Genomic DNA, 222,185 nt, shown 5'->3' on the forward strand with positions numbered 1-222,185 from the left:
CAAAGAGTTGCGGGCGGAGCGGACGCCGTTCATGAGGCATGAGGCGAGCGGCGGGATTATGCGACGGAGAGCGGAGCGTTGGGAGTCGGGCGCCTGCTTTCCCGCCGTCTATCTTCCCGCCCTTTGTCTCGCGCTGACGGCCGTCGCAAATCCCGCGCGGGCGGAGCATCTTCGCGGCGCCATAGCGACGACGACGTTGAAGCCGACTCCGGTCGTCGAGACGCGAGACGCCGCCGATAATCCGGACTCCCCCGATATTTCGGGAAAACGCTCGGAGCTGCGCAGCCTCGAGGAGACGATCACCGTCTCCGCCGAGAGCCGCCGCAAGATCGAGACGGAAATCGAGACGCTGCGCGCCGACCGCGCCAAATTCAACGCCGCGCTGGTCGATGCGGTTCAGCGGGTCGGCGTGCTGGAGAAGCGCGTCGAGGATGTGAGCGCCAAGCTCGAGGCCTCGGTGCGGAGCGAGCAGGCGCTGGTCAAATCGCTCGCCAGTCGCCGCGCGCTGATCGGCGAGGTGCTGCTCGTGCTGCAGCGCATGGGGCGCAAGCCGCCGCCGGCGCTGCTGGCCAAGCCCGAGGATATTCTGGAGAGCATTCGCGCCGCCATGCTGCTCGGCTCCGTGCTGCCGCAGATGCGCGCCGAGGTGGAGACGCTCAAGACCGATCTCTCCGATCTCATCGCGCTACGCGGGCGCATAGAGGCGGAGAGGACGAGCCTCATCGCCGAGCTCGAGCATTTGAAGGAGGAGCGCGTCCGTCTCTCCGCTCTGGTGGAGACGCGGCAGAAGGCGCTGATGCTGGCGCAGAGCGCGCTGGATTTCGAGGCCGAGCGGGCGCGTAATCTGGCCTCCAAGGCGACGAGTCTGAAAGAGCTGGTCGCCCGCATGGAGAGCGAGGTGGAGGCGGCCAAGCGCGCGGCGGAAGCGGCGCGGCGGGCCGACGCCGAGCGCGCCGCGGCCGACGCCGCAATGTCGCTGGACAGTCGCGCCAAGGCGCTGGCGGCGCCGTTCAAGGACCCCGCCCGTCTCGCTCCAGCCGTCGCCTTCGCCGATCTGAAAGGTCGATTGGCGCTGCCTTCGGCGGGGAGCATCGTCAAGCGCTTCGGCGCCTCGGACGGCCAGGGCGCGACCGAGAAGGGCGTGTCCATAGCGGCGCGTGAAAACGCGATCGTGGCCGCGCCCTGCGACGGCTGGGTGGTTTTCGCGGGGCGCTACCGATCCTATGGTCAACTCTTGATCATCAACGCCGGCGGCGGCTATTATGTCACCTTGGCTGGAATGGACCAGATCTCCGTCGCCGTCGGGCAATTCGTCCTCGCCGGCGAGCCGGTGGCGAACATGGGCGGCGGCGCCGTCAGGACTGCGGCGGCCATTGCTATCGGCGCGAAACAGCCCATTCTCTATGTAGAGTTTCGCAAGGACGGAACGTCCATCGATCCGGGCCCATGGTGGGCGAAGCCGGAACTTCAGAAGGTTGGCGGATGATGCGCAAGGCCTCATTGATCATAACGGGAATCGTCATCGGGGCGGGATGCGCCACGCTCGGACAGAATGCGCGCGTGTTGATCGGCTCCCCGGCCTTCGCCGCCGCCGCCGATACGTACAAAAATCTGAGCCTCTTCGGCGATGTCTTCGACAAGGTGCGCGCCGATTATGTCGAGAGGCCCGACGAGCAGAAGCTCGTCGAATCGGCGATCAACGGCATGCTCACCTCGCTCGATCCGCATTCGAGCTACCTCGACGCCAAGGGCTTCAAGGACATGCGGACGCAGACCGAGGGCAAGTTCGGCGGCCTCGGCATAGAGGTGACGCAGGAGGACGGCCTGGTGAAGGTCGTGACGCCGATCGACGACACGCCCGCGTCCAAGGCGGGCGTCATGTCCGGCGATCTCATCTTCGCCATCGACGACGACAATGTGCAGGGCCTCTCCCTCAATCAGGCCGTCGACAAGATGCGCGGCCAGATCAACACGCCGGTGAAGCTAACCATCCTGCGCGGCAAGGACAAGGAGAAGATCGAGGTCAAGCTCACGCGGGCCGAGATCCATATCAAATCCGTGCGCTCGCATAAGGAGGACGAGGATATCGGCTATATCCGCATCTCCCAGTTCAACGAGGAGACCTCGGACGGGCTGCGCACCGCGATCCACAAGTTCCAGCAGGACATGCCGGGCGACAAGCTCAAGGGCTATATCGTCGATCTGCGCAATAATCCGGGCGGATTGCTCGACCAGTCGATCCAGGTGGTCAACAGTTTCATCGACCATGGCGAGATTGTCTCGACGCGCGGCCGCACGGCCGATGAGACGCAGCGCTACAATGCGCGGGCGGCCGGCGACATCTCGCGTGGCAAGCCGGTGGTGGTGCTCATCAATGGCGGCTCGGCCTCTGCGTCGGAGATCGTCGCCGGCGCGCTGCAGGACCATAAGCGCGCGACCATTCTCGGCACGCGCTCCTTCGGCAAGGGCTCGGTGCAGACCATCATCCCGCTCGGCGGCAATAATGGCGCGCTGCGCCTGACCACGGCGCGTTACTACACGCCGTCCGGCCGCTCGATCCAGGCCAAGGGCATCGATCCGGACATCACGCTGCTGCAGGACGTGCCGGACGAGCTGAAGGGCAAGGACGACACCAAGGGCGAGGCCTCGCTCAAGGGCCATCTGAAGAATGGCGAGGACGAGAAGAGCGGCTCGCAGGCCTATGTGCCGCCGGACGCGAAGAAGGACAAGCAGCTGATCGCGGCGGTCGAGATTCTGCACGGCAAGTTCAAGCCGCAGAGCGCCGCCGAGCAGTCGAAGCCGTCCGATTCGTCGAAGCCCAAGGCTTCTAACTGATCGACTTCCAACTGATCGACTGGGCGGAGAGGGCGTTTCCCTCTCCGCCCGTCGCGTTTCGTTCGGCAGGCCGTCATGATCGCGTTCTCGTCCTTAGCCAATCCCGCCGTGTTCCTGCGGCTGACGCAGCGCGTCCTGCCCTGGCTGGGCGCCGCGAGCGCGCTGCTCCTGGGGCTGGGCCTCTATCTCGTCTTCTTCGTCTCGCCGGCCGATTATCAGCAGGGCGAGACGGTCAAGATCATGTATATTCATGTGCCGGCCGCCTGGCTCGCCATGTTCGCCTACATGGTCATGACCTCCGCCTCGCTCGGCGTGCTGGTCTGGCGCCATCCGCTGGCCGACGCCGCGCAGAAGACCGCCGCGACGCTGGGCGCCGCCTTCACCTTCATCTGCCTCGTGACCGGCTCGCTCTGGGGCAAGCCCATGTGGGGGACCTATTGGGTGTGGGACGCGCGTCTCACCTCCATGCTGATCCTCTTCCTGCTCTATCTCGGCCTCATCGCGCTGCGCCAGACGATGGAAGACTCCCCGCGCGGGGCGCGCATAGCGGCGATCATGACTCTGGTCGGCTTCGTCGATATTCCGATCATCAAATTCTCGGTCGATTGGTGGAACACGCTGCATCAGCCGGCCTCTGTGTTCCGCGCCGGCGGGCCGACCATCGCCGGCTCCATGCTGTGGCCGCTGCTGATCATGGCGCTCGGCGCGACGGCGTTGTTCCTCGCGCTGCATCTGATGGCGATCCGCAATGAGATTTTGCGCCGCCGCGTCGCGCGGCTGGCGCTGCAGGTCGCCGCCGCCGGCGAAGAGGGCGGCGCTTCTGGACAATTGCTGGAGCCGGCGCAATGACCGACGAGCATTGGGGCTATATTCTGCTGGCCTATGGCCTGACCGCCGCCACCATCCTCATCATGGCCTTTCGCATTCTGCTGGAGCATAGACGCCTTGCCGCCGAGCTCGCGCGGCTCGAGAAGAACGGCTCCGACGAGAGAGGGGAGGCGCTATGAGCGCCGAGGAGTCCGCGCCGCGCAGCCGTCTGGCGCTATTCCTGCCGCTCGCCGTCTTTGCGGCGCTCGCCGGTCTCTTTCTCGTGCGGCTGTTCTCGGGCGACGCCTCGCGCCTCCCTTCGGCGCTCATCGGCAAGCAGGCGCCGCAATTTACGCTTCCCGCTTTGCCGGGGCTCGCGGGCGTCGGCGGCCTTTCCGGCGACGATCTGCGCAAGGGCCGCGTCAGCGTCGTCAATGTCTTCGCCTCCTGGTGCTCGCCCTGCCGGGCGGAGCATGCGCAATTGCTCGCCCTCGCCAAGGATCCAGCGCTCGCGCAAAAGGGCGTCGCGCTCGTCGGCCTCGCCTATAAGGACGAGCCGGCCAATTCGCTGCGCTTCCTCGCCGAGGTCGGCAATCCCTTCGTGGCGGTCGGCGTCGATCTTCCCGGACGCGTCGCGATCGACTTCGGCGTCTACGGCGTGCCGGAGACTTTCATCATCCGTGGCGACGGCGCCATCGCCTATAAGTTCGTCGGGCCTTTGACCCGGCAGGCTCTGGAAGAGACCTTGCTTCCCGAGATCGAGAAGGCGCTCGCCAATACGCGCGCCGCAGCGCTCGCCGACGCGCAGAAGTAGGTTTCTATTAACCTTAACTTAACGTCGGCTGAGCCATTTTAGCTTCTGGCGGCGGTTCAGGATTCTCAGTCGTCCGGGCCTCGTCGCGCGGGGCGGGCGGTCGATCGGCCGCGACTGCGCGCGCTTCCGGCGCGTCGCGAATTATTGCTTGCGGATAGGCGCAAATTAAAAGGGTGATCGGCTTGCGCGCTATTGTTCCGACGGGGTTGCGAATGCGGTCGGCCGTGCTGCTGTCCATCATCGCCGCCATCGCATTCGCGCAGGCCGTCGTGAGCTGGCTTCTGTTCGCCGGCGGCCTGGACACGGCGCGCGATCCGAGATTGGCGGCGCTCTTCGTCGGGCCGGTCCTCATCGCGCTTCTCTGCATTCTCGGCGCCGTGGCCGTGCGCACGCGCATCGTCCGGCCGCTCGTCGCCGTGACCGAGGCGGTCCGCCACCTCGCCGATGGCGACACTTCCTATCGGCTCGAGATTGAAGACTGTTCCGAGAGCGTGCGGCGCCTCGCCGACGCTTTTGTGAATCTTCGGCAGGTCATCCTCGCGCATCGCGCCGATGAGCATCTGATCGCCGAGGCCAACGCCACTCAGGCGCGCATCGTCCAGCTGCTTGGCGACGGTCTGGCCAAGGTCGCCGAGAAGGATTTGACCTATCGGCTGACCGACGAGGTTCCCGGCTCCTATCGCCGGCTGCAGACGGATTTCAACACCGCCGTCAGCCAATTGTCGGAAGCGATCGGCGAGATGGCCGATAGCACGCGGCTGCTGGGCTCCGGCATGCAGGAGACCGTCGCCGCGGCCGATGATCTGTCGCGGCGCACGGAGAGCCAGGCCTCCAATCTCGAGGAGACGGCGGCCGCGCTCGCGCAGATCACCGAGACGGTCACACGGACCGCCGAGGACGCCGGCAATGCGCGGCAGATCGTCTCCAATATGAGCTCGGAGGCGCAGGCGAGCGGCGGCATCGTGCGGCAGGCCATCGGCGCCATGGGCGATATCGAGCAATCGTCGAAGAAGATCGCGCAGATCATCGGCGTCATCGACTCGATCGCGACGCAGACGAATCTTCTTGCGCTGAATGCGGGGGTGGAAGCGGCGCGCGCCGGCGAGGCGGGACGCGGCTTCGCCGTGGTGGCGGCGGAGATTCGCGATCTCGCGCGCCGCAGCGCCAAGGCCGCCAAGGAGATCGACACATTGATCTCGGTCTCCAACGCGCAGATCGGCCGCGGCGTCTCGCTCGTCGGCGATACGGGCGAGGCCTTGTCGCATATCGTCGAGGAGATCGCCCGCGTCAATGGCGTGGTGGCGGAGATCGCCGATCGCGCGCGCCAGCAGGCCGCGGCGCTGAACGAGGTGAATGGCACCGTCCGCCAGATGGATATGATCACGCAGCAGAACGCTGCAATGGCGGAGCAGACCACCGCCGTCAGCCATGGGCTGAGCGAGAAGACGCGGCGGCTGATCGAGCTGATCTCGCGCTTTCGCATCGCCCGCGATCTCGACGCCGCCGCGCGCGCGGCCGGGCCGCGTCTCGTCGCCTCGGGCGGCGAAAGCTTCTACGAGCCGCGCCGTGTCGGAGCGCCCGACCGGCGGCTCGGCGCGAGCGACCGTCGCAGCAGAGCCTGGACGGATTTTTGAACGCGCATGACAATGAGAGCGAAGCAATTCACCTGCATCCTTCCGCGCCGCGCCGTCTTGGCGCTGGCGGCCGCGCTCGGCCTTTCGGCCTGCGCCAAGACCGCATGGGACATAGAGCCCGCGCCGGTCGATCCTGCGCTCTTCGTCGGGACCGATTGCGCGCATCTCGTGGCGCGGCGCGCCCGCATCTCGCAGGCGCTGATCTTCGCCGGCTCGGCGCAGGACCAGCTCGCCGCGGACGATCGCATGCGCACGCTCGGCGTTCCGACGCCGATGGGCACGCCCTTCGGCGACGATCGCGAGCCGCAGATCGCGCGGCTCAAAGGCGAGCTGCACGCCATCAACGCGCAGATGGACGCGCAGCGCTGCGGGCCGGACTTCCGATGACGCAAAACGCGAATCGGCGGCGTCGCCGCAACGACGGGTTGTCCCGTGGATTGATTCTGGTGGGGCCTTGCTATAGGGCTCGAATTGAGCGGCTGTCGCAGGTCAGCGTTTGGAGGTCGCCGTGACGCGTGTCGATCCACCGTCCTCGCCGGGCGGTGACGCAGGGTCGCCCTCCCAGGGTGGGCTCGGACCTATTTCTATCGCCGAATGCCGCGAGCTCACGCCGCAGCTGCGTCGTGATTTGGAGACGCTCGATTACGAGCTGCGCGGCGCCGCCAATCGCTTGCTGGCCGAGGTGGACGACGCCAAGGGAGACGCGGCGACCTTCCTGCGCGCAGCGACGACCGTGCTGCTGTCCGTCGCCGCAGGGCTGATGGAGACGGCCTCCGAACGCGCGCATGAGCCCGTCGACGTCGCCGCGTTCAAGAACGCCGCCGAGGATGCGGCGCAATGGGCGAAGAGCCGCAAGCTGCGCGATCTGCTCGCCGACGATGAGTGAGCGCGCGATCGGCGCTCAGAAGAATTCCAGCTCGCCGGCGGGGTGATCCGTTCGCCCGTCGTCGTCATGATCGCCGAGGCGCGCCGCCAGCTCCGCGAGCTTGACGCTGCGCGCCGCCGCGCCGCCGCAGACCTGCCAATCCGCCGGCGCCAGCTCTGCGAGCGCGCAGACGAAATCCGATAGTCCCGAGAGCGTCTGCTCGATCGAGTCGATCGCCTGCGCCGAGTGGATGAGCTCGTGCTTCTCCTCCACATTGCTCCATTCGACGCCGTCGACCAGGCAATGAAGGCGGTCCGTCTCCTTGGCCGCGTTGCGCAGCTCTGCGGCCAGCCGCGAGAGGACCTCGACCAGCGGTTGGGATCGCTCATGCGCGCCGCAGGGCGAGGTCGTCTTCGGCTCCGTCATCAGAACAGCTCCAGTGAGCCCGCGGCCGGCAGCTTCGGCATGACGACCGGCGCCGGAGCGGCGTGCGGCGTCGGACCGGAGAGAAGGCTCTGCCGCGCGCGTCCGGACACGGGCTCGTATTCGACGCGCCGCCCTCTGTCGCCGCCGAGATGCTCGGCGACGAGGCGAATGCCTTCGTTCCTCAGAAAGCGCTTCGCGAATTCGGCGTTGCGCGCGCCAATGTCCGAGAGGCCTTCCATCATGCGCGCGCCGCCGAACAGCTTCCCTTCGAGACGGTCGCGGCGCGCGCCTTTCTTCAGTAGGCCGTTGACGAGCAGCTCCATGAGATGCACGCCGTAACGCTCGGCCTCGCCATTGCGCGACGAGGTGAAGTCGCCGGGCAGCAGGAAGTGGTTCATCCCTCCGACGCCGGCGCCGGCGTCGCGGAGGCAAGCGGCGACACAGGAGCCGAGCACCGTCGCGAGGACGGTGGTGGGATCGTCGACCACCCGATACTCGCCTTGGATGATGTGGACTCGTTTCATGGCTGCGTTCATTTGCGTCACGCGATTTTGCCGATGATCGCTTCGAGCGCTTTTTTGAGAGCCGGAACGGTGAAGGGCTTGGTGAGGAAGTTATTGACGCCGAGCTTCACCGCATTCTCGAGCAGCGCCTTGTCGGCGCGTCCCGTGAGCATGATGAAGGGGACTTTCTTGGTCGGATTGTAATTGCGGATCGCCTTCAGCAGGCCGAGCCCGTCGAGCTTGGGCATGTTGAAGTCGGAAATGACGAGATGCGCGGGAGTGGCCATCATGAATTGCAGGGCCTGCTCGCCGTCGCCGGCAAAAAAAATGTTGCGAACGCCGAGTTCCTCGAGACCGTCGCGAATGAGCATCCGGCTCGTGCTCGTGTCGTCCACGATCAAGACTCTCAACTGGTCGGCGATGGACATGGAATTCCCCCGTACTGTTACTGGTTCGTCGAAGTGAGGATATGGGCGGCGATGCGCTGCAGCGTGAGCTGCTTGCCGACGCCGCCGATCTCGAAGGCCGCTTTCGGCATGCCGTAGACGAGCGAGCTCGCTTCGTCCTGGCCGATCGTCTCCGCGCCGATCTTGCGCATGGCCAGCAGGCCTTGCGCGCCATCGCGGCCCATGCCGGTGAGGATCACGCCGAGCGCGTTGCGACCCGCGCTCTGTGCGACCGAATTGAACAGGACATCCACCGACGGACGATGCCCGTTCACCGCTTCCGCATTGGTGAGGCGGCAACGGTATCCGCCGGCGCTCTTCACCACCTCGAGATGCGCGGCGCCGCCGGGCGCGAGATAGACGCGGCCGGGCAGGATCGGCGCACCGTCCACCGCTTCGGCGACATGCGGCTTGCACATGCGATCGAGCCGCGCGGCGAAGCTCGCCGTGAACACCGGCGGCATGTGCTGGGTGACGATGGTCGGCGGACAATTTTCCGGAAAATGCGAGAGAATGGTGAGCAGCGCCTCGACGCCTCCGGTGGAGGAGCCGATGGCGACGAGACGTCCGTCCGGCGCATAGCGCGACGTGGCTGTCGGCGCCTCGCGTCGCGCCGCCGCGGCGGGCTCGACGCGGATCGGCTCGCCGCGCAGCGGCTCGTGGCGGCCGATGGGCGAAGCGGCGATCGCCTTGATCTTCGCCGGCAGCTCGTCGAAAGAGCGCGGATCCTTGGACGACGGCTTGGCGACGCAATCGAAGGCGCCGATCTCGAGCGCCTTGATCGTCGTCGAGGCGCCGCGCTCCGTCATGGTCGAGACCATGATCACGCGCGTCGGACGCAGCCGCATGATCTTCTCGAGAAATTCGAGGCCGTTCATATTGGGCATCTCGACGTCGAGCGTCACCACATCGGGATCGAGCGTCTTGATGGCCTGGCGCGCCTCCAGCGGATCGGCGGCCTCGCCGACGACCGAGATGGCGGGATCACGACAGAGGGTCGCTGCGATGAGGCCGCGCATGGTTGCGGAATCGTCGACGATCAGCACACGAACAGGCATCTTACGAAATTCCTCTGGAACGAAGCCGATAAGTGGTGACGCCGTCATATTCGAAGGCGGATGTGGCCGCGCCGGACACGCGCTCGGAATGGCCGATGTAGAGACGCCCCTCCGGATTGAGGAGAGGAACGAAGCGGCTCCATATGTTCTCTTGCGTCTTCTCCTCGAAATAGATCACCACGTTTCGGCAGAAGATCGCATCGAAGCGGCCGCTCATCGGCCAATGGCCGATGAGATTGAGCTCGCGGAAGGAGACGAGCGAAGCGAGCTCCTCCGTCACGCCCCATTCGTCGCGGCCGCCGCCGAGCGGCGTGAACCAGCGGCTGCGCAGATGCGGCGGCACCGCTTCCATGATCTCGCGGCCATAGACCCCATTGGCGCCAGCGGCGACCATGTTCGGATCGATATCGGTGGCGAGAACCTTGACGTCGAGATCGGCCGCGTCCGGCATGACGGAGAGGATCGACATGGCGATCGAATAGGGCTCCTGGCCGTTAGAGCAGGCCGCCGACCAGATGCGCAGCCGAGCGCCCTTGCGCACGGCGGCGGCGTGCTTGGCCAGCACATTCTCCTCGAGATGCTTGAAGTGATGCGGCTCGCGGAAGAAGCGCGTCACATTTGTGGTGAGCGCCGCCATCATCTTCTGCCGCTCATCGACGCCATCCGCGCTGACGATGAGCGCGCAATAGTCGCGGAAGCTCTCGAGGCCGAGGCTGCGCAGCCGCTTGGCCAGACGCGAATAGACGAGCGTGGCTTTCGAGTCCGGAAGATAGATGCCGGCGTCCTCATGCAGGATCGAGGCGATGCGCCGGAAATCATCCTGCGTCAGCAGAAATTCCCCAGGGACGAGCGGAGCCGTGGCGAGGTGGCGGGTTTTCATTCGGCTGCTTGCGATTCTATCTGGAGTGGCGCCCCACGCGAGGCGGGGCGCGATGTTGGCGTCGAGGCGGCCTATTCCGCCGCCGCCGGCATTTCCGCGACGATCATATCGGCGCGTGGCCGCGCGACGATCGCATCGACGTCGAGAATGAGAGCGACGCGGCCGTCGCCGAGGATCGTCGCGGCGGCGATGCCATGCACATGGCCGTAATTGGTCTCGAGGCTCTTGATGACGACCTGGCGCTGACCCTGGATCGCATCGACGAGCAGCGCGCATTTGGCGCCGCTCTCGGACTCGACGAGAAGCGCGACTTGCGACGTCGGCTCGATCGGCTCGTCGCGATAGAGCAGCACGGCCCCGACATCGATCAGCGGCGTGAAAGTGTTGCGCGTGGCGATCACGCGCGAGCCGGTGCCGAGCTCGTGCACGCTCTCCTTCTTGGGCTGCAGCGTCTCGATGATCGCCGTCAGCGGAATGACCAGCGTCTGTCCGCCGACAGTGACGACCATGCCGTCGAGAACCGCGAGGGTGAGCGGCAGGCTCATCGAGAAGGTGGAGCCGCGGCCGGGAACGGAGGAGATGGAGATGCGGCCGCCGAGCGCCTGAATCGCGCGCTTGACCACATCCATGCCGACGCCGCGCCCGGAGATGTTGGAGACGGAGGAGGCGGTGGAGAAGCCGGGCAGGAAGATGAGATTGTCGATCTCATCGTCGGTGAGATTGGCTTCCGCCGGTATGAGCCCCTTGGAGACCGCGATCTGCCGCACGCGCGCGCGATTGATGCCCGCGCCGTCGTCGGCGACCTCTATGACGATACGCCCCGAGCGATGCGTCGCCGAAAGTCGCAGCGAGCCTTCCTCCGGCTTGCCGGCGGCGATCCTGTCTTCCGCCTTCTCGATGCCGTGATCGACGGCGTTGCGGATCATATGGGTGAGCGGATCGGTCAGGCGCTCGATGACGGTCTTGTCGACCTCGGTCGTCTCGCCGTCCATGACGAGGCGCACGGCTTTTCCGGTCATCGACGCGACCTCGCGCACCGTGCGCGACATGCGTTGGAACACCGGCTTCACCGGCTGCGCGCGAATCGCCATCACGCTGTCTTGAATGTCGCGCGTCAGCTGCTCGAGCTCGTCGAGGCCGATCACGACAGAGGAGGCGCGCGAGAGGCCAGCCTCCGAAACGCGCTGCGACAGCATCGCCTGATTGATGACCAGCTCGCCGACGAGATTGATGAGGCGATCGACGCGATCGAGATCGACGCGGATCGTCGCCTGCACGGAGCCAGAGCCTTCGCCCTTCGCCGATTCCGCCTTAGCTGCGGCAGGATGCTCGTCGCTCGGCGCGGCGAAGGACGCCGGCGCGGGATCGATGGCGACGCTCGTCTGCTTGGGCTCCGCGACGGCGACGGGCGCCTCGGGCGCCTCATGTGGCTCGAGCGACTCCTGCAGAGCCTCGAGCAGCTTGCCGACATCGGCCGTCTCGACCGATAGCTCGCAATCCCATTCGACGAACTCGAACACCTCGCGCACCTCCGCTTCGGAAGCGGTCGTCGTCAGACGAATCGTCCAGCACAGATAGGCGCCTTCCGGATCGAGCTCCGTCAGCTGCGGGATCTCCGATATGTCGCATTCGACGCTCATCTCGCCGAGGCTGCCGAGCTCGCGCAGCAGGCGCAGCGACTCGTTGGCCTTGGCGTAGAGCCCTGCGCTCGGCTTGAACCGAACGATGAAATCCTGCGTCGCCGGCGCCTCCGGCTCGCCGATGTCGAAGATCGAATCGAGCGAGATGCAGACAGGCTGGAAATCGAGCGCCTCGACGCTGACCTTGCCATCATCGTCGCCATGTCGCGGGGCGCCGCCGAGCAGAGCGCTGAGCTCGTCCGCGATGACCTTCACCGCGCCGGCGTCGGCGCTGCCGTCTTCACGCGCGGCGCGAACGAGGTCGGCGAGCACGTCGGAAGCGCGCAGCAGCGTCTTGGTGACGGCCGGCGTCGCGGCGAGCTTGGCGGATCTTATGAGATCGAGCGTGGTCTCGAAGACATGGACGAATTCCACGAGCTCGTCGAAGCCGAATGCGCCCGCGCCCCCCTTGATCGAGTGAACGGCGCGAAACACGGCGTTGACGGTCTCGAGGTCGTCGTCTCCATCCTCCATTCGGAGCAGCCCGCTCTCCAGCTCGACGAGCTGCTCCTCACATTCTTGAAAGAATGTCTGCTTGATGGCGGCCATCGGATCCACGGGCGATCTCCCTTGCAACGCTACGCTTTACACAGCCACGCGGCGAATCGCGTCCACGAGCTTCACGGGATTGAACGGCTTGACGATCCAGCCCGTGGCGCCGGCGCGGCGCGCGCGGTCCTTCTTCTCGCCGTCGCTCTCTGTCGTCAGCACCAGAATCGGCACGCCGCGATGCTTCTCGTGCCGGCGCACGCCTTCGATGAAGCCGAAGCCATCCATGCGCGGCATGTTGATGTCGGTGACGATCACATCGGGCGTCGCCTTCTCGAGCACTTCCAGCCCATGCACTCCGTCTTCGGCCTGCACGACGCTGAAGCCGGCGTCGGACAGTGCGAGCATCAGCATCTCGCGCATGGTTCGGGAATCGTCGACGGTCAGAATAGTCTTGCTCATTTCGTGCTTTCCTGTTCGGAAATATCGGTGAAGGGAATGCCGAGCGTCTCCAGGGCGTCGAGGAGAGGCTCGGACGGATGGACGACATTCAGGGGCAATCCATCCGCCGTCCAGGTCGCATGCGCGGACAGCAGGACTTGGATGCATTGCGCGCCGACCTTGGCGACGCTCGAGGCGTCGATCATCAGCGGATTGCCGCGCGCTTGCAGAAGCTCCGTGGCGAGCGGAGAGGCCGCGCGAATGTCGAGGATCTCGGGTAGGCTGACAGTGACCATCGGCTCGTCTCTATGTCGTTGCGGGGGAGGGCGAGGCTATGGCTCAAGCCGCGTCGAGAACCGGCTCCGGCAGCAGATTCTGGATGGTCAGCACGCTGATCATCTCGTCGCCCGCGGCGACGACTCCCTTCACGAATGTCCGCGCGATCTCGGAGGCGACCTCCGGCGTCGGCTGAATCGCGTCCTGCGTCAGCGTCAAAATATTCGACACCGCATCGACGAGGAGGCCGACGACCTGTCCGGCCGATTGCACGACGATGACCGCATGACGCGCCGTCGGCTCGCTCTGCATCAGTCCGAGACGCGTGGCGAGATCGATGACCGGCAGCACGGCGCCGCGCAGATTGATGACGCCGCGCACGAAAGTCGGCGCATGCGGCAATGGCGTCGCCGGCGTCCAGCCGCGAATTTCGCGCACCGCCATTATGTCGATGCAGAATGTCTGGGCGCCGATGTGAAAGGCGATGAACTCTTTCGCCTCACTCGTCGCCACGCGGGAAATCGTCTCGGCCATGATCAGAACTCCTCCCAGCCTTCCTCGACCTGCGCAGGCTGCTCTTTCGGAAGCGCGCCGCCACGCATCGTGACGCGCCGCGGCTGCGGCGGCGCTTTGTTCGTCGAAAGCGGCTTTTGCCGCTTGGGCGCGAAAGCCGCGGCCTCGCCACGCTCGCCGAGATCGAAGGCGGCGACGGATGTGGCCAACCGCTCGATGTCGCTCTTCAAGCCATGGCTCGCGGCGGTCGTCTCCTCGACCATTGCGGCGTTCTGCTGCGTGAACTGATCCATTTGCGCGACGGCCGTGTTGACCTCGGCGAGGCCGGTCGCCTGCTCGCGCGCGCCATTGGCGATCTCGACCACCACCTTGTTCGCCTCGACCACCTGGTCGACGATGCGACCGAGCGACTTGCCGGTCTGCGCGACCAGCGCCACGCCATCCTCGACTTGCGAGGAGGATGTCGAGATGAGGCTTTTGATCTCGCGCGCGGCTTCCGCCGAGCGCTGCGCGAGCGCGCGCACCTCGGAGGCGACGACGGCGAAGCCGCGTCCCGCCTCACCCGCGCGCGCGGCCTCGACTCCTGCATTGAGCGCGAGAAGATTGGTCTGAAAGGCGATCTCGTCGATCACGCCGATGATCTGCCCGATTTGGCGCGAGGAGGTCTCGATGCGCCCCATCGCCTCGATCGCATTGCGCACGATCTCGCTGCTGCGCGTCGCGTCGGCCTGCGCCTCTGAGACGACGCCGGCCGCGCGCTGCGCGCCATCCGACGTCTTGTGAACTGTCGAGGTGATCTCCTCGAGCGCCGCGGACGTCTGCTCGAGGCTCGCCGCCTGCTGCTCCGTGCGCTGCGCCAGCGCATCCGCCGCTCCCGCGATCTCGCCGGTCCGTGAGGTGAGGCCGTCGATATGGCCGAGCATATCCGCGAAGGCGCCGCGCAGCTTGTCGAGCGCGACATTGTAGCAATGCCGAATCTTCTCGTAATCGGACGAGAAAGGATCGTTCAGCCTGTGCTTCAGATTTCCGGCCGCGAGCCGCTCCAGCCCTTCCGTGAAGGACTTCATGAAGAATTCGTGCGCCTCGACATAGCCGCGCGACTCGGCGTCCTGCGATGCGCGGCGCTGGGCCGCCGCGCGCTGCTCCGCGCTCGCGGCGTCGGCGCGACGACGGACATCGCTCTGCAATGTGGCGCGAAGATTTTCCAGCGCGTCGAAGACGGCGCTCAGCTCGCCGCTCTTGCCGCTTTTCACCACCGGAGTCTCGAGATCGCCATTGCGAATGCGATCGAGCGTCGCGACGAGAGACGTCGCCGGGCGAGACACGCGGCTCGAGATTACGCGATAGGCGGCGATCGCGCCGATGAGCGAGACGCTCGCTCCGGCGGCTCCCCATAATGGATCGAAGGAGGCTCCGCCTTGCAGCAGATGCGGACCGAGGGATAGGAGCGGTCCGACCGCGATCCCGATGACGGGCGCAAGAAGTGTCGCGTATGTTTTCACCGCTCTGCCCCCGCTGCTGATGTAACGAAGATCGGGTTCCGCCACGGCGGACGACCTCGCGATCACTGAGGCAGGCGAAAGGACGCGAGGTCCCGTCACGCGCGCAGGGCTCTCGCGCAGAGAGCGGCGTCGCGTTGGTTCGACTGATCGTGCGGAAGGAGGCGCCCCCACGGGGACATGCCGGATCGCCGGCATATCGAGGCAGCTTCATGCTTTTGACCGACGTTTGAACGGTCAACCCGATATGCTTCGAGCCTAGCGATGGGCGGTTAAATCTTCATTAGCGGGCAATAGAGGCGCCCGCCGCGGGCGGACGCCGTGATTCGAGACAATGGACACGCCGCTGCGCCGAAGAATAGGCGCATCGCTCCACGCCTGGATCAGGCCACGCGATGCGCGGGAATATAAGGCGTGACGCGCGGGGAAGAGGCCCCAATGTCGCTCTTGTGACGATTGTCGAGCGCCGACACTGTCGGCTTGTGCATGGGAGACTCGCTCGCTTGACCGTTGGAGCTGTCATAGATGCTCGACAGCTCGCCGATGAACCGCTCCATGGCCTTCAACGCCTGATACTCGGGAATCTGCGTGAGCTGTTCGATCATCTGCTCGCGAAGCTGCTTCAATTCATTGATCGGGTGCATTGTGGGGTCTCCCAGGAACGGCGGGTCGTTAAGAATTTAGTAATCAAATCTGGTGCGAGCCTTGCGCCGATCCCGCGCTACTCATTGAAGTGAATAGTACGGGCCGCTCATCCGCAGGAGCAATTTCTCATTGTGCGGCCAGCGGCCCTTCATTCGACAGCCGGCGTCGACGCCATTCTGCCATATCACATTGGCGGACAGCAGAGCCCCTTGCTGATCGTCGTAGAGAATGATGGAGCGCGGCAGCGGCACACGCTGCGCGAGGCGCAGCCTGATGCCGCCGCCAGTCTTGTTCTTATAGAGAAACTCCGTCAGGAAGCGCTCGCCGCCGTCGAGGATCTTGCCGGACTGCAAATGCACCGGACGCCGCGCCTCTCGACGACGCTCGATGAACGACGGCGGCTCCTCCACGACGACAGAATAAGTGACCACGCCCTCGCGCGGAAGCATGCGCGACGTGACCGAGCGAAGCCAGGCGCCCGCGCCCATGTCCCGCGCCTTCATGCCGTTCAAAAGCGGCTTGATCGCATCTCGTCTCGTCAACTCCAACGCCCCTCTATCGATCGCGCCGAACATTTCGAGAAGTCGAGCCTCTCGTCGGCGTGTCAAAGATAGGAGCGCGATATTATTTCAAGGTTAACCGTTTTCACCGAAAGCTTCATTCGCGCGCAGTCGACAGCCTCACGCAAGCCTGGAGACTTCTAATCCCGGCGTCTCACGGATATGAAGGAATGACAGATGACGGCGAGCGCGCTTTTCAACACGTCGGTTATGGGCATGTCGGCGCAGACCACGGCGCTCAGCGCGGTCGCGGAGAACATCTCGAACTCGAACACGGTCGGCTATAAAGAGGCGACCACGCAATTCCAGACTCTGTTGACGAGCTATCAGGGCGGCAATAACGCCGACGGCGGCGTCAGCGCGAGCAACGTCATCGAAGTCACCAAATCCGGTAGCACGCTCACCACGACGTCGGCGACCGATCTCGCCATTCAGGGTGACGGATTTTTTGTCGTCAGCGACGCGGCCGGCAACACTTATCTGACGCGCGCCGGTTCGTTCCTTCCCGACTCGCAAGGTCGACTCGTCAACACGGCCGGCTATTATCTCATGGGCTACAGCTCATCGGCCGCCTCCGCGCCGACGGATCCGTCCGAACTCAGCACCGTCACCATTCCCTATGGCAAGGAGATCGGCACGGCTTCGACGGAGGGCTCGCTGACCGCCAATCTTCCCTCCACCGCCGACGTGATCGCGGCGGCCGACCTGCCGTCCGCGAATTCCTCGACGTCGACCTACACCGACAAGACCTCCGTCACCGCCTATGACAATCTCGGCAATGCGGTGACGCTGGACGTCTATTTCTCCAAGACGTCTTCCAACAATTGGGAAATGTCGGTTTACAACGCCGCGGATGCGACGAGTGGCGGCTTCCCATATTCGTCTGGCCCGCTCACCACTCAGTCGCTCACCTTCTCCGCCACCGACGGCAGCATAAGCAGCGGCTCCAGCGCTTCGATCGCCGTGCCCGATGGCTCCACGCTCGCGCTCGATCTCAGCGGGTTGACGCAGCTCGGCTCTTCCTTCTCCGTCTCCAATCCGACGATCAACGGCAATGCGGCATCGCAGGTCAGCAGCGTCAGCATCGCGAAGGACGGCACGCTCAGCTATGTGCTCGGCAATGGACAGTCGGTGTCCGCCTATAAGATTCCGCTCGGCACGGTCGCGAGCCCGAGCAATCTGCAGGCGCTCTCCGGCAACACATTCGCCGTCACCAAGGAATCCGGCGCGGCCTATCTCGGCGACGCCAATTCCGGAAGCATGGGCGCGATCGCATCCGATCAGCTCGAGGGCTCGACGGTCGATCTCGCGACGCAATTGTCGAACATGATCGTCGCCCAGCGCTCCTTCAGCGCGAACAGCCAGGTCTTCCAGGTCGCGTCGGAAGTGATGCAAGTGCTGAACAATCTGAAGTAAACGACACAAAGATAGGCGGTCGCCATGTCACTCACGAATGCCGGAGCGATCGCCAATCAATCGCTCGGAACGATCGCCGCGCAAATAAATGTCGTATCACGCAACATAGCCGGAGTGAATGTCTCCGGCTATGCGACCAAGACGGCGCTCGTTTCCACGAGCTCCAATGGCGGAACGCAGATCGATGGCGTCGCGCGCGCCACCAACGCCGCGCTCGTTCAGAATTCCCTGCAGGCGACCGCGACGCAAGCCTCGGCGGCGGCGCTGTCTTCTGGTTTCGACCAGATCGATCAGGCGCTCGGGCTATCCTCCGGCACAGCGTCCGACACGAGCACAAATCGCTCGCCGGCGTCCCTGCTCTCGGCGCTGAAAAGCGCGTTGCAGAGCTATAGTGCGTCGCCTTCGAGCACGACGGTCGCGCAAAACGTGCTTTCGAGCGCCAAGGCGGTGGCGCAGGCGCTCAACACGGCGGATTCGACCGTGCAGCAATTGCGCACGCAGGCCGATGGCGAGATCGCATCCTCTGTCGCGAATATCAACTCGATCCTGTCGCAATTTCAGCAGGTGAACGCCGAAGTCGTCGCCGGAACGCAGGTCGGGCGCGACGTCTCATCCGCTCTCGACCAGCGCGAATCTCTTCTCAAATCGCTCTCGTCCGAGATTGGCGTGACCACGGTCACGCGCGCCAATAACGATATGGTGATCTACGCCGACGGCGGCGCCACGCTCTTCGAGACGACGGCGCGATCGGTGACCTTTCAGGCGACCGGCGCCTACGCGGCCTCGACTACCGGAAACGCGGTCTATGTGGATGGCGTGCCAGTGACCGGCGCCTCCGCCTCCATGGCGATTCAGTCCGGCAAGCTGCAAGGCCTCACGCAGCTTCGTGACGTCGTCGCGCCGCAATATCAAAATCAGCTCGATGAAACCGCACGCGGACTGATCACTGCTTTCGCGGAAAGCGATCAATCCGGATTTGGAACGACGGCGCCGGGATTGTTCACCTATTCCGGCGCAACATCAGTGCCGGGGGCGAGCGTCGTGCCCGGTCTCGCCGGCCAGATCATCGTCAATCCCAACGCCGATCCGAGCCAGGGCGGCGATCTCACTCGGCTGCGCGACGGCGGCATTTCTGATCCGACCAACTCCGCCTATCTCTATAATACGACTGGCGCCGCGGGCTTTACGGATCGCATAAACCAGCTCGTCGACTCTTTCTCGACAGCGCAGAGCTTCGATCCCTCCGCAGGCCTCGGCTCCAGCCTGTCTCTCACAGACTATGCGACATCCTCGCTCGGTTGGTTCGAGGCCCAGCGTCAACAGGCGACGGATACCGAATCCTATCAGTCGACGCTGCTGTCGCAGACGACCGACGCGCTCTCCAGCGCCACCGGCGTCAATCTCGACGAGCAAATGTCGAAAATGCTCGATCTCGAAAACTCCTATCAAGCGTCGGCAAAGCTCATCTCGGCCATAGACGCCATGTATACCGCGCTCTTCCAGGCGCTCTGACGAACGGACGGACAAATGGTCTCGATCACCTCGACCCAATCGCTCACCAATGCGCTGCGACGGTCTGTCCTCGACGTTCAGACGCAATTGTCGAAGACTCAGGCGGAAGTCTCGACCGGACGCCTCGCCGATATCGGGCTCGGCCTCGGCGCCGCGATACAGCAGGATTATTCCTACGGCTTTCACGCCGATGATCTCGCCGCGCTGACAGCGAGCAATAATGTCATCACGACTCGTCTCAGCGCGACGGATACGGCGCTGAGCTCGATAGCCAGCACGGCTCAGAACTTTCTGCAGACGCTGGTCAGCGCGCAATCGGGCGCCGGCAGCGATCCCGGCGCCATCAAGGGCTATGCCGAGACTGGACTGAAATCGCTGATCTCCGCGCTCGACACCAGCGTCGACGGCGTGCAGATTTTCGGCGGCGTCAACACCGCCGTCGCGCCGCTCGCTGACTACTTCTCCACTACTCCGTCGACCGCGAAGCAGTCGGTCGATCAGGCGTTCTTCGGCGCCTTCGGGGTCGCGCAAGGCGACGCCGGCGCGAGCGCCATCACAGATCAGCAGATGGCGACCTTCCTCTCGGGCTCATTCGCCGATCTGTTCTCTTCGTCCGGGTGGAGCAGCAATTGGTCTAGCGCGACCGATGAGACGGCGACGAACAGAATCTCCTTGTCGCAGACTTCCGAGACCTCTGTGTCCGCAAATGAGACATCGCTGCGTCAGCTCGCACAGGCTTACACAATGGTCGCCGATCTCGGCGTCGAATCTTTGAGCAGCTCCGCATATCAACAGATTCTCAAGACTGCATCTGCCACAATGTCTGACGCTATATCGGGGTTGACCAATCTGCGAGCGACAGTCGGCGTGATGCAGAAGGGCGTCTCGGATGCGAATGAATCGCTTTCGGCGCAGAGTGACATGATCAAGACGCAGATCGGCTCGCTCGAAAACGTCGACCCATATGAAGCGTCGACGCGGCTGAACAACCTGACCACTCAGCTCGAGACGTCGTACACGCTGACCGGAAAGATTCAGCAGCTGACGCTGTCGAAATATATCTGAGCGCACGAATGACCCGAAGAGAATCGCATGTATCGTAATGTCTATGCTCAGACGGTCGAAGACTCCCCCGCTGTGGCCCGCGGCCGAGAGCGCGCCGTGCTCGAGAGGGCGATCCGGCTGCTCGCGGTGGCCAAGGTCAAAGGGGTTCGAAGCAGCGAGTCGTTCGAGGCGACCGGGAACATGCGCCGAATATGGACCGTGTTCATCGAGGACCTCGGCAGCGACGGAAACGCGCTTCCCGAAGCGTTGCGAGCTTCGCTCATCTCGATCGGCCTGTGGATTCTTCGTGAGCTCGAGGCGATCGACTGCGGCAGGTCGGACAATTTCGACGGCGTCATCGAGATCAATCAGATGATCGCCGATGGACTGAGCTGAGGGCGGCATGAATATTTCGTTACGGCGGGGCGAGAAGCTCTATCTCAACGGCGCGGTGATCCGCGCCGACCGAAAAGTCTGCATCGAACTGCTCAACGACGTGACGTTCCTGCTCGAGAATCACGTCATGCAGGCGAAAGACGCGACGTCGCCTTTGCGACAGCTCTACTTCGTCGTGCAGCTGATGCTGATGTCGCCGAACGACACAGCGGCGGCATCGGACATGTGCCGCGGCATGCTGGCCTCGCTCAACACCGCCTTTCCCGATCCGCGAATTCTCAATGGGCTGGCGTTGGCTGCGAAATATGTCGAGGACAAGCGAATGTTCGATGCGTTGAAGACGATTCGTACGCTTTTCCCATTCGAGTCCGAAATACTGGCGCCGAGCGCGGCGCAGGACAGCGGCAAAGCAGCCTGAGGAGGCGATACAGTGACTGTGACCTCGACGACCTCCGTCACCAATGCGACCGCGACCTCGAGCACGAGCTCGACGTCGTCTTCCAGCAGCTCGACGCAGACGCTCGGCTACGACCAGTTTCTGACGCTTCTCGTCACCGAGATGAAGTACCAGGATCCGACAAAGCCGATGGATCCGACCGAGACGGTTTCCCAGCTCGCCTCGTTTTCGTCGGTCGAGCAAGCGGTCAAGACGAACACGACGCTGACCTCGATCCTGAATTCCAATCTGCTCACGCAAGCCAGCTCGTTCATCGGCAAGACAGTGTCGTCTTCCGACGGCTCGACCTCCGGCGTCGTCGCCTCGGTCTCGACATCGAGTTCCGGCGTGACTGCGACGCTCACTGACGGCAAGACCATCTCTCTCGGGTCGGGCGTCACGGTGAGCGAATGAACGAGGCGGACGCGCTCGAGATCATGCAGCGCGCGATCTTCACCGTGCTCATTGTCTCGAGCCCGGTGGTCGGCGCCGCAATGGCGGTCGGCATCGTCATCGCGCTGCTTCAGGCCCTCACGCAGGTTCAGGAAATGACCTTGACCTTCGTGCCGAAGATCATCGTGATCTTCGTCGCGCTCGGGCTCTCTGCGCCGTTTCTCGGCGCGCAGATTCAAGCGTTCACTGATTATGCGTATTCGCGTATCGAAAAGGGATTCTGAAGGCGGCAGCGCCCGCGACGTCGCGGGGTGCGAGGAGCCGCTGGGAGCGAGAGATGACCGACGTCGCATTGGCTGGGGGCGCGCCCGAGGGACGCGTGAAGGACGTCGGATTCGCTCTGGCGATCATTTTCATCCTCTGCATTTTCTTTCTGCCGATTCCACCCTTCCTCATCGACATCGGCCTCGCATTCTCTATCGCGCTCGCCGTGCTGATATTGATGGTGTCGCTCTGGATCCAGAAACCGCTCGAATTTTCGGCCTTTCCGACGATTCTCCTCGTTGCGACGATATTGCGTCTCTCGCTCAACATAGCGACGACCCGCCTCATTCTCGGACATGGCGCGGAGGGAACCGCCGCGGCAGGCTATATCATCGCCGGCTTTTCCAAATTGGTGATGAGCGGCGACTTCGTCATCGGTCTGACGGTCTTCGCTATCATCGTAACGGTTAATTTTTTGGTCATCACCAAGGGCGCGACGCGTATCGCCGAAGTTGGCGCGCGTTTCACGCTCGACTCGATTCCCGGCAAGCAGATGGCGATCGACGCCGATCTCTCGGCCGGGCTGATCGACGAGAAGCAGGCGCAGCTGCGCCGCCGTGAGCTGGAAGAGGAGAGCTCCTTCTTCGGCTCCATGGACGGCGCGTCGAAATTCGTGCGAGGCGACGCAATCGCGGGCCTCGTGATCCTCGCGGTCAATATTTTCGGCGGCATCGTCATCGGCGTCACGCGCCATGGCATGCCTTTGTCGAACGCCGCCGATGTGTTCACCAAGCTCTCGGTGGGCGAAGGTCTCGTCTCGCAAATTCCCGCGCTCATCGTGTCGCTGGCTGCAGGCCTTCTGGTGTCGAAGGGCGGCACACGGGGCTCGACAGAGCAAAACATCGTTCGGCAGCTCGGCAATTACCCGAAGGCGCTCTATGTCGCCTCGTCTCTGCTGTTCGTGCTGGCGATGATGCCGGGTCTCCCGCTCACTCCGTTCATGATGCTCGGCGGTGCCATGGCGTTCGTCGCCTATTCCACGCCGAAGCAGGCGGCAAAGCTCCGCGCCAGCGAGCAAGCCAAGAAGGCTGAGGACGACAGGCGCGCGCAGGCGGAAGCCAAGGATTCGATCCGGGAATATTTGAAGACGCCGGGCGTCGAGCTTTGTCTCGGCAAGCAGCTGTCCTCCCGTCTCCTGATGTCGCAGGACGAGCTCGCGCATCGCGTCGGCAAGATGCGGCGCAATTTCGCTCGTCAGTATGGATTTGTGATTCCGGAGATCAAGCTCACCGACGATCTCGCGCTGAAGCAGAAGAGCTATCAGATCAAGATCCACGGCACAGTCGTCACCACGCAGGAATTGCAGCTCGGGCAGCATCTCATCATCGTCGGGCAGGGCCGCCAGCCCGATCTTCCGGGCGATGAGACGGTCGATCCCGCCTTCGGTCTCAAGTCGTTCTGGATTCCCGATGCGCTCGTCGCCGAGGCGCGGCGCGAGGGATTCGAGCCCGTCGATCCGATCTCGGTGCTGCTCACGCATCTTTCGGAAGTGCTGCGCAATAATCTCTCGCAGCTCTTGTCCTATCGCGACGCGCGCATGCTGCTCGATCGTCTCGAGCCCGAATATCGCAAGCTCATCGACGAGATGGTACCGAATCTCATCTCCAATTCCGGCCTCCATTCCGTGCTCAAGCTGCTGCTCGCCGAACGTGTGTCGATCCGCAATCTCGATCTCGTTCTCGAGGCGGTCAGCGAGGTGGTTCCCTATGCGCGACGCGCGGAGCCGATCGTGGAGCATGTGCGGACGCGGCTGGCGCCACAAATTTGCGGCGAGATTGCAGTGAACGGGACGCTCGGCGTGCTGCGGCTCGGCGCGCGTTGGGACCTGTTCTTCCATGAGAGTCTCCGCCGTGACGCCAAGGGCGAGATCGTCGAGTTCAACGCCGATCCTTCGCTCATCGAGCAGTTTGGCCAGGAGGCGGGGACTGCGATTCGCGAGCGCATAGAGCGCGGCGATGTATTTGCGGTGGTGACGACGCCAGAAGCGCGGCCTTATGTAAAAATGATCGTCGGCCGTCTCTTTTCGGCGCTTCCCATTCTTTCGCATCTCGAGATCGCTCGCGGCGTCGAGATCAAATCGCTCGGGACGATTTCGTGACGGCGGGGCTGACGAGCGTCGTCACGACGCTCTTCGTGCTGTTCTGCAGGATCGGCGGCTGCATCATGACGATACCTGGCTTCGCGAGCCAACGGGTGCCGGTGCGCGCGCGGCTGTTTATCGCCATCGGATTGACGGTCGCTTTGGCGCCGGCGCTCGCGGATGTCGTCACGCCAGTGGTGGCGAACGCTACGCCGGGCGGCGTGCTCTTCGTCGTAATCGGGGAGCTTGTCATCGGCGTGCTCATCGGCTCGATGGCGCGTCTTTTCTTCTTCGCGCTGGAGACGATGACGACAGCGGCGGCGATGACGACCGGGCTCGGAAATATATTGGGGTCGGCTGTGGAGGAGGCGGAGCCGCTTCCCGCCATGAGCTCGTTCATCATGCTCGGCGCGACGACTTTGGTCTTCGTGCTCGATCAGCATTGGGAGATGATTCGCGGCCTCTTCGCATCCTATTCCGCGATTCCTGTAAGGGATGGAATGCCCGCGGACGGAATGTTGCGGGAATATTCGAATGTGCTGTCCCAATCGTTTCTGCTCGCGCTGCGCATCAGCAGTCCGTTTCTTTTGTTCGGCTTCATCGTCAATCTCGCCTTCGGCTTTCTCAATCGCATGACGCCGTCGGTCCCCGTCTATTTTGTTTCGACTCCGCTGCTGATCGGGCTCGGCATCTATTGGTTCTATGTGATGGCCGATGACTTCTTCACGGCTTTTTCCTCGGCGTTCGGCGCTTGGCTCTTGTCGGGATAATGGCGATGAATTGGAAAAATCAGCGGCGGATTCTCGCAGTCCATGAGCAATTGCATCGCATCGAGGTGGGGCGCCTGTCTCAGCTCGAGCGAAGGGCGCGCGAATTGAAGGAGGAGGAGACGCGAATCGTCGAATGTCTCGACGGAAATCGCAATTTGATCACGCTCTTTCCGGAAGTGGTGCTGCAAAGGCTGAAAGCCAATATTCGCCAGCAGCAGGAGCTTCGCAAGGAGGTCGATCGGCAGACGAATGTGACCTTGGAGCAGGCCAAGCGCGTGAAGCAGGCGGAACGGCTTGTCGCCGACGCTCAGATGGAGCGAGACCGCGCGATGGAGCTGGAGGCGTTGCGCGAGGTGATCGAGCATTGCACGACGCCGCGCGACTTCAGCGCGCCGTAAGTCTGCTCATGTAGAAAATTCGCTGTCGAAGGATTGGAGACCGATGTCGATCTTTCCCGCTACCGATCTCGTCACCGAAGTCGCCAGAGCCGCGGATCCTGTTCGTCGCAATGCGGCGGTCACGCGCCTCAGCGAAGTTTCTAACGCTACGCCGAGCAATGTCGATGGCTTTGCTGCGGTCGTCGCGGACAATGGCAAGGCGTCGCCCTCCGCGAAGCTCGCTGTCGCGGCGCCTGTCGTCTGGGATGGGACGGCAGCCGCGACGCGGGCGCCAATTCGGCCTGGCGAGGCGACGCAAAAGTTCGAGGCCTTCATCATTCAATCGTCACTGGAGACGATGCTTCCGAAATCGGAAAACGGCTATTTCGGTCATGGGACCGCGGGCGATGTGTGGCGCTCGATGATCGCCGAGCAGATCGGCGATCAGATCGCGAAAGCGGGCGGCCTGGGGCTGCGCAAGCTGCTCGATCACAATTTGTCTTCGAGCAATGAGCGCACAAAGACGTCGTGAGGTCGTCGGCGTTATCCGCGACTGTGATTGGAACCGGTTCGAATGGATATGGGACATGGCTGCGCATCGATATAGCGATGAGAGAATGAGTGGAGCGCCGTTCCGGAGCGATCATGCACAGGAGGCGCGGCGTGCGGCTTTCGTCGGCTGCGTCGATCGATTGACGCGGCTGATCGAGCGCGAGACCGAGGCGCTGCGATCACGCGCCAATGTGGACTTCGAGGATTTCAACGCGCGCAAGACTCATGCGCTGCTCGAATTTTCGCGCGCCTCGCGGGCCTATGCGGCGCCGCGTTCGTCCGCGATCGAAGCGAAGGTCGAACTATTGCGCGCCACTCTGGTCGAAAATGGAAAGCTGCTGGAACGGCGCCTTCGCGCGATGCGAGAGATTGCCGGCATCATGATCTGCACGATCGAGATGGCGGAGTCCGACGGAACCTATTCCACGAGAGCATCGGTGGAACGTTGATTTTGGAGCCCTATCGATGATGCGCATGGTTTTGATCGGGATCTGGGCCTGCGTGGTGACGTTGGGCTCGACCTTCGGCGCGTCCTATTGGAAATCGCATCGCAGCGCGCCGGGGGAAGCGGCGCAGCATGCGGAAAAGCTCGAGGTGAAGAAGGTCAAGCCGATCACCGTTCCGATCATCTCGGACGGGACGCTGAAGGGCTATATTTCGGCGGAATTCGCTTATGTCGTCGAGGCGTCCAACAAGGGAGGCCATGGCGGCGGCGGCGCGCCGGTCGATGCGGACAGCTATGTGATGGATGAGGCGTTTCGTCGGCTCTATGCCGACAACAACCTCGATTTTCGGCGAATCGAAAAATACGATCTCAATTCGCTGACGAAGGAGCTCACCAAGAGCATCAACGAGAGGCTGGGCGGCGAGCTCGTGCGCGAGACATTGGTCAAGAGCTTCGCCTTCGTCCCGAAGGACGATATCCCACACTGAAAAAAGGCCGGCCGGCGTAACGCCGGCCAGAGCCTTTCTCTCAATTATCGAAGCTTAGAACGCTTTTCAGCCGACCATCATATAGCCGAGGAAGCGTTGCGAATCGATCGGGTCATAGCCGAGGCGCGCACGCAGCTTCTTACGCAGCTTGCTCACATGGCTCTCGACGACATTCTCCTCGACCACATCGTCGAAGAGACCGTAGACCGCGTTGAAGATTTGCGACTTGGTCAGACGGCGCCCGCGATTCATCACGAAATATTCGAGAATCCTGCGCTCGCGTCGCGGCAGGTTGAAGGGCTCTCCGCGCACCAGTGGATCGCGGCCGTCGAAGAACACCTGCATCGGCCCGACCACCGCATGATCGCGACGTGTCTCCGCACGGCGACGAATAGCGTAGACGCGCGCGAGAATCTCTTTCACGTGAATCGGCTTGCGGACGACGTCGTCGACGCCGGCCGTGAACAGCCCGAGCGTCTGCTCGAGAGACGGCGCCTCGTTCATCGCGATGACGGGCGCCTGAGACCGCTTGCGAATGAGCTTCGGCAGCTCTTCGCGCTCCGGGCACTCCCCGATCAAAAAGGCCTCCACGGCGAGCATATCCGTCTCGACCGCGGAGTCGACCCAATCGATGAACTGCCCGGAACAGAACCCCGCCGAGGAGATTCCCTCCTGGCCGAAGTGGCGCGCATACCCACTCGTCACCAGTTCACGCTCATCGACGATTATGAACATTGCCGTCCCCTTGACATCTGTCTCGCCCTGGCAATCTGCGCGAATCACTATACGGACTACTTAGCCGCATCGATTCCGTGGCGTCAACGAAATAGTAACCAAATAAAGTAATGCTTTCTTTACCAGCCTGTGTCCGCGGTGTTCGCCGCGCGCTGCGTCTCGAGCAAGCCACACGCAAGGCGGATCGGTCAGCCTATGGTTCGTCGAACATAGACGTCGAGCCAGACCCCGGGCCAGATCCAATGTCAAATTTGCGAAAGGCGCTTCCGCTCGTCGCCGCGGCGGCGTTCGTCTCATGCGCCTTCGCCGTCGGAGCGGAGCAGAAGAAGGCGGAGCCTGTCGCCAAGGAGGAGCCTCCGCGGGCGCGAGAGGCGCGCGCCGCGCCGCCGCCTCCCGATGCGCGCCAATATTGCGCCGATATAGCCGCCGCCGCCGGCGCCGCTCGCAATGCGCGGCAGGAGAAGGAGCTGCTGGATATCGAGCAGCGAATCGCCAAGCGCACCGCGGAGCTCGAAGCCAAGCGCGCGGAGCTGCAGGATGTGCTCGATCGCTACGACACGCTGCTGAAGCAGACCGACGAACGGCTCGTCTCTATCTATGGACGCATGCGGCCGGAAGCCGCCGCCGCGCAATTCGCGAATATGGAGGAGGACATGGCGGCGGCCATGCTCATGCGGCTGCAGCCAAAGCAGTCCAGCGCGATTCTCAACGAGATGGAGGCCTCCCGCGCCGTCGTGCTGACCAAGAAGGTCGCCGCTCTGTCGAGCCTCGTCGGCGGCGGAAAGAAGCAATGAAGCGGCTTGCTATAGCGATCGGCTCGGCGCTGGCGCTCGCCGGATGCGCCACGGACCCGCGCGACATCGGGCGCGAGCCACATATGAGTCCCGTCGGCAGCGGATTGTCCGCTTATGACGATCAGCTGCCGACCGGCTCGACGCGTCCGCCGGCGCTCGGGCCGCAGATGCGGCTGGACGAGAACAGGGTCAATCTCTATCGCGATGTGCGCGCGATGACCGTCGGCGATGTCGTCACCGTGAACATATCTATGGACGACAAGGCGGTGCTCGGCAATTCGACCGATCGCTCGCGCGATTCGAAGGTCAAGACGACCTGGTCGTTTCTGTTCGATTTCCTCGCTGGCGCGTCATCCGCTCCGCCGGAGCGCAAATGGACAGGCACGGTCAATAATGATCTGCAGTCGAGCAGCTCGACGCAGGGGCAGGGGTCGATCAACCGCTCGGAGCAGATTCGGCTTTCGGTCGCCGCCGTCGTCACCGCGGTTCTGCCCAATGGCAATCTCATGCTGCGCGGGTCGCAGGAGATCCGCGTGAATTACGAGCTGCGCGTGCTGACGATCGCCGGCATCGCGCGGCCGCGCGACATCGGCAAGGACAATATGATCTCCTACGACAAGATCGCCGAGGCGCGCGTCTCCTATGGCGGACGTGGGCGATTGACGGAGGTGCAGCAGCCCGCATGGGGCCAGCAGGCCTACGACATATTCGCGCCGTTCTGAGATAGGAAGGGGAAGGAACGTGGCCGCGCCGTCTGGCACCACCACCGCCGCCGAAACGCATTCGTCGTCCTCCGGTCAGCTGGCGCTCGCGCTCATCGTCGCGACGGTTCTCGGCGCCGGAGGCGGGGGCTTCCTCGGCTTCACGCTGACCGGCGATCCGTCCACGGCCGCCAAACCCGCCGAGCCGGCGCCGGCCGAGAGCGCGGCGCCGAAAAAAAGCGCGGAGTCCGCCGATAAGGGGCATGGCGCGCAGGGACATGGCGGGCAGGCGCATGGCGGACATGGCGCCGCCGCGCCGAACGAAGGCGCGAAGGATGCGCCGCAGGCGAAGATGAAGCTCAAGGAGCTCGCGCCGATCGTCACCAATCTCGCCCTGCCGGAGACCGGATGGGTGCGCCTTCAGGCGTCGATCGTCTATGATTCCCAAGCCGTGCCGCAGCCGGACATATTGATCTCGCAAGTGACCGCGGACATCGTCGCCTTTCTGCGGACGATGACGCTTTCCTCGCTCGAGGGCTCGGACGGGCTGCGGCGCCTGCACGAGGATCTGACGGATCGGGCGGCGACACGTTCGGAAGGTCACATTCAGGAGGTCATCATTCAAGCCCTGGTCGTTCAATGAAGCGCGCAGCCGCGATCCTTCTCCTCCTCCTCCTTGCGCCGACCGCCGCTCTGGCGCAGGGGTTCGACCTCAACGCACTGCTGCCCGCAGGAGGCGGCGCGGCTAGTGGCAGGATCGTGCAGATCCTCGTCCTGTTGACGGTCCTCTCCATCGCGCCGGGCCTGCTCATCATGGTGACGAGCTTCACCCGCTTCGCCATAGCGCTGTCGTTTCTGCGCAGCGGCTTGGGGCTGCAGAGCACGCCGGCCAATCTCGTGCTCATCAGCCTCGCTTTGTTCATGACCTTCTATGTGATGGCGCCGACTTTCGACGCGGCCTGGAAGGACGGGCTGAAGCCGTTGATGGACAATAAGATCACCGAGGTGGAGGCGTTCGACAAAATCTCGCAGCCGTTCCGCAAGTTCATGATCGCCAATGTGCGCGACAAGGACATCAAGCTGTTCGAGAATTTGACCAAGGACAAAGGGACGACCGGAGATTACGAGAAGCTCGGTCTCCAGGTTCTCGCCCCCGCCTTCATGATCTCCGAGCTGCGTCGCGGCTTCGAGATCGGCTTTCTCATCGTGCTGCCCTTTCTCGTCATCGACATGGTCGTCGCGGTGATCACAATGTCGATGGGCATGATGATGCTGCCCCCGACCGCGATCTCCTTGCCGATCAAAGTGCTGTTCTTCATCCTCATCGATGGGTGGAATCTCCTCGTCGGCAGCCTCATCCGCTCCTACGGCTGAACCAGCGTCCCAGGGAGCGCCAAGCCGGCAGCGCGGCTCCAAATCCCTGTTAGCCCTTCATTAATCGCATTTTCCGCGATTTGTGGCGATCCTGCGCCCTACGTGTAATATCCGATTGTCCGGCGCGGCTATGCGAGACCGCAGGCGCGCCGTCGACAGAGTTCTTCGGATAGGGCAGGGCGCCCAAGGCATGATGCCGCTTCCGTCGAGCCGGTGAGTTTCCGGGATGTCGCGTTCACCTCATCCAAGGATCGACGAGTCATGACCAGCATTTTGACCAACGCCTCCGCCATCACCGCTCTGCAATCGCTGCGCTCGGTCCAGTCGTCTCTCGCTTCCACGCAGAAGGAGATTTCGACGGGCCTGAAGATTTCTTCGGCCACTGACAACGCCTCGACCTGGTCGATCGCTCAGACGATGAAATCCGATCAGGGCGTTCTCTCGACGATCAGCGACTCGCTGTCGGTCAGCTCCTCTGTGCTCAACGTCGCTACGGCCGCGGTGACCAACGCCATTTCGGTCGTCAACAACATCAAATCCGCCGTCGCGCAGGCCGCTCAGCCCGGCGCGGATCTGGCCAAGATCGGCACGAGCCTCACCGGTCTCAGCGATCAGCTCAAGAGCATTGTCAGCTCGGCGAATTTCAATGGCTTGAATCTGCTCGACGGCTCGCGCAGCACCTTCAACTCCATCGCCTCCTATAGCGACGGCACCGGCACTTCGGCCTCGGCGCTGAACACGATCAACCTGTCGGTCTCCGCCCTGATCGGCGGCGGCGGCGCTTCTCCGGCGGTCGCGGCCGGCGCGGGCATATTGGAGGCCGCTCAGGCCACCGGCGCCACCGCCGCGACGAATTTCACGAGCCTGTCGTCCTCCGACGTCGCTTCGAGCTCGACGATCACCGACACTCTGTCGAACGCCGACAAGGTGATCGCGGATCTGACGCAATATGCGTCGAAGATCGGCGCGACGCAGACCAGCGTCAATGGACAGGCCGCCTTCGTCAAGACGCTGAACGAAGGTCTGACGGCGGGCGTCAGCTCGCTGGTCGACGCCGACATGAACGAAGCTTCGACCCGCCTGCAGGCCTTGCAGACGCAGCAGCAGCTCGGCGTCCAGTCGCTGTCGATCGCCAATCAGAACAGCCAGATCATCCTGCGCCTGTTCCAGTAATACGCCACTCTCCAAACCCGAAAAGAAGCCGCGCCCTTCGGGGCGCGGCTTTTTTTGTCGCGCGTGCGCGGCGGACGCTTTGCCCGTTTAGACCTTTATTAAGGTTATCTAGTTAGGTTAACCACCGTGCAGGCTGTGCTGTAACCGTCGAGACCGGAACGGTTTCGACGGGTCGTCGAGTGGATTGGCTCCCGCGATGTGGCGCTCCGCCGATGATTGCTTCGGATAGGGCTCCCGAGCCCAAAGGCATGATGCCGTTTCCGTCGAGCCGGTGAAATTCCGGGATGCCTTTCGTCACTAGTTTCACCCCAAAAGGGATCGATGAGTCATGTCCAGCATTCTCACTAACCCCTCGGCTATCACGGCCCTTCAGTCGCTGCGGGCGACGCAGCAGGCGCTTGCGAGCACCCAGAAGGAAGTTTCGACCGGCCTCAAGATTTCGAGCGCCACCGACAACGCCTCGACCTGGTCGATCGCCGAGACGATGAAGTCCGATCAAGGCGTGCTGTCGACGATCGGCGATTCGATGACGGTGAGCTCATCGCTCCTCAACATCGCCCAGACCGCCGTCACAAATGCGATCTCGGTGCTCAACAATATCAAATCGGCGGTCGCGCAGGCGGCGCAGCCCGGCGCAGACACGGCGAAGATCGGCACGAGCCTGACCGGCCTCAGCAATCAGCTGAAGAGCATCGTCGCCTCGGCGAGCTTCAACGGCCTCAACATTCTGGACGGCTCGCAGTCTTCCTTCGCCTTTATCGCCTCTTACACGGATGGCGGCGGCTCGACGGCTTCGGCGCTCAACACGATCAATCTTACGGCGACCGCGCTGATCGGCGGCGGCGGCGCGTCGCCTGCGGTTGCGGCCGGCTCGGGCATTTTGGAAGCTGCGCAGGGAACGGGCGCGACCGCGGCGACCGATTTCACCAATCTGTCGACGACGGACGTCTCCTCGAGCTCGGTCATCACCGATTCGCTGACCAACGCCGACAAGGCGATCTCCGATCTCACCAAATATGCGGCGCAGATCGGCGCGACGCAGACGACGATCACCGGTCAGGCCGCCTTCGTCAAGACGCTGAACGAAGCCCTCACCAATGGCGTCAGCTCGCTCGTCGACGCCGATATGAACGAGGCGTCGACACGCCTGCAGGCTCTGCAGACCCAGCAGCAGCTCGGCGTCCAGTCGCTGTCGATCGCCAACCAGAACAGCCAGATCATCCTCAAGCTGTTCCAGTGACGATTTCGACGATCCGAGCAAGGGTCTCGCCGCCGACGGCGAGGCCCTTCCTCGTCTGAGCCGAGACGATCGGCAAAGTTCGCGCAAGCCACCGCCTGCACATTGGGGAACCGCATCGCGTCAACCCGATGAAACGCCCCCGATGGATCGCCTTATTCAGCTGCGAGACAATCTGCTCGGACTTGGTCCCCGCAAGCTTGCCGCACTCGCTATGATCTTTGTCCTCGTCCTGGCGGTGACCGGGGTCGCGGCCTATTACCTCTCACGTCCGAACTTCGAGGTGCTCTACGCCGGCCTCGATCGAGAGGATGTGAGCCGCATCGGCGCCGCGTTGAAATCGAACGGGACTCCATTCGATATCAATCCCGAGGGCAACGCCGTCTCGGTCCACTACGGCCAGACCGCGCAAGCGCGCATGATGCTCGCCGAAAGAGGCCTGCCTCAGAGCGCCAACGCCGGCTACGAGCTGTTCGACAAGGTCGGCTCGCTCGGCCTCACCTCCTTCATGCAGGAGGTGACGCGCATACGCGCGCTGGAAGGCGAGCTGGCGCGAACCATTCAGCTGATTCGCGGCGTGAAGGCCGCACGCGTGCATATCGTGCTCGCCGACGAAGGCTCGTTCCGCCGCGCCAAGCAGCCGCCCTCCGCCTCCGTCGTCATTCGCACGGAGAGCCCCGACGACTCCAAAGCGGCACATGCGATCCGCCATCTCGTCGCCGCATCCATTCCCGGCATGACGGTCGATCAAGTCACAGTGCTCAATACCGACGGCATGCTGCTCACGACCTCCGAAGGCGATGAGAATGACGCCGTGCCCGGCAAGACGCTGACGCTCGAGCGCACCGTCGCCAAGGATATTCAGGACAATATCCGCCGTACCCTCACGCCCTATCTGCGCTTGTCGAATTTCCAGGTGAGCGTGCGAACGCGGATAAACACGGATCGCAAGCAGACCAATGAGACGATCTTCGATCCCGAGTCGCGGGTCGAGAGATCGGTGCGCGTCGTCAAGGAGAATTCGACGTCGCAGAACAACAGCACCACCGGATCCACCGGCTCGGACCGCAATATTCCGCAGGACAATAAGCCGTCCGCATCCGAGGGCAAGCAGTCCAACGACGAGAACAAGAAGAACGAGGAGCTCACCAATTTCGAGCTCTCGTCCAAGACGATCACCACGGTCAGCGGCGGCTATACGGTCGAGAACATCTCCATCGCCGTTCTGGTCAATCGCGCCAGCCTCGGTGGTCCCGGCAAGGATGCGCCGAAGCCCGATGCGGTCGAGCGGCAGATCAAGGAGATCGAGCAATTGGTTTCGACGGCCGCGGGCCTGCACAAGGAGCGCGGCGATACAGTGAAGGTTTCGGCTGTCGAATTCATGCCCAATGAAAACGATATGGGTCCGGTCGAGGCGCCGGGCTGGGCCGACGCGCTCACGCATCAGCTCGGCTCGGTCATCAATGCTCTGGCGCTGATCGCCGTCACTGTGATGCTCGTCATCTTCGGCCTGCGTCCCGCGACCCGTGCGCTGCTCGCGGAGACTCCGAGCGCGGCGCTCGCCGAGAATGCCTCGCCGATGCTCGACCTCGATGGAGGCATAGAGCTGCCCTTCACTCCGCTCGAGGCGCCAGAATTCACAATGGCGGCGGCGATCGATACGGGGCTGATCGAGGATATCGCCGATCAGGAGACGTTCACCCAGCAGAAGCGGCTCGAGCAGCTGATCGAGGCCGATGAGATGCAGGCCGTGGCGATTCTGAAGCAATGGATGTATGCGGAGGGACGCGTTTGATGGCGCGCTCGGTCGCCTTCTATCTTCCTTGTTTCGACGAGCAGCCGAAAATCCTCGCGCCCGAGCCGTCCCCGCTCGCCATCGAATTCGACGAGCCGGAGCCGGAGCCGGCGATCGATCTCCCAGAGCCCGAGCCGGAAGATATCCGACCCGTTCTCACCGATGAGCTGCGCGAGCAATTGCTCGAGGAAGGGCGCGCCGCCGCCAAGGCCGAATGCGACGAGATGATCGCGCGCGAGCGCGCGGCCGTCGCGCAGCGGCTAGAGGAGGAGCGGCGTCGCTGGTCGCGCGAAGAAGGCGAGCGGCTCGGTCGTGAATTTCGCGACTCGCTCGGCCGCTACTCCGCGCGCATCGGCGAAGACGTCGAGCGCATTCTCGAGCCCTTCGTGGTGCGAGAGATCAGAGAGAAGATGCTCGTCGCCCTCATGGACACTCTGCGCATTCTCATCGCCGATCGGGAAAATCCGGTGATTCATCTCAGCGGACCCGTGGATCTGCTCGAGGCGGTCTGCGCCAAGCTCAATGGCGAGGATATCGCCACGAAGATCGAGGATGTCGGCGGCGTCGACGTGCGTGCGCGTCTCGACGCCACGACGATCGAGACCCGCCTCGGCGAATGGATGGCGCAGCTGCGCGAAGGAGATGACGCCGCATGAGCGATCACGAGGAAAGCGAGATCATCTTCATTCGCAAGAAGCATGGCGATGAAGAGGAAGCGCATCATGGCGGCGTCTGGAAGCTCGCCTTCGCCGACTTCATGACAGCTATGATGGCCTTCTTTCTGGTGATGTGGCTCATCAATTCCACATCGAAGGAGACCAAGGCGGCGATCGTTCAATATTTCAATCCCGTGCAGCTCATCGACTCTAACCCCGCGCATAAGGGGCTGCGTGATCCAGCCGAAGCGGGGCAGGGAAAGAGCCAGCAATCCAACACTGCGCCGGACAAGGGCGCGCCGGCCTCGGCGCCGCCGGCTTCCGCGGAGAAGGACAGCCCACAGCGCGAGGCCGCGCTCCTTTACGACCCGATGTCGACTCTCGACGAGATCGACAAAAAATCGGCGCAGCCTTCGTCCTTCGGCGACCCCTTCGATCGCAGCGCCCATGGCGTCGGCTATGTGGACGAGCGCATCGAGGACAGCGGCTCGCCGGACAAATCGACGACGGCCGAGCCGCTGGAAGCTCCGCGCGCAAAGCCCGCGCCATCGACGCCGCAGAGCAAATCTGCGGCGCAGCCTCCGCGCGGGGCGGCTTCGGCGCAAGGCGAGGACAAGAAGGGCGACGCAACGGCCGCCAGTGTGAAGGCCGCAGTGGAGAAGGTCGTGAAAGCCGAGCTCGCCGCATTGCGCGCGGCTCCGCATGTCGAGGTTGCGGAGACGTCCGAAGGGCTGCTCATCAGCCTCACGGACGACGCCGCATTCTCGATGTTCGCCGTCGGCTCCGTCGAGCCGCGGCCGCAGGCCGTCCGCATCATCGGCCAAATCGGCCAGCTCCTCGCCAAGCAGAGCGGCGAGATCGAGCTGCGCGGACACACGGACGGTCGATCTTATAAATCGGCGACCTATGACAATTGGCGTCTCTCTTCCGATCGCGCCAACATGGCCTATTACATGCTCGTGCGCGGCGGGCTTCCCGAGAAGCGCGTGGTGAAGATCGCCGGCTATGCCGATCGTCGGCCGAAGACTCCCAAAGAGCCGCTCGCGGCGGTCAATCGCCGCATCGAAATCTTGCTGCGCAGGAGCGATCGGTGAGGATATTCGCGCGAGCCGTCATTCTCGCCGCTGGCCTGAGCTTCGGTCCGGCATATTGCGCCGAAGCGGGCGAGCTCACCGAGCAGGTGCGCGCGCTCAACACTTTGCAAGGGTCGATGGTGCAGGGCGCGGCCGGCGCCCGTGGCGCGATTCCTGCGCAGATCGAGCGCATAGAGCAGGTCGTCGCTTCGCTCGAAGCCGACGCCTGGAAGGAAAAGAGCAATTCTGTCGCCGCAGCGATCTTCCTGTTCTGCGGCGGCCCATCCCGCTCGATCCGCAAAATTCTCGACGCCCATCTCATCCCCGATGCCGAAACGCCGCTCGTCGCCGGCGCCGTCGCCTATGCGGAAGGCCATAATGACGAGGCCGCCAAGCTGCTGGCGCCGATCGATGCGCGAACGCAGTCCGACACGCTCGCCGCGCATCTCGCATTGATCCAAGGCGGATTGCTGATCGGCTCCGATAGAGCGAAGGCGCGCGAGCTGTTCGATCTCGCGCGTTTGCTGATGCCGAGCTCCCTTGTCGAGGAGGCCGCCCTGCGACGCGAGATGTCGATCGTCGATGTGACGCAGGATCCCACAAAATTTCTCGTGCTCGGCCGTCGCTATGGCTCGCAATACGCAAGATCGCCTTTCTCCCGCAATTATTGGGACGAAATGCGCGCCGCGACGCTGCGCGCGGCCGCCAATGGCGACAATTCCCGCTTGAGCGAATTCCGCGGTCTGCTGAAAGGCGCCTCGCCAGGATTGCGTTTCGAGACGCATATGGGCGTCGCGCGGCAAGCGATTCTGAGCGGCCGTGTCGCCCTGGCGACGACGGAGACGCAATATGCAGGGCCTCTCGCAGACACGCCCGCCGCCCGCGCGCGCGTAGAGCTCTATCGCGCTGCGATCGCCGGGCTCACTGGTGAGTTCGAGACGGCGGAAGCGGAGTTCCAAAAAATCGATCCGAGAATTCTGCCTTCGGCCGATGTCGAAGTTCGCAACATCGTGACCGCCGCGATCAGCCGTCTTCAGGGCGTGACCGACGGCGTCTCTTCCGCCGCGGCGACCACGCCGGCCCAAGAGGCGACGCGTCCCGATTCGACGGTCGAGCGCTCTGCGCAGCAGGCGTTGAGCGACGCCGACGCGCTGCTGCAGCGGGCGACACGCAGATGACTCTCGACGCTCTTTTTCCCAATCTTCAGACCGCACGTCTTCTTGCTCGTCAGACCGACGCGGCTTCGTCCGGGCAGCGTGATTCTGACGGCGCGGACGCCGATCAATTCGCTTCGCTGCTCTCCGATCTCGACGATCGAAGCACTGTCTCTGCGCGCCTCCCTGCCGCGGAAGCGATGGCAGATCATAGGGTGTCGGATTCCGAGGAAGCTGCGGCCGCTGAGGCGACGAGCAATGCGGCGCCGCAGATGCTGGCTTTCGTCGCGGTCCCGGCATTCGACATGAGCTGGCGGCCCGCTGTCGATGCGCAATCGGCGCCGGCTCCATCCGATGGCGCATCCATCGATGAGACAGCGGCGCCGATGCGCGAGGAAGCGGGTGGATCACGAGCGGATAGTGGCGCGAACGAGGTTGCGCGCCGTTTCTCCGCGCCCATGTCTTCACCGCGACCGAGCACGATCGAGTCCGGCAGGCGTATCGCGGACAGCGCTGGTCCTGACGCTTCGCCGCCGGCACGGACGTCGGATGCGGCGCCCTCGTTGCAGCAGGCCGACAAAATCGATCAGGCCGTCGAGCCGCGCGTCTGGTCTTCCGGCGTTGTGTCGACGATCCCATCGACAACTGGCGCTTCCAGCGGACTCTCCGACATGGCTTCTCAGTCGACGCCAGCGGCGTCCGCGCAAGCCTCCGTGGAGCGGCAGAGCGAAGCTCCGCTTGCATCCGCATCGCGGCCCGCCTCTTCTTTGCGCTCCGACTCGACAGCCGGGCGGAGCGTCATCGCTTCGGCGGCCAATGTCATGATGTCGCGCAATCTCAGCGGCCGCGCATCAGACGACGAAAAAGCTGTCGTCGCCACGACGCCCGATCCACGCAGCGCTCCGGTTGCGGCTGTCTCGTCGGGGCTAGCGCCCGCCGCGGCCGCGCCGCAGCGAGACTCGTCCATGGTTGGTGCGACGAATTCGCAAACGCCGCCGATCGAAGCGCCTCCGTCGGTCCAATCTGCCGCGCGAGAGGCCACCGGGCCGCAACCGGTCGCTGCTTCGGCAGTCGCGACTTTGGTCGCCGAACCTCTGCGCGTGGAAGCCTCCTCGCGTGCGAATTTCGTCCACGTCGATGCGATTGTTTCGGCGCCGTCCACGGGCGAGGTGAGCGCAGAGCAAGGAACCGACAATCGTGTGTCGGCGCGCCTCATCGGTATCGATTCAGAGGTCCCGGATTCATCGGCGCCGACAGAAACTATCGACATTCGACGTGCGAGCCGGCCGGTATCGGGCGATAAGATGTCCGCCACTTCGCTCGGCGCGTCGATCGCTCAGCTAGGCGTATCACCCACAGCGACGCCGCAAGCGACATCCGTAAGATTTGCTTCGCCGAACGACTCGCCGTCATTTTCGACGCCCATCGTGATGCTCGGGGCCGGGCGCTCATCGGCAATAGAAGCGCCTGCCGTGTCGGAGCTCGCCGCTTCCGCGCCCGTCCCGAATGACATTTCGGCGTCGCTCGACGAGATTGAGGCGACGACGCAGAGACAGCCGCTTCCGGCCTCCGCATCGCCGTCCGCGGAAACGTCGTTCGCGCCGCGAGCCGCCGCCGTGGATGCGCGCCTGGATTCCGTCGCATCGTATGATCTGGATCGTGCTCCCGTGCGGTCGGCGTCGTCTGCGCTCGAGATGCAGACGCAGACCCAGTCACTCGCGCGAAGCTCGGACGAGAGCGCTCTGGAGGCGCCGATCGCTCGCACGAGCGCATTCGCGCCGTTCGATTTGCGTGCTCCCGCGCGTCCATCAGCTCCCGCGTCTTCGCAAACCAATGCGCCAACTCCAACGGCGGACCCCGCTGCAACGCTTTCCTCGGCGCAAATCGATTCGGCTAGAGGCGAGAACGCTTACGCGCCATCCGTGTCATCGAGCCCCGCCTCGGCGCCTCGCGCGGCGCAGACATCCTCGGATGACAGCGCTCTTGCAGCCGCTGATCGATCTTCGGTCGCGCAGGGACGGCGCGCCGCGGTTGCGCTCTCGTCTGTCGATTTGCAGGGAGACGCTTTCGCAGCGGCTGCTCCGCGTTCACCAGATGTCGCGATCGAGGAGAGATCGTCCGACTCTCCAGAATCGACGCCTTCAGTCGCCTCCAATTTTGGCGCTCGGTCGTTCGCGCCCTTCGAGCTTCGCGGCGATGTGGCGCCGTCGGCTTCCGATCTCCTTCGGCAGGCTCGATCGACGAGCGTTTCTTCGCAATCCGAGCTCGCGCCCTCGACGTTCTATGCGGCTCCTGCTCCTGATATGCGCGGGAGTCCGTCCGACGATCTCGGCGGCGTCTCAGTCGCGCAAGCAGACAAAACGAGTGTCGTCGCTCCGTCGGCGCGCATCGAGATCGGTCCCTCGGCCTCAGCTGTTTCGCCATACGAAACGCCAACGACGTTGACGCCGTTCGATCCGCGTGACCCCGTGGTTGAAGCTGTTCCGACTTCGACGCGCGCTTATACGCGCGCTGCTTCGCCCAGCACGGAAATCGCCGCCGACATCGGCGCACGCTCTACCTCGGACAGCGCCGAGCCGACTGTGCAGGACACATCAACGCGCGCGGCGGCGTTCCAATCGCGCGCCTATGGCGAGGTGACGACCGCGGACGCTTCCGCCCGTCGGCAGGCGACGTCTTTCGAAACCTCTGATCGTAGCCGAAGCGATGTTCCTGCGACATTGGTCGATGTCGATGATCGGCGCTCGGACTGGATGGGGACGACGAGCGCCACATCGACGCGCGCGTCCAGTTTCACCGGCGGAACGTTGGATCGAAGCGCGCAAGTCGACCGAACCGCTCGCGCCGCGACCGAGGCGCCGGTTGCGGATACGTCGAGCCCGTCGCTGTCGATGCTGCAGCAGGATGCGGCGACCGCCGACACGGCCGCGTCGCAGCGAAATGTCGCGACCGCAGCTACCACACCCGATTCGCAGATTTCGAGCGAAAGGCGCCGTTCGACGCCTGCCGCGGACGTCGCTCGGTCCGTCGCCGCCGCATCGCGCGCCGCGCCATCCCCTGCTGCGAGCGCCGCAGACCCCAGCGTTCCGCAGCAGGTTGTGCGGCGATCGTCGGATGCCGGCGCCTCGCAGTCCGCGCCGACTCCCGCCTCGAGCGCGCCTGCCGATCGTGGGCGAGCGCGAGATCTTTCTTTCATAGAGTCGATCGACGATCGCGCGCCCGCATCGGCGCTGGCGGATCACATCCAGAGCGATGATCGAGCGCCGGCCGCATCGACAGGCGCGGCGCAGATCCAATCCTCTTCGGCTCCCGCCAGTGGCGATGCGCCGCGCGCGGCCATCGTTGCGTCGGGCGCCGCGCCGACCGCATCCGCGCCACAGCGCGATCGTATGAGCGCCGTTCGGTCGAGCGATCGAATCTCGGCCAATGATCGGCGCGCGAGCGCATCGACCGTGGCGGAGTCCGTCGATCCCACCACTGTCGCAACTTCATTCGGCGATGCGCGCAGCGTGGAAGCCGCTTCATCCAGCGGCGACGGAAGTTCGGATCGCCGCCCCGCGGCGGCGACCGCCGATCGGCCGGCGCCGTCCGTCGAAATGAGAGCCGCGACATTCGACGCGCGTGACAATGTGGCGACGCCGACGACAGCGTCTGCTGTGACGGGCGATGCGCCGAATGTCTCCGCAGCGCCGAGCGCGGCGACGGTCGATGACGGAGCAGGCGCCGCTGCGCCGGAGCCGATCGGAACGCTCGCCATTCTCGCGCCTGCGACACAATTGCCGACGGCTTTCGCCGAGCTGCTCGCGCCGCAAGCGCGCAGCCTGATCGCTTCTGCTTCTCTGGCGCCTTCGGCTACGGTAACGGCGGCGCCCGCCGCGAACGTCGGCGAAGCGCAGCGGCAGAACGTTGCGCCCAAAATTCTGACCATAGAGCTCGAGCCTGCGGCGCTCGGCGCGGTCACTGTGAAGATGAAGCTGGCGCATTCGGGAATAGACATGCGCATCAGCGTCGAATCGACCGAGGCGCTGCACCGGCTCGATGCGACGCGCGAGAAGCTCGTCGAGGCGATGCAGTCGTCCGGCTGCACCATCGACTCCTGCACCATTCAGATCGGCCAGAGCGTCGCCGACGCCGCCAATGCGCAAGCCGCGTCCGATAATGGCGGCGCCTTTGCGCAATCGGGCGGAGCCGGACGCGAGGAGCAGAGCGTCGGTCGACAGGGAGCGGGCTATGGGGGATCGGGCGGTGAGCGCAGGCAAGGCGCGGGCGCGGAGAATGGCGAGCGGGGGCCGAATGGCGAGCCTCGCCGCGTCGCTGATCGCCGTGGCGGCGACGTCTATCTGTGAGGCGCACGCCGAGGGCCGGCCGACATCGAGCAATATTTGCGAAAGGGAGATGATCCGCGCCTCCAATGAGAATGCGGTTCCTCTCGCAGTGCTCTATGCGGTGGCGCTCACCGAGACCGGGCAAAAGGGCGCGCTCAACGCTTTCGCGATGAATGTCGAGGGGCGGGCGGTGTTCAGCGCCGATTTCCGCGAGGCAATGATGCGATTTCTCGCGGCGAAGCGTTCCGGCGCCGTGCTCATCGATATCGGCTGCATGCAGGTCAATCATCACTATCACGGCGCGCGCTTCGCCAGCGTCGAGGCGATGTTCGATCCGCGCGCAAACGTCGATTATGCGGCGCGCTTTCTCAAGGATCTTCACAAGCGGGAAGGGACATGGACCTCCGCCGTCGCGCGCTATCACGCAGGGCCGAAGAATGCGCCGGCGCAGAAGAGCTATGTGTGCGCGGTGATCGCCAATATGATCGCCAGCGGCTTCGGCGCCTGGACCGACGCCTCGCGCGATTTCTGCCGCCCGCGGCGTGAGGCCGCGTCGCGCTGAGCGGGGCCGGCGCTCAGCGTCGCTCGCCCTCGACCGCGGCGCGATGCAGATAGGACGCGAAAGCGTCGAATATCTTGCGCATCTGCGGCGGCTTGTAAGGGAACACGTCTACGGGGTCCATGTCGTGGACCAGCAGCGTGTGATCGACCTTGAAGACGACCAGCTCGCCGCTCTCCGTCTCTGCGCAATCCACGCCGAAATAGGTGAGGCCGACGCATTCGACCAGCGCCTCGAAGGCGCCGGAATGGCGCGTCACGAAGTCGGTGTCGAAGGTCGCGAAGAAATGCTCCTCCTCGCGCCGGCGCCGCAGGTCTGCTTCCATTCGCGCATCGACATAGGAGCCGTTCCAGCCTTCGGAGACCGCGAGATGGCAGGCGTAGGGGCGCCGGTCGATAAACAGCAGGCGAATTTTTCGATAGAGACCGTCCTGTCCACGGCAATCCACGAATGGCGACACGAGATAGGCCCGGTCCGAGCGCTTCCCGAGATAGAGGCCGAGGCCGAGCGCCGTGTCGACTTTCTCGGCGCCGCGCTCATTGCGCTGCTCGATCGCGCGGATGACGATCGGAAAGCTTCCGTCGGCCTCGCTCGCCTCCGCGACGTCGCGCAGCTCGTTGTGCAGCATGCGACGCAGATTTGGCGTGCGCAGCCCGGCTTCCGTCAGATTGGCGGCGAGTTCGATCGGCTCCAGCATGGAGACGCGGCCGGGAAGGTTGACGACCGGCGTCGGCCAATAGGCGAGCAGATCCTCGAGCTCGGCGAGCAGGCGACGATTGAGGGTCGTCGCCGCGATCGCGACAAAGGCGAGATCATGATCCGGCAGGACGGTGGGCAGCTCGCGGCCGGGCATCACATAGACCATCGTCAAGGCGATGTCGGAGCCTTCCAGCAGAAATTCGAGCGGCGTGTTGGCGCCTATGTCGGCGGCGGCGACGAATGCGAGAACGCGCAATCTCGGATTGGCGCCGCAGCAGGTGCTGCGGAACACGCGCTGCTTGCTCAGCGCCATGGCCTGCCGCTTCAATCCGGTCGCGAGATTGCCCTCGAGCTGATCGATGACCGCGAGATCCATCAGCGCGCCGGCGTGGTTCGGGTCGCGCTCGCACATGCCGAGCAGGCGGCCGGCGACACGGCTCAGATCGACGCCGGCGAAAGCCAGCCGCGTCAGCTTGGCGAGGCCGATCGGCAGCGCATTCATGGGATCCGACGATTGCTCGATACGCATAAATTCACCGTCTGTCCGCTCCGATCGCTCAACGGAACTCGGCGCATCCTTCGCCATCGACGCGCCTCGCGTCCGATGCGATAGCTAACGATCCAAGATTTCCCGAAGCTTGTCGAAATTTCGAAGCTCGATTCAACTTTGCTCGATTTTGAGCTATCCATTTCTAGTTCATCGATTCGAGGAACGATCGCATGGTTGACGCTCCGACATATCGCTCCGATGGCCCGCGCCGCGCGTCGCCGCTCGGCAAGCCGAAGGTCGCGCCGCCGCATCTCTTCGCGGAGCGCCGCACGCCGCCGACGCGCCCGACGCGCGATATCGGCGAGCTCGCCTTGCGCACTGTCGGGGTCGCTCTCGCGGTCGTGTCGACGGCCTTCGCCGGCTATATGATTTCGGATGCGGAGCGGCGGCCGCAATTCGCCGGTCTCGAGCATCTCGCCATCTACAGCCGCCCCACGGTCATCGCCTCCAAGCGCATTCAGACGCAGATCGCCGATCAGCGCGGCAAGGTCGACTTCACGCCCGTCGGCTCGATCGGCGAGCCGCAATCGGAGGCGGGCGTTCCCGGATTCACGCTGCTCAGCGTGCGATCGGGAGTCGCTCTGCTGCAGACCCCGAATGCGATCATCAAAGTATCGCCGGGCGATCTCGTGGAGGGGCTCGGCCGCGTCACCGCGCTGGAGCGTCGCGGCGAGAAATGGGCGCTGGTCTCCAGCGCCGGAGTCGTCATCGGCGAGTGATCAGCGCCGCGCGGCGCGCGCATTGGCTCGCGCGACGGCCTGATCGATCTGCGCGTTGAACTCCGCGAGCAGGCGCTCCGCTTGCCGCGCGCGCGATTTCTCCTGCCGATCCGGGTGGCAGGCCCAGGCGAGCCGCCGCCGTAGCGCGCCGAGCTTCGCAATCGAGCCTTCGGCGCGCAAGAGCTCGACGAGAACCTCCTCACGCTCCGGCAGCCGCGCGGCTTTCGGCTGCGGCGGCGCGGGCGGAGGCTCCTGCGGTATTGCGGGATCGGCTCCATAAGCGCGGGATATTCGCGCCGCGCGATCTTCCTGCGATAGCGGCGATGGCGCCGCCTTCTCGCGCAGCAGCGTTCCCATCGGCGGGGGACGCACAGGCCCGGCGTCTCGCTCCGTGGGGCGGGGCGTTTTTTCCAGGCTATCGAGGATCGTCGCGAAATTCGTCATGGTCCCGAGCCGCAAGCAGGGCCGGGATCATGACCGCGAAGGAGTGAAAGATTGGTTGATCGGGCGAGCGCGCAGCGCCGTTCAGCCGTGCGTCGCGTGCTGCAGCCTGTCGGCCACCTCGCGGAAGGGGTCGACGCTCGGCGGCGATTGCGGCGACTGCGTCAGCGCCTCATAGAGCTTGGGAACGAGCTGCACGGCCTGGTCCAGCTCCATGTCGGCGCCGCGCTGATAGCCACCGAGCATGCGCAGATCGCGCGTGTCCTCATAGCGCGACACGAGCGCGCGCAGCTTCTGGATGAGATGCCGTTGCTCCGGCTTCCAGGCGTGATGCGCGAGGCGCGAGATCGAGGCCTTGAGATCGATCGCCGGATAGCGCCCTTGCTCGGCGATGGCGCGGTCGAGCACGATATGGCCGTCCAGCGTGCCGCGCACGCAATCGGCGATCGGATCATTGTGATTGTCGCCGTCGACCAGCACGGAATAGACGCCGGTGATCGATCCGCGCCCTTCCTCGCCGGGGCCGGCGCGCTCGAGCAGGCGCGGAATATCGGCGAATATGCTCGGCGTGTAGCCATGCGCGACCGGCGGCTCGCCAGCGGCCAAGGCCACCTCGCGCGAGGCATGCGCGAAGCGGGTCACCGAATCGACGATCAGCAGGACGTTGCGGCCGATGTCGCGAAAATATTCAGCTATGGTGGTCGCGGTCAGCGGCGCGAGACGCCGCATCATCGGGCTCTCGTCGCCGGTGGCGACGACGACGATCGATTCGCTCGCCTGTCCGGCCAGCACCTCGTCCAGAAATTCCCGTACCTCGCGACCGCGCTCGCCGACGAGGCAGATCACCACCGTGTCGAAGCCCGGCGCCCGCGCCAGCATGGCCAGCAAGGTGGATTTGCCGACGCCGGAGCCGGCGAAAATGCCAATTCGCTGGCCGGCGCAGATCGGCGTGAAGCAATCGACGGCTTTGACGCCGGTGCGCACGGGCACGCTCACACGGCCGCGGCGCATCGCCTTTGGCGCGGAGGCGTCGACGTCGAAGGCGGTGTCGCCGTCGGAGAGCGCGCCGCGCTCGTCGATGGGGTGCGCAAAAGCGTCGAGAACGCGCCCCGCCCAATCGGGGCTGGGCGCGACCGCGATCGGCCCCGTGCGATAGGCCGGCGAGTTGAGGCCGATGCGCACGCGATTGTCGAAGGATTTGACGATCGCGCCGTCCTTGCCGACGCGCACCACCTGTCCCAGCGCGCCGTCCGGCGGCGCGCCGATGCGCACGCATTCGCCGAGCTCGACGAAATCGGAGAGGCCGCTGACGCGGCAATGTGACGGCGTCACCTCGGTCACGAGGCCGAAGACGCGAATGTGATCGGCGCGGCGCTGGTCGCGCTCGACCGCGGCGCGCAGGCGCTGTAGCGAGGTCATGAGCCCCCGAGCGTGCGAATGGCCTCACGCTGCGAGCTGTCGAGCATGTCGTTCATCGAGCTCACGCTGTCGAAAGCGCGCGATGTGGCGATCAGCTTGGCCATCTCGTGAATCGGATTGACGTTGGAGCCCTCGATAAAACCCTGCTGCACGCCATTGCGGACGAAATCGAGCACCGCTGTCGCTGGCTTGGAGGGAATGAGGCTGGCGTTGGGGCCGCGGGTCAAATCCGCGGACTCGTCGAGGGTGAAGAGGCCGACGGCGCCCACCTGGCGACCGCTCTGCGTGATCATGCCGTCGCGCGAGATCATCGGCGGGCCGCCATTGGGATCGAGCACGACGGCGGAATTGCCCGCGTCGAGAATCGGAAAGCCAGAGACTGTCTGCAGATCGCCGGTCTCCGTCATGCGCATGCGGCCGTCGCGCGTGTAGGCGGTCCCGTTCGGCGTCCGTATGGCGAAATAGCCATTGCCCACTATGCCGATATCATAAGGATCGCCGGTCTTGGTGAGCTCGCCGACGGCGCGCGAGACGAAATCCTTGCCGGCCGACACATAGGCGGTCTTGCTCGTGTCCGTTTGGGAGACGACCTGCTGAAAGCTCACGCCATCGGCGCGATAGCCCGGCGTCGCTGCGTTGGCGATATTATTGGCGAGTGTCTCCAGCCGCTTGTCGACGGAGACTTGCGCCGAAAGCGACACGTAAAAGGCCGATTGCATGTTGTCGAGGTCCGTGCCTGCGCTGCGGCCGCATCGCGCCGCTCCGTCATGAAGCTGCCCGGTTTTGCTTGCGTGAAGCTGAAAGAAAATGTCAGCCTCGCGCAAGGGAGGGTGACTAATTCGTTAATACGAATTTCCATCGGGAGACTGGCGTCATGGGCTTTCTCGTCGGGCTGATCATCACGATGGGCTGCATGTTCGGAGGCTTCGCCGCGCTGGGCGGCCATTTGATCGTCCTATGGCAGCCATGGGAGTTCGTGATCATCATGGGCTCCTCGCTCGGCACTTTCGTCGTCGCCAATCCGACCAAGGTGATCATGGACACGGGCAAGGCGCTCGGCCAGGCGGTCATGGACAAAGGCCCCAAGCATCGCGACTTTCTCGACATACTCGGCCTGCTGCACGCTCTGATGCGCGAATTGCGCAGCAAGCCGCGCAACGAGGTCGAGGCGCATGTCGACAATCCGGCGGAATCGAAGATATTCACGGCGTTTCCGAAGGTGCTCGCCAATAAGGAAATGACCACCTTCATCTGCGATTACTGCCGTCTCTTCATCATTGGCAATGTCCGCACCTTCGAGATCGAGGCGCTGATGGACGAGGAGATCGCCGCCATTCGCTACGATCGGCTGAAGCCGTATCATGCGCTGACCTCGGTCGGCGACGGCCTGCCGGCGCTGGGTATCGTGGCGGCCGTGCTCGGCGTCATCAAGGCGATGGGCGCGCTGGATCAATCGCCGGAGCTGCTCGGCGGCCTCATCGGCGCCGCCATGGTCGGCACATTCGCCGGCATCTTCGTTTCCTACGGCATCGTCACGCCGCTCGCCTTCAAGGTGAAGGTCGCGCGCAGCAAGGAATGCCACCTCTATGTCATCGTCAAGCAGACGCTGCTCGCCTTCATGAATGGCGCGATGCCGCAGGTGGCGGTCGAGCACGGACGCAAATCCATTCCCGCCTATGAGCGTCCCTCGATCGACGAGGTCGAGAATGAGACGCTCTCCGGCGGCGCCGCCGCCGAGGCGGCGTGATCGATATGAGCATGGACGGCGTCGTCGAATTCGCCTCGCAGGGAGTGAGGGAGCGTCTGCTCTCGGGCGGTGGCCCCTCGCTCGATCGCATGCCGCTGTTGCGCGCGGTGTTCGACGCCATGGCGTCGCAGATGCAAGATTCGATGCGTGGTCTCGCCGAAGGCGCGATGCAATTCGTCATCGAGACAATGACGGTCGCGCGGTCCGGCGAGATAGCGCTCGAGACGGAGCGCGCCGCGCTCGCCGCATCCTATGTCGCGGGCGCCGATCCAGAAGCCAAGACGACCATCGCCGCCGACCGGCGCTTCGTGTTCACGCTGCTCGAGGGATTGTTCGGCTCCGACGGTTCAGAGCCGCCTTATGACGCGGAGCGCGAGCTCACGGCGATCGAGACGCGCGTCGGCATGCTGGCCTTCTCGCGCATCACCAATTCATTGCAGGCGGCTTTCGCCGCGCTCGTCGGAGCGCGCTTCACGCTCGAGCCGGCGGAGGCTCGGGCCGAACCCGCAGGAGCCGCGCGCAAGAGCAGCGGCTTCAGCGTCGTTTGCCGGTGCCGGCTGCGCGCCTTCGGAACCGAGGGCGCGCTGCTCATCGCCATTCCGCAGGCGACGCTCGATCCGATGCGCGACGCCTTGTCGCAAGAAGCGCCGACTTCGGCGCCGGCGACGGATCCGCAATGGGCGAAGCGGATGAAAGAGCGTGTGACCGAGACCGAGGTGACGCTGAGCGCAGTGATGGAGAAGGCCGATCTCACGCTCGCCGATGTCGCGCGCTTCGAGGTCGGCCAGGTCATCGAGCTGCCGGTGTCGCCGACAGGCCTCGTCGCGCTGATGTGCGAAGGCCAGTCGCTGTTCTGGTGTGAGATCGGCCAGAAAGACGGCTCCTACACGATACGCATCGACGATTTCGTCGATCAGCAGCAGGAATTCATCGACGACGTGCTGCGCGGATGAGCGCTGGCGCGATTGCGGCGTCGACAATGGAGAGATCGACATGGGTGAGTTCGATTTGGAGAGCTCCAAGAGCGAGGAGCTCGAGAGGCTGATCGGCGGCTCGCGCGCGATCGGCGAAGATCTGATGATGGAAGAGCGTGTGCGCGAGCCCGAGATCGACGCGCGCAAGTTCGAATCGATTCTGCGCATTCCGGTCGTCATGCAGGTGGTGATCGGCTCCGTGACCATGCCGGTCTCCAATCTGCTGAAGCTCGGGCGCGGCGCCATCGTGCCGCTGGACCAGAAGATCGGCGAGCCGGTCGATGTCGTCGTCAACGGGCGTCTCATCGCGCGCGGCGAGGTGGTCGTGGTCGAGGACGACAATACGCGCTTCGGGGTCTCGCTCACCGAGATCATCGAGCCCGGGAGCGGCGCGCGGCGCATGTGACGGAGGCGGGAGCCCGCGATGACCAATCTGATTGCGGCCGATGCAGGCCGCACGCTCAACGGCCCGGAAAAAGTCGCGGCGCTGCTGTTGTCGGTCGACAAGGATGTGGCGCAGCGCGTCCTCAAGCATTTCGATCGGAACGAGCTGCGGCAGATCACCAAATTCGCGGCCGGCCTCGGCGCGGTCCCGGCGAGCACGATCGAGCCGCTCATCGAAGATTTCATGTCGCAGCTCGAGAGCGGGGGCTCTGATCTGCGTGGCACGGCGGGCGAGGCGGAAAAGCTGCTGGCCGGCGTGATACCGCCCGATCAGATCGCCGAGATCATGTCAGATGTGCTCGGCAGCTCCAACAGCGCCGTGTGGGATCGTGTCGGCGCCGCGCCGGAGGCGACCTTCATCGAATATCTGGCCATGGAGCATCCGCAAACGGCTGCGTTGACGCTGTCGCGGATCGATCCGACGCGCGCCGCCAAGACGCTGTCCGTGCTGCCTCCCGATTTCCGCGACGATGTGATGCGCCGCATGCTGTCGTCCAAGCCCGTCACCGATGAGGCGCTCCGGCTGGTGGAGACGACATTGCAGGAAGATCTCCTGCAGAATTCGGCGGCCACCGCCTCGGCCGCGAAGAACGCCAAGCTCGCGGCGATCATCAACAAGATGGAGCGCGAGCATGCCGAAGGCGTGCTGCGCAGCCTCTCCGAACGCCGCCCGCGCGACGCCGAAGCGCTGAAGGGCATGCTGTTCAACTTCGAGGACATCACCAAGCTCAATGTCCGCGCCCGCATGATTCTGTTCGACGCCATTCCCGCCGATCGCGTCATTCTGGCGCTGCGCGGCGCAGAGGTGGACGTTCGCGACTTCGTGCTCGCGGCGCTCTCCGCGCGCACGCGGCGCATGGTGGAGGCCGAGCTCTCCAGCGGCGCGTCGCCGTCGCGTCGCGATATCATGGAGGCGCGCCGCGTCATCGCCGACACGGTTCTGCGGCTCGCAGAGCAGGGCAAGATCGATTTGTCCAACGCCGCTCCGGAGGAGGCCGCCGAATGACGGCCTCTGATCGATGAGCGATACGGAAGACGACGAATCACGAACAGAAGAGGCGTCAGAGAAGAAGATTCTCGACGCGCTCGAGCAAGGCAAGACTCCCGTATCGCGCGATCTGTCGGTCGCCACGCTCTTTCTCACCTTTCTGCTCTGTTCCGTCTTCGTCGTTCAGACGGTCGGCCCGCAGCTCGCCAGCGCGCTGGGGCTGATGCTCGGCAATGTCGGCCAATTCGCGGTCGCCAATGGCGCCGACGCGTATATGCAATCGCGGGTGGTGGTGCTGGAGACCGCGCGATTTCTGACGCCGATTCTCGGGATGTTCATCGTCTCGGCGCTTGTCGCAGCTTTCATTCAGGGCTCGCCGCGCCTCGTCTTCCAGCGTATCGAGCCCGATCTCTCGCGCATCTCGCCGCGTGAGGGGCTGAAGCGCATCTTCAGCGTCACGGGCCTCGTCGAGCTCGCCAAATCGGTGGCGAAAATCATCATCATCGCAGGCGCGGTCATCTTTTCGCTCAATGTCGACCGCGGGCTCATCACCGATGCGATGCGCGTCGAGCCCGGCCAGGTGCCCGGCCTGCTGCTCAAGCTCGTCATTCGCCTCACCAGTGTCGTTTGCATTCCGGTCGTCCTGCTGGCCATGGCGGATTTCGCCTGGAGCCGCATGAAGTGGCGTCGCGACATGCGCATGAGCCGCCAGGAGCTCAAGGAGGAGCATCGGCAATCGGAAGGCGATCCGATGATGAAGGCGCGCCTGCGCTCCATCGCGCTGGATCGCTCGCGCAAGCGCATGATGGCGGCGGTTCCGCGCGCGACCTTCGTCATCGCCAATCCGACCCATTACGCGATCGCTCTGCGCTATGTGCGCGAGGAGGGCGGCGCGCCGCTCGTCGTCGCCAAGGGAACCGATCTCGTCGCGCTCAAGATCAGAGAGATCGCCGAGGCGAACGGCGTTCCCGTGCTCGAGCGTCAGGCGCTCACGCGCGCGATGTACGATCTTGTCGATGTCGATAAGATGATCCCGTCGGAATTCTATCGTCCGATCGCGGAGCTCATTCATTTTCTGCACAACAGTGGCCAGGCGTCGCGTCCTGCGTCTCGCTGATTGCTGGCGGAAGTCCAGCTTGACGCAAGACCGAACGGCTAATTTTCCGTTACCAAATCTGCGCGAGGCATCATGGTCGAGCCTGTTTATCTCTTCGATCTCGTCGAAAAGCAGCGGAGCTGGCTTTCTGCGCGTCAATCGGTGGTCGCTCAGAACATCGCCAACGCGAACACGCCCGGCTACAAGGCGGTCGATGTCGCGCCTTTCTCCAAAGTTCTGGATCATAGCGCATTGGAGCTCGCGGGCACCAATGGTCTGCATATTCAGACAGCGGCTTTCGATCCACGCGCGTCCTCGCCGAAGGAAGGCGCGAATTGGGAGACGAGCCTCTCCGGCAATTCGGTCAGCCTCGAGCAGGAAATGATGAAGGCGGGCCAGATTCGTGGCGCCTTCTCGCTCAGCACCAGCATCATGAAGTCGTTCCACGGAATGTGGATGGCGACGTTGAAGGGATAATGCGAGATGGATGCTCTCGAAGCCTCCATGAAAATCTCCGGCGCGGGTCTCGAGGCGCAATCCTCTCGCCTGCGCATCGTCGCGGAGAATATGGCCAATGCGCGCTCCACGGGCCAGACCGCGGGCGCTAATCCTTACGTGCGCAAGACTGTCACCTTCGCCAATGAGCTGGATCGCGCGAGCGGCGCCGAGCTTGTTCATGTCGGCGCGGTCGGCATCGATCGCACGCCGTTTCGCGTCGAGCATGATCCGGGCAATCCGGCTGCGGACAAGGACGGCAATGTGAAGTTTCCGAATGTGAACATTCTCACCGAAGTGGCCGATATGCGCGAGGCCAATCGCGCCTATGAGGCCAATCTCCAAGTCATGAAGCAGACGCGCGATCTGCTCTCCATGACGGTCGATCTGCTGAAGGGAAGCCAATGATCGGACTCGTCCCCGGAATCGTCGCCTCCGTCGCTTCCAACGCCGGCGTCTCGGCGCTGAGCGGCGCGACGAAGAGCGCAGCCGCTTCGTCTGTCGACGGAGCGTCCTTCTCGCAAGTGCTCGATCAGCTCACGACGGATGTCGTCGACAAGGTGAAGTCGAGCGAGGCGACCTCCATCGCCAGCGTGCAGGGCAAAGCCTCTGTGCAGCAGGTCGTGGATGAGATCATGTCCGCCGAGCGGGCCTTGCAGACGGCGATCGCGGTGCGCGACAAGGCGGTCGGCGCCTATCAGGAAATCAGCCGGATGACGATTTGAACAAGGATCGGTAGAACCATGCGAGCGCTCGCCATCGCGGCCACGGGCATGAACGCCCAGCAGCAGAATATCGAAGTTCTCTCCAACAATATCGCCAATATCAACACGACCGCGTTCAAGCGCTCCCGCGCGGAATTCACCGATCTGCTCTATCAGGCGGACCGGCTTCAAGGCGTGTCCAACCGCGGCCGTGACGCGACGATTCCGGAAGGCTCGCAGACCGGCCTCGGCGTGCGCCTCGCGGCGATCCGCAGCCTGCAGACGCAAGGCTCGCTGTCGCAGACGGGCAATCAGCTCGATCTCGCGCTGCAAGGCCGCGGCTGGTTCCAGATCGTCGGCGCCGACAGCGAGACTGTGTATACCCGCGCCGGCTCGTTCAGCACCAACGCCAATGGACAATTGGTGACGGGCGACGGCTATCTGGTGACGCCGACCATCGTCATTCCCAATAACGCCACCGCGATCACCGTCAATCAATCGGGCATTGTCTCGGCGACCATCGGCGGGCAGACGACTCCGCAGCAGCTCGGCCAATTGACGATCGCCAATTTCGCCAATGAATCGGGCCTCGAGGCGTTGGGCGGCAATCTCTTCCGCCAGACGGTCGCCTCCGGCGCGCCGGTCGTCGGCGTGCCGGGCGATCCTGGCTTCGGCACGATCAGCCAATATTATCTCGAGAGCTCGAATGTCGATCCGGTCAAGGAGCTCGTCAATCTCATCTCCGCGCAGCGCGCCTTCGAGCTCAGCTCCAAGGTGATCCAAGCGGTGGACGAGATGGAAGGTACTGTCTCGAAGGGAATCAGATGATGCGGCCGCCGCGGCTCGTCGTTCTCGTGCTGGCCGCGGTCGCCTGCGGCCTCTCGCCGCTCGGCGCGGAGGAGCGCATGCTCCCCGTGCCGCTGGGCGTCATCTATCCCGGCGACGTCATTCGTGAATCCATGCTCGGCGAGCGCGCCTTCGGCTTCGGCGGCGGCGCCGATGGCTCGGTCGCGGAGACCAAAGGCGCGCTCATCGGCAAGGTCGCGCGGCGCACGCTGCTGCCGGACCGTCCGGTTCCGACGATCGCCGTCGATGCGCCCAAGGTCGTCACAATAAATGCGTCGGTGAAGATCGTCTTCAATGAAGGCGGCATGGTCATCATCGCTTACGGCTCGGCTCTGCAGGCCGGCTCCGTCGGCGATCTCATCCGCGTGCGCAATCAGGACAGCGGGCTCGTCGTCACCGGCCGCGTGCAGGCGGATGGCTCCATCCGCGTGAGCGAGGGCTGATGCGCAGGCTCGTCGCGATCGCTCTGCTCGTGCTGATGAGCGCGCCGGCGCTCGCTTCGGTGCGGCTCAAGGACATCACCTTTCCGCGCGGCGTGCGGGAATATCAGCTGCTCGGCTATGGCCTCGTCGTCGGCCTGCAAGGCACGGGCGACACGCTGCGCAATGCGCCTTTCACCGAGCAATCCGTTTCCTCCATGCTGGATCGCCTCGGAGTCAATGTGCGCAACAGCTCGCTGCGCACGCGCAATCTCGCCGCGGTGATGGTGACGGCGGCGCTGCCGCCCTTCGTCGGCTGGGGCTCGACGATCGACATCACCGTTTCCGCAATGGGCGACGCGACGTCATTGATGGGCGGGACGCTGCTGCTCACCTCGCTCACCGGCATAGACGGCAATGTCTATGCGATCGCGCAAGGGCCGATCGCGGTCTCGGGCTTCGCCGTCGGCGGCCAGAACGAGACGTTGACGCATGGCGTCGCGACTGTGGGGCGCGTGCCCAATGGCGCGACGATCGAGCGTGAGGCGCCGCGTCCCTCCGGCGAGGATGGCGCGCTGATGCTGGAGCTGCGCAATCCGGATTTCCAGACGGCGGTGCAAATCGTCGATGCGATCAACCGCTACTCGCAGGCGAAATATCATCAGCGCATCGCGCGCGAGCGCGACAATCGCACCATCGCGCTGACGACGACGCGCGGCGGCGCGACGCGCCTGCTTGCCGAGATCGGCGAATTGCGCGTCGAGCCGAGCACGCCTGCGCGCGTCGTCATAGACGAGCGCACCGGCACTGTGGTGATCGGCCAGGATGTGAAGATCTCGCCCGTCGCATTGACGCATGGCGGCCTCACCGTGCGCATCAATGAGACGCCGGAGGTCTCGCAGCCGGCGCCTTTCTCCAATGGCAGGACGACTGTGACCACCCAGACGCGCATCACTGCGACCGAGGAGGTCGGCGGCGTCGCCACGCTGGAAGGGCCGACATTGCGCACGCTGGTGCGCGGGCTCAATCAGATCGGGCTGAAGCCGACAGGAATCATCTCGATCCTGCAGGCGATCAAGACGGCCGGCGCCTTGCAGGCGGACCTCATCATTCAATGAGACTCAGTGTGGGCGGCTCGCGCGCAAGGCGCTCTCCAACGCCATAATGACTGGGATGATGGCGCTCTTCTCACGTTGCGCCGCGGAATAGAGCTCGGCGCCATCTGTGTGCTCGATCTTCTGCAGAGCCTCTAGCTGACGCTCGAGGCTCTCGAGCAGCGTCGCTGCGTCGATGCGCTCGAGCGTGAGCGAAAGCTCGATCTGATCGCCCATATTCTCCTCCGCTATGCGATCGGCCGCCACGCCTCATTTGGGCGCGGAGCCCGTCCCGCGGTAGGGGCGTCAATGCGCGCGTTGATGGCCGGCTAGGAGGGCGTCAGCGGGAGGTCGCGCTCGCGCGTGTGACCGTTGTTGCGCTTTCCCGAGGCCATGGGCCTGAAATAGCCCGGCCGCGGCGGCGAGGCCGCAGCGAGCGAATGTCATGGAAGGTCCTGGTCGGGAATAGGCGAGAACGCGACAGTCGCGACGCAACGCGTTGAATCGTCGAGAGCGAATCTATCGATGCGTCGCCGCTTCGCCATTGGGGGATTTGCGCAGCGCTGCGCCTAGATAACCTAATAGATTCAAGCGATTGTGCAATAATCATACGCTACCGACGTGGCGTCGCCGAGTGGCCGCCGCGTAGCTTTCGAAGGGCTCTGCGGCCGGATTGCGGATCGGCGAAACTTCAAAGATAATCGCCACGACGCTCGAGCGTGAGCGTTCGAAAGAACCGAGGGGCCTCGGATGCAGGCCCGACCGGCGAATCTGATTGAGGCCCGCAAAGGGAATTCGAGCGTTGTTTTCGCTCCCGCTCTCAGGCTCGCCCAAGCGAGTGAGAGAGCAAGAAAATGGCAAAGAATTCCCTGATCGCTCTGTTGCAGGAAAAGCTCGATTCGGCGCGCCGCGAATTGCGGGCGGCTTCGGTCGATTTCGAGGTTTCGGACGAGCAGCTGCTGGATCTGCGGGCGAGCGCGCGGCAGATCTTCCTCGAGCTCAAGGAGCAGGATCGCCAGGTCACGCAAAAAGGTCTGCTCGCCGCGTTGAAATTCTGGTGAGCGGCGAGGGGCGGCGGAAAATCCTACTGATGGGCTAGCAAGGCGCCCCCATTTGCATTTAAATGCAGGACACGATCATCGGCGGCCGCGATAAATCGATACGTTCAGTGACGATGCGCGCGCCGCCGGATCATGAGGAAACGACCATGAAGCTCAAAACCGCCGCTCTCACGCTCGCTTTCGGCGGCGCGCTTTTCGCCTCGACAATGGCCCGCGCCGATGACCGGCTCGACCGGGCGTCCACCCACGTCGAGGAAGCGATCACTCAGATCAAGCTGAAGGATACCGGGCTTCTCGCCTATCATGCCGATCTCGCGCTGGAGAAGGCCGAGTCGCTGCAGAAGTTCAAGCCCGACGCGCATCTCGCCGCTGCGATCGACCATCTGAAGGCCACCATCGACGAGGCCCGCCAGAACCATCTCGCTCAGGCCGCCGAGCATGTGAAGGCCGCCGATGCGGAGCTCAAGCAGGTCGCGAAGTAATTTCTCGCCCCTGGTCGGCGCGCCCCCTCTTCGGGGGCGCGCTGCTGATTTTTCATGCCTTTCCGCCCCGATAGAGCACCAGCTCCGGCCGTCCCGACGCGGCGGGACGCACCACGCGGCGACCGACCGGCTCCGACAGACGAAAATGCGCCTCGCTCGGCGCGATCACGCGAAAAGACGTCAGCCGCAGCGGATTGGCGGGCGCGACGCCGAGCCAGCGCGGACGGCGCGCGGGCGCGATGGCGCCGAGAACGCGGGAATGCGTCTTGCCGAAATGACGCAACGGCAGCAGCAGCAGCTCGAGCTCCAAGACGTCGCCCTCGTCGCCGGCGCGTCCCTCGACTCCAGCGACAACCGGAGCCACGCCGTCGATGACGGTCAGCATGACCGAGGCGAGCGTGCGGCGGTCCTCGGGAGACCACAGATCGAGAAAGGACTTCCCCTTCTGCTCGTCGAGCCAGAGCGCGTTCAGCCGTGTGCCGCAGAGGCGGATCGGAAAGCGGCCCGCTTCGTCGATCTCGATGATGAAGGAATCGGGCAGCGCCTCGCGAATTTCCGCCGGGTCGATCTCGGACCGCTCGGGCGCCGATCGCGCCCCTTTCAAGCGGCTCCAATAGGCGTAGAGTTGCTGGTTGACCTTGTGTCTCATTTTGTTTCCAAAACGGCGTATCGTGAAGGACTTTGCGTCGAATCGGCGCGCCCTGCCGCCCGCCCCCGAGCGGCGAGAGCTGAAGAGCAGGCGGCATGCCAGCGGCAAGAAATCGGTAACCACGCGCAATGGCTCCGGCGAGCCGAGGACGGGCTCTGAGATGAACGATCGTTTCGAGGCGAGGCCGCAGAGGGAGAAAATCCTCAATCTGCCCGGCGAGGTCACGGCGCTGCTCGCCGTGCTGGCGGCGATTCAGTTCGCGCTCGGCGCATTGCCGGGCGCGACGGTCTCCGAGATCTTCTCCGCGCTGGCTTTCGTTCCGGGACGAATCTCGATCGTTTTGGCGCCGGACGCTTTCATGCGCTCCATAGCGGGGCAGCTCGCTCCGGGCGTCGAGGCCGGCGATATCGCCGAGGCTCTGGGCGCGGAGCGCCTGCCCTGGTGGACCTTCGTCACCTATGCGCTGCTGCACGCCAATTGGACGCATCTCGCCGTCAATGGCGTGACGCTCGCGGCCTTCGGCTCGCCGCTGGCCCGCCGTTTCGGCGCGGCGCGCTTCCTCGCCTTTCTGGCGCTGACGGCGGCGGCGGGCGCGGCGGCGCATTTTGCGATCCATCCTTTCGATCTCGGCCCGGTCGTCGGCGCCTCGGCGGCCATATCGGGAACCATGGCGGCGAGCGCGCGTTTCGCTTTCGCCCAGGATTCGCGGATCGGGGCGCCCTATGCGTCGCGGCGCGCGTCGAGCCTCGCCGAGCTCTGGTCCAACCGGCGCGCGCTCGCCTTCGTCGGTCTCTGGTTCGCGGCCAATCTGATCTTCGGTCTATTTCCCGGCGCGGCGGGGTCGACGGAGCAGATCGCCTGGGAGGCGCATGTCGGAGGCTTTGTGGCGGGGCTTCTCCTGTTCGGCGCCTTCGACCGTCGGCGCGAGGGAGGCCGTGAGTAACCGCAACAACTAGCGGCAAGTCGAGAGCGACAAGTAAACTAGCGAGAGGGGAGGGATTTCATATGAATGTCGCCCGCATACTCGCCCGCAAGGGGGCCGAGGTCGTCACCATCGCGCCTGGACGGACATTGCTGCAAGTGGCGGAAGAGCTGACCCGCCGCGGCATTGGCGCGCTCGTCGTGGTCGACGCCGATGACGAGGTCGTCGGCCTCATCACCGAGCGCGACATCGTCGGCGCCATTGCGCGCGGCGGCGTCGAGGCGCTCCGCGACGAGGTCGCGCGCTTCATGACCGCCGATCCCATGTCGATCGCCGAGGATCATTCGCTGGAAGCGACGATGGAGGCGATGACGGTGGAGCGCCGCCGTCATCTGCCGGTTCTGCGCGACGGGCGTCTCGCCGGCCTCGTCTCGATCGGCGATGTCGTCAAATGCCGTATCGACGAGATCGAGTCCGAGCGCCAGGAGCTTCGCGCCTATATCGCGACGGCCTGAGAGCCGCCGCTCCGCGAGGGTGACGCCGGAGCCGCTTGTCTGCGGCTCACGGCGTCGCGCCGACCAGCGGTATGTGGGCGAATATATTGGGCAGCGAGCGCCTGGTCGCCTCATGGCCGAGCTCGATCAACTCCTCGGCGCGGTGGAAGTCGAACATGCCGACATCCTCATGGCGGGCGTGGATGGTTGCGTCCGGCGGATCTCCGGCCATGCGCGAGCGCAATATGCGGTCCTGGATGATGTTGAAGGCGTCGATCATCGAGGCCGCGACATTGGGCGCGGCGCCGGGGCGGCGCTGGAAATAGCGCGGCAGCAGATGCGCCGCGAGGCCGGGCTCCGAGGCGTCGGCGAAGGGCGCGCTTTCTTTCGCGCGGCCGCCGCCGGCATGGGCGTGATGATCGTGGATCACATGGGAGCGATACATCGTATCGGCTGTGACGTTCACCGCTATCACGAAATCGGCGCCCAGCGCCCGGCAGACGGTGATCGGAATCGGATTGACGAGCGCGCCGTCGAAGAGCCAACGGTCGCCGATGCGCACGGGCTCGAAAATGCCGGGCAGAGCGTAGGAGGCGCGCACGGCCGGCGCCAGCGCTCCGCGCTTCAGCCAGACCTCGTGTCCCGTGCCGACTTCGGTGGCGACGGCGGCGAAGCGGACCGGCAGATCCTCGATCGTGACGTCGGTCAGCTCTTTCTCGAGCGCCGCGCGCAGCCGCTCGCCGCCGATGAGGCTCATGCCGGAGAAGGACAGGTCCATGAAGGTGAAGACGCGCCTTTTGGTCATGGAGCGCGCGAAGGCTTCCACGGCGTCCAGCTTGCCGGCGGCGTAGCAGCTGCCGACCACGGCGCCGATGGAGGTGCCGGCGACCACATCGGGCACGATCCCATGCGCCGCCAATTCGCGCAGCACGCCGATATGCGACCAGCCGCGCGCGGCGCCGGCGCCCAGCGCCAAGCCGATCTTGGGCCGCGCTATAGGCGGAGCGGGCTCGCGCGCAATGGGCGGCGCATCGACCCCGCCGCCGCCATCCGGCGCCCATCTGTCGAAGGGATTGCGAAAAAAGGCCGTCATCGCGCCTCTCCTGCCTGCCGTCTCCGCCCGTCTTGATCTTTCTTATATTGGGCGGAAGGCTGCGCGCTGAAAGTAGCGGGGCGGTTAACGGCGCCGCCGCAGCGGTGAGGGGCCGGATCGCGGCTTCGGCTCAGGCCGGCTCGGTTCCGAAGATCGACCAGCCCATGCGCCGCGCGAGCTTCTCCAGCGCGATGCGGCCGAGATGGGAATTGCCATTGGCGTCGAGGCCCGGCGACCAGACTGCGATGGACGCCTTGCCGGGCGCGACGGCCAATATGCCGCCGCCGACGCCGCTCTTGCCGGGCAGGCCGACGCGATAGGCGAATTCGCCCGAGCCGTCATAATGGCCGCAGGTCAGCATCAGCGCGTTGATGCGGCGGGCGCGCTCGGGCGAGACCACCGACGATCCGGTCGAGGGCGATCCGGTAGAGGGAACACGGCCCGAATGGGCGAGATAGCGCCCCGCCATCGCCAGCTGCCGGCAGGTCATGGCGATCGCGCAATGGTGGAAATAGACGCCGAGCGTGAAATCCACCGGATTGGCGATCACGCCGAAGGATTTCATATAATTGGCGAGCGCGATATTGCGAAAGCCGGTGCGTTTCTCCGATTCCGCCACGGCCCGGTCGACATAGATCGTATCGTCCTGGGCCAAAAACTGCAGAAAGCGCAAAATCTCGCCCAGAGCCTCGCGCGGCTGATGGCCGGACAAGATCACATCCGTCACCGCTATGGCGCCGGCGTTGATGAAGGGATTGCGCGGCACGCCGCGCTCGCGCTCCAGCTGCACGATCGAGTTGAACGGATTGCCGGAGGGCTCGCGGCCGACGCGCCGCCAGAGCAGATCGCCCACCATGCCGAGCGCCAGCGTCAGCGTGAAGACTTTCGATATGCTCTGAATCGAGAAGGGCAGGTCGGCGTCGCCGCCAGCGGCGACGCGGCCTTCGGCGTCGATCGCCACCATGCCGAAAGCGCCGGGGTCGACCCCCGCCAGCTCGGGAATATAGCTCGCGACCTCGCCGCGATCCGGCCGCGCCGCCATTTCGGCGGCGATCTCCTGCACGGCTGTTTCGAGCTCGGTCACTTAGGCCTACCAGAGTGGGACGTCGTGGCTTTTAGCTCTCGAGAACGAGGCGGGGAGCGGCGCCGCTCTCGCCCAAATTCTCGACATGGCGATAGAAGCAGGATTTGCGGCCGGTGTGGCAGGCCTTGCCGTCGCCGCCGGGCTCGACAGCCAGCATCAGCGCGTCCTGGTCGCAATCGACCTTCAGCGACACCACTTTCTGCACTTGGCCGGAGGTGTCGCCCTTGCGCCAGAGGCTCTGTCGGGAGCGCGACCAATAATGCGCGACGCCGGTCTCCAGCGTCTTCTCGAGCGCCAGAGCGTTCATATAGGCGACCATCAGCACCTCGTTCGTCGCCGCCTCGACGGTGACGCAGACGATGAGCCCTTGGGCGTCATAGCGCGGCGCGAGGGCGAGCCCTTCCTCGAGCGCATGGGCCTCGGCCGGCGGCAGAGCGGACATTGGATTTCCCCAGGGAAGCGGTCAGCGGGCGCCGCGCAGCAGCGTGTAGAAATGCACCTGCTCGGCCGGATCGTCGCGGAACACGCCCGAGAACTGCACCGTCACCGTGGAGGAGCCCTGCTTCATCACGCCGCGCATGGACATGCACATATGCTCCGCCTCCACCAGCACGGCGACGCCGCGCGGCGTCAGATGCTGGTTGATCGCGGTGGCGATCTGCGCCGTCATCGCTTCCTGCGTCTGCAACCTGCGGGCGTAGACGTCGACGAGCCGCGCCAGCTTGGAGAGGCCGACAACGCCGCCGGTCGGATAATAGGCGATATGCGCTTTTCCGACAAAAGGAACGACGTGATGCTCGCAATGCGAGAAAAACGGTATGTCGCGGACCAGCACGAGGTCGTCATAGCCCTCGACCTCCTCGAAGACGCGGGCCAGCTCCTCGCCGGCGTCCTCCTGGTAGCCGCGGAAGAACTCCTCATAGGCCTTCACGACGCGGCGGGGCGTCTCCTTGAGACCCTCCCTTTCGGGATTGTCGCCCGCCCAGCGCAGCAGCACGCGCACTGCCGCCTCCGCTTCCTCGCGGGTCGGGCGCTCGACGGGAGTCTCGGCCGTCTCGTTACGGTCGAGCAAGGACTTAACCACGGCATCCATGTGGCGCCTCCAGATAGACGATTGGCCCGACCACTTCGGGGAAGACGGCCGCTTTCAACGCGGCCTGCGGAATTATATACTCAGTGGAAGGATTCCACGTAACCCCCCGCTAGCAACTTATCGGCCACAATGCTCGATCAAGTGTACAACCAGCGCATACTGGAGCTCGCCGCGCAGATACCGCGCGTCGGTCGGCTCAAAGCTCCAGATGCAAGCGCCACCGCCCATTCCAAGCTGTGCGGATCGACCGTCACGATCGATCTCACCCTATCGGATGGAAAAGTGGCGGATTTCGCACATGAGGTCAAAGCCTGCGCTCTCGGCCAGGCGGCCTCCTCGATCATGGCGCGCCATATTGTCGGCTCCACGCCGCAAGAATTGCGCGCCCTGCGCGAGACCGTCCGCAAAATGTTGAAGGAGAATGGCGCTCCCCCCGATGGAAAATGGGAGGAAATCGCCATTCTGGAGCCGGTGCGCGATTTCAAATCGCGTCACGCCTCGACGCTCCTGACCTTCGACGCCGTCGTGGACGCGATCGGGCAGATCGAGAAACGACAGGGCTGAGAGGGGCGCTTCGGCGCCCCTCTCATCCGGCGATGAGGCCCTGCATGGGCGCGACGCCGGCGGAGTCGGGAAAAGCCTTCTCCGCCAGCGCTTGCGCCGTGAGGCCGAATTGCTCGGTCAAAAGGCCCTTCAGCACGGCGCGCAAATCATGGGTCGGGGCGAGATCTCGCTCCTGATAGAGACGGCTCGTCTTCAATCCGGGCCAGTCGGCGATGACGCGCGCGCCTTTCACTGCGCCGCCGGCCAGAAATGCGGCGCTCGCCGTCCCATGATCGGTTCCGCCAGTGCCATTGACGCGCGCCGTGCGGCCGAATTCGGTGATGGCGACGACGGCGGTGTCCTTCCAGGCCTCGCCGAGGCCTTTCTCGAATTCCTCCAGCGCGCCGTCGAGGCCCGTAAGGCGCGTCGCCAGCAGGCCGTTCTCATTGGCGTGCGTGTCCCAGCCGTCGAAGGCGAGGGCGGCGACGCGCGGTCCGTCCGGCGTCGCCAGCAGCCGCGCCGCGCCCATGGCGGCCTGACGCATGCCATTGGGCTGGTCCATGCCGCCGCGCGACTTGGCCATATCGCCGGTGAGCCCGCCCGAGGTCGCGATTCTATCGGCGTCCAATCCGGCCCGCAGCGCGGCGGCGAGCGTCGGATCGCTATGCGTGTAGAGATCGAGCACGCGCTGAGCGAGGTCTTCGCCAGCCGGCGGCAGCACTTGCGGCGCCCAGCCGAGCGCCGGCGCCGGCCCGCGCATCACAAGCGGCGGCGCCGCGCCGACGCCGAGCCCGCGACGCCGCGCCGGCTCCGATGATTGCAGCGCGAAGACGGCGCGATTGAGCCAGCCGGATTCCGTGTGCCCCGGGCCGGCGAAGCCGCTCTCCAGCACATCCTGCCCGTCGAAATGCGAGCGCTCGCGATAGCTCGTCGCCACCGCATGAACGACGCTCGCTTTTCCTTCCTTATACAGACGCGCGAAGACCGGCATTGCGGGATTGAGCGCGAAAAATCCGTCGAGCGGCAGAGCGGGCTTGTCGCCGATCGGCGAGAGAGCGAGCGACCCGCGCAGCGCCGCGTAATCGGGATCGCCGATCGGCGCGACGGCCGAGAGTCCGTCCAGCGCGCCGCGCAGCACGATGACGACGAGGCGTGGATCGCGCGCCGCCGCGGCGCTCGCCGCTTTCGGAAAATGCGCCAAAGCAAGAGAGACGCCGCCGAGCGCGAGGAGGCGGCGGCGCGAGAGAGTGGAGGAAGAGGGAATGCGCATCGTCACCTCCGTTGAAATTCGGGGGACATGAAGAGAATTGCGAGCGCCTGCGGGCGCGATTCCGCGCGCGACGCCGCTTCCCGCGTCTCGCGGGAGGCGGCGAGGCCGGCGGCGGTGTCGAGCACGCTCAGCGGATGGCCGATGTCCTTCAGCCTCTGCGCCATCTGCCAGGCGACGTCGAGGCGCAGCTTCATCGCCTCGGGCGAGGCCCAAGCGTCGAGACTGTCGGGATAGCCATTGGGGCCGGGCGGCTGCCACAAGGGCATGCCCATGGCGTTCAGCATGTTGAGATATTGGCCCGGATCATTGGGCAGGACGCCCGTCGCCCGCGCCACCGCCATGAGATATTCGTCCGGCGTGCGGATTTTCGCGAGAGGCTCGCTCCAGGCGAGATCGCTCGCGATCAGCGCCTCCGCCACGGCCGAGAGATCGCCCTCCGTGTCGCGGAAGGTTTTCGCCAGCGTTTCGACGATCGGCTTCGGCGGCGCGTCGGCGATGAAATGCCGCGCGAGCTTGGTCGCTATATGCGTCGCCGTCGCCGGATGGCGGGCGATGTCGGCGAGCGCCGCCGCGCCTTGCTCGCGTCCCGTTTGCGGATAGTCCTTGCCGAGCAGAGCGGGCGCGCCCGGCTCGTGCCAATTGGCCTTGAACACGAAGCCGCCCGGCTCGCCGATCTCGCTCTCGGCTTCCGCGAAGCTCCAACCGGTGATGATGCGCGCCAGCGCTGTCACATCGGCCTGCGAATAGCCGCCGCCGACGCCGAGCGTATGCAGCTCGAGGATCTCGCGCGCGAGATTTTCATTGAGGCCCTTGCCGGCGAAGCGCCCCGCCGCCGAGCCCGGCCCGATGGAGCGCTGATTGTCGAGATAGTAGAGCATGGCCGGATGGCTCTCGACCGCCGCCAGCAGATCGGCGAAGCGGCCGAGCGCATACGGCCGGATCGCCTCGCGCTCGAAGGGGCCGGCGGCGACGCGGAGGATTTGTCCCTTGGCGACCGAAACGGCGAAATGATTGGACCAGAAAGCGACGAGACGCTCGACGAAGCCGGCCGGCGCGCTCGCCTGTTTCTCGAAACGCGCCATCGCCTCGGCGCGAAACAATTTCTGCTCGACAGGCGGCTCTTGCGGCTTGGGCTTGCCGTCGGCGCCTTGCGGCGGCGCGGCGGGGCCGGGCGCGGCCATCGCCGCTCCGGGACCGGCCATGGAGACGCGCGTCGCCTCCGTGGCCATGGCGCGCTCGCGCTCCATGCGCTTTTCCTGCTGATCGGCGAACAGCGCCTGCAGGGCGACATTGGACGGGGCGAGCGAAGCATTTTCCAGCCGGCCGACATTGGGCCGGCGCAGCTCTTCCAAGAGAAAACCGCGCGGATCGGCGGCCGCCGCGGCGAGATCGCCGGGCTTGGCTCCGAGGCCGAATCTGCAGAGAGCGATCAGCGCGCCGCGAGGATCTGGACCGATGGCCATGTTCCCCCCTCGATCGTGAGCCGCAAAATAGCGGCGCTCGCTCTATGCCCCCGCGCAGATGACCAGGGGATGAACCGCGAGCGGAGCGACCTATAATTTTCGGGAGGCGGCGTCGCCATCTCTTACGGTGTAAGAGTCGGCGCGCGATTCTCGAGGAGGAGAAGCCGAGCGTGCCGACGACCTATCTCCCGCGCGTCACTGCGGCCGATCACGAGCTTTTGCGTCACAGCGTCGATAATTATCCGGCCGACACTCACGACAAATGGCTTCGCCTCCAAGCGAAGGAAATCGCCAATTGGCGCGCGAGCGGCTGGGATGTCGTCATGATCGACGTCAGCGCCGAGGATTTCGACCGCTATTGCCGCGAAACCCGAGCGAGCCCCAATTTCCACACTTTCCGCGGAATCGCCTCCGCCAAGGCGATCGGCAAATTCGCATGAGCGCCGCGCAATCCTCGAAGGACCCGCGATGATTATTTCCTCGGCCGCCGATTATCGCGAGGCCGCAAGGCGGCGCCTGCCGCGCTTTTTGTTCGACTATATAGACGGCGGCGCCGGCGCCGAGCGCACGCTCGCCGCCAATATGGCCGACCTTCAGAGCGTGACGCTGCGCCAGCGCGTGATGCAGGGCGTCGCCGGCGTCGATCTTTCCACGCAGTGGCTCGGCGTCGCGGCGGATTTGCCGGTGCTGATCGCGCCCATCGGCATGTCCGGCATGTTCGCGCGGCGGGGCGAGGTTCAGGGCGCGCGGGCGGCGGAGAAAAAGGGCGTTCCCTTCATTCTCTCCACTCTTTCCGTCTGTCCGCTGGAGGAGGTGGTCGCGGCGAGCGCGCGGCCGATCTGGCTGCAGCTCTATATGCTGAAAGATCGCGGCTTCATGGAGAATATGCTCGCCCGCGCCCGCGCCGCGGGGATAGAGCATCTCGTCTTCACCGTCGATCTGCCGGCGCTGGGGCTGCGCTATCGCGACGCGCATTCCGGCATGGCCGGGCCATTCGCGCCGCAGCGGCGCCTGTCGCAGGCGCTGGTGAGGCCCGCCTGGGCCTATGATGTCGGCCTCATGGGTCGGCCGCATGATCTCGGCAATGTCGCGGCCTATCTCGGCGGCGCGATGAAGCAGAAGAATTATCTGCGCGACATCGCCGCCAATGTCGATCCCACGCTCGATTGGTCCACGCTGGATTGGGTGCGCGCGCGCTGGCCGGGCCGCATCATTCTGAAAGGCGTGCTGGACGAGGCCGACGCGCGCGACGCTATGCGCTGCGGCGTGGAGGCGATCATCGTCTCCAATCACGGCGGCCGCCAGCTCGACGGCGCGCCCTCCGTCGCCCGCATGCTGCCGCGCATCGCCGATGCGGTGGGCGACGATCTTCTGCTCCTCGCCGATTCCGGCGCCCGCTCCGGTCTCGACGTCCTGCGCCTGCTGGCGCTGGGCGCGAAGGGCGTGGCTTTAGGCCGCGCCTACGCCTATGCGCTGGCCGCGGCGGGGCAGGCGGGCGTGGAGAACATGCTGGATATTTTCGCGGCGGAGCTGCGGGTGGGGATGATGTTGTGTGGGGTGGGGGAGGTGAGGGGTGTGAGTTTGCACGGCGATGTCAATTTGCGCGTATGAGTCTAGAATGAAAGTCCGCCCGTGCCGATAGCGAACTAATGGCCCTTATGATCGAAGTCAGCGGAATTAACCTAAACTCTCTCGACGAAACCAATCTGTTACTTCGAGCGTTATGGGCGCGTATGCGCGGTCGGTTCGGAGGAATGGGTTGGCTTTATATGCCTCATCGGGAGGGAAATCGACAGCTTATTCGGTTTGGATGGGCGACTTTAGGTTCTCATTCACCAAGGTTAGAGGTCTCTGTGCGTTATCGACAGCGTGGAGTGCTGGAATCCATTTTATTTGATCCCGACATGGAGCTTTATCGTTTCTATCCAGACTTGGACAAATTGTTAACAGAGTGTACAAGGGAAGCCGAGAACTCGATGAGAATGCTTTCACAATTCAGCATGAAAGCAAAATTTTCTGTATTTCCTCCTATCGAATTCGGGTCATTTGGATCAAATAATTGGTCGATCGTGCCTATCGGTAAAAAGTTCGTAGAGATTCGTTTGGTGCTTGATGCGTTCGATCAGGTGGATTGTGAGTATGTGTTCGCGTTGAGAAGTAAAATTCTAATGGATTCCCTCTCAGTCTGGACAAATTGTGCATTTTACCAGACCGGCATCGAGAGTGGTGTGCCGCATGTCGATGATCTGTGTCGTAATATTTTTTTTGATCAAATAGATTGGTTGGAAGACCACCCCATCATGAGTGGAAAACTTTGTCTATCTACCGACCAACTGAGTTATGGAAATAGCATTGTAGCGGGCTCAATTGGGCAGGGGGAAAGGCTAGCGCGCGCCGCGCAGCTGTTTCATGAGGCGCGGATAATGCTGCTATCCGCTCCGCACCTGCATAACGATACCGCTGCAGCCCTTCTGATCTCCGCTCTCGAAGTGGTGAGCTTAATCGACGAGCCGCCGAAAAATTGTGCAAGTTGCGGGCAGCCAATCTATAAGATTTCGAGACGTGTTGCAGACCTGGGAGTTCGTCACCTCGGCGCGGGAGCAAAATGGATTTTTGACCGCCACTACAAACGGCGGTCTAGTTATCTGCACCGGGGCGTGCCGCACGCGGCACAGCCATATACCGGTAGCGCGATTCCCCAGCTGGACCCGCAGGGGATCGAGGGCTGCGCGTTGCCAACCCCGGTCGGCGCTCCCATGAATTTAATGGAATTCACAAGCTGCATTATTAGGGCAGAAATGCGCTCCGAGGTCGCGGCCCGATCTTTGGCTGCCCCCTGAAGGGGAGGGTAAGCGTGTCCCTTTCGGCATTCGTCCGACCGCCTGCGACGGCCGCGGCGTCTCGCGATGTTGTCCACATTCGACAGCCCCTCGATGGGTCGCCTCGGCGTGAGGCCGCCCCTTGACACATGCGGACTAAATTCCTATTCTCTGTCTGCCTCCACCGGTGGGGCGTCGCCTTGAAGGGTAGGCGGCGTCGACGGGGGCGCGGTTCGCAAGGGCGGGGGCAGACCCTCTCTCGTCTCGAGCGACGCCACGCCGCCGGCACGGCTTCTCCTTCGTGCGGAGGCATGTGGGAACACATGCGAAAGTCGGCCGAATTTCCGAGGCTCGCGCGGGGATAGACTACCCGAAAGGGGAAAACAACCCTGAGCCCGCAGGCGGCGAACAGAAAAGGCGGCCGTGGTCCGGGATGCTTCCGGCTTCGATGCGCAATTCCTTTTACGCGACGGCCAAACGGAGCCGCCGCGTCCCGGACCTCCCATCCTCCCGCGCCGAATTCCGGCGGCGGGCGCGAAGCCGCGCGCTTTCGTCGCTCGCGGCGCGCCGCATCCAAAAAGCTTCGCCCTCCACCCTCCCCTTTAGGGGGAGGGTCGGACCGCGGAGCGGTCCGGGGTGGGGTCAATGCCCGAGACTCGGGGATCACCCCCTCCCGCTCGCCTTCGGCGATCGACCTCCCCCCTCGAGGGGGAGGTGGGCGCGCCGCCCGGCGCGAGAGACGCCGCTACCCCTCGCCGCCCTTTCCCCCTAACCTCCCGCCATGACGGACGAGACGATTCGCATCCTCGGCATAGATCCGGGCCTTCGCAACACGGGCTGGGGGGTCGTCGAGGCGTCGCGCGGCTCGCGGCTCTCCTTTGTCGCTTGCGGCTCGCTGCATTCGGACGGCGACGCCTCCATGGGCGAGCGGCTCGCGCAATTGCAGCGCGGCCTTGCGCGCATCATCGAGGATTATGCGCCGCATGAGGCGGCGATCGAGGAGACTTTCGTCAATCGCGATCCGCAATCGGCGTTGAAGCTCGGACAGGCGCGGGGCGTCGCGCTGGCGGCGCCGGCGCTCGCCGGGCTCGAGGTGGAGGAATATGCCGCCAATGTCGTCAAAAAGACCGTGGTCGGCAATGGCCACGCCGATAAGGCGCAGATCGGCATGATGGTGCGCGTGCTGCTGCCGTTGAGCCGGGCCGACAGCCCCGACGCCGCCGATGCGCTGGCTGTCGCCATCTGCCACGCCCATCATCGCGCCGGCCGCATCGCCGCGCGCAAGCTCGCCGCGGGGGCGCGATGAGCGTCTCGCGCGGGGCGATGTGCGAGCCTGAAGGCTCGCGGTCCGGGCGCGGCTCGGCCATGGACAATCATCCTCGCCCTCATGCTGAGGAGGTCGCGAAGCGACCGTCTCGAAGCACGAGGGCGAGCTCCATTGGGCGCCGCGTGACGCTTCCCTCGTCCTTCGAGACGCGGCCTGCGGCCGCTCCTCAGGATGAGGGAAGCTTCGTCCCATCATCCGGTGGGCGCATCGGATCGGCCTTCATCGCGGGGGCGAGATGATCGGCAAGCTCAAGGGAATCGTCGATTCCTATGGCGAGGATTTCGTCATTATCGACGTGCATGGCGTCGGCTATGTGGTGAGCTGCTCGACGCGCACGCTGCAAAAGCTCGCGCCGGTCGGGGAGGCGGCGGCGCTCTCCATAGAGACGCAGGTGCGCGAGGACGCCATACGTCTGTTCGGCTTCTCGTCGGAGGCCGAGCGCGATTGGTTCCGCCTGCTGCAGAGCGTGCAGGGGGTGGGCTCGAAAGTGGCGCTCGCCATTTTGTCCATTCTCTCGCCGGGCGAGCTGGCCTCCGCCATTGCGGGCCAGGACAAAGCGATGGTGGCGCGCGCCTCCGGCGTCGGCCCCAAGCTGGCGGCGCGCATCGTTGCGGAGCTGAAGGACAAGGCCCCGGCCTTCGCCGGAATCGATCCGGTGGTGGCGCGGCTTTCCGGCGAGGAGCCGGCGGCGGCGCCCCAGGCGGCGCAGGACGCCATTTCCGCGCTGGTCAATCTCGGCTATGGGCGCCCGCAGGCGGCGGCGGCCGTCGCCAAGAGCCTCGAGGCGATGGGCGAGGGGGCCGATACGGGCGCGCTCATCCGCCGCGGGCTGAAGGAGCTGGCGAGCTGACGGCCGCGCCTCTCACCGCTGCGCCGGCGCGATCTGATTGCGCGGATCGTCCTTGGGATTGACGTAATCTATGCTCCAAGGCCCCATGGCGTCGATCTGGAGCACTGTCTCCGCGTCGAAGAAAGCGTAATGCGCCACGCCCGCCGGCATGACGGAGAAGGCGCCCGCAGGCAGCTCCTCGACGCTCGCCCGATCCGCCGCCTGACCGAGGCCGAGCCGCATCCGCCCGGAAACGATCGTGACGACCTCCGCCTTGGGATGCGTATGCGGCGGAATGCGGTAGCCCTTGGGCGCCTTCAGCCGCATCACGAACATGCCCTCCTTGGCGGGATCGCCATAGAGGACGGCGGCCTCCGCCCCGGCCGGCAGCGACGGCGGCCCGGCCGTGAAGGGAATGTCGCCCGGCAAGAGGACCTTATGCGTCCCCACATGATCGGCGCCCGACGGCGCCGCCGAAAGGAGCGCGGCGACCCCGGCCGCCGCAATGACTGCAAAGGCTCGTCTCATCTCCGCCTCCTCTCCAGGTCAGAAACCTCAGGACGGGCGGCGCCCGCGGCCGCTGATATAGGGCGCGGCTCCGACTGGCCGAGTGGGATGATTGAAATTGCGGCGCTTTTTTGTTTCGGCGCGAGAAACGTCGAGCAGTAACACTCGAGCAACCTCCTTGCGCCATATTTCCGCTCGTCTCGCGAAAAAGCGATTGTGTTCGCATGTGTCGTAAGTAACTTGTGCCGGAGAGTAGTGTCATGAAGTCGCGAGATGCCTTGGTTCGGCTGAAACGTTTTCACGCCGAAGAGTGCCGGCGCCGCGTGGCGCAGCTTCAGACGATGATCGCCGAATTCACCCGCATGACGGGCGATCTCGATCGCGAGATCGCTCATGAGGAGCAGCGGGCCAATATCACCGATCCCAATCACTTCGCCTATCCGACCTATGCTCAGGCCGCGCGCACCCGTCGCGACAATCTCCTGCGCTCTGTCGCCGATCTCAAGGACCAGCTGGTCGAGGCGGAGACGCATATGAAGGACGCGGCCGAGGAGCTGGGCAAGGCGCAGGGCCAGGAAGCCCGCGACCGTGGCGGCGATCGCGTCATCGATCTCGTCGCCGAACGACGCGTCTGAGGTCTTTCTGGCTCAGGCCAGAAAATAGAAGAGGCGCGAGCCGAAAAGCCGCAGCCAGACGCCGACGCTGGGACGCCTCGTCGCGCCCGGCGCAGCGCCGTAGGCGAGCTGCTCCGCGATCTCGGCGACCGGATAGCGGAAGAACCGCAGCGCAAAACAATTGTGGCGCGCGCCCGCCTCGACAAAGGCCAGCTCGAAGCGCGCGAGATCGCCGATCCATTGGGGCTCGGCGCGCGCGAGGCGCGCTGCGAGCGCGGCCGCATCGGCGCGATGGCGCCCCGGCCGCGGCGGGCCGGAGATGGCGGCGAAAAGCTCGCGATCGAAACGCGCGCCCAGCGCTGTATGGGTCAGCGGCAGCGTCTTGCGCGCGTCGAGCGTCCGCTTTCCCTTCAGACAATCGGCGAAACGCGCGACGGCGGCGGGATCGATGCGGGCGAAGCTCTCGGCCTCCGCCTCGCCGAGCCCGAATTGCCGCGCGCGCTCGAGCGGCGCGCGGAAGAAGGCCTCGCGGAACGTCTCGTCCGTATAGAGAAGCGCCAGCAGCGCCTGCGTCTCCTTCAGCGGCATAGGCGGCCGATCGCGCGCGCATGCGCGACCTCCTCGACCAGGTCGCCGAAGGGCGGCAGATTTTCGTCCCGCTCCAGCACCATCGCCCGCGCATTCGGCGCGCGGGGCAGGATTTTCTCGAGCAGGCTCCAGATTTCCGGCGGCGCCGGGGCGTCATGGCTGTCCATCAGCAGGCCGCGCAGCCGCCGCCCGCCGGCGATGTGGAATTGGACCACGCGCTCGAAGGGCCAGCGGTCGAGCTCGGCCTCGAGATCGACGCCCTGATTGACGGCGTTGGTGTAGAGATTGGTGACGTCGCAGAGCCAGCCGCAGCCGGTCAGCTCCAGCACGCGGGTGAGGAAACCCGCCTCGTCCATCTCACAGCCGGGGACGAGCGCGATGACGGTCGGATTTTCGAGGATCAGCGGAGTGGGTATCGCCCGGCGCACGGTCTCGACATTGCGCGCCACCGCCTCCGCCGCCTCCTGCGTGTAGGGCAGGGCGGCGAGATGGCCGATGGAGATTCCGCCCGCCCTGGTGAAGGCGAGATGCTCGCTCCACCAGGGCGGGTCGAGCCGCGCGACGAGCGCCGCCAATTTCTTCAGATAAACGGGATCGACGCCCTCCGCCGAGCCGAGCGAGAGATCGAGTCCATGCGGCACGATGGGGAAATGATCGGCGAGGAGATCGAGCTCGGCGCGCTTTTCCCGCGAGGCGTCGAGATAATGGTCGGCGATGACCTCGACGATCTCGATCTTTTCGCGATTGGCGAAGAGATCGGCGCAGAACTGCGGCCGATAGCCGAGGCCGGCGCGCAGCTCTGCGGGCGTCGCCATGCGGTTCAGTCGCCGCCGCCGCCGCAGCCGCCGCAACCACCGCCGCCGTCTCCGCCGCCGCTGCAGGACGAGCCGCAGGAGCCGGAGGAATCGCTCGCCGACTTCCTGAATAGGCTCATGAATTCCGGCTCTAGGGCGCCCTTCAGCGCCTCATAGCCGAAGACCGAGACGAGGAAGAGCGAGCCGGCGTCGAAAGCCGCAGCCCCGGCGGGCCGCGATTTCGCCTGGCCGAGCTTTTCGGAGAGGCTGCGCCCATAGGCGCGCTTGATCGCCGCGAGATAGGCTGTCCCGCGCGCGCTGGCGATGCGCTTGCGGGCCTTGGAGGTCAGCATCCAGAGGAAGATTTCGGCGGCCGCCGCCATGCCGATGAGGAAGATCACATTGTGATGGCCGGCGAGGAGCGCCGCCGCCAGCTTGCTGGCCGCAAGGCCGAGGAGGACGATCGAGCCGAGGATAAAGGCCGTGCCGGCGGTCTGGCCGACGCCGAGCGGCGCGAGCAGGTCATTCTCGACGAGGCGCCGCCGCTCTGGCGCGCAGAGTCGTTCTATATCGGCCGCCAGCGCTGGATCGGCGAAGAGCTCGCCTGGCGTCGGCCGCGCCGAAAGCGCCATCAGCACGCGCGCCGAACGCGCGTCCAGCACGCGGCCGGACTGGGCGCCGGCGGCCCGCTCCAGCCGCCCGTCGGTTATGCCCACATAGCCTTGCTGGCGCAGATCGAACAAAAGCGTGCGGATGACATTATTGACGCCGCCCGAGAGATAGGCGAGCGCGATGGCGTCGGGCTCGCTCGGCACTTTCAGCCGGGCCATGTCGCGCGTCGGATCGGCCGCGCGGATGAAGAGAAAGGAAAGGCCGAGCGTTACCCCCGCCACGCCCGCATAGAGGGCCAAAAACTCCGGCCCCGGGAGACCGAGGATCGAAAAACCGGCCATAATCGTCCCCGCCACTCGCTCACTGAAATAACCGCGCGAGATTAGCAGCCCCTGCGCGGCGGACAAGCTACAGCCGACCGCCACAGCCGGCATTCAGGCTTGCGGTCGCGGCGTGGCCATGCCAGTGAGAGCGCGCGCTCCGCACCGGGAGCGCCGAACCCGCAGCGCCCCATGAAAAAAATTTTGGAATATGTCTGGCCCCTCGTCGGGCTGGCGGCGGTCATCGCCTCTTTCTATCTTCTCTATGGCGAATTTCGCGGGGAGTCGGTCGGCGAGGAGGTCTGGGCCGATCTTCGGGCCATTTCCGTCTCCCATTGGATCGCGGCCGGCTTCTGCTCTCTGCTCGCCTATGTGGCGCTCGCTTGGTACGATCGGATCGCGCTGCTGCACCTCGGCGTGAAGCACATCTCCATGGTGTTCATCTCGCTGTGCTCATTCACCACTTATGCGCTCTCGCATAATATCGGCGCGTCGGTGTTCTCCGGCGCCGTGGTGCGCTACCGGGCCTATTCCACCAAGGGCCTGACGGCCGGTCAGGTGGCGGTGCTGGTGGTGCTGTGCTCCTATACTTTCGGCCTGGGCACAGTGCTGCTCACAGGCATATTGCTCACCTATCAGCCGAGCCTGCTCGGCCGCCTCTCCGGCATGCTGCCGGAGATGCTCACCAATGAGCATACGGCGCTGATCATCGGCCTCTCCTGCCTCGGCGCCGTGGCGCTCTATGTCATCGGCTCGCTGATGCACTTCAAGCCGATCGATCTGGGCAAGATCCATGTGATGTATCCGAGGCCCGAGGTGATGATCCGGCAGATGTTCGCCGCGCCTCTGGAGCTGATCGGCGCCGCCGGCATCATTTATTTCGCTCTGCCGGAGGGCAGCGGCACGCCCTATATCGTCGTCCTCGGCACTTTCCTCCTGTCCTTCTCGGCGGCGCTGGTTTCCCACGCGCCCGGCGGGCTCGGCGTGTTCGAGCTCATCTTCATCAAGGCCATGCCGGATGTGCCGCGGCTCAAGGTGCTGACAGCGCTCCTGGTGTTCCGCCTGCTCTATCTCATCGTCCCGCTGCTGTTCGCGCTCGTCGTCGTGCTGGTGTTCGAGCGCGGACGTCTCGCCGAGACATTGCGCGGCCGCGCCGATAGCGAGAGCTGACGGCCGAGAGCGTTTCCAGCCGAAGTGGACACCGGTTCGGCGTTGGAAACGCGGTCAAAACAAAGGCCGAGAGTCTTTCCGTGTTTCAATGAAACCCGGAAAGACTCGAGCGGGCGAAAAAGGCCCTGAAACGACGAAGAGCCGGCCGCCTCGAAGGCGCGCCGGCTCTGCGTTTTTAAAGAGGCGCCGCGATCGGGCGCCGAAATCACATGCGATATTGCTGAAGGCGGGTCGTCCGCAATCCGGCGAGACCATGCTGGTCGATCGACATCTGCCAGCTCAGAAACTCGTCCACCGTCAGCGTGTAGCGGGTGCAAGCCTCCTCGAGGGAGAGGAGCCCGCCGCGCACCGCCGCGACCACTTCGGCCTTGCGGCGTATCACCCAACGCTTGGTCGTGGGCGGCGGCAGATCCGCGACGGTCAATGGGCTGCCATCGGGACCGATGACATATTTGACACGCGGACGATGCGTCTCGGTCATTTTGTTACTCGCATACTCTCACGATCACTCGACCCTCCTTCTATAGGCGAGGCGATTTAACATTTGCCTAAGCCAAACTCCTGTGTTTGCGGCCAATTGAGAAATCGCCGTTTACCATAGCTCACGGTCGGCGAGAGGGACGGCGTCGCTCCAGACGATCGCGCGGCGAGCGATCGGAAATCCCGAGCGATAGCGCGTCTATAGCTCGGGATTTCCCGCCGGGAACGACGGCGTCTCTGCGTGGGGCCGAAGCTACTCGCCCGCGACCCGCTCCACCTTCACACGGGCGACGCCCGCCGAACGGAAACCGAGGCTCTCCGCCGCATGGGTGGAGACGTCGATCACCCGCCCATGCACGAAGGGACCGCGATCATTGATCGTGACGACCACAGAACGGCCATTGCCGAGATTGGTCACGCGCGCTCGCGAGCCGAAGGGAAGGCTGCGATGGGCCGCCGTCAGCGCCCCCACATGGCCCCCGCTCGCCGTCCGGCCATGATAGCCGTAGTAGGAGGCCTTCCCCACCCAGGATTGGCCCGCCGCCGTCGCTGTCGAACCTGCAAAAATCGCCGCTCCGATGATCCATTGTTTCAATGCGCTATCCCCCTTGCCGTTTCTCTCCCGACAGCCGACCGAGCTCGGTCGAGACTGTCGAGTAGACCCGCGGTAAGGGTGAGTTGTGATCAAATAGTGGCGAGAGCGCCAGCGCCGGATTTTGCCTAGTTCCGCGCCAGGGCGCCAAGTATGCCGCATCAATATTTCGATGTAATCTATACTAAAGTCTCAAATAAACGTTTATGTATTTTGCAATATATTTGTCACAGAATTACTTTTCTGTGACTGAAATGACACAGGTTGCGAGAATCTGTCGCCTAGCTGTCAAGCCACCTCATGAACGGATCGATCCAGGGCGAAGCGGCCGGGGCCGGCGAGTGCGAAAAGCGCAAAGACGACGCCATAGACGAGCGCCAGCTCGCCGCCATTGTGGATCGGCAGAGCGCCGCGGGCGGCGTGGCCGACGACATAAGCGACGACCATTTCCGCCGCGAGCACGATCGCCGTCGGCCGGGTGAAGAGGCCGAGCAGAAGCAGCAGGCCGCCGAGAATTTCGATCGCGCCGGCGAGGCCGAGCAGAGAGACGAGCTTCAGCCCATCGAACATGGCCACATGCGGAAAGCCGAGGAGCTTGGCTGTTCCATGCTGAAGGAACAGCAGAGCGACGAAAATGCGCGCGAGACCGAGCAGCGCTTGCGCTCGGCCCGGCGAAACCAGCGAAACCATGGGCGTTTCCTCATTTGTCGAGGATCGCGCCTCACAGGATCGAGGCGACCTCCTCGAAGGCGAAACGCGGACCCCGCGGATAGAGTTTCGCCGGATCGCCATAGCCGATGTTGATGAGGAAATTGGATTTCACCGTCCCGCCAGGGAAGAATTCGGCATCCACCTTCGCATTGTCGAAGCCGCTCATCGGCCCGGCGTCGAGCCCGACGGCGCGCAGCGCCAGCAGGAAATAGGCGCCCTGCAGCGTGCCGTTGCGAAAAGCGGTCGTCTCGATGAGCGGGGCGTTGCCGACGAACCAGGCGCGCGCGTCTGTCGCGGGATAGAGGCGCGGCAGATGCTCGTAGAATTGCGTGTCATGGGCGACGATCGCCGTCGCCGGAGCGGCGAGGGTCTTTTCGAGATTGCCGGGGGACAGCGCCGGCGCCAGCCGCGCCTTGGCCTCCGCCGAACGTATGAAGAGGAAGCGCGCCGGCAGGCAATTGGCGCTGGTCGGCCCAAAGAGCGCGAGCCGTAGCGCCTGCTGGAGCAGGGCGTCGGGAACCTCGCGATCCGCCCAGCCGTTGTGGGTGCGCGCCTCGGTGAAGAGCTGCGCGAGCGCCTCCGCGCTCAAAGCTTCCTGCGAAATCTCGTTTTGCGCCATATCATCGCTCCTCGGCTCGCTCGCGTCACGGCTCGGCAGGGGGAACGCGCGCGCCGCTCAGATGTCGCGGCCCTCGACTTCCAATCGCAGCCGCTCCTCCGCCTTGCGCCATTCCTCGCGGCGCGGATCGAGCGCGCGGGCGCGGCGATAGGCCTCGAGCGCGCGCGCCGCGGCGCCGGCCCGCTCACGCAGCGCGCCCAATGCGCCGAGCGCATCGAAACGGCGCGGCTCCAGCCGCAGGGCGGATTCGAGATCGCGCTCCGCCCCGTCGAGATCGCCGAGCGCGATGCGGATATTGGCGCGGCCGACCAGCGCCTCCGCCCATTCCGGCTCGAGAATGACGATGCGGTCGAAGAGATCGAGCGCCAGCGAATCCGCGCCAATGCCGACCGCGACCAGCGCGCGGCGCATCAAGAGATCGACGGTGGGGGAGGCGGAGCGCGCCCATAGCCGGCCGATCGCCTGGGCGAGGGCGCTCTCCTCCTCCTCGCTCTCGGCGAGGGAGAGGCGGCGGATGAGATCGTCGAGCGAGTCGCGCGCCGTCTGCGGCGCCCGCTCGGGCGCGAGCTCTGGCTCGACCGGGGCTGTGGGCCGACGCTGCGGCGAGAACACGCGCGCGCCCGGCGGCAGTGGGATCGGCACGCGGCCTATGCCGGGAATGTCGAGATATTGCTGCTCGGTGAGCGGACGCTCCGCCCCGGCGGCGAGCGCCCCGGGAGCGGCGAGCAACGCGGCCGCGAGCATGGCGGCGAGAATGCGGGACGAAGGCGCGAGGCGCATGGGCGCGACTGTAGCAAAGGCGCCGGCCCCGAGACAAGAACGCCTCGAGACAAGAGCCCTGCAAAACGCAAAAGGGTCGCCGCGGAGCGACGACCCTCTCGTTCAAAGGTTCAGATCAATGGCTCAGAGCGCCTTGAGCTGGTCCGCGGAGGACTTGCCGGTGCGGCGGTCCTGAGCGATCTCGAAGCTCACCTTCTGGCCTTCGCGCAGATCGCGCAGGCCGGCGCGCTCCACCGCGCTGATGTGGACGAACACGTCCTTGTCGTCGCCATCCGGCTGAATGAAGCCATAGCCCTTCTGGGCGTTGAACCACTTAACCGTTCCAGTCGCCATTTGTCTCTCCAGACATAGAGGAGAAGGCCCGCCTGCGCGGGGCCGGGTCGATCGATGTAGGGAGAGGTCGTCAGCGGCTCCGTCTCCGAAGCGCGCCCAAGTCGCCGGCCGAAAATCGATGCAGGGGAACATAGAGGGCCGAACCGCGCCGGGCAATGGCGGATCACGCTATAGGCCATAAGTAATTCCCGAAAAAGAAAGGATTTCCTAACCTACACAATTGGAGGGGCCGTCCGGTTCACGCCACATTCATCCAAACGGCGCGATCTTAGCGTTGGGTTTACGATCATCGCGTCGAATTGTCGCCGAATGATCGTGATCTGCGACGGCGGGGGGCGGCCCCCGCGCGCAGCGAGAAGCGGAGAGTAAAAGTGATCGACCTCGTTCGGCAAGCGATCGACGAGAATGGACGCCTGCCCGTGCCGGCCCGCGACATTGCGGCCAACGCCGACCTCTATGAGCTCGGCCTCACCTCGTTTGCGGCAGTCAGGATCATGCTCGCGCTCGAGGACGCTTTCGGCGTCCAGTTCCCGGAGCATATGCTGCGCCGTCGCAATTTCGCCTCCATCGGCGCCATCGTCTCCTGCCTGCATGCGCTGGAGCGCAAGGCGGCCTGAGCCGAAGCTCTCACAGCCGCGCGCCCGAGGGACAATAGCGCGCCTTGCGATCGGCCCCGGCCGAGAGCGCCGCCGGAAAGGCGTCCTGCCGCGGGCCGAAGGCCAGCAGCGCCGGCGTCACCGGCCGCGTCGAGGCCGCCCAGCTCTGGAAGGCGGCGGAGCGTCCCTCGCGCGTCACGCGCGCGGCCAGCTTCTCCGTCCCCGGCTCGGGCGTCAGCCCCTCGAGCCCGCATTGGGCGAAGAGCGGAATGCGATAGGCCGGCGGCGGCGCGGCGCAGGCGCGCTCCATCAGCGCCACTATCGTGAAGAAGACCAGCGCCGAGAAGGCGACGAAAAGCGCGCCGATCTGACGCGCGCCCAAATCTGCTCGTGACATTTTGGACCCCCTTGGCCGCAAAACCGGCCGAAAGGGTCAAATGGAGCGCCGTCCTCGTCCCTCCAGCGCGAGCGTGGGACATGATTAGCAGGGAGTGACCGGCGGCTCACGCCGGCTGCTCGTCCAGCGCCTTCTCCTTGCGGTCCGCCCCGCCGAGGCGGCGATAGACGAAAGCCGGCGCCGGCAGCAGCGACTCGTTCTGTCCGAGCGCGGCGAATTCCTCGTGATGAGCCGAGCGATGGCACGCCGGATCGGTCGCCGCCGCGTCGCCGGTGACGGCCAGCGCCTGGCAGCGGCAGCCGCCATAATCGACCGTCCGCTTGTCGCAGCTGCGGCAGGGCTCCTGCATCCACTCCTCGCCGCGGAAGGCCTCGAAGGCCGCGCCATTGCGCCAAATGTCGCCGAGCGGGCGCTGGCGCGCATTGTCGAAGGAAAGGCCCGGCAGGGTCTGCGCGGCGTGGCAGGGCAGGGCCTTGCCGGAGGGCGTCACCACCATGATGCTGCGACCCCAGCCGCCCGTGCAGGCCTTGGGGCGCGAGGCGTAATGGTCGTGGATCACGAAATCGAAATTGAGCACGCCTTGCAGGCGCTTCTTCGCCTCTTCCACGATCCCGACCGTGGCGAGGAATTTCTCGCGCGTCGGGATCAGCGCGGCGCGGTTCACTTCCGCCCAGGCGTAATATTGAATATGCGCCACCTCGAGCCGCTGCGCGCCGACCTCGACCGCGAAATCGATGATCTGCGGCAGATGGTCGATGTTCTGGCGATGGATCGGCGCATTGATGGTGAGGCCGAGGCCCAATTCCCGCGCCCAGCGCGCGACGTCGCGCTTCTTGGCGACGCCGCCCTCATAGCCGGAAATATGGTCGGAGCTTTCCGGGACCACATCCTGCACCGAGACCTGCACATGATCGAGGCCGATCTCGGCGAGATGCGCCAAACGCTCGCGCGTCAGAAGCACGGCGGATGTCACGAGATTGGTATAGAGGCCGGCGTCGACGGCGTGGGCGAGAATCTCCTCGAGATCACGGCGAATGGTCGGCTCGCCGCCGGAGAGATGCAGTTGCAGCGCGCCGATGGAGGCGGCCTGTCGGAACACGTCGCCCCATTCGCCGGAGGTGAGCTCCGTATTGGCGCGCTCGAGATCGAGCGGATTGGAGCAATAGGGGCATTGCAGCGGACAGCGATGCGTCAGCTCGGCGAGCAGGCCCGCCGGGCCGCGCTCGAAAGGCGCATAGGATTTCGCTGTCTGCGAGAGGGGAGGGGGCGAAAATGCGTCCGGCCCGTCGCGCAGCAGGCGCTTGTCGGCGAGGCCTTGCAGCAGCTTGACCACATCCGTCTGGATCACATCGACGGGCGCCGAATAGGTCTGCGCGAGACGCTGCGAAATCTCGGCGACGCTGGCGACGCCATCCACATGGCCGAGCACGGCGAGGCCGATCGGGTCGAGCTCATAGGCGCGTTCGGGCGCGAGGATCACCTTGCGCTGCCGCACGACATCCTCGTGCAGGCGCGAATAGCGCGTGAAGGCCGGCTTCGACTCCGGCGTCACAATGAAACGCGCTTCGCTCATTCTCTCGTCCTTCACTTCTCTCCCGGCGTAAACGCGCCGGGCGGGATGAGGCCGGTCACATAGGCCTGATGCAGCGCGTCGAGCTGCGCCCAGAGCACGTCGCATTTGAAGCGCACGGCGCCGACGCAGGCTTCCTGCTCCGCCCGCGTATAGGCGTGCTGGAGAATATACGACAGAGCGAAATCGCTGTCGCGCGGCGCCTGGGCGAGGCGGCGCTTGAAATAGGCCATCACGGAATCGTCGACGAAATCGTAATTCTCGAGCATTCCGGCGATGCGCTCGCGATGGATCGCCGGCGCGAACAGCTCCGTCAGCGATGACGCCACCGCTATGACGAGCGGCTGCTCGACGACGAAGCGCACATAGGCTTCCACAGCGAATTTCGTCGCCGGCAGCGCGCCCTTGCGCGAGGTGACGTAGTCGCGCGAGAGGCCGAGTCCGTCGGTCAGCACGAGCCAGCGCTCTATGCCGCCGCCTTCCTCGCCCAATCCGTCGTGATCATGGATGCGGTGAATCCATTCGCGCCGCAATTCGCGGTCGTGGACGCGGCTCATGAAGGCGGCGTCCTTGCGCGGCACCGCCTCCTGATAGCAATAGCGGTTGAGCGCCCAGGCCTGCACCTGGCCTTTGTTCAGCTTTCCGCCATGCAGCATTTTGTGGAACGGATGCTTGTCGTGATAGCGCTCCTCGCCCACGGCGCGGATCGCGGCCTCGAAGGCCTCCTTCGACAAGGGCGGCGCGTCATGCCACTCGGCCGTCGAGAAGTCGTTCATAGCGTCACCTCCATGCCGTCCGCGCCGATCTCCCATCCGGCCGCATTCACGATCGCGCGTTCCTTCGACGATGCGTCGAGAGTCGGATTGGAGTTGTTGATGTGCACATAGATCTTGCGCGCGACGGACAGATCCTCGAAGGCTTTCATCGAGCCGTCCTCGCCGCTCATATTGACATGGCCCATGCGCGAGCCGGTCTTGCCGAGCAATCCTTGCTCGATCATCTCGTTCTCATGGAATAAAGTTCCATCGAAGAAGACGAGGCTCGCGCCGCGCAGGCGCTCCTTCAGCGGCTCGTCGATGTTCGCGCAGCCGGGAATATAGAAGCAGCTCTTGCCCGTCGCCGTCTCGATGATCTCGACGCCGAGCGTGTCGCCCACTTGCGTGCCGAAACCCGCGACGCTCTTGTCCTCGAGCCAGAGCGCGATCTTGCCATGCACGGGAAACGCCTTCACCGCGAGGCCGAGATCGACGCCGGCGCCATGCAGGGGGATCGCCTCGTCGAAGGGAAATTCGACGCGCGTCACCAATTCGGGGACCAGAATGTCGAAGATGCGATTGCCGGCGAGCACATTCAAAATGCGCTCTGAGGAATAGATGGAGAATGCCTGCGCCTCGCGCAGATTGAGCAGGCCGGCGACGTGGTCCACGTCGCCATTGGTCAGCACGACGGATTTGATCGGGCTCGCGCGCAGGCCATCATGCGGGCCGGGCGAGAGTTGCGGCGCATGCGCGATCTGCTGGCGCAAATCAGGGGAGGCGTTGAGCAGCACGAAATCGACGCCATTGGCGCTGACCGCGAGCGAGGATTGCGTGCGCGCCGAGAAGCCGGGCTTGCCCTCGCGCACGGCTCGGCAATTGGCGCAATTGCAGTTCCATTGCGGGAAGCCGCCGCCGGCGCCCGATCCGAGTATTTTGATGAACATGACGCGAACCGCGACGGCGCCGTTTTTTAAAGGCGCAGTCTCTCCTCTCGAGCCGACGTTCTAGAGCGAAACCGCCTCTCTTCGAAGCGCTGTTTCGCTCCCCTCCCGATCTTTGTTTATTTTTCCCGACGCTCGCGCGTCGGAAGGCGGCTTTTTCGGCCGCGCGCCACTATGTCCAGGCGGCGGCGGGACGGCAAGCGCCAGATGGTCGCACGCCCTGCTCTAGCCAGCGGCCCGCATCGGCGGCGCGCTCGCCCGCAGCGCGCGCGCCAGGGAGTCGTAGATGCGCGGATCGTCCGATTGCGAGACGTTGAAGCGCAGATAGTCGCGGGCCGTCTGGCCGAGGCTGAAGGCGTTGCCGGGCGCGAGCACGATTCCCTCCGCGAGGCATAGCCGCGCGATCTGCGAGGCGTCGGCCTCGCCCGGCAGGCGCGCCCAGACGAACATGCCGGCCTTGGGCTCGACGAAGGGCGTGATCCCGAGCGCTTCGAGACGGCGGATCGTCGCCGTCATGGCCCCGGTGAGCCGCGCGCGCAGCGCCTCGAGATGGCGGCGATAGCCGCCGTCCTTCAGCAGCGTCAGCGCGATCTCGGCCGAGAGGCGCGGGCTGCCGAATTGCGTGGCGAGGCCGATATCGGCGATCTGCTCGATCCAATCGGGGCGGGCGGCGATATAGCCGCAACGCGCCGCGGCGGAGAGAGTCTTGGAGAAGCTGCCGATCTGAATGACGTTGCGAAGTCCGTCGAAAGCGGCGAGGCGAGGCGTCGGCGCGGTTTCGAAATCGGCGAAAATATCGTCCTCGACGATGATGAGGCCGGCGGGCTCGGCGAGCGCCATCAGCCGATGCGCCGTCGTCGAGGAGATGGCGGCGCCGGTCGGATTGTGGACGGCGGCATTGGTGAGATAGAGGCGCGGCCGCTTTTGCGCGAGGCTTTGCGCGAAAATCTCGAGATCGGGGCCGTTCGGCGTCATCGGCACGCCGACGATGTCGGCGCGATGCGCCTGCAGCAGAGCGCGGAAGTTGAAATAGCAGGGATCGTCGATCAGCACCGTGTCGCCGGGCTCGATCAGAAAACGGCAGACGAGGTCGATCGCCTGTGTCCCCGAGCCGGTCAGCAGAATCTGATCGGGCGCGGCGGCTATGTCCCGCTCGCCGAGGCGGCGGGCGATAAAGCCGCGCAGCGGAGCGAGGCCGAGCGGTTCGGAATAATCGGCGAGGGAGGCGGCGCTCCCCCGCGCCACGGCTTTCAGCGCCCGGCGCAGCGCCGCCTCGGGCATCCATTCGGCCGGCAGCCAGCCGCAGCCGGGGCGGAGCATTCCCTCGCCGGCCTCCAGCGATTGACGCGACATCCAGAGCGGATCGACCTCGCGATCGAGGCGCGGGCCGATCTTGCCCAGCGCCAGCGGCGCGAGTGGCGCTGAGACATAGAAGCCGGAGCCGGGGCGGGACCTTATGACGCCCTCGGCGGCGAGCCGCTCATAGGCCTCGACCACTGTGGAGACGGAAACGCCCATCGACCGCGCCGCCTGCCGCACCGAGGGGAGGCGCGCGCCGGGCGTCAGCTGGCGCGCCGCGATCCGCTCGCGGATCGTCGTCATCACCAGCTCGATCCGTCTGGGTTCGATCCGTTTCGGCGCCGAGGATGTTTCGGTCAAGCGTATTGCCTCCAAAGGCAGCACAGTTCACGGATATTGTCGAAACAGTTTATGAAAATTGTATCCGTCTGTCTCTGGCCGAGCAAGAGGCTCCGTCCGATCCTTCGCCGATGAGGAAAGGATGTTTCGATATGGATAGGACGACGGAAGGCTGGCTGAACGGCGCGATCGGGGTCTTGATCTTCAGCGGATCGCTGCCGGCGACGCGCGTCGCCGTCGGGGGCTTCGATCCCTTGTTTCTGACCGGCGCGCGCGCCTCCATCGCCGGGCTGATCGCGCTCTGCCTGTTGACGCTTTTCCGCGAGAGCAGGCCGAGCCGTAGCGAGCTTCTCTCGCTCGTCGGCGTGGCTTTGGGCGTGGTGGTCGGCTTTCCGCTGCTCAGTGCGCTGGCGCTGACGCGCATGACCTCGGCGCATTCGCTGGTCTTCGTCGGGCTGCTGCCCTTGGCGACGGCGGCTTTCGGCGTGCTGCGCGGCGGCGAGCGGCCGCGGCCGGGCTTTTGGCTCTGTGCGCTCGCCGGCGGCGCGCTCGTCGCCGGCTTCGCCTGGATGCGGAGCGACGGCGCGATTTCCTCGGGCGATCTTCTGATGCTCGGCGCGATCTTCGTCGCGGGCTTCGGCTATGCCGAAGGAGGGCTGCTGTCACGCCGGCTCGGCGGCTGGCGGGTGATTTGCTGGGCGCTGGCGCTCTCGCTGCCGGCGATGCTCGTCTGGACCGCCGTCAGCGCGCCGGAGGGGCTGCTCGCCACGCCGCCGCGCGCCTGGGTCGCGCTCGCCTATGTGGCGCTGTTCAGCATGTTGATCGGCTTCGTCTTCTGGTATCGCGGGCTGGCGCTGGGCGGCATCGCCGCCGTAGGGCAGTTGCAACTGCTCCAGCCTTTGCTCGGCCTCGGTCTCGCCGCTCTGTTTCTCGGCGAGACCGTGGAGCTCCCGCTCGTTTTCGTCACTGTCGGCGTTATCGCCGCAGTGGCGGGCGCGAAGGCCTTCGCGAAATAGCCCGCTCAGGCGCCGCGCGTCTTCTCCGCCTCCTGCCGCTCCAGCTCCTTATAGCGCTTCACGCCGAAGGGGATGGCGACGAGATAGGCGAGGCTCGCCAGCACCAAGGTCTCCATCGGATAGATGGCGAGCAGCAGCGCCGTCACGCCGACGCAGAACAGCACGAGAATGACATATTCACGCGGAATGCGGCCGATGCGCTTGCCGGAGAAATGCGGAATGCGGCTCGCCATCAGAAAGGCGATTCCCAGCACATAGACGATGAACAGCGGCACCAGCGCCTTGGAGCCGGGCAGGTCGACGACCGAGAGGTTGAGATAGAGCGGCAGCAGAACCGCGACCGCGCCAGCCGGCGCCGGCATGCCGACGAAGAAGTCCGAATGCCAAGCCGGGCGTCCGGGATCGTCCACGGTGACGTTGAAGCGGGCGAGGCGCAGCGCGCAGGCGATGGCGAAGACGAGCGCGGCGAACCAGCCGAGCCCTTTGATCTCGTGCAGTGACCAGAGATAGAGCAGAAGCGCCGGCGCGACGCCGAAATCGACGAAATCGGCGAGCGAGTCGAGCTCCGCGCCAAAGCGCGACGTGCCCTTGAGCGCGCGCGCGATGCGCCCGTCGAGGCCGTCCAGCACGGCGGCGGCGATGACGGCGGTGACGGCCGTGTCGAACTTGCCTTCCGTGGCGTAGCGGATCGCGGTGAGGCCCATGGCGAGCGCCAGCAGCGTGACCAGATTGGGCAGCACCACGCGGATCGGAATGGCGCGAAAGCGCAGGCGGCGCCGTTCCGAGGGCGACAATTGCGCGTCGCGGCCCTCGGGGCCGGCGTCGAAGGACGAAGGTTCGGTCATTGGGGAGGCCTTTGTCGCGGCGACGGCTCAGCCGGCCTTGAAGCTCAGAGGGGCGGCGGTGGAGTTCACATCCGCCAGAATGGTCTCGCCGGCGATGGCGCGCGAGCCCACGGCGATGCGAGGCTTGGCCCCGGTCGGCATATAGACGTCGACGCGCGAGCCGAAACGGATGAGGCCGAAACGGTCGCCGACGCCGATCGGCTCGCCACCCTGCACGAAGCAGACGATGCGCCGGGCCACGAGGCCGGCGATCTGCACCACGCCATAGCGGCCCGAGGGCGCGTCGATGACGATGCCATTGCGCTCATTGTCCTCGCTCGCCTTGTCGAGATCGGCGTTGAGGAAGATGCCGGGCTTATAGGCGACCTTGCTGATGCGGCCGGTGATGGGCGCGCGATTCACATGCACGTCGAAAACGCTCATGAAGATGGAGACGCGCTGCATCGGCTCCGCGCCCAGGCCGAGCTCGGCCGGCGGCAGGAAGAAGCCGATGGAGCAGACGACGCCATCCGCCGGCGACACCACGAGTCCCTCGCGCAAAGGCGTGAGGCGCTGCGGATCGCGGAAGAAATAGACGCACCAGGCGGTGGCGATGAAGCCGACCCAGCCGAGCGTCGAGGAAATCCAATGTAGCAGCAGGGCGGCGATGGCGAAGGCGGCGATGAAGATATAGCCTTCAGGATGGATCGGGACGAGCGATTTGCGGACCGATTCGAGGATCGACATGGATGAGAGGCTCCGAATGCGGCCCGTCGCCGCAGGCGGGGCGAGTTCTGCCATTTTGCGGCGCGAAAGTCACGCGGGCGAGCCGTCTGCGCCCTTGCCCCTGCCGCGGATTCACGACAGATAGGCGCGGTCGAAGCCCAAAGAGGCCGACACCCCTCGGGGAGGAAACATGAAAGACAATATTCGCAACGGAACGGCCCTGGCCATAGCGGCCGTCTCTCTCGCGCTCGCCGGCGCCGTGACGACCGCCATCGCGGCGACTCCCGGCAAGGTGCAATGCATCGGCGCCAACAGCTGCAAAGGCAAGAGCGACTGCCACAGCCCCAAGAACGCCTGCAAGGGCATGAACGCTTGCAAAGGCAAGGGCTGGGCCTTCGTCGAGTCCGAGGAGGCCTGCAAGGCCGCCGGCGGCAAGACGCTGAACTGACGTTCGCGGGACCGGCGGAGCGCGCCGGTCCCTTCTTCTCGCCGAAATAATGGGGCGTCTGTCTGCGCCGCGCCGGCCGCGCGGCGACGCGTGGCATGGGCGGAAATCGGAGGCCGCGCCGTGGCGACGGCCGAAATCGCCCCTTCTCGACAAATCGCCTCTTTGGCTTCATGAGGGGGCGCATGTTCCGCCCCTTCATCGACGATTTCCTCGCCTGCCTGCGCTTCTACTCCCGCCTGCCGGTTCCTGCGCCGCGGGGGCATGAGATGCCGGACTTTCGCACCGCGGTGCGGGCGCTGCCGCTCGCCGGCGCGCTGATCGCCCTCGCGCCGGCCTGGACGCTGCTCGCCGCCCATGCGCTCGGCCTGCCGCCGTTCCTCGCCGCCACGCTGGCGCTGGCGGCGCTGGTCGTCGTCACCGGCGCATTGCATGAGGACGGCCTCGCCGATCTCGCCGATGGTTGCGGCGGCGGCGTGACGCGGGAGGAGAAGCTCGAGATCATGCGCGACAGCCGGCTGGGCTCCTACGGCGCCCTCGCGCTGATGCTCTCGCTGGCGCTGCGCCTCGGCGCGCTGACGACGATCGCGCAGCGCGGGGTCTTCGAGGCGGCCGCCGTTCTCATTTTCGCAGCGTCGCTCTCGCGCACCGCCGGGCTGCTGCCGATCATGATCCTCGCGCCCGCGCGTGCGGACGGGGCCGGACACGCCGCCATGCGGCCGTTCAAGGAAGCGCTGCAGACGGCGGCGCTGCTGGCGAGCGCCTTCTCCATTCTGCCGATCGCGCTCGGAGTCTCGCCGGTCGCGGCTGTGCTCGCCGGCGCGCTGTCCATCGCCGCGGCCTATGCGACGGCCAAGCTCGCCGAGCGGCAGATCGGCGGCCTCACGGGCGATGTGCTCGGCGGCGCGCAGCAGGCGGCGGAGATCGCGGCGCTGCTCGTGTTCGCGAGCGGCGGCTGAGAGGCGTCAGGCGCTCGCCGCCTCCGCCATGCGCGCCGTCGCGCGCCGCACTTCATCGACGGCGGCGCGCAGCGTCTCGACGCCGGCGCCGGGCCTCACCGCCTCGCCCGCGAGGCGTCGGCGAAAGGCGCGTGCGCCGGGCCTGCCGGCGAAGAGGCCGAGCATATGCCGCGTCATGTTGGAGAGACGCTCGCCACACTGCAGCTGCGCCTCGATATAGGGAATGAAGGCTTCCACCGCGGCGAAGCCGTCCGCGAGCGGAGCCGCCTCGCCGAATAGCTCTGGATCGACGCGAAGCAGAAGCTCCGGCTCGTGATAGGCCGCGCGGCCGATCATCACGCCATCGACATGGGCGAGATGCAAACGCATATCCTCGAGCGTCGCAATGCCGCCGTTGATCGCGATCGGCAGGTTCGGATAGGCGCGCTTCAGCTCATAGACGAGGCCGTAGTCGAGCGGCGGAACGTCGCGATTCTCCTTGGGCGAGAGGCCCGAGAGCCAAGCCTTGCGGGCGTGGACGACGAGCGCGTCGCAGCCGGCGGCGACGGCGCGCTCGGCGAGGCCGAACAGCGCGGGTTTCGGCTCCTGATCATCGACGCCGATGCGGCATTTGACGGTGACGGGAAGCGCGACCGCGTCCTTCATCGCCTTCACGCAATCGGCGACGAGATCGGGCCGCAGCATGAGGCAGGCGCCGAAAGCGCCGTTCTGCACGCGATCCGATGGGCAGCCGACATTGAGATTGATCTCGTCGAAACCATAGGGCTCGGCGATGCGCGCAGCCTTGGCCAGCTCGCCCGGATCGGACCCGCCGAGCTGCAGCGCGAGCGGGCGCTCGGCCGCGTCGAAGCCGAGCAGCCGATCGCGATCGCCGAAGATCACAGCGCCGGTGGTGAGCATCTCCGTAAAGAGCCGCGCGCGGCGCGACATCAGCCGAAGGAAGAACCGGCAGTGACGGTCCGTCCAGTCCATCATCGGCGCGGTAGAGAATCTAATATCTTGATTTGTAAGCGATTTCATTTTAGTCTCAAGGCCATAGGTCGGGTCGTGTGCACTCTCCGGTACGCCTCGATACGACACTTTTCGCTCCTTTTCGACTTCTCAGTGCACACAGAGCGCACACGAAATGGCGACCTTCACGAGGCTCAAATCCGGCTCCTGGCGCGCTCAAGTTCGACGCAAGGGGAAATACGTCAACGAGACGTTTCTCCGCCGGCGCGACGCCGAGGAGTGGGCGCTCGACATAGAGCGCCGGATCGACCGCGGCGAGTCGCCGTCGAAGCGTGCGCGAAAGGGAGCTCGAACATTCGGCGATCTCGTCCGGCTCCATAGAGACGATCTCACGGAGGTCGGAAAGCGGATCGGCCGGTCGAAAGCCGCGAGCCTCAAATCTCTCGAGCGTCGCCTCGGGCGATTGAAGATTTCGGAGCTCGATCGAGAGCGGCTCATTCAATTCGGTCGAGATAGAGCGAAGGAAGGAGCCGGTCCCGTCACGCTCGGCATCGACCTCGGCTACATCAAGACGATTTTGTCGCATGCGGCGGCGGTTCACGGCATTCAGCTTTCAACGGAGCCGACCGACCTCGCACGCATTGCGCTGAACCGTTTGGGATTGGTCGGGAAGGGAAACGAGCGTGATCGTCGGCCGACGCAGGACGAGATTGATCGCATCATCGCGCGATCCGATTTGACTCCGCAGCTGACAATTCCGTTGGGACGGATTGTACGCTTCGCGATCGCGACTGCGATGCGGCTCGATGAAATTTGCCGCGTCGCTTGGGATGACTTCGATCCCGACCATAAGATGCTGATCGTCAGAGATCGGAAAGACCCGCGTCGGAAGTCGGGAAACAATCAGAAGATTCCTCTTCTCGACGTGAGTGGCTATGACGCATGCGCGCTCGTTAACGAGCAGAAGGGAGCCTCGAAAAGCAGCAAGGGTCGAATTTTTCCATACAATAGTCGATCGGTGGGGACCGCGTTTCGTCGGACATGTCGCGCCCTCAAGATTTCCGACCTACATTTTCATGATTTACGGCATGAAGGCGCGAGCCGGCTTTTCGAGGCGGGCTTCTCGATCGAGCAAGTGGCGCTCGTCACCGGGCATCGAGACTGGAAGATGCTTCGTCGATATACACACCTCAAGCCGGAACAGTTGCATGCTCGGAAGAATGGGGTGGCAGCTTGAACTCTTTGCGCCAAGGGCGTTAGAAACGAAGGCATATCGCGGCTCGAAAAAATGTCTGTTTCAATCGGCTCCGGACGATGAGTCGAGAAGCTCGGCAAGGCCATCTTGAACTGCGGGTAGGTCGAGCCGTTTCCACCTCCCGAGGCCACGGCGTCGAGACCTCGGCCGGCAGCGCCGGCGACGGCTACAACAACGCGCTCGCCGAGACGATCAACGGACTCTGCGATGCGAGCCCTGGCGAAGCTCCGAGGCCATGGAGTTCGCCAGGCTCGAATGGGTTGATCGGTTCGACTAGCATAGACTGCTAGAGCCGATCGGAAACATCCCGCCGACGCCGAAGCGCGCTATCACGCGCAACTCGAGGAGCCCGCCATACCGGTCTGACTCAAACAAATTGGCCTCCAGCGATTCCCGGGGTGTTTCAACGTGATCCTCAGGCTCGCCCACGACCCTACAGGCCGAAAGGCGTGCCGGAGCACGCTGCAGAGGTGCGCCGCTAAGAGCTGCGCCCGTTCGTCAGGACTTGCGATATTTCTCATACAGGCGATCGGCGTTGGACCAATTGATCGCGGCCATGACGACCTTCACATAGTCGGCGGCTTTGGCTCCGAAGTCCATTTGGTAGGCGTGCTCGAACATGTCGAGAACCAGGATCGGATCGCCTCCGGCGATGCTCTGGGTGTGATCACTCGCCCATGAATTGACGAGCCTCTGCCCGTGCTTGTCATAGGCGAGGATGACCCACCCGGATCCGCCGCCGAGCGCCTTGCCCATGGCGGTGAATTCCGAGCGCCAGCGATCGAAGGAGCCGAAGTCGCGCTCGATTGCCTCGGCGAGCGCGGCGCCCGGCTTGCCGGCTTCGCCGAGGCCCGCGAAATAGATTTCGTGCAGGATCATGGAATTGGTCGCGATCAGCTCTTCGCGCTTCAGCCCGTTGATCTGGAACCCCGGCGCCTTGTCGAAGTCGAGCCCCGCGAGCTGCTCGGCGATGGCGTTCAGTCGTTTGACCGCGCCGCCGTAATTGTTCTCGTAATGAGAGACGAGAATCTTCTCCGAGAATCCCTTCACGCTTTTCGGATCGAAGGGCAGCGGCTTTATGGAGTGAACGAAGGGCTTTCGCGTGGACGCGGCGGCGTCTTCCGCTCGCGTGCGATTCGTCGCGAGCGCCGCGCTCGCCGTCACGGCGGCGCCGAGGAAAATTCTACGGTCGAGTTGATGGGTCATCGTCTGCCTCCTCGAGAATGTTCGGTCAGTGTTCGCCGCGCCTCGTTCAGGGCAGCGCGCCTTCATCCACATCGCGGTCGAAGCCATTGGATGAAGACCTACGCGTGCGATGCGTGCCAGAGCGCCGCGAAGGACATCGGCGCGAGCGAATAGTCGACGCCGACCCGCATCGCCTGCCTTTCACGCCGGGCCAGAGCCTGAGCCGGCGCCGCGCCGAAGATAAACAGCAATACCCCGGCCGCCGTGCATAGCGCGAGGGTGCGCGGCGCGCCGAGACCGAAACGAAACAAGGCGAACGCCGCGCCGATCGTCAAAAGCAACGCCAGAGGATCGACGCTCGCGAGCAAGGGAATCTCGAAGGAGAAGCCGAGCCCCCGCACGGGCGCCGTCTCGTGGAACAGGACATGGATGGAGAACCAGATGGCCAAATTGAGGATGACGCCGACGACCGACGCGGTGATGGCCGTGAGCGCCCCGGCAAGTGCGCGATTGTCACGCAACTGTTCGACGTAGGGCGCGCCCAGAAAAATCCAGAGAAAACACGGGGTGAAGGTCACCCATGTCGTCAACAGGCCTCCGAGAGCGCCGGCGAAGATCGGCGAGAGGACGCCCGGCTCCCGATACGCCGCGAGGAATCCGACGAATTGCAGAACGATGACCAGCGGGCCGGGCGTCGTTTCGGCCAGTCCGAGTCCGTCGAGCATCTCGTGTGAATGCAGCCAATGAAATTCATCGACGGCTTGCTGAGCGACATAGGCGAGAACCGCATAGGCTCCGCCGAAAGTCACCATCGCCATCTTGCTGAAGAACACGGCGATCTGACTGAAGACGTTCGCCGGCCCGAGCGTCAGCGCCAGGATCGTCACGGGCGCGAGCCAGAGGAACAAGCAGACAGTCACGCATTGCAACGTCTTTCGAGCGGAAGCAGTCGTATGGAGAGGGAGAAGGTCGCCGAGCAGGCTGTCGTCGGTTTTCGTGCCGCTCGCGTGAGCGCGGCCGGAGAATTGCGGCCATCCCCTCCTTCCGCCGAAATAGCCGACGAGGCCTGCGCCGAGAATGATGAGCGGGAACGCCACGTCGAAAAAGAAAATCGATGCGAAAGCGGCCGCGGCGATCGCTTGCAGAGCCCGGCTCGCGAGCGCGCGCTTCCCGATGCGGATCACCGCCTCGACGACAATGGCGAGAACGGCGGCCTTGAGACCGAACAACGCCGCCGCCACGACACCGATCTTACCGAACAGCACATAGACGACGCTCAGCCCCATGATAGCGGCCGCGCCAGGGAGCACGAAAAGGCCGCCGGCCATGACGCCGCCGAGCGTTCCGTGCATCAGCCAGCCGACATAGGTCGCGAGCTGCTGCGCTTCTGGACCGGGGAGCAGCATGCAGTAGTTGAGCGCATGTAAAAATCGACTCTCGGAGAGCCAGCGCTTCTCCTCCACGAGAACCTTGTGCATGAGAGCGATCTGCCCCGCTGGACCGCCGAAACTCAAGACGGCGATCCGCGCCCATACGTCGAACGCCTCGCGCAAAGAGACGCCGTGAGCGCGCGCACGACTTCCCGTCAGCGCGCTCATGGCGTCTTTCCCGACTTGGTCGGAGGCCAGTTGTGAGGTTCGTCGGCAGCGTCGCGGCGCCAACGATAAAAGGCGTCATAGAGCGTCATTCCCGCTTCGAGCAGTTCGAGATCATCCGCATACATTCGGGACAAACCGAGCGACGCCGCGAGCAGGCCGGCCGCTTCCGGCGCGAGATCGGTGCGGGCCGTGTCGGCTCCGCGCACGATGACGGCAAGCCCTCGCAAGGGCTCTATCGTCAGTCCCCATTCATCGAGCATGGTGTCGAATGTGCAGCGTTCGCCCCGGTGGCTCCAGAAGGCGCCGTCGATGTCGAACGCCGCGCCGCCGAAGCGTTCGGCGACCGAGGAGACTTCGGCGGGCGCGACAAAGAGAAACACCGCTTTCGGATCGACGAAGCGGCGGATCAGCCACGGACAGGCGATGCGATCGACCTTCGGCCGCGTCCGTGTGACCCATATCGTGCGACCCAGACGGTCGCGCGGAGGAAGCTTCGCTTCCGGGATGAGCGGGCCGCCGGCCTCAACCCATGCGACGTAGCCGCCGCTCAGAACGTCCGCCGACGATGCGCCCGCTTGCCGCAGCCATGCCGCAACGCCTTCGCCGGATGCGCCGCCGATCTGGTCGACGACGATGGCTGCGCGACCGGCGAACTCGGACGCCCACTCGGAAACAGAAGCCTGATCGCGGCGCAGGGCGCCCGCGACGAAACGCGGGTCCGCCTTGAATTCTTCCGTCGTCCGCACATCGACGAGCGCCGGACAATGGCGGACGCCGATGAGACGCGCGAGCTTGTCGGGAGAGATGGAGTTGATCGACGACATGATGCGCCCTTGGTGGAGAACCGGACGCGATTCTTGGGCATGTCGCCTCGTGGGGAGATCGCTTCCCCATGAGCGGACGTTACACCAAACCTGCCGAAGTCTGTCAATACCGTCCGGAATCCGGGTCGCCGCCGCGGCTCCTCGGACACGGGCGATGGGGCGATCTGGCAATTGGCTCCCGATGTGAGGCCCGCGGCCTACGGTTCGCGGCGGTGGCTGCGTAACGTAACCCTTCGCCGGACGCTGTCGAAGGGCAGGCGCGGCCCGCGAAATCCTCGGTGATCATGATGTCGATGGCGGCGGTCAGACTGCTGCGGCGCTTCCCGGCTGCCGCGCCCGTGCGCAATTCGGCCTCGGCCACCGCGCTAAAAACAGCTTGGTCGAGTCCTGCGCCGCGAACCAGCCTAACATCGGCTGTACGGGCTTAAGCCGCATCAGCTCGGAGACGACGTTTGTGTCGAACCGGATGACGGCGTCGCTCATGAGAACGATGGCGGTTCGCGCATCGGGCCGCGCGCGGGAAGCTCCAACTCCACGCCGCCGATGGCGGCGAAGCGGGCGTGAATAGCCTGGCCGAGATTCGTCGGGGCGATGACGCCGCCGATCGCGCGACGCAGAATTTCCCGCGCTTCTTCTTCCCTGGAGCGGCCATGTTCAGCCGCGCGCATGCGTAAGCGGCGCTTCAACGGCACTCAGGTTTGGCGTTGCCGGATGGATCGCGAGACGTGAATTTCGCCGGACGCGCCACTCGGGCCTTTTCTGGCCTCGCCAGCGAGGGGAGCGAAGCAAAAGCACCGTCCGCCCAACGATCCTTGATAGGGAGCGTTGCGGCTGTGGCGGTACAGTCGAAATTGCACGGATGTGTTCGGCACCGCAAGCGTCAAAGACGTCTCGTCGGCGGCGATGATATCGACTTCGAGCGCCTCTCCAGGGCGGTCTATGTCAGTGAGAGTTATTCGTCTTTCCACGACAGATGCTCCCAAAACGAATTTTTGAAATTGATCAACGTCAATCGTGCCGCTGGTCGGCTCCTGATGGTGCAAGCGCAATGCGTCGCCGTAGCCGGCGTACCGAGAGCGCGATCGACTAATTGTCCGTTCGCCGCATTCTCACGTTTTCCAATGCCTCTCGTATCATTTCGTCGACCGCGAATCGGACATTGCTCTCGAGCGCGTCGAGCCCATCTCTGCCGATCAGATAGAGAGCGTCGTCGACGTGCGATTCGAGGAAATAGCGGGAGATGATCGGCTGGTCGAAACCTGCGCCTCTCGATCTCGCTCTGATGCTCGCTATCGCAGCGTCACGCAGCGCGCGAGCGAACTGCTCGCGCGTGCTCAACAAAATCGTCGCCAAAGAGACGGCGTGACCCAGATGCTTCTCACGCATTTTCGGACTCTCGGTCGTTTACGGACTCGCCCCCTCTGCCGCGCCGGCGCTTCCCTTCCTCGAACCGGCGGCGATCGTTTGTAGAGTATACTCCGTAGATAAATACTCTTCAAGCTGGCTGGTTCTCGTCATGGAAATGCGAGAGACGCTGGCGCGCAATCTGAGGAAATATCGACGGGCTCAACGCCTGTCGCAGGAGGAGCTCGGCCATCGAGCCGAGCTCGACCGCACCTATATCAGCTCGATCGAACGCTGCGTCTATTCGGCGACGGTCGATGTCGTCGGGCGCCTCGCCGACGCTCTCGGAATCCCGGCGCTCGAGCTTTTGAGGCCGGCGAGCGAAAGCGCGGAGGCTAAATCATCTGCGGCATCGGCTGAAGGCGCGAGCACGAAGGCGCAGGCCAAGAAAGGCGGAAAGCCAGCTCGCAAAAGCGAGGGACCGGCGCAAAGGCGGGTTGCCCGAAAGAAGCCGGGTCCATAGCCGAGCGGCCATGGACCCGAGCACGAGGATCACATCGGCGAGACTGCCGCTTCCGGCGACGCCAGCCGGGCGATATCTGCGAGCGCCGAGCGCAGTTCCGGCCAGGGAAATTCGGCATCTGTCGGGCTCGGCTCGCCGAGCTGAATGAGGATGGCGAGCTTGGCCGCGACGCCCGGCAGGCTGGCGGCTTTCGTCTTCGGGACCGACGCCACAAAATCGCGCTCCTTGCCGAGAGCGGCTCGGAGTTCGGCGTCGACGGCGTCGAAGCCGAGCGTCGCCGCCGCCTCGTCCCATCGCTTTTGCTGCTCGTCGAACGCCGCGAGCAGCGCTTCTCTCTCGATCGCCGGCTCGCTCGCGACCAGCTCCTCGATCTCGTCGACAGATTGAGCAATTTTCGGCTGCTCCTCACCGGAAAGGCGGATCGTGACCTCGGGGATGCCGACCGAGTGAATGAGCTTCTTCTCGATGCGCTGCCACTGGCGCGTCAGCGCGACGACCTGAGTATGATTGGCTTGCCAGTTCCGCCAGAGCTGCAGCGCAGGGTCGGACGGCGCCCCTCCCGTCCTCTTCCCGGACGACAAGGCGCCGGTTCCGCGCAAAATTGCGCGCCAGCTAACGGCGGGCGGAGTCGTGCTATCTTCAGAATCAGCCATGATCCAGGCTCCTACTAAGCATGGGTTGTGGTCAGGCCGGGCGGGATGTTCTCAGCATCCCGTTCGGCCGCTGCTCATGAAATTGCAGCCGGAAGAAGGTAAGCCGGCTAGAACATTTTAGCAACGCATATTGGAAGCGCAGGCGTCCATAGCGTTGCGCCGCAGAGCGGTCGGGCTGTTCGAGACGGCGCATCGATTGAGGAGGAATCGGGTCCGTTCGCCGAAAAACCCATAGCTTGCAAAGCGATAGCCGCCCATTCGGCGGCCTTGAAAAGGCCGTTTATTTTCAATGAAGTAGGAAGCATTAGAACGGTCGACGGCATCCTGTCGTCGGCATATCCGATTCTGGAAATCAGCTTGTGAAACCGGGCTTTTCAAATGAATTCGGAACTTCGAGATCTGAAATGGGCTCTTGTCGCCTCGCGGCATCGAAGCCTTCGGCAAGCGGCGGAGACGCTGAACACGCGTCAATCCACCCTCAGCCGTCGATTGCACGATCTCGAATGTGAGCTCGGGGTGGACTTGTTCGAGCGCACGACCGGCGGAACGAAGCTCACACCGGTCGGTCGGGAATTTCTGGATGCGGCGCGGCCCATCGTCGATGAAGCGGACCGTCTCTTCCTCACGTTCAAGACGCGCCGCAACGGCGGACGTAGGCCATTGCGAATAGGGATTTGCTCGTCGCTTTCGGCCGGCAATCTGCGGGAGACGCTCGCGGAGTTGTGCCGCCAGATCGCGGATGCGGACGTTCTCCTGGTCGACGGCGCGAAGGAGGGATTGCTCGGCGAACTCGCCGCCGGCGCGATCGACGTCGCCATATTGACCTCCGGCGGGAGGTGGAACGACCGCGTTCTGCCGCTCTGGGGCGAACGGGTGGTCGTCGCCGTTCCGGGACATCACCCGCTCAATAATCGGCCGACGATCAAATGGCGGGAGCTTTGCGACAATCGGATATTGCTGACGCGGAGCGGTATCGATTCCGAGCTCGAGCAATTGCTGAGCGTGAAGGCCGGCGGCTCGGGTACTTTGCGTATCAGCTATCAGGATGTCAGCCTCGACAGGCTGCTGAGCCTCGTCGGCGCCGGCTATGGCGTCGCGCCGCTGCTCGAAGGCGCCGTTGGTTTCGTCTGCCCCGGAGTGGCCCATCGCGAGCTGCATGGCGACTGTGGGCAAATGCGGCTTCAGTTCGCGGCCTATTGGAAAGAGACGAACAGCAGCCCGATGCTGCAACCATTTCTCGATCTGTTGCGCGCCCGCTATCCCGACCTTTCGGTTTCCGCGACATCGGGTTGAGGTTTCGGACGCGTCCGAATCTTCGCGAAGGCTCTGTCGGTCGCGATGAAGCGCTGGAGCATGGGAATGATCAGCTTGAGCGGATCGGCGATGGTCTGCCCATTGGCTCTGCCGAGCGCGTCGGCATAGGCGACGAGATCGCGATGCAGAGAGGCGGGAATCTCGACGGCGATTTTGACGGGCTTGTCGTCGGCGAGCGGACCGAGCTTCAATTTCGTCACGGCATCGTCCCTTCTTTGTATGGAGCCAATAGAAGATCCCGCGTCACGAGCACGCGAACAGGAAAGCCCGGGCGAATGGTGAGAGTGGGCTGGACATTGAGCTGGCGTTGAACGAGCAGTTGGCCGGTCTGACTCGCGCTGTTGGAGCCGCCTCGACGTATCGCCTGGATGAGGCTGTTCTCGCTGCCCGTCGTTCCGGCTTCCGCTCCGATGCTGAGGAGCGTCGAGAGCGCGGCTCCTTTGAGAAGCATGTCCCAATGATTGTCGACCTCGTCCTCGAGGCCGGCATAGCCGGCGGCGTCGGCGCCGGGCTGTCGTTCCAGCACGATCGAGGTTCCATTGGGCATGATGAGCCGTGTCCAGGCGAGGAGAACGCGCCTTTGGCCGTAAGCGACGGAGCTGTCGTATTGGCCGATCAGCTTCGCGCCCTGGGGGATGAGCAGAAATTTCCCCGTGGGACTGTCGTAGACTGCTTCGGTCACCTGGGCGGTGATCTGTCCCGGCAGATCGGAGCGGAAGCCGGTGATGATCGCAGCGGGGATGACAGTTCCGGCCTGAACGACGTAAGGCGACGCAGGCTTGGCGAGCCGATCGAGACTGACGGTTCGTCGATCGGTCGAAGCGGTCAGAAAAGCGGTCTTGCGATCCTGCATATTCTGCGCGGAGCCGGCGTCGACTGACGACGCAGTTGTAGCGCCCGCGTCGACAGCGGAGATCGTTGTCGGAGCGATCGGCCTCTCACGCTCACTCGTCTGAGCAAAGAGGCGGCTCACTCGCGCGGCCTCACCTTCCTGCGCGCGGCGCTGCGCCTCGGGGTCGGACGCCGATGCGCCGACAATCGTCGTATTGCTGGCCGCGCCAGCATTCAGAATGGGTCGCCCGAGATCGCCCGGCAGAGGCGGTCCGAGCGGCGGCGCCGGGCGCGGCATTCCTGTATAGTCCTTGGGGAGACTCGCGAGACCGTCGGCGGCGGGACGATTCTGCGTGTTGTAGAGTTCCTGGGTCGCGCCGGTCCTGTCGCGGGGTTGCAGCGCGTAGCCGAGCGCGCCGGCGATCGCGAGAGCGGCGACGCTCGCCATGCCGATCAGCACCTTGCGCGACAGCCGCGTCACGCGCGGGCGTTCGCCGCGGAGGCGAAGGTCCGGCGCGATCGGCGGCGACGCGGCAAACCGCTCGTCATTCGAGTCCGGCGTCATGACCGCGGCCTTCCGTCGGTGCGGACGATGCGCACGCGCCGCTCGCTATCCGCATCACCGAGGCGGAGCTCGGCGGCGGCGAAGAGACGGTCGACGACGTAGTAATTGCGGCTCACGCGATAATTGACGAGTTCCGATCCGCCGGCCGGACCGATGACGAAGAGCGGCGGCGTCTCGCCCTGGCGAATGCCGGTCGGGAATTCGATATAGACTTTCGATCCGTCGTCGAAAGCGCGCAGCGGCCGCCAGGCCGGACTGTCGCCCTGGATCGCGTAGCGGAAATTCAGCGTGGAGACGTCGACGCCGGTCGCGATCGGCGCCGCGGATTCCGCAGTAACGTTTTGCCGGCGCAAGGCGATGAGCTGATCTTCGGGATATTGCCAGGAGACCGAGGCCATGTAGGTCTTCTCGGTCGATCGCAGCTCGAGCAGATAGGTGCGCCGATCGGTGTTGACGACGAGATTTGTGACGAGGTCGGGCCGCGTCGGCTTGACGAGGATGTGGATTTTTCTGGTCGCGCCGGCGCCGCTCTCCGTGTCGCCGATGATCCAGCGGACGGTGTCGCCCGCGGCAACAGGGCCAGAGCCGACGAGCTGCTCGCCCTCCTGCAAGGCGACGTCGGTGATTTGCCCGGGCGCGGCATAGACCTGATAGAGCGCGCCGCTCGAGAAGGGATAGACCTGCACGGCATTGATGAATCCATCGCGCGCCGGCTGCACACGGGCGGCGGCGTTGGCCTGATTGACGCGCACGGCCGGATCGGCGGGCTCGGGCGGCGCCTTGCCGGCATGCAGCGGCTTCAATTGGCCCGGCAGGGCAAGAGGCTTGGCGAGCGTGACGATTTTCACCGGCGCCGGCGGATCGGCGGAGAGCCGCGCCGGCGCGGCGTCGTCGTAATCGATGTCGGGCGGAATGAATTTCGCGCATCCGGCGAGCGACGCGGCGGAGATGAGCAGAGTAGCCAAGCCGGCTTTACGGAGAGATGCGTTTCCGCCTATCCGGAACCGCATGTTCGCGGCGATGTGCGAAGCCGGATCGCCGGCTTTCAGGAAATTCCGCCGAGTCATTGTCCGAGCTCCTTGGACCAGTTGATGGCGTTGACATAGACGCCGAGGGGATTTTTGCGGAGGCGATCGGCGTCGGTCGGCGGCTGGATGACGATGGTGAGGATCGCCGTCCAACGCGTGGTGTCGGCGAGCGCGCCGTCCTGATAGCGGCGCTCGATCCAGGCGACGCGGAACGAGTCGGTCGAGGCGCGGATGACGCTGGAGACGTCGACGGCGATCTGCTGCTTGCCGAGCTTGGCGAAGGGATCGTTGGCGCGGGCGTAATCGTTGAGCGCGGCGGCGCCCGCCGTCGTCGTGAAGTCGTAGGCTTGCAGCCAGTTCTGCCGGACGACGACAGGATCGGCCGGAGCGGCGCGCACATCCTTGATGAAGCGGGCGAGATACCAGGCGACCTGCGGATCGGACGGCGTGTAGTCGGCGGTCGCCGGCGCGACTGCGCGCGCCTCGCCGAGCTGGTCGATTTGAACGACCCAGGGGACGACGGTCCCATGCGTCGACTGCCAGACGAGGCCGGCCGCCAGACCACAGGACAAGAGCAGCGAGCCGAAAGCCATCAGCCGCCAGTTCTTCGCCTGGACGCGCGCCGAACCGATGCGCTCGTCCCAGACTTGCGCGGCTTTCTGATAGGGCGTCTCCGGTTCGGGCGTGCGGCCGTAGCGCACCGAGGCGCGTCGGAACATGGTCTATTCCTCTTGTGAGAGATCGACGGAATGGCCGCCGCCGTGGCTGTCGCCGGACTGAATGACATGCGCGGCGGTCGTCGCGCCGTGGCTCGCGAGCTGATTTCGTTTCATGCGCCGCGCCCAGGCGGGCGGCGCATTCCCAGGCGGAGCGCTGGCTGCGCCGTCGCCGACCGCGCCTGTGGTCGACGATCCGCCGGTCGCCGCGAAGGCGGCGCGCGCGCCGGCGGAATAGTTCTCGGCCAAGGAACTGGTCGCGCGAGCGGCCGCGCGGCGGAAGGGAGCCGCTGCGACGGCTCCCGCGGCGCGGCCGACGCCGGCAAGTCCGGCGGCGACAGCCGAAGGCCCGGACTCGGCGGCCGAACCGAGCGCATAGGCGGAAGCGGCCCCGCCGGCGAGCCTCGCGCCGCCGCGCGCGGTGGCGGCGGCTCCCGAGGCGGCGGCCGTCGCTCCCCTTCCGGCGAGGCCGAGCGCCGCGCCTCCGACCATTCCGCCGCCCGCGACAGCGACGCCGGTTCCGACGGCAGCGCCGGCGCCGAGTTGCGGCGCGCCGGAGACGAGGCCGGTCGCGATGCCGGGACCGAATATGCCGAGGCCGAGCATAGCGAGAGCGGCGAGCACGACGGAGAGCGTCTGCTCGATCGTCGGCTGCTCGCCGCCATAGCTCGTCGTGAATTGCGAGAAGAGCCCCGAGCCGATTCCGACGATGACGGCGAGCGTCATCACCTTCACGCCCGACGCGACGATATTGCCGAGCACCTTCTCGGCGAGAAAAGAGGTCTTGTTGAAGAGCGCGAAGGGAATGAGCACGAAGCCGGCGAGCGTCGTCAGCTTGAACTCGATCAGTGTCACGAAAAGCTGCACGGCGAGGATGAAGAAGGCGATGATGATCAGCAGCCATGAGATCATCAGCACGGCGATCTGAACGAAATTGGCGAAGAAGGACGCAAAGCCCATCATTTGGCTCGCCGCGTCGAGCAGCGGCTGACCGGCGTCGAGGCCGACCTGGGCGAGACGGCCGGGCCGCAGGAAATCGGCGGTCGAAACCGAAGAGCCGCCGGCCTTCAGGCCGACGCCTGCGAAGCTGTTGAAGACCACTCCCGAGAGCTTGTTGAAATTGGTGATGAGGAAGGCGAAGAAGCCGATATAGAGCGTCTTCCTGACGAGCCTCTGGATCACGTCCTCGTCCGCGCCCCAGGCCCAGAATAGGCCGGCGAGTGTGATGTCGATCGCGATCAGCGTGGAGGAAAGATAGGCGACGTCGCCCTTCAGCAGCCCGAAGCCGGAATCGATATAGGTCGTGAATGTGTTGAGGAAGGTGTCGATGACGCCGATGTTCATGGCGCGGCGCCTTTCGATGTAGCTGCGGCCGGCGCGGCAGTGGGAGGCGTCGGCCGCGCCGGCCTGCCGAAGAAGCGGCGGCGGTTCTCCGTCCAGACCGCCTCACAGCGCTGGTCTTCGGCATCCTGGAGACCGAGCGCGCTGCAACGGCGCAGCTCGGCGGAAAGATCGTCTCGATCGATGGCAGAGGCGGCGTCGGCGTCACCGATGATCGGCGCAGGCGCATCGAGAGTGATCGCCGAGAGTATCGCGATCAATGTGGCGATCAGAATGAGGATCGCGCCGGCGCGCCATATGTCCCATCGTTCCATGGCGGCGCCTCAATTGCCGTGGAACATGGTGACATTGCCCGGCTGATAGCCGGAGCGAGTCGAAAAGCGCCGATATTGCTCCTGTCCTTGCGATTCCGTCGCCGTGAGGCGTGATTGCTCGAGCGCATCGGCGCGGCTCTTCGCCGCGACCACGGCGACGAGATCGGAGAGCTGCTGCGATTGCAGCGCGAGCAGCTGATTGCCGGCCTGCGCCGCCTGCAGCGCGCCCGTCGCCGTTTGGCTCGCGGAAGTCAGTGACGACATGGCGGAGCCGTTGCTCGAGATATTGCCGACGACGCCAGCCTGCACCTTCAAGGAATCCTCGAAGGCCGCGACGGAATTGCGCCAGCGGGTCTGCGCCGTGGCGAAGAGCGCCGAACTTGAGCCGCTGCTCGACGCCGAACCATAGGTCGTCGAGAAGGCGGATTCGATCTGCTGGACATCGAAGGCAATGTGCTGCGCCTGGGCGAGCAGCGACTGCGTCTTCTGGATCGTCGTCTGGAGCTGGTTCAAGGTCGAGAGCGGCAGGCTTGCGAGATTGCGCGCCTGATTGGTCAGCATCTGGGCCTCATTGGCGAGGCTCTGGACCTGATTATTGACCTGCTGCAGCTCACGCGCGGCGGTGAGTACGTTCTGCGAGAAATTGGTCGGATCGTAGACGACGATCTGCGCGGGCGTCGGATCGGCGACGAGCGAGAGGGATAGAGCCGCGGCGCAAAACAGGGCAGCGTGGCGAAGAGACCGAGCAGCCATCAGGAGAACTCCAGATTGGTGAGGTCGGGAATGAGGTCGGCGGCCCATTCGAGGCCGCGCTCGATCAGCCACGCGCGGAGAAAGCTGTCCGAACCCTGCTCGGTGAGAATGCGCTCGATCGTGGCGTGATCGGTCTTGGAGGAGGCGGCGCAGAAGGCGAGGCCGATCGGCCCGAGCCCCAATTCGAAAAGGCGATTGCCGCGTCGCGATTGACAATAATAGTCGCGCTTGGGCGTCGCGCGGGCGATGATCTCGATCTGACGATCGTTGAGCCCGAAGCGGCGATAGATCGCGGTGATCTGCGGCTCGATCGCGCGCTCGTTCGGGAGGAAGATGCGGGTCGGACAGCTCTCGACGATCGCCGGCGCGATCGGGCTATTGTCGATGTCGGAGAGCGACTGCGTGGCGAAGACGACGGAAGCGTTCTTCTTCCGTAGGGTCTTGAGCCATTCGCGCAGCTGGCGCGCGAAAGCGGGATCGTCGAGGACGAGCCAGCCCTCATCGATGACGAGCAAGGTCGGACGACCGTCTAACCGCTGCTCGAGACGATGAAAAAGATAGGTGAGGACCGCTGCTGCTGCGCCGGCGCCGATGAGTCCTTCCGTCTCGAAGGCCTGGAAATTGGAATAGCCGAGGCGCTCCTCTTCGGCATCGAGCAGCCGACCGAAGGGACCGCCCACGCAATAGGGCTGAAGCGCCTGCTTCAGGGCCGTTGACTGGAGCAGGACGGCGAGCCCGGTGAGCGTGCGTTCGCCGGGCGGCGACGAGGCGAGCGAGGTGAGCGCCGACCAGATATGCTCTTTCGCAGTCGGATCTATGGTGGCGCCTTCCTTGGCGAGGATCCCGGCTGCCCACTCGGCCGCCCAGGCGCGCTCGGCCGCGTCGTCGATGCGGGCGAGCGGTTGCAGCGACACGCTGTCCTCGGAGCCCGCCGACAGGCCACCGCCGAGATCGTGCCAATCGCCGCCGCAGGCGAGCGCCGCCGCGCGGATCGAGCCGCCGAAATCGAAGGCGAAGATCTGCGCGCGGGCATAGCGGCGAAACTGCATCGCCATCAGCGCCAGCAGCACGGATTTGCCGGCGCCGGTCGGACCGACGATCAACGTATGGCCGACGTCGCCGACATGGAGCGAGAAGCGGAACGGCGTCGAGCCGTCGGTCTTTCCGAAGAGCAAGGGAGAGCCACGAAGATGCTCGTCTCTGTCTGCTCCCGCCCAGATGGCGGAGAGCGGAATCATATGGGCGAGATTGAGCGTCGAGATCGGCGGTTGCCGGACATTGGCGTAGACGTGACCGGGAAGAGAGCCGAGCCAAGCTTCGACCGCATTCACGCCTTCCGCTATGCAGGTGAAGTCGCGGCCCTGGATCGCCTTCTCGACGAGGCGCAGCCGTTCCGTTGCAATCGCCGGGTCATCGTCCCAGACGGCGACGGTCGCGGTGACATAGGCCTCGCCGACATCGTCTGCGCCGAGCTCCTGCAGCGCGATATCGGCGTCGGCCGCCTTGTTCGCCGCGTCGGAGTCGACGAGGGCCGAAGCCTCATTGGTCATCACCTCCTTGATGATCGCGGCGACGGATTTGCGTTTGGCGAACCACTGCCGCCGGATCTTGGTCAGCAGCCGGACCGCCTCGGTCTTGTCGAGCAGTATGGCGCGCGTCGACCAGCGATAGGGGAAGGCGAGACGATTGAGCTCGTCGAGAATGCCGGGGTGGGTCACGGTCGGAAAGCCGACGATGGTCAGAATCCGCAGATGCGCGCTTCCGAGGCGTGGCTCCAGCCCGCCGGTGAGGGGCTCGTCGGCGAGCAGCGCGTCGAGATACATCGGCGTTTCAGGGAGGCGGACGCGCTGGCGGCGCGTCGAGATCGTCGAATGCAGGAAGGTCAGCGTCTCGCCGTCATCGAGCCATTCGGCCTCGGGCATGAAGCTCTCGATCAATTGCAGCACGCGGCTGGTGCGATCGACGAAGCTGCGCAGCAGTTCCCAAGGGTCGACGCCGTCCTGCGCGCGGCCTTCATAGAGCCAATTCTCGACGCACGACGCGTCCTCCTCCGGCGGCAGCCAGAGCAGCGTTAGGAAATAGCGGCTCTCGAAATGCGTGCCCGCCTCCTCGAAGGCGTTTTGCCGCTCGAGGTCGACGAGCGCTGACGCCGCGTCTGGAAAACGGTCGTGCGGATAATGCTGTGCCGGCGCCCGATCGGCTTCGACGAAGATCGCCCAGCCGGAGCCGAGGCGGCGCAGCGCATTGTTGAGGCGGGCGGTCACGCCGACAAGCTCGGCCGGCGTCGCGCTGTCGAGATCGGGTCCGCGGAAGCGCGCGGTTCGCTGAAACGAGCCGTCCTTGTTGAGGACGACACCCTCGGCGACGAGGGCGGCCCAGGGCAAGAAGTCCGCAAGGCTCGTCGGTCGGCCACGATATTCGGCGAGATTCATCATGGCGGCCTCACACGCCGAAATAAGCGGGATAGCGCAGGTGGCGGCGCACGACCTCGACGAATTGCGGATCGCGCTTTGCCGCCCAGACCGCGGCGCTGTGGCTAACGGCCCAGAACAGCGCGCCGGGAAGCCAGAGGCGAAGACCGAGCGCGATCGCCGCGGCGAGCGTGCCATTGGCGATCGCAACCGCCCGCGGCGCGCCGCCGAGCAGGATCGGATCGGTCAGCGCCCGATGCACAGGGACGAAGAAGCCAGGAACGTCCTCGGCGCTGTTGAAGCCGCTCATCAGATCAGCGCTCCGCCGGAGAAGGAGAAGAAGGAGAGAAAGAAAGAGCTGGCGGCGAAAGCGATCGAGAGACCGAAGACGATCTGGATCAGCCGGCGGAAGCCGCCCGACGTGTCGCCGAAGGCGAGCGTCAGGCCGGTCACTGTGATGATGATGACTGAAATGATCTTGGCGACCGGGCCCTGGATGGATTCGAGAATTTGGTTGAGCGGAGTTTCCCACGGCATGGAAGAGCCGGAGGCATGAGCCGAAGACGAAGACATCACCGCGCAGCCGACGATGGCAGCGAGGATGGTAATGCGTCGGCCAAATCGGCTATTTGGAGTAAAGGGCATCATGATTGGTCTCCTGCGACATGTGCAGCGATCGAAAGGACTCGGTAATCGCCGGTGGATGGATCGAGGCCGTCGACGGTCGCGAGTTCGGCGAGGCGCCGCTCGCCGCCGCGGCCCTGCAGAACGGCGATGACATCGATGGTCTCGGCGATCAGCGCGCGCGGCACGGTGATCACGGCTTCCTGAATGAGCTGCTCGAGACGGCGCAGCGCCCCGAGAGCCGTTCCGGCGTGAATGGTGGCGATGCCGCCGGGATGTCCGGTGCCCCAGGCCTTCAGCAGGTCGAGGGCTTCCGCGCCGCGAACCTCGCCGATCGGAATGCGGTCTGGCCGCAGTCGAAGCGACGAGCGGACGAGATCGGAAAGGGAGACGACGCCGTCCTTCGTGCGCAGAGCGACGAGATTCGGCGCGCGGCATTGCAGCTCGCGCGTATCCTCGATCAGCACGATGCGATCGGATGTATGCGCGATCTCGGCGAGCAGCGCATTGGCGAGCGTCGTCTTGCCGGTCGATGTGCCGCCGGCGACGAGAATGTTCTTGCGGTCCGCGACGGACTTTCGCAGAACGTTGGCCTGTCCGAATGTCAGGACGCCGGCGATGGAATAGTCGTCGAGCGTGAAGACAGCTACGGCCGGCTTGCGGATCGCGAAGGTGGGCGCCGCCACGACGGGTGGAAGCAGTCCTTCGAATCTCTCCGCCGTCTCGGGTAGTTCCGCCGACACCCGCGGTGAACCCGGATGTACCTCGGCGCCGACATGATGCGCGACGAGCCGCACGATGCGCTCGCCATCGGCCGCCGACATTCTGCAGCCGCTATCATCGAGGCCGCTCGACAATCTGTCGATCCAGAGCCTCCCGTCGGGATTGAGCATGACCTCGACGACGGTTGGGTCTTCGAGAAAGCTCGCGACGGCCGGTCCGAGGGCCGTGCGCAGCATGCGCGCGCCGCGCGCGTGAGCCTGTGAATGGAGAAGAGAAGCCGCCAAATCCGCCCCCGCTTCGGTCGATCGCGCGAGGGCGATCCACCGTGGGGATGATTAGAAAAGGCAGGAAACCGGCGTAATCAACAAGGTTCCGGCGGTCGTAGCAGCCGGTCGTAGCTCGGCGAAAAAATACTTGCGTCCTATTCGCGCGGGTCGGTGGCGTTCTCGTCGGCTCGTTCGGTGCGGAGCATGTCTTTCGGAATCTCATCGAGCAGCGTCCGCCCCTGATTGAGTCGCCGCCCGAGCGCCTCGATGAATCCCTCGTAGCGTTCGCGTCCTTTCACTTGAGCGGCGGCTTGCGCCTCCGGCGGCAAGGGCGGCGTGACGGTCAACCAGAAGCGAACGAACAGCGCGAGCGCTTCGGTCGTCAGCCCGCTGTTGCGTTCGAGACGTTGAACCTGACGGGTCAGTCGGTCGAGGCGGCGCGTGAAAGCGGCCTCCATGCGATCCGCTCCGTCGGGCGACAGGAAGGACGCGACCGCAGCCTCGACGATAGCGGAGCGCGTCAGACGTTTCTGCGCGGCGACCTCGTTGATCCTCGCGATCATCTCCACGGGAAGCGAGACATTGAGGCGGTCGCGCATCATGGCCTCCTACAGATCGAGGCCGTCGGCCGGGTCCATTGCGCCCTGGCGGGCGAGGCCGCCCATGCGCTGCCGGATGATTTCCTGCTGGCGCGCGGCCTGCTCAGGCGTATCATCGATGAAGGCGAACTCATTCGCGTCCCGGCGCGACGGCGTCGTCTCCTTCACGATCGCCACATGATCGGGCAGCTCCGGCTCGCGTCGCAACCCGCCATTGGCCTCGTCCTCGGCTTTCGACAGCGCGACGAGGTCAGTGGACGGAGCCCGGACCGGCAGAGCAGACCAGTCGTCGAGCCGAGGCGTATGCAGTGCTTCTTTCGGCGGCGGCAGGATGCGCTCGGCGAAGCGGCGATCCTCATAATAGCGCGCTTTCTTCGCGCGGACCGGATGCAGGCCCGACATCATGACGATTTCGTCGGACGGCGGAAGCTGCATGATCTCGCCGGGGGTGAGCAGCGGGCGCGCCGTCTCGGAACGCGATACCATCAAATGACCGAGCCAGGGCGAAAGCCGATGGCCGGCATAGTTCTTCATCGCCTTCATCTCGGTCGCGGCGCCGAGCGCGTCGCTCACGCGCTTCGCCGTCCGCTCGTCATTGGTCGCGAAGGACACGCGGACATGGCAATTGTCGAGGATGGAGTTGTTCGCCCCATAGGCCTTCTCGATCTGGTTCAGCGATTGCGCGATCAAGAAGCTCTTCAGGCCATAGCCCGCCATGAAAGCCAGCGCGCTCTCGAAGAAGTCGAGCCGTCCGAGCGCCGGGAATTCGTCGAGCATGAGCAACATGCGGTGACGGCGGCCCGTCGGCCGCAATTCCTCGGTCAGGCGTCGACCGATCTGATTGAGCACGAGTCGGATCAGCGGCTTGGTGCGGCTGATGTCGGAGGGTGGCACCACGAGGTAGAGCGTGGCCGGACGCGGATCGGACACGAGATCGGCGATCCGCCAGTCGCATTGGCGGGTCACTCTCGCCACGACGGGATCGCGATAGAGGCCCAGGAACGACATGGCTGTGCTGAGGACGCCCGAACGCTCATTGTCGGATTTGTTGAGAAGCTCGCGCGCGGCCGAGGCGACGACAGGATGCGGGCCGACCTCGCCGAGATGCCGGGTCGTCATCATCGCCCACAGCGTCGTCTCGATCGGCCGGTTCGGATCGGACAAGAAGGCGGCAACGCCGGCGAGCGTCTTGTCGGCTTCGGCGTAGAGGACGTGGAGGATGGCGCCGACCAGCAGTGAGTGGCTGGTTTTTTCCCAATGGTTCCGGCGCTCGAGCGATCCCTCGGGATCGACCAGCACGTCGGCGACGTTCTGCACGTCGCGGACTTCCCACTCGCCCCTGCGCACTTCGAGCAGCGGATTATAGGCGGCCGAGGCGCCGTTGGTCGGATCGAACAGCAGCGTGCGGCCATGGCGGGCGCGAAAGCCGGCGGTGAGCTGCCAGTTCTCGCCCTTGATGTCGTGGACGATGGCCGAGCCCGGCCAGGTGAGCAGCGTCGGCACCACCAGCCCTACGCCTTTTCCGGAGCGCGTCGGGGCGAAGCAGAGGACATGCTCGGGTCCGTCGTGACGCAGATAGGCGCTTTCGTGCCGGCCGAGCACGACTCCGTCGGGGCCGAGCAGGCCAGCGGCTTTCATCTCGTCGGGCCGCGCCCAGCGGGCGGACCCATAGGTCTCGGCGTCGTCGGCCTCGCGCGCGCGCCAGATCGACATGGCGATCGCCGCCGCGATCGAGAGTGGCCCGGCCGAGGCTGCGATATAGCCGCCTTCGACGAAGATCGCTGGCGCATAGGCGTCGAAGGCATACCACCACCAGAAGAAGGCGGGCGGCGGATAGAAGGGGAAATGGGCGAACTCGAACCAGGGATGTCCGAGCTGCGGCTGGAAGCCGAGGCGCCAGGCCGTCCATTCGGTCGCCGCCCATATCGTCGTCAGCACGATGAGCGATACGACGAGGATCTGGCCCCAGAGAATCCTGGTCGCGGACATGGACGCCTCCATTCGAATAGAGCGAGGCGTCGAGACAAGGACGCGGTCCGAGCGTATTCAAGCGTGTTCGTGTCGCGATCGCAGCGTGGCGAACCGAGACGAAAAAATACTGGCGCGTGAACCGGCGATCGAGATTCACCGATCGTCATAGGCCCAATCCTCGTTTTCGGCCGAGGCTCCATTCGATGCCGCCATCGTCTCGCGTTGTCCCGGCGACATGCTGGCCGAGCTTTTTCTCGAGCGTCGGCGACCAGGGCACGAGCTGGTAGCCGAGACCGTCGTCGATCATGGCGAAGCGCCCGGACGCGAGCACGAGGCGCTGACGATAGACGCCAGAGACCTGATTTCCGGCGGCGGCCAGCGTGTGCGGAAGGCCGGTCTCGGCCGAGAGCTTCGCGGCTACGTCATTCAGCTCGCGACCGCGCAACGTCGCGAGCAGGTCGCGCTGGAAAATGACCTGCCCGCCTCGGCGCTGAGCCAGCCCCGCGGAGATGAGATGCTCGGCGCGCGCCCTCATGGCCTCGCGGACCTCGCCGCCGAAGCCGCCCCTCGCCAGCGGCGTCGGCGTGCGCTCGACGAGGCGGTGATCGAGCCAGGTGGCGCCCGAAGTGCCGATCTGGCGGTCGAGATCGAAATCCGAGCGCGTCGCCAACATGAGCGTCGGCTGCGGATCGTCGGCTCCGCCGAAGCGCCGCACCTCGACGACGCCGCCGATCGGCGGGGCATGCTCGAAGGCCTCGACGCCGCGGAAGCGGACATGATGGGCGCGGCCGTCGGTCCCGTCGATCACAGCATAGGCTTCTCCGCTCAGCTCATCGTGCAGTCCCTTGTCGACCAGCCGCCCGACGATCGGCGACTCCGAAGGCGCAGCATCGAGGGCATAATCACCGACGCCGCGGTCCTGGCCGCGCTCGACGAAGGCGCGGTGCATGGTCTTGATGATGTCGCCGCGCATTCCGAGATCGCGCAAGGTTCGTTCCGCTTCCAGTCCGATCATCCACTGGCCGGGACCAACGGACGCGGCGAGCCCCATTCGCTGGAGCTTCTGGACGCGGCCGACCATCAGGCGGCGCAATTCAGGATCGTCTGGACCTGGACTCGCCGGGCGCAGGTCGACCAGACCCGTCTCGTCGGCGGCGTAGCGGATGGCGGCGTCGAGCCGTGTCCAGCGGTCGGCGTCGACCTCGCGCTCGAGCGCCGAACGGATCGCATGTTCTGGACGCGGTCCGAGCTCGACGGCGACGAGGTCTTCCGCGCGCGAGCGCAGGCCACGGCTGATGTAATCGCGGGCAATGACAAGATCGGCGCCGGTCTCGTCGATGCCGCGCACCAGCAGATGGACGTGAGGATTGTCCGTGTTCCAATGATCGACGGCGACCCAATCGAGCTTCGTTCCGAGATCGGCCTCCATCCGCCCGGCGAGGTCGCGAGTGAAGGCTTTGAGGTCAGTCATCTCGCCGGCGTCCTCAGGCGAGACGATGAAGCGGAAATGATGCCGGTCGCCGTCGCATCGCTCGGCGAAGGCGCGATCGTCGGCGTGATCGTTCGCGGCATCGATCATTACGCCTTTCTCTCCATCGCGGCTGACGCCCTCGCGCTTCAGATAGGAAAAATGCGCGGAGAGCGGCGCCGATCGAAAGCTTCGGCCCTTGTGGCGGACGACGCGCGCCTTGACGACGACGCGGCGGCCCGGATCGAAGAGGCGGGCGCGGCCGAAGGCGGCGCGCCCGCGCCCGAAGCTCGAGTCGCTGGGTGAGACAGATCGCGCGCCGTTCGGTGGCGTCGCAGGTCCGGCCTTGCGTGCCGCTTTCAAAACCTCAGCGACGAAGCTCTTCGACTTCGGCGCGCGCGTCGTGCGGACCCGTCCCTGCCGGACGCGGAAATCGTTCTCCTCACGGCTCATCGGCGCGCCTCGCCGAGGCGAACGGCAGCCGCCAGAACATAGTGTGCAAGTCGAAGCCTTGTAACTCCACGAGGATTTACCGAAACCTGCCAACGACCGATCAGCCTGCCCGACGAAAGACGAGTCGCGACAGCGACTTGTCTGTCAGCGTGGCAGGCGCTTTTATCTCGCCGTAGCCCGGTCGCGTTCTGCGCTGAAATGCCTTCCGCGGCTTTCTCTTCGTCACATTGCGCTCGGAAACGCTGGAATGCGAAGTGGTCACAAACGGTGCTCTCAATGCGCCTGCGCGCTTTTGGCGCCATCCAGACGGCGGCCTCGAAGTCCCTCAGTGCCCAAATGTCGGTGGTCCGACTGCAACGGCGATGGCGGTTCATTGCGCGTGCTCCGCCGTCGGGCGCGCGACGAACAGGCCGTCCGAGCGAGGCACGATCGCGGAAAGATCGCGAGTGGCGGCGACAGCCGTCGTGGCCGGACGATTGGCGGTATGTGCGCTGTCGAGCTGCTCGACGAACAGCGGCGCCTTCGTCCAGCGCGACAGACCGGAGATCGCGCGAATGGCGGATCGAGCGCTGTCGTTTCCTTCGATAAGAGGGAGGACCGTCGCGACATAGGCGACGGTCTCGGATGGCAATGAACGGCGCCCATCGAGATAATTCTCGTAGCGGCGCGGTCCAGCATTATAGGCCGCGAGGAAGCCCGGCGAGCCGTAGCGCTCGTGCAGCTCGCGGAGATAGGCCGTGCCGGCGATGATGTTGTCGCGAGGATCGAAGGGATCGCCGGCAAGAGCGTAACGGGCGCGCAGCTCCGACCAAGTGTCGGGCATAATCTGCATGAGCCCGATTGCGCCTTTGGGCGAGACGGCGTCTCGCTGGCCGCGGCTTTCGATCTGCATCACGGCCCGGATCCATGCCGGGGGAATGCCGAAGCGCCGCGCCGCCTCTGCGACGTGGGCGGCATAGGGATCTCCACCCGTCGGGCGTTCGATCGGCGTTGCCTTTGCGGGCAGGACTCCGCCCAGTGTGCAGGCCGGGGCGAGGCCGATAAGAAGAAGGAGCGTGAATCGCGCGCGAGCGCAGGCACGGTTTGGGCGGTCCGGATTGCTCATGATCAGGAGTTCGGGACGCATGTTGTCAGTCCCGCTCGTTGCGCTTCTGGAGGCGGGTCCAGTGCAGAATCCAGCTGGACTTGTCTTCGCTCGATTGGAACAGATTGGCGCGGATCGGCTGCGTCAGGGTCGGATCGTCGAGGATCAACGACACATAGTCGCCAGCCTTCTCACCGATGCGCTTCCATGCCGCCCCGATCTCTGGTCCCTCGTCATCGCCGAGCAGGATGCGATAATCCGGCGCGTTCTCCGCACCGTCGCGGTCGGAGGGAACGAGAATGATCTGGGCGTCGAGCGACAGCGTGCGGATGGCGCCCGAATAGCCAGCCTTGGTGCGGGTGAATCGACCGATCTGCGTCATCGGAATTCTCCTTGATTGGAAGAGTCGCGCGGGCGTCAGTCGACCGCGGCGCGCCAGACAAAGCGGCCGTCGCCCTCTTCGTCGGTCCAGATCGGAACCGCGCGAGCGACGATCGACGTGACGGGGAATGGGCCGAAGTAGCGACCGTCGAGGCTGTCCTGGACGGTCGGATTCATGAGAAAGACCTCGTCGGGCCGAAGCGTCCGGCAGCCGGTCCAACTCGGCAGCGGACGACCGAGACGATCGCGCTCTCGCGCAGCGCCGACATCGACTCCATCGACTGTGACGATGGTGCCGGTGCGGCACACCGTCTGTCCAGGGAGCGCCAAGACTTGCTTCAAGAGCAGCACGTTTTTCGGCAGGAAGGCGCCATCGGTGAGGAAGCTCGCGATGGGTTCCGGCGGGCGGACCGCGACCAGCTGCATAGCGCGGAGTCGGCCCGTGACCTGAAGCGCATAGAGCCCGATCGGCGTGCTCGCCGTGGCGTTCCAGACAAGCCATGGTGTGGCGGGAGCCATGGACTGACCGCCGATCAGCAGCACAGAGGAGAGCGTCGCCGTGACATAGCCGAGGCGGGTCATGGCGCGACGGTCCGGCGCTTCAGCCAGGCGTCGTGCTGCTCGCGCGTGTAGGCGCGCGGTTCGTCGCCGACAGCGAGGCGGTTGTGCAAATGCCGCCAATAGTCGGGCGACGCCTCCGCGGGATCGACGCCGATCGCCTCTATGGCGTCGATCGCCTGGAGCGCTCGCTCGACCCTCGGCCAGGCGTCGACGCGCAGCAGGATCTCGCCGCCGGGCCGCACGAAAGGGAGAGTCTGATAGCGCTCGCCGGCTCCGACGGCGCGCACGATGTCCATCCGCGAAATCACCGTGCCATAGTCGTTCGACGCCCATCGGACGAAGCAGAAGATGCTGCCGGGGGCGAAGCTGGCGATGCGGCGGCGGCGGTCAATAATCTTGTCCGCGGCGCGATGGCCGAAGCGAATTCGGAACTCGATCTTCTTCTCGATCCAGGTCAGCTCGACATGGGTGAGAGGTGCGGCGCCGTGATGTGGCGGCGCTTCGACGCGAGGGGATCGCGGCTCGTTGTCGTTCATGATGTCTCTCCGGGATCGTCAGGGAATTCGCGCGCGAGCAGGTCGCGCAGCATGTCGGCGACGGTGGCACCGCGCCGAAAAGCCGCGACCTTGATGCGGCCGCGGAGCGCCGGCGTGACGTCGATCGTCAGGCGCGCGGTGAATTCGCTGGCGTCGTTCGCGCGCCGCGCGGGGACATCGGCCGATCTAATCCAGCCGTCGGCGTCGCCGGGACGCGCCGCGAAACCGCGCTTCGGAGAGCGCTCATTCATGCGGCGCCTCCGTCGGCGAACCGCGAAGCGTTGCGCGCCATATCCGCGAAGATCGTCATGGCGCGATCCTCCCGACCTCGGCGGCGAGCGCGACGATCTCGCGCGCCGCTGGCGTATCGTCGGCGAGCTCGCAGACGAGCCTGCCGGTCTGCGCGGCGTCGGCGAAAGCGATGCGTTGACCGATGGTGGCGGAGAGAGCTGGCGGATCATGATCGGCGAGCGTCTCGACCGTCTCGCGCGCGATGACGGTGCGTGCGGCGTAGCGGTTCAGGACGAAACGGGCGGCGAGCTGCGGGCGATAGATGCGCGCCTCGCCGAGCAACGCCAGCATCTCGGCCGACGCCCAGCCGTCGAAGGGCGACGGCTGCACCGGGATCAGCGCCAGATCGGCGGCGAGCAGCGCCGAGCGCATCAGGCCGGCGACGCGCGGCGGACCATCGATGACGAGGTGGTCGACGCCGCGGGCCAACTCGGGCGCCTCACGGTGGAGCGTGTCGCGCGGCAGGCCGACAACGGTGAACAGCCGAGGGAGATTCTCGCGCGCTCGCTGCTGTGACCAGTCCAACGCCGAGCCCTGAGGATCGGCGTCGATCAGCGTGACGCGCTTTCCTTGCCGAGCCCATTCGCCGGCGAGATGCAGGGCGAGCGTCGTCTTGCCGACGCCGCCCTTCTGGTTGAGCAGCGCGACGATCATGACGCGCGTCCTTCGCTTTCACCGAAAGGAAGAGGCGCTTCGGAAGTCGCATCGTCCGTAAAGCCGGATTTACGGAAAGTCGTATCAGGCGTATTCTTTTCAGACGGAGGTTTCGGTGTGCGGGAACGCTCCGATGAGTTTTCCACATTCGCCGGGCGCAAACAAAAGTTAGAGTCTATGTTAGACTCTAAGTTAGCAGCGCGGATTTTTCCTTCGGGCCATAGGGTTAGCTGGCCTTCGCGTTCCCGAAGTCCCGATAGGGCTGCTCCCGAAGTCCCGATACCATGTGTTCCCGAAGTCCCGAGCGTTTCCACAGGCTTATCCACAGGGGTTGTGGATAAGTCGATCGGCAGGATGCGAAGCAGCTCGCGCCGACCTTCGCGCTCGATCCGCAGGCGATAACCGGGGAGTGGTTGCCGGTGGACAATGAGTCGGATATCGAAGGCGAAACTTCTGAGCGTCGCGAGGCTGCCGGATTTTTGATGCAGATGCGGGATGTCGAAGGTCCAGCCCAACCTCTGCCGACCGGCGTGCTTGCGGGCCACGCGATAGAGCCAGCGCTCGACGCCGCCCGTCAGCCGGAAATAGGCAGGGTCGATGGCGAGCACCAGCGATCGGTCGACGACGCCACGGTAGAACCATTCCGGGAGAACGAATTCCATGCCTTCGACGCGGCCGTCGCGCGTCACGCATTCTTCCCATTCGTTGATCCAGGAGAACTGGCTGCGGCGCCAATGCTCGCCGTTGCGAATGGTGGTGCAGATGGCCGTCGATTGCAGGCGGGTGAGCGCACCCTTCAGGAGCTTGTAGTCGCGGGCGCCGGTCGCCCGTCCGACCGCCTTGAGGAGTTGATAGGGCGTGAAGCGGAGAAATCGGGAGGTCGTGAGGCCCTGGTTCTCGGCCTCGACAATCTGGCTCGCCGCCCAAATCAGCACGTCGGCGTCCCATATCGTCGCCATGCCGTGCTCGGGCATGGCGAAGACTTCCACGCGCGCGCCGGCCGCCTCGTAGAGGATCGGGGCCGTGCGCTTTGCCTTGGCGAGCGAGAAGAACGGCCGCTCCATGAGATCGCGCTGATCGCGAGGGGATGCGTCCCCCGTCGCGATGACGAAGGGGTGGAGCCGGCTTCGCTCGCTCGAGGTGGCGGGGAGGCGGCGCGACATGGCGGCGTCGCCTCAGCGGTGGAAGTTCAGGCGTGCGATGCGCACGCCAGTGTCGACGCGGACGGCGTCGCGCGCTTCGACATATTGCGGGTCGGACGTGGAGCGGCAGGCGGCCCCATCGGCCCAAGCCTGCAGATCTTCGATCGCATAGACGACGCGCCCGCCGAGCTTGCGGAAAGTCGGGCCGGCGCCGTGACAGCGGTATTTTTCGAGCGTGCGCGCGGAGAGGCTGAGCATTCGCGCGGCTTCATGCGTCCGGACGAAGCGCGTGGCGCCCTCGGGTGATTTGTCGCGCAAGAGACGCCTCCGTAGCGGTGAGGTGCGCCGCAGGGAGGTCGCGGCGTTTCGAGATCACCGTGGCGGAGAAGACAAGCGCAGGGGGAGGACGAAGTTTTGAGGCCGGTCCGTGTCCCCCTTCGGCGAGGCGCACGCTGGGATGTCCTAGGAAACGGAGAATGCAGAAGGTTCATCAGCCGCCGCGCAGCAGCCGCTTGTAGCCGCCGTTCATCAGCGCGATGGAATCATGGATGAGACGGTTCGCCTTGCGGCGCGTCGCCGAGCTCTTCCACTCGAGCGCGGGAAGCGCAGCGTCCTCGGTGTCGATCAGGGCCGCGGCGATGTCGCGTGGCCCTGCGCCGCCGAGCCGGAAATCCAGCGCGTGCAGCAACAGGATGAGACGCGCGCGTCGCTGCGCGGTCAATTGTAGCGCGCGAGGTAGCGGCCCTGCCGCCCCGCCCTGAAGGAGCCGAACGAGCCGGGACGCGCTTTCGAGCCGGATTTCGAGTGACGCGTCGAGCGGCAAAATGATCGCGGGACGGTGCGGCGCGCCTTCGTTCATCCAGACATGAATCTCGCTTCGGGCGTCGCCAATTACGACCCGCCTGTCGCCGTCGTCGAACCTGTCGGCGACGACGTAGCCGAGGGCCGTCGGATCGAAGGTCCCGTTCGCCGTGAAGCGGGGCGGCGCCGAAGCGATGATCAGCGTGCCGGGGTCGATCTCAGGGAGCCAAAGTACCGGCTCCGTTCCTGCCGGCGATTCCGGGTCATGAGCGAAACTGCAACCCCCAGCGACGCGCGAGGCTCGAAAGCGCGGTCGCTTCGTCGACGGCCCCGCGCTCGATCCGCTTCAGCGTCTCGCGATAATCCTGGCGATATTTGGGGTTCCGACGCAGGAATTCGAGCGCGAAACCGGAAGGATCCAGGTCGTTCAATTGCTTGATAGAATCAAGAGATTTCCAAAAATTCGTCGGCATGAAGCGCTCCTCGGCTTGGCCTCGTAGCTCGAGCGGCGGTCTCGACGATTCCGGAATGGCAGAACCAAAACTAGCCCAAAGGGCTGCATCGCGTGCCGCGAGCGCCCATGACGTTTTTGTGGCAGGCGAGCAGAGAGATTATTGCGGGCGCGTGCCCAAGAGCTGCCGATAGCCGGCTGCGGACATCCATCTCGCCCTGGTCAAATGGCTCTCATGGACGATCTTCGCCCGTTCTGGCTCGCGCTCCGGGTCGATCCCGAAAATCACCGCGACGACCTCTCGCCAATCGGCGCCTTCTTCGGCGGCGTCCAGCAGTTGCAGGTAGGTCGTGAGGTGACGCTCGTCGTAAGCGTTCACATGCTCGGTGAGAGGCGGACGATCTTCGAAGGCTGGCGTGCTCATTGAGGACCTGCCTGTCGCTCTATGCCGGCGAATTCATGGCTAGACGACGGGATTATATCCCAGGATTGGTTGGCATTCTATTCCGACGGTGATGCAATCGGCGCATCGCGTTGTTCGGTGGAAATGCAGACTCGCAGGTTTGGCAAAGGCCGAGCGTAGCGTGGTCACCGACGAATAGGAACGTTCATTCCTGGAATGAACGTTCTTGACTCGGTTTCCATGCCTCGATGGAGATCGAGGAGGTCATAGCGACGAATGTGCGTCGCCTGCGTAATGCCAGGAAATGGACGCAGGAAGCGCTCGCCGAGAAGGCACAGCTGAGCTCTCGGTATGTCGGTGCGATCGAGCGCGCCAATGTGTCGGCGAGAGTGAACATCATAGGTCGGATCGCCGATGCTTTCGGCGTAGAGCCCGCCGAGCTTCTCAAGCGCAGCAAGCCGAGAATTCGGGGCTGAACTCGCCAGACGACAGAAGGCCGGCCGGAACCGGCGCGACGTCTATTTGGCACCAAAAAAGTGGAAATTGGCCGTAACGGCCTTTTGGCTCCGCTCCTCAAGTCGGTCATTCAGACGCCAATTCTCCAAAGCGGACGTAGGCATTCTATTCACTGCGTGCGGCGTCACTGTTCCTGCCGTCTATGCAGTTGCAGGGCAGCACGCATCAAGGTCCGGAATGCGCTGGATGTGCGCAGGGCTTGGATCAGCTGTATCTCCAAGTCTTCCAACGAAGCATTCGACGACTCGCCGCCTTGGAGTAGGCGCTCGGCCTTGGCCCTGAGCTTGCTCGAAAGCGGAGCTTTGCCGGCGATCACCTTAGACAAATGCGCCTGGTGGATTCCCAAGGCTGTCGCCAACTCGGCCTGCGTCAACTCGTCCTTCCGCTGACGCGCTACCAGAGCCGCGATGATCGAGTGGTCCTTGTTTGTCATATGCATTGCATATATGCTTTGCATATAGGAGGGCAATGCCATGCATCATCGTCGTTTCGAACCCGAGGACGAGGTCGTCCCAGGCGTGCGATATGGTCGCCAGGAATGGGTCCCGACACCGGCCTTCTGGGCGGCCATGGCCGACCTCGAGGGCGACGAGGTGGATGACTACGTCAGCCCGAGGGGAACACCTCTGGCCGAGGACCTCGCATTCTGCCTCCTGGGCGGATACGGGGTGAAGATGGAGCTGAACCGCGCCGCGTGGGAGCGGCTAGACGAGGCCGGAGCACTGCGGGCCATTGATGTCCCAAGCGCAGCCGAGTTTGAGGCCTTACTCAGCGAGCCTCTTCGGGTGAATGGCAGGCTGCAGAAATACCGCTATCCGAGGCAGAGAGCCGGACGCCTGCACGTCGCGCTCAAGTTCCTTCGGGACAGCCCTCCCGACACGAACGATCCGATCGCATTTCGAAACAGGATGATGGAGTTGCCCGGCATTGGCCCCAAGACGGCGTCCTGGATAGTCAGGAACCATATCGGCAGCGACGAGGTGGCGATCTTGGATGTGCATGTCCTGCGTGCAGGTATAATGATCGGCCTCTTCCCCGAGACATACCGGCTTCCGCGCGACTACGAGTCGTTGGAGCGCAAATTCCTCAACTTCGCCCGGGCTCTGCAGGTTCGAGCATCAGTACTCGACGCTATCATGTGGCGGGAAATGCGCGTTTTGTTCAGTTGACTCTTTTCTTGCACCCCACTGCAGCTATGATTTAGGTGAGGGGGTGATTCTATGTCCAGCAAGAAAACGCCTACAAGGCCATCGTCTCAGGCTGGCAATGAAGGGGCGGCAGCCTCTGCAGGTAAGAACGTCGATGAGTGCGACCTAGTGATAGACGTGGACCTTGAGGGCATTCGTCTGCCCCGTCTGGCGCGACTGAAGACCGGCGATCTGCTCAAGGTCGAGCTGAAAGCCGAGGGGCCGTACCCGACCGTCATCTGCGTGGACGCCGAAGGAGAGATCGTGGGAGCCTTGTCTGCGTTCCTGAACCTGGTGCAGCTCATAAGGTGCCTTCGGGCCGGCGTGAAATACCAAGTGGGAGTCACTCAGCTTCGTCCGGGTGGTTGCCACGTCGTCGGGAGCCGCGTGGCCTGATGATCGTCGCAGGTGGCATCTACCGCGAGGAGTGCATTCGCCCAGCTTGGTCGCGCATATTCGGTTCTGGAGGCAGAGCTGCAGCCGCGGTCTCGCTTCTGTCACCCGGCACACGGCTCGTCGGATACGCCTGTGAGCAATGGGTGGAGGACGCAGAGCACTCGATCGCCGCCTTCGGCGTGACCGCCGAGATCCGGCCTATCCGCGAGGACATCGCATTCCACTACCTGCACCCACTCTCCCAGGCCGAACTTACCGGCGCTCCGAGTGCCCGCTATGACTCCTTGCAAGCCACAGGGGACACGGTGCTTCGGTTCGGCTTCGTGGAAGGCGATGCGCAGGTCGACGCCAAGCGCGTGATCTTCGATCCTCAGAACGCCGACGAGGTTCTTCGCTTCAGGGACAATGGCTCGAGGGCGGAATCGCTGGCGATCGTCCTCAACGAGTTGGAGTTGAAGCTTGCGACGGGTAACGCTGGCGAAGAAGGCGTTCGAGGATTGATGCGGCATTCCGGAGCATCGGTCGTGGTCGTAAAGCGTGGGCCGCGGGGAGCAACGGTGTTCGCCAAAGACGCTTTCGCACAGGTCCCCGCCTATGCGGCAAACTCGGTCTTCAAGATCGGATCTGGGGACGTGTTCAGCGCGATCTTCGCTCAGCGCTGGGGCGAGGCGGACGAAGACCCAGTGATTGCGGCAGACAGAGCGTCCCGCGCGGTCTCACGTTATGTGGAGACGCGAAACACGCAAGTGGATCTTTCCCAACTCACCGAGGCCCTGCCAAAACCAGCGCCTGATCCAGCGAGCACGATCTATCTGGCCGCGCCATTCTTCACCTTGGCCCAGCGCTGGATGGTGGAGGAAGCGCGCAGATGCCTCATGTCCCTTGGCGCGAGCGTCTTCTCGCCCATTCATGACGTCGGATCACATGGGGGTGCCGAGTACATCGCCATGCGCGACCTCGACGGATTGGCGCAATGCTCGGTGGTGCTCGCGCTACTGGACGGCGAAGATGCCGGGACCCTGTTCGAGGTCGGTCATGCGCGCCGGCACGGCATACCCGTCGTGGCGCTCGCTGAATCGCCGCGTCCGGAGAGCCTCACCATGCTCCAGGGTACTGGTTGCACGATCGTGTCGGACTTCTCGAGCGCCATCTACGAGGCGATCTGGGAGACCGCCCGATGAAGGCGCTGCTGATGTCCGGTGGGTTGGACTCGGCGGCGTTGGCGCATTGGCTGCGCCCGGACGTCTGCGTGACGATCGATTACGGTCAGATTGCCGCCAAGGGTGAGATGGCCGCGGCGACCGCCCTTTGCGCCGCGATGGAGCTTGAGCATCGCCGTATATCCGTCGACCTCTCCTACCTTGGCTCTGGTTCCATGGCGGCGCGCCCGACGGCGCCGAGAGCGGCAGCGACGGAGTTCTGGCCCTACAGGAACCAGATGCTCGTCACTCTCGCCGCCATGTTGCTGATGCCCGAAGGCGTGACGCAGATCATGGTCGGAGCTGTGTCCACCGATCGCCATGCTGACGGCAAAGCGCGCTTCTTCCACGCCATGGATCGCGTGCTCGCACTTCAGGAGGGCGGTGTACGAGTCATTGCACCGGCACGCCGTCTTTCGACGCCGTCGCTGTTGCGCAAGTCAGCTTTCCCGTACGACCTGATAGGGCTAACGTTCTCTTGCCACGTCCACGAGTTCGCATGCGGTCAATGTGGTGGGTGTCTTAAGCACCGTGAATGCGTCGACGCAGTCTATCGCAGAACGGATGAGCAGGTAATTTGATGGGAGGATACGCGCCCGATCAGATCAAGAAAACGAAAGGCGGCGCTGCGCCACCTACAATCGTTGGCGATGGATGCGATCTCGCATTCCAGACCGACCTCGTGGGCGTGCAATCCCGCATCAGCGGCGGGCTCAACAAGAACGACGAGCTCGTGATCAGCCTTCACGTCCAGGGCAGCATCAGAAGCGTCGTCTGTGAAACCAAAGCTGGCGCCGTCGTCGGAACCCTGGCTGCATTTCGTGGTTTGTCCCGGCTGATCGGTTGCCTGGAACAAGGCGTGGGCTATGTCGCCGTCGTCGAGGCCGCATCCTTCTCCCGCTGCTCGGTCAAGGTGTTCCGTCGATGATCTCCATTGCAGGCGGTGTTTATGCCGAACGATGCAAATATCCGGCCTGGGACCAGATTTACGGCTCCGGGCTGAGGGCCGCGATCGCCGTGAGTTCCTTGTCGGACGCGGTACGCTTGCACGCATACGTGCCCCGCGAATGGGTAGAAGACGTCCAGTTGACCTTGGCCAGTTTCGGTGTGGTCGGGAATCTTCACGAGTCCGAGCATCCGATGACATTCGAGTATCTGCATGCTTTCCTGCGGAAAGAGCTGCCCGAGCGGCCGCAGAAACCTTATCCCGATCTCTCGGTGCAGGACGAGGTAGTACTGCGGTTCGGCATGATGGAAGGGGATGCCTGCGTCAAAGGCGACCGGGTAGTCTACGATCCTCAATTGCCTAACGCTTTATTTTATTCCAACGGATCGATTGCCGGCTCGTTGGCGATGATCGTAGGTGGCTGGGAACTCCCTGGCACGGCGGCAGTCCTCGCCCGAAGAAGATCAGAGGGCAAACCACAGAGCCTCATGCCAGACGAAGGCACTCTTCTCCAAGCAATCATAGCGCTACGCGATTCTCCGCAGCCACCGCAAGTCGTCTTGGTGAAGGACGGTCTGGGCGGCTTGATTGTTTTTCAAGGTGACCAGCCAGTGTGGGTTCCAAGCTACGCGGCCGAGAGCTTTTTCCGAATCGGTTCCGGCGACGTCACCGCAGCGGCATTCGCGCATGCTTGGGGTGAGTCGGGTTGGGATCCTGTAGACGCGGCCCACTACGCAGCCCGCTGCACGGCGCACTTCGTGGAGGGACCTCGCCTCCCGCTCCCGAGCGCTGCTGAGGTGCGTGGCCGAATGCCCAACATAGCTCGTCGCGAAGAGATCCGCATCGTGGGCTTAGGTGACTTCGAACTGCACGCACTGGTCCTCGAGACACAGTCATGGCTGAGCTATCTCGGCGGCACCGTGAGCCACGTGAAATTTGGATTGGATGACCTCGACTCCAAAGTCCATGAGGGCATCGACCTCTTGCTGGTCGGATCAAGATGCTCGCAGAGAGAACTCGAAGCCGCTGCAAGAGCTGGTCTTCAGCCAACAGTAGTCTTTTGGCCCTCTGCCGATGCACGTTCTTCACTTGTCTATTTCCCGGGTGCAGTGGTGGCTCAGGACTATGCGACAGCGCTCTATCACGTCATGAGAAGCCCTGAACGATGAGACCACCTCAGTTCAGGGGCGGCGCTGAAGAAGCGGCTTCGCGCAGCAACAGCTCGACCAAGAATGGAAAGTCGACGGAGGATTTCGTTCGGGAGGCTCATGACCGATGGATCGAGTTCATCGAATTCATCGATGCACGCGCTCACACGCGGTGGGTGTTTCGAGGCAGCGCATCGCGCAGTCATCGGTTCGTGCCGTCCGTGGGTCGTAAGGCCGACACCTATTCCCCTTTGAACGAAGAACGCCTTTTCCGCGCGTTTCAGAGATCGGCGGACACGATGGTAGGTGCACGCCCCATGTCCGACTGGGATTGGCTGGCCGTTGCGCAGCACCATGGTCTACCCACTCGATTGCTGGACTGGTCAACCAATCCCCTGGTCGCCTGCTTCTTCGCCGTGGCGAGCCTTCCCATGGGAGAAGACGCCGTCGTGCATGCCTATAGCATTCCCGACGATGACATCATCGACCCGAAGAAGAACAAAGATCCATTCTCTATCGACCGTGTGATGTTCCTGTTGCCTTCGAAATCCGTGAGCCGAATTGTGAACCAACGCGGGTTGTTCTCAGTACACAATCAACCTAACGTGCCTTGGGACTCACCGAAGATGAACGAGTTCGTTATACCCGCGCCGATGCGGGCGCGGTTTCGGCGGGGATTGTTCAAAATGGGCATCGATCACAGCCACATCTATCCAGACTTGGGAGGCCTGTGCGAGACCTTGAAGTGGCGGTACGAAGCCGGCATCGGCATCGGTGACCCAATGATCGGGTGATAGGATGGACCAGTTGAAAGCTCTTCGAGAGAGCATCGTAGCCGCCGTGAAGGCCACGGAACTCACGGAGACCGAAGCCTGGCAGGACCTGTCTGCCCTATCGTCGAACACATACGTCGACACCATCGAAACCTTTGACGACGAAGTCCGGATCGACGGCGACCGATTTGAGGGGCCCCTGACATGGCATGTCACCCTGCATTATGGGCAGGTTGCGTCCGAGGATGAGCTCATCATCTCGGACAGCTTCCCAGGGAGTTTCCAGGGACGTCTCGAGGAAGGCGTTCCAGTGATCGAACGTATGTTGGCCGAAGTGTCATCCTTTTTTAAATGATGCTCGCATGGCGGCGTCGCCTCTCAGTTAAGTCGTGCTCCCAAACCGGACGTTCCGAACTCCGCCTTAGAGCCATATTTTGTTTTCGTGGAGCGCAAAGCACGCTCGGTTGCAGGGCACGCGCCCCGCCGGGAAGGCGGGGCGCGATATCGGTCAGTCGCCGTTGCGGCGGCTCGGGCGGGACCAAATCAAGCTGTAGCCTTCGCCGTTCTCGTCGTCGAAAAGGTTTGCGAAGATCGGGGCGGTAAAGCTCGGATCGTCGAGCTTGATACCGAGATAGTCGCGGCCCTCGTTGGAGCGCTTGGACCAGGCGGCGCCGATCTCAATTCTTCCGACATACACGCGATGGCTGGGCGCATTCTCGCCGGAGCGGCTGGTTTCGGGGATGATGCGAACGTTCTTCGCCTGGACGGAAAGGGTGACGATTTCGCCGGTGAACTCGTTGTTGCCGGTCTTCTTGAAGGTGCCGATGGTCGCCATTTTGAATTCTCCTCGATCTGAAGTTCCGAGTCCGCGCCATTGCGGCCTCGATGGCGATCGAAAGGCCGGAGGCGATCGACGCGGCATCGCTCGCGACCGCAGCGTCAGCGGAGGATGGCGCGAGAGCGACTTTGTTGTCTCGCGAGGAATGGCGGCGCAGCCGTCAGGGGAAGAAAGTCGATCGGCGCCATTGCCGCATAGGCGATCGAGGCGTAGCCGGCCTTCGGCCAGATCCGCCCATCAAAGAGGCCGTTATGGAGCGCTTGGCCTGAAGGGATCGGGGCGAATTCGGCGACGGCATGCGACCGCAAAGATTCGGCGACGAGTGCCGACGATGATGACGATCCTCTGTCCGGCTTTAAAATTTCGTCATCGTCGCTTCCGAGCCGCTTATCGCAATGCCTCCGACCCCGCTGATTGTCGGACGCCGTGAGATCGCTCTCGCCGAAGGATTGCTCCGAGGGGCATCACAATTTCGACCGCCTCGCCACGAGGATTCGAACTCGCCGCCGTAATAGCCGCCGTGTGTCACGACGAATAACGCGGAGAGATGCAGATCGACATGCGCCCACAGGAGCGGCTGCAACGGCGTCAGGCCCGCGCGAGACGCGCTTCTTCCCGCCCCGGCGGGGCGGTCCCGGCGATGCGGATCAAAGCGGTGACGCCGACTACGACCGCGCCGACGAGCGAAAAAATCATCTGCCATGTCGCGGAGGGCATAGCCATCTGGGCAATTCCGTGCGTGGCGTAATAGCCGGCGACCGTCGCCGGCGCAGCATAGACGAGTAAGATGGCGAGCCGGAGCCAGGTCCAGGGAACGAAAGCGAGCGCCAATTGCCCGACGCCAAACGTCACGCCTGCGGCGATGACGCCGACGACCGCGCCGCCGAGCCAGCCGGCGCCCGTGTGAAAAGCCCAGGCGCCGAGCGTCAGGCCGGCGTAAAAGGGGAGCGCGAAGACGGCGAGCGTGAACAGCAGCCAGCAGAAGAAGCCGATGCCGGCGATGACGAGCAGAGGTCCGAAGATGATCATGGCGGTGGTCTCCGTGAGACAAAGGTCTGACGAGCGCGCCTTCCACCACCGCCACGGCGCAGCGGCGAGTCTAGCCGGAAAGATAAGACAGGGCGAGCGAAAAACCCCGCGGATTTTCGCCGCTCATGGCCGCAGGTATCTTCATGGCTGGAAGGGATCGAATTCATGCACGATGGCGGCGGGATCGCCGTCATATTCGGTCGACGGCATGACGCCGTAGTCTCCCGCGCCGTCATGGAAGACGACGACGCAGATCATGAGGGTGTTGGCGAGATCCCAACCGCGAGCGTGGGCGAATGTGAGGTTTCGAGACATCGATCGGCTCCTGTGCTGAGGCGAGGGCCATCCCCGCGCGACAGGCGCCCGATGTGTCCGGCCGATGGCCGCGATCACCGCGCAGGTGAAACCGAAGCGGCGGCACGCTCGCGTAGCCGACCCCTCGAGGGTTGATGGCGTCAGGCCATCGGTCGGATAGAGGATCAGCGCCAATCAGAGCGGGGTGGCGCTCGCCGACAGGAGTCGATTGCTTCGAAATCATGAAGCCCCGTCGCGGATCGCGCGAACCTCGTCTATTGTCGGCCGACCACAGTGCATCTGCGGAGCGAACGGCTCGGGAGGTCGGCATGACGGAGTTCACGGGGCGAGATCTCCATCTCGTGAAGAAGGCGACTCGCCGTCGCGGCGCTGGCGATCGAGGGCGCCCGGGCCGTTTCGGTCCGGCGTGGATTTGAGCGACATGAAGGCATTGCTCGATGAGATCATCGAGAACGACACGGAATTGGCGTATTGCACGCGCGGCGAGGATCGCCGTGATCGGCGCGCCCGACTGGAATACGGCTTTACGGAAACGCGGTGACACGCTTTTGCGTTTCGGCGCATTTCCGGCTCTGTTGATCGGCGGCGCTCACGCGCCGCCTGCACCGAATTTCCAAACGGGGATTCCGAGCTTGCGCGCCTTATCGGCGAGGTTCTCCTGGATGCCGGTTCCGGGAAAGACGATGACGCCGATAGGCAGGATTTCCAGCATCGCGTCGTTGCGCTTGAAGGGCGCGGCCTTCGCGTGCTTGGTCCAGTCGGGCTTGAATGCGATCTGCGGAACCTTGCGGTGATCGGCCCAGCGGGCGGCGATCCGTTCGGCGCCTTTCGGACTGCCGCCATGCAGCAGCACCATGTCGGGATGCTTGGCGTGAACCTGGTCGAGCTTGGCCCAGATCAGGCGATGGTCATTGAAGTCGAGGCCTCCGGTGACGGCGATCTTCGGACCGGGGGGCAACAGCACCTCGCTTTCGGAGCGCTTCTTCGCTGCGAGAAAGTCCCGGCTGTCGATCATCGCCGAGGTGAGATTGCGGTGATTGACCATCGATCCGCCGCGCGGTCGCCAGGACGATCCGGTGTGGCGCTCGTAATGCTCGGCGGCCTGGTCGCGCATCAGCTCGAAAGCGTCCCGGCGCTCGAGGAGCGTCTGACCTTCCGCGGTGAGGCGCTCCAGCTCGACGGATTTCACCTCGCCGCCGTCCTGCTCGCGCTGCGAGCGGCGTTGCGCCTGCTCATTGTCGTCGAGCTCGCGCTCGATCCGCTCCACGGCGCGGTGAAAGAGATTGACGGTCGACCAGAGCAAATCGCCGAGATCCGGCTCGAGGCGGGTGTCCTGCAATGCCGCGATCAGCGCGTCGAAAATGTCGGCGACGGCGCCCGAGACGATGCGCCCTTCCGGCAATGGCCTCGGATCGGGTTCGTCCTGAAAGGGGCGATAGCCATAGAGCTGGAGCTCCTGGAGGATATGGTCGGTCGGGGATGACGCGTGCGGCGGCTCGTGGCGGTCATCGTCGCGATCGGTGATCATGGCGCTTCCTTTCGTCGGATCGACCGCGCCCATCGCGGCCTTCATGGCGACGAAAGCGGCGGGCGGAGCGGACCTGCACCCGCAGCGAAGCGAAGGGCCGGAGCGTAGCGGAGGACGGCGGAGGCCGGCTATTTTGTCTCGCGATGGAAAGCGGCCGCAGGCTGCGCCGGAAAATAGCCGGCCGCAGCCGTTGCCGATCCGAGCCGCCTGCCGATCGATCGCCCTCTGAAGAAGGCCGTGGGGGCGGACCTCTCCGACAGTTCAGGAAACGTCATCATCAACGTGACGTAAATCCGCCGGCGGCGAGCCTCCGCCCTTCAGCCCGAGCCTATGCCGCCAGCTCCATGAAGCGCGCGACGTCCTGCGGGGCGATCTGCACACGTAACGCGGCCCGGAGCGCATCGATGCCGAGCTGCCGTAGATCTTCGTTGAAGTCGCCCATCGCCGGAGACAGCACGATCGCCTCGATTCCGAGCTGCCGAGCCCGGTCGATCAACGCCGTCACCGCGCCATCGCCGGCCGGATCGTCGTCTCGCGCGATGTAGAGCCGGCGCAATGCGTCGGAGAAGAGGATGGCGGAGAGGTGTGCCGCGGACAGAGCCGCGGCCATCGGCATGGTCGGAAGCGCCGATCGCAGCGACAGAACGGTTTCGATGCCTTCGCCCGCCGCCAAGACCTCGCCCGCCACGCCGAAGCGGACCGCATGGCCATTGAGATCGCCCATCGCCCGTCGCGGCGTTTCGATCGGCGCCTTTCCGAGCGTCGTCTCCGAGAAGCCGCGAGGATCGAGCCAGGTGCGATGCACGCCGGTCAGGCGCCCGTCGAGGTCCGTGACGGAGGCGATCATGGCCGGCCAGATTTCGGTCGGGGAATGCTCGTCCGGCCGGTGATAGCAGCGCGGATGAAAGCGGAGCGATGCGGTTTCGTGCAAAGCCGTAATGCCGCGATTGCGCAGATACGCTTCGGCGAGAGTCCCGGAAATCGGCTGCGACATGGCGAAAAGCCGTCTTGCCGACTCCCGCGAGTCCGCAGTTGTCGAAGGTGATTTCGTCCTCTTCTTCATCGGCTCCGACTCAGGGCGCGATAGTCTCAGGAACGAGCGCGCCTCGTCCACAGTTTCCTTGAATTCGGCGAAGCCGCAACTCTCCTGGATGACGTCGAGCAGATCGCCGTGCTCGCCGGTCGCGGCGTCGGTCCATTTGCCGGCGGCCCCCTTGCCGCTCTTCGTCCCCATCAGCCGGACGAACATGGAGCGACCCGGCGTGTTCCGAACATCGCCCACCAGCCAATACTGGCCTTCGCGATGTCCGTTGTGGAGATAATGACGGCACACCGCCTCGGCCTGACGGCCGAGACGCTGCGCGAGATCGGAGGCGTCGGGACAGGCCATGTCACGCGGCCTCCCTTTCGCTGACGCGCTGGAGTGGATAGCGTTCCATCAGCTTCGCGAGGATCGCCGTGCCAGTCGCGTCGATCGGCATGAACATGCGCAGCTTCCAGGAGATGATCTCGTGGAACAGCCCATAGGCGGTGAGGCGCTCGCGCATCGCGTCGGTGAATCCCGACAGCTCGATGCGGTGCGCGCCCATGACGCGGACGCGGCGAAGCTGAAGATCTTCGGCAAGGTGGAGGATGGCGCGGCCATCCGTCAGGGCGGCGAATGCGTCCTCTGCGGAGAGATCGGCGGCGCCGCTCGCGAGAGTTCCCGCGACCCAGGCGGCCGTGACCCGGCGGCCGATGATGCGTTCGCCGTCATCGGTCTGGAGGCGATAGACCCTAGTCGAATCCTTCGGCAGGCGTTTCCAGATCGGCAGCAGCAGGCCGGCGACGATGTGGATCGTGCTGTCGGAAAATTCTGGAACGGCGGCGACCTCGACGCCCCACGCGGCGGCGAAAGCGTGTCCGTCGGCCTCGGTCCAGTGGCTTTCCTCCATCATCTTCAGCGACGCATAATGCTGCTCGATCGGCCGGACGAGGCGCACGCGCTGCTCGATCTCGCCATCGTCGAGCATCAGCGACGGGGCAGGCAGTTGGATCGCCGCTCGGCCCGAGCGCTCGTTGACGAGCGGTATCGCGCGCCGATCGGCGAGAAGATCGCGCGCCCGGTCGAGCGTCAGGGGATGATTGCGCTCGCGCTGCGAGATCGCCAACAGGCGCGTCTCCGCCCCGGTGCCGGGATGGACGTAAATGGTCCGGCGATCGGTGACGAGGAAACTCTCGGCCCGTAGCGTCTCGAGTCCGACGTCATAGACGCCGGCGGCGATGGCGCCTTCGACCTTGGCGTTCAGCAATTGCTCGAAGGCCGTGAACAGCACGCCCTGGAGCTCGATGGTGAGCGCCAGCAGTCGATTGAGGAAGGTCGTGATCGGCGGCAGATCGTCCTTGATTCCGTTGGAATCCGTCAGCGACAATCCCGTCGCCTCTTCGAAGGTCTGCAAGGAGCAGCCCTCGATCTTGCCGCGGGCGAGCAGCAGATAGAGCTGACGCAGCGCGTCGCGCGCGTAATGACTCTCCAGATTGTCCTCGGGACGGAACAGGCCCTGGCCGCCAGTCTGACGCTGGCCGCGCGTGATTGCGCCGAGCGTGTCGAGCCGGCGCGCGATGGTCGAGAGAAAACGCTTCTCCGCCTTCACATCGGTCGCGATCGGCCGAAACAGCGGCGGCTGCGCCTGATTGGTGCGATTGGTGCGTCCGAGCCCCTGGATCGCCGTGTCGGCCTTCCATCCCGGTTCGAGCAGATAGTGGACGCGGAGCCGCCGGTTCCGAGCGGAGAGCTCGGCATGGTAGCTGCGCCCGGTGCCGCCGGCGTCGGAAAAGACGAGGATGCGCTTCAGATCGTCCATGAAGGCGGCGGTCTCGGCGAGATTGGCCGAGCGGGCGCGGCTTTCGACGGCGAGGCGCTCGCCCTTGCGCACAATGCGCCGCGCGCGCCCGGTCACTTCGGCGACCATGTCCGTCCCGAAGCGCTGGACGATCTGGTCGAGTGCGCCGGGAACCGGAGCGAGGGAGGCGAGCTTTTCGATGAGCGCAGTGCGGCGGGCGACCGCCTCGCGGCTCTCGACCGGCTGGCCGTCGCGAAAGACGGGTCGCGACGACAGATTGCCCTCGCTGTCGGTGAATGGCTCGTAGAGCTGCACCGGGAAGGAATGGGCGAGATAGTCGAGCACATATTCCCGCGGCGTGATGTCGATCTGGATGTCGTTCCATTCCTCGGTCGGAATTTCCGAGAGGCGACGCTCCATCAGCGCTTCGCCGGTCGAGACGATCTGGACGACGGCGGCGTGACCTTCCGCCATATCGCGCTCGATCGAGCGGATCAGCGTCGGCGTCTTCATGCTCGTCAGCAGATGGCCGAAGAAACGCTGCTTGGCGGATTCGAAGGCCGATCGCGCGGCGGCTTTGGCCTGCCGGTTGAGCGTTCCAGTGGCGCCGGTGATGTTCGCCGCCTGCATGGCGGCGTCGAGATTATTGTGGATGACGGCGAAGGCTTCAGCATAGGAATCGTAGATGCGGATCTGCTCCGGCGTGAGTCGATGCTCGACCAGCTCATATTCGACGCCCTCATAGCTGAGCGAGCGCGCCGTATAGAGTCCGAGGGCGCGAAGATCGCGGGCGAGCACCTCCATCGCGGCGACGCCGCCGGCTTCGATCGCCTCCACGAATTCTGCGCGCGTCGCGAAGGGAAAATCCTCGCCGCCCCAGAGGCCGAGGCGCTGGGCGTAGGCGAGATTATGGACCGTGGTGGCGCCGGTCGCCGATACATAGACGACGCGGGCGTTCGGCAGGGCGTGCTGGAGACGAAGTCCTGCGCGGCCCTGCTGTGAGGCGGCCTGGTCGCCGCGTTCGCCCTTGCCGCCGGCGGCGTTCTGCATGGCGTGGCTCTCGTCGAAAATGATGACCCCGTCGAAATCGGGGCCCAACCATTCGACGATCTGCCGCACGCGGGAAACCTTCTCGCCGCGCTCGTCGGAACGCAGCGTAGCGTAGGTCAAAAATAGGATACCTTCTTGCAGCGAGATCGGCTTGCCCTGGGGAAAGCGCGAGAGCGGCGTGACGAGCAGGCGCTCCATGCCGAGCGCCGACCAGTCGCGCTGCGCATCCTCGAGCAGCTTGTCGGATTTGGAGATCCACAGCGCCCTGCGGCGGCCCTGCATCCAATTGTCGAGGATGATCCCCGCCGACTGGCGGCCCTTGCCGGCGCCGGTCCCATCGCCCAGCATGAAGCCGCGGCGGAAGCGAACGGCGTTCTCGACGTCGTCGCGCGCCGCCGCGACGACGTCGAAGGTCTCGTCGACCGTCCATGAGCCGGCGAGAAATGCCGAATGCGCTTCTCCGGCGTAGATGACTGTTTCGAGCTGGGCGTCGGAGAGCAGGCCATTGGAGACGATGTTCGCCGGCAGCCGTGGCCGATAGGTCGGCTTCGGCGGCGCGACCGAGGCCATGGCGGCCGATTGCACCAGCTTGGTGGGATGCGCCTGAGAACCGGGAATACGGATCGACTGCAATCCGTATTCTTCATAGATTGCATCCGTCAGGCGAGCGCCTTCCGGCGGCGTCCAGTCGACGATTTCGTAGGCGAGCGCGGCGCCATCGGGCGCGCGGTCGAGCGTCTCTCGGCGAACCGGAGCGTTTCGAACGGAAACGGCTGGCGCCGTGCGCGGCCGCGGACCGCTGGCCGGCGTCGGCAAGGCGACCGGCAGGCGCGGCGGCGCCAGCTCGTCGATCCAGGTGAGCAGTGTCGCGACATCGGGCGCCATGCCGGGCGATGCCGGAAAGCCGGTCGGATCGTCCGCTGGCAGCTTGTCGATGATGGTCAAGCGCGTGTCGATCATCGTGCCATGCTTGGTGTAGACGGCGCCATCGACCACGGCGGAAAAGACGACGCGGCCGCGCTGCTGAAGGTGGATGAAGGCGTCTCGCCAATCAGGCGCGTCAGCTACGAAATTCGCGCCCGTGATCGCGACCAGGCGGCCGCCATCGGCCAGTCGCGCCAGCGCAGAGGCGATATGACGATGGGCGGCGTCCGCTACGCGGCCGGACACATTCGCCATCGCCGAAAACGGCGGGTTCATCAGCACGACGGAAGGAACGATTGCCCGATCGAGATGATCGTCGATCTGCGCCGCATCGAAGCGGGCAACCGGAATGGAGGGAAAAAGAAGAGAGAGAAGCTCCGCGCGGGTCTCGGCGAGCTCATTGAGAATGACCGATGCGCCGGCTGTCTCTGCGAGAACGGCGAGCAGTCCCGTGCCGGCCGAAGGTTCGAGAACGCGGTCGGTGGGTGAAATCGCCGCCGCGGTGAGAACCGCGAGGCCGAGCGGGATCGGCGTCGAGAATTGCTGAAAGGACTCGCTTTCCTCCGATCGGCGCGTATGCGTCGGCAAAAGGCCCGCGATTTTCGACAGCATCGGAAGGACGGCGGCCGAAGAGCCGGCTTTGCGGAAAAGCGCCTTTCCGTATTTGCGCAGGAACAGCGCCGTCGCCGTCTCGCAGGCGTCATAGCCCATCTTCCAGTCCCAGGCGCCGGAGGCGTCCGACGCGCCGAAGGCGGACTCCATCGCCGCGCGCAGGATTGCGGCGTCGACGCGGCGGCCCTGTTCGAGATGGGGAAGGAGCCTGCGGGCCGCATCGGCGATCGCGGAGCTGGTAGAAGAATGACGGTCGGGGGTCGCAGCCGCGTCGGCGGCTGCGGGAGCGGACTTCTTGAACATGGAAGAGGTCTCGGGAGAGCGGGAACGGACGAGCCGGCTGGCGCTCTCTCTCGGACCCGCCGGCTCGCCGCCCTCCCGGCCGGACTCTTCCTCTCCCGGCGTCTCCGACGAACCGCGTATGGACCAGGTCATCGGAAATCGCGTGATGGGGGGTGATGATGGAGCTCTCGATCGCCGGCATAAAAAATGGCGGAGCGCTTTGCAGCGCTCCGCCGAAAAGATCATTCATCCGCAATCGGAATCGGCGCTCTCGGCTGCTTCATCGTCCGAGAGAAACTCAGGCAACTCTTCGGATTCGTCGGTCGCGTCGCCTGCCGAGAGCTCCGTCTGCACACCGTCATCGAGCCGCAAAGGCTCCGGCAGCCAGCCAGAGTCAGCGAGCAGGCGTTCGGCTTCGACCGCCATCTCGCCCTTTTTCAGATGTTCGATGAGTTGGACCGCCCGTTCGCCCTTGGCTTCGCGGACGGCGTCCAGGATTCGTCGCTTCGGCACGCGACCGAGATAATTGTCGATGGTCGGCTTCCAGCCGGCGTCGACCATGTTCAAGCCGACCGCCCGAGCGAGCCGGTCGGCATTCTTCAGGCGCTGCTGCACCGAATGCGCCGTCGCCGCGCCCCCGCCATAGCGGTCAGTCTTTTCGTAGACGGCGTTGACGCCATGGCTGACACAATGCGCGAGCAGCGCGAGGCGGTGCGTGTCGTCGAGGTCGACGAGCCAATCCCAGAGGCCCTGGTCGTCCCTGGGAATGCTCGATTTCCACGCGTCCTGCCGCTCCGCGATCGCCTGTGAGCTGGCGCTGTTCTTCAGATCCGTGGGTTGGATCGGAAAGGAGATCTGCCGCAAGGAAATTTCCAATCCGGCGGCCGAAGTCGACGCATAATGGAAGGTGTCGGCGACGAGCTTATGCAGCAGGGCCGTCATGGCGACACGCGGATTATTCGCGACGGCGTTCTGCAGCGCCAAAGTTCTGTGCGCCGTCAGCTCGATCATCAAGCGCTCCGGCAATGGCGCGAGCGCATCGGCTTCATCTTCCTCCGAGTGGACCGGGCGGCCTTCGATGGTGATGACGGACTGCTGCGTCGCGGGAGCAATGGCCGGTGAGAACTCGCCTGCACCCGCGTCATCGTTCGTGCTCTTCTCATGAGCGGGCGGCTCGTCCTCGGGCCGGACATAGCCGCGATCGACAGATAGAAGGCCTTCGGCGTCGATGCTGACGAACGCTCCGGCGCGCGCGACGGCGACCGGGTCGAAGCTCCGCGGTCGATTTTGCAGCTCGGCGAGCGCCGTCTCGATCTCGCCCAGGCGTCGGTCCACATCCTCCGGCAGCTCGTCGACTTTTTCATATTCGGTCTCCAGGCTCTCATGTTCGGCTTCGAGCGAATCGATCGTCGCCTGTTCGTCGTCGGTCAACTCGGTGGATGCGCCGACGAGTTCTCTCAGCCCATTCGTATGTCCGAATGGAAACGAGACCGCGACCTCGATCCATTTCCAGCCTTCCGCGGCGACGGATTCGGCCGCCGCCTTCAACTTCTCGACGACGAGGGTGTCGAGCAACGCGACATTTTCCAGCCAACCGCCGTCGTCGTGCTGGAACAGGTCGCGCATGACGAGTCCGCCCGCTGCTTCATAGGCGTCGAGGCCGACGAAGACGGCTCGCCGATCGGCGGCGCGCACGGCTTTTTCCGTCAGCATGCGACGGATCTGGTAAGGTTCCTTCGACCATGACTTTTCCAGCGCCGCCCAGACCTGCTCCTGGCGAGCGTGGTCCGACGAGACGGTGAAGGACATCAGCTGCTCCAGCGACATTCCGTCTTCGGCATAGATGTCGAGAAGCTTCTCCGACACGGTGGTAAGCCGCAGGCGCTGCTTCACGACATTGACGCCGATGAAGAAGGCCGCGGCGATGTCTTCCTCGGATTTGCCCTTGGCCCGCATCGCCTGAAAGGCGCGGAACTGATCGAGCGGATGCAGCGGCGCGCGCTGGACATTTTCGGCGAGCGAGTCGTCTTCCGCGAGGATGTCGCTCGCGGGATCCCGGACGACGCAGGGGACGGGCGCCGTCTTGGCGAGCCGCTTCTGCTTGACCAGAAGCTCGAGCGCCCGATAGCGGCGGCCGCCCGCGGGAATTTCGAACATGCCGGTCTCGGCGCCATCGGCGTCGAGCACGGGCCGCACGTTCAGGCTCTGAAGCAGGGTGCGGCGCGCGATGTCCTCGGCGAGCTCCTCGATCGAGACGCCGGCTTTCACCCGCCGGACATTCGCCTGGGAGAGGACGAGCTTGTTGAAAGGAATGTCGCGCGAGGACGACAATGTGATTTTCTGAGCGGCAGTAGCCATGGGGATAGACTCCGTGACGGGCGCCCGAAAGCCTCTCTCTCGGCTTGAACCGTCACGAAGCGCGGCGCCGCCCTCTCACTCTGAGGACGGTGCCGCGGAATCGATGATCAGCAAAATCGGAAATGTGCGGAGCTGGAGACACGGGTTTCCGTGTCTCCAGCTTTCCGGAATTCAGGCCGCGCGATCGAGGAGCTTCTTGGCGCGCGCCTCCAGATCGAGACGGGCGTCCTGATGTGTCTTGTTCCGCGCGACGGCGGTGATGCCCTGCACAAAATCGAAGATGCTCTCGGGCTTGCGGCCTTCCTCGGCCAACACGGTCTCGATGATCTTCGCAGTCTCCTTCTTGGAAAAACCGCGCCGTCGCAGGAACTCGTCTCGGTCCTCGTCGGTGCGGGCGACGATATTCTCCCGCGCCGCCTTGATGCCGTTCACGAAAGGCATGGGCGAGGAATCGGCGAATCGGGTCAGCGCCGGGGCGGCCTCATGCGCGAAGCGGGAGGCTGCGTATTTTGAGTGGCGGATGGTGATTTCCTCGAAATCTTCGACGCCCCACAGATTCCTATTTTGGCAGACCGCGCGGAGATAGAAGCTCGCCATGCCCAGCGTCTTGGCGCCGACCTCGGAATTCCAGCAGTAGAAGCCACGGAAATAAAGATCGGGCGAGCCATCCGGCAGCCGACCAGCCTCGATCGGATTGAGATCGTCGACAAGGAAGAGGAAAACGTCGCGGTCCGAGGCATACAGTGTCGTCGTGTCCTGGGTGATATCGACACGCGGATGGTAGATTCCGGTAGGCCAGTCGAGCACGCCCGGCACCTTCCAGCGCGTATCGCCCGTGCCGTTGCCCGCGATGCGTTGCACGGCCTCGACAAGTTCATGGTCGTAGATGCGGCCATAGTCCGGGCCGGTGACGGCGCGCAGCTCGACGCGCTCGTCTTCGATCTCCAACGTCTTGACCTGCTCGGCACGATTCGTCGTCAAGCCGTATTGGAGGTTGATGCCGGCGAGCGGCGCCGGGAGCTGGCGGAGGTAGGCGGCCGGCGCGCCGACCAAGCTCGCGAGCTGACCAAAGCTCCAATGCGTCGGAGCGATCGGCGCGTCCGAACCAGGCAATGCCAGAGTGAGGCGCTCCGCGTTACCGCGGTCGGCCTCCACCCGGATCGCCGTGCTCTCCACCGTCCGAGTCCGGCTGCGCTCGGTCCGTCCGCGCACCGCCGCGTAGAGGTTCGACAGGGAAAGAAAGCGCTCGTCCGGCGGCCGCGAGAACCACTCCGAGGATACGCGACCGACGCGCTCGCCACGCGTCACATCCACCTTGTAACCACCGGCGTGGTCGCGGTCAGCGCTCAGAATTTCGACTTGGGTCACGAGACATCTCCATGACGGGCGCCGGAGGCCTCTCCTCCAGCTCTCAAACCGCCACGGAGATCCTGTCCGCACTCTCACTCTAAACGAGCAGCCGTGGAGATCATGCCCGAAGCAGCGCGGTCGGCCGCCACAGCGGTGACCAGGGAAGAGGCTCGCCTCCGGCTCTTCTAGGCCGCAGCTCGCATTCGCCCGATTAGCGGGTCATTGACTTCCAATCAGCCGACTCCAGCCGTATCTTTCAGTGGTTTCAGCTATGCCCTTGTGCCACAGACTATATCGGTTAGCCAGGAGAACCCCATGGAAGACTGGCCGCCGACGCCGAGGATCTGTACCATACGAGCTGTCCGGTGCGACAGATACCATAACTCAAGCAGCGCAGAACGCTTCTCGATGGCGGGCTACGTACGCGGGATGCGGCCACAGCTTCTCATCCTTCGGTAAGTGGATACGATCCATCTGCTTGGCAAAGAGGTCGCGCAACTCCGCAGGGATCTTGTTGTGGGAGACCAGCAGCCGATAGTCGTCTGTGAGAGAGATAAGATGACGATCGAACAACCAATGCACGGTGCCCGAAAGAGCAAGGCCGTTTTGCACGACGTCCGGACCACCTAGCCGCGATTATGCAGCGCTTGACCGGCTCGCGCGGTGAAGTGGAAGATTTTTTGGGTTCGAGATAACCGCGCGCGCAGCGCCAGCGGCTCTGGCGGCGGGCCGGAGTTTCGAACGGCGAAGGCTTGCGGGTTGAGGGAAAAGGGTTCGGATTTCGGGGGCGCTCGCCCCGCGCTTCATGTCGCGAGGCGCGGGATGCGCGCGAGCGCAATGCGGAGGAATTGCCGGTCGGGACAGCTGGTCGGCAGATGGATTTTGATGGCGGTCTTCATCTCGACGACGCGCGCGGCGATCTTCACGAGGCGCAGACGAAGAGTATCGAACTGAGCCGTGCGCCAAGACGAGCGCTTGGGCGCGGCCATGCGCAGGCCCCACATGATCCAATAGGCGCCGGCGTGCAGGAACAGGCGAAGCTGATTGGCCGTCGCTTTCATGCATGAGGTTCGGTCGGCGCAAAGATGCGTCTTCCAGGATTTTATATGGTTCTCGGCCTGGCCGCGCCGGCAGTAGACATCTTCATAGAGACGGCGGGCGTTGCGGGCCTCGAGATTGGTGACGACGAAGCGCGTGTCGACGCCGTCGGGCCCGGCTTCGGTTCGCGCGATGATACGCTCGACGCGGCTCCAGCTCTGCGCGCCGTCGAGGAATTCCTTGTAGCGCCGCGCCTTGCCGGCCGAAGGCGCCGCTTCGAACACGGCCTTGGTTTTGGCTTCGAGCCCGAGGATATGCGACCTCAGCGTCGTCGTCGGGGCGACGCCGAAGATGAAGTCGAGGCCATTGGCGCGGCAGAAGTCGATCGTCTCGGGCGGGCAATAATGGCTGTCGGCGCGCAGCGGAATTTTCGTTCTCGGCCAATTGGCGCGGATGCTGCGCAGCAGGCGGCGCAGGAAGCGTTCGGCCTCTTTTCCGCTGGGGCGCTTGGCCGGCCGCAGCATGGCGGACACGAAGCGGCCGGAGCCGTCGAACACGACGATCGGCTGAAAGCCATATTCGTCATGATGCGCATTGAAGAGGCGGAGTTGCTGGCCTCCATGGACGGCGTCGAAAGTGTCGTCGATGTCGAGCGTGATGCGCTCTGGAACGCGATGGAACGACTCGCAATAGAGATCGGCCATGGCGCGGCCCATGCGCAGCAGAGCGCGAGCGTTCGGCAGATTCTCGAAGCGCGAGATCGTTGATTGCGAGGCGAGCTCGCGCTCGGAAGGCGCGAGCCCTTGCGCCATCTTGAACATCGGATCGCCGCGCAGCGCCGAGGCGTCGTTGCCGTCCTCATAGCCGGCGCCGATCATGAGGAGGCGAAAGCGAATGATGTCGGCGAGCGTATGGGTGACGAGATCGGGATCGCGCGGATCACGGATGCAGCCGGCGAGCCGCTTCGCGACGCGCAGGCGCTGCTCGATCTCACGCAGCAGCAGCACGCCGCCATCGGATGACAGCAGGCCGCCGTCGAATTTGGCGACGACAGCCTTGCCGGAAACAGGTGACAGGCCGGAAAGCGGCAGGGTAAAATCGTTCATGGCGGGGCGTGGCGGCTTCGAAATGGCGCGAGTTGGATTCGACACCCGAACTCTACGCCAAATCAAAAGGCTGTACCACCCCCGCCAACCTACGCTGAATTTTCCCGGCTAGCGCGACTGACCATATATGTGCTGCCTGAACCTCGGCTCTACCGCCACCATTGACAATTCGGAGACCCGTTACGGCGCATCGATCGTCATAGGCATCGCAAACTTGGCGACGAAAATTAGCGTCGCGAATCTTTCTATTCAGAAGAATCTGTTCGATCCGCCGGGCTTGTTCCTCGGGTGGCGCTCTAACGAGTTCCAAGGTATCCGGATCAACCTGACCGGGATCGAGCACCAGGCGCAGAGCGTTTTCGCGCGACAGCGTCTCGGCGAGACCGGCGCACGCAATCGTGGCAAAATCGGAGTCCGATATGGTCCGGACCGACTTGCCCTGCAAATAGGCTCCGACACGGGATGGGTCGGTTAATTCCCTCAAGGCGGCCTCGGCATAGGTACCTCCATCTGCGAAGGGAACGGGTCGATCGAACGGTAGATATTCGCTCATCAAAGCGTAGGAGTAACCTGGCCGCTCAGGATCGTTTTCCAACCGCAATAGCCTAGCGACCGCGATATACGCGCGTCGGCCCCGATTTCTCTGAGGCTCCCTATATATGATCCAGTCGCCGACAAGCCGTTCGGCCACTTCTCGGTACTGACGAGGAAAGTGGTATCGACGTGTTATCTCGTCGTCGTATCCCGAATCAGGCTTGGTATCGAATATCCCCTTCACCGTCGTTTCCGTTCGCGCCCTATGCCCTGGTCTTCTCATCGGAGGCGAGGGCATCGCCCGCTACTTCTCGTGGTTCCGATGAAAGCGAGGCAATCTCCGCGTTGAGTTCATTCAACCGCGCGCGCAAAGCGGATCGATCCGCCGTAACACTCGCGATCGAGCTACCTGGCGTACCTGACAGCGTCGCGACGAGCTGATCTCGCTCGTCCTCGAGCTGGCGAAGTTTGATCTCAAAATCCCTCGCCTCTGCGGCATCACTCTGTCTGCGCCTAGCGTTCTCGTCAGCGAGCAAGCTCTCTTCCACTTTATCGACATTCGCCTTGATCTCGGGATAGCGATCTGCGGCGAAACGAAGGAATTGACTAAACTCATAGATGTGGAAGTCCTGGCCGTTCTCCGCTTTGAATTCCTCGACGAGTTCAGGACGCGGACCAAGTTTCCGGCCCCTGTGGATCCACCACCAATCTTCCTTCGCGTCATCGGAGATAAAGATGATCTGCTGCCGTTTCCGTGGACTCCGCCGGGCTGACGTAGCCGATCGTCGAGTGCCTGCACGAAGCGAAGTAGAGCATATTCGCGTCGAAAAATCTTGGCGAAATAATCGCTCGGCGCGATTGGCCGCGCTTATCCCGCGGAGCTCGGACGCCATGTTTTCTGGGGCATTCGCCAATCGATTCCGTCCAAGAGAAAAGCCAGCTGCGCGGCCGATATCGCCGCCGCGCCGCTTGCCGCCGAAGGCCATATGAATCGTCCGCGCTCGAGACGTTTCGTAAACATGCATGCGCCCTGGCCGTCGTGCCAGATCAGCTTTATTCTGTCGCCTCGACGGCCTCGGAAGACGTAGAGATCGCCCGCATGAGGATTGCGCTTCATGCCTTCCTGCACAAGCAAGGCGAGAGTGTCGAATCCCTTTCTCATGTCGGTATGGCCGGCGCATAAGAACACGTGAACGCCGCCGCCGAAGGAAATCATCGCTCAGCGCTCCGCCTTCGACAAGGCGCCTATGACGCTCGCCAATATTTTCGCATCGAGCGCGCCTTCGATCTTCATACGTGCGCCGCCCGCGAACTCGATGGTGATCATCGACGGCGCCGACTCCGCCGCGGGCATAGGCGCTGGCGACGGAGGTGCGATCGTCACGGGAACGAAAGTCGGCGCGTCTCGCGTGTCGAGCTCGCTCGATATCAATGGAGCCGCCGAGAGCGCTCTTCGCCACCGATAGAGAAGGCTCGGGTCGACGCCGGCCGCCCGCGCGATCTCCACGACGTTCGCCCCCGGAGCCGCGGCCGCCATGGCCAATCGCTCCTTCTCGGCGAGAGAGTGTTTGCGACGTCGCTCGACCGACGTGATGACCTCGATGCGATCCATCGGCGCTCTGTGACTAACCTGTGGCTAGTCACAGTGTCTTATCCGACGCACTGATTCGTAAGGCGGTCGTCGTCGGACGAATAGTGCGCCAGTGAAACTGGTGAAGGATAGTCGATGAAAGTTCGACACAGGAAAGGAGTAGCGATCCATTCTGGCCCCGAGTCATGCGGGGGCGGCCGTGAGGCCGTCGTCGAAGCGTTGACAGGGGAAACCGTAGGCCAGCCATTGAGCCGCGAAATCGGAATGTCTGGGGCGCCGACGCTGTTATTCTATGCGGAAGGCAAAACCGAAGATGGCGCTAATCGCGAGCCGTCCGAGGGTCCCACGCGGTCGAAGACCCTGCGCATGCGGCGAAATCCTTCGCACAGGAACTGGGAGGTCTCGTCGGACCCCGGCTCGCCGGGAATGTCGGGGAAGGCCAAACGCCACAAGCCCGATATCACTGCCGACGAGAAGTCGGATGCCCGCGTAGTACCGATGAACGATCCGAACAACGGCGACGGGTCCACACCGACGCCAGCGGAGGATCGGGAGGAAAGGCGGGCAGCCAAGAGGAACGCCGTACATCCCCCCGCGCCCCGGACACAGAGCCGGGCCGGCGCGTCGATGGGGCTGGGCGGCGTACGTGAAGTTGCCCGCAAGGGCAGGGATGTGCGGTTCACCGCGCTCATGCATCACGTCACGCCCGACTTGCTGGCCGAGAGCTTCCTGGATTTGAAGCGCTCGGCCGCCGCGGGCGTCGATGGCGTTACGTGGCGCGATTACGAGAACGGTCTAGAAGATAAAATCGTGGCGCTTTGGGACGCGGTCCAATCGGGTCGCTATCGGGCGCAGCCGTCGCGACGGGTTTACATCCCGAAGGCGGACGGCTCTCAAAGGCCATTGGGCATCGCTGCGCTGGAAGACAAGATCGTCCAGCACGCGGTGGCTACGGTCTTGAGCGCGATTTATGAAACAGACTTCCTCGGCTTTTCTTATGGGTTTCGACCGGAGCGGGGCCAGCATGATGCGCTGGATGCGCTTTGTATCGGGCTCACTCGAAGGAAAGTGAATTGGGTTCTCGACGCCGACATCAAGTCGTTCTTCGACACGATCGACCACGACTGGATGATGCGGTTCCTCGAGCACCGGATCGCGGACGGGCGCGTTCTACGCCTGATCCGCAAATGGTTGACGGCCGGCGTCATCGAGAACGGGAAGAAGACGGCCTCGCTCGTAGGCACGCCGCAGGGAGCGGTCATTTCGCCGCTGCTTGCCAATGTTTACCTGCATTACGTTTTCGACCTGTGGATACATCGGTGGCGACGGCGCGAAGCCAAGGGGGATGTGATCGTCGTCCGATATGCGGACGACAGCGTCGTGGGCTTCGAGTTCGCCGAGGATGCTCGGGCATTTCTCGATGACCTGCGAAAGCGTTTGGGCCAGTTCGGGCTCTCGCTCAACGAGGCGAAAACCCGAATACTGGAGTTCGGACGCTATGCAATCGAGCGCCGCGCACGTCGCGGGCAACGCCGCCCGGAAACCTTCGACTTTCTCGGCTTCACGCATATCTGCGGGCAGCGGAGAAAAACTCGAAGCTATATCGTACGGAGGTTGACTGTGGCGAAGAGGCTCCGCGCGACATTGCAAGCGATCCGACTAACCCTGATGCAACGACGGCATGCGTCAATCAAATCGGTGGGCGTATGGCTTCGTCGAGTTGTGCAGGGCTACCTGAACTATCACGCTGTGCCCGGCAATCTGAAAAGGCTCGGAATGTTCCGCGCCGAAGTCTGCCGGGCTTGGATGCGCGCTCTGCGACGGCGCAGCCAGCGTTCGCGCCTGACCTGGGAGCGCTTCCAACGCCTCATCGCGCTCTACATCCCCAAAGTCCGTGTTCTGCATCCCTATCCGAACCAGCGCTTCGCGTCATGACTCGAGGCAAGAGCCGTATGCGGTAATTCTGCACGTACGGATCTGTGCGGGGGGCGTGGGGCAACCCACGTCCCTACCGCGACCGATTGATCTCTCCAAGCATCTGAAGCACACGCGGATCGGGCGTGAGATCGAATTCCTGAGTCATTCCCAACCCCGCCTCGTGCCCGATGAGCCGCCCGTAGTTCTCGGCGTCGCCAATTCTGAATTCTTGACGTCCGCAACAAGTCTTCGCAGGTGCTCGGGCTTGGTCTCGCATTCCCACACCTCGATAACCCGCCAGCCCTGGCTTTCCAGCGTCGCCTTCACACGCTCATCGCGCTGGCGATTACCCGTGAGCTTGGGTTCCCAAAAATCCAGTCTGGATTTCGGCATCCTAGCCAGTCGACAATCAGGGCTCGGATGTTGATGCCAAAAACACCCGTGAACGAAGATCACGATCCGGCGGCTGCGGAAAACCACATCCGGTTTTCCGGGAAGCCCTTTCGCCTGCAAGCGGTAGCGCAGGCCCGCCGCGTGCAGCGCTCGTCTGACACGCAGCTCAGGCTTCGTGTCCTTGCCGCGCACGAGCGACATTTGCGCGCTTCTGGCGGGATCGATCTCATTCGTCGTCGACACCACCAGCCTCGTCCGGTTCTGGACCAACGGCGCTCTCTCCAACCGGGGGCACGTCCTCGTCGGCACGGGGAGCGTCGTCTTGCCGAAAGCCCGCCAGTATCTCCTCAAGCAGCGCCGCGTGGTCACGACGCGCGGGCACACGTTCCAACGTGGCCTTGATGCGATGCGCGATTTCGTCCGGCGTGAGCGAGTCAGCCAAACGCACATCAAGGGCCCACGGTCGCCCCGGATGAACGACGTCCCAAGGGGATCGTTTGTTGGCGCGCGTCGTGGCCGCATCGCCATGCTTGCTCATTCCCCAGCAAGCTTTGGTCTCCGAATTCCAGATGGGCCAAAACGTCCGAATAAGGTGTTTTTCGGCAACGAGTTGCGCGTTCGTCGCGCACACAAGCCTCCGACAGGAAAAGTCGGAAAGTCGAATGACCGACAAATGAGGCGGTATCCGATCGGAGAAAGCCTCCGCTGTGGCGATGGTCCCGGCGTGTTCCATGAGCCGGCCCGTGAGTTTCGGTCCTTGCTCACGCGTCGTGCTCGCGTCGTCGTTCGCCGGGTCGGCCTTTCCGACATAAATCGGCGTCTCTGATCCGGTGATCCCTTCATAAAGCGGGTGATCGCCACGATAGTAGATGGCGTAAACGCCGGAGCCGTAGGCTGGACGGACATCGCCAAGCGGAAGCAGCGGCTGAGCCAACAGCGCGATGGACACCATCCGGCCGATTGCCTTTGGATCGGCGGGATCAAAGGTCGACCGCGGCATTCGTATTGGATCCGTCGCGGACCGGGCCGCCTCGACAGCATCCGCATGGGCGGCGAGGCCTTCTCGGATACGACGCACGGTCGCTGGCGACGGATTATTCCCCACAGCGGCCAAAACAGCCGCCACGGCGTCCTCCAGTGCCTTTATCGCCGCGCGATCTGGTGCGAGCGCCATAGATTAACCCCCCTCGGCTGCCGACACGAGGTCTCTCGCCCGCGACTCGCCCTCTGGCTCCAGTGGAAGCCTTAATTCTAAGCCACACGACGTCTGGGAGCCAGCGCGCCGCCCGCCGCCTCCGCCTGTGTCTTCAGCCATTTACCAGCCGCAGCTCCCAAGGGGGCCGGGACCGCATTTCCGAGCTGGCGCATGCTTTCTGTCCAGGACCGGGGAAACTCGTAATCATCGGGCAATCCCACCAAGCGCGCCGCCTCACGGGTCGTGAAATATCGAACCGTGCCGTCATCGCGGACCATCATATTCTCACCGCCCGGTACGCCATGATCCCCGGCTTTCAGCGCCTTCGCCGGCAAATCCAACGGGCTCCCGGTGTGCCCCGGATAGACTCGCGCGCCTGGCTGCATCACGTGGTTACGCCCTCCATTTGGTTCACCGAGCCCCCTCAGCGCGTCCCTGACAGTAACCCAGGCGGTTCCGTCGGGCTCTCGTCCCTCCCGCGCCAATTGTTCAACGCGAACCTGATCCTGCCGAAGAATCGCTTCCCGGCGTCGCTTCAAACCGTGTCGAGCCCAATACTCGCCAGTGACATATTGATCCCATAACAGGCGATCACGCGAGTGGGTTGGCTTCATCGGCACCGGAACCACGCCAAGATCTTTCCGAACTCCAAAGATCAAAACGCGATGTCGAATTTGAGCAGCCCCGAAGTCGGCCGCGTTCACAAGTTGCCAGACGACCTCGTAATCCGGCCTGGCCCTTGACGCGAGCAACCTCGCGCGATGCTCGTCATGGCTTTCATCTGGACGCCTGACCAAGGCCGGCCGCTCAAGATGCGCCACGATCCAGTCGAGATAGGATCGAAAGCGCGGTCCCGCGATATTCCTCACATTCTCAAACAGGAAGAGGCGCGGCTTTGCCTCGCGAATGGCGCGTATGGCTTCCGGCCACATATCGCGATGATCGTCCTGACCTCGCTTCTTCCCTCCGATTCCAAATGGCTGACAAGGCGGGCCACCCGATACAAGGTCGAGAGCACTTAATGCTTTCCAGTTGATCTCGCGGACATCCTGGAGCCCCATCGGCCAGTCCCGGACGTGCTCGACGCCCTTGTTTTTGTTGTGAAGCACGGTGGCGACGGCGTCGTGGTCAAATTCCGCCATATATCGATGCTTGAAGCCGGCATGGGACATGCCCAAAGCCAGTCCTCCACATCCGGCGAAGAGTTCAGCGCTTTGCATCCTCGCCTCCTTCGAGATCCAGCGGCAACATCGGTCCGCCAGCCGCTTCTTCCAAAAACTTTTCGACCGCCCGTCGGACAAGCCAAGCAACCTTCACGCCCTGCGTTTTCGCGAGGCGATCGAGTTCGGCCTTCTGCTTGCGCGATAAGGTCGTAGTGACCCTCTCAGCATCGCGGCCATCCTTACCCACTTCTCATCTCCGCGGCAATCCGCGGCGTTCCGCGGCTATGGGCAGCTTGCAGCGCAATCGTCAATTTTTCAATTACGAGATTGGACGAGGAGCGCGAACATATCAAGAACATTCACTGTCCTGGGCTGACTATCGCTGGGGACGACGGCGCACCCACCACGATTCGAGCGCGTGCCCCCACCTTCGTAGGGCATTGGTCTATGCAGCCAGACGGGGAGGCAGAGCAGCCCCCTGGGCTGTATCCACGGTGTGACCCATGGAGCGCATCAACGCTGTGCAGCGGGCGGTGGAAGTCACGCGGAGCCACCGAACGATGCCGCAATCGAATCCGGGAGCCAACGGATCGTGTGTCTGCCCATGAGGCGTCATCCGCACCAAAGTCACGCCATGACGTCCGAGAACGCTCTTTCTCGTGCTTACAACCTGCTGATAAAGAGCCGTCGGGTACGCGTTGTCAGCAAAAATGGATCCGAAGAGCCATTCTTATCTATCTACGTTGTTGATAAACGTGAGCGGGCGAAGGGGTTCGAACCCTCGACCCCAACCTTGGCAAGGTTGGGAATTCTGTCGGGACAAGGGCGTCCCGCTTGCCATGGATGCAGGCGAAGGCGGAGGACGGATCCCTTGACCCCCCAAATCTGCGCCTTATCCTTAGAACGCTGTGGTTCCCCCTGAGCCATAGCAAGCGAGACGCCCCGACCGTAGACCACGCGGCGGGGCGTTTCTTTTCTCCTCAAATTGTGTCGTATGGACGCGGTAGAGCAAGCACCAGTTGAATCCAATGCTCCCTATCTCACTGCGTGTGGAGGCGTCGGGTTTACGCTTTCGTCTCCCGCTGGTAGAAAGGATCATGGTTCGTCTGCTCCGCTCGCTTCTTCCCATCCTCGTGCTGGCTTCGCTGCTGGCTGGCGGGGGAGCGGGTCCGCGCGCCGATCGCGGATGCGATGGTATGAGCGCCGCGGCTGTGGAAGATTGCCATAAAGCTGTCGGAGATCACGGTGCCCAAAGCGCCGACGATTGCGCGGCAGTGTCTTGCGGCCAAGTCCCACCAGTCGCCGGCCCAATCGAAGCATTCTTCCGCCTGCCGGTCTTCGCCGCGGTGGTCGCTATCGTCGCCGCGAGCGACGTCGATCCCGCCTCCCTGGCCGGTTCTCCGGACCTTCGACCTCCGATCGCCTGAAGCCATATTCGCGGGCTCCGCCGCTCACGCGGCGCGACGGCTTCGTGAGCTTCAACGCAATCCGCCGCCGCTGCGGCTGGAGATCGAAATCATGCCTCCTTTCGCGCCTTTGTTCGGCGCGCTCGCGCTCGCCGCGAGCGTGACCGTGTCAGTGCTTCACGCTTTCCATTCCGACGCGGCCCAATCGAGTCGCCCGATCACGGCCGCCGCGCTCGACGATCCCATTCTCTTCTATCGTGATCCGATGGGCGGCGGCGAGGTCTCGCGCCATCCGCGCAAGGACGGGATGGGAATGGACTTTCTGCCGGTGCGCCGATCGCAGATCGCGCCGTTCATCGGAAAGCTTCCCGATCCGCCCGCGGCCTCGCGCGAGGAGCCGCTCTTCTATCGCGATCCGATGGGCGGCGACGATATTTCCGCAGGCCCGCGAAAGGACGGCATGGGCATGGACTATCTGCCGGTCCGGCCGGCCGATCTGCGCGCTGTCCTCCCCGAGCTCTCCGCGAAGCCGCGTGCGAAGCGAATCCTCTACTACCGCAATCCGATGGGGCTGCCCGATGTTTCGCCGGCGCCGAAGAAGGATGCGATGGGCATGGATTACACGCCCGTCTATGAGGGCGACGAGGCCGAGGCCGATGGCGCGGTGCGCATCGCGCCCGGAAAAATCCAGCGCACGGGCGTGCGCTCGGAACTGGTGAGGCGTCGGCCGCTCGTCGCCAAGATTCGCGTGCCCGGCGCGGTGCAGGTCGACGAGCGCCGCGTCGCCGTGGTCGCGACGCGCTCCGAGGCTTTCGTCGAGAAGGTCGCCGACGCCACGACCGGCGCGCGCGTCTCCAAGGGCCAGCCGCTGGTGAGGCTCTATTCTCCGGCCATCGCCGCGGCGGCGGCGGATTATCTGGTTTTAGCGGGCTCTCAGACGGGCGACGCGAGATTGCTCGACGGCGTGCGGAGGAAGCTCGAGACGCTGAACGCGCCGCCGGAATTCATCGCCGAGATCGCCCGCAGCCGCCGCGTGCCGGCGAGCGTCTCCTGGCCGGCGCCGCGCGACGGCGTCATTCTCGAGCGCAACGCCGTCGATGGAATGAAGGCCGAGGCCGGCCAAGTGCTGTTCCGCATCGCCGATCTTTCGGTGGTCTGGGCGCTCGTCGACGTCGCCGAGCAGGATTATGCGCGGCTGCGCGTCGGCCAGCCTGTCGAGATCAGAGCGCGCGGCCTGCCGGATCGCGTCTTCTCCGGCCATGTGACGGTCGTCTATCCGCAGATCAATCGCGAGACACGCACGGCGCGCGTGCGCATCGAGCTGGCCAACGCCGATCTGATCTTGCGGCCGGACATGTATGTCGAGGCGGAGATTCTGGCCGGCGACGCCGAGCAGATCGTGACCGCGCCCGAGAGCGCGGTGATCGAGACCGGCAAGCGCGCGCTTGTCCTCCTCGACAAGGGCGATGGGCGTTTCGAGCCGCGCGAGGTGATGCTCGGCCGGCGCGGCGAAGGATTCGTCGAGGTGCGGAGCGGCCTCGACGAGATGGACCGCGTGGTGACGGCGGCCAATTTCCTCATCGATTCGGAGAGCAATCTGCGGGCGGCGCTGCAAACCCTCGCCGGAGCGGAGGCGGCGCGATGATCTCCCGTCTCATCGCCTGGTCGGCGCGCAATCTCGTCCTCGCCTTTCTCGGCGCCGCTTTCGCGATCGGGGCGGGACTCTATGCGCTGCGCACGCTGCCGCTCGACGCGCTTCCCGATCTCTCCGACGTGCAGGCGATCGTCTACACGGAATATCCCGGGCAGGCGCCCCAGGTCGTGGAGGACCAGGTCACCTATCCGCTGACGAGCGCGATGCTGACGGTGCCGCGCTCGAAAGTGGTGCGCGGCTTCTCCTTCTTCGGCGTCTCCTTCGTCTATGTGATCTTCGAGGATGGCGTCGATCTCTATTGGGCGCGCTCGCGCGTGCTCGAATATTTGAGCGCTGCGGGCAAGAAGCTGCCGCAAGGCGTGACGCCGACGCTCGGCCCGGACGCCACCGGCGTCGGCTGGGTCTATCAATATGCGCTCATCGCCAAGGAGATGACGCTCGCCGAGCTGCGCTCGCTGCAGGATTGGACGCTGCGCTACGGCCTCTCCAAGGCGGAGGGCGTGGCGGAGATCGCCAGCGTCGGCGGTTTCGTCAAGCAATATAATGTCGTCGTCGATCCCAACCGGCTGCGCGCGCTGGGCGTCTCGCTGAAGCAGCTGCGCGAGGCGATCCGCGCCAGCAACACGGATGTCGGCGGACGCACGGTGGAGCTTTCCGAATTCGAGTTCATCGTGCGCGGCCGCGGCTATTTGAAGAGCGCCGCCGATATAGAGCATATCGGCTTGCGCGCGGAGAATGGCACGCCTCTGCTGCTGCGCGATGTCGCGCGCGTCGAGCTGGGGCCGGACGAGCGCCGCGGCGTCGCCGAGCTCGACGGCGAAGGCGAGGTCGCCAGCGGAATCGCGCTGCAGCGTTACGGCGTCAATGCGCTGAGCGTGGTCGAGAATGTGAAGGCGGCGCTCGCGCGGCTCATGCCCGGACTGCCGAAAGGCGTCGAGATCGCGACCGTCTATGATCGCTCGCCGCTCATTCATGCGGCGATCGAGACATTGCGCAAGGCGCTCGTCGAGGAGAGCGTCATCGTCGCGCTCGTCTGCGCCGCCTTTCTGATGCATATGCGCAGCGCGATCGTCGCGATCGTCATGCTGCCGATCGGCGTGCTCATCGCCTTTGCGGCGATGAAGGCGATCGGCGTCGGCTCCAACATCATGAGTCTCGGCGGCGTCGCCATCGCCATAGGCGCGATGGTCGATGCGGCGATCGTCATGATCGAGAATGCCCATAAGCATTTGGAGCGCGCGCCGCCGCAGAAGCCGCGCCTCGACATATTGATCGAGGCGGCGAGCGAAGTAGGGCCGGCGCTATTCGTCAGCCTGCTCGTCATCACCGTCTCCTTCCTGCCGATCTTCACGCTCGAGGCGCAAGAAGGGCGGCTGTTCGCGCCGCTCGCCTATACCAAGACCTTTGCGATGGCGGCGGCGGCGCTGCTCTCGGTGACGCTAGTTCCGGCGCTGATGGTCGTCTTCGTGCGCGGGAAGATCGTTCCGGAAGCGAAGAATCCGATCAATCGCGCGCTGATCTATCTCTATCGTCCGATCATCGCGCGCGTCCTGAGAGCGAAGACGGCGACGATCCTTCTCGCCATCGTCGCTATGCTCGTGACGATCGTCCCGGCGCGCCGGCTCGGCGGCGAATTCATGCCGACGCTGGACGAGGGCGCCTTGCTCTACATGCCGACGACGCTGCCCGGCCTCTCCGTCACCAAGGCCGCCGAATTGCTGCAGACGCAGGATCGCATCATCAAAAGCTTTCCCGAGGTCGCATCCGTCTATGGCAAGGCTGGCCGCGCGGCGACGGCGACCGATCCGGCGGCGCTCGAAATGTTCGAGACCATCATCGCGCTGAAGCCGAAGGAGCAATGGCGCGCGGGGCTGACGACGAGCAAGCTCGTCGCCGAGCTCGACGCCGCCTTGCAGTTTCCCGGCGTCTCCAACGCCTGGACCATGCCGATCAAGGCGCGGGTCGACATGCTCGCGACGGGCATTCGTACGCCGATCGGCGTGAAAATCTTCGGCCGTGATCTCGCGCAGATGGAAGGCGTCGCGCGGCAGGTCGAGGTCGTGCTGAAGCGCGTTCCCGGCACGGCGAGCGCCTATGCCGAGCGCGTCAACGGCGGCTATTTCCTCGACATCGTCCCCGATCATCCGGCGCTCGCGCGCTATAATCTGATGATCGGCGATGTGCAGGAGGTGATCGCCACCGCGCTCGGCGGAGAGACGATCACGACGACGGTCGAAGGGCGCGAGCGCTATGGCGTCAACATCCGCTATCCGCGCGAGTTCCGCTCCGATCCGCAGACGATCGCGAAAGAAGTGCTCGTGCCGCTGCCGCGTGGCGGCGCGGTTCCGCTGGGCGAGGTCGCGAGGATCGAGCTCATGCGCGGGCCGACGTCGATCCGCACGGAGAACGGCCAGCTCGCGGTCTATGTCTTCGTCGATGTGCGCGACCGCGATCTCGGCTCCTATGTCGCCGAGGCGCAGAAAGCCGTGGCGCAATCAGTCTCTTTTCCCGCTGGCTCCTATGTGACCTGGAGCGGGCAGTTCGAATATATGCAGCGCGCCGAGGCGCGATTGAAAGTCGTCGTTCCGCTGACGCTCGTGATCATCTTCCTGCTGCTCTATCTCAATTTCCGTCGCTTGACTGAGACGCTGATCGTGATGGCGTCCTTGCCCTTCGCGCTGGTCGGCGGCGTGTGGGCGATGTGGCTCATGGGCTTCGATCTCTCGGTCGCGGCGGCGGTCGGCTTCATCGCGCTCGCCGGCGTCGCCGCAGAGACCGGCGTCGTCATGCTGATCTATCTGGATCAGGCTTTGAAGGAGATCGCCGCCGAGCGCGCCGCGCAGGGGCGGGCCTTCACGCGCGCCGATCTGCATGATGCGATCATGCTCGGCGCCGTCGAGCGCGTGCGTCCGAAGATGATGACGGTCACGGCCATCATCGCCGGCCTGCTGCCGATCCTCTGGAGCCATGGCGCGGGCTCGGAGGTCATGCAGCGCATCGCGGCGCCGATGATCGGCGGAATGGCCTCCTCGACCGTGCTGACTCTCGTCGTCATTCCGGCGATCTATGCGCTCGTCAAGGGCTTCCGCTTGCCTCGCGCCCGAGTTACTTCGAACGCAGGCCGAGCAGCACACGGCCGTCCGACTCGGAATTGACGCTCGATCCCGTGATGGCCGATGGCTTCGATACGAGCGCCCGCGCGCGCAGTCGAGAGGCGTCGACGCCGAGCCGCGTCAGCGCCACGACGACCGTCTCCGCCCGCTGCTTCGACAGCTTCTGGGCGTCGCCATAGACGGCGACGATCGCTCTGGCGCGGGGATGGGTCGTCAGAATATCGGCGATTGCCTTCAATCGCGTTTGCGCAGTGGGTTGCAGGCCGGCTCCGCGCGGCTCGAAGACCACGCCGTCGAGCTCGAACCAGGCGAGCTTTCGCGCTGGCGGCGTTTCGCGGTCGAAGTAGGCGCGCAGCTTCGACTCCACTCCTTCGCTCGCAGCGACGCTGGATCGCGCATCCGTCTTGGGCGCTTCGGCCGATCGCTCCGTGACCGAGGGCGTCGGCTCGCGCTGCGCCGGTGGAGACGGCGGCGTCTCGGCGACGGGGAGGAAGCGCGGCCGCCAGTCGAGCCACGTCAGCCCCGCCGCGAGCGCCAGCGCGGCGGCCGTCATTCCCGCCAACGCCAGACGTCTCGATCTTTCCGGGCGACGCAGGGCGCCGGCGGCCGCGGCCGGCTCTTCGACTTGCGATCGGCGCAGCCGCAGCGAATTGGCGATCACGCTCACCGACGAGAGCGCCATGGCCGCGGCGGCGATCGTCGGCGACAGCAGCAGGCCGAAAGCAGGATAGAGCGCGCCCGCGGCGATGGGCACGCCGGCGGCGTTGTAGAAAAAGGCGAAGAAAAGATTCTCGCGGATGTTGCGCATCGTCGCGGCCGAAAGGCGCCGGCCGCGGACGATGCCCCGTAGATCGCCTTTCAACAAGGTGACGCCTGCGCTCTCGATCGCGACATCGGTTCCCGTCCCCATGGCGATTCCCACATCGGCGGCGGCGAGGGCCGGCGCGTCATTGACGCCGTCGCCCGCCATGGCGACGACGCGGCCGGACTCTCTCAGCCGGCTCACCACCTTGCTCTTGTCCTCCGGGAGTATCTCGGCTTCGACCTCGTCGATGCCGAGCCGCTTCGCCACCGCCCGAGCGGTCGTCCAATTGTCGCCCGTCAGCATGACGACGCGGACGCCATCCTTCCGCAGCGCCTGCAGAGCGGCGGGCGTTGTCTCCTTGACAGGATCGGCGATGCCGATCACGCCGGCGACAGCGCTATCGATGGCGACGAAAATCGCCGTGGCGCCGTCCTCTCTCAGCCGCTCGGCTTCCGCATTGGCGGCGCCGGCGTCGACGCCGATCTCGTCCAGGAAACGCCGATTGCCGATGGCGAGCAATCGGCCTTCGACCACGCCCGTCACGCCCTTGCCGACCGGTGAATTGAAATCCTTCGCCTCGGAGAGCGCGAGCCCGCGCGCCAGCGCCGATTGCACGATCGCCTGCGCCAGGGGGTGCTCGCTCGCGCGTTCGAGGCTCGCCGCCAGACGCAGGAGATCATTCTCGGCGAGCCCCGCAGTCGGGCGGATGGCGATGACCTGCGGCTTGCCCTCGGTGAGGGTGCCGGTCTTGTCGACGACCAGCGTGTCGATCTTCTCGAAGCGCTCGAGCGCCTCGGCGTTCTTGATGAGCACGCCGCTCTGCGCGCCACGTCCGACGCCGACCATGATCGACATTGGCGTCGCGAGGCCGAGCGCGCAGGGGCAGGCGATGATGAGGACGGAGACCGCGGCGACGAGGCCATAGGCCATGCGCGGCTCCGGTCCCCAGAGTGCCCAGGCGATGAAGGCGAGAATGGCGACGCCGATGACGGCCGGCACGAACCAGCCGGAGACCTGATCGGCGAGGCGCTGAATCGGCGCGCGGCTGCGTTGCGCCGCGGCGACCATCTCGACGATGCGCGCGAGCATCGTGTCGCGGCCGACCTTGTCGGCGCGCATGACGAAGCCGCCGCTCTGGTTGAGCGTGCCGCCGATGAGCCGGTCGCGGGCGCTCTTGGACACCGGCAGCGACTCGCCAGTGACCAGGGATTCGTCGATCGAGCTGCGGCCGTCGAGCAGCTCGCCGTCGACGGGCACCTTTTCCCCGGGGCGCACGCGAAGCCGATCGCCGACCACGACATCCTCGAGCGGAATATCCTCGTCCGAGCCATCGGCCGCGACGCGGCGCGCGGATTTCGGCGCGAGATCGAGCAAGGCGCGAATCGCGCCGCCGGTCTGCTCTCGCGCGCGCAGCTCCAGCACCTGGCCGAGCAGCACGAGCACGGTGATGACCGCGGCGGCCTCGAAATAGATCGGGACTGAGCCATCCGCATTGCGGAAGGCCGCGGGAAACAGCGACGGCGCGAAAGTGGCGAGCAAGCTATAGGCCCAGGCGACGCCCGTGCCCATGGCGATGAGCGTGAACATGTTGAGATTGCGCGTGACGAGAGACTGCGCCGCCCGCGCGAAGAATGGCGCGCCGGCCCACAGCACCGCCGGGGTTGCCAGAGCGAATTGAATCCAATTGGAGGTCTGCGGCGGAATGAGATGGTGAAGGCCGAAGAAATGTCCGCCCATCTCCAGAACGAGGAGCGGAACCGCGAGAGCGAGGCCGATCCAGAACCGCCGCGTCATGTCGACGAGCTCTGGGCTCGGTCCGCTCTCCGCGCTCGCGAGGACGGGCTCGAGTGTCATTCCGCAGATTGGACAATTGCCGGGCTGCGGCCGGCGGATCTGCGGATGCATCGGACATGTGTAGATCGCGCTCGGGCGAGAGCTTCGCCCAGCGCTTTCTCCGAGCGTAGTCTCCGCCGGAGCAGGCGCACGCTCCTCTTGCGAGTGGTGATGGGCGTGCTCATGGGCCATGGGAGAACCCTTCAGAGACAAGGGGGCGCGGATCGCCTCATTCGGAACGGCGGGTCGTCGATCGAAAACCAGCTATGGGAAATATAGAGGCGGAAATCGCTGCGTTCGACCACTATGTCGCCGGGGCATGGCGGCAGAGGCCGAACCGCTCGCCGACGGACCAGGCAGCCGATTCACGGGGAAGCGATCTCCCCCGTGAGGCGACATTCGAACCTCCGACACGGCGAACGCCGCCTGATGCTGGTGGCTTCCTCGATCAGCGGCGTATTGGGCCTATGGCGCCTATCGAATAGCCTTGCCGGCATGAGCGAGCTAACGTCGCTCGTGAGTGATTCGGTAGCTGTAGTATGAATCCCCTGCGACCGAGGCTTCTCCATGTCGTGGCGAGCACAAACGTCCGCCGCTGAGCTGCGGCTGCTATTTGCGTCCTTCCTTGATATTCTCGAGAAGCTCGGCGCTGTTTCATTGATTGTCGGAACAGTTCATAGCTGCACGCCAACTCCGCTGCCCTTTGTCGCCCCTGAACCCTTCGACGCCGGGGCGCTCGCGCCCGCGACACATTATCGATCGACGATCGGTTCTTACGTCAGCCAACGGCCGGTTCGACCGGGTTCCTGGAGAGAGCAAAATGCTCGGGTGACCCGATCATCGGATCACGGGCGTGACGGCGGCTCGGAGCATGCGCATTGACTTGGCTCCGACGCTTTCCGTCGACGTTGCGACGGCGTCGGCTCGGCTCGAGGCTTCGAGCTGGCGCAGCGCTGCTTTCGGCGATCACGCTCTCCGCCTGCGTCGGTTTTTCGGACGATCGCGGCATGAGCATTGTCGCGAGCGTCGCCGGTAGCCCGCTCGAAAAGGACGTGCTGGCGATCCGCACCCCGGAGGACGCCGCATCCGCTCGCGCTCGTGTCGAGCTTCTGCTCTCGCGAGCGCTCACCGCCGACTCCGCGGTGCAAATCGCCTTGCTCAGCAATCGCGGGCTCCAAGCGGCGTACAACGCCTTGGGCTCCGCGGAAGCGGCGATGGTGAAAGCGATCCTTCCGCCAAACCCGAGCTTTTCCATTTCGCGAATTGCCGGACCTCTGAAATTGGAGCTCGAGGCGATCATCGCCGCCGATATTCTCGCATTGGCGACTTTGCCGGCGCGGACGGAGATCGCCTCGGACCGGTTCCATCAGGCGCAGCTGCGCGCCGCCGAGGAAGTGCTCCGGCTCGCGAACCGAGCGCGCAAGGACTATTATCGCGCTGTCGCGGCGCGGGAGCTCGTCGACTTTCTCGCCAAGGCGAATTCGACGGCCGAATCGGCCGCGCAGCTCGCCAGAGCATTGGGCGAGACCGGCGCGATGAACAAGCTCGATCAGGCGCGCGAGCAAGTGTTCTACGCCGATCTCACTGCTCAGCTCGCGAAGGCTCGCCAGCGAGTGATCGCCGAGCGCGAGCAGCTGATCCGCTCGCTGGGACTGTGGGGCGATGATCTCGATTTCAAACTTCCCGGCTCCTTGCCGGCGCCGCTCTCTCGTCCACAAAGCATGCCCATGGTCGAGCAGGAAGCGGTAGCGCGCCGCCCCGATCTTTTCGTCGCAGGCATAGAGCTCGACGCGCTCGCAAAATCGTACGGGCTCGTCGACGCGACTCGCTTCGTTAATGTCTTCCAGTTGTCCGGCATCTACAAGGACACGCGGGAAATCGTCACCAGAGTTTCGAGCGACGGGACGATCGACACCGAGCGCGTTCGATTCAGGGTTTTTGGCCCCGGCGCCACGATTGAAATTCCGATTTTCGACTTTGGCGAGGCGCGCACGCGCGAGGCGGAGCAGAACTATCTGCAGGCGTTCAACCGCCTCGCGGCGAAAGCCGTCGACGTTCGGTCGGAAGCGCGCCTAGCGTATCAAACCTATCGCTCCGCTTGGGACGTAGCGAATCATTATCAGCGCGAGATTTTGCCGCTGCGCAAAATCATCACGGATGAGAGCCTGCGGCGTTACAATGCGATGCTGATCGACGTCTTCCCGCTGCTCGCCGAGGTGCGCCTAAGAATAATGGCGAATATCGCAGCGATCGAAGCCAAACGCGATTTCTGGCTCGCCAATGCCGATCTTCGGGCCGCGGTCATCGGCGGAGTCGAAATGCGAGTCGAAGAGGCGTCCGTATCGCGGATTGATGCAATCGGCCAGTGACGCAGAGGGGAGACAGACAATGATGTCTCGAAGGAACTTCATCGGCGCCGCAGCTGGATTTGTGGGCGTCGCTGCTCTGAGCGACCGCGCGCAGTCGGCGAGCATACCGGAAGCTCATTATGCGACGAGCGCGGCGACGCAGCCTCCGTTGTCCCCCCCGAATGGTCCCGAATACCGACCCGTCGTGACGTTGAACGGGTGGAGCTTGCCCTGGAGAATGAACGAGGGGGTCAAAGAGTTTCATCTCGTCGCGGAAGCCGTCGTGCGTGAGTTCGCGCCCGGGATGAAGGTGAATCTTTGGGGATATAACGGCCAATCGCCGGGTCCGACCATAGAGGCGGTCGAAGGCGACAAGGTCCGCATTTTCGTGACGAATAAGCTGCCGGAGCCCACCTCGATCCACTGGCATGGAATCTTGCTGCCGAATGGCATGGACGGCGTGGCCGGCGTCACGCAGCCCCATATTCCGCCGGGCAAGACCTTCGTCTACGAATTCGCGCTGAAGACGAGCGGGACATTCATGTACCACACGCATTCGGACGAAATGGTGCAGATGGCGATGGGCTTGATGGGAATGATCATCGTTCATCCACGCGATCCCGAGCAGCATAGCGTCGATCGCGACTTCGTGTTCATGCTGGCTACCTATGACGTCGATCCCGGGACCTATGTGCCCAAGGTCGTGGAGATGACGAACTTCAATATGTGGACATTCAACAACCGGGTCTTTCCCGGCATCGATCCGCTCGTCGTGCGCCTGAACGATCGGGTGCGTGTGCGGATGGGCAATCTCAGCATGACCAATCATCCGATTCACCTGCATGGACACCATTTTGTCGTCACCGGGACGGATGGGGGCTGGATTGCTCCGTCGGCTCAAAGGCCCGAAGCGACCGTCGACGTCCCTGTCGGAGCGACTCGCGCCTTCGAGCTCATCGCGAACAACCCGGGCGACTGGGCTTTGCATTGCCACAAGTCGCATCACACGATGAACGCGATGGGCCATGATTTGAGAACTTTCATCGGAGCAAAGCAGGGCCCCCGCATTGTGAAAGCCATCACCAAATTGGTTCCGGATTACATGCCCATGGGTTCATCCGGGATGGGCGAAATGGCGTCGATGCACATGCCTGGGCCGAATAATGCGCTTCCCATGATGACGGGAGCGGGCCAATTCGGACCTATCGAAATGGGCGGCATGTTCACGCTCATGAGGATCCGAGAGGGATTGGCGCGCAACGACTATAAGGATCCGGGTCCATATGAGTTCCCGCAGGGGACTGTCGCTCATGAGGTCCAGGGGCGCCCTGAAGACGCGCCTCGGCATGATGGGGTGGAGAAAACGAAGACCCCGAAGGCGAGACCTTCCGGCCATGAGCAGCATGAGCATCATTGAAAAAGAAAAACTTGTTAACGTGTGAGCGAACTTATGGGCAAGACGGTGTCGGTTCGCAGCAGCGGGCCAAAAGCGGCTGGTGATCTGCGGCCCACAACGAGGATGCGCTTCGCGCGCCTAAAATCGTGGCGGCCGTTCGGACGCGCCGGGGGAGGGGGCGGCGGGCGATCTGCACGTGGCTCCAATCCGGCTCCTGGCGCGCTTGAGCTCGACGCTAGGGGAAATCGCGGCCCGCGGCGGAATCGTCCCGGCGCGCGCCCTGTTTGGCACGCGCCTGCCTGCGCTTCTCGACGAATTGACCGATGCGCTGGTCGTATGACATCTATCATAGATAGACGCCATTCAACCGAGACGCGAGATGACCGCGAGCGCTGGCAAGCCCATCGAAGGGAAAGCGACCGCCAAGCTGTTCATGCATGGCCGCAGCCAGGCCGTGCGTCTCCCCAAGGAGTTCCGGTTCGAGGGGAAAGAGGTGCGCGTCAGCAAGGTGGGTGACAAGGTGATCTTGGAGCCCTTGAAAAAAGAGCCGTTCGACGTGGAGGCCTGGCGCGCGCGGCTCGACGCCTTGGGCGCACAGGACTTCTTGCCCGAGGGCCTGCCCGACGATCCACCGCTCGAGCCCGACGACTCGATCTCATTCGATTGATGCGGACGATGTTTTGTCTCGACACGAACATCGTCATCTTCGCCTTGAACAAGCGAAGGCCCTGGATCGCCACGAGGCTCGACAACGAGCTGAGGGCGGGAACAGCGCCCATCGTCCCCGCGATCGTGCTGTTCGAGCTCGATTATGGAATCGCCAAGAGTGACCGAGCCGAACAGGCGCGCGCCCTCCTCGATGGCTTTTTGTCCGCCAGGATCGGCAAGCCGGCGTTCGACATCGAGGATGCGCGCGAAGCGGCGGACATAAGGGCGTTCCTCGAAAGGCAGGGGACGCCGATCGGCCCCTTCGACTATCTCGTCGCGGCGCAGGCGCGGCGGCGCGGCGCGGCGCTGGTGACGCTCAATCGCCGCGAGTTCGAGCGCGTGCCAGGGCTGCTGGTGACGGATTGGGCGGCATGACGCTCGTGGAGGAGATGCCGAAAGCTGCGGGCGGCGAGCGGGGATGGGACGTGGGAGCTGCCCAAAGGATGGAGGCTTTTCTCCAAACGACCACGCTTGGCGCGCAATCGACGCGATGAAAACTGGAGGCAGGGACAGTGGCGCCTCAACCTGACACATCGACAGCTCCACAAAGGAGCTCTGGATCTACGATCTGCGCACGAACAAGCGATTCACGCTGAAAGAGCGTCCGATGGTTCGCGCCGATCTCGACGATTTCGTCGCTTGCTACAGATCCGGGCGGCGCTACGAGCGTGAGGACAGCGAGCGATTTCGTCGTTTCCCGCTCGATACGCTGCTCGCGCGCGACAAAGTCAATCTCGACATCTTCTGGCTCGAGGACGACGCGCTCGACGATCCCGATCTATTGCCGCCGCCCGATGAAGTCGCGGCCGAAATCGTGGAAAGCCTGGAGACGGCGGTCGATTCGTTTCGACGGGTGAGCCGAGCGCTGAGCCGCTGACGCGCCTCGCCAGCGTTGCTTCTATGCCGACGAGGACTCTTCCGCCTCCCTTTCGGTGACGACGGTCGATATACGGCCGCTGGCGAGTGGATCGCGGCGATCTGCTTCCGCGAGCGCCCACTGGACCCACGCCTCGATCTTATCAGGAGGCTGCGCTCCCGCAAAGGCCGCCTGTGTCGCCGCGACAAAAGCACGAATCGTGTCCGCCTCCCGCCACGCGACAGCATCGGAAAGCAATGCGTCGCTGCGCGCCTTCTGCCGCGCCGCGATACGCTCGCGCTCTCGCTGCTCCGCTTCGGCTTTGCGTCGGAGCTCCTGGCGGACTTGCTCCTCGCGTTGCTTCTGTAGCCATGCGGCATGCTCCGCGAGCCCTCTGCGGCGGCGATGCTCGCCGGCAACCGCCAAGCCGACAACGATCTCCGTTAGCATCTCTTCGAGCGGGCTACCCGGCCTGTCCTCCCAGCGAGTCGTCACCCCGGCAATGCTGCTTCCGCCAATCTCTAAATATAGCCGGTCGGCTGCTTCGGGCTCGCTGCGACCACCGCGTCGCGCGTTCTTCCCGATCGCATCCAGTTCGAAACTGACGCCGGCGTCGCCCATGTGGATGGAAAGTTCTCGCGCGTCGTCACCGCGCAACGATGGCGCGCCTCCTACTTTGGCAAAGGCGAGAAAAAGGCCATTGAGGAATTTCAGTCGCCGACGCTCGAAAGACGAGTCGAAGCGCGGTTTATTCCAGGGATAGGGGCTTTCCACGTACTTTTGCCGAAGCTCTTCGTCTTTTCGGAGAAGCTTCGCGATAGCGGGGTGTGGGTTTGAAAATCCTCGCGGCGCCGTGACTTTGCCGAGCCGCTTGCGGAAACGTTCCTCGAGAACATCGATAGCTTCGACCTCGCCCGCGTCTTCTCCGGGCTCGCCCACGACCCTCCTGCGGAGGTCCGACGTAAGCGTCCCGGAAATCTCGACGCGGGTGAACGTTCCGAGACAACGGGGCGGTAGCGGCTTGCGCTCGACCTTGTTTCCGGCCTGCAGCTTGGCCCAGTAGCCGCGCTCGGGCGTCGGGACGCCGAGCTTTCGGCAATGCTTCGCGATCGCCACGTCGGAGATTCCAATTTGCTTCGACAGGTTTTGCATGGATTCCGACCAGACCAAGTCGTAAAGCTGCTCTCGAGTGATACGGAAGGTCATAGCCAATCAACCTTTGGGCGCCGGCCCCGTCAGGGTCGCTCCAATCCGACCGCGCGAGGCCATCAGGAAGAGCGTCGGCCGTTCAACGACGATTACGCAAGGTCGCCTGGCGCGTCCAGGGATCGATGATGGCGCCGATGAGTCCTCAGTCCTGGAAGTTGGAACGGATCCCCCGTGAAAGCCGATCGCCGTCCGGACCGATTTTGGGCGACGGGCCGAGGTAGGACAAGCCGCGGCCAGTTTCCGCGGCGGCGACCGCGGGCGTCGTTCCGGCGCCGGAGCTGCATGACTCGGCAGGTGGCGAGCGATGTCACACTCGACGTGACGAGCATTACTCGGGCAACCCATGTCGCGCCACGGAAATCGGGCCGCGATGATCGAGCCACTGCGTCTCACGAGTGTAGGGCTTTGGAGATTCACGAGCCGTTCATCTGCGGAGCGCGATGCTGGCTCAGGTCGTCGCCGGGTCGAGCAAGTCCGCATGATGGAGTAGCGGGAATCGCGTGACCGTAACACGGGAGAGAATGTTCATGGACAAGAAGACTGTCGGGCTGGTCGGCGTAATTTCGGCGTTGCCACTCACCGCGGCGCCCGCGGCCGACGCGAGAACACTCGATCAAGTGATGTCACCCCGCTCCTACGCGGAGCTTCTGCAACCGATACCGAATGCCGCGGCGCTCTTGCGGGAGGCCGAGGCGCGGAAGGCCGTACAATCCGAGCCGCGCATCCAGACGGCACAATATTATGGCAATCCTTACTACGACGGTTACGGCTACACCTACTATCCGTACCGACGGTGGCGCCATCATCATCATCACCACCATCACCACCATCATCATGGCTGGGGTTGGGGCGGCTGGGGCTACTACGGCCCGCCGCGCTATCACCACCACCACCATCATCACCACCACTGGAATGATGGGCGCTGGTAAGAACACAAGCCGCGCCGTCATTCAAGACGCGGCTTTTTCTGCTTCTCTTCGGCCGAATGTGCTGCGCCATGCATGCGGCGATAGGTGCCGTCGAAAACCGTGTCGCTCGTCGATAGCCATTGCGAGTCGACGCCGAGCGTCTCGCGGCTCGCGTAGATGCGTCGCGCTTGCAATTCACGTTCGGCCGCCTCGTCGAAGCTCATCGGCTCGAGCTCGATATCACTTTCCGCCGGAATCATGGTGAACTGAGCCATCGGCGTGCTGGTCCGGAAGATATGCGTTTGTCCTTCCATCGGCGATTTGAAAACGATGAAATAGATCATCGGCCACCATTCGCGGATGATCGCCGGCACTGCGATCGGCGCGGCGCCGGCGCTGTCGGTATAAAAGCTCGGATGAGTCTCGACCTTGATCGCATAGCCGGCTTCTGGCTTGAGATCGAGCAGGAGCTGGTAGGTGTAGAAGCTGCCCCCAAAATCACGAAAAGGCGGCCAGCTGCGGCCGGGACTCGGCGGGGCGCCGAAGTCGCCGTCGAGTATCAGTCGGCCGTCCTTCTTCGAGACGTGCAGCTCGTTCTCGTAGGGGTAGAAAATTTCGACGCCATATTTGGCGTATTCGGAAAACGGCACGCAGTGCCAAGCGTGTTCATGCGAGCCATCCGTGCGCTTCTCCGGCTGCCCTGCCCAGCCGGGGATTTCCATGCGCGTGCGGCGGGGCGCGAGATCGTCGCCGTTCATCCGGAACTTGATTTTTTTCATGAGGATTTCCTTTCGTTCGGAGGCCGCTCCAGCAGCGCGCTCTGCTCGAATTGCTGCGGCGTTCTAGACGGCGGCGTCGGAAGTCTAATGATTCTGGCGGAACGCGGGCGCATCCGTGCCGTCGACGATACCCAATTACCTGGGCGTCATTACGGCGACGAAATCGTGGATCATGAGCGTCGCGACCATGCCCGGTCGCAGCAGCAGATCGGGATTGAACGCCTCTATGACGACACGATACGTCGAAGCGTGGTCGGCATCCGGGGTCGAACGTGAAACTTGCTCGACGATTCCCGAGAATGCGCGCCCTGGCAGAGAAAGCACTCTGAAAGCGACCTGACTGCCGATCCTCGGTTGCCTCAGCTCGCTCGAATGTATCGTGACGACGATCTCGACGACGCTAAGATCGGTCGCGACCTGGAATAGCCGGGCAGGCGCGTCGCGCTCCTCGATCGTAAGGCCCACTTTCACTTCGCGCGCGATCACCGTCCCGTCGACCGGCACGGCCACGGCGGTTTGCGCCAAATGCTCCGCGGCTTCGCTCACGCGATCTCGGCGCAGCGTGCGCAACGCCTCTTCCTGATCCGCCCGCGCTCGCGCGCGGGAAAGAGCGATCTCGGATTGGGCGAGCGTTTTTTTCGACAGAGCCCCGTGATCCGCCTCGGCTCGTTGGCGCTCGAGCCGCTTTTCCATCCGGGCGAGGGCCGCTCTGGCTGTTTCGAGGCGGGCGTCGGCGAGAGCGAGATCGGCTTTTGCTTGCTCGACGGCGGCGCGGTAAGGCTGCGGATCGATCTCGGCGCAAACCTGGCCTACCGTCACCTTTGTCCCGACGTTACAATAGACTGCTCGGATGGTCCCCGATAAGCGTGTGGAGATCGGCGTGGCGTTCGTCGCCTCGATGACGCCTGTGGCCGTCACGCCGTCTCGCGGCGCATTGCGCTCCCATCGGAAGTAGAGCCATCCGCCTCCCAGGAGGATCGTGAGAGCCGCCAGCGTCGCGAAAGCCGTTCGTCGAACACCCCTTGCGCCAGACGCCGAGCTTATAGCGCGATCAAAAGTGGAGGCTGCTTCGGATTTGCGCGTCTGCGGCTTTCGGAGCGATCCGCTCCTGCTGAATTCCGACGCGGCCTGCTCATAGACGTCCTCCTCCTGAGCATTATGGACTCGAACGAGCGTCTCGATCGCTTCGATGATCCGTTGCGCGTCGCGGATCAGATATTTGTCGGGCTCGTGCGAGCGCAGCCCCTCGGCGAGGCGCGCCAGCAGCCTCGCCTGATGGCGGATCTCTCGATGCGCGCGGCTCATGGCGCCGAGCCCTTGCCCGCTCGGAAGATAATGCGAGATGCGCGGATAGATGTCGCTCTCGTCGTCGCGCTCGTGCTCCAATATGACGTCAACGACCAGACGATCGGCTTCGTCTATATATTCGGATGCGTGGCGCGGTGAGGCCGCGTCCAATGCATCGGCGATCTGCCGCAGGCGATCGAGACTCTGCTCGATTTTCTCGTGATCTTCGCGCAACGCCCGCGTCGCTGTCTCCGGCAGAGGACGTCGAAGCAAGGTCGAGCCGCCGCCGAGCGCGCGCAGAGCGTTGAGGATGACGGCGATGTCGATCGCCTCTTGAATCAGCGCGCCGCCCACTGGGCCGATCCAACCGAACGCCGCCGCTCCCATCGTCGCGAAAGACAGAGTCATTCCGGCGATGATGCTCTGCAGCGCGATGAGGCGGGTCCGGCGCGCGATCGCCACCGCCTCCGAGACGCGGTCCAGCCGATCGACGAGAATGACGACATCCGCCGCCTCGGAGGACGCGCTCGCGCCGCGCGCGCCCATGGCGACGCCGACATCCGCGGCGGCCAGAGCCGGAGCGTCATTAATTCCGTCACCCACCATCAGCGTCGGATGGAGGCGTCGCTCGATCGCGACGGCGTCCACCTTGTCGGAAGGGATTCGGTCGGCGAGGACTGCATCGAGATCGAGCGCCGCGCCGATCGATTCGGCGGCGTCGGCGCGATCGCCTGTGACCATGACGATACGACCGACGCCTGTATCGCGTAGCGCCTGGATCGCGCGCGGCGTCTCGCGCCGGAGCTCGTCGGCGAGAAGGAGGACGGCGACGAGCTGTCCGTTCGACGAGACGAAGACCGTGAGCGCGGAACGCCAGGACGCGCGGCGGGCGGCGCGCGCGGCCCAATCCTCGAGGCCTTCGTCGCCCTGCACGAATTGCAGCGCGCCGACGCGCATGTCGCGCCCGTCGACCTTTCCCTCGATCCCGGTTCCGAACGTCTCGCGGACCTCGGTGGGAATGTGCAGAGAGAGGCCTCTCTCCGACGCCGCGGCGACGATGGCGGCGGCGACGACATGATGGGACGCTTGCTCGAGCGATGCGGCGAGCCGCAGGGCTTCGTTCGCGTCCCGATCCGGACCCGTTTCTATCGCGACTAGCCGCGCGCCGCCGACCGTGAGAGTGCCGGTCTTGTCGAACATCACCGTATGCGTTCGCGCGAGCGCCTCGAGCGGCCCGCCGCCTTTGATCAGGATGCCGCGTCGCGCCGCCCGCGACGCGCCTGCGACGAAGGCCGCCGGTGCCGCGAGAATCAAAGGACAGGGCGTGGCGGCGACCAGCACCGCCAATCCGCGAATAGGGTCCTGCGAAAGCGCCCAGGCGGCTCCCGCGGCCAGCAGGGCCACGGGCAAGAACAGCAGCGCATAGCGATCCGCCATTCTGATGAATGGCGCCTTTGCCGTCTGGGCGGCGGTCGCCAGCTCGACGATTCCGGCGTATGTGCTGTCGCCCGAGGCGGCGGTCCCCCGCATTTCGAATGTCTCGCCGGCGTTGACCGTTCCGCTCGCGGCCGCTTCTCCGCTGCGTCTCGCGACGGGAAGCGGCTCGCCGGTCACCGCCGACTCGTCGAGCAGCGCATTCGGTCCAACGATCAGGCCGTCCGTCGGCACGACCTCGCCGGCCCGAACCAGCAGGAGATCCCCGACCGCGACATCGTCGATCGGAATGTCCTCGATTCTATCGTCGATCCGTCGATGAGCGATGCGCGGCGCGCGATCGATCAGCGCTTTCAGATCGCGTTCGGCCCGACCGACCGCCAGATCTTCGATGACGCTGCCGCCGGCGTACATCACCGCGACGATCATCGCCGCCAAAGCTTCTCCGAGCGCCAGCGCCGCCGACATGGAGAGAAGCGCGATCACGTCGACGCCGGCGCGCCCAGCGAGCAGATCGCGCGCGATCGAGACAGCGAGGCTCGCGGCGACCGGAACCGTTCCCGCCGCCCAAATCCATTTGGCTAGATCCTGGCGGCCGAAAAAAGCTGCGCAAAGCCCCGCCGCGAGAGCGGTGGAGGCGAGCAGAATCAGCGCTCGGCGCCAGATCCGCCCTTTTGCCGTCGGACTCATCCTCGTTCCGCTCTCGACGCCCTCGGCGCGGGCGCGGAGGCGGAGACGTCCGGTCTTCGATCAATGATCGTGTCGGTGATGCGTGTCGGGCATATGAGGATGCGCGTGCAGCAGCGGCTCGTGCGCGTGCCAATGTGTGTGCGGCTGGCCGTTCTCATGATCGGAGTGGTCTCCGTGCCGATGATGCTCGTCGTGAACATGCGAATGCGAATGTTCGACGGCTTCGTGCGAATGCTCGTGCTCATGGCTTTCGGTCAGATGCAGCCAGACGCCTGCGGCCATCAGCGCCGCTCCGGCGACGAGCTGCAGGGTCAAAGGCTCGCGCAGGGCCACGACGGAGACGGCCGCGCCGAGGAAGGGCGCAGTGGAGAAATAAGCGCCGGTGCGCGCCGTGCCGAGATGGCGGAGGGCCAGAACGAACAGCGCCAGGCTGACGCCATAGCCGAGGAAGCCGACGACGCTCGCCGCGCCGACCAACGGGATGGCGGGCATGAGAGCGCCGGCGAATAGCCCAATTCCGAGATTGACCGAGCCGGCGACGATTCCCTTGATCTCGACGATTTGCAGCGGATCGGAGAGCGAGACTCTGCGTGTGAGGTTATTGTCGACGGCCCAGGCGAGACAGGCCGCCGCGATCGCGAGAGGCCCGAGCGCGCCAGAAAGGCTGGGCGCTCCCGACCAGGCGAGGCAGAGCGATCCGGCGACGATGAGGGCCATGCCGATGGCGATGCGACGATCGAATGGCTCGCGAAACACGAACCATGCGATGGCCGCAGTGAAGACGCCCTCGAGCGTGAGCAGCAATGAGGCCGTCGCGGCTTCCGCATGCGAGAGGCCGAACATCAGCAGCAATGGGCCGGCGACGCCGCCCGCCAGCGTCGCCGCTCCCATCCACGGCCAATCCGATTCAGTAAGCGTCGCCTCTTCCGCGCGGATGACGAAGCCGAGCCGATAGGGGAGACGACGAAGCAGGGCGACCCCGACGCCGGCGCCGCAATAGAGCAGGCCGGCGAGGATGCGCTGATCTATGTCCGCGAGGAGCAGCTTGGCGGCCGGCGTCGAGACCCCGAACAGAGCCGCCGAGAGCAGCGCATAGGAGATGGCTTTCGCTTTCATGTTTGGCGCATATATTCAGTGAGTTACCGCGAGCGCGACGATCCGCGCGAGAACGAGGCCTCCGGCGAGCAGAAGATAGCAGCGTAGCACGCTCATCCATATGCGGCTCGTCATCGAGAGCTTCGCCGGCGACAGCGCGTGTAGCGGCGGCATGCGCCAGCTGTCGCGAGCGAGACGGCCGATCGCGCCCCGCGCCGTGCTCCACCTCGTGCGGAGAGCGCCCGTCGCGACGGCGATGGCCACAGTTACAATCGAGCCGCCGCCGAGAATCGACAGAATGACCGTCTCGTTCGTCTGCTCAGGAAACAAGACGGAAGCGGTCAAAATGATCGACAACATCACCAGGACCGCGACGATCACGCCTGTGAACAGATTCATGCCCCAGCCATTGACCCAGGGGCCGAGGACCGCCTCGTCATTGCAGAGAAGCAGCAGAAACACGGTCGCGCTCGGCAGCAGAACGCCGGCGAGCGTCTGCACGGCGTTGGTCAGCAGGCCGAGCGGCGCGCCCGGCGTCAGCACGAGGCCCGCCGAAACGACGATGAGCGCGAAATAAACGCCGTAGAAGCCTTTCGCATCGGACGGCTTGCGATGCAGCGAATGCTTCAACGACAGCACGTCGCCGAGCGCATAGGCCGTGGACAGAGACACGGCCGCTGCGCCGATGACGCTGGCGTCGATCAGCGCCAGAGCGAATAATATGCCGGGCAGGCGCCCGGCATATCGGCCCAAGCCTTCCGCCACGGCGCCGGCGTCGGTGAAGTTTCCAGCCTCGGGACGTCCGGCGAAGACCGCCGCCGTGAAGGCCATCATCGCCGCCGCGCCGATGACGACGAGCGCTATGCCGAGCCAGAGGTCGATACGCTCATAGCGAATGAAGCGCGGCGTGATGCGCTTATCGATCACATAGCTCTGCTGGAAGAAGAGCTGCCAGGGCGCGATGGTGGTGCCGACGATCGCTATGATGAGCAGCATCACATCGCTGAGCTTGCCGTCCTTCGGCAATTGCACGAGGAACATGTCGCGCGCGACATCCGCCATTGGCGGATGAATCATCACGAAGATCGGAATGAGAACGAGACTGCCCGCGCAGAGCGCCAGAGCGAAGCGCTCGAAGCGACGGAAGTCGCCCGTGCCGACCGCCGCCATGATGACGACGGCCGACAGCGCCACGCCGAGCTCCCGCGAGACGCCGAGATAGGAGAGCGCGAGAGATATGCCGATGAATTCGGTGACGATGGTCAGCGCGTTGAGCAGAAACAGATCGATGACGCTGAAGGCGCCCCAGAATTTGCCGAAACGCTCGACGATGAGCCGGGCGTGTCCGACGCCCGTGACGGCCCCGAGGCGCAGCACCATCTCCTGATTGACATAGAGCACGGGAACGAGCAGCAGCAGCGTCCACAGCAGGCTCGTGCCATAGTTCTGGCCCGCCTGAGCATAGGTCCCGAAGGCGCCCGCGTCATTGTCGCCTACCATGACGATGAGGCCGGGACCGAGAATCGCGAGAAGCGTCTGGAGGCGGCGCTTGAAACCGATGCGCGGGCCGTGATCGGCGTGATGGATCGTGCCCAGCGCGCCGCGGATATGGCCGATATGGGCCTCGTCGAGAACGGCGCTCTCGGTGGTTTCGGTCGGGTTGAAATGCAGCGTCATGGCTCGCCTTTTCTCCGGCGGGAGGCGAGCCGTCACGAGAGTTCGCGCCCTCTAGACCGCTCGCGCTCTCGCGCCCGGGCAAATTCGGATCGGGATGGATTTCGATGCGCCCGCCGAGCCGAACTTGCGCTCGCCGGCGGGCCTGGTTGGGCCGGGGCTCATTCGATCTCTCCAGTCAGGCGGCGAGGCGCGAAGGGGGCCGCTCGCCATTGTCCTGCGTGAGGCGAGCGTCGACGTCCGCCTCGTCGGTCCATACGCACAGAAGACGTCCCGAGGCGGCGTCGAGCGTCCAGACGCAAAGCGGCGCCCGCCGCGCGCGACGGCGAAACGCGACGATCTGCGTCTCGGCGCGGAACGAAGGTGCGCTCCGAGCGAACGGATGCGCGCATGCGATTGCGGTGAACTTGTTCATCGCTCATCTCCTTTTTGGCCGTTGTGATCCACGGCCGGAGCATGAGCGGCAGGCAGGAGCCTCTAGGCCCTCGCGACGCCTCTCACGCGGTCTCCGAGACCGCGGATGGTTTCGATGTCGAGTGGCGTCGCGAGCGCAGACGAGGCTGCGGGCGCGGCGCCGAAGCGGCTACTGCCCATGTTTCTTTCTTGGGTTGTCGGAGTCGACGGCGGGGGCGAAGCCCAGCCATCCGAGGGCGATATCGGTCCCGAAGCTGTGGATGTCAAGCGCAAATCGCAGGGTAGCGCGACAGCGATTACCAATCGATGAAGCGAGAAGCCGAAGGAGCGCGCTCCGAAGCCGCTCTCTCGAGACGCTCCGGTTCGCTCGGCAGATCAGGTCACGTCGACAAGCGGAAATCGATCGGCTAAGCCGATACGGCCGAGCATTTCCGGACGGCGAAAATATTTCGAGCGGATTGGCGGGGCCGAATGACACGATCATACGTAAAAGCGAAGCTGCTCGATCTCGTTTTCACGAGCCCTGTGCTCGCATGGTTCTCGCTCGGCATTTACGGCTCGTCTCAGATGATGGGCTCGTCCGAAGGACTTCTCGTGAATGTCTCTCTCGCGGCCAATATCGCGCTTCTCTGCCTCATAATATTCGCGATCTTTCTGCGGCCTCCGTCTCTGCGGACCGCGAAAGGCGTTCTGCCGAAATTGGCCGGCGCGGCGGGCTTTCTCTTGCCGAGCTTCATAGTCGCCGTCCCGCCGGTCGATTTGTCACCTTCGACGAAGGTTGTTTCCGTCGGCCTGGTTCTCCTCGGAACGCTCGTCTCCATCGCGGCGACGATTTGGCTCGGCCGCAGTTTCAGCATTCTTCCGCAAGCTCGCGCTCTGGTGACGGAAGGACCGTATAGGCTCGTGCGTCATCCGCTCTATGCTGGAGAATTATTGGCTCTGATCGGCATCATGTTTCGATATCAGCAGCCGTGGGCGTTGTGTTTGACTCTGCTATCGATCGCCATTCAATTGCCGCGCATGAATTTCGAGGAACGGGTGCTCGAAGAAACGTTCCCATCATACAAGGAATATGCGAGCCGCACCGCGAGGCTGATCCCCGGCGTTTACTAACCGCCGCTCACGATTGGAGCGGCAAACTATCGCTGCAGCCATGCAGGTGGTTCCGACCGTCGCGTCATCCGTGAATATCCCCCGAGCCGTTCGTCGCCCCGCTTTTCGGAGCTGCGATCAAAACGCCCGCGTCGGAACGTCCGGTTTCCAACGCGCCTTTCCTTCTCGGGCCTTGCCGCAATAGCAGGCCATCAGAGGCCGAGAAGCTCATACCCAGTTGAAATCAATGCGACGTTGTATGGGATGATGTGGCGACCGAACCAGAAGCGCCGGCTCTCGTTACCCGAATGCGCGAGCCAGACCGAAGGCCGCCGAGGCGGCAAGTCCCCCCACGGCCAGTGTCTGAATTGCAGCGCGCATTCGATCGACGCCAGTGAAATGCCCTTTCGCCGCGCCGAACGCGAGCAACGCCACACCCGTGGCGAGAACGGACCTCAAAAGCGCGGTTTCCACGCTGTCTGTCGTCATGTAGGGAATGAGTGGCGTGAGCCCGCCGACAACATAGGCGAGTCCGATGGTCAGCGCGCTCGCCAGAGCACGTCGCGGATCAGGCTTCTCCAGTCCGAGCTCGAAGCGCATCATGAAATCGATCCACCGTTCTTTGTCAGCCGATATGGCGGCGACAAGCGATTTCAGTGGATCGTCGGTCAGGCCGTATCCTTGGAGAAGCTGCTCGATCTCGTGAATTTCATGGTCGCGCATGAGATCGATCTCTCGACCTTCCCGCGCCGCCTCCGAGACATAGTGCTGTGCGTCGGTCCGTGCGGCCAGAAAGCCTCCGAGACCCATTGCGATGGCGCCCGCGGCAATTTCGGCGAGACCGGCTGTCACGATCACGTCGGTGTTTGCGACCGCAGCCGAAAGGCCCGCGGCAAGAGCGAAGGGCACCGTCAAGCCGTCCGACATGCCGATCACGACATCGCGGACCATTTCCGTGGCGGTGAAGTGCTTTTCAACATGGGGCGTTATAGGCATCGTTCGAGTTCCCGAGACAGCGCCAGCTTCGAGTAAGGGGCGATTGTGACATCAGATCAACGGCGACCGCGGAGGATGTCGCGTCGAGAGACGAGGGCGCGTTCTAGCGCCGCGCACTCTTGTCAGTCCGCCGAACTGCATTTACCGACCGTTGAATAGGAAGCGATCGGACCACTTGTCGTCGACTTCTCCGAAATGGGTCCCGGGGTCGTATTCTTCGACATTTAAAGCGAGGGAGCCCGCGGACAGTCGTCCCGCAACCGCGAGAACCGTATATGACGCGACGACGCGATCCCTCTGGGCGACAATGAGTCCGATACGTGCGCTCAGCAACTCCCGCTGGGCGTTGAGAATATCGAGCGTGGTCCGCAGGCCTGCCTTCGCCTCCTCCCGGACGCCGAATAAAGCGCGTTCCGCTGCCGCGATCTGCGCGCGAGCCGCGACGATCTGAGCTGACGCAGATTGTAGAGCGCTCCAATTCGAACGCATCGACGCCGTCAGCTCCGCGCGCGCGACATCCACGTCGAATCGCTTCTGTCCGGCGCTCTCCTTCGCTTGACGGATCCGAGCGGAGGTCGCACCGCCAGCGTAAATTGGAACCGACAGCCGACCGAGCACTTGCGCGCCGATGGCTCGGTTGTTTCGCCCATCGACATCGGACTGCGTGAAGACATTCGCGACCATCGAGACGCTGGGCAAGAATTCCGCTTCAGCGATCCTGATCGCGAGATCGGCCACATCCGCATCATGCGCGGCGGCGAGAACGAGTGGATGCTCGCTCTGCGCCGCACGCTCCGCCTCCGCGAGCGACTTCGGCAATAAGCGATCGGCGGATCGCGCTGGGGCGAGCTCTTTCGGCTCATTCCCGATCACTTGCCTATAGGCGGCGATACTGGTGTCGAGCGTCGCGCGAGAGATCGCCGCTTGTGATCGACCAGCGGCCAACCGCGCCTCGGCTTGTGCGACATCGGTCACAGTGACTTGGCCGGCCGCCGCGCGCTCTCTCGTTTGGCGCAATTGCTCGTCGAGCACCGCCACATTGTTCCGATGGAGACCGAGAACAGCGGTATCTCGCAACACATTCGTATAGGCGACGACGCCGTCGAGCAGAACGCGTTGCTCCGTGAGCCGCAGACGCTGGCGGGCGGCGAACACGCCCGCTTCTGCCGCATGGGTTGAATTGGTCGCCCTGAACCCGTCGAAAAGCGGCTGCTCGACGCTCAGCGTCGCAGAACGGGGCAAAGAACGCCCGGCCTGAATGCTCTGGACGTAACTCGGATCCCAGACATTGCCGTTGTTCACGTCGATTGCGCTCGAAACGGATCTCCGTTGCTGGACTCCGAGATAGGATTCGACGCCGACACGCGGCCGCATTTGGGCGCGCGTTCGAGGAACATTTTCGTCCTCCGCTCGTACAGCGGCCCGGCCCGAATGGAGAATTGGATTCGATCGGTAGGCCGCCGTCAATGCGCCGTTCAGAGTTTCAGCGTGGACGGTCGTCGCTTCCAGCAACACGCAAAGTGTGACGCAGAGGCGGGTCATCTGAAAGCCGCCTCTCGGATCTCGCGCTTCCTCGTCGCAACGCCTTCGAATAGCGTATAGAGCGCCGGAAGAACTAGTAATGTCAAAAGTGTAGCGCTGATCAACCCGCCGATCACGACCGTCGCGATCGGCTTCTGCACTTCGGCTCCCGTTCCAGTGGCGAGCGCCATCGGAACGAAGCCGAGCGAGGCGACGAAGGCGGTCATGGCCACGGGTCTAAGCCTCGTCATGGCCCCTTCCTTGATGGCCGCGCGAACCGGCCGCCCGAGATCGATCAGCTGACGAATATAGGTTCGCATCACGAGTCCATTCAAAACGGCGACGCCCGACAGCGCGATGAATCCGACTGCCGCAGAGACGGACATTGGCATGTCTCGGATCCACAAGGCGGCGATGCCTCCGGAAAGCGCCAGAGGCACGGCGCTGAACACCAGCACCGCGTCCCAGAATGCGCCGAGCGCCGAGAACAGCAGCAGGAGGATCATGAAAAAGCAGATCGGAACGACAACCATCAGTCGTTGACGCGCTTCGACGAGATTCTGGAATTGCCCTCCCCAAGTGATCCAATAGCCCGGAGGAACATGCACTTTCTCGCCGATCTTCTGCTGCGCTTCATTCACGACGGATGCGATGTCGCGGCCGCGGACATTCGCGGTGACCACCACTCTCCGCTTGCCATTTTCGCGCGAAATCTGATTTTGTCCTTCGATGAAGGAAATCGATGCGACCTGCTTGAGTTGAATCGTCTCTCGCCGATCGCCGCGATCGGATGGCAGCGAGATAGGTATATTTTCGATCGCACGCATGTTCTCGCGCAGCCTGTCGTCGAGCCGCACCAAAATCGGAAAGCGCCGATCTCCTTCGAAGACCACCCCAGCGCGCTGTCCGCCGACGGCGACGCCGATGACATCCTGCACTTCTGCGAGACTCAGCCCCAGACGAGCGATTTCCCGCTTGTCGACATTGATCTCACGAAACGGAAGGCCTCCGACCTGCTCGACCTTGACGTCTTTGGCGCCGTCGATCTCTCTCAGGATCGCGGCGATCTGATTGGCGGCTTTCAGCATGACGTCGAAGTCCTCCCCGAATGTCTTGACGGCGATATCGCCGCGCACGCCGGCCAGCAATTCGTTGAAGCGATTCTGGATCGGCTGCGAAAATTCGAAGGAATTGCCGACGAGGACGTCCAGCCTCGATTGGATTCGGCCGATCAGCTCTGGTTTGGGCAAATGGGGATCCGGCCAATCCGCCTGAGGCTTCAACATGATATAGGTGTCCGTCAGATTGGGCGGCATCGGATCTGTCGCGGCTTCGGCCGTGCCCGTCTTGGAGAAGACATAGGCGACCTCCGGGACGTCGAGCAGAGCTTTCTCGACGCGCAGCTGCATGGCCTGTGACTGCGAAAGCGACGTGCTCGGAATGCGATAGGCCTGCATAGCGAGATTTTTCTCGTCCAGTGTCGGGATGAACTCCTGACCCAGACCAGCGAAGAGAATGAGCGAGCCGACGAAGATCGCGACCGCGACGCCTATGGTCGGAGCCGGTCTCGCCATCGCGCGGTCGAGCAACGGGCGATAGAGCTTCTTCAGGCTTCCGACGAGCACGTTCTCAGTTTCTTCGATCCGCCCGGAAATCAGGATCGAAATCATCGCCGGCACGAAGGTCAGGGAGAGAACGAACGCTGACGCCAGTGCGATTATCACCGTCAACGCCATGGGCTGGAACATCTTGCCTTCCACTCCGGAGAATGTCAGCAAAGGTAGATAGACGAGAATGATGATGCCTTGCCCATAGACCGTCGGCTTGATCATTTCCTCCGCCGACTCGATGATCGTGCTCGAGCGCTCGCCGAGCAGCAGGTCGCGTCCGGTCATGTGCCGACGCTCCGCGAGATGGCGCAGACTATTTTCGGCGATAATGACGGCGCCATCGGCGATCAGCCCGAAGTCGAGCGCTCCGAGGCTCATCAGATTGGCGCTGATATGCCCCTCCACCATTGCCGTTATCAGCAGCATCATGGTGATCGGAATCACCAGTGCGGTGATCAGCGCCGCTCGAAAATTGCCGAGCAAGGCGAACAGAACGATAATGACCAGAAGGGCGCCTTCCGCGAGATTTTTGGCGACTGTCTGGATGGTGGCGTCGACCAGGACGGTCCGATTCAGGATCGGCCGCGCCTCGATTCCCGGAGGCAGAGACTTGTTGATCTCCTGCATCTTGGCGTCGATGGCCGCCGATACGGTCCGGCTGTTTCCGCCGATCAGCATCAGCGCCGTTCCGATGACGACTTCCTTTCCGTTCATGCTCGCGCTGCCCGTGCGCAGCTCGCGCCCGACTCCGACTTGCCCGATATCTTTCACTCGCACCGGCACGCCGCCTCGGGTCGTCACCGGAACGGCGAGAATATCCGCGAAATTCTCGAGCCGACCACGGCTACGAATGACATAGCCCTCGCCATTGTCTTCGACGTAACCCGCTCCTCTGCTCACATTATTGCGGGCGATGATCGCTGCGAGATCGGCGAAGGAGAGGCCGAGGGCGTAGAGCTTCGCGGGATCGGGGTGAACGCCGTAGGTCTTCACATATCCGCCGAGCGAGTCGACGCCGGCGACGCCCGGCACGAGTTTCAATTGCGGTCGGATGATCCAATCCTGGACAGTGCGGAGATAGGCCATCTGCTCGAGATCGCTGCGCAGCGTTTCCCCTTCGGGCGTGACGAATGATCCGTCCGTCTGCCAACCGGCCCGTGCAGAATTCGCGCTCGGAGCCGTGCCGCGGTCCGAGAATGTCACGCTCCACATGTAGATTTCACTGAGACCTGTCGCGACGGGTCCCATTCGGACGTCCACACCGCTCGGAAAGTCGCCTTGCGCCAGGAGTAAGCGTTCCGAAACTTGCTGACGCGCGAAATAGATATCCACCTTGTCGCCGAATACCGCGGTCACTTGCGCGAAGCCATTGCGCGACAGCGAGCGCGTATATTCCAGTCCCGGAATTCCCGCGAGCGCATTTTCGATTGGAAACGTAACCTGCTTTTCCATCTCATTCGGGGACAGTGACGGAGCCGATGCGTTGATCTGAACTTGGTTGTTCGTGATGTCCGGAACGGCGTCGATCGGAAGGCGGGTGAGTGACCAGGCTCCCGCGAGACAGGAGAGCGCCGCGACCAAGACGACGACCCATGGTCGATGAACAGAAAATGAAATGATCGACTTGATCATATCCGACTCGTCACTTTCATCGTCAAACGAAGCGAATTATTCGGCGAGGTCCGGCATCAGGCGGCCGAGTTCGGCCTTCAGCGCGAAGGTGTTGGCGGTCGCGATCAATTCGCCGGGAGCCAGATCGGCGACGACTTCGACCGACTCCTCGTCGGAGGCTCCAGTTTCGATCTTGCGCCGGACAAAGCCTTCGCTCACGCGCACAAATACGGAAGGCTCGCGGTTCACCAGTTGCACCGCGGTGCGCGGAATCATCGCGCCGACTTGCAGACGCTCCAGATCGATTCGAGCGGTCAATAGGCCGCCCGGTCGTAGAGCGAGATCCGGATTCTGAAATCTTGCCACGACGCGCGCCGACTGAGTGTCCTGGCTCAGTAGTGGGCTCACGAAGATGACGGATCCATCCAGCCGTCGCCCGTCGCTGGCGACGAGTTGGGCGGCCTGCTCTTGGCGCACGCTCGGAAGGTCTGTCAGGGCTACCGACAGATCGGCCCAAACCACTGACAGATCTGCGATGACGTAGAGCTCGCCCTCGCCGCCCACCGGCTGTCCGAGGCTCGCTCGACGTTCGGTCACACGTCCGGAAATCGGCGCGCGGATTTCTTTGCGGCGCAGCTGTGAAGTCGGTTGTTTTGGAAGAGCAGAGATCTCGGCCTCGCTCAAATCGAGGGCCGCGAGCTTCTGGCGCGCCAGATCGAGGCGCAGTTGGGCTTCGGATAGAGTCGTCTGAGCGCGGAGAAATGCCTGTTCCGCGGTAATCTTCTTGTCGAACAGACCCTTCTCGCGCTGGAAGAGCTGTTGCTGCAGATTGTAGCTCACAAGGCTCGCGAGGAAATCGCTCTTTGCGTCGGCGACCTCGCGACTTTCGAGATAGGCGATCGTTTCACCGCTTTCCACCCAGTCTCCGATGTTCTTGCGCAATTCGGCGACCGTTCCGACCACCTTAGCGGCGACATGCCCGACTCGGTCGGTATCGGCGGAAACAAGCGCAGGGACGTTGATGCGTCTCGTCAGGACGCCGCCGTGCACCGGCTGAACGGCGAACTCGGCCGCCGCAAACTGCTCCGCCCTCAATTTGATGAGTCCGTCGACTGGGTCCGACGCCTTTTGGGCGTCAATCACAGGCGACTTCGGCGCAAGAAGGTAACGAAGTGGTTCCGAGATCTGCGGAAACCAGGAGCCGACCAGTGCGCTCGCGACGCCCACCGAAATGAGGGCGCGCTTTCCCACACGGGGCTCGGCCGATCGTCGCCGGTGAATAAAAGTTTCCAGTGGGCGCGGCGTGTTCATGCTCTGGGCCGCCGACCCGCGCAGAACAGCATGAACGCAGCGAGGCGACGTTTGAACAGCAGCATGTAGCTCGCGTGTGCGATGACAAAGCCGAGCAGGAAGTTCGCCGACGCCTCGTGGACCTCGGTGATCCAGGATTCGCTTTTGTCGCTTTCACGGCGGTCACGGCTCGCGATCGACGACGGCCCGACGTCGTGATTGCTTGGCGTGCGCCATTCCGAAGCTGAGGAAAAAGTGGGTTCTGCTCGGCGAGAGGGGGGAGACGAAGGCGGGCGATCCGCCAACACGCCGGTCACGACTGTCGAGACCAGCGCAAGAGCCACTCCTGAGAGGAGGAGTTTGCTCACCGCGGGGTGATCGAACCAGCGGACGTGACCGAGTTCCGTGAACCCCAGGAAAAACCGAGAGATTCCGAGCTGGCGAGCCTCGACGACGCCCCAGATAATGCGGACGATCAGGATGAACGTCACGCCATAGCCGAGCCATTCGTGAATGGGGCCGAGTTCCCCGCTGACATAAGCCGATAGCGCTAGCCCTGCCAGGGCGGCATGATAAAGACGGATTTTTTCGGGAAGGGTCATTTCGGACTCCGTTCGAGGACGCCAATCGCAGGCCAAAGCCAGTTTCAACAGCTCTTGGGCTGCCGTGTTCGCGTCTCGCGTCGACCTTCGGGTTCGACGCCCAAAAGCCGTGGCGGCGCTGGGAGGAATTCCACCGTCGGCGCAGAGTGCGTTACGCGGTCTCGACTTGGCGCTGTGAAGGTGTGACGCATTGTCGTATTTTCTCACGGGGTCGAGGAGGGGCAGATCTGCGTCGACGGGGCCTGTTCTTACAGGACGGGACCTGTCGATCCGCTGTCGAGACGTGTCAGGGATTTGTCAGCTATCTCGCGCGATACAGGGGTTCATGGGACGAGGAATCGGACATAGCTGTGCGGCCGCGCTGCTCCTGGGAACGGCCGTCGCCATGGGCGCTGGCGACGCCTTCGCTGTGGAGGAGCGCCTTCGTCGCGAAGATCACGACGTGGCTCGAGCAGCGCTCGAAAGGGGCGAAATTCTGCCGCTCGAGAAGATACTCGCCAGGGTGCGGGAGAGCGTTCGCGGTGACGTCGTCGGAGTCGAGCTGGAGCGAGACCGCGGCGCCTGGATATACGAGATCAAAATCATCGGCCCCGGCAGTGCTATGATCGAAGCGCGCGTCGATGCTCAAACGGGTAAAATTGTCAGGAGAGGCGACTGATGCGCGTCCTGCTCGCGGAGGACGACGAGCGTATCGCGCGAAACGTGAGCGCATCGCTGAACGAAGCGGGATATGTGGTCGATTGGGAAGCCGATGGCCAGGAAGCCTGGTTCAAGGGCGACACCGAGGATTACGCCGCGGCCATCCTCGATCTGGGCCTACCGAGCATGGACGGTCTCTCGATTCTTAAGAAATGGCGAGGCGGTGGACGCTCCATGCCGATTCTCATACTCACGTCTCGCGACAGCTGGCTCGAGCGCGTGGACGGGATCAATTCGGGAGCCGACGATTATTTGCCGAAGCCTTTCCGAATGGAAGAATTGCTTGCGCGACTGCGAGCCATCGTGCGTCGATCCACCGGCTTGTTTGCGCCCATCGTTACCGTAGGAGATCTGAATCTGGACACGCGTCAGATGCGGGTCAGTCTGAACGGAGAGCCCGTATCTCTCACGCCGCAGGAATACAGGCTGCTCAGCTATTTGATGCACCACTCCGGCCGAGTGGTGCCGAATGCGGAGTTGTTGGATCAGCTTTTTTCCCATGACTGCGACAAGACCGAGAACGCGGTCGAGGTCTTGGTCGGACGCGTGCGCAAAAAGGTCGGTTCGGAGCGCATCGAGACGCGACGTGGATTCGGCTACATTGTCGGCGGCGGCAAATGAGGGCAAAGTCGCTTCGGCTGAGGTTGTCGATTGCCGCGTCCCTTTCTCTTTGCATCGCTCTGGTTCTCGCGGGCGTCGCGCTGGTGGCGTTGTTCGAACGATACGTGATACGTCGCGTCGGCGTCGAGCTCGACACTTACATTCGGCAATTGGCGGCGAATGTGTCGATAGAGCCCGACGGAGCTCTGCAACTCGGCAGACCGCTCGCGGATCCACGCTTCGACCAGCCGCTCAGTGGTCTCTATTGGCAAATCGTCGAGGATGGAGCCGGCGTCAAACTGCGGTCGCGCTCCCTATGGGACCACGTCATCGATCTGCCGAATGACGAGATCGAGCCTGGAATCGCCCACCATCACGACCTCGCCGGGCCGAAGGGCGAGACTCTATTTTTGGGGGAGCGCCGCGTGAATTACGCGACGGAGGGAGGCAGACGGCGCTTGCGGATCACCGCCGCCGTCGACCGCAATGAAATTCTAGAGGCGAGAACGGAGTTTGCTGGCGATATGGCTGTTTCGCTCGCGGTGCTGGCGCTCATTCTGTTGGCGTCGTCATGGGGGCAGATTGCGGTCGGCCTGAGGCCGTTAGAGGCGCTTCGGCGGAACGTCAACGCGGTTCGAGCAGGAGAGAAGAAGTCGATTACAGTCGATGGCCCCGAGGAAATCATGCCTTTGGTGGCCGAAGTGAACTCCCTGCTGGAAGCGAAAGCGAAAGCGGTCGAGAGCGCCAAGGCGCGCGCCGCCAATCTGGCGCACGCCCTGAAGACGCCTCTCGCCATTCTCGCGACGGATGCGGAACGGCTCCGAAAGGATGGTCGAGATGAAATCGCCGACGAGCTCCAGGAGCTTGCGTTCGGCATGCGGCGTCACATAAATCGAGAGCTATCGCGGGCGCGATTGCAGTCGCTCGCCGGCTCGCCTGTCCAAGCGACGCCACTTCGAAACGTGGTGGAAAGCTTGACGAGAGCGTTCATGCGAACGCCGCGCGGGGGCGCTCTGTCCTGGCGATTGGACATTCCCGCGGATGTGACGATCGGCATGGGCGTCGAAGAAGCCACGGAGCTGTTTGGCGCGCTCCTGGAAAATGCGGTCAAATGGGCGGCCGCGGAAGTCCATGTTTCGGCGGAACGCGAACGCGTGTTGTCGATCCTCGTCGAGGACGACGGCCCAGGAGTTCCCCCCGAGAAGCTCGTCGAACTCGGGCAGCGTGGCGTTCGCCTCGACGAAAAGACCGAGGGCACTGGGCTCGGGCTATCCATCTCGTCGGACATCGTCGACGCCTATGGGGGGCAAATTCGCTTTGGAACTCGCAGCCCTCATGGATTTCAGGCGATCATCACACTGCCCGCATGACGGCGCTCAGAAGCATTTGTTCGCCTTCAGCTCGTAGACCCAGGCGGCGCACTCGTTCTGGCGTCCGCCGTGCTGCCTCATGCAATTGTTGTAATTCGTTTCGATCGCCAGGCACAATGCGACTTTGGGGTCAGCCTGCGGGACGAAGCGGCGCCTATTTTGGTCTTCATCATAATCACGCGGCCCTTCTTGGCTTCGGCGCCACTCTTCATACTCGCGCCGGCGGTGTCGCTCGCGCCATTCCTCGCGCATCTCGTCGAGACGGGCGCAAGCTTCTTCGTCGCCATGCTCGCAATCCTCGTGAAGGCGATGCATATAGTCTCTTCGGCGGTCCTCCTCTTCCTCTTGGGCGCGTGCCAGAGTAGGGGCCATAGTTACGATCAACCCGACGACAATCGCTTGTGTCCATTTCATGGATGGGCCTTTTCCATCGTACGGAAGGGACCACGCGGCCCTCCTTTGAAACCATATAGATGGTGTCCGATTAACGAGTTATTAACGATCTCATCGTCGGGCTTTTTACGTCTATCATTACAATTGCTGTCGATTTTCCGTCGAGATTTGACCCAGGATTTCCATTGAGAACTGACCCGGGTTGAAGATGGCTTGCGGGTCAGTCGGTCGTCATGTTTTGGTCTTCTCCTTTGCAGGTTTGTCCGCCTTCGCCGAGCTGTTCTTAAACCGGAAGCTGTCGTTCCCGGTTTCTAGGATGTGGCAGCGGTGAGTGAGGCGATCGAGCAGAGCCGTCGTCATCTTGGCGTCCCCGGAGACGGCGGCCCATTCGCCGAAGCTGAGATTCGTCGTGATGATGACGCTGGTCCGCTCGTAGAGCTTGCTCAGCAGATGGAGCAGCAGCGCCCCGCTGGAGCCGCTGAACGGCAGGTAGCCGAGCGCGAAGCCGCCGCCGCGATCTGACACGATGATTTTTTGAGCGGGCGAAGGATTTGACCCCTCGACCCCAATCTTGACCAGGTTGCGTGCCGCGTTTGGCGTAGCCAGCGGAACATCCAATGTCGCCGGTCTTGAATTGGCCGGCTATTGGCCGTACATTGTGGCGAGGAGAAAAAGGTCATGACGGACGCCGCATCCAGACCTGATGGGAGACGCACCCGAGCAGAGCGATTGGAGGCCCGTGTCACCGCCGAGCAAAAGAACCTGATCGAGCGGGCGGCGGCCCTGCAAGGGCGGAGCGTCACCGATTTCGTGCTGACCAGCGTCCAGGACGCCGCCCGGAGAGCTATCGAGGAACATAATCAGCTGTCGCTCTCGGTTCGTGACAGCGAAGCATTCGTCGATGCGCTGCTCAACCCGAAGCCGGTCAATGATCGTCTTCGCGATACGGTACGCCGCTATCGCGAGCGAACCGGCTTTTGACGCGTGCCTGCCGGAAAAGACGAGAAGCTCTACGTGGAGCCGCTGGCTTCTGGCCATGACAGATCGGGATTCGAGAGCGGCGTGGAGGTGCTCGACCGATATTTTCGGACACAGGCCGGTCAGGACGCGCGAAAGAACATGGCCGCGCCCTTCGTTCTGGCGCTGCCCGACGGGACGATCGCGGGCTACTACACGCTTTCGTCGACCTCCGTGCAACTCGCCGAGCTGCCGGAGCAGACCCTGCGGAAGCTGCCGAAATATCCGCGCGTGCCGGCGACGCTCATGGGCCGGCTCGCGGTCGATCAGCGGCTACAAGGGAAGGGATACGGCCGGTTTCTACTCGCCGACGCTCTCTACCGATCTGCCCGGAGCGAGATCGCCTCGTTCGCGCTGATCGTGGATGCGAAGGACGATAGCGCCCGCCGCTTCTACGAACGAGAGAGTTTTCTGCCGTTCCCCGAACAGCCCATGAAGCTGTTTCGGACGATGGCGGACATAAAGCGGCTATTTGAATGAGTGGCCACGGGAGTGAGCGGCAGTCGGCTGGCGAAATCGCATGCCGATGGGCGCCCGAAATTCGCGCCAAGGAGAGGAGCTGCGTGTTCCAGCGCGGCCTGGCGAGCAGGAAGAAAAAGAGAACAATCCCTGCACACGGTGTGCACACGGCGCATGTTATCTATTTGAAATTACAAATATTTTAGTCCAGTCCATCATGGGCGCCACGGAGAATCTAATCTCTTGATTTATAGGCGATGTCATCCTGGTCTCTAGGCCATAGGTCGGATCGTGTGCACTCTCCCGGACGCCTCGATACGACACTTTTCGCTCCTTTTCGACTTCTCAGTGCACACAGGCCGCACACGAAATGCGACCTTCACGAGGCTCAAATCCGGCTCCTGGCGCGCATGAGTTCAACGCAAGGGGAAATAACGTCAACGAGACGTTTCTCCGCCGGCGCGACGCCGAGGAGTGGGCGCTCGACATAGAGCGCCGGATCGACCGCGGCGAGTCGCCGTCGAAGCGCGCGCGAAAGGGAGCTCGAACATTCGGCGATCTCGTCCGGCTCCATAGAGACGATCTCGCGGAGGTCGGAAAGCGGATCGGCCGGTCGAAAGCCGCGAGCCTCAAATCTCTCGAGCGTCGCCTCGGGCGATTGAAGATTTCGGAGCTCGATCGAGAGCGGCTCATTCAATTCGGTCGCGATAGAGCGAAGGAAGGAGCCGGTCCCGTCACGCTCGGCATCGACCTCGGCTACATCAAGACGATTTTGCCGCATGCGGCGGCGGTTCACGGCATTCAGCTTTCAACGGAGCCGACCGACCTCGCACGCATTGCGCTGAACCGTTTGGGATTGGTCGGGAAGGGAAACGAGCGTGATCGTCGGCCGACGCAGGACGAAATCGATCGCATCATCGCGCGATCCGATTTGACGCCGCAGCTGACAATTCCGTTGGGACGGATTGTACGCTTCGCGATCGCGACTGCGATGCGGCTCGATGAAATTTGCCGCGTCGCTTGGGAGGATTTCGATCCTCGATCCTGGAAGTTGGAACGGATCACCCGTGAAAGCGGATAGCCGTCCGGACCGGTTTTGGGCGACGGGCCGAGGTGGGACAAGCCGCGGCCAGTTTCCGCGGCGGCGACCGCGGGCGTCGTTCCGGCGCCGGAGCTGCATGACTCGGCAGGGTGGCGAGCGATGTCACACTCGACGCGACGTGCATTAGCTGGGCAACCCATGTCGCGCCACGGAAATCGGGCCGCGATGATCGAGCCACTGCGTCTCACGAGTGTAGGGCTTTGGAGATTCACGAGCCGTTCATCTGCGGAGCGCGATGCTGGCTCATGTCGTCGCCGGGTCGAGCAAGTCCGCATGATGGAGTAGCGGGAATCGCGTGACCGTAACACGGGAGAGAATGTTCATGGACAAGAAGACCGTCGGGCTGGTCGGCGTAATTTCGGCGTTGCCACTCACCGCGGCGCCCGCGGCCGACGCGAGAACGCTCGATCAAGTGATGTCACCCCGCTCCTATGCGGAGCTTCTGCAACCGATACCGAATGCGGCGGCGCTCCTGCGGGAGGCCGAGGCGCGGAAGGCCGTACAATCCGAGCCGCGCATCCAGACGGCGCAATATTATGGCAATCCTTACTACGACGGTTACGGCTACACCTACTATCCGTACCGACGGTGGCGCCACCACCATCACCACCATCACCACCACCATCACCACCATCACCACCATCATCATGGCTGGGGTTGGGGCGGCTGGGGCTACTACGGCCCGCCGCGCTATCACCACCACCACCACCATCATCATCATCACCACTGGAATGATGGGCGCTGGTGAGAACACAAGCCGCACCGTCATTCACGACGCGGCTTTTTCTGCTTCTCTTCGGCCGAATGTGCTGCGCCATGCATGCGGCGATAGGTGCCGTCGAAAACCGTGTCGCTCGTCGATAGCCATTGCGAGTCGACGCCGAGCGTTTCACGGCTCGCGTAGATGCGTCGCGCTTGCAATTCACGTTCGGCCGCCTCGTCGAAGCTCATCGGCTCGAGCTCGATATCACTTTCCGCCGGAATCATGGTGAACTGAGCCATCGGCGTGCCGGTCCGGAAGATATGCGTTTGTCCTTCCATCGGCGATTTGAAAACGAGGAAATAGATCATCGGCCACCATTCGCGGATGATCGCCGGCACTGCGATCGGCGCGGCGCCGGCGCTGTCGGTATAAAAGCTCGGATGAGTCTCGACCTTGATCGCATAGCCGGCTTCTGGCTTGAGATCGAGCAGGAGCTGGTAGGTGTAGAAGCTGCCCCCAAAATCACGAAAGGGCGGCCAGCTGCGGCCGGGACTCGGCGGGGCGCCGAAGTCGCCGTCGAGTATCAGTCGGCCGTCCTTCTTCGAGACGTGCAGCTCGTTCTCGTAGGGGTAGAAAATTTCGACGCCATATTTGGCGTATTCGGAAAACGGCACGCAGTGCCAAGCGTGTTCATGCGAGCCATCCGTGCGCTTCTCCGGCTGCCCTGCCCAGCCGGGGATTTCCATGCGCGTGCGGCGGGGCGCGAGATCGTCGCCGTTCATCCGGAACTTGATTTTTTTCATGAGGATTTCCTTTCGTTCGGAGGCCGCTCCGGCAGCGCGCTCTGCTCGAATTGCCGCGGCGTTCTAGACGGCGGCGTCGGAAGTCTAATGATTCCGGCGGAACGCGGGCGCATCCGAAGTAGTCGATGATACACAATTACCTGGGCGTCATTACGGCGACGAAATCGTGGATCATGAGGGTCGCGACCATGCCCGGTCGCAGCAGCAGATCGGGATTGAACGCCTCTATGACGACACGATACGTCGAAGCGTGGTCGGCATCCGGGGTCGAACGTGAAACTTGCTCGACGATTCCCGAGAATGCGCGCCCTGGCAGAGAAAGCACTCTGAAAGCGACCTGACTGCCGATCCTCGGTTGCCTCAGCTCGCTCGAATGTATCGTGACGACGATCTCGACGACGCTAAGATCGGTCGCGACCTGGAATAGCCGGGCAGGCGCGTCGCGCTCCTCGATCGTAAGGCCCACTTTCACTTCGCGCGCGATCACTGTCCCGTCGACCGGCACGGCCACGGCGGTTTGCGCCAAATGCTCCTCGGCTTCGCTCACGCGATCTCGGCGCAGCGTGCGCAACGCCTCTTCCTGATCCGCCCGCGCTCGCGTGCGGGAAAGAGCGATCTCGGATTGGGCGAGCGTTTTTTTCGACAGAGCCCCGTGATCCGCCTCGGCTCGTTGGCGCTCGAGCCGCTTTTCCATCCGGGCGAGGGCCGCTCTGGCTGTTTCGAGGCGGGCGTCGGCGAGAGCAAGATCGGCTTTTGCTTGCTCGACGGTGGCGCGGTAAGGCTGGGGATCGATCTCGGCGCAAACCTGGCCTGCCGTCACCTTTGTCCCGACGTCACAATAAACCGCTCGGATGGTCCCCGATAGGCGTGTGGAGATCGGCGTGGCGCTCGCCGCCTCGATGACGCCCGTCGCCGTCACGCCGTCTCGCGGCGCATTGCGCTCCCATCGGAAATAGAGCCATCCGCATCCCAGAAGGACCGCGAGAGCCGCCAGCGTCGCGAAAGCCGTTCGTCGAAGGCGCTGTGCGCCAGACGCCGCGCTTATGGCGCGATCGAAAGCCGACGCCGCTTCGGATTTGCGCGTCTGCGGCTCTCGGAGCGATCCGCTTCCGCTGAATTCCGACGCGGCCTGCTCATAGACGTCCTCCTCCTGAGCATTATGGACTCGGACGAGCGTCTCGATCGCTTCGATGATCCGTTGCGCGTCCCGGATCAGATATTTGTCGGGCTCGTGCGAGCGTTGCCCCTCGGCGAGGCGCGCCAGCAGTCGCGCCTGATGGCGAATCTCTCGATGCGCTCGGCTCATGGCGCCGAGTCCTTGCCCGCTCGGAAGATAATGCGAGATGCGCGGATAAATTTCGCTCTCGTCGTCGCGCTCGTGCGCCAATATGACGTCCGCGACCAGACGATCGGCTTCGTCTATATATTCGCACGCGCGTCGCGGAGACGCCGCGTCCAACGCATCGGCGATCTGCCGCAAGCGATCGAGGCTCTGCTCGATCTTCTCGTGGTCTTCGCGCAACGCCCGTGTCGCTGTCTCCGGCAGAGGGCGCCGAAGGAAGGTCGATCCGCCGCCGAGCGCCCGCAGAGCGTTCAGGATGACGGCGATGTCGATCGCCTCTTGTATCAGCGCGCCGCCCACCGGGCCGATCCAACCGAAGGCCGCCGCTCCCATCGTCGCGAAGGACAGAGTCATTCCGGCGATGATGCTCTGCAGGGCGATGAGGCGGGTCCGGCGCGCGATCGCCACCGCCTCCGAGACGCGGTCCAGCCGATCGACGAGAATGACGACATCCGCCGCCTCGGAGGAGGCGCTCGCGCCGCGCGCGCCCATGGCGACGCCGACATTCGCTGCGGCGAGGGCAGGGGCGTCATTGATTCCGTCGCCGACCATCAGCGTCGGATGCAGGCGTCGCTCGATGGCGACGGCGTCGACCTTGTCGGAAGGGATTCTGTCGGCGAGCACCGCATCGAGATCGAGCGCCGCGCCGATCGTTTCGGCGGCGTCGGCGCGATCGCCTGTGACCATGACGATTCGACCGACGCCCGCATCGCGTAGCGCCTGGATCGCGCGCGGCGTCTCGCGCCGGAGCTCGTCGGCGAGAAGGAGGACTGCGATGAGGCGCCCGTTCGACGAGATGAAGACCGTGAGCGCGGAGCGCCAGGAGGCGCGGCGAGCGGCGCGTGCGGCCCAATCCTCGAGGCCTTCATCGCCCTGCACGAATTGCAGCGCGCCGACGCGCATGTCGCGCCCGTCGACCTTTCCCTCGATCCCGGTTCCGAATGTCTCGCGGACATCGGTGGGAATGTGCAGAGAGAGGCCTCTCTCCGACGCCGCGGCGACGATGGCGGCGGCGACGACATGATGGGACGCTTGCTCGAGCGATGCGGCGAGCCGCAGGGCTTCGTTCGCGTCTCGATCCGGACCCGTCTCTATCGCGACGAGCCGCGCGCCGCCGACCGTGAGCGTGCCGGTCTTGTCGAACATCACCGTATGCGTCCGAGCAAGCGCCTCGAGCGGTCCGCCGCCTTTGATCAGGATGCCGCGTCGCGCCGCCCGCGACGCGCCCGCGACGAATGCGGCCGGCGCCGCGAGAATCAACGGGCAGGGCGTGGCGGCGACCAGCACCGCCAATCCGCGAATAGGATCCTGCGAAAGCGCCCAGGCGGCTCCTGCGGCCAGCAGGGCCACGGGCAAGAACAGCAGCGCATAGCGATCCGCCATTCTGATGAATGGCGCTTTCGCCGTCTGCGCGGCGGTCGCGAGCTCGACGATTCCGGCGTAGGTGCTGTCGCCCGATGCGGCGGTCGCCTCCATCTCGAAGGTCTCGCCGGCGTTGACCGTTCCGCTCGAGGCGGCCTCTCCGATGCGTCTTGCGACAGGAAGCGGCTCGCCTGTCACCGCCGACTCGTCGAGCAGCGCATTTGCCCCGACGATCCGGCCATCCGTCGGCACGACCTCGCCGGCCCGAACCAGCAGAAGATCGCCGACCGCGACATCGTCGATCGGAATATCCTCGATCCTGTCGTCGATCCGTCGATGAGCGATGCGGGGCGCGCGATCGATCAGCGCTTTCAGGTCGCGTTCGGCGCGACCGACCGCCATATCTTCGATGACGCTGCCGCCGGCGTACATCACCGCGACGATCACCGCCGCCAAAGCTTCGCCGAGCGCCAGCGCCGCCGACATGGAGAGAAGCGCGATCACGTCGACGCCGGCGCGCCCAGCGAGCAGATCGCGCGCGATCGAGACAGCGAGGCTCGCGGCGACCGGAACCGTTCCCGCCGCCCACATCCATTTGGCTAGATCCTGGCGGCCGAAAAAAGCTGCGCAAAGCCCCGCCGCGAGAGCGGCGGAGGCGAGCAGAATAAGCGCTCGGCGCCAGATCCGTCCTTTCGCCGTCGGACTCATCGTCGCTCCGCTCTCGATACCCTCGGCGCGGGAGGGGAGGCGCAGACGTTCGGTCTTCGATCAATGATCGTGTCGGTGATGCGTGTCCGGCATATGAGGATGCGCGTGCAGCAGCGGCTCGTGCGCGTGCCAATGTGTGTGCGGCTGGCCGTTCTCATGATCGGAGTGGTCTCCGTGCCGATGATGCTCGTCGTGAACATGCGAATGCGAATGTTCGACGGCTTCGTGCGAATGCTCGTGCTCATGGCGTTCGGTCAGATGCAGCCAGACGCCCGCGGCCATCAGCGCCGCTCCGGCGACGAACTGCAGGGTCAAAGGCTCGCGCAGGACCACGACGGAGACGGTCGCGCCGAGGAAGGGCGCAGTGGAGAAATAAGCGCCGGTGCGCGCCGTGCCGAGATGGCGGAGGGCCAGCACGAACAGCGCCAGGCTGACGCCATAGCCGAGGAAGCCGACGACGCTCGCAGCGCCGATCAGCGGGATGGCTGGCATGAGAGCGCCGGCGAACAGTCCAATCCCGAGATTGACCGAGCCGGCGACGATTCCCTTGATCTCGACGATTTGCAGCGGATCGGAGAGCGAGACTCTGCGTGTGAGGTTATTGTCGATGGCCCAGGCGAAACAGGCCGCCGCAATCGCGAGAGGCCCGAGCGCGCCAGAAAGGCCCGGCGCTCCCGACCAGGCGAGGCAGAGGGATCCTGCGACGATAAAAGCCATGCCGAGGGCGATGCGACGATCGAATGGCTCGCGAAACACGAACCATGCGATGGCCGCGGTGAAGACGCCCTCGAGCGTGAGCAGCAATGAGGCCGTCGCGGCTTCCGCATGGGTGAGGCCGAACATCAGCAGCAAAGGGCCGGCGACGCCGCCGGCCAGTGTCGCTGCTCCCATCCACGGCCAATCCGATTTAGTAAGCGTCGCCTCTTCCGCGCGGATGACGAAGCCGAGCCGATAGGGGAGACGACGAAGCAGGGCGACTCCGACGCCGGCGCCGCAATAGAGCAGGCCGGCGAGGATGCGCTGATCTATATCCGCGAGGAGCAGCTTGGCGGCCGGCGTCGAGACCCCGAACAGAGCCGCCGAGAGCAGCGCATAGGAGATGGATTTCGCTTTCATGTTTGACGCATGCGTTCAGTGAGTTACCGCGAGCGCGACGATCCGCGCGAGAACGAGGCCTCCCGCGAGCAGTAGATAGCAGCGTAGCACGCTCATCCATATGCGACTCGACATCGAGAGCTTCGCCGGCGGCAGCGCGTGTAGCGGTGGCATGCGCCAGCTGTCGCGAGCGTGACGGCCGATCGGGCCCCCCGCCGTGCGCCGCCTCGTGCGGAGAGCGCCCGTCGCGACGGCGATGGCCGCAGTTGCAATCGCGCCGCCGCCGAGGATCGACAGAATGACCGTCTCGTTCGTCTGCTCCGGAAACAAGACGGAAGCGGTCAAAATGATCGATAACATCACTAGGACCGCGACGATCACGCCTGTGAATAGATTCATGCCCCAGCCATTGACCCAGGGGCCGAGAACCGCCTCGTCATTGCAGAGAAGCAGCAGAAACACGGTCGCGCTCGGCAGCAGGACGCCCGCGAGCGTCTGCACGGCGTTGGTCAGCAGGCCGAGCGGCGCGCCCGGCGTCAGCACGAGCCCCGCCGAAACGACGATGAGCGCGAAATAAACGCCGTAGAAGCCCTTGGCGTCGGACGGCTTGCGATGCAGCGAATGCTTCAGCGACAGCACGTCGCCGAGCGCATAGGCCGTGGACAGCGACACCGCCGCCGCGCCGATGACGCTCGCATCGATCAGCGCAAGAGCGAATAATATGCCCGGCAGGCGGCCGGCGTATCGGCCTAGGCCCTCCGCCACGGCGCCGGCGTCGGTGAAGTTTCCAGCTTCCGGGCGTCCGGCGAAGGCCGCCGCCGTGAAGGCCATCATCGCCGCCGCGCCGATGACGACGAGCGCTATGCCGAGCCAGAGGTCGATGCGCTCATAGCGAATGAAACGCGGCGTGATGCGCTTGTCGATCACATAGCTCTGCTGGAAGAAGAGCTGCCAGGGCGCGATGGTCGTGCCGACGATCGCTATGATGAGCAGCATGACATCGCTGAGTTTGCCATCCTTGGGCAGCTGCACGAGGAACATATCGCGTGCGACCTCCGCTATCGGCGGATGAATCATCACGAAGATCGGAATGAGAACGAGACTGCCTGCGCAGAGCGCCAGAGCGAAGCGCTCGAAGCGACGGAAGTCGCCCGTGCCGACAGCCGCCATGATGACGACGGCCGACAGCGCCACGCCGAGCTCCCGCGAGACGCCGAGATAGGAGAGCGCGAGAGATATTCCGATGAATTCGGTGACGATGGTCAGCGCGTTGAGCAGAAACAGATCGATGACGCTGAAGGCGCCCCAGAATTTGCCGAAACGCTCAACGATGAGCCGGGCGTGTCCGACGCCGGTGACGGCGCCGAGCCGCAACACCATCTCCTGATTGACGTAGAGCACGGGAACGAGCAGCAGCAGCGTCCACAGCAGGCTCGTGCCGTAGTTCTGGCCCGCCTGAGTGTAGGTCCCGAAGGCGCCCGCGTCATTGTCGCCCACCATGACGATGAGACCAGGACCGACAATCGCGAGAAGCGTCTGGAGGCGGCGCTTGAAGCCGATGCGCGGACCGTGATCGGCATGATGGATCGTGCCCAGCGCGCCACGAATATGGCCGATATGGGCCTCGTCGAGAACGGCGCTTTCGGTGGTTTCAGTCGGATTGAAATGCAGCGTCATGGCTCGCCTCTTCTCCGGCGGCAGGCGAGCCCTCGCGAGAGCTCACGCCCTCTGGAGCGCCCGCGCTCTCGCGCCCGGGCAAATTCGGATCGGGATGGATTTCGACGCGCCCGCCGGACGGAGCTCGCGCTCGCCGGCGGGCCTGGTTGGGCCGGGGTTCATTCGATCTCTCCGATCAGCCGGCGAGGCGCGAAGGGGGCGGCTCGCCATTGTCCTGCGTGAGGCGAGCGTCGGCCTCCGCCTCGTCGGTCCACACGCACAGAAGACGTCCCGAGGCGGCGTCGAGCGTCCAGACGCAAAGCGGCGCCCGCCGCGCGCGACGGCGAAACGCGACGATCTGCGCCTCGGCGCGGAACGAAGGCGCGCTCCGAGCGAACGGGCGCGCGAATGCGATTGCGGTGAGCTTGTTCATCGCTCATCTCCTTCTTGGCCGTTGTGATCCACGGCCCGGAGCATGAGCGGCAGGCAGGAGCCTCTAGGCCCTCGCGACGCCTCTCACGCGGTCCCCGAGACCGCGGATGGTTTCGATGTCGAGTGGCGTCGCGAGCGCAGACGAGGCTGCGGGCGCGGCGCCGAAGCGGCTACTGCCCATGTTTCTTTCTTGGGTTGTCGGAGTCGACGGCGGGGGCGAAGCCCAGCCATCCGACGGCGATATCGTTCCCGAAACTGTGGTTGTCAAGCACAAATCGCAGGATAGCGCGACCGCCATTACCAATCGGTGAAGCGAGTAGCCGAAGGAGCGCGCTCGGAGGATGTTCGAGGCTCGCGTCCGGTCGCGTCGACAAGCGCGGATCGATCGGCTAAGCCGAGACAGCGGGGCGTTCGCCGGACCGCGACATGTTTCGAACCGATGACGGAAGGTCGAATGAGGCGATCATACCTGAAAGCGAAGTTGCTCGATCTCATTTTTGCGAGCCCCGTGGTCGCATGGTTCTCCCTCGGAGTTTATGGCTCGTCTCAGATGATGGGCTCGTCCGAAGGACTTCTCGTGAATGTCTCTCTCGCGGCCAATATCGTGCTTCTCTGTCTCATAATGCTCGCGATTTTGCTGCGGCCTCCGTCTCTGCGGACCGCGAAAGGCGTTCTGCCGAAATTGGCTGGAGCCGCCGGCTTTCTCTTGCCGAGCTTTATCGTCGCTGTTCCGGCAGTCGATTTGTCGCCTTCGACGAAGGCGGTTTCCGTCGGCCTGGTCCTCCTCGGAACGCTCGTCTCCATCGCGGCTACAATTTGGCTCGGCCGCAGTTTCAGCATTCTTCCGCAAGCTCGCGCTCTGGTGACAGAAGGACCGTATAGGCTCGTGCGTCATCCGCTCTATGCTGGAGAATTATTGGCTCTGATCGGCATCATGTTTCGATATCAGCAGCCGTGGGCGCTGTGTTTGACGCTGCTTTCGATCGCTATTCAATTTCCGCGCATGAATTTCGAGGAGCGCGTGCTGGCAGAAGCATTCCCATCATACAAGGAATATGCGGGCCGCACCGCGAGGCTGATCCCCGGCGTTTACTGACCCTTCGCTCACGATTACGACGTGGGAAACAATCGCTGCCGCCATGCGGGTGGTTCCGACCGTCGCGTCACCCGCCCCGCTTTTCGGAGCTGCGATCAAAGACGCCCGCGCCGGACCGTCCGGTTTCCAACGCGCCTTTCCTTCTCGAGCCTTGCCGCAATAGCAGGCCCAATGCGACATTGTATGGGACGATGCTGGCGGCCGAACCAAGAGCGCCGGCTCTCGTTACCCGAATGCGCGAGCCAGACCGAAGGCCGCCGAGGCGGCAAGTCCCCCCACGGCCAGTGTCTGAATTGCAGCGCGCACTCGATCGACGCCGGTGAAATGCCCTTTCGCCGCGCCGAACGCCAGCAACGCCACACCTGTGGCGAGAACGGACCTTAGAAGCGCGGTTTCGACGCTGTCTGTCGTCATGTAGGGAATGAGTGGCGTGAGCCCGCCAACAACATAGGCGAGTCCAATGGTCAGCGCGCTCGCCAGCGCTCGTCGCGGATCAGGCTTCTCCAGCCCGACCTCGAAGCGCATCATGAAATCGATCCACCGTTCCTTGTCGGCTGATATGGCGGCGACAAGCGATTTCAGCGGATCGCCGGTCAGGCCGTATCCTTGGAGAAGCTGCTCGATCTCGTGAATTTCATGGTCGCGCATGAGGTCGATCTCTCGACCTTCCCGCGCCGCCTCCGAGAGATAGTGTTGTGCGTCGGTCCGTGCGGCCAGAAAGCCTCCGAGACCCATTGCGATGGCGCCCGCGGCAATTTCGGCAAGACCGGCTGTCACGATCACGTCGGTGTTTGCGACCGCGGCCGACAGGCCCGCGGCAAGAGCGAAGGGCACGGTCAAGCCGTCCGACATGCCGATCACGACATCGCGGACCATTTCCGTGGCGGTGAAGTGCTTTTCAACATGGGGCGTTATAGGCATCGATCGAGTTCCCGAGACAGCGCCAGCTTCGAGTAAGGGGCGATTATGATAGCAGATCAACGGCGATCGCATAGGATGCCTCGTCGAGAGACGAGGGCGCGATCTAGAGCCGCGGACTCTTGTCAGTCCGCCGAATTGCATTTACCGACCATTGAGTAGGAAGCGATCGGACCACTTGTCGCTGACTTCTCCGAAATGGGTTCCGGGGTCGTGTTCTTCGACGTTCAAAGCGAGGGAGCCCGCAGACAGTCGACCCGCGGCCGCGAGAACCGCATATGCAGCGACAACGCGATCCCTCTGGGCGACAATGAGTCCGATACGTGCGCTCAGCAATTCCCGCTGGGCGTTGCGAATATCGAGCGTGGCTCGCATGCCCGCCTTCGCCTCCTCCCGGACGCCGAATAGAGCGCGTTCCGCGGCTGCGATCTGTGCGCGAGCCGCGACGATCTGAGCTAATGCAGATTGTAGAGCGCCCCAATTCGAACGCATGGACGCCGTCAGCTCCGCGCGCGCCACATCCACGTCGAACCGTTTCTGCCCGGCGCTCTCCTTCGCTTGACGGACCCGAGCGGAGGTCGCACCGCCTGCGTAAATTGGAACCGACAGCCGACCGAGCACTTGCGCGCCGACGGCTTGGTTGCTCCGCCCATCGACATCGGACTGCGTGAAGACATTCGCGACCATCGAGATGCTCGGCAAGAATTCCGCTTCAGCGATCCTGATAGCGAGAGCGGCCACATCCGTATCATACGCGGCAGCGAGAACGAGCGGATGCTCGCTCTGCGCCGCACGCTCCGCCTCCGCGAGCGACTTCGGCAACAAGCGATCGGCGGATCTCGCTGGGGCGAGCTCTTTCGGCTCACTCCCGATCACTTGCCTATAGGTCGCGATACTGGTGTCGAGCGTTGTGCGAGAGATCGCCGCCTGTGAGCGACCAGCGGCCAACCGCGCCTCGGCTTGTGCGATATCGGTCACAGTGACTTGGCCGGCGGCCGCGCGCTCCTTCGTTTGGCGCAATTGCTCGTCGAGCACCGCCACATTGTTCCGATGGAGACCGAGAACAGCGGTATCTCGCAACACATTCGTATAGGCGATGACGCAGTCGAGCAGAACGCGTTGCTCCGTGAACCGCAGACGCTGGCGAGCGGCGAACACGCCTGCTTCCGCGGCGTGGGTCGCATTGGTCGCCCTGAACCCGTCGAAAAGCAGCTGCTCGACGCTCAGCGTCGCAGAACGGGGTAAAGAACGCCCGGCCTGAATGCTCTGGACGTAACTCGGATCCCAGACATTGCCGTTGTTCACGTCGATCGCACTCGAAACGGATCCCCGCTTTCCACCCAGTCTCCGATGTTCTTGCGCAATTCGGCGACCGTGCCGACCACCTTAGCGGCGATATGCCCGACTCGGTCGGTGTCAGCCGAAGCAAGCGCAGGGACGTTGATGCGTCTCGTCAGGACGCCGCCGTGCACTGGTTGAATGGCGAATTCCGCCGCCGCGAACTGCTCCTCCGTCAATTTGATGAGTCCGTCGACCGGGTCCGACGCCTTTTGGGCGTCGATCACGGGCGATTTCGGCGCAAGAAGGTAACGGAGAGGTTCCGAGATCTGCGGAAAGTGAGAGCCGACGAATGCGCTCGCGACACCGACAGAAACGAGGGCGATCTTGCCTGGGGCGTGGGGCTCGGCGCGTCGTCGCCCGTGGATGCGGGATGTTCATGCTCTGGCCCGCCGACCCGCGCAGAACAGCATGAACGCAGCGAGGCGACGTTTGAACAACAGCATGTAGCTCGCGTGTGCGATGACGAAGCCGAGCAGGAATTTCGCCGACGCTTCGTGGACCTCGGTGATCCAGGATTCGTTTTTGTTGCTTTCACGGCGGTCACGGTTCGCGATCGACGACGGCCCGACGTCGTGATTGCTTGACGTGCGCCGTTCCGAAGCTGAGGAAAAAGTGGTTTCTGCTCGGCGAGAGGGGGGAGACGAAGGCGGGCGATCCGCCAACACTCCGGTCACGACTGTCGAGACCAGCGCAAGAGCCACTCCCGAGAGGAGAAGCTTGCTCACCGCGGGGTGATCGAACCAGCGGACGTGGCCGAGTTCCGTGAACCCCGGAAAAAACCGAGAGATTCCGAGCTGGCGAGCCTCGACGACGCCCCAGATAATGCGGACGATCAGGATGAACGTCACGCCATAGCCGAGCCATTCGTGAATGGGGCCGAGTTCCCCGCTGACATAAGCCGATAGCGCTAGCCCTGCCAGGGCGGCATGATAAAGACGGATTTTTTCGGGAAGGGTCATTTCGGACTCCGTTCGAGGACGCCAATCGCAGGCCAAAGCCAGTTTCAACAGCTCTTGGGCTGCCGTGTTCGCGTCTCGCGTCGACCTTCGGGTCCGACGCCCAAAAGCCGTGGCGGCGCTGGGAGGAATTCCACCGTCGGCGCAGAGTGCGTTACGCGGTCTCGACTTGGCGCTGTGAAGGTGTGACGCATTGTCGTATTTTCTCACGGGGTCGAGGAGGGGCAGATCTGCGTCGACGGGGCGTGTTCTTACAGGACGAGACCTGTCGATCCGCTGTCGAGACCTGTCAGGGATTTGTCAGCTATCTCGCGCGATACAGGGTTCATGGGACGAGGAATCGGACATAGCTGTGCGGCCGCGCTGCTCCTGGGAACGGCCGTCGCCATGGGCGCTGGCGACGCCTTCGCTGTGGAGGAGCGCCTTCGGCGCGAAGATCACGACGTGGCTCGAGCAGCGCTCGAAAGGGGCGAAATTCTGCCGCTCGAGAAGATACTCGCCAGGGTGCGGGAGAGCGTTCGCGGTGACGTCGTCGGAGTCGAGCTGGAGCGAGACCGCGGCGCCTGGATATACGAAATCAAAATCATCGGCCCCGGCAGCGCTATGATCGAAGCGCGCGTCGATGCTCAAACGGGTAAAATCGTCAGGAGAGGCGACTGATGCGCGTCCTGCTCGCGGAGGACGACGAGCGCATCGCGCGAAACGTGAGCGCATCGCTGAACGAAGCGGGATATGTGGTCGATTGGGAAGCCGATGGCCAAGAAGCCTGGTTCAAACGCCGCGGTCATCCTCGATCTGGGCCTACCGAGCATGGACGGCCTCTCGATTCTCAAGAAATGGCGAGGCGGTGGACGCTCCATGCCGATTCTCATACTCACGTCTCGAGACAGCTGGCTCGAGCGCGTGGACGGGATCAATTCGGGAGCCGACGATTATTTGCCGAAGCCTTTCCGAATGGAAGAATTGCTGGCGCGACTGCGAGCCATCGTGCGTCGATCCACCGGCTTGTTTGCGCCCATCGTCACAGTAGGAGATCTGAATCTAGACACGCGTCAGATGCGGGTCAGCCTGAACGGGAAGCTGGTATCTCTCACGCCGCAGGAATACAGGCTGCTCAGCTATTTGATGCATCACTCCGGCCGAGTGGTGCCGAATGCGGAGTTGTTGGATCAGCTTTTTTCCCATGACAGCGACAAGACCGAGAACGCGGTCGAGGTCTTGGTCGGACGCGTGCACAAAAAAGTCGGTTCGGAGCGCATCGAGACGCGGCGTGGATTCGGCTACATTGTCGGCGGCGGCAAATGAGGGCGAAATCGCTTCGGCTGAGGTTGTCGATCACCGCATCCCTCTCTCTTTGCGTTGCTCTGGTTCTGGCGGGCGTCGCGCTGGTGGCATTGTTCGAACGATATGTGATACGTCGCGTCGGCGTCGAGCTCGACACTTACATTCGGCAATTGGCGGCGAATGTGTCATTGGGTCCCGATGGAGCTCTGCAACTCGGCAGACCGCTCGCGGATCCACGCTTCGACCAGCCGCTCAGTGGTCTCTATTGGCAAATCGTCGAGGATGGGGCCGGCGTCAAACTGCGGTCGCGGTCCCTATGGGACCACGTCATCGATCTGCCGAATGACGAGATCGAATCTGGAATCGCCCACCATCACGACCTCCCCAGGCCGAATGGCGAGACTCTATTTCTCGGGGAACGCCGCGTGAATTACGCGACGGAGGGAGGCAGTCGGCGCTTGCGGATCACCGCCGCCGTCGACCGGAATGAAATCCTCGAGGCGAGAACGGAGTTTGCTGGCGATGTCGCTGTTTCGCTCGCGGTGCTGGCGCTCATTCTGTTGGCGTCGTCATGGGGACAGATCGCGGTTGGCCTGAGGCCGTTAGAGGCGCTCCGGCGGAACGTCAACGCGGTTCGAGCAGGAGAGAAGAAATCGATTACAGTCGATGGCCCCGAAGAGATCATGCCTCTGGTGGCCGAAGTGAACTCCCTGCTAGAAGCGAAAGCGAAAGCGGTCGAAAGCGCCAAGGCGCGCGCCGCCAATCTGGCGCACGCCTTGAAGACGCCTCTCGCCATTCTCGCGACGGATGCGGAACGGCTCCGGAAGGATGGTCGAGATGAGATCGCCGACGAGCTCCATGAGCTTGCGTTCGGCATGCGGCGTCACATAAATCGAGAGCTGTCGCGGGCGCGGTTGCAGTCGCTCGCTGGGTCGCCTGTCCAATCGACGCCTCTTCGAAACGTGGTGGAAAGCTTGACGAGAGCGTTCATGCGAACGCCGCGTGGCGGCGCTCTGTCCTGGCGATTGGACATTCCTGCGGATGTGACGATCGGCATGGGCGTCGAAGAAGCCACGGAGCTGTTTGGCGCGCTCCTGGAAAATGCGGTCAAATGGGCGGCCACGGAAGTCCACGTATCGGCGGAACGCGAACGCGTGTTGTCGATCCTCGTCGAGGGACGACGGCCTAGGAATTCCCCCCGAAAAGCTCGTCGAGCTCGGACAACGTGGCGTTCGACTCGACCAAAAGACCGAGGGCGCCGGGCTCGGGCTCTCGATCTCGTCGGACATCGTCGACGCCTATGGCGGACAAATTCGCTTTGGGACGCGCAGCCCTCATGGGTTTCAGGCGATCATCACACTGCCGGCATGATGGCGCTCAGAAGCATTTGTTCGCCTTCAGCTCGTAGACCCAGGCGGCGCACTCGTTCTGGCGCCCGCCGTGCTGCCTCATGCAATTATTGTAATTCGTTTCGATCGCCAGACACAATGCGACTTTGGGATCGGCCTGCGGAACGAAGCGGCGCCTGTTTTGGTCTTCATCGTAATCACGCGGCCCTTCTTGGCTTCGGCGCCATTCTTCATACTCGCGCCGGCGGTGTCGCTCGCGCCATTCCTCGCGCATCTCGTCGAGGCGGGCGCAAGCTTCTTCGTCGCCATGCTCGCAATCCTCGTGAAGGCGATGCATATAGTCTCTTCGGCGGTCCTCCTCTTCCTCTTGGGCGCGTGCCAGAGTAGGGGCCATCGTTACGATCAACCCGACGACAATCGCTTGTGTCCATTTCATGGATCGGCCTTTTCCACCGTACTGAAGGGACCACGCGACCCTCCTTTGAAACCATATAGATGGTGTCCAATTGACGAGTTATTAACGATCTCATCGTCGGGCTTTTTACGTCTATCATTACAATTGCTGTCGATTTCCGTCGAGATTTGACCCAGGATTTCCATTGAGAAGTGACCCGGGTTGAAGATGGCTTGCGGGTCAGTCGGTCGTCATGTTTTGGTCTTCTACTTTGCTGGCTTGTCCGCCTTCGCCGAGCTGTTCTTAAACCGGAAGCTGTCGTTCCCGGTTTCGAGGATGTGGCAGCGGTGAGTGAGGCGATCGAGCAGAGTCGTCGTCACCTTGGCGTCGCGTCACCTTGGCGTCGCCGGAGACGGCGGCCCATTCGCCGAAGCTCAGATTCGTCGTGATGATGACGCTGGTCCGCTCGTAGAGCTTGCTCAGCAGATGGAACAGCAGCGCCCCCCTGGAGCCGCTGAACGGCAGGTAGCCGAGCGCGAAGCCGCCGCCGCAATCTGACACGATGATTTTTTGAGCGGGCGAAGGATTTGACCCCTCGACCCCAATCTTGACCAGGTTGCGTGCCGCGTTTGGCGTAGCCAGCGGAACAATCCAATGTCGCCGATCTTGTATTGGCCGTACATTGTGGCGAGGAGAAAAAGGTCATGACGGACGCCGCATCCAGACTTGGTGGGAGACGCACCCGAGCAGAGCGATTGGAGGCCCGTGTCACCGCCGAGCAAAAGAACCTGATCGAGCGAGCGGCGGCCCTGCAAGGACGGTGCGTCACCGATTTCGTGCTGACCAGCGTCCAGGACGCCGCCCGGAGAGCTATCGAGCACATGATCAGCTGTCGCTCTCGGTTCGTGACAGCGAAGCATTCGTCGATGCGCTGCTCAACCCGAAGCCGGTCAATGATCGTCTTCGCGATACGGTACGCCGCTATCGCGAGCGAACCGGCTTTTGACGCGTGCCTGCCGGAAAAGACGAGAAGCTCTACGTGGAGCCGCTGGCTTCTGGCCATGACAGATCGGGATTCGAGAGCGCCGTGGAGGTGCTCGACCGATATTTTCGGACACAGTCCGGTCAGGACGCGCGAAAGAACATGGCCGCGCCCTTCGTTCTGGCGCTGCCCGACGGGACGATCGCGGGCTACTACACGCTTTCGTCGACCTCCGTGCAACTCGCCGAGTTGCCGGAGCAGCCCCTGCGGAAGCTGCCGAAATATCCGCGCGTGCCGGCGACGCTCATGGGCCGGCTCGCGGTCGATCGGCGGCTACAAGGGAAGGGATACGGGCCGGTTTCTACTCGCCGACGCTCTCTACCGATCTGCCCGGAGCGAGATCGCCTCGTTCGCGCTGATCGTGGATGCGAAGGACGATAGCGCCCGCCGCTTCTACGAACGAGAGAGCTTTCTGCCGTTCCCCGAACAGCCCATGAAGCTGTTTCGGGCGATGGCGGACGTAAAGCGGCTTTTCGCATGAGCGGCGACGGGAGTGAACGGCAGTCGGCGGACGAAATCGCATGCCGATGGGCGCCCGAAATTCGCGCCAAGGAGAGGAGCGGCGTGTTCCAGTGCGGCCTGGCGAGCAGGAAGAAAAAGAGAACAATCCCTGCACACGGTGTGCATGCGGCGCATATTACCTATTTGAAAATACGGATATATTAGTCCAGTCCAGCATAGGCGCTACGGAGAATCTAATATCTTGATTTATAGGCGATATCATCCTGGTCTCTAGGCCGTGGCGGCTGTGCGCGCATTCTGCGACGCCTCGATACGACATTTTCGTCCTTTTTCGACAGCGTCGTCTCATTGGCGCTGCGCGCCGCGCGAGCTGATCCTTATGCGGCCCTTACGCCCGACGGGGCAAATCCGAATAGCCTCCTTACGCGCTCTGCAGGCATATCCCGAGCATTGTCGAAAGGGAGACTGACCATGCTCGACCTCGTCTATCTCGGCCTCGGCGCCTTTCTCTTCGCGCTGATGGGCCTTTATGCGCGCGCCTGCGGGCGGCTCTGAAACGGGAGCGAATGATGTTCGAACCGATCATCGGCCTGGGCGTCGCCGTGCTGCTCGGCGCCTATCTCCTCTACACGCTCCTTCATCCCGAGAAGTTCTGAGCCGAGCGTCTCGGGCTCCGCAAAGGAAACGATCATGAACGCCATTGGCTTGGCGCAAATCGCCGTCGTGCTGGCAACCGTCGTCTTCGCCGCCGTGCCGCTCAGCGCCTTCATCGCTCGCGTGCTCGCTGGCGAGCGCAATGTTCTGACGCCCGTTCTGCTGCCCGTGGAGCGTGTCTTCTACAAGCTTTCCGGCGTCGATCCGGCGCGTGAGCAGAGCTGGCTCGTCTATACGAGCGCCATGCTCGCCTTCAGCGTCGTCGGCTTCGCATCGCTCTATGCGTTGCAGCGCCTGCAGAATGTGTTGCCGCTCGATCCGCAGGGCTTCGACCCTGTCCCGGCCGATCTCGCCTTCAACACCTCGATCAGCTTCATCACCAACACCAATTGGCAGAACTACTCTGGTGAGACGACGATGAGCCATCTCGTGCAGATGCTCGGGCTCACCGTTCATAACTTCCTCTCCGCTGCGACTGGCCTCGCAATGGCCTTCGCGCTGGTGCGCGGCTTCGCGCGCGCGGAATCGCCGACGGTCGGCAATTTCTGGGTCGATCTGACCCGCGGGACGCTCTATGTGCTGCTGCCGCTGTCGATCGTCGTCGCGCTCGCGCTGGTCGCGCTCGGCGTTCCGCAGACGCTTTCAGGCTCGGTTGAAGCGACGACGCTCGAGGGCGCCAAGCAGGTGATCTCGATCGGCCCGGTCGCGAGCCAGGAAGCGATCAAGGAGCTCGGCACCAATGGCGGCGGCTTCTTCAACGCCAATTCGGCGCATCCATTCGAAAGCCCGAACGCGATTTCCAATCTCCTCGAAATATGGGCGCTGCTCGTCATTCCCTTCGCGCTCGCCTTCGCCTTCGGCCGCGCCGTGCTGGATTTTCGGCAAGGCCGCGCGATCGCCATCGCTATGCTCATCGTGCTCGTCTGCGGCGTGCTCATCGCCTATTGGGCGGAGGCCGCCGGCAATCCGCTGCTGACGTCGATCGGCGTCGATCCTTCGCCCGGCAATATGGAAGGCAAGGAGGTGCGCTTCGGCGTCGCCACCAGCGCGCTCTTCGCCGCAGCGACGACAGGCACCAGCACCGGCGCTGTCAATTCGATGCATGACTCCTTCATGCCGATCGGCGGCCTCGTGCCCTTGTTCAACATGCTGATGGGCTCGATCGCGCCGGGCGGCGTCGGCGCCGGCCTCTATGGCTTCCTCGTGCTCGCGGTCGTCGCGGTCTTCGTCGCCGGCCTCATGGTCGGCCGCACGCCGGAATATCTCGGCAAGAAGATCGAGGCGCGCGAGATGAAGCTCGCCATGCTCGCCGTGCTGATCTATCCGCTCTGCGTGCTCGGATTCTCCGCGGCTTCCGCGCTGCTGCCGGGCGCGCTCGCGAGCTTGAACAACGCCGGCCCGCACGGCCTGTCGGAGATCGTCTACGCCTTCGCCTCGACGACCGACAATAACGGCTCGGCCTTCGCGGGCCTTTCCGGCAACACGCCTTGGTACAACACGGCGCTCGGCATCGCGATGACGCTCGGACGTTTCGCCTATGTCATTCCCGTGCTGGCGATGGCCGGCTCCTTCGCCGCGAAGAAAAAGGCGCCGGCGTCGCGCGGCACATTCCCGACGCATGGGCCGTTGTTCATCGGCCTGCTGCTCGGCGTCATCGTCGTGCTCTATCTGCTGCAATATTTCCCGGCGCTCGCGCTCGGTCCCGTCGTCGAGCATCTGCTGCTCGCCGCCGGCAAGACCTTCTGATCCGGAGATCAACGCAAATGTCGTCCAAAGTCGCTGCTCCTGGCCTGCTCGATCGGGCCATCATCGGCCGCGCGGCGATCGACGCTCTCATCAAGCTCGATCCGCGCCGGCTGGCGCGCAATCCGGTGATCTTCGTCACCGAGGCGGTTTCGGCCGTCGTCACCCTCTTGTTCATTCGCGATCTAATCGCGAATGACGGAAGCGCGCTCTTCTCCGGCCAGATCGCCGCCTGGCTGTGGTTCACAGTCCTCTTCGCCAATTTCGCGGAGGCCGTGGCGGAAGGCCGCGGCAAGGCGCAGGCCGATGCGTTGCGACGCACGCGCACGGACACGAAAGCCAAGCGAACCAAAGGCGGATCGCGCGACTACGACATCGTCTCGGCGCTGGAGCTGAAGCTCGGCGACGTCGTGCTCGTCGAAGCCGGAGACCTCATCCCCGGCGACGGCGAGGTCGTCGAGGGCGTCGCTTCCGTCAACGAGTCGGCGATCACCGGCGAGTCGGCGCCGGTCATTCGCGAGGCGGGCGGCGATCGTTCCGCCGTCACCGGCGGCACCACTGTGTTGTCCGATTGGGTGCGGGTGAAGATCACCGCAGCGCCCGGCTCGACCTTCATCGATCGCATGATCGCGCTCGTCGAAGGCGCCGAACGGCAGAAGACGCCGAACGAGCTCGCGCTGTCGATCCTGCTGTCGGGCCTGACGATCATCTTCCTGATCGTCTGCACGACGCTGTGGCCGCTCGCCAATTATTCGGGAACCGTGCTGTCGCTCACCGTGCTCATCGCTCTGCTCGTCTGCCTCATACCGACGACGATCGGCGGCCTCTTGTCGGCGATCGGCATCGCCGGCATGGATCGCCTCATCCGCTTCAATGTCATCGCGACGTCCGGTCGCGCGGTGGAGGCGGCGGGCGACGTGGACACGCTGCTGCTCGACAAGACAGGCACGATCACATTCGGCAATCGCATGGCGGATGAGCTCATTCCTGTCGGCGGCGTCGGCGAGCATGAGCTCGCGGAGGCCGTGCTGCTCGCCTCCCTCGCCGATGAGACGCCGGAGGGACGCTCCATCGTCGCGCTCGTCAAGAGCCGCTATGGCCTCGCCGCTCCCGCTCCCGGCGCCGATGCGCGCGTCGTTCCTTTCTCGGCGCATTCCCGGATCTCTGGTCTCGATCTGCCGGGCCGCTCGCTGCGCAAGGGCGCCGTCGACGCAATTCTCGCGCAGACCCAATCGATCGTGGACCGTGCCGATATCGGCGGCGCAGGGGCGAGCGGCGCGATCGCCGAAATTCTCCAGCGCGCCGCCGTCTCGCCAATACGCGCGCCGGAGGATTTCACGCGCGCGGTGGAGCGCATCTCGCGCGCCGGCGGCACGCCGCTCGCCGTCAGCGAGAACGGACGCTTGCTCGGAGTCGTGCATCTGAAGGACATCATCAAGCCAGACATAAAGGCGCGCTTCGCCGAGCTGCGCGCCATGGGGATAAAGACGGTGATGGTGACGGGCGATAATCCGGTCACGGCGGCGGCCATCGCCTCGGAAGCGGGCGTCGATGATTTCATCGCGCAGGCGACGCCAGAGGACAAGCTGACCTATATTCGCAAGGAGCAGCAGGGCGGCCGCCTCATCGCAATGTGCGGCGACGGCACCAATGACGCGCCGGCGCTCGCGCAGGCCGATGTCGGCGTCGCCATGCAGACCGGCACGCAAGCGGCGCGCGAGGCTGGCAATATGGTCGATCTCGACAGCGATCCGACCAAGCTTATCGAGATCGTCGCCATCGGCAAGCAGCTGCTGATGACGCGCGGCTCGCTGACGACCTTCTCCATCGCCAATGACGTCGCCAAATATTTCGCCATCATCCCAGCGCTGTTCGTCGTGACCTATCCAGAGCTCGGCGCGCTCAATGTGATGAAGCTCGTCTCGCCGCAATCGGCGATCCTCTCCGCGGTGATCTTCAATGCGCTGATCATCATCGCGCTGATACCGCTGGCGCTGAAAGGCGTCGCCTATCGGCCGATCGGCGCCGCCGCCTTGTTGCGGCGGAATCTGCTGATCTACGGTCTCGGCGGCGTCATTATTCCCTTCGTCGGCATCAAGCTGATCGACATGATCGTGTCGATCCTGCATCTCGCGTGAAGGAGCTTCTCATGCTCACCCAAATTCGTCCTGCGATCGTGATGATCGTTCTCTTCACCCTTCTGACCGGCCTCGCCTATCCTCTGGCGATCACCGGAATCGCGCAGCTCGCTTTCCACGACGCGGCCAATGGCAGCCTCATCGAGCGCAAGGGCGTCATCGTCGGCTCGCGTCTGATCGGTCAAAGATTCGTCGCCGATAATTACTTCCACGGCCGTCCTTCGGCGACGAGCGCGCCAGATCCGAATGACGCGAGCAAGACGATCGACGCGCCTTACAATGCGGCGAATTCCGGCGGCTCCAATCTCGGCCCGACCTCGCAAAAGCTCGTAGAACGCGTGAACGCGGCGATCGAGGCGGAGTTCGCCGCCGGGCGCATCGATGTGGTCGCGGCGGATGCGGTGACGACATCGGCCTCCGGTCTCGATCCGCACATCTCGCCGCAATATGCGCTGGCGCAGGCGGCCGCAGTCGCCGCGGCGCGCAAGCTGCCCGAGAGCCGCGTGCGCGCCTTGGTCGAAAGTCGGATCGAGCAGCGCGCCGCCGGCTTTATCGGCGAACCGCGCGTCAATGTGCTGGAGCTCAATCTGGCCTTGGACGAGTTGCATTGACGGCGTCGGCGACCTCGGTCGTCGGGTTCCCGTCTATCCGAGGCGCGGCGGCTCGTCGCGCCTCGCGCATTTTTCGCATTGGCTTCGTCAAAGTCGGCGGTTCATCATGCGACGGCGGAAAGTCGCGAGCGCACAGACGTGAGCGGCCGATAGCGCGCCGGCCTCAGCGTCTGCGAGACTTCGTCGGAACGCGCTTTTTAGACGGCGTCTTCGCCACCGGCGCCTTTTTCGGCGCCGTTCGGCGAGGAGCTTTCGCTGGACCCTCCTTTTTCGGCTCCGGCGCGGCGCTCGGCTCGTCGGCGAGGCAGGCCGCGAGAACCCGTGCGATCAAGGGCCGCGTCTTGGCGCTATTGGCGTCCTGCAGCGCTTGCGCTCCCAAGACTTCGCGAAAGATCGCCATTCCGACGAGGCAGGCGTTGAACAAGGTTGCGCGCTCGATCGTCGATGCTCCCTCGAGAGCGGCGGCGACCGGGCCGATGAACTCGGTCAAGCTGCGGGCGCGCAATACCTCCCGCGCTTGTGGATTGGTCAGCGAGCGCACGACGATCTGAAGCGTTTCGTTCTGGCTCGCGCTGAAAAACCCGTCCGTGAAATCCTCGCTGAGGCGGCCGGCGTCGAGCGTCGATTGCGACTCGGCCTCCTTGGAGGTCGAGAGGACGGCCGAGAAGAGCTGCTCCTTCGAGCCGAAGGCGCGGTGGACCAGCGCGACATCCACTCCGACCTCGGCGGCGATTTCACGGAGCTTCACATCCTCGTAGGAGGCTATCGAGAAACGCGCGCGCGCCGCCTCGAGTATGCGCCGCCGTGTGATCTCTCCGCCGCGCTTTTCCTGAAGCTCAGCCAGCGTCGCCATATCGATCCGCCTCCCGTTTCCGCGCAGATTATTCGTCTTCTGACGATGGTCAAATGGGGCTGGAAGGCGCGAGTGTCAACATTGTTGTGTCAACAGCGTTGACATTCTGCCGGTCTCGCGTATTTTCTTCCTCGGCTGCTCGGAGGGAGTCGGAGCGCAGGGGATCGGAAACATGATCGTGAAATATTCGACAGCTTTGACGCGGGCGCTTTTCGTCCTGGCCGCGAGCGCAGGCGCCGCGCCGGCGGCCGATCTTCCTTATATGAAGCCGTCTTTTGCGTTCGAGGCGCCGCCGCCCGCCTTCACCTGGACGGGCCTCTACGGCGGCCTCAACGCCGGCGGCGCGGTCGGCGAGGGAGTCGGCGCCGGCGCCTATGCCGACAAATCGCCGAGCGGCGTCGTCGGCGGCGGCCAGCTCGGCTTCAATTATCAGCTGTCGCCTCGCTTCGTCATCGGCGCCGAGAACGACTTTCAGGCGTCGAGCCTGAAGGCGCGAGACGACAGCCCCTATCATCGGGATGCGACGCTGCCGTGGTTCGGAACGGCGCGCGGCCGCGTCGGCTTCGCGCTCACGGAGCCGCGCTTGCTGATCTACGGCACGGGCGGCATGGCCTTCGGCGAGCCGAAGATCGCCGGTGACGGCAAGCTGCGCATCGGCTGGACGGCGGGCGGCGGCGTGGAATGGGCTTTCGCGCGGAAATGGTCTGCGAAGCTCGAATATCTCTACACGGATCTCTACCGGGATCTGCGGAAGGATGTCGCCGATCGTCACGCACGATTCCACACCATTCGCGTCGGCGTGAACTATCACTTCGATTTGTTCTCGCAGCCGTGACGACATGCAGGCGGGGACGAGCTCGTGACGCGACGCATCCTTCTTCTCGATTCCGATCGGCCCGACGAAGCGCTCGAGGTCGACATCCTCGCCCGCGATGAGGTTGTGCTCGCTGTCGCCGTGCCGAACACGATCGTGAGCTTCGATCTGATACGCGGAGATGATCGCGCGCCCTATCGCGGACGGCTCGGCGGCCGCAGCTTCTCGTTCGCCGCCGCCACGCCGGACGGGTCGAAGTCGGAAAGCGCCTCGGCGCGGCCGAAGACGTCGACTCCGGCGCGTTCCCGCGAGCCTCGAAATTCGAGCCCGAACGATCACGCGGCGACGCAATCGAGCGGCGTTGGACGCAAAGGAGTATTATTGTATGGCGGCACTGGATAAAATGCTGCGACCGACAGTCGCGCTGCTCTGCCTCGGAACGAGCGCTTGCTCGAGCGTGGATCCCATCGCCTATTCCGGGCTTCCATCCTCGGCGCATTTGCAGCCCAATCGGCAGGACGACGCCAAGCGCATTCCGTTTCGCTATGCGGCTACGACCGATTGGCGCGCCTATAACAGGCTCGTCATCGATCCCGTCGCGATCTATCGCGGCTCCGATCATCAGTTCGGCGATATGGCGGAAGCCGACAAGGCGTCGCTCGCCGAGCATATGCAGAGCGAGTTCGCCGAGAAGCTGAGGAGCCGCTTCACCATAGCGGACCGGCCGGGCGCGAATACGCTGCGGCTGAAATTGACATTGACCAGCGCCGTCACGAGCACGCCCGTGCTCAGCACGATCTCGCGCTTCGATCTCGCGGGCGGTCTCTACAATGGCGTGCAGACCGTGCGTGGCGGCGAAGGGCTGCTGACCGGCTCGGTGTTCTATGCGGTAGAGATACGCGATGCCTCCGACAATCGATTGCTCACGGCTTTCGTCGCCAAGCAATATCCCAGCCCGCTGAATATTCCGGCGAGCGTCGGCGCGCTATCGGCGGCGCGGACGGGGATAGAGAAGGGCGCGGAAGATCTTCGGGAGCAGCTGTCGCGGGCGGCGAAATCGTGACTCCGCGCCAATGTCGATCGGCGCGCAGTTCGTCGTCGGCGCGCAGCGCGATTTTTCTTTCGATGTCACGGGCGGGGGCTTTCGACACATGCGCATGAGGAGACGAGCATGGATGCGATCACCATTCGACGCGGCTTCGATATTCTCGATCTGACGCCGCGCATAGGCTCTTCGATCGAGATGGATGTCGCGGCGCTGACGCGCGGCGAATATGCGGCGGAGATCCGCGACATTCTGGAACGACGCGGCGTGATCGTGTTTCCGCGACTTCACCTCGATGACGCGCAGCAGCTCGCTCTCTCCCGCACGCTCGGCGAGATCGTTCTCCTGCGCGGCGACGGGCTTCTGCCGATCACACTCGATAAGAAGGTCGACGCATTCGCGGCCGAATATTTGAAAGGTTCGTTCTTTTGGCATTTCGACGGCGCGAGCGACGACGTTCCGGCGCGTGCGGCGATATTGAATGCGAAGCGTTTGTCATCCGTCGGCGGTCAGACCGAATTCAGCAATTGCTATGCCGCCTGGGACGAGCTGCCGGTCTCGGTCAAAACCTCGATATTAGGGCTTCGTGTCGTCCATAGCGTCGAAGCGGCCCAGTGTCTCGTGAACCAAACGCCCACGGATGACGAGCTGCGCCGATGGCGAAGTCACGAGCCGAAGACGCATCCGCTGGTGTGGACGCATAAATCAGGACGCAAGTCGCTCGTGCTCGGATGCACGGCGTCGCATATCGAAGGCCTGGCGCCGGATGTAGGCGGCGCGCTTCTCGCCGAGCTCACACAATGGGCGATATCGCCGAGATTCGTCTATCGGCACGAATGGAGCGTCGGCGATCTTCTCATCTGGGACAATGCCGGAACCATGCATCGCGTCACGCCCTATGACGCTGAGAGCGGTCGGCTGATGACGCGCACGACCATCGCCGGCGAGGAGCCTCTGGCCTGACGACAAGGCCGACTCTGGCGAGCGGCGATCGGGCCGTTCGTTAGGCTCATTCCTTCATTGGAAGCGAGTTCTTATCGACCCGAAGCTGCGCTCTGCTTCACCAAAAAACTTGCGCCCGCGCTAGGAACAGGCTCGGATGATCGCCGTTGAGAAATGCGCGATCGGCGGGTGCGATCAGCGTCATTGCGCGCGTCCAATTCGCCTGTAGGCGCACGCCGCGCACCGGGTACCAGTTCAGAGCCACGGTGAGATTCTCCTGCCGGCCGCCGAGCGTCGCCGTATTGGCGACGGCTTTTTGCGCAGCGGAACCCGCGGCTGTCGCCAGATAGACGAAGCTCGCCGGGACGAGCCCGCCATTGTTCAGATTGATCCCCTCATAGCGCGCGGCGACCTCGACGGCGCCATAGCCGCCTTTGTTCAGAGGGTCCTTGATCTTCACATCGGCGAAAGTGCCGGGCGTGCTCCAATTTTTGTCATAGCCCTCATAGGAGGCGGCGCGCGATTCCCCGGTGAGGAACAAAGATGCAGCGACATGATAGGCGCTGTAATGCAGCTGCGCGCCGCCGCCATTGGCGTAGAGGAAGGCGAGCGTGGCGTCGCGCTGATATTGAGCGCCGACATATTCCGCCTCGACAGACACGGGACCATAGGCGGCGGCGGCTTCGAAGCCGTAATTGTAGGAATATTTCAGGCAGCTTGGCCGCTGCACGAAAGGCGCGACCAGCTGGCCGGCGCCGGTCGTCGCGACATTGAGCGTCGCCGCCGAGGCCGCGCAGGAGAGATCCTGCGCCGCGGGCACTCGGACCGTCGCCCCGCCCGCGCCGAGAATTCCGGTGAGCTCGCGCTCGAAGCCGGAGGCGCCGGGCGTCAGATTGGTGGCGTCGGTGGCCGCGGTCGTCCCATTGGGGCGATGATAGACGAAGGATCCGCCGAAATGGAGCAGCGCATCCTCCTCGTGAATGGGCGCATAGACGGCGCGCGCGGAAGCGTCCCAATATTGCGCGTTTCCGGTGGGCGGGGCGCTCGCCGTGTCCTGCGGGCTTGTGGAGAAAATGCCGCCCTTGAGCGCCCAGCTCGCATCGCCGACGCCGACGGCTGCGCCAATGTGGCGAGCGGGACCGAGATTGGCCGTCAGGCTGCGTTCGAGGAAGGTGATGTGCTTGTCGGAATCGAGCGTTTCCCGGCCGAAAGGCTCGTGGAAATTGCCGATCTGGATGGAAACCGGCTGGGCGCTGATCCACTCGGGCAGGAATTTGGCGCGATAGGCGAGATAGGCGTCGCGAATGCCGGCGACGCCTCCGGCGGCGGTGGCGAAATCATATTGGAAACGATAGATCCAATTGCCATAGGCGCGTCCGGTCACTTCGAGCTCGGCGCGGCGGAAGCCGACATTGCTGCGCCTTATCGTGTCCGCCGAGCTGGCGAAGCCGCCGTCCGTATGGATGCGTCCGCCGACCTTGAAATCGAAGCTCTTGTCCTCGCTCTCGACATAGAGGCCGTTCTTGAAGCTGACGAAGACGGGTGGCGGGACTGCCGCGGCCGGAGCGGACGCCGTCGGATCTCGGCGCTCCGTCGCCGTCCGATTTGCTCGGGACTGGGCGTCGAGCTTGGTCTCTAGGCGTTTCAGCTCCGCTTTCAAAGCTTTGATCTCACGGGCCGTATCGGCGAGACTCGAGACGGGGGCGCCCAACGCGGCTATGAGCGTTGCAGCTGCGACGCCCTTTCGATCTGCACGACTCCCGCCTTTGACGAACATGCGCATTTCCCTCCAGCAGCCCGAACAGCTCGTTAATCACGACTCGCTGGAGCAGGCCTTGCGTCAGTCGGCAGAAGGAGGGGATGCAGCGCTCTTCACGCTTTGGCGGTCGAGGATGGCGACGATGGGAGAGGCCGACGATCATGCTGCGCCTGCTCGAGCGCGTCGAGCATGAAGGCCGCATGCGCCGTGCGCGAGGCGCGCCGGCCGACAATCCGCCGGGCGAGGGCGGCGATCACGAAAGCCACATAGACGAAGTCTCGCCAAGTCGAGACATAGGTGAAATCGGACAGCCAGAGGGTATGAGCATTCCTTCCCGGCGCCATGAAGGGGGCGAGGCGGATATATGCGCGCCGACGCGGCGAAGATCGCCGGATCGGCGCCGGCGGCGACTTCGATCTGGCGCATGAGACCGAAGGCGTCGCGGGCGTCGAATAAATCGGTCGCTCGGTAGTCCGAGCCGTGGCGTCGCGAGGCCGTGATCGAGCGGCGCGGCGCCCCGCTGGAGCCGTGCGGCTTGGACGGCTCAGAACTCCACGCGCAGCGACCCGATGAAGCTCTGTGGTTGTCCGATCATGACAGTGGTCCTGTTGGCGGCCGAGATGAAATATCGCGTGTCGGTTAGATTCCGGGCGTTCAGCTGCGCAGTGAATGTGTAGCCTTCATATGCGAATTGGTAGGAAATCATCCCGTTCAGCAGAAAGTATGTCGGTAGCGTGTAGGAGTTCGCATTGTCGCCGAATTGGTCGGCGACGCCGGTCACGCCGCCGGCGACGCTCAAACCTCTCAATGGTCCGTCGGCGTCGTATTTCACCCATAGATTGCCGTAATTGCGCGGATTCCCAGGTAGCGCATTGCCTTTGATGGATTGCTGCGTGGCGATCGCGGTCAGATAGTTCGGGTTGAGGACGCCCTGCATGATGCGAACGTCGTCATGCGTGTAATTGGCGAGAACGCTCCAATTGTCGTCCACGCGCCCCATGACGTCGAATTCGACGCCGCGGCTGCGCACCTTGCCGATCAACAGCGAATTGTTCGAGTTGGCCGGGTCTGGCTGCGGAATATTGGTTTTGACGATGTCGAAATAGGCGGCGGTGGCGGAGATGCGCTTGTCGAGCAACTCGACCTTCACGCCGCCTTCGAACTGCTCGCCCTTCTGAGGCGGGAGAACTTGCCCGACGCCCGTTTGACCATTGTTCGCCCCGAGCGATCGGGTGAAATTGCCATAGAGGCTCAACCAGGGCAGGGGCTGGACGCTCAAGCCGATACGCGGGCTGAAGCCATGGTCGTAGCGGTCCGCGAAGCTGGCTCGGGCGATGTCGGGGGTCGCATATTTCGTGCTCGAGCCCGTGCGCGACCAGTCGAACCGTCCGCCGAGAAGCAGATGCACGCGGTCGTCGAAGGCCGAAATCATGTCCCGCCCATAGACGCCGTCCCATTTCTGTCTCTGGAAAACCCAGGACGGCCCGTAAGCGAAGGGATTTTGCAGCGCGACATAGATCGGATTATATATATTTATCGTTTGCGTGTTCGAGTTGAACACATTCACCATAGGCCATGTATAACTGAAGTGATCATAGCCGAATAGCAACGAATGCCGCAGCGGTCCGGTCGAGACATTCCCCTTTATGTCGACGTTCGTCGTCAGCATCTGTTGATTGAACCCCGGCGAGGTGTAGAGCGCTGTGGTCAAATTTCCGGTCGCGGCGTTGAACGATGTCGAATAGGTGTCCATGATTCTGGCGTTCGAATTCGTGTACGCCAGTCGGTTGGCGATGCTCCAATCGGAGTCGAAGCGATACTCCCAATCATAGGCGATCATCTTTCGCTCGAAGCGATCGGGCGTGCTCTGGAGTATCCCCGGCTGTTGCAGATATCGCGTCAGCGGAATCTGCGCCAGCGTTCCGCCGACTGCCGGAAAAAGAGCGAAATCATCGACTGCGGTTCTGTGCAGATATTCGAAGTCGATGTTGATCTTGAATTGATCGGTCGGGCGCCACGAGACGGTCGGAGCGACGAAGACATTTCGATCGCTGACGAAATCGCGGAACGAATCTTCGTGAAGATAGGCCGCATTGACGCGATAGAGCACGGATTTGTCGGATGTCGCCGGCCCTGTCGCATCGATGTTCGTTCGCGTGAGGCCGTAGGAGCCGATCTGTTCCTGGACAGAATAATAGGGCGTCTCGAGCGGACGTTTCGTCACTATGTCGATGATGCCGCCGGGCTCGACACGGCCGTACAATATCGCGGCCGGGCCTTTCAGCACCTCGATGGATTGCACATTGGCGGTGTCGAGGAAGTATTGCGAATATTGCTGCAATCCGTTGCGATAGGGGTAGGTCGTGAATCCGCGAACCTTATACTGTTCGACATAGCTCGGGTTGGGCCGCACGCCGCTCGAATTCGTCAGCACCGTATCGATCAATCTGATCGCCTGCTGATCGTCCATCGTCTGGCGGGTCACGACCTGCACCGAGACAGGCGTCTTGAAGATCGGCGCATCCATCTTCAGCGCAGAGGTCGCCGTGTCCGCTCTATAGCCCGTGAATCGGTCGCCCGGCCCCTGCGGCGCGCCTCCCGCCTCGCGCGCGCCGGGCTTGTCCTTGCCTTCGGCGCCGACGTCGATCGGCGGCAGCTGTTCCGCCCCAGCGTCGTTGCGCACGCCATTGTCCGCCTGCGCCAGCAGGATCGACACGCTCTCGCCATCGTCGGAGAAGCGATAGGAGAGGCGGGTGCCCTCGAGCAAGCGATCCAGCCCGTCCTTGACGGAAAAAGAGCCTCGAAGTCCCGGCGACGACATGCGGCGCGTGACATGTGCGTCATAGAGAATGTGGAGCCCGCTCTTGTCGGCGAAGCTGTTGAGCGCGGAGCCGAGGGACCCCGGCGAAATGCTGTAGTCGCGCGAGATATAGATCGGCAAATCCGGAGGAATCGCCGCCCGCGCGGGCGCTGGCTGGCCCGTCCCGATCGTGAGTGCGCCGAGCGCCGCCGCCGCGACTGTCGAACTCATACGCGCGTCCTTGTTTCGCCCTCTCGCCCTCGCCGCCATCTTCGTTTCCCTTCGAGCAGTGATGGGGCTCATTGCTGTCCCCGTCTATCCGACGCGCTCGAAATGGAAACCGGAACCGGCTCTCGAAAATTTTCTTCCCCGCGAAAGGCCCCGTGGCCCTCACTCGTGCAGGACGATCACATAATCCGTGAGAAATGTGGCGCGGAGCCCGAGAGCCTGATCCATCTCCCTGAGCGTACGCATCGGATCGTCGGCGCCGAACACGCCGGTGACGCGGCGTGCGCAATCTGATGCGCGCAGACAAAAAACATAGCCGTGGCGATGACGGCCGAGCACGGCCAGCACTTCGCCCAGAGGCTGATCCTCGACGATCAGCTTGCCGCGCCGCCACGCCGTCGCAGCGTCCACGTCCTGGGCTACAGGCGCGGCCGCCGGCCTGTCGCGGTCATAGGAGGACTGCCGCCCCTCCTCGACGACGACATTCCCGCCGCCGCTGCGGACCTCCACCCTATGCTCCGTCACCGTGACGCGCGCGCCATCGCCGATCAGCGCCACGTCGAAAGCCGTGCCCAGCGCCGTGACGGTCCCCTCGGCCGCTTCCACCACGAAAGGACGGGCCGGGTTCGGCGCGACCTCGAACAAGGCCTCGCCACGCAGCAGGACCACGCGCCTCTCGCCCGCCGCATATCGCAGCGTGATCGCCGAGCGCGCGTCGAGATGCGCCTTGGAGCCGTCGTCCAGGACGATAGAGCGGATCTCGCCGACGCCCGTGGAGCGATCGGCGCGCAGGGCGATCGAAAGATCGTCGAAGCCCAGAAGCAAGGCGAATGCGGCGGCGGCGGCGAGGGCGGCCGCCGGTCGCTCATAGCGCCGGACCGCAGGGACACGCACGTGCGCGTAGAGCGCGGGCTCCATGCTCCGCACATGTCGGACCATGCCGGAAATATCGGCGAAGGCCGCGCGATGCGCCGGATCGCGCGCGAGCCACGCCTGAAAGGCGACCTCTTCCGACGGCGGCAGCGGGCCGGATCGGCGCGCGACCCACCAGGCGATGGCGGCCTCGCGGGCGGGGTCTTCATCGGAGTCTTTCGGGTCTTGGCGCATTTCGAAGTCCCAGAGGCGACCGAGGGCTATCGTCTATTCCGACGGCGAAGGCGGACAAAACGGAACCTCGCCCGCGAAAATTTCGTCTCAATCCAGAGCGGCGCGGCACAGCCGGATGGCGCTGGCCATATGCTTGCGCGCCATTCTGTCCGAAATGCCGAGCCGGCGCGCCACCTCGCTCATGGGGATGTCCTCGAACACGGCCATGAGGAACACGTCGCGGCAGCGGGGCGGCAGTGCTCGGATCGCCGCGTCGAGCCTCTGCGACTTCCTCTTGTATTCGAGAATCTCGTCGGGCGTGGCCGCGTCGGACGGGGCGTCGACGAAATAATCGACATATTCGAGATAGCGCGTCTCGGTCCTGCGCCGGCGGGCGAAATCCAGGCTGAGATTGGCGGCGATCCGCTGGAGGAAGGCCGGCGGATCGAGGACGGTCTCGAAGCTCTCATGGCGCAGCGCCCTGAGAAAGGTCTCCTGGAGGAGATCCGCAGCATTGTCGGCCCCGACTTTCCGCGTGAGATAGCCGAGCAACTCGCGCCGGTTACGCAAGAACAGCGCGCGCAGAAGCGACTTTTTGTCGTCGAGCATGAGGGGCTCCGGCAGGAGCGAGGGAGAGTCTCGGGCAGGCTCCGCCGCCCCCGATCGGGGCAATGCGTCTGCGCGCCGCTGGCGGCGAAGCAAAAAGGCTATGCGAGCCGAGGCGGCGCGCGCTGTGACCAAGAGGTGATCCAGCCGAGGGGCGACGCCGGTTCTCCGATCAGGAGGAAATAGGTGGAAATGGCGCCGGCGATCGGAAATGATGGTCTCATGCTGTCCGGCGTCGCCGCGGCACTATCGCCGAGGACGCCGAATTGGCCGGAGCGGCACGGGATGCAGCAGGAACAGGAAATGTGCCGCACGGGCGAATGTCGATGGTCGCCAGCGTCGCTGTCGGCCGCGCAGCGAGCGAAATCCGCCGAGACGGCGCCGCCGTCCACGACGTTCCAGCGCGCCGACGCCGCGGCTGTCATGCCTTGAATGACGAGGACCCACGCCGTTAGGCCCGCGATCAAAATGCGGGCGCCCCTCTTCGTCCAAGGCGCGGACTTGTCCATGCTGCTCACGGAACCTCTGGATCCTGCGCCGAGTCAAGGGCGGAGGACCAGACGCCAGGCGAATGCGCATCGCCTGTTGCAGAATCGTCACATGGATCGAACGGCGCGGCTCGATCGACAGCATTCCGTCAAAGCACAGCAAAGCAGGCCGACTTTCCTGGCGCCGGTGCAGCGGCTGGCGCCGCCGAGCCGTCAGAGCGGGACGGCGAAAATCCTGCAAGCGGTCTGTTGCGAGGAGATGGTCGCGCTCGGCGCGGCGCGCATCTGCACGCCCGAGCCGGAGGCCTCGGCCAGCCGAGCGGAGCAGAAAACGAGCGAGCCGACGCCGAACGCTCGTCCAGACCTACGCCAGTGCGCCGGGAGATTCGCTGAAGAGCGAAGCTGTGAAGCCATGTGTCACAAGGGATGTGGAAACTCGCCCCAGCTAAGGCGATTTTCTAGTGATTCCAGTAATTTGTGGAATTCTGGCTGGGGCGGGGGGATACCGCCCCCGGGCGCCAGAATGCGCAAGTCATTGGCGTCGCATCACGTCCGGCGATGCTGGCCGAGTGGTGTCACGCGCATTTGTAGCACTCTGGCGCCGCGACGGAATCCGTGATCCGCCGCGGCTATCTTTGAGGCGTGCGTAATCGGTCGGCTCGGCCGCGAAATGGTTGCGGCGGCGAATGGCGCGAATGGCCCGCTCGGATCGAGCCGGCGAGCCCTGTCACCGTGCGACAGGAGTGGGCGCGGCAGGGTGGATGAGGCCGGCGTCGCGCAGACGGCGCCAAAACTCTGCCGGAATGATCTCATCCATGGCGGCGCGATCCTCTGCAATGCGGCTCGGACGGCTCGCGCCGGGTATCGCCGCCGCGACCGCCGGATGCGCGAGCGAGAATTGCAGCCCGGCCGCCTTCATGCCGACTCCATGCTCGTCGGCGATCGCTTTGATCCGCGCGACCTTGTCGAGAATGGCCGGCGTCGCCGGCGCATATTCGAAATTGGGTCCGCCCACCAGCGCGCCCGAGCTATAGGGTCCGCCCACGACGATGCGCAGACCGCGTTCCGCCGCCATCGGCATCACGCGCTGAAGCGCCTTTTCATGGTCGAGCAGCGTGTAGCGGCCGGCGAGCAGAAATATGTCGGGACGCGGCTCGTCGAGCTCCATCACGATCTCGATCGGCTCGACGCGGTTGACGCCGAGGCCCCATCCCGCGATCACGCCCTCCTCGCGCAGCCGGTCGAGTGCGCGAAAGGCTCCGAGGCGCGCGCTCTCGAACATGGCCAGCCACTCGTCGCCATAGAAGTCCTGCGCCACGTCATGGACGAAGACGAAGTCGATATGGTCTGTCCTCATGCGCTTCAGGCTGTCTTCCAGCGAGCGCAGCGTCGCGCTCTCCGAATAATCATTGACGATGCGGTTCGGACGGCCATGAGCGAAGACACCGCTCGTCTCGCCGAGATCGCGGGCGCCGATGTCCTCGACCTCGTCGAGGATGACGCGGCCCACCTTGGTGCTGATGACGTAATCCTCGCGCGGCTTGCCCGCCAAGGCCTCGCCCAAGCGGAGTTCCGCGAGGCCGGCGCCATAGAAGGGCGCCGTGTCGAAATAGCGGACGCCGTCGTTCCAGGCGGCCTCCACAGTCGCGCGCGCCTCCTCCTCTGGAATGTCGCGAAACATATTGCCGAGCGGGGCGGCGCCGAAGCCGAGCTTGCTTGGCAGAAGCTTCTGTATGCTCACCGTTTCCATCCTTTGGCTCCTCCGGCGGCGGCCTTCCGGCCTGCCGCCGGACCCTGGTCGATCAGAATTCCTGCGTAGTCGGGCGCAGCACGATTTCATTGATGTCTACATCGGCGGGCTGCTCGATCGCGAAAGCGATGGCGCGCGCGACGGAAGCGGCCGGAATAGCGATCTTGTAAAAATCCATTACAGTCGCGCGGGCGCCGCTCGTCGTCGAATATTTGAGGTCGCTGTCGACGGCGCCCGGCTCGATCGAGGTGACGCGGATCTTGCCGCCGATTTCTTGCCGGAGCCCCTCGGAGATCGCGCGCACGGCGAATTTCGTGCCCGAATAGACCGTGCCACCCGGCGCGAAGACCTTTGTGCCGGCGACGGAGCTGATGTTGATGATATGGCCGCTGTCCTGCGCGACGAAGATCGGCAGAGCGGCGGCGATTCCATAGAGCACGCCCTTCAGATTGACGTCGATCATCGCGTCCCATTCCTCGGTGTTCACTTCGATCATGGGACGGATCGGCATCAGCCCGGCATTGTTGACGATGACGTCGAGGCGGCCGAAATCGGCGACCGCCGCATCGACGACCGCCTTGACCTGATGCTTGTCGGTCACATCCAAAGGATAGGCGCGCGCCTCTCCGCCCGCTTTCGTGATCTCGGCTACGACCTCATCGAGCTTGTCCTTGCGGCGCGCTGCGACGGCGATGCGGGCGCCGCGCGCGGCGAGATGGCGCGCGGTCTCGGCGCCGAGTCCGACGCCGCCGCCGGTGATGAGCACGACCTTGCCTTCGATGCCTTCGCTCATGATGCAAATCCTCTTTTGTCGCGCGTGTTCGGCTTCCGCCGGAGACGTGGTCGACGGTTCCGGCCTTCTCGCACCGCCGGAGATGATGATTGGACGGTCAGCCCACCTGGACGGGGTCGAGCGACAAGGCCGTCCGTTCGGCGAGATCATTGATCGCCGCGAGATAGGCGTGGAAATGGGGCGTCTCGCGATGCGCCGCAACTGCTTCGCTGTTCGTGTAGAGCTCGTCGAGCACGAAGCGCGCGGGATCGGTCTGGTCGCGCCATAGATCGTAGCGCAGATTGCCCGGCTCTGCGCGGCTCGGCGCGATCATGCCGGTGAGCAGCGTTTCGAGCGCCTCTTGCTTGTCGGGTTTGGCGGTGAGCAGAGCGATGATTTTCACTGTCATTGCTGTCCGTCCTTCGACTGTCGCGAGGAGCGCGACGCGCATGCGCAGCGCCCCGCCGGTCATGCGCGTTCTCATTTCATTTGCTCATGTCGGCGCGAGCGAGCGATCCAACGCCGCGATGAGGGCCGCGGCGATCGGATGATCGGAGCGCGGGTTCTGTCCGGTGATGAGCTCGCGGTCGATGACGACATGCGGCGCGAAGTCGACCGCGCCGACGGAAACCTCGCCGCCTGCCGCCGTCAGCGCGAAGGGCATGTCGAAATAGAGCTTCGCATGGAGGATCTGGTTCTCGGCGACCGTCTCCTCGCTCGCTGAGAAGACGGTCATCCTATAGCCGGCATATTGCCAGCCCTCGGCCCATTTCCTGGCGATCTCGACGGCGCCGGCGATCAGCGCCGCGCGGAATTCGCGAGCGTGCGGCATCGCCGCGACCACCGCAATCGGGCCGTGGCAGAGTAGGGCGGTGGGCTTGGCGCTTTCGTGGAAATGGCGAAGGACTTCGCCCATTTCGCGATCCTGCATGAGGTCTGTGATCGGCGCGTGTCCGCCGGGAACGAAGACGCCGACATAAAGGTCGAGGCCTTCCGCGATGACCTCGCGCAGCTTGCGTGGCGCGTTCATCGCGGGATGCTCGGCGTAGAAGCTTTTCGCGCGCCGATAGGCGGCCTCGTCGCTGTCGAAATGCGCGGCCGTGTCCGACGTTGCGTCGATATGCGGCTTGGTTCCGTCGGGCGTGGCGAGGACGATCTCATAGCCGGCGTCGATCAGCGCCATGGCGGGGATGACGGTTTCGTTGAGATATTGACCGGTCGCGCCCCAGCCGCCGCCCTGGACCTCGATCCGTGTGGCGTTGGAGCCGATCGCCAGCACTTTCCCCTTGGTCATTGCAGCCTCCATTGGCTCACGTCCCCTTGGACGCCGCCAACATGCGCCTGCGCCTATCATTCTGCAGCTTTATTTCTTTTATTCTAGATATAGGTATGGGATTATAACTGATGCGCTATGATCTGAACCTGCTGCCCATCTTCGTCGCCCTGATGGAGGAGCGCAGCGTCACTCGCGCGGCGGAGCGGCTCGGCATGACCCAGCCGGCCATGTCCAATGCCTTGGCGCGGCTACGGGCGATGCTGCAAGATCAGCTTTTCATCCGCGGGCGCTACGGCGTGCAGCCGACCCCGATCGCTCTGGAGCTCGCTCCGGTGGTCGCCGATGCGCTGACGAAGCTCGACGACGCCGTGCTGGGCCAGCAGGATTTCGATCCGGCGAAGGCCGAGCGTCTCTTCACCATCGCACCCAACAGCTATGTCGAATATGTGCTGGCGCCGGCGATCGTCGCGCGGCTCGGGCGGATCGCGCCGGGAGTCACTTTGCGTCTCACGCCCTATGGCAATGACCTCGCCGAGACCGGAGTCGTTTCCGGCGCCACGGCGATGGTTCTCGGCCGTATCGTCGACCCGCCGGACAATCTCGTCGTGCAGCATCTGATGGAGGAGAGCCTGGCCTGCGTGGTGCGGGCGGACCACCCCGAAATCGGCGACAAGATCACGAGGAAGCAGTTCGAGGCGCTGCGCCACGTCAATGTGGTTCCGCCCGGCCGCCTGCGCGTGGGGCTGTTTCAGGCGCTGGCGCGACAGGAGCTGCGGCGCGACGTCGCCATTTCAGTGACGAATTTCTTCGCGGTCGCGGAGATGGTGGCGGTCACCGATTATTGCGCGACCTTGCCGCGCCTGATCTGCCGCCGCCTCGCCGACGACCGACGGCTCAAGGTGCTGCCGGCGCCCGTCGATCTCGGAACCTTCCCGGTCGAGATGGCGTGGCACATGCGCTACCGCCACGACCCCGCCCATCGCTGGCTGCGGTCTTTGATCGCCGAAGTCGCGAGCGATATCGTCGGCGAGATTTGAGCGCGCCGCGCTCGACCCCAAACGTCGAGCGATTCCGGTCGCAAGCGTATCGACGATATGTTATCATACTTTATCACCATCCTGATAATCTTCTTGGTTCATGTAGATATGGACAGCTTTCCGCGCCCCGATTGCAAGTCGACGCCGAAGCCGGCGCCGAAGCTTCCGACTATTCCGATAATCGTCGCCGCCACGACGGCCGCACTGATCGGCGCGGCGCAGATGACCGGCTCCTCGGAGGATCGGATTTCTCCGGCGGAAATCGCGCGTCGCGCGTCTATCGCCGAGGCCCGGCCGCCCGTCGCCTTACGTTCGGTCGAACCGAGGGAGATGAAAGCGGCGATGCTCGAAATGGCGCTTTCGTCGCAGGCGCAAGAGAGCCTGGAAGCGGATATCGCCTCGCGACAGGCGAAGCTGGTCTGGATCGTTTTCTACGATTCCGACGCCGAGGACGGCGATGTAATCGAATTTCAAAGCGGTGGATTTTCTCGAATGATCCGGCTCGCCAAGCA

General features: G+C 64.1%; 229 protein-coding genes and 11 pseudogenes (1 of these 240 running past the window's edge). 108 read left to right on the plus strand and 132 right to left on the minus strand.

What is annotated here, in order from left to right; all coding sequences use genetic code 11:
- Positions 1 to 58: 58 nt before the first annotated feature.
- The 8 genes from METLW3_RS0106005 to METLW3_RS25195 all read left to right on the plus strand — a co-directional run bounded on the left by METLW3_RS0106005 (position 59) and on the right by METLW3_RS25195 (position 6,976).
- Positions 59 to 1,486, plus strand: coding sequence for a peptidoglycan DD-metalloendopeptidase family protein (locus METLW3_RS0106005; protein ID WP_245267233.1), 1,428 nt, complete (start codon positions 59 to 61; stop codon positions 1,484 to 1,486).
- Positions 1,483 to 2,835 (plus strand): S41 family peptidase, encoded by a 1,353-nt coding sequence (locus tag METLW3_RS0106010; RefSeq protein ID WP_024879064.1) that lies wholly within the window; start codon positions 1,483 to 1,485, stop codon positions 2,833 to 2,835. The genes METLW3_RS0106005 and METLW3_RS0106010 overlap by 4 nt, the downstream gene beginning before the upstream one ends.
- Positions 2,836 to 2,910: 75 nt before the next feature.
- Entirely contained in the window at positions 2,911 to 3,684 is a 774-nt protein-coding gene (locus METLW3_RS0106015) for a heme ABC transporter permease (RefSeq protein WP_024879065.1), read from the plus strand.
- Complete coding sequence (gene ccmD / locus METLW3_RS0106020; protein WP_024879066.1) at positions 3,681 to 3,842, plus strand: heme exporter protein CcmD; 162 nt, start codon at positions 3,681 to 3,683, stop codon at positions 3,840 to 3,842. The genes METLW3_RS0106015 and ccmD overlap by 4 nt, the downstream gene beginning before the upstream one ends.
- Positions 3,839 to 4,456 (plus strand): DsbE family thiol:disulfide interchange protein, encoded by a 618-nt coding sequence (locus METLW3_RS0106025; RefSeq protein WP_024879067.1) that lies wholly within the window; start codon positions 3,839 to 3,841, stop codon positions 4,454 to 4,456. Before ccmD ends, METLW3_RS0106025 begins: the two co-directional genes overlap by 4 nt.
- 212 nt (positions 4,457 to 4,668) lie before the next feature.
- Positions 4,669 to 6,090 (plus strand): methyl-accepting chemotaxis protein, encoded by a 1,422-nt coding sequence (locus METLW3_RS25190; RefSeq protein WP_024879068.1) that lies wholly within the window; start codon positions 4,669 to 4,671, stop codon positions 6,088 to 6,090.
- 12 nt (positions 6,091 to 6,102) lie between these two features.
- Entirely contained in the window at positions 6,103 to 6,477 is a 375-nt protein-coding gene (locus METLW3_RS0106035) for a hypothetical protein (RefSeq protein WP_245267234.1), read from the plus strand.
- Between the two features lie 121 nt (positions 6,478 to 6,598).
- The gene (locus METLW3_RS25195) at positions 6,599 to 6,976 is read left to right on the plus strand and encodes a hypothetical protein (RefSeq protein ID WP_134188030.1); all 378 of its coding nucleotides are present in this window, start codon (positions 6,599 to 6,601) and stop codon (positions 6,974 to 6,976) included.
- A gap of 15 nt (positions 6,977 to 6,991) precedes the next feature.
- On the opposite strand, the gene METLW3_RS0106045 is transcribed toward METLW3_RS25195, so the two are convergent.
- From METLW3_RS0106045 to METLW3_RS26775, 12 genes are all read right to left on the minus strand, one after another.
- Complete coding sequence (locus tag METLW3_RS0106045) at positions 6,992 to 7,381, minus strand: hypothetical protein (RefSeq protein WP_024879071.1); 390 nt, start codon at positions 7,379 to 7,381, stop codon at positions 6,992 to 6,994.
- Positions 7,381 to 7,917: a chemotaxis protein CheD gene (locus tag METLW3_RS0106050; RefSeq protein WP_024879072.1), complete on the minus strand. Its 537-nt coding sequence runs from the start codon at positions 7,915 to 7,917 to the stop codon at positions 7,381 to 7,383. Before METLW3_RS0106050 ends, METLW3_RS0106045 begins: the two co-directional genes overlap by 1 nt.
- 5 nt (positions 7,918 to 7,922) lie before the next feature.
- Positions 7,923 to 8,312 (minus strand): response regulator, encoded by a 390-nt coding sequence (locus METLW3_RS0106055; protein WP_018264542.1) that lies wholly within the window; start codon positions 8,310 to 8,312, stop codon positions 7,923 to 7,925.
- 17 nt (positions 8,313 to 8,329) lie between these two features.
- Positions 8,330 to 9,388, minus strand: a complete 1,059-nt coding sequence (locus tag METLW3_RS0106060) for a chemotaxis response regulator protein-glutamate methylesterase (protein ID WP_024879073.1) — start codon at positions 9,386 to 9,388, stop codon at positions 8,330 to 8,332.
- 1 nt (position 9,389) lies between these two features.
- Complete coding sequence (locus METLW3_RS0106065) at positions 9,390 to 10,268, minus strand: protein-glutamate O-methyltransferase (RefSeq protein WP_024879074.1); 879 nt, start codon at positions 10,266 to 10,268, stop codon at positions 9,390 to 9,392.
- A gap of 71 nt (positions 10,269 to 10,339) precedes the next feature.
- Positions 10,340 to 12,496, minus strand: coding sequence for a chemotaxis protein CheA (locus METLW3_RS0106070; RefSeq protein ID WP_036290258.1), 2,157 nt, complete (start codon positions 12,494 to 12,496; stop codon positions 10,340 to 10,342).
- A 36-nt stretch (positions 12,497 to 12,532) separates the two neighbouring features.
- Positions 12,533 to 12,898 (minus strand): response regulator, encoded by a 366-nt coding sequence (locus METLW3_RS0106075; RefSeq protein ID WP_024879076.1) that lies wholly within the window; start codon positions 12,896 to 12,898, stop codon positions 12,533 to 12,535.
- On the minus strand, positions 12,895 to 13,173 hold the full coding sequence (locus METLW3_RS0106080) for an STAS domain-containing protein (protein ID WP_024879077.1): 279 nt from the start codon (positions 13,171 to 13,173) through the stop codon (positions 12,895 to 12,897). Before METLW3_RS0106080 ends, METLW3_RS0106075 begins: the two co-directional genes overlap by 4 nt.
- Positions 13,174 to 13,216: 43 nt before the next feature.
- The gene (locus tag METLW3_RS0106085) at positions 13,217 to 13,687 is read right to left on the minus strand and encodes a chemotaxis protein CheW (protein WP_024879078.1); all 471 of its coding nucleotides are present in this window, start codon (positions 13,685 to 13,687) and stop codon (positions 13,217 to 13,219) included.
- Between the two features lie 2 nt (positions 13,688 to 13,689).
- Positions 13,690 to 15,168, minus strand: coding sequence for a methyl-accepting chemotaxis protein (locus METLW3_RS0106090; RefSeq protein WP_024879079.1), 1,479 nt, complete (start codon positions 15,166 to 15,168; stop codon positions 13,690 to 13,692).
- A gap of 380 nt (positions 15,169 to 15,548) precedes the next feature.
- The gene (locus METLW3_RS0106095) at positions 15,549 to 15,809 is read right to left on the minus strand and encodes a hypothetical protein (RefSeq protein WP_024879080.1); all 261 of its coding nucleotides are present in this window, start codon (positions 15,807 to 15,809) and stop codon (positions 15,549 to 15,551) included.
- Positions 15,810 to 15,890: 81 nt separating this feature from the next.
- On the minus strand, positions 15,891 to 16,352 hold the full coding sequence (locus tag METLW3_RS26775) for a hypothetical protein (protein WP_064032922.1): 462 nt from the start codon (positions 16,350 to 16,352) through the stop codon (positions 15,891 to 15,893).
- Between the two features lie 195 nt (positions 16,353 to 16,547).
- On the opposite strand from METLW3_RS26775, the gene METLW3_RS0106105 reads away from it, so the two are divergent.
- From METLW3_RS0106105 to METLW3_RS0106165, 13 genes are all read left to right on the plus strand, one after another.
- Positions 16,548 to 17,786, plus strand: coding sequence for a flagellar hook protein FlgE (locus METLW3_RS0106105; protein WP_024879082.1), 1,239 nt, complete (start codon positions 16,548 to 16,550; stop codon positions 17,784 to 17,786).
- 24 nt (positions 17,787 to 17,810) lie between these two features.
- Positions 17,811 to 19,298 carry a flagellar hook-associated protein FlgK gene (flgK, locus tag METLW3_RS0106110; RefSeq protein ID WP_024879083.1) on the plus strand — a complete coding sequence of 496 codons (1,488 nt, stop codon included), beginning with the start codon at positions 17,811 to 17,813 and terminating at the stop codon, positions 19,296 to 19,298.
- Between the two features lie 15 nt (positions 19,299 to 19,313).
- Positions 19,314 to 20,363 carry a flagellar hook-associated family protein gene (locus METLW3_RS0106115; RefSeq protein ID WP_024879084.1) on the plus strand — a complete coding sequence of 350 codons (1,050 nt, stop codon included), beginning with the start codon at positions 19,314 to 19,316 and terminating at the stop codon, positions 20,361 to 20,363.
- A gap of 27 nt (positions 20,364 to 20,390) precedes the next feature.
- Positions 20,391 to 20,738 (plus strand): flagellar biosynthesis regulator FlaF, encoded by a 348-nt coding sequence (gene flaF / locus METLW3_RS0106120; protein WP_024879085.1) that lies wholly within the window; start codon positions 20,391 to 20,393, stop codon positions 20,736 to 20,738.
- Between the two features lie 7 nt (positions 20,739 to 20,745).
- On the plus strand, positions 20,746 to 21,156 hold the full coding sequence (flbT, locus tag METLW3_RS0106125; protein ID WP_024879086.1) for a flagellar biosynthesis repressor FlbT: 411 nt from the start codon (positions 20,746 to 20,748) through the stop codon (positions 21,154 to 21,156).
- Between the two features lie 18 nt (positions 21,157 to 21,174).
- Complete coding sequence (gene flgD, locus METLW3_RS0106130; protein ID WP_024879087.1) at positions 21,175 to 21,588, plus strand: flagellar hook assembly protein FlgD; 414 nt, start codon at positions 21,175 to 21,177, stop codon at positions 21,586 to 21,588.
- Positions 21,585 to 21,851 (plus strand): flagellar biosynthesis protein FliQ, encoded by a 267-nt coding sequence (gene fliQ / locus METLW3_RS0106135; RefSeq protein ID WP_024879088.1) that lies wholly within the window; start codon positions 21,585 to 21,587, stop codon positions 21,849 to 21,851. The genes flgD and fliQ overlap by 4 nt, the downstream gene beginning before the upstream one ends.
- Before the next feature lie 53 nt (positions 21,852 to 21,904).
- A complete protein-coding gene (gene flhA / locus METLW3_RS0106140) occupies positions 21,905 to 23,989 on the plus strand; it encodes a flagellar biosynthesis protein FlhA (RefSeq protein ID WP_024879089.1) in 2,085 nt (694 codons plus the stop codon).
- A complete protein-coding gene (locus METLW3_RS0106145; RefSeq protein ID WP_024879090.1) occupies positions 23,986 to 24,741 on the plus strand; it encodes a flagellar biosynthetic protein FliR in 756 nt (251 codons plus the stop codon). The genes flhA and METLW3_RS0106145 overlap by 4 nt, the downstream gene beginning before the upstream one ends.
- A 5-nt stretch (positions 24,742 to 24,746) precedes the next feature.
- On the plus strand, positions 24,747 to 25,139 hold the full coding sequence (locus METLW3_RS0106150; RefSeq protein ID WP_245267235.1) for a hypothetical protein: 393 nt from the start codon (positions 24,747 to 24,749) through the stop codon (positions 25,137 to 25,139).
- A gap of 43 nt (positions 25,140 to 25,182) precedes the next feature.
- On the plus strand, positions 25,183 to 25,650 hold the full coding sequence (locus METLW3_RS0106155; RefSeq protein ID WP_024879092.1) for a rod-binding protein: 468 nt from the start codon (positions 25,183 to 25,185) through the stop codon (positions 25,648 to 25,650).
- 85 nt (positions 25,651 to 25,735) lie between these two features.
- Positions 25,736 to 26,119 carry a hypothetical protein gene (locus METLW3_RS0106160; protein ID WP_026598005.1) on the plus strand — a complete coding sequence of 128 codons (384 nt, stop codon included), beginning with the start codon at positions 25,736 to 25,738 and terminating at the stop codon, positions 26,117 to 26,119.
- A gap of 16 nt (positions 26,120 to 26,135) precedes the next feature.
- Positions 26,136 to 26,603, plus strand: a complete 468-nt coding sequence (locus tag METLW3_RS0106165; protein WP_245267236.1) for a flagellar basal body-associated protein FliL — start codon at positions 26,136 to 26,138, stop codon at positions 26,601 to 26,603.
- A 66-nt stretch (positions 26,604 to 26,669) separates the two neighbouring features.
- On the opposite strand, the gene METLW3_RS0106170 is transcribed toward METLW3_RS0106165, so the two are convergent.
- Complete coding sequence (locus METLW3_RS0106170; protein ID WP_024879095.1) at positions 26,670 to 27,338, minus strand: response regulator transcription factor; 669 nt, start codon at positions 27,336 to 27,338, stop codon at positions 26,670 to 26,672.
- A 242-nt stretch (positions 27,339 to 27,580) separates the two neighbouring features.
- Between METLW3_RS0106170 and METLW3_RS0106175 the strand changes: the two genes are divergently transcribed.
- From METLW3_RS0106175 to METLW3_RS0106230, 12 genes are all read left to right on the plus strand, one after another.
- A complete protein-coding gene (locus METLW3_RS0106175; protein WP_024879096.1) occupies positions 27,581 to 28,132 on the plus strand; it encodes a hypothetical protein in 552 nt (183 codons plus the stop codon).
- Complete coding sequence (gene flgH / locus METLW3_RS0106180) at positions 28,129 to 28,854, plus strand: flagellar basal body L-ring protein FlgH (RefSeq protein WP_024879097.1); 726 nt, start codon at positions 28,129 to 28,131, stop codon at positions 28,852 to 28,854. The genes METLW3_RS0106175 and flgH overlap by 4 nt, the downstream gene beginning before the upstream one ends.
- 19 nt (positions 28,855 to 28,873) lie before the next feature.
- On the plus strand, positions 28,874 to 29,476 hold the full coding sequence (locus METLW3_RS0106185; protein ID WP_024879098.1) for a flagellar basal body-associated FliL family protein: 603 nt from the start codon (positions 28,874 to 28,876) through the stop codon (positions 29,474 to 29,476).
- Positions 29,473 to 30,207, plus strand: a complete 735-nt coding sequence (gene fliP / locus METLW3_RS0106190) for a flagellar type III secretion system pore protein FliP (protein ID WP_024879099.1) — start codon at positions 29,473 to 29,475, stop codon at positions 30,205 to 30,207. Before METLW3_RS0106185 ends, fliP begins: the two co-directional genes overlap by 4 nt.
- 261 nt (positions 30,208 to 30,468) lie before the next feature.
- Entirely contained in the window at positions 30,469 to 31,380 is a 912-nt protein-coding gene (locus tag METLW3_RS0106195) for a flagellin (RefSeq protein ID WP_024879100.1), read from the plus strand.
- 328 nt (positions 31,381 to 31,708) lie between these two features.
- Positions 31,709 to 32,620 carry a flagellin gene (locus tag METLW3_RS0106200; protein WP_024879101.1) on the plus strand — a complete coding sequence of 304 codons (912 nt, stop codon included), beginning with the start codon at positions 31,709 to 31,711 and terminating at the stop codon, positions 32,618 to 32,620.
- 142 nt (positions 32,621 to 32,762) lie between these two features.
- The gene (gene fliF, locus METLW3_RS0106205; protein ID WP_024879102.1) at positions 32,763 to 34,412 is read left to right on the plus strand and encodes a flagellar basal-body MS-ring/collar protein FliF; all 1,650 of its coding nucleotides are present in this window, start codon (positions 32,763 to 32,765) and stop codon (positions 34,410 to 34,412) included.
- Positions 34,412 to 35,068 (plus strand): hypothetical protein, encoded by a 657-nt coding sequence (locus METLW3_RS0106210; protein ID WP_024879103.1) that lies wholly within the window; start codon positions 34,412 to 34,414, stop codon positions 35,066 to 35,068. The genes fliF and METLW3_RS0106210 overlap by 1 nt, the downstream gene beginning before the upstream one ends.
- Complete coding sequence (locus tag METLW3_RS0106215) at positions 35,065 to 36,162, plus strand: flagellar motor protein MotB (RefSeq protein WP_024879104.1); 1,098 nt, start codon at positions 35,065 to 35,067, stop codon at positions 36,160 to 36,162. The genes METLW3_RS0106210 and METLW3_RS0106215 overlap by 4 nt, the downstream gene beginning before the upstream one ends.
- On the plus strand, positions 36,159 to 37,319 hold the full coding sequence (locus METLW3_RS26780; RefSeq protein WP_024879105.1) for a hypothetical protein: 1,161 nt from the start codon (positions 36,159 to 36,161) through the stop codon (positions 37,317 to 37,319). Before METLW3_RS0106215 ends, METLW3_RS26780 begins: the two co-directional genes overlap by 4 nt.
- Positions 37,320 to 39,877: 2,558 nt before the next feature.
- A complete protein-coding gene (locus METLW3_RS28720; RefSeq protein ID WP_198022747.1) occupies positions 39,878 to 41,641 on the plus strand; it encodes a flagellar hook-length control protein FliK in 1,764 nt (587 codons plus the stop codon).
- Positions 41,589 to 42,182 carry a transglycosylase SLT domain-containing protein gene (locus METLW3_RS0106230; protein ID WP_024879107.1) on the plus strand — a complete coding sequence of 198 codons (594 nt, stop codon included), beginning with the start codon at positions 41,589 to 41,591 and terminating at the stop codon, positions 42,180 to 42,182. Before METLW3_RS28720 ends, METLW3_RS0106230 begins: the two co-directional genes overlap by 53 nt.
- Positions 42,183 to 42,195: 13 nt before the next feature.
- Here the strand turns inward: METLW3_RS0106230 and METLW3_RS0106235 are convergent, their stop codons facing one another.
- A complete protein-coding gene (locus tag METLW3_RS0106235) occupies positions 42,196 to 43,380 on the minus strand; it encodes a hypothetical protein (protein ID WP_024879108.1) in 1,185 nt (394 codons plus the stop codon).
- Positions 43,381 to 43,598: 218 nt separating this feature from the next.
- Between METLW3_RS0106235 and METLW3_RS0106240 the strand changes: the two genes are divergently transcribed.
- On the plus strand, positions 43,599 to 44,147 hold the full coding sequence (locus METLW3_RS0106240; protein WP_024879109.1) for a hypothetical protein: 549 nt from the start codon (positions 43,599 to 43,601) through the stop codon (positions 44,145 to 44,147).
- Here METLW3_RS0106240 and METLW3_RS0106245 read toward each other — a convergent pair whose 3' ends face one another.
- The 3 genes from METLW3_RS0106245 to flgF form a co-directional block, all read right to left on the minus strand.
- Entirely contained in the window at positions 44,148 to 44,591 is a 444-nt protein-coding gene (locus METLW3_RS0106245) for a hypothetical protein (RefSeq protein WP_064032915.1), read from the minus strand.
- 81 nt (positions 44,592 to 44,672) lie between these two features.
- Positions 44,673 to 46,007, minus strand: coding sequence for a flagellar protein export ATPase FliI (gene fliI / locus METLW3_RS0106250; protein WP_024879111.1), 1,335 nt, complete (start codon positions 46,005 to 46,007; stop codon positions 44,673 to 44,675).
- Positions 46,004 to 46,726 carry a flagellar basal-body rod protein FlgF gene (flgF, locus tag METLW3_RS0106255; RefSeq protein ID WP_024879112.1) on the minus strand — a complete coding sequence of 241 codons (723 nt, stop codon included), beginning with the start codon at positions 46,724 to 46,726 and terminating at the stop codon, positions 46,004 to 46,006. The genes fliI and flgF overlap by 4 nt, the downstream gene beginning before the upstream one ends.
- A 155-nt stretch (positions 46,727 to 46,881) precedes the next feature.
- Here flgF and motA point away from each other — a divergent pair, with 155 nt between their 5' ends.
- From motA to flgI, 11 genes are all read left to right on the plus strand, one after another.
- Entirely contained in the window at positions 46,882 to 47,754 is an 873-nt protein-coding gene (gene motA / locus METLW3_RS0106260; RefSeq protein ID WP_024879113.1) for a flagellar motor stator protein MotA, read from the plus strand.
- Between the two features lie 5 nt (positions 47,755 to 47,759).
- On the plus strand, positions 47,760 to 48,707 hold the full coding sequence (locus tag METLW3_RS0106265) for a FliM/FliN family flagellar motor switch protein (RefSeq protein WP_024879114.1): 948 nt from the start codon (positions 47,760 to 47,762) through the stop codon (positions 48,705 to 48,707).
- A gap of 124 nt (positions 48,708 to 48,831) precedes the next feature.
- Positions 48,832 to 49,134: a flagellar motor switch protein FliN gene (gene fliN / locus METLW3_RS25210; protein WP_036309317.1), complete on the plus strand. Its 303-nt coding sequence runs from the start codon at positions 48,832 to 48,834 to the stop codon at positions 49,132 to 49,134.
- Between the two features lie 18 nt (positions 49,135 to 49,152).
- Positions 49,153 to 50,178 (plus strand): FliG C-terminal domain-containing protein, encoded by a 1,026-nt coding sequence (locus METLW3_RS0106275; RefSeq protein ID WP_024879116.1) that lies wholly within the window; start codon positions 49,153 to 49,155, stop codon positions 50,176 to 50,178.
- Positions 50,179 to 50,191: 13 nt separating this feature from the next.
- Positions 50,192 to 51,277: an EscU/YscU/HrcU family type III secretion system export apparatus switch protein gene (locus METLW3_RS0106280; protein WP_024879117.1), complete on the plus strand. Its 1,086-nt coding sequence runs from the start codon at positions 50,192 to 50,194 to the stop codon at positions 51,275 to 51,277.
- Between the two features lie 72 nt (positions 51,278 to 51,349).
- On the plus strand, positions 51,350 to 51,733 hold the full coding sequence (gene flgB, locus METLW3_RS0106285; protein WP_024879118.1) for a flagellar basal body rod protein FlgB: 384 nt from the start codon (positions 51,350 to 51,352) through the stop codon (positions 51,731 to 51,733).
- 6 nt (positions 51,734 to 51,739) lie between these two features.
- A complete protein-coding gene (flgC, locus tag METLW3_RS0106290) occupies positions 51,740 to 52,159 on the plus strand; it encodes a flagellar basal body rod protein FlgC (RefSeq protein ID WP_024879119.1) in 420 nt (139 codons plus the stop codon).
- Positions 52,156 to 52,476, plus strand: coding sequence for a flagellar hook-basal body complex protein FliE (locus tag METLW3_RS0106295; protein ID WP_024879120.1), 321 nt, complete (start codon positions 52,156 to 52,158; stop codon positions 52,474 to 52,476). Before flgC ends, METLW3_RS0106295 begins: the two co-directional genes overlap by 4 nt.
- Before the next feature lie 18 nt (positions 52,477 to 52,494).
- Positions 52,495 to 53,283 (plus strand): flagellar basal-body rod protein FlgG, encoded by a 789-nt coding sequence (gene flgG / locus METLW3_RS0106300; RefSeq protein ID WP_024879121.1) that lies wholly within the window; start codon positions 52,495 to 52,497, stop codon positions 53,281 to 53,283.
- On the plus strand, positions 53,280 to 53,744 hold the full coding sequence (flgA, locus tag METLW3_RS0106305; protein ID WP_024879122.1) for a flagellar basal body P-ring formation chaperone FlgA: 465 nt from the start codon (positions 53,280 to 53,282) through the stop codon (positions 53,742 to 53,744). Before flgG ends, flgA begins: the two co-directional genes overlap by 4 nt.
- On the plus strand, positions 53,744 to 54,838 hold the full coding sequence (flgI, locus tag METLW3_RS0106310; RefSeq protein WP_036290264.1) for a flagellar basal body P-ring protein FlgI: 1,095 nt from the start codon (positions 53,744 to 53,746) through the stop codon (positions 54,836 to 54,838). Before flgA ends, flgI begins: the two co-directional genes overlap by 1 nt.
- A 3-nt stretch (positions 54,839 to 54,841) precedes the next feature.
- Here flgI and METLW3_RS0106315 read toward each other — a convergent pair whose 3' ends face one another.
- Positions 54,842 to 55,051 (minus strand): hypothetical protein, encoded by a 210-nt coding sequence (locus METLW3_RS0106315; protein ID WP_036308698.1) that lies wholly within the window; start codon positions 55,049 to 55,051, stop codon positions 54,842 to 54,844.
- Between the two features lie 617 nt (positions 55,052 to 55,668).
- On the opposite strand from METLW3_RS0106315, the gene METLW3_RS0106320 reads away from it, so the two are divergent.
- Together METLW3_RS0106320 and smbP are read left to right on the plus strand one after the other, a co-directional pair.
- Positions 55,669 to 55,875 carry a hypothetical protein gene (locus tag METLW3_RS0106320; protein WP_024879125.1) on the plus strand — a complete coding sequence of 69 codons (207 nt, stop codon included), beginning with the start codon at positions 55,669 to 55,671 and terminating at the stop codon, positions 55,873 to 55,875.
- A 146-nt stretch (positions 55,876 to 56,021) separates the two neighbouring features.
- Positions 56,022 to 56,357, plus strand: coding sequence for a small metal-binding protein SmbP (gene smbP / locus METLW3_RS0106325; RefSeq protein ID WP_024879126.1), 336 nt, complete (start codon positions 56,022 to 56,024; stop codon positions 56,355 to 56,357).
- Positions 56,358 to 56,409: 52 nt separating this feature from the next.
- Here the strand turns inward: smbP and METLW3_RS0106330 are convergent, their stop codons facing one another.
- On the minus strand, positions 56,410 to 57,006 hold the full coding sequence (locus tag METLW3_RS0106330) for a PAS domain-containing protein (protein ID WP_024879127.1): 597 nt from the start codon (positions 57,004 to 57,006) through the stop codon (positions 56,410 to 56,412).
- A gap of 160 nt (positions 57,007 to 57,166) precedes the next feature.
- Between METLW3_RS0106330 and METLW3_RS0106335 the strand changes: the two genes are divergently transcribed.
- Positions 57,167 to 57,949 carry a rhomboid family intramembrane serine protease gene (locus METLW3_RS0106335; protein ID WP_024879128.1) on the plus strand — a complete coding sequence of 261 codons (783 nt, stop codon included), beginning with the start codon at positions 57,167 to 57,169 and terminating at the stop codon, positions 57,947 to 57,949.
- 62 nt (positions 57,950 to 58,011) lie between these two features.
- Complete coding sequence (locus tag METLW3_RS0106340) at positions 58,012 to 58,443, plus strand: CBS domain-containing protein (protein ID WP_024879129.1); 432 nt, start codon at positions 58,012 to 58,014, stop codon at positions 58,441 to 58,443.
- Between the two features lie 46 nt (positions 58,444 to 58,489).
- Here METLW3_RS0106340 and METLW3_RS0106345 read toward each other — a convergent pair whose 3' ends face one another.
- From METLW3_RS0106345 to folE, 4 genes are all read right to left on the minus strand, one after another.
- The gene (locus tag METLW3_RS0106345; protein WP_024879130.1) at positions 58,490 to 59,515 is read right to left on the minus strand and encodes a patatin-like phospholipase family protein; all 1,026 of its coding nucleotides are present in this window, start codon (positions 59,513 to 59,515) and stop codon (positions 58,490 to 58,492) included.
- Between the two features lie 130 nt (positions 59,516 to 59,645).
- A complete protein-coding gene (locus tag METLW3_RS0106350) occupies positions 59,646 to 60,599 on the minus strand; it encodes a glutaminase (protein ID WP_024879131.1) in 954 nt (317 codons plus the stop codon).
- A gap of 31 nt (positions 60,600 to 60,630) precedes the next feature.
- The gene (gene hisI, locus METLW3_RS0106355; RefSeq protein ID WP_024879132.1) at positions 60,631 to 61,041 is read right to left on the minus strand and encodes a phosphoribosyl-AMP cyclohydrolase; all 411 of its coding nucleotides are present in this window, start codon (positions 61,039 to 61,041) and stop codon (positions 60,631 to 60,633) included.
- Positions 61,042 to 61,062: 21 nt separating this feature from the next.
- Entirely contained in the window at positions 61,063 to 61,692 is a 630-nt protein-coding gene (gene folE, locus METLW3_RS0106360; RefSeq protein WP_018264614.1) for a GTP cyclohydrolase I FolE, read from the minus strand.
- A gap of 129 nt (positions 61,693 to 61,821) precedes the next feature.
- Here folE and METLW3_RS0106365 point away from each other — a divergent pair, with 129 nt between their 5' ends.
- Entirely contained in the window at positions 61,822 to 62,256 is a 435-nt protein-coding gene (locus METLW3_RS0106365; protein WP_024879133.1) for an iron-sulfur cluster assembly scaffold protein, read from the plus strand.
- A gap of 22 nt (positions 62,257 to 62,278) precedes the next feature.
- Here METLW3_RS0106365 and METLW3_RS0106370 read toward each other — a convergent pair whose 3' ends face one another.
- A complete protein-coding gene (locus METLW3_RS0106370; RefSeq protein WP_036308702.1) occupies positions 62,279 to 63,505 on the minus strand; it encodes a DUF1501 domain-containing protein in 1,227 nt (408 codons plus the stop codon).
- Positions 63,506 to 63,507: 2 nt separating this feature from the next.
- Positions 63,508 to 64,968 (minus strand): DUF1800 family protein, encoded by a 1,461-nt coding sequence (locus METLW3_RS0106375; RefSeq protein WP_024879135.1) that lies wholly within the window; start codon positions 64,966 to 64,968, stop codon positions 63,508 to 63,510.
- Between the two features lie 170 nt (positions 64,969 to 65,138).
- On the opposite strand from METLW3_RS0106375, the gene METLW3_RS0106380 reads away from it, so the two are divergent.
- The 5 genes from METLW3_RS0106380 to ruvA all read left to right on the plus strand — a co-directional run bounded on the left by METLW3_RS0106380 (position 65,139) and on the right by ruvA (position 69,964).
- On the plus strand, positions 65,139 to 65,408 hold the full coding sequence (locus METLW3_RS0106380; RefSeq protein ID WP_024879136.1) for a hypothetical protein: 270 nt from the start codon (positions 65,139 to 65,141) through the stop codon (positions 65,406 to 65,408).
- 28 nt (positions 65,409 to 65,436) lie between these two features.
- Positions 65,437 to 66,579 carry an L-lactate dehydrogenase gene (locus METLW3_RS0106385; RefSeq protein ID WP_024879137.1) on the plus strand — a complete coding sequence of 381 codons (1,143 nt, stop codon included), beginning with the start codon at positions 65,437 to 65,439 and terminating at the stop codon, positions 66,577 to 66,579.
- A 263-nt stretch (positions 66,580 to 66,842) separates the two neighbouring features.
- Positions 66,843 to 67,808: a hypothetical protein gene (locus tag METLW3_RS0106390; RefSeq protein ID WP_064032911.1), complete on the plus strand. Its 966-nt coding sequence runs from the start codon at positions 66,843 to 66,845 to the stop codon at positions 67,806 to 67,808.
- Between the two features lie 760 nt (positions 67,809 to 68,568).
- Positions 68,569 to 69,093 (plus strand): crossover junction endodeoxyribonuclease RuvC, encoded by a 525-nt coding sequence (ruvC, locus tag METLW3_RS0106395; RefSeq protein WP_024879139.1) that lies wholly within the window; start codon positions 68,569 to 68,571, stop codon positions 69,091 to 69,093.
- Between the two features lie 256 nt (positions 69,094 to 69,349).
- The gene (gene ruvA, locus METLW3_RS0106400) at positions 69,350 to 69,964 is read left to right on the plus strand and encodes a Holliday junction branch migration protein RuvA (RefSeq protein WP_024879140.1); all 615 of its coding nucleotides are present in this window, start codon (positions 69,350 to 69,352) and stop codon (positions 69,962 to 69,964) included.
- Positions 69,965 to 69,976: 12 nt separating this feature from the next.
- On the opposite strand, the gene METLW3_RS0106405 is transcribed toward ruvA, so the two are convergent.
- Positions 69,977 to 70,471, minus strand: a complete 495-nt coding sequence (locus tag METLW3_RS0106405) for a cupin domain-containing protein (RefSeq protein WP_024879141.1) — start codon at positions 70,469 to 70,471, stop codon at positions 69,977 to 69,979.
- 239 nt (positions 70,472 to 70,710) lie between these two features.
- Here METLW3_RS0106405 and METLW3_RS0106410 point away from each other — a divergent pair, with 239 nt between their 5' ends.
- Positions 70,711 to 71,085 (plus strand): flagellar export protein FliJ, encoded by a 375-nt coding sequence (locus METLW3_RS0106410; RefSeq protein WP_024879142.1) that lies wholly within the window; start codon positions 70,711 to 70,713, stop codon positions 71,083 to 71,085.
- Between the two features lie 12 nt (positions 71,086 to 71,097).
- On the opposite strand, the gene METLW3_RS0106415 is transcribed toward METLW3_RS0106410, so the two are convergent.
- The 3 genes from METLW3_RS0106415 to METLW3_RS0106425 are packed head-to-tail and all read right to left on the minus strand — an operon-like array spanning position 71,098 to position 73,399.
- Positions 71,098 to 71,652 carry a hypothetical protein gene (locus tag METLW3_RS0106415; RefSeq protein ID WP_024879143.1) on the minus strand — a complete coding sequence of 185 codons (555 nt, stop codon included), beginning with the start codon at positions 71,650 to 71,652 and terminating at the stop codon, positions 71,098 to 71,100.
- Positions 71,643 to 72,467, minus strand: coding sequence for a DUF692 domain-containing protein (locus METLW3_RS0106420; RefSeq protein ID WP_024879144.1), 825 nt, complete (start codon positions 72,465 to 72,467; stop codon positions 71,643 to 71,645). The genes METLW3_RS0106415 and METLW3_RS0106420 overlap by 10 nt, the downstream gene beginning before the upstream one ends.
- Before the next feature lie 5 nt (positions 72,468 to 72,472).
- Positions 72,473 to 73,399 (minus strand): TIGR04222 domain-containing membrane protein, encoded by a 927-nt coding sequence (locus METLW3_RS0106425; RefSeq protein ID WP_024879145.1) that lies wholly within the window; start codon positions 73,397 to 73,399, stop codon positions 72,473 to 72,475.
- A gap of 171 nt (positions 73,400 to 73,570) precedes the next feature.
- Between METLW3_RS0106425 and METLW3_RS0106430 the strand changes: the two genes are divergently transcribed.
- Positions 73,571 to 74,548, plus strand: coding sequence for a lysylphosphatidylglycerol synthase domain-containing protein (locus METLW3_RS0106430; RefSeq protein WP_024879146.1), 978 nt, complete (start codon positions 73,571 to 73,573; stop codon positions 74,546 to 74,548).
- 205 nt (positions 74,549 to 74,753) lie between these two features.
- Here METLW3_RS0106430 and METLW3_RS0106435 read toward each other — a convergent pair whose 3' ends face one another.
- The 6 genes from METLW3_RS0106435 to METLW3_RS0106460 all read right to left on the minus strand — a co-directional run bounded on the left by METLW3_RS0106435 (position 74,754) and on the right by METLW3_RS0106460 (position 78,063).
- A complete protein-coding gene (locus METLW3_RS0106435) occupies positions 74,754 to 75,029 on the minus strand; it encodes a DUF1153 domain-containing protein (RefSeq protein ID WP_018264629.1) in 276 nt (91 codons plus the stop codon).
- Positions 75,030 to 75,281: 252 nt separating this feature from the next.
- Positions 75,282 to 75,623, minus strand: a complete 342-nt coding sequence (locus METLW3_RS0106440) for a septal ring lytic transglycosylase RlpA family protein (RefSeq protein ID WP_024879147.1) — start codon at positions 75,621 to 75,623, stop codon at positions 75,282 to 75,284.
- A 285-nt stretch (positions 75,624 to 75,908) separates the two neighbouring features.
- A complete protein-coding gene (locus tag METLW3_RS0106445; protein WP_024879148.1) occupies positions 75,909 to 76,310 on the minus strand; it encodes a DoxX family protein in 402 nt (133 codons plus the stop codon).
- A gap of 31 nt (positions 76,311 to 76,341) precedes the next feature.
- The gene (locus METLW3_RS0106450; protein ID WP_024879149.1) at positions 76,342 to 76,950 is read right to left on the minus strand and encodes a malonic semialdehyde reductase; all 609 of its coding nucleotides are present in this window, start codon (positions 76,948 to 76,950) and stop codon (positions 76,342 to 76,344) included.
- Between the two features lie 57 nt (positions 76,951 to 77,007).
- A complete protein-coding gene (locus METLW3_RS0106455) occupies positions 77,008 to 77,730 on the minus strand; it encodes a hypothetical protein (RefSeq protein WP_024879150.1) in 723 nt (240 codons plus the stop codon).
- 123 nt (positions 77,731 to 77,853) lie between these two features.
- Positions 77,854 to 78,063: a cold-shock protein gene (locus METLW3_RS0106460; RefSeq protein WP_018264633.1), complete on the minus strand. Its 210-nt coding sequence runs from the start codon at positions 78,061 to 78,063 to the stop codon at positions 77,854 to 77,856.
- 371 nt (positions 78,064 to 78,434) lie between these two features.
- On the opposite strand from METLW3_RS0106460, the gene METLW3_RS0106465 reads away from it, so the two are divergent.
- Positions 78,435 to 78,680, plus strand: coding sequence for an acyl carrier protein (locus METLW3_RS0106465; protein WP_024879151.1), 246 nt, complete (start codon positions 78,435 to 78,437; stop codon positions 78,678 to 78,680).
- Between the two features lie 10 nt (positions 78,681 to 78,690).
- Here METLW3_RS0106465 and METLW3_RS0106470 read toward each other — a convergent pair whose 3' ends face one another.
- The 5 genes from METLW3_RS0106470 to METLW3_RS0106490 all read right to left on the minus strand — a co-directional run bounded on the left by METLW3_RS0106470 (position 78,691) and on the right by METLW3_RS0106490 (position 83,927).
- Positions 78,691 to 79,056, minus strand: a complete 366-nt coding sequence (locus METLW3_RS0106470; RefSeq protein WP_134188036.1) for a hypothetical protein — start codon at positions 79,054 to 79,056, stop codon at positions 78,691 to 78,693.
- 106 nt (positions 79,057 to 79,162) lie between these two features.
- Complete coding sequence (gene pqqE, locus METLW3_RS0106475; RefSeq protein WP_024879153.1) at positions 79,163 to 80,629, minus strand: pyrroloquinoline quinone biosynthesis protein PqqE; 1,467 nt, start codon at positions 80,627 to 80,629, stop codon at positions 79,163 to 79,165.
- An 11-nt stretch (positions 80,630 to 80,640) separates the two neighbouring features.
- Entirely contained in the window at positions 80,641 to 81,402 is a 762-nt protein-coding gene (pqqC, locus tag METLW3_RS0106480; RefSeq protein ID WP_024879154.1) for a pyrroloquinoline-quinone synthase PqqC, read from the minus strand.
- Positions 81,399 to 82,328, minus strand: coding sequence for a pyrroloquinoline quinone biosynthesis protein PqqB (gene pqqB, locus METLW3_RS0106485; protein WP_024879155.1), 930 nt, complete (start codon positions 82,326 to 82,328; stop codon positions 81,399 to 81,401). Before pqqB ends, pqqC begins: the two co-directional genes overlap by 4 nt.
- Before the next feature lie 222 nt (positions 82,329 to 82,550).
- On the minus strand, positions 82,551 to 83,927 hold the full coding sequence (locus METLW3_RS0106490) for a PLP-dependent aminotransferase family protein (protein ID WP_051465502.1): 1,377 nt from the start codon (positions 83,925 to 83,927) through the stop codon (positions 82,551 to 82,553).
- Between the two features lie 188 nt (positions 83,928 to 84,115).
- Between METLW3_RS0106490 and METLW3_RS0106495 the strand changes: the two genes are divergently transcribed.
- Entirely contained in the window at positions 84,116 to 84,979 is an 864-nt protein-coding gene (locus METLW3_RS0106495) for a DMT family transporter (protein ID WP_024879157.1), read from the plus strand.
- Positions 84,980 to 84,984: 5 nt separating this feature from the next.
- Here METLW3_RS0106495 and pssA read toward each other — a convergent pair whose 3' ends face one another.
- Positions 84,985 to 85,824 carry a CDP-diacylglycerol--serine O-phosphatidyltransferase gene (pssA, locus tag METLW3_RS0106500; protein ID WP_024879158.1) on the minus strand — a complete coding sequence of 280 codons (840 nt, stop codon included), beginning with the start codon at positions 85,822 to 85,824 and terminating at the stop codon, positions 84,985 to 84,987.
- Between the two features lie 27 nt (positions 85,825 to 85,851).
- Positions 85,852 to 86,550, minus strand: coding sequence for a phosphatidylserine decarboxylase (locus METLW3_RS0106505; protein WP_024879159.1), 699 nt, complete (start codon positions 86,548 to 86,550; stop codon positions 85,852 to 85,854).
- Positions 86,551 to 86,719: 169 nt separating this feature from the next.
- Here METLW3_RS0106505 and METLW3_RS0106510 point away from each other — a divergent pair, with 169 nt between their 5' ends.
- Complete coding sequence (locus METLW3_RS0106510) at positions 86,720 to 86,977, plus strand: hypothetical protein (protein ID WP_024879160.1); 258 nt, start codon at positions 86,720 to 86,722, stop codon at positions 86,975 to 86,977.
- 182 nt (positions 86,978 to 87,159) lie between these two features.
- On the plus strand, positions 87,160 to 87,933 hold the full coding sequence (gene cobS, locus METLW3_RS0106515; protein WP_024879161.1) for an adenosylcobinamide-GDP ribazoletransferase: 774 nt from the start codon (positions 87,160 to 87,162) through the stop codon (positions 87,931 to 87,933).
- A 6-nt stretch (positions 87,934 to 87,939) separates the two neighbouring features.
- Here cobS and dusA read toward each other — a convergent pair whose 3' ends face one another.
- Positions 87,940 to 88,953 (minus strand): tRNA dihydrouridine(20/20a) synthase DusA, encoded by a 1,014-nt coding sequence (gene dusA, locus METLW3_RS0106520; RefSeq protein WP_084484790.1) that lies wholly within the window; start codon positions 88,951 to 88,953, stop codon positions 87,940 to 87,942.
- A 394-nt stretch (positions 88,954 to 89,347) separates the two neighbouring features.
- On the opposite strand from dusA, the gene METLW3_RS0106525 reads away from it, so the two are divergent.
- Both METLW3_RS0106525 and METLW3_RS29030 read left to right on the plus strand, forming a co-directional pair.
- Complete coding sequence (locus METLW3_RS0106525) at positions 89,348 to 90,121, plus strand: site-specific integrase (RefSeq protein ID WP_245267237.1); 774 nt, start codon at positions 89,348 to 89,350, stop codon at positions 90,119 to 90,121.
- A 149-nt stretch (positions 90,122 to 90,270) separates the two neighbouring features.
- Positions 90,271 to 90,505: pseudogene (locus tag METLW3_RS29030) on the plus strand (IS3 family transposase); the annotation flags it as partial.
- 132 nt (positions 90,506 to 90,637) lie between these two features.
- On the opposite strand, the gene METLW3_RS0106530 reads toward METLW3_RS29030, so the two are convergent.
- The 4 genes from METLW3_RS0106530 to METLW3_RS0106550 form a co-directional block, all read right to left on the minus strand.
- Positions 90,638 to 91,345: a superoxide dismutase gene (locus tag METLW3_RS0106530; protein WP_024879164.1), complete on the minus strand. Its 708-nt coding sequence runs from the start codon at positions 91,343 to 91,345 to the stop codon at positions 90,638 to 90,640.
- A 98-nt stretch (positions 91,346 to 91,443) separates the two neighbouring features.
- The gene (gene chrA, locus METLW3_RS0106535; protein ID WP_024879165.1) at positions 91,444 to 92,922 is read right to left on the minus strand and encodes a chromate efflux transporter; all 1,479 of its coding nucleotides are present in this window, start codon (positions 92,920 to 92,922) and stop codon (positions 91,444 to 91,446) included.
- Entirely contained in the window at positions 92,919 to 93,746 is an 828-nt protein-coding gene (locus METLW3_RS0106540) for a sulfurtransferase/chromate resistance protein (protein ID WP_024879166.1), read from the minus strand. Before METLW3_RS0106540 ends, chrA begins: the two co-directional genes overlap by 4 nt.
- Before the next feature lie 479 nt (positions 93,747 to 94,225).
- The gene (locus METLW3_RS0106550; protein ID WP_051465503.1) at positions 94,226 to 94,414 is read right to left on the minus strand and encodes a hypothetical protein; all 189 of its coding nucleotides are present in this window, start codon (positions 94,412 to 94,414) and stop codon (positions 94,226 to 94,228) included.
- Positions 94,415 to 94,986: 572 nt separating this feature from the next.
- Here METLW3_RS0106550 and METLW3_RS29275 point away from each other — a divergent pair.
- Both METLW3_RS29275 and METLW3_RS27395 read left to right on the plus strand, forming a co-directional pair.
- Entirely contained in the window at positions 94,987 to 95,112 is a 126-nt protein-coding gene (locus METLW3_RS29275; protein ID WP_274541223.1) for a hypothetical protein, read from the plus strand.
- Positions 95,113 to 95,268: 156 nt separating this feature from the next.
- Positions 95,269 to 95,613: a helix-turn-helix transcriptional regulator gene (locus tag METLW3_RS27395; RefSeq protein ID WP_245267439.1), complete on the plus strand. Its 345-nt coding sequence runs from the start codon at positions 95,269 to 95,271 to the stop codon at positions 95,611 to 95,613.
- 29 nt (positions 95,614 to 95,642) lie between these two features.
- Here METLW3_RS27395 and METLW3_RS0106565 read toward each other — a convergent pair whose 3' ends face one another.
- A complete protein-coding gene (locus METLW3_RS0106565; protein ID WP_084484791.1) occupies positions 95,643 to 96,266 on the minus strand; it encodes a hypothetical protein in 624 nt (207 codons plus the stop codon).
- A gap of 378 nt (positions 96,267 to 96,644) precedes the next feature.
- Here METLW3_RS0106565 and METLW3_RS0106570 point away from each other — a divergent pair, with 378 nt between their 5' ends.
- Positions 96,645 to 97,559 carry a LysR family transcriptional regulator gene (locus tag METLW3_RS0106570; protein WP_024879172.1) on the plus strand — a complete coding sequence of 305 codons (915 nt, stop codon included), beginning with the start codon at positions 96,645 to 96,647 and terminating at the stop codon, positions 97,557 to 97,559.
- On the opposite strand, the gene METLW3_RS0106575 is transcribed toward METLW3_RS0106570, so the two are convergent.
- From METLW3_RS0106575 to METLW3_RS0106695, 25 genes are all read right to left on the minus strand, one after another.
- Positions 97,523 to 97,780 (minus strand): DUF2274 domain-containing protein, encoded by a 258-nt coding sequence (locus METLW3_RS0106575; protein ID WP_024879173.1) that lies wholly within the window; start codon positions 97,778 to 97,780, stop codon positions 97,523 to 97,525. The genes METLW3_RS0106570 and METLW3_RS0106575 overlap by 37 nt on opposite strands.
- Positions 97,777 to 98,976 (minus strand): TrbI/VirB10 family protein, encoded by a 1,200-nt coding sequence (locus METLW3_RS0106580; protein WP_024879174.1) that lies wholly within the window; start codon positions 98,974 to 98,976, stop codon positions 97,777 to 97,779. The genes METLW3_RS0106575 and METLW3_RS0106580 overlap by 4 nt, the downstream gene beginning before the upstream one ends.
- The gene (gene trbG, locus METLW3_RS0106585; RefSeq protein ID WP_024879175.1) at positions 98,973 to 100,043 is read right to left on the minus strand and encodes a P-type conjugative transfer protein TrbG; all 1,071 of its coding nucleotides are present in this window, start codon (positions 100,041 to 100,043) and stop codon (positions 98,973 to 98,975) included. Before trbG ends, METLW3_RS0106580 begins: the two co-directional genes overlap by 4 nt.
- The gene (trbF, locus tag METLW3_RS0106590) at positions 100,040 to 100,723 is read right to left on the minus strand and encodes a conjugal transfer protein TrbF (protein ID WP_024879176.1); all 684 of its coding nucleotides are present in this window, start codon (positions 100,721 to 100,723) and stop codon (positions 100,040 to 100,042) included. The genes trbG and trbF overlap by 4 nt, the downstream gene beginning before the upstream one ends.
- A 3-nt stretch (positions 100,724 to 100,726) precedes the next feature.
- A complete protein-coding gene (trbL, locus tag METLW3_RS0106595; protein ID WP_024879177.1) occupies positions 100,727 to 102,064 on the minus strand; it encodes a P-type conjugative transfer protein TrbL in 1,338 nt (445 codons plus the stop codon).
- Positions 102,061 to 102,375: a putative entry exclusion protein TrbK-alt gene (trbK-alt, locus tag METLW3_RS0106600; RefSeq protein ID WP_024879178.1), complete on the minus strand. Its 315-nt coding sequence runs from the start codon at positions 102,373 to 102,375 to the stop codon at positions 102,061 to 102,063. Before trbK-alt ends, trbL begins: the two co-directional genes overlap by 4 nt.
- A 9-nt stretch (positions 102,376 to 102,384) precedes the next feature.
- On the minus strand, positions 102,385 to 103,128 hold the full coding sequence (gene trbJ, locus METLW3_RS0106605; RefSeq protein ID WP_024879179.1) for a P-type conjugative transfer protein TrbJ: 744 nt from the start codon (positions 103,126 to 103,128) through the stop codon (positions 102,385 to 102,387).
- Positions 103,128 to 105,563: a conjugal transfer protein TrbE gene (gene trbE / locus METLW3_RS0106610; RefSeq protein WP_024879180.1), complete on the minus strand. Its 2,436-nt coding sequence runs from the start codon at positions 105,561 to 105,563 to the stop codon at positions 103,128 to 103,130. Before trbE ends, trbJ begins: the two co-directional genes overlap by 1 nt.
- A gap of 7 nt (positions 105,564 to 105,570) precedes the next feature.
- On the minus strand, positions 105,571 to 105,849 hold the full coding sequence (locus METLW3_RS0106615; protein WP_003612050.1) for a VirB3 family type IV secretion system protein: 279 nt from the start codon (positions 105,847 to 105,849) through the stop codon (positions 105,571 to 105,573).
- Positions 105,849 to 106,187, minus strand: a complete 339-nt coding sequence (locus METLW3_RS0106620) for a TrbC/VirB2 family protein (RefSeq protein WP_024879181.1) — start codon at positions 106,185 to 106,187, stop codon at positions 105,849 to 105,851. The genes METLW3_RS0106615 and METLW3_RS0106620 overlap by 1 nt, the downstream gene beginning before the upstream one ends.
- Positions 106,184 to 107,170 carry a P-type conjugative transfer ATPase TrbB gene (gene trbB / locus METLW3_RS0106625; protein ID WP_024879182.1) on the minus strand — a complete coding sequence of 329 codons (987 nt, stop codon included), beginning with the start codon at positions 107,168 to 107,170 and terminating at the stop codon, positions 106,184 to 106,186. Before trbB ends, METLW3_RS0106620 begins: the two co-directional genes overlap by 4 nt.
- A gap of 137 nt (positions 107,171 to 107,307) precedes the next feature.
- Positions 107,308 to 107,751: a ribbon-helix-helix protein, CopG family gene (locus METLW3_RS0106630; protein WP_024879183.1), complete on the minus strand. Its 444-nt coding sequence runs from the start codon at positions 107,749 to 107,751 to the stop codon at positions 107,308 to 107,310.
- A 9-nt stretch (positions 107,752 to 107,760) separates the two neighbouring features.
- Entirely contained in the window at positions 107,761 to 109,740 is a 1,980-nt protein-coding gene (locus METLW3_RS0106635; protein ID WP_024879184.1) for a conjugal transfer protein TraG, read from the minus strand.
- Between the two features lie 145 nt (positions 109,741 to 109,885).
- Entirely contained in the window at positions 109,886 to 111,643 is a 1,758-nt protein-coding gene (locus METLW3_RS0106640) for a DUF3363 domain-containing protein (RefSeq protein WP_024879185.1), read from the minus strand.
- 370 nt (positions 111,644 to 112,013) lie between these two features.
- Positions 112,014 to 112,769, minus strand: a complete 756-nt coding sequence (locus tag METLW3_RS25220) for a lytic transglycosylase domain-containing protein (protein ID WP_084484792.1) — start codon at positions 112,767 to 112,769, stop codon at positions 112,014 to 112,016.
- A 4-nt stretch (positions 112,770 to 112,773) separates the two neighbouring features.
- On the minus strand, positions 112,774 to 113,109 hold the full coding sequence (locus tag METLW3_RS0106650) for a DUF736 domain-containing protein (protein WP_024879187.1): 336 nt from the start codon (positions 113,107 to 113,109) through the stop codon (positions 112,774 to 112,776).
- A gap of 35 nt (positions 113,110 to 113,144) precedes the next feature.
- Positions 113,145 to 113,690, minus strand: a complete 546-nt coding sequence (locus METLW3_RS0106655) for a S26 family signal peptidase (RefSeq protein ID WP_024879188.1) — start codon at positions 113,688 to 113,690, stop codon at positions 113,145 to 113,147.
- Positions 113,687 to 114,205 (minus strand): DUF2840 domain-containing protein, encoded by a 519-nt coding sequence (locus METLW3_RS0106660; protein WP_024879189.1) that lies wholly within the window; start codon positions 114,203 to 114,205, stop codon positions 113,687 to 113,689. Before METLW3_RS0106660 ends, METLW3_RS0106655 begins: the two co-directional genes overlap by 4 nt.
- The gene (locus METLW3_RS0106665; RefSeq protein WP_024879190.1) at positions 114,202 to 114,456 is read right to left on the minus strand and encodes a hypothetical protein; all 255 of its coding nucleotides are present in this window, start codon (positions 114,454 to 114,456) and stop codon (positions 114,202 to 114,204) included. Before METLW3_RS0106665 ends, METLW3_RS0106660 begins: the two co-directional genes overlap by 4 nt.
- A 55-nt stretch (positions 114,457 to 114,511) precedes the next feature.
- On the minus strand, positions 114,512 to 115,150 hold the full coding sequence (gene parA / locus METLW3_RS0106670; RefSeq protein ID WP_024879191.1) for a ParA family partition ATPase: 639 nt from the start codon (positions 115,148 to 115,150) through the stop codon (positions 114,512 to 114,514).
- Positions 115,147 to 116,313, minus strand: coding sequence for a replication initiator protein A (locus METLW3_RS0106675; protein WP_024879192.1), 1,167 nt, complete (start codon positions 116,311 to 116,313; stop codon positions 115,147 to 115,149). The genes parA and METLW3_RS0106675 overlap by 4 nt, the downstream gene beginning before the upstream one ends.
- Positions 116,314 to 116,325: 12 nt before the next feature.
- Positions 116,326 to 116,550, minus strand: coding sequence for a DNA-binding protein (locus METLW3_RS0106680; protein ID WP_245267440.1), 225 nt, complete (start codon positions 116,548 to 116,550; stop codon positions 116,326 to 116,328).
- Between the two features lie 232 nt (positions 116,551 to 116,782).
- Complete coding sequence (locus METLW3_RS27400) at positions 116,783 to 117,151, minus strand: DUF2285 domain-containing protein (RefSeq protein ID WP_084484793.1); 369 nt, start codon at positions 117,149 to 117,151, stop codon at positions 116,783 to 116,785.
- A gap of 205 nt (positions 117,152 to 117,356) precedes the next feature.
- Entirely contained in the window at positions 117,357 to 117,566 is a 210-nt protein-coding gene (locus METLW3_RS0106690; RefSeq protein WP_024879195.1) for a DUF6499 domain-containing protein, read from the minus strand.
- Positions 117,567 to 117,704: 138 nt separating this feature from the next.
- Positions 117,705 to 117,968 carry a DUF2285 domain-containing protein gene (locus METLW3_RS0106695; RefSeq protein WP_024879196.1) on the minus strand — a complete coding sequence of 88 codons (264 nt, stop codon included), beginning with the start codon at positions 117,966 to 117,968 and terminating at the stop codon, positions 117,705 to 117,707.
- Between the two features lie 227 nt (positions 117,969 to 118,195).
- On the opposite strand from METLW3_RS0106695, the gene METLW3_RS0106700 reads away from it, so the two are divergent.
- Entirely contained in the window at positions 118,196 to 118,423 is a 228-nt protein-coding gene (locus METLW3_RS0106700; RefSeq protein ID WP_024879197.1) for a helix-turn-helix transcriptional regulator, read from the plus strand.
- Between the two features lie 164 nt (positions 118,424 to 118,587).
- Here the strand turns inward: METLW3_RS0106700 and METLW3_RS0106705 are convergent, their stop codons facing one another.
- Positions 118,588 to 118,938, minus strand: a complete 351-nt coding sequence (locus METLW3_RS0106705) for a helix-turn-helix transcriptional regulator (protein WP_024879198.1) — start codon at positions 118,936 to 118,938, stop codon at positions 118,588 to 118,590.
- Here METLW3_RS0106705 and METLW3_RS0106710 point away from each other — a divergent pair.
- The 8 genes from METLW3_RS0106710 to METLW3_RS0106745 are packed head-to-tail and all read left to right on the plus strand — an operon-like array spanning position 118,937 to position 124,467.
- Entirely contained in the window at positions 118,937 to 119,632 is a 696-nt protein-coding gene (locus METLW3_RS0106710; RefSeq protein ID WP_036308714.1) for a hypothetical protein, read from the plus strand. The two genes, METLW3_RS0106705 and METLW3_RS0106710, sit on opposite strands and share 2 nt — an antisense overlap.
- Positions 119,633 to 119,683: 51 nt before the next feature.
- Positions 119,684 to 120,046 (plus strand): hypothetical protein, encoded by a 363-nt coding sequence (locus METLW3_RS25225; protein WP_024879200.1) that lies wholly within the window; start codon positions 119,684 to 119,686, stop codon positions 120,044 to 120,046.
- The gene (locus METLW3_RS0106720) at positions 120,046 to 121,227 is read left to right on the plus strand and encodes a PfkB family carbohydrate kinase (RefSeq protein WP_024879201.1); all 1,182 of its coding nucleotides are present in this window, start codon (positions 120,046 to 120,048) and stop codon (positions 121,225 to 121,227) included. The genes METLW3_RS25225 and METLW3_RS0106720 overlap by 1 nt, the downstream gene beginning before the upstream one ends.
- Entirely contained in the window at positions 121,224 to 121,826 is a 603-nt protein-coding gene (locus METLW3_RS0106725; protein WP_024879202.1) for a 7-cyano-7-deazaguanine synthase, read from the plus strand. The genes METLW3_RS0106720 and METLW3_RS0106725 overlap by 4 nt, the downstream gene beginning before the upstream one ends.
- The gene (locus METLW3_RS0106730; protein WP_024879203.1) at positions 121,826 to 122,173 is read left to right on the plus strand and encodes a hypothetical protein; all 348 of its coding nucleotides are present in this window, start codon (positions 121,826 to 121,828) and stop codon (positions 122,171 to 122,173) included. Before METLW3_RS0106725 ends, METLW3_RS0106730 begins: the two co-directional genes overlap by 1 nt.
- Positions 122,170 to 123,360 carry a hypothetical protein gene (locus METLW3_RS25230; RefSeq protein ID WP_024879204.1) on the plus strand — a complete coding sequence of 397 codons (1,191 nt, stop codon included), beginning with the start codon at positions 122,170 to 122,172 and terminating at the stop codon, positions 123,358 to 123,360. The genes METLW3_RS0106730 and METLW3_RS25230 overlap by 4 nt, the downstream gene beginning before the upstream one ends.
- Positions 123,357 to 124,133, plus strand: coding sequence for an FRG domain-containing protein (locus METLW3_RS0106740; protein WP_024879205.1), 777 nt, complete (start codon positions 123,357 to 123,359; stop codon positions 124,131 to 124,133). Before METLW3_RS25230 ends, METLW3_RS0106740 begins: the two co-directional genes overlap by 4 nt.
- Positions 124,134 to 124,137: 4 nt before the next feature.
- A complete protein-coding gene (locus METLW3_RS0106745; RefSeq protein ID WP_024879206.1) occupies positions 124,138 to 124,467 on the plus strand; it encodes a hypothetical protein in 330 nt (109 codons plus the stop codon).
- A gap of 153 nt (positions 124,468 to 124,620) precedes the next feature.
- Here the strand turns inward: METLW3_RS0106745 and METLW3_RS0106750 are convergent, their stop codons facing one another.
- From METLW3_RS0106750 to METLW3_RS0106830, 14 genes and pseudogenes are all read right to left on the minus strand, one after another.
- Complete coding sequence (locus METLW3_RS0106750) at positions 124,621 to 124,947, minus strand: DUF736 domain-containing protein (protein ID WP_024879207.1); 327 nt, start codon at positions 124,945 to 124,947, stop codon at positions 124,621 to 124,623.
- Positions 124,948 to 125,538: 591 nt separating this feature from the next.
- Positions 125,539 to 125,979 carry a hypothetical protein gene (locus METLW3_RS0106765; RefSeq protein WP_024879210.1) on the minus strand — a complete coding sequence of 147 codons (441 nt, stop codon included), beginning with the start codon at positions 125,977 to 125,979 and terminating at the stop codon, positions 125,539 to 125,541.
- A gap of 141 nt (positions 125,980 to 126,120) precedes the next feature.
- Entirely contained in the window at positions 126,121 to 126,294 is a 174-nt protein-coding gene (locus METLW3_RS28725; RefSeq protein ID WP_185966392.1) for a hypothetical protein, read from the minus strand.
- A 589-nt stretch (positions 126,295 to 126,883) separates the two neighbouring features.
- On the minus strand, positions 126,884 to 127,822 hold the full coding sequence (locus tag METLW3_RS0106780) for a DUF2493 domain-containing protein (RefSeq protein WP_024879211.1): 939 nt from the start codon (positions 127,820 to 127,822) through the stop codon (positions 126,884 to 126,886).
- 328 nt (positions 127,823 to 128,150) lie between these two features.
- Positions 128,151 to 129,212 carry a toprim domain-containing protein gene (locus METLW3_RS0106785; protein ID WP_024879212.1) on the minus strand — a complete coding sequence of 354 codons (1,062 nt, stop codon included), beginning with the start codon at positions 129,210 to 129,212 and terminating at the stop codon, positions 128,151 to 128,153.
- Position 129,213: 1 nt separating this feature from the next.
- Positions 129,214 to 133,533 carry a bifunctional class I SAM-dependent methyltransferase/DEAD/DEAH box helicase gene (locus METLW3_RS0106790; RefSeq protein ID WP_024879213.1) on the minus strand — a complete coding sequence of 1,440 codons (4,320 nt, stop codon included), beginning with the start codon at positions 133,531 to 133,533 and terminating at the stop codon, positions 129,214 to 129,216.
- Positions 133,534 to 133,758: 225 nt separating this feature from the next.
- On the minus strand, positions 133,759 to 135,870 hold the full coding sequence (locus tag METLW3_RS0106795; protein WP_024879214.1) for a ParB/RepB/Spo0J family partition protein: 2,112 nt from the start codon (positions 135,868 to 135,870) through the stop codon (positions 133,759 to 133,761).
- A gap of 171 nt (positions 135,871 to 136,041) precedes the next feature.
- Positions 136,042 to 137,238 (minus strand): hypothetical protein, encoded by a 1,197-nt coding sequence (locus METLW3_RS0106800; RefSeq protein WP_024879215.1) that lies wholly within the window; start codon positions 137,236 to 137,238, stop codon positions 136,042 to 136,044.
- A gap of 366 nt (positions 137,239 to 137,604) precedes the next feature.
- Positions 137,605 to 137,847, minus strand: a pseudogene (locus tag METLW3_RS0106805) (HNH endonuclease); the annotation flags it as partial.
- 176 nt (positions 137,848 to 138,023) lie between these two features.
- Entirely contained in the window at positions 138,024 to 139,364 is a 1,341-nt protein-coding gene (locus METLW3_RS0106810) for an IS1380 family transposase (protein WP_024879217.1), read from the minus strand.
- Between the two features lie 52 nt (positions 139,365 to 139,416).
- Positions 139,417 to 139,959, minus strand: a complete 543-nt coding sequence (locus METLW3_RS28730; protein ID WP_198022748.1) for a hypothetical protein — start codon at positions 139,957 to 139,959, stop codon at positions 139,417 to 139,419.
- Positions 139,960 to 140,161: 202 nt separating this feature from the next.
- Positions 140,162 to 140,884 carry a PIN-like domain-containing protein gene (locus METLW3_RS25235; RefSeq protein ID WP_245267238.1) on the minus strand — a complete coding sequence of 241 codons (723 nt, stop codon included), beginning with the start codon at positions 140,882 to 140,884 and terminating at the stop codon, positions 140,162 to 140,164.
- Positions 140,767 to 141,114 (minus strand): IS66 family insertion sequence element accessory protein TnpB, encoded by a 348-nt coding sequence (tnpB, locus tag METLW3_RS0106825; protein WP_024879220.1) that lies wholly within the window; start codon positions 141,112 to 141,114, stop codon positions 140,767 to 140,769. The genes METLW3_RS25235 and tnpB overlap by 118 nt, the downstream gene beginning before the upstream one ends.
- 3 nt (positions 141,115 to 141,117) lie before the next feature.
- A complete protein-coding gene (locus tag METLW3_RS0106830) occupies positions 141,118 to 141,510 on the minus strand; it encodes a transposase (protein ID WP_024879221.1) in 393 nt (130 codons plus the stop codon).
- Between the two features lie 114 nt (positions 141,511 to 141,624).
- Here METLW3_RS0106830 and ltrA point away from each other — a divergent pair, with 114 nt between their 5' ends.
- Positions 141,625 to 143,424: a group II intron reverse transcriptase/maturase gene (gene ltrA / locus METLW3_RS0106835; RefSeq protein ID WP_024879222.1), complete on the plus strand. Its 1,800-nt coding sequence runs from the start codon at positions 141,625 to 141,627 to the stop codon at positions 143,422 to 143,424.
- A 144-nt stretch (positions 143,425 to 143,568) separates the two neighbouring features.
- Here ltrA and METLW3_RS27410 read toward each other — a convergent pair whose 3' ends face one another.
- The 5 genes from METLW3_RS27410 to METLW3_RS28130 all read right to left on the minus strand — a co-directional run bounded on the left by METLW3_RS27410 (position 143,569) and on the right by METLW3_RS28130 (position 147,590).
- Entirely contained in the window at positions 143,569 to 144,042 is a 474-nt protein-coding gene (locus tag METLW3_RS27410) for a very short patch repair endonuclease (RefSeq protein WP_245267239.1), read from the minus strand.
- Positions 144,026 to 144,973, minus strand: coding sequence for an Eco29kI family restriction endonuclease (locus METLW3_RS27415; protein WP_198022749.1), 948 nt, complete (start codon positions 144,971 to 144,973; stop codon positions 144,026 to 144,028). The genes METLW3_RS27410 and METLW3_RS27415 overlap by 17 nt, the downstream gene beginning before the upstream one ends.
- Positions 144,974 to 145,050: 77 nt before the next feature.
- Complete coding sequence (locus METLW3_RS27420; RefSeq protein ID WP_084484796.1) at positions 145,051 to 146,214, minus strand: DNA cytosine methyltransferase; 1,164 nt, start codon at positions 146,212 to 146,214, stop codon at positions 145,051 to 145,053.
- On the minus strand, positions 146,201 to 146,404 hold the full coding sequence (locus METLW3_RS27425; protein WP_084484797.1) for a ribbon-helix-helix domain-containing protein: 204 nt from the start codon (positions 146,402 to 146,404) through the stop codon (positions 146,201 to 146,203). Before METLW3_RS27425 ends, METLW3_RS27420 begins: the two co-directional genes overlap by 14 nt.
- An 817-nt stretch (positions 146,405 to 147,221) precedes the next feature.
- A complete protein-coding gene (locus METLW3_RS28130) occupies positions 147,222 to 147,590 on the minus strand; it encodes a hypothetical protein (protein WP_024879227.1) in 369 nt (122 codons plus the stop codon).
- A gap of 85 nt (positions 147,591 to 147,675) precedes the next feature.
- Here METLW3_RS28130 and METLW3_RS0106865 point away from each other — a divergent pair, with 85 nt between their 5' ends.
- Positions 147,676 to 149,208 (plus strand): efflux RND transporter periplasmic adaptor subunit, encoded by a 1,533-nt coding sequence (locus METLW3_RS0106865; RefSeq protein ID WP_024879228.1) that lies wholly within the window; start codon positions 147,676 to 147,678, stop codon positions 149,206 to 149,208.
- Positions 149,205 to 152,372, plus strand: a complete 3,168-nt coding sequence (locus METLW3_RS0106870; protein ID WP_024879229.1) for a CusA/CzcA family heavy metal efflux RND transporter — start codon at positions 149,205 to 149,207, stop codon at positions 152,370 to 152,372. The genes METLW3_RS0106865 and METLW3_RS0106870 overlap by 4 nt, the downstream gene beginning before the upstream one ends.
- Here the strand turns inward: METLW3_RS0106870 and METLW3_RS29035 are convergent.
- Positions 152,323 to 152,883: an OmpA family protein gene (locus METLW3_RS29035; protein WP_245267441.1), complete on the minus strand. Its 561-nt coding sequence runs from the start codon at positions 152,881 to 152,883 to the stop codon at positions 152,323 to 152,325. The two genes, METLW3_RS0106870 and METLW3_RS29035, sit on opposite strands and share 50 nt — an antisense overlap.
- A 69-nt stretch (positions 152,884 to 152,952) precedes the next feature.
- Positions 152,953 to 155,160, minus strand: a pseudogene (locus tag METLW3_RS25245) (copper-translocating P-type ATPase); the annotation flags it as partial.
- Between the two features lie 815 nt (positions 155,161 to 155,975).
- Between METLW3_RS25245 and METLW3_RS0106880 the strand changes: the two are divergent.
- The 5 genes from METLW3_RS0106880 (at position 155,976) to METLW3_RS0106910 (ending at position 160,297) form a co-directional block, all read left to right on the plus strand.
- A complete protein-coding gene (locus METLW3_RS0106880) occupies positions 155,976 to 157,337 on the plus strand; it encodes a TolC family protein (protein WP_084484878.1) in 1,362 nt (453 codons plus the stop codon).
- A 19-nt stretch (positions 157,338 to 157,356) separates the two neighbouring features.
- On the plus strand, positions 157,357 to 158,733 hold the full coding sequence (locus tag METLW3_RS0106885) for a copper oxidase (RefSeq protein ID WP_024879232.1): 1,377 nt from the start codon (positions 157,357 to 157,359) through the stop codon (positions 158,731 to 158,733).
- Between the two features lie 358 nt (positions 158,734 to 159,091).
- Positions 159,092 to 159,379 carry an AbrB/MazE/SpoVT family DNA-binding domain-containing protein gene (locus tag METLW3_RS0106895; RefSeq protein ID WP_024879233.1) on the plus strand — a complete coding sequence of 96 codons (288 nt, stop codon included), beginning with the start codon at positions 159,092 to 159,094 and terminating at the stop codon, positions 159,377 to 159,379.
- 8 nt (positions 159,380 to 159,387) lie between these two features.
- The gene (locus METLW3_RS0106900) at positions 159,388 to 159,795 is read left to right on the plus strand and encodes a PIN domain-containing protein (protein WP_024879234.1); all 408 of its coding nucleotides are present in this window, start codon (positions 159,388 to 159,390) and stop codon (positions 159,793 to 159,795) included.
- 232 nt (positions 159,796 to 160,027) lie between these two features.
- The gene (locus tag METLW3_RS0106910) at positions 160,028 to 160,297 is read left to right on the plus strand and encodes a hypothetical protein (protein WP_024879235.1); all 270 of its coding nucleotides are present in this window, start codon (positions 160,028 to 160,030) and stop codon (positions 160,295 to 160,297) included.
- A 21-nt stretch (positions 160,298 to 160,318) separates the two neighbouring features.
- On the opposite strand, the gene METLW3_RS0106915 is transcribed toward METLW3_RS0106910, so the two are convergent.
- The gene (locus tag METLW3_RS0106915) at positions 160,319 to 161,482 is read right to left on the minus strand and encodes a hypothetical protein (protein ID WP_024879236.1); all 1,164 of its coding nucleotides are present in this window, start codon (positions 161,480 to 161,482) and stop codon (positions 160,319 to 160,321) included.
- Positions 161,483 to 162,012: 530 nt separating this feature from the next.
- Here METLW3_RS0106915 and METLW3_RS27435 point away from each other — a divergent pair.
- Positions 162,013 to 162,414, plus strand: coding sequence for a hypothetical protein (locus METLW3_RS27435; RefSeq protein WP_084484879.1), 402 nt, complete (start codon positions 162,013 to 162,015; stop codon positions 162,412 to 162,414).
- Between the two features lie 17 nt (positions 162,415 to 162,431).
- On the opposite strand, the gene METLW3_RS0106925 is transcribed toward METLW3_RS27435, so the two are convergent.
- The 6 genes and pseudogenes from METLW3_RS0106925 to METLW3_RS0106945 form a co-directional block, all read right to left on the minus strand.
- The gene (locus METLW3_RS0106925) at positions 162,432 to 163,172 is read right to left on the minus strand and encodes a hypothetical protein (protein ID WP_024879238.1); all 741 of its coding nucleotides are present in this window, start codon (positions 163,170 to 163,172) and stop codon (positions 162,432 to 162,434) included.
- 135 nt (positions 163,173 to 163,307) lie between these two features.
- A complete protein-coding gene (locus METLW3_RS29040) occupies positions 163,308 to 164,090 on the minus strand; it encodes an efflux RND transporter periplasmic adaptor subunit (RefSeq protein WP_245267442.1) in 783 nt (260 codons plus the stop codon).
- Positions 164,091 to 164,291: 201 nt separating this feature from the next.
- A pseudogene (locus METLW3_RS25250) lies at positions 164,292 to 166,583 on the minus strand (heavy metal translocating P-type ATPase); the annotation flags it as partial.
- A 60-nt stretch (positions 166,584 to 166,643) separates the two neighbouring features.
- Positions 166,644 to 167,699, minus strand: a complete 1,056-nt coding sequence (locus METLW3_RS0106935; protein WP_024879240.1) for a DMT family transporter — start codon at positions 167,697 to 167,699, stop codon at positions 166,644 to 166,646.
- Positions 167,700 to 167,714: 15 nt separating this feature from the next.
- The gene (locus METLW3_RS0106940) at positions 167,715 to 169,355 is read right to left on the minus strand and encodes an NRAMP family divalent metal transporter (RefSeq protein WP_024879241.1); all 1,641 of its coding nucleotides are present in this window, start codon (positions 169,353 to 169,355) and stop codon (positions 167,715 to 167,717) included.
- Positions 169,356 to 169,530: 175 nt separating this feature from the next.
- Positions 169,531 to 169,767 carry a hypothetical protein gene (locus METLW3_RS0106945; protein ID WP_024879242.1) on the minus strand — a complete coding sequence of 79 codons (237 nt, stop codon included), beginning with the start codon at positions 169,765 to 169,767 and terminating at the stop codon, positions 169,531 to 169,533.
- A gap of 470 nt (positions 169,768 to 170,237) precedes the next feature.
- On the opposite strand from METLW3_RS0106945, the gene METLW3_RS25255 reads away from it, so the two are divergent.
- Positions 170,238 to 170,879, plus strand: coding sequence for an isoprenylcysteine carboxylmethyltransferase family protein (locus tag METLW3_RS25255; protein ID WP_024879244.1), 642 nt, complete (start codon positions 170,238 to 170,240; stop codon positions 170,877 to 170,879).
- Positions 170,880 to 171,158: 279 nt separating this feature from the next.
- Here the strand turns inward: METLW3_RS25255 and METLW3_RS0106960 are convergent, their stop codons facing one another.
- The 5 genes from METLW3_RS0106960 to METLW3_RS0106980 form a co-directional block, all read right to left on the minus strand.
- On the minus strand, positions 171,159 to 171,854 hold the full coding sequence (locus tag METLW3_RS0106960) for a VIT1/CCC1 transporter family protein (RefSeq protein WP_024879245.1): 696 nt from the start codon (positions 171,852 to 171,854) through the stop codon (positions 171,159 to 171,161).
- A 141-nt stretch (positions 171,855 to 171,995) separates the two neighbouring features.
- Positions 171,996 to 173,396 carry a TolC family outer membrane protein gene (locus METLW3_RS0106965; protein ID WP_024879246.1) on the minus strand — a complete coding sequence of 467 codons (1,401 nt, stop codon included), beginning with the start codon at positions 173,394 to 173,396 and terminating at the stop codon, positions 171,996 to 171,998.
- Positions 173,393 to 176,617, minus strand: a complete 3,225-nt coding sequence (locus tag METLW3_RS0106970) for a CusA/CzcA family heavy metal efflux RND transporter (protein WP_024879247.1) — start codon at positions 176,615 to 176,617, stop codon at positions 173,393 to 173,395. Before METLW3_RS0106970 ends, METLW3_RS0106965 begins: the two co-directional genes overlap by 4 nt.
- 36 nt (positions 176,618 to 176,653) lie before the next feature.
- Complete coding sequence (locus METLW3_RS0106975) at positions 176,654 to 177,907, minus strand: efflux RND transporter periplasmic adaptor subunit (RefSeq protein ID WP_084484800.1); 1,254 nt, start codon at positions 177,905 to 177,907, stop codon at positions 176,654 to 176,656.
- Positions 177,904 to 178,488, minus strand: a complete 585-nt coding sequence (locus METLW3_RS0106980) for a cytochrome b/b6 domain-containing protein (protein ID WP_024879249.1) — start codon at positions 178,486 to 178,488, stop codon at positions 177,904 to 177,906. The genes METLW3_RS0106975 and METLW3_RS0106980 overlap by 4 nt, the downstream gene beginning before the upstream one ends.
- 385 nt (positions 178,489 to 178,873) lie before the next feature.
- Between METLW3_RS0106980 and METLW3_RS27440 the strand changes: the two genes are divergently transcribed.
- The 3 genes from METLW3_RS27440 (at position 178,874) to METLW3_RS0106995 (ending at position 181,157) form a co-directional block, all read left to right on the plus strand.
- Positions 178,874 to 179,146 (plus strand): PepSY domain-containing protein, encoded by a 273-nt coding sequence (locus tag METLW3_RS27440; RefSeq protein WP_245267240.1) that lies wholly within the window; start codon positions 178,874 to 178,876, stop codon positions 179,144 to 179,146.
- A complete protein-coding gene (locus METLW3_RS0106990; RefSeq protein WP_024879251.1) occupies positions 179,146 to 179,808 on the plus strand; it encodes a response regulator transcription factor in 663 nt (220 codons plus the stop codon). Before METLW3_RS27440 ends, METLW3_RS0106990 begins: the two co-directional genes overlap by 1 nt.
- A 104-nt stretch (positions 179,809 to 179,912) precedes the next feature.
- Complete coding sequence (locus METLW3_RS0106995) at positions 179,913 to 181,157, plus strand: HAMP domain-containing sensor histidine kinase (protein WP_198022750.1); 1,245 nt, start codon at positions 179,913 to 179,915, stop codon at positions 181,155 to 181,157.
- Between the two features lie 6 nt (positions 181,158 to 181,163).
- Here the strand turns inward: METLW3_RS0106995 and METLW3_RS0107000 are convergent, their stop codons facing one another.
- Both METLW3_RS0107000 and METLW3_RS0107005 read right to left on the minus strand, forming a co-directional pair.
- A complete protein-coding gene (locus METLW3_RS0107000; protein WP_134188039.1) occupies positions 181,164 to 181,571 on the minus strand; it encodes a hypothetical protein in 408 nt (135 codons plus the stop codon).
- Positions 181,572 to 181,781: 210 nt separating this feature from the next.
- Positions 181,782 to 182,048, minus strand: a pseudogene (locus METLW3_RS0107005) (ATP-binding protein); the annotation flags it as partial.
- Positions 182,049 to 182,228: 180 nt separating this feature from the next.
- On the opposite strand from METLW3_RS0107005, the gene METLW3_RS0107010 reads away from it, so the two are divergent.
- From METLW3_RS0107010 to METLW3_RS27445, 4 genes are all read left to right on the plus strand, one after another.
- On the plus strand, positions 182,229 to 182,531 hold the full coding sequence (locus tag METLW3_RS0107010; protein ID WP_024879255.1) for a DUF1778 domain-containing protein: 303 nt from the start codon (positions 182,229 to 182,231) through the stop codon (positions 182,529 to 182,531).
- Positions 182,532 to 182,534: 3 nt separating this feature from the next.
- Positions 182,535 to 183,047: a GNAT family N-acetyltransferase gene (locus METLW3_RS0107015; RefSeq protein ID WP_024879256.1), complete on the plus strand. Its 513-nt coding sequence runs from the start codon at positions 182,535 to 182,537 to the stop codon at positions 183,045 to 183,047.
- A 751-nt stretch (positions 183,048 to 183,798) separates the two neighbouring features.
- Positions 183,799 to 184,107, plus strand: coding sequence for a hypothetical protein (locus METLW3_RS28735; RefSeq protein WP_198022751.1), 309 nt, complete (start codon positions 183,799 to 183,801; stop codon positions 184,105 to 184,107).
- Positions 184,108 to 184,450: 343 nt separating this feature from the next.
- Positions 184,451 to 184,876, plus strand: coding sequence for a hypothetical protein (locus METLW3_RS27445; protein WP_084484880.1), 426 nt, complete (start codon positions 184,451 to 184,453; stop codon positions 184,874 to 184,876).
- Between the two features lie 17 nt (positions 184,877 to 184,893).
- Here the strand turns inward: METLW3_RS27445 and METLW3_RS0107030 are convergent, their stop codons facing one another.
- The 6 genes and pseudogenes from METLW3_RS0107030 to METLW3_RS0107050 all read right to left on the minus strand — a co-directional run bounded on the left by METLW3_RS0107030 (position 184,894) and on the right by METLW3_RS0107050 (position 192,230).
- Positions 184,894 to 185,634, minus strand: a complete 741-nt coding sequence (locus METLW3_RS0107030; protein ID WP_024879258.1) for a hypothetical protein — start codon at positions 185,632 to 185,634, stop codon at positions 184,894 to 184,896.
- 136 nt (positions 185,635 to 185,770) lie between these two features.
- Entirely contained in the window at positions 185,771 to 186,553 is a 783-nt protein-coding gene (locus METLW3_RS29045; protein WP_245267443.1) for an efflux RND transporter periplasmic adaptor subunit, read from the minus strand.
- Between the two features lie 201 nt (positions 186,554 to 186,754).
- Positions 186,755 to 189,046: pseudogene (locus METLW3_RS25265) on the minus strand (heavy metal translocating P-type ATPase); the annotation flags it as partial.
- A 60-nt stretch (positions 189,047 to 189,106) separates the two neighbouring features.
- Positions 189,107 to 190,162 (minus strand): DMT family transporter, encoded by a 1,056-nt coding sequence (locus METLW3_RS0107040; protein ID WP_024879260.1) that lies wholly within the window; start codon positions 190,160 to 190,162, stop codon positions 189,107 to 189,109.
- 15 nt (positions 190,163 to 190,177) lie between these two features.
- Positions 190,178 to 191,818, minus strand: coding sequence for an NRAMP family divalent metal transporter (locus METLW3_RS0107045; protein ID WP_024879261.1), 1,641 nt, complete (start codon positions 191,816 to 191,818; stop codon positions 190,178 to 190,180).
- A gap of 175 nt (positions 191,819 to 191,993) precedes the next feature.
- The gene (locus METLW3_RS0107050; protein WP_024879262.1) at positions 191,994 to 192,230 is read right to left on the minus strand and encodes a hypothetical protein; all 237 of its coding nucleotides are present in this window, start codon (positions 192,228 to 192,230) and stop codon (positions 191,994 to 191,996) included.
- 453 nt (positions 192,231 to 192,683) lie between these two features.
- On the opposite strand from METLW3_RS0107050, the gene METLW3_RS25270 reads away from it, so the two are divergent.
- Positions 192,684 to 193,325, plus strand: a complete 642-nt coding sequence (locus tag METLW3_RS25270; RefSeq protein ID WP_024879264.1) for an isoprenylcysteine carboxylmethyltransferase family protein — start codon at positions 192,684 to 192,686, stop codon at positions 193,323 to 193,325.
- Between the two features lie 225 nt (positions 193,326 to 193,550).
- On the opposite strand, the gene METLW3_RS0107065 is transcribed toward METLW3_RS25270, so the two are convergent.
- The 4 genes from METLW3_RS0107065 to METLW3_RS0107080 form a co-directional block, all read right to left on the minus strand.
- Positions 193,551 to 194,246, minus strand: coding sequence for a VIT1/CCC1 transporter family protein (locus METLW3_RS0107065; protein WP_024879265.1), 696 nt, complete (start codon positions 194,244 to 194,246; stop codon positions 193,551 to 193,553).
- 141 nt (positions 194,247 to 194,387) lie between these two features.
- On the minus strand, positions 194,388 to 195,548 hold the full coding sequence (locus tag METLW3_RS0107070) for a TolC family outer membrane protein (protein WP_024879266.1): 1,161 nt from the start codon (positions 195,546 to 195,548) through the stop codon (positions 194,388 to 194,390).
- Positions 195,545 to 195,808 carry a hypothetical protein gene (locus tag METLW3_RS0107075; protein ID WP_024879267.1) on the minus strand — a complete coding sequence of 88 codons (264 nt, stop codon included), beginning with the start codon at positions 195,806 to 195,808 and terminating at the stop codon, positions 195,545 to 195,547. Before METLW3_RS0107075 ends, METLW3_RS0107070 begins: the two co-directional genes overlap by 4 nt.
- A 150-nt stretch (positions 195,809 to 195,958) precedes the next feature.
- Positions 195,959 to 196,543: a cytochrome b/b6 domain-containing protein gene (locus METLW3_RS0107080; protein WP_024879268.1), complete on the minus strand. Its 585-nt coding sequence runs from the start codon at positions 196,541 to 196,543 to the stop codon at positions 195,959 to 195,961.
- A 384-nt stretch (positions 196,544 to 196,927) separates the two neighbouring features.
- Here METLW3_RS0107080 and METLW3_RS27450 point away from each other — a divergent pair, with 384 nt between their 5' ends.
- Both METLW3_RS27450 and METLW3_RS25275 read left to right on the plus strand, forming a co-directional pair.
- A complete protein-coding gene (locus METLW3_RS27450; RefSeq protein WP_245267240.1) occupies positions 196,928 to 197,200 on the plus strand; it encodes a PepSY domain-containing protein in 273 nt (90 codons plus the stop codon).
- Positions 197,200 to 197,845: pseudogene (locus tag METLW3_RS25275) on the plus strand (response regulator transcription factor). Before METLW3_RS27450 ends, METLW3_RS25275 begins: the two are co-directional and overlap by 1 nt.
- A gap of 692 nt (positions 197,846 to 198,537) precedes the next feature.
- On the opposite strand, the gene METLW3_RS29050 reads toward METLW3_RS25275, so the two are convergent.
- The 3 genes and pseudogenes from METLW3_RS29050 to METLW3_RS25280 form a co-directional block, all read right to left on the minus strand.
- Positions 198,538 to 199,113: a hypothetical protein gene (locus METLW3_RS29050; RefSeq protein WP_245267241.1), complete on the minus strand. Its 576-nt coding sequence runs from the start codon at positions 199,111 to 199,113 to the stop codon at positions 198,538 to 198,540.
- 88 nt (positions 199,114 to 199,201) lie between these two features.
- The gene (locus METLW3_RS0107105; protein ID WP_134188039.1) at positions 199,202 to 199,609 is read right to left on the minus strand and encodes a hypothetical protein; all 408 of its coding nucleotides are present in this window, start codon (positions 199,607 to 199,609) and stop codon (positions 199,202 to 199,204) included.
- Between the two features lie 224 nt (positions 199,610 to 199,833).
- Positions 199,834 to 200,101: pseudogene (locus tag METLW3_RS25280) on the minus strand (ATP-binding protein); the annotation flags it as partial.
- Positions 200,102 to 200,271: 170 nt separating this feature from the next.
- On the opposite strand from METLW3_RS25280, the pseudogene METLW3_RS27460 reads away from it, so the two are divergent.
- The 6 genes and pseudogenes from METLW3_RS27460 (at position 200,272) to kdpC (ending at position 206,217) form a co-directional block, all read left to right on the plus strand.
- Positions 200,272 to 200,573 (plus strand): annotated as a pseudogene (locus METLW3_RS27460) (DUF1778 domain-containing protein).
- 3 nt (positions 200,574 to 200,576) lie between these two features.
- Positions 200,577 to 201,090: pseudogene (locus METLW3_RS25285) on the plus strand (GNAT family N-acetyltransferase).
- 547 nt (positions 201,091 to 201,637) lie between these two features.
- The gene (kdpF, locus tag METLW3_RS27465; protein ID WP_064031928.1) at positions 201,638 to 201,727 is read left to right on the plus strand and encodes a K(+)-transporting ATPase subunit F; all 90 of its coding nucleotides are present in this window, start codon (positions 201,638 to 201,640) and stop codon (positions 201,725 to 201,727) included.
- A 34-nt stretch (positions 201,728 to 201,761) separates the two neighbouring features.
- Entirely contained in the window at positions 201,762 to 203,471 is a 1,710-nt protein-coding gene (gene kdpA / locus METLW3_RS0107130) for a potassium-transporting ATPase subunit KdpA (protein WP_024879272.1), read from the plus strand.
- Positions 203,472 to 203,488: 17 nt separating this feature from the next.
- Positions 203,489 to 205,606 carry a potassium-transporting ATPase subunit KdpB gene (gene kdpB, locus METLW3_RS0107135; RefSeq protein WP_024879273.1) on the plus strand — a complete coding sequence of 706 codons (2,118 nt, stop codon included), beginning with the start codon at positions 203,489 to 203,491 and terminating at the stop codon, positions 205,604 to 205,606.
- Positions 205,607 to 205,617: 11 nt separating this feature from the next.
- Positions 205,618 to 206,217: a potassium-transporting ATPase subunit KdpC gene (gene kdpC / locus METLW3_RS0107140; protein WP_024879274.1), complete on the plus strand. Its 600-nt coding sequence runs from the start codon at positions 205,618 to 205,620 to the stop codon at positions 206,215 to 206,217.
- A 163-nt stretch (positions 206,218 to 206,380) separates the two neighbouring features.
- Here the strand turns inward: kdpC and METLW3_RS25290 are convergent, their stop codons facing one another.
- Positions 206,381 to 207,070, minus strand: a complete 690-nt coding sequence (locus tag METLW3_RS25290; RefSeq protein WP_024879275.1) for a TetR/AcrR family transcriptional regulator — start codon at positions 207,068 to 207,070, stop codon at positions 206,381 to 206,383.
- Between the two features lie 172 nt (positions 207,071 to 207,242).
- Between METLW3_RS25290 and METLW3_RS0107150 the strand changes: the two genes are divergently transcribed.
- The 4 genes from METLW3_RS0107150 (at position 207,243) to METLW3_RS0107165 (ending at position 209,892) form a co-directional block, all read left to right on the plus strand.
- Positions 207,243 to 207,905, plus strand: a complete 663-nt coding sequence (locus METLW3_RS0107150; protein ID WP_024879276.1) for an outer membrane protein — start codon at positions 207,243 to 207,245, stop codon at positions 207,903 to 207,905.
- A gap of 24 nt (positions 207,906 to 207,929) precedes the next feature.
- A complete protein-coding gene (locus tag METLW3_RS28740; RefSeq protein ID WP_024879277.1) occupies positions 207,930 to 208,286 on the plus strand; it encodes a hypothetical protein in 357 nt (118 codons plus the stop codon).
- Positions 208,270 to 208,947, plus strand: coding sequence for a DUF3313 domain-containing protein (locus METLW3_RS0107160; RefSeq protein ID WP_024879278.1), 678 nt, complete (start codon positions 208,270 to 208,272; stop codon positions 208,945 to 208,947). Before METLW3_RS28740 ends, METLW3_RS0107160 begins: the two co-directional genes overlap by 17 nt.
- Before the next feature lie 108 nt (positions 208,948 to 209,055).
- A complete protein-coding gene (locus METLW3_RS0107165; protein ID WP_024879279.1) occupies positions 209,056 to 209,892 on the plus strand; it encodes a TauD/TfdA family dioxygenase in 837 nt (278 codons plus the stop codon).
- A 97-nt stretch (positions 209,893 to 209,989) separates the two neighbouring features.
- On the opposite strand, the gene METLW3_RS0107170 is transcribed toward METLW3_RS0107165, so the two are convergent.
- The 5 genes and pseudogenes from METLW3_RS0107170 to METLW3_RS0107195 all read right to left on the minus strand — a co-directional run bounded on the left by METLW3_RS0107170 (position 209,990) and on the right by METLW3_RS0107195 (position 216,353).
- Positions 209,990 to 211,582 (minus strand): porin, encoded by a 1,593-nt coding sequence (locus METLW3_RS0107170; protein WP_024879280.1) that lies wholly within the window; start codon positions 211,580 to 211,582, stop codon positions 209,990 to 209,992.
- 194 nt (positions 211,583 to 211,776) lie between these two features.
- A pseudogene (locus METLW3_RS0107175) lies at positions 211,777 to 211,947 on the minus strand (IS3 family transposase); the annotation flags it as partial.
- 227 nt (positions 211,948 to 212,174) lie between these two features.
- The gene (locus tag METLW3_RS0107185) at positions 212,175 to 214,661 is read right to left on the minus strand and encodes a TonB-dependent receptor (protein WP_024879282.1); all 2,487 of its coding nucleotides are present in this window, start codon (positions 214,659 to 214,661) and stop codon (positions 212,175 to 212,177) included.
- A 159-nt stretch (positions 214,662 to 214,820) separates the two neighbouring features.
- Entirely contained in the window at positions 214,821 to 215,765 is a 945-nt protein-coding gene (locus tag METLW3_RS0107190; RefSeq protein ID WP_024879283.1) for a FecR family protein, read from the minus strand.
- Between the two features lie 87 nt (positions 215,766 to 215,852).
- Positions 215,853 to 216,353 (minus strand): RNA polymerase sigma factor, encoded by a 501-nt coding sequence (locus METLW3_RS0107195; protein ID WP_024879284.1) that lies wholly within the window; start codon positions 216,351 to 216,353, stop codon positions 215,853 to 215,855.
- Positions 216,354 to 216,542: 189 nt separating this feature from the next.
- On the opposite strand from METLW3_RS0107195, the gene METLW3_RS28135 reads away from it, so the two are divergent.
- Positions 216,543 to 216,782, plus strand: coding sequence for a hypothetical protein (locus METLW3_RS28135; protein ID WP_134188040.1), 240 nt, complete (start codon positions 216,543 to 216,545; stop codon positions 216,780 to 216,782).
- A 783-nt stretch (positions 216,783 to 217,565) separates the two neighbouring features.
- Here the strand turns inward: METLW3_RS28135 and METLW3_RS0107210 are convergent.
- The 4 genes from METLW3_RS0107210 to METLW3_RS0107225 all read right to left on the minus strand — a co-directional run bounded on the left by METLW3_RS0107210 (position 217,566) and on the right by METLW3_RS0107225 (position 220,654).
- Positions 217,566 to 218,579, minus strand: coding sequence for an aldo/keto reductase (locus METLW3_RS0107210; protein WP_024879287.1), 1,014 nt, complete (start codon positions 218,577 to 218,579; stop codon positions 217,566 to 217,568).
- 61 nt (positions 218,580 to 218,640) lie between these two features.
- Entirely contained in the window at positions 218,641 to 219,381 is a 741-nt protein-coding gene (locus METLW3_RS0107215; RefSeq protein ID WP_024879288.1) for an SDR family oxidoreductase, read from the minus strand.
- Between the two features lie 97 nt (positions 219,382 to 219,478).
- Positions 219,479 to 219,769 carry a putative quinol monooxygenase gene (locus tag METLW3_RS0107220; protein WP_024879289.1) on the minus strand — a complete coding sequence of 97 codons (291 nt, stop codon included), beginning with the start codon at positions 219,767 to 219,769 and terminating at the stop codon, positions 219,479 to 219,481.
- Between the two features lie 84 nt (positions 219,770 to 219,853).
- Complete coding sequence (locus METLW3_RS0107225) at positions 219,854 to 220,654, minus strand: type 1 glutamine amidotransferase domain-containing protein (protein ID WP_024879290.1); 801 nt, start codon at positions 220,652 to 220,654, stop codon at positions 219,854 to 219,856.
- Between the two features lie 110 nt (positions 220,655 to 220,764).
- Between METLW3_RS0107225 and METLW3_RS0107230 the strand changes: the two genes are divergently transcribed.
- Positions 220,765 to 221,673, plus strand: coding sequence for a LysR family transcriptional regulator (locus METLW3_RS0107230; protein WP_024879291.1), 909 nt, complete (start codon positions 220,765 to 220,767; stop codon positions 221,671 to 221,673).
- A gap of 93 nt (positions 221,674 to 221,766) precedes the next feature.
- Positions 221,767 to 222,185 carry the 5' portion of a hypothetical protein gene (locus METLW3_RS0107235; protein ID WP_134188041.1) on the plus strand. 172 nt of this gene lie beyond the right edge of the window, so the window shows 419 of its 591 coding nt (coding positions 1-419); its start codon is at positions 221,767 to 221,769; the stop codon falls past the right edge of the window.

This window comes from Methylosinus sp. LW3 (assembly GCF_000527115.1).
Taxonomy (GTDB): Bacteria; Pseudomonadota; Alphaproteobacteria; order Rhizobiales; family Beijerinckiaceae; genus Methylosinus.

Coding starts and splice junctions, on each gene's coding strand:
- METLW3_RS0106005 (WP_245267233.1), top strand. CDS start 59: ATGCGACGGAGAGCGGAGCGTTGGGAGTCGGGCGCCTGCTTTCCCGCC.
- METLW3_RS0106010 (WP_024879064.1), top strand. CDS start 1,483: ATGATGCGCAAGGCCTCATTGATCATAACGGGAATCGTCATCGGGGCG.
- METLW3_RS0106015 (WP_024879065.1), top strand. CDS start 2,911: ATGATCGCGTTCTCGTCCTTAGCCAATCCCGCCGTGTTCCTGCGGCTG.
- ccmD (WP_024879066.1), top strand. CDS start 3,681: ATGACCGACGAGCATTGGGGCTATATTCTGCTGGCCTATGGCCTGACC.
- METLW3_RS0106025 (WP_024879067.1), top strand. CDS start 3,839: ATGAGCGCCGAGGAGTCCGCGCCGCGCAGCCGTCTGGCGCTATTCCTG.
- METLW3_RS25190 (WP_024879068.1), top strand. CDS start 4,669: ATGCGGTCGGCCGTGCTGCTGTCCATCATCGCCGCCATCGCATTCGCG.
- METLW3_RS0106035 (WP_245267234.1), top strand. CDS start 6,103: ATGAGAGCGAAGCAATTCACCTGCATCCTTCCGCGCCGCGCCGTCTTG.
- METLW3_RS0106045 (WP_024879071.1), bottom strand. CDS start 7,381: ATGACGGAGCCGAAGACGACCTCGCCCTGCGGCGCGCATGAGCGATCC.
- METLW3_RS0106050 (WP_024879072.1), bottom strand. CDS start 7,917: ATGAACGCAGCCATGAAACGAGTCCACATCATCCAAGGCGAGTATCGG.
- METLW3_RS0106055 (WP_018264542.1), bottom strand. CDS start 8,312: ATGTCCATCGCCGACCAGTTGAGAGTCTTGATCGTGGACGACACGAGC.
- METLW3_RS0106060 (WP_024879073.1), bottom strand. CDS start 9,388: ATGCCTGTTCGTGTGCTGATCGTCGACGATTCCGCAACCATGCGCGGC.
- METLW3_RS0106065 (WP_024879074.1), bottom strand. CDS start 10,268: ATGAAAACCCGCCACCTCGCCACGGCTCCGCTCGTCCCTGGGGAATTT.
- METLW3_RS0106070 (WP_036290258.1), bottom strand. CDS start 12,496: ATGGCCGCCATCAAGCAGACATTCTTTCAAGAATGTGAGGAGCAGCTC.
- METLW3_RS0106075 (WP_024879076.1), bottom strand. CDS start 12,898: ATGAGCAAGACTATTCTGACCGTCGACGATTCCCGAACCATGCGCGAG.
- METLW3_RS0106080 (WP_024879077.1), bottom strand. CDS start 13,173: ATGGTCACTGTCAGCCTACCCGAGATCCTCGACATTCGCGCGGCCTCT.
- METLW3_RS0106085 (WP_024879078.1), bottom strand. CDS start 13,687: ATGGCCGAGACGATTTCCCGCGTGGCGACGAGTGAGGCGAAAGAGTTC.
- METLW3_RS0106095 (WP_024879080.1), bottom strand. CDS start 15,809: ATGCACCCGATCAATGAATTGAAGCAGCTTCGCGAGCAGATGATCGAA.
- METLW3_RS0106105 (WP_024879082.1), top strand. CDS start 16,548: ATGACGGCGAGCGCGCTTTTCAACACGTCGGTTATGGGCATGTCGGCG.
- flgK (WP_024879083.1), top strand. CDS start 17,811: ATGTCACTCACGAATGCCGGAGCGATCGCCAATCAATCGCTCGGAACG.
- METLW3_RS0106115 (WP_024879084.1), top strand. CDS start 19,314: ATGGTCTCGATCACCTCGACCCAATCGCTCACCAATGCGCTGCGACGG.
- flaF (WP_024879085.1), top strand. CDS start 20,391: ATGTATCGTAATGTCTATGCTCAGACGGTCGAAGACTCCCCCGCTGTG.
- flbT (WP_024879086.1), top strand. CDS start 20,746: ATGAATATTTCGTTACGGCGGGGCGAGAAGCTCTATCTCAACGGCGCG.
- fliQ (WP_024879088.1), top strand. CDS start 21,585: ATGAACGAGGCGGACGCGCTCGAGATCATGCAGCGCGCGATCTTCACC.
- flhA (WP_024879089.1), top strand. CDS start 21,905: ATGACCGACGTCGCATTGGCTGGGGGCGCGCCCGAGGGACGCGTGAAG.
- METLW3_RS0106150 (WP_245267235.1), top strand. CDS start 24,747: ATGAATTGGAAAAATCAGCGGCGGATTCTCGCAGTCCATGAGCAATTG.
- METLW3_RS0106155 (WP_024879092.1), top strand. CDS start 25,183: ATGTCGATCTTTCCCGCTACCGATCTCGTCACCGAAGTCGCCAGAGCC.
- METLW3_RS0106160 (WP_026598005.1), top strand. CDS start 25,736: ATGAGTGGAGCGCCGTTCCGGAGCGATCATGCACAGGAGGCGCGGCGT.
- METLW3_RS0106165 (WP_245267236.1), top strand. CDS start 26,136: ATGATGCGCATGGTTTTGATCGGGATCTGGGCCTGCGTGGTGACGTTG.
- METLW3_RS0106170 (WP_024879095.1), bottom strand. CDS start 27,338: ATGTTCATAATCGTCGATGAGCGTGAACTGGTGACGAGTGGGTATGCG.
- METLW3_RS0106175 (WP_024879096.1), top strand. CDS start 27,581: ATGTCAAATTTGCGAAAGGCGCTTCCGCTCGTCGCCGCGGCGGCGTTC.
- flgH (WP_024879097.1), top strand. CDS start 28,129: ATGAAGCGGCTTGCTATAGCGATCGGCTCGGCGCTGGCGCTCGCCGGA.
- fliP (WP_024879099.1), top strand. CDS start 29,473: ATGAAGCGCGCAGCCGCGATCCTTCTCCTCCTCCTCCTTGCGCCGACC.
- METLW3_RS0106195 (WP_024879100.1), top strand. CDS start 30,469: ATGACCAGCATTTTGACCAACGCCTCCGCCATCACCGCTCTGCAATCG.
- METLW3_RS0106200 (WP_024879101.1), top strand. CDS start 31,709: ATGTCCAGCATTCTCACTAACCCCTCGGCTATCACGGCCCTTCAGTCG.
- fliF (WP_024879102.1), top strand. CDS start 32,763: ATGGATCGCCTTATTCAGCTGCGAGACAATCTGCTCGGACTTGGTCCC.
- METLW3_RS0106210 (WP_024879103.1), top strand. CDS start 34,412: ATGGCGCGCTCGGTCGCCTTCTATCTTCCTTGTTTCGACGAGCAGCCG.
- METLW3_RS0106215 (WP_024879104.1), top strand. CDS start 35,065: ATGAGCGATCACGAGGAAAGCGAGATCATCTTCATTCGCAAGAAGCAT.
- METLW3_RS0106230 (WP_024879107.1), top strand. CDS start 41,589: ATGGCGAGCCTCGCCGCGTCGCTGATCGCCGTGGCGGCGACGTCTATC.
- METLW3_RS0106235 (WP_024879108.1), bottom strand. CDS start 43,380: ATGAATGCGCTGCCGATCGGCCTCGCCAAGCTGACGCGGCTGGCTTTC.
- METLW3_RS0106240 (WP_024879109.1), top strand. CDS start 43,599: ATGGTTGACGCTCCGACATATCGCTCCGATGGCCCGCGCCGCGCGTCG.
- METLW3_RS0106245 (WP_064032915.1), bottom strand. CDS start 44,591: ATGACGAATTTCGCGACGATCCTCGATAGCCTGGAAAAAACGCCCCGC.
- fliI (WP_024879111.1), bottom strand. CDS start 46,007: ATGACCTCGCTACAGCGCCTGCGCGCCGCGGTCGAGCGCGACCAGCGC.
- flgF (WP_024879112.1), bottom strand. CDS start 46,726: ATGCAATCGGCCTTTTACGTGTCGCTTTCGGCGCAAGTCTCCGTCGAC.
- motA (WP_024879113.1), top strand. CDS start 46,882: ATGGGCTTTCTCGTCGGGCTGATCATCACGATGGGCTGCATGTTCGGA.
- METLW3_RS0106265 (WP_024879114.1), top strand. CDS start 47,760: ATGAGCATGGACGGCGTCGTCGAATTCGCCTCGCAGGGAGTGAGGGAG.
- fliN (WP_036309317.1), top strand. CDS start 48,832: ATGATGGAAGAGCGTGTGCGCGAGCCCGAGATCGACGCGCGCAAGTTC.
- METLW3_RS0106275 (WP_024879116.1), top strand. CDS start 49,153: ATGACCAATCTGATTGCGGCCGATGCAGGCCGCACGCTCAACGGCCCG.
- METLW3_RS0106280 (WP_024879117.1), top strand. CDS start 50,192: ATGAGCGATACGGAAGACGACGAATCACGAACAGAAGAGGCGTCAGAG.
- flgB (WP_024879118.1), top strand. CDS start 51,350: ATGGTCGAGCCTGTTTATCTCTTCGATCTCGTCGAAAAGCAGCGGAGC.
- flgC (WP_024879119.1), top strand. CDS start 51,740: ATGGATGCTCTCGAAGCCTCCATGAAAATCTCCGGCGCGGGTCTCGAG.
- METLW3_RS0106295 (WP_024879120.1), top strand. CDS start 52,156: ATGATCGGACTCGTCCCCGGAATCGTCGCCTCCGTCGCTTCCAACGCC.
- flgG (WP_024879121.1), top strand. CDS start 52,495: ATGCGAGCGCTCGCCATCGCGGCCACGGGCATGAACGCCCAGCAGCAG.
- flgA (WP_024879122.1), top strand. CDS start 53,280: ATGATGCGGCCGCCGCGGCTCGTCGTTCTCGTGCTGGCCGCGGTCGCC.
- flgI (WP_036290264.1), top strand. CDS start 53,744: ATGCGCAGGCTCGTCGCGATCGCTCTGCTCGTGCTGATGAGCGCGCCG.
- METLW3_RS0106315 (WP_036308698.1), bottom strand. CDS start 55,051: ATGGGCGATCAGATCGAGCTTTCGCTCACGCTCGAGCGCATCGACGCA.
- METLW3_RS0106320 (WP_024879125.1), top strand. CDS start 55,669: ATGGCAAAGAATTCCCTGATCGCTCTGTTGCAGGAAAAGCTCGATTCG.
- smbP (WP_024879126.1), top strand. CDS start 56,022: ATGAAGCTCAAAACCGCCGCTCTCACGCTCGCTTTCGGCGGCGCGCTT.
- METLW3_RS0106330 (WP_024879127.1), bottom strand. CDS start 57,006: ATGAGACACAAGGTCAACCAGCAACTCTACGCCTATTGGAGCCGCTTG.
- METLW3_RS0106335 (WP_024879128.1), top strand. CDS start 57,167: ATGAACGATCGTTTCGAGGCGAGGCCGCAGAGGGAGAAAATCCTCAAT.
- METLW3_RS0106340 (WP_024879129.1), top strand. CDS start 58,012: ATGAATGTCGCCCGCATACTCGCCCGCAAGGGGGCCGAGGTCGTCACC.
- METLW3_RS0106345 (WP_024879130.1), bottom strand. CDS start 59,515: ATGACGGCCTTTTTTCGCAATCCCTTCGACAGATGGGCGCCGGATGGC.
- hisI (WP_024879132.1), bottom strand. CDS start 61,041: ATGTCCGCTCTGCCGCCGGCCGAGGCCCATGCGCTCGAGGAAGGGCTC.
- folE (WP_018264614.1), bottom strand. CDS start 61,692: ATGGATGCCGTGGTTAAGTCCTTGCTCGACCGTAACGAGACGGCCGAG.
- METLW3_RS0106365 (WP_024879133.1), top strand. CDS start 61,822: ATGCTCGATCAAGTGTACAACCAGCGCATACTGGAGCTCGCCGCGCAG.
- METLW3_RS0106370 (WP_036308702.1), bottom strand. CDS start 63,505: ATGCGCATTCCCTCTTCCTCCACTCTCTCGCGCCGCCGCCTCCTCGCG.
- METLW3_RS0106375 (WP_024879135.1), bottom strand. CDS start 64,968: ATGGCCATCGGTCCAGATCCTCGCGGCGCGCTGATCGCTCTCTGCAGA.
- METLW3_RS0106385 (WP_024879137.1), top strand. CDS start 65,437: ATGATTATTTCCTCGGCCGCCGATTATCGCGAGGCCGCAAGGCGGCGC.
- ruvC (WP_024879139.1), top strand. CDS start 68,569: ATGACGGACGAGACGATTCGCATCCTCGGCATAGATCCGGGCCTTCGC.
- ruvA (WP_024879140.1), top strand. CDS start 69,350: ATGATCGGCAAGCTCAAGGGAATCGTCGATTCCTATGGCGAGGATTTC.
- METLW3_RS0106405 (WP_024879141.1), bottom strand. CDS start 70,471: ATGAGACGAGCCTTTGCAGTCATTGCGGCGGCCGGGGTCGCCGCGCTC.
- METLW3_RS0106410 (WP_024879142.1), top strand. CDS start 70,711: ATGAAGTCGCGAGATGCCTTGGTTCGGCTGAAACGTTTTCACGCCGAA.
- METLW3_RS0106415 (WP_024879143.1), bottom strand. CDS start 71,652: ATGCCGCTGAAGGAGACGCAGGCGCTGCTGGCGCTTCTCTATACGGAC.
- METLW3_RS0106420 (WP_024879144.1), bottom strand. CDS start 72,467: ATGGCGACGCCCGCAGAGCTGCGCGCCGGCCTCGGCTATCGGCCGCAG.
- METLW3_RS0106425 (WP_024879145.1), bottom strand. CDS start 73,399: ATGGCCGGTTTTTCGATCCTCGGTCTCCCGGGGCCGGAGTTTTTGGCC.
- METLW3_RS0106430 (WP_024879146.1), top strand. CDS start 73,571: ATGAAAAAAATTTTGGAATATGTCTGGCCCCTCGTCGGGCTGGCGGCG.
- METLW3_RS0106435 (WP_018264629.1), bottom strand. CDS start 75,029: ATGACCGAGACGCATCGTCCGCGTGTCAAATATGTCATCGGTCCCGAT.
- METLW3_RS0106445 (WP_024879148.1), bottom strand. CDS start 76,310: ATGGTTTCGCTGGTTTCGCCGGGCCGAGCGCAAGCGCTGCTCGGTCTC.
- METLW3_RS0106450 (WP_024879149.1), bottom strand. CDS start 76,950: ATGGCGCAAAACGAGATTTCGCAGGAAGCTTTGAGCGCGGAGGCGCTC.
- METLW3_RS0106455 (WP_024879150.1), bottom strand. CDS start 77,730: ATGCGCCTCGCGCCTTCGTCCCGCATTCTCGCCGCCATGCTCGCGGCC.
- METLW3_RS0106460 (WP_018264633.1), bottom strand. CDS start 78,063: ATGGCGACTGGAACGGTTAAGTGGTTCAACGCCCAGAAGGGCTATGGC.
- METLW3_RS0106470 (WP_134188036.1), bottom strand. CDS start 79,056: ATGTCACGAGCAGATTTGGGCGCGCGTCAGATCGGCGCGCTTTTCGTC.
- pqqE (WP_024879153.1), bottom strand. CDS start 80,629: ATGAGCGAAGCGCGTTTCATTGTGACGCCGGAGTCGAAGCCGGCCTTC.
- pqqC (WP_024879154.1), bottom strand. CDS start 81,402: ATGAACGACTTCTCGACGGCCGAGTGGCATGACGCGCCGCCCTTGTCG.
- pqqB (WP_024879155.1), bottom strand. CDS start 82,328: ATGTTCATCAAAATACTCGGATCGGGCGCCGGCGGCGGCTTCCCGCAA.
- METLW3_RS0106490 (WP_051465502.1), bottom strand. CDS start 83,927: ATGACGACGATCCGCGAGCGGATCGCGGCGCGCCAGCTGACGCCCGGC.
- METLW3_RS0106495 (WP_024879157.1), top strand. CDS start 84,116: ATGGATAGGACGACGGAAGGCTGGCTGAACGGCGCGATCGGGGTCTTG.
- pssA (WP_024879158.1), bottom strand. CDS start 85,824: ATGACCGAACCTTCGTCCTTCGACGCCGGCCCCGAGGGCCGCGACGCG.
- METLW3_RS0106505 (WP_024879159.1), bottom strand. CDS start 86,550: ATGTCGATCCTCGAATCGGTCCGCAAATCGCTCGTCCCGATCCATCCT.
- METLW3_RS0106510 (WP_024879160.1), top strand. CDS start 86,720: ATGAAAGACAATATTCGCAACGGAACGGCCCTGGCCATAGCGGCCGTC.
- cobS (WP_024879161.1), top strand. CDS start 87,160: ATGTTCCGCCCCTTCATCGACGATTTCCTCGCCTGCCTGCGCTTCTAC.
- dusA (WP_084484790.1), bottom strand. CDS start 88,953: ATGAAATCGCTTACAAATCAAGATATTAGATTCTCTACCGCGCCGATG.
- METLW3_RS0106530 (WP_024879164.1), bottom strand. CDS start 91,345: ATGACCCATCAACTCGACCGTAGAATTTTCCTCGGCGCCGCCGTGACG.
- chrA (WP_024879165.1), bottom strand. CDS start 92,922: ATGAGCGCGCTGACGGGAAGTCGTGCGCGCGCTCACGGCGTCTCTTTG.
- METLW3_RS0106540 (WP_024879166.1), bottom strand. CDS start 93,746: ATGTCGTCGATCAACTCCATCTCTCCCGACAAGCTCGCGCGTCTCATC.
- METLW3_RS0106550 (WP_051465503.1), bottom strand. CDS start 94,414: ATGCGCGCGGCTGAACATGGCCGCTCCAGGGAAGAAGAAGCGCGGGAA.
- METLW3_RS29275 (WP_274541223.1), top strand. CDS start 94,987: ATGATCGGCTGGTCGAAACCTGCGCCTCTCGATCTCGCTCTGATGCTC.
- METLW3_RS27395 (WP_245267439.1), top strand. CDS start 95,269: ATGCGAGAGACGCTGGCGCGCAATCTGAGGAAATATCGACGGGCTCAA.
- METLW3_RS0106565 (WP_084484791.1), bottom strand. CDS start 96,266: ATGGCTGATTCTGAAGATAGCACGACTCCGCCCGCCGTTAGCTGGCGC.
- METLW3_RS0106570 (WP_024879172.1), top strand. CDS start 96,645: ATGAATTCGGAACTTCGAGATCTGAAATGGGCTCTTGTCGCCTCGCGG.
- METLW3_RS0106580 (WP_024879174.1), bottom strand. CDS start 98,976: ATGACGCCGGACTCGAATGACGAGCGGTTTGCCGCGTCGCCGCCGATC.
- trbG (WP_024879175.1), bottom strand. CDS start 100,043: ATGACTCGGCGGAATTTCCTGAAAGCCGGCGATCCGGCTTCGCACATC.
- trbF (WP_024879176.1), bottom strand. CDS start 100,723: ATGTTCCGACGCGCCTCGGTGCGCTACGGCCGCACGCCCGAACCGGAG.
- trbL (WP_024879177.1), bottom strand. CDS start 102,064: ATGAACATCGGCGTCATCGACACCTTCCTCAACACATTCACGACCTAT.
- trbK-alt (WP_024879178.1), bottom strand. CDS start 102,375: ATGGAACGATGGGACATATGGCGCGCCGGCGCGATCCTCATTCTGATC.
- trbJ (WP_024879179.1), bottom strand. CDS start 103,128: ATGGCTGCTCGGTCTCTTCGCCACGCTGCCCTGTTTTGCGCCGCGGCT.
- trbE (WP_024879180.1), bottom strand. CDS start 105,563: ATGATGAATCTCGCCGAATATCGTGGCCGACCGACGAGCCTTGCGGAC.
- METLW3_RS0106615 (WP_003612050.1), bottom strand. CDS start 105,849: ATGAGCGGCTTCAACAGCGCCGAGGACGTTCCTGGCTTCTTCGTCCCT.
- METLW3_RS0106620 (WP_024879181.1), bottom strand. CDS start 106,187: ATGATGCCCTTTACTCCAAATAGCCGATTTGGCCGACGCATTACCATC.
- METLW3_RS0106630 (WP_024879183.1), bottom strand. CDS start 107,751: ATGCGCGACCGCCTCAATGTCTCGCTTCCCGTGGAGATGATCGCGAGG.
- METLW3_RS0106635 (WP_024879184.1), bottom strand. CDS start 109,740: ATGTCCGCGACCAGGATTCTCTGGGGCCAGATCCTCGTCGTATCGCTC.
- METLW3_RS0106640 (WP_024879185.1), bottom strand. CDS start 111,643: ATGAGCCGTGAGGAGAACGATTTCCGCGTCCGGCAGGGACGGGTCCGC.
- METLW3_RS25220 (WP_084484792.1), bottom strand. CDS start 112,769: ATGCGTCCCGAACTCCTGATCATGAGCAATCCGGACCGCCCAAACCGT.
- METLW3_RS0106650 (WP_024879187.1), bottom strand. CDS start 113,109: ATGACGCAGATCGGTCGATTCACCCGCACCAAGGCTGGCTATTCGGGC.
- METLW3_RS0106655 (WP_024879188.1), bottom strand. CDS start 113,690: ATGACCCGCCTCGGCTATGTCACGGCGACGCTCTCCTCTGTGCTGCTG.
- METLW3_RS0106660 (WP_024879189.1), bottom strand. CDS start 114,205: ATGAACGACAACGAGCCGCGATCCCCTCGCGTCGAAGCGCCGCCACAT.
- METLW3_RS0106665 (WP_024879190.1), bottom strand. CDS start 114,456: ATGAATGAGCGCTCTCCGAAGCGCGGTTTCGCGGCGCGTCCCGGCGAC.
- parA (WP_024879191.1), bottom strand. CDS start 115,150: ATGATCGTCGCGCTGCTCAACCAGAAGGGCGGCGTCGGCAAGACGACG.
- METLW3_RS0106675 (WP_024879192.1), bottom strand. CDS start 116,313: ATGTCGCGCCGCCTCCCCGCCACCTCGAGCGAGCGAAGCCGGCTCCAC.
- METLW3_RS0106680 (WP_245267440.1), bottom strand. CDS start 116,550: ATGCTCAGCCTCTCCGCGCGCACGCTCGAAAAATACCGCTGTCACGGC.
- METLW3_RS27400 (WP_084484793.1), bottom strand. CDS start 117,151: ATGAACGAAGGCGCGCCGCACCGTCCCGCGATCATTTTGCCGCTCGAC.
- METLW3_RS0106690 (WP_024879195.1), bottom strand. CDS start 117,566: ATGCCGACGAATTTTTGGAAATCTCTTGATTCTATCAAGCAATTGAAC.
- METLW3_RS0106695 (WP_024879196.1), bottom strand. CDS start 117,968: ATGAGCACGCCAGCCTTCGAAGATCGTCCGCCTCTCACCGAGCATGTG.
- METLW3_RS0106700 (WP_024879197.1), top strand. CDS start 118,196: ATGGAGATCGAGGAGGTCATAGCGACGAATGTGCGTCGCCTGCGTAAT.
- METLW3_RS0106710 (WP_036308714.1), top strand. CDS start 118,937: ATGCATCATCGTCGTTTCGAACCCGAGGACGAGGTCGTCCCAGGCGTG.
- METLW3_RS0106705 (WP_024879198.1), bottom strand. CDS start 118,938: ATGGCATTGCCCTCCTATATGCAAAGCATATATGCAATGCATATGACA.
- METLW3_RS25225 (WP_024879200.1), top strand. CDS start 119,684: ATGTCCAGCAAGAAAACGCCTACAAGGCCATCGTCTCAGGCTGGCAAT.
- METLW3_RS0106720 (WP_024879201.1), top strand. CDS start 120,046: ATGATCGTCGCAGGTGGCATCTACCGCGAGGAGTGCATTCGCCCAGCT.
- METLW3_RS0106725 (WP_024879202.1), top strand. CDS start 121,224: ATGAAGGCGCTGCTGATGTCCGGTGGGTTGGACTCGGCGGCGTTGGCG.
- METLW3_RS0106730 (WP_024879203.1), top strand. CDS start 121,826: ATGGGAGGATACGCGCCCGATCAGATCAAGAAAACGAAAGGCGGCGCT.
- METLW3_RS25230 (WP_024879204.1), top strand. CDS start 122,170: ATGATCTCCATTGCAGGCGGTGTTTATGCCGAACGATGCAAATATCCG.
- METLW3_RS0106740 (WP_024879205.1), top strand. CDS start 123,357: ATGAGACCACCTCAGTTCAGGGGCGGCGCTGAAGAAGCGGCTTCGCGC.
- METLW3_RS0106745 (WP_024879206.1), top strand. CDS start 124,138: ATGGACCAGTTGAAAGCTCTTCGAGAGAGCATCGTAGCCGCCGTGAAG.
- METLW3_RS0106750 (WP_024879207.1), bottom strand. CDS start 124,947: ATGGCGACCATCGGCACCTTCAAGAAGACCGGCAACAACGAGTTCACC.
- METLW3_RS0106765 (WP_024879210.1), bottom strand. CDS start 125,979: ATGATCATCTTCGGACCTCTGCTCGTCATCGCCGGCATCGGCTTCTTC.
- METLW3_RS28725 (WP_185966392.1), bottom strand. CDS start 126,294: ATGTCTCGAAACCTCACATTCGCCCACGCTCGCGGTTGGGATCTCGCC.
- METLW3_RS0106780 (WP_024879211.1), bottom strand. CDS start 127,822: ATGATCACCGATCGCGACGATGACCGCCACGAGCCGCCGCACGCGTCA.
- METLW3_RS0106785 (WP_024879212.1), bottom strand. CDS start 129,212: ATGGCCTGTCCCGACGCCTCCGATCTCGCGCAGCGTCTCGGCCGTCAG.
- METLW3_RS0106790 (WP_024879213.1), bottom strand. CDS start 133,533: ATGTTCAAGAAGTCCGCTCCCGCAGCCGCCGACGCGGCTGCGACCCCC.
- METLW3_RS0106795 (WP_024879214.1), bottom strand. CDS start 135,870: ATGGCTACTGCCGCTCAGAAAATCACATTGTCGTCCTCGCGCGACATT.
- METLW3_RS0106810 (WP_024879217.1), bottom strand. CDS start 139,364: ATGAACGATTTTACCCTGCCGCTTTCCGGCCTGTCACCTGTTTCCGGC.
- METLW3_RS25235 (WP_245267238.1), bottom strand. CDS start 140,884: ATGGCCTTCGGCGGCAAGCGGCGCGGCGGCGATATCGGCCGCGCAGCT.
- tnpB (WP_024879220.1), bottom strand. CDS start 141,114: ATGATTTCCTTCGGCGGCGGCGTTCACGTGTTCTTATGCGCCGGCCAT.
- METLW3_RS0106830 (WP_024879221.1), bottom strand. CDS start 141,510: ATGGATCGCATCGAGGTCATCACGTCGGTCGAGCGACGTCGCAAACAC.
- ltrA (WP_024879222.1), top strand. CDS start 141,625: ATGAAAGTTCGACACAGGAAAGGAGTAGCGATCCATTCTGGCCCCGAG.
- METLW3_RS27415 (WP_198022749.1), bottom strand. CDS start 144,973: ATGGCGCTCGCACCAGATCGCGCGGCGATAAAGGCACTGGAGGACGCC.
- METLW3_RS27420 (WP_084484796.1), bottom strand. CDS start 146,214: ATGCAAAGCGCTGAACTCTTCGCCGGATGTGGAGGACTGGCTTTGGGC.
- METLW3_RS28130 (WP_024879227.1), bottom strand. CDS start 147,590: ATGGCTTCAGGCGATCGGAGGTCGAAGGTCCGGAGAACCGGCCAGGGA.
- METLW3_RS0106865 (WP_024879228.1), top strand. CDS start 147,676: ATGCCTCCTTTCGCGCCTTTGTTCGGCGCGCTCGCGCTCGCCGCGAGC.
- METLW3_RS0106870 (WP_024879229.1), top strand. CDS start 149,205: ATGATCTCCCGTCTCATCGCCTGGTCGGCGCGCAATCTCGTCCTCGCC.
- METLW3_RS29035 (WP_245267441.1), bottom strand. CDS start 152,883: ATGACGGCCGCCGCGCTGGCGCTCGCGGCGGGGCTGACGTGGCTCGAC.
- METLW3_RS0106880 (WP_084484878.1), top strand. CDS start 155,976: ATGAGCATTGTCGCGAGCGTCGCCGGTAGCCCGCTCGAAAAGGACGTG.
- METLW3_RS0106885 (WP_024879232.1), top strand. CDS start 157,357: ATGATGTCTCGAAGGAACTTCATCGGCGCCGCAGCTGGATTTGTGGGC.
- METLW3_RS0106895 (WP_024879233.1), top strand. CDS start 159,092: ATGACCGCGAGCGCTGGCAAGCCCATCGAAGGGAAAGCGACCGCCAAG.
- METLW3_RS0106900 (WP_024879234.1), top strand. CDS start 159,388: ATGTTTTGTCTCGACACGAACATCGTCATCTTCGCCTTGAACAAGCGA.
- METLW3_RS0106910 (WP_024879235.1), top strand. CDS start 160,028: ATGGTTCGCGCCGATCTCGACGATTTCGTCGCTTGCTACAGATCCGGG.
- METLW3_RS0106915 (WP_024879236.1), bottom strand. CDS start 161,482: ATGACCTTCCGTATCACTCGAGAGCAGCTTTACGACTTGGTCTGGTCG.
- METLW3_RS27435 (WP_084484879.1), top strand. CDS start 162,013: ATGGACAAGAAGACTGTCGGGCTGGTCGGCGTAATTTCGGCGTTGCCA.
- METLW3_RS0106925 (WP_024879238.1), bottom strand. CDS start 163,172: ATGAAAAAAATCAAGTTCCGGATGAACGGCGACGATCTCGCGCCCCGC.
- METLW3_RS0106935 (WP_024879240.1), bottom strand. CDS start 167,699: ATGAAAGCGAAAGCCATCTCCTATGCGCTGCTCTCGGCGGCTCTGTTC.
- METLW3_RS0106940 (WP_024879241.1), bottom strand. CDS start 169,355: ATGACGCTGCATTTCAACCCGACCGAAACCACCGAGAGCGCCGTTCTC.
- METLW3_RS0106945 (WP_024879242.1), bottom strand. CDS start 169,767: ATGAACAAGTTCACCGCAATCGCATGCGCGCATCCGTTCGCTCGGAGC.
- METLW3_RS25255 (WP_024879244.1), top strand. CDS start 170,238: ATGACACGATCATACGTAAAAGCGAAGCTGCTCGATCTCGTTTTCACG.
- METLW3_RS0106960 (WP_024879245.1), bottom strand. CDS start 171,854: ATGCCTATAACGCCCCATGTTGAAAAGCACTTCACCGCCACGGAAATG.
- METLW3_RS0106965 (WP_024879246.1), bottom strand. CDS start 173,396: ATGACCCGCCTCTGCGTCACACTTTGCGTGTTGCTGGAAGCGACGACC.
- METLW3_RS0106970 (WP_024879247.1), bottom strand. CDS start 176,617: ATGATCAAGTCGATCATTTCATTTTCTGTTCATCGACCATGGGTCGTC.
- METLW3_RS0106975 (WP_084484800.1), bottom strand. CDS start 177,907: ATGAACACGCCGCGCCCACTGGAAACTTTTATTCACCGGCGACGATCG.
- METLW3_RS0106980 (WP_024879249.1), bottom strand. CDS start 178,488: ATGACCCTTCCCGAAAAAATCCGTCTTTATCATGCCGCCCTGGCAGGG.
- METLW3_RS27440 (WP_245267240.1), top strand. CDS start 178,874: ATGGGCGCTGGCGACGCCTTCGCTGTGGAGGAGCGCCTTCGTCGCGAA.
- METLW3_RS0106990 (WP_024879251.1), top strand. CDS start 179,146: ATGCGCGTCCTGCTCGCGGAGGACGACGAGCGTATCGCGCGAAACGTG.
- METLW3_RS0107000 (WP_134188039.1), bottom strand. CDS start 181,571: ATGAAATGGACACAAGCGATTGTCGTCGGGTTGATCGTAACTATGGCC.
- METLW3_RS0107010 (WP_024879255.1), top strand. CDS start 182,229: ATGACGGACGCCGCATCCAGACCTGATGGGAGACGCACCCGAGCAGAG.
- METLW3_RS27445 (WP_084484880.1), top strand. CDS start 184,451: ATGGACAAGAAGACCGTCGGGCTGGTCGGCGTAATTTCGGCGTTGCCA.
- METLW3_RS0107030 (WP_024879258.1), bottom strand. CDS start 185,634: ATGAAAAAAATCAAGTTCCGGATGAACGGCGACGATCTCGCGCCCCGC.
- METLW3_RS0107040 (WP_024879260.1), bottom strand. CDS start 190,162: ATGAAAGCGAAATCCATCTCCTATGCGCTGCTCTCGGCGGCTCTGTTC.
- METLW3_RS0107045 (WP_024879261.1), bottom strand. CDS start 191,818: ATGACGCTGCATTTCAATCCGACTGAAACCACCGAAAGCGCCGTTCTC.
- METLW3_RS0107050 (WP_024879262.1), bottom strand. CDS start 192,230: ATGAACAAGCTCACCGCAATCGCATTCGCGCGCCCGTTCGCTCGGAGC.
- METLW3_RS25270 (WP_024879264.1), top strand. CDS start 192,684: ATGAGGCGATCATACCTGAAAGCGAAGTTGCTCGATCTCATTTTTGCG.
- METLW3_RS0107065 (WP_024879265.1), bottom strand. CDS start 194,246: ATGCCTATAACGCCCCATGTTGAAAAGCACTTCACCGCCACGGAAATG.
- METLW3_RS0107080 (WP_024879268.1), bottom strand. CDS start 196,543: ATGACCCTTCCCGAAAAAATCCGTCTTTATCATGCCGCCCTGGCAGGG.
- METLW3_RS27450 (WP_245267240.1), top strand. CDS start 196,928: ATGGGCGCTGGCGACGCCTTCGCTGTGGAGGAGCGCCTTCGGCGCGAA.
- METLW3_RS29050 (WP_245267241.1), bottom strand. CDS start 199,113: ATGTCCGACGAGATCGAGAGCCCGAGCCCGGCGCCCTCGGTCTTTTGG.
- METLW3_RS0107105 (WP_134188039.1), bottom strand. CDS start 199,609: ATGAAATGGACACAAGCGATTGTCGTCGGGTTGATCGTAACGATGGCC.
- kdpF (WP_064031928.1), top strand. CDS start 201,638: ATGATGTTCGAACCGATCATCGGCCTGGGCGTCGCCGTGCTGCTCGGC.
- kdpA (WP_024879272.1), top strand. CDS start 201,762: ATGAACGCCATTGGCTTGGCGCAAATCGCCGTCGTGCTGGCAACCGTC.
- kdpB (WP_024879273.1), top strand. CDS start 203,489: ATGTCGTCCAAAGTCGCTGCTCCTGGCCTGCTCGATCGGGCCATCATC.
- kdpC (WP_024879274.1), top strand. CDS start 205,618: ATGCTCACCCAAATTCGTCCTGCGATCGTGATGATCGTTCTCTTCACC.
- METLW3_RS25290 (WP_024879275.1), bottom strand. CDS start 207,070: ATGGCGACGCTGGCTGAGCTTCAGGAAAAGCGCGGCGGAGAGATCACA.
- METLW3_RS0107150 (WP_024879276.1), top strand. CDS start 207,243: ATGATCGTGAAATATTCGACAGCTTTGACGCGGGCGCTTTTCGTCCTG.
- METLW3_RS0107160 (WP_024879278.1), top strand. CDS start 208,270: ATGGCGGCACTGGATAAAATGCTGCGACCGACAGTCGCGCTGCTCTGC.
- METLW3_RS0107165 (WP_024879279.1), top strand. CDS start 209,056: ATGGATGCGATCACCATTCGACGCGGCTTCGATATTCTCGATCTGACG.
- METLW3_RS0107185 (WP_024879282.1), bottom strand. CDS start 214,661: ATGAGTTCGACAGTCGCGGCGGCGGCGCTCGGCGCACTCACGATCGGG.
- METLW3_RS0107190 (WP_024879283.1), bottom strand. CDS start 215,765: ATGCGCCAAGACCCGAAAGACTCCGATGAAGACCCCGCCCGCGAGGCC.
- METLW3_RS0107195 (WP_024879284.1), bottom strand. CDS start 216,353: ATGCTCGACGACAAAAAGTCGCTTCTGCGCGCGCTGTTCTTGCGTAAC.
- METLW3_RS28135 (WP_134188040.1), top strand. CDS start 216,543: ATGGCGCCGGCGATCGGAAATGATGGTCTCATGCTGTCCGGCGTCGCC.
- METLW3_RS0107215 (WP_024879288.1), bottom strand. CDS start 219,381: ATGAGCGAAGGCATCGAAGGCAAGGTCGTGCTCATCACCGGCGGCGGC.
- METLW3_RS0107220 (WP_024879289.1), bottom strand. CDS start 219,769: ATGACAGTGAAAATCATCGCTCTGCTCACCGCCAAACCCGACAAGCAA.
- METLW3_RS0107225 (WP_024879290.1), bottom strand. CDS start 220,654: ATGACCAAGGGGAAAGTGCTGGCGATCGGCTCCAACGCCACACGGATC.
- METLW3_RS0107230 (WP_024879291.1), top strand. CDS start 220,765: ATGCGCTATGATCTGAACCTGCTGCCCATCTTCGTCGCCCTGATGGAG.